Source organism: Stanieria cyanosphaera PCC 7437 (assembly GCF_000317575.1).
Lineage (GTDB): Bacteria > Cyanobacteriota > Cyanobacteriia > Cyanobacteriales > Xenococcaceae > Stanieria > Stanieria cyanosphaera.
On the sequence record NC_019748.1, the window covers coordinates 57,672 to 288,357 of the forward strand.

Genomic DNA, 230,686 nt, shown 5'->3' on the forward strand with positions numbered 1-230,686 from the left:
TCAGGAAAAAATGTAAACTTTATTTCAATAAAAATTATCATAAATTAAGCTTAAAATTAATTGGTTGAGAAATTCAATAACTTTTTTGTAATCAACAATTTAAGGGTAATTATAAATCGAAGTCAGAGCAACATTAATTGTAAATTAAAATACTTTTTTTAATGAATTTAGATAAGATTTACCAACTAATTCTCAACTGGTTTAACCAACTAAATATCTATGAACTAATCAACTTAAGTTTAGCAGCATGCTTGTTGCTGATGCTTATAGAAATAAGTTTTTGGCAATATCATTTGTTTGGTAAACTGCATTATCTTCAACAAAGTCAAACAAAGTTAAAAACAACTAACCACAATTTGCAGGAAAATCAAAAATTACTAGATTTATTTTTTGCTCAATCTTTAGATGGTATTTTTCTAATGATGTTGGATGAGCCAGTTCAATGGGATGATACAGTTGACAAAGAAAAAGTGCTTGATTATGTCTTTAATCATCAACGTATTGCTAGGGTTAATCAGGCAATGCTAGACCAGTATGGTGCTAGTGAAAAACAATTGTTAGGTTTAACTCCTGGAGACTTTTTTGCTCATGACTTAGTACAAGGTAAACAAATATGGCGACGTTTTTTTGATGCTGGTCGATTGCGTTGTGAAACCTTTGAGCGTAAGTTGAATAATACACCAATGTGGATTGAAGGAGATTATCTTTGTCTTTACAACACTGAAGGTAAAATTATAGGACACTTTGGTATTCAGAGAGATATCAGCGAGCGCAAAAAACGCGAAGTCGAACGCAAAAAAGCTCAACAAAAAATCGAACACCTTAATCAAAAATTAGCAATAGAAGTTCAAAAACAAACTACAGCATTAAATCAAACTAACCAAAAATTACAAGAAGAAATTATCAAATACCAACAAGCACAACAACAATTAAGGTACGATGCACTTCATGATCATTTAACAGGTTTACCTAATCGTAATTTGTTGATCGACCGTTTAGAACATTTAATAGAACGTAACCAAAATCACCCTCAACAAAAATTTGCTGTACTTTGTTTAGACGTAGACCGCTTCAAAGTTATAAATGATAGTTTAGGACACTTACTTGGAGATCAATTACTGATTGCTTTAGTCAATCGATTGCAACAATGTCAAAGACGCGGTGATACAATTGCTCGAATTGGTGGAGATGAATTTGTAATTTTACTTGAAGAGTTAACTTGTATTAACGATGCCATCCGAGTTTCTCAAAAAATTCAGCAAGAATTAACTTTACCTTTCAAATTAGAAAACCATGAAATTTTTATTTCAGTTAGTATTGGTATTACTTTTAATTCAGAACTCTACACTCAACCAATCTATCTTTTAAGAAATGCTGATCTAGCCATGTATTCTGCTAAAAATAGAGGCAAGGCACGCTACGAAATATTTAGTCCGGCAATGCATAATATTGCTATGAAAAAATTGGCTTTGGAGAATCAATTAAAAAGAGTAATTAGTAAAAAAGAGTTAGTTGTTTATTATCAACCAATTGTTGCTTTAAAAAACAATTTGTTGGTAGGCTTTGAAGCATTAGTTCGATGGCAAACTTCGGAACAAAAGTTAATTAGCCCTCAAGATTTTATTCCCTTAGCTGAAAACATTGGCATAATTATTGACATCGATTTATGGGTATTACGAGAAGCTTGCTTACAGTTGCGTTTTTGGCAGGAACAAGGTCTTATAAATAATCCTTTAAGTGTAGCGGTTAATCTTTCTACTAAGCAATTTTCCCAACCTGATTTTATTGAAAATATTGATAACATTTTGGCTGAAACTGGATTAGAAGGACAGTATTTAAAGCTAGAAATCACTGAAAATGTTTTGATAGAAAATGCTGAATTAACAAGAGAGATTTTTAAGCAATTACAACAAAGAGAAATTCAAATTTGTCTTGATGATTTTGGTACAGGTTACTCGTCATTAAGTTATTTACAAAATTTTCCTATTAATAAAATAAAAATTGATCGCTCTTTCATTAGTCAAATGGATGATAATGATTCAAATCCTGCTATTGTTCGTGCCATGATGATGATTGCTAATGAATTAAACATAGAAGTAATTGCGGAAGGAATAGAAACTTTAACGCAATTAGAATTTCTTCATTTACTGGGTTGTCATTATGTACAAGGCTACTGGTTTTCCCCTCCTCAAAATAGGGAAAAAATCGAACTGTGGCTAGAAAGTTTTAGTCAGAATAATTTACAAAATTGTAATAACTGGTTACTTCCAAGCCAAGAAAATAAAAGCAATGTTGTAGCTTAAAGTTTACAGACTTTTTTGATTAAATAGTTTTAGCCAAATTAATGGCATCGTCAAACAAGATTGGAGCTATGAACTTAATAAATAATATTATTTGAGAGCAAGATTTTAGGAAATTGAAATTTAGCCTTCGTTAAACCGATAAATTAGATGCTAGTTGTTCGTAAGATTGAGCGAGATGATCTAAAAAACCATACTTTTCTAAAATCGCATAAAGATCGGTCTGTGTTTCCAATAAACAAGCGTGTCCGCTATAAGGTAAGACTACTATTTCAGCTTTAGGAATAAGATTAACTAATCGTTGCGCTTCTTCCAAAGAAGGTAACAAGCGATCGCTACCACCAGCTAAAATTAGGGTTGGTTGAGTTAAACGAGTCAACTGCTGTTCGTAACTACCAAAATTTTGTAATAAAGATAAACGCCAACCTACTACACTTCGCGGGATCGCTCTCATGGCTTTTAGTAAAGCAAGGCGTTCTGATTGAGCCATTCTGCTTAATTCAGCTAAAAAAGGCAAAAAACCGAGTGCAGAATAGCGATGAATTAAATCTGGAATTAAATTGGTTAAAATTCCCCCTAATCCTAACCAAGAACGTTGATAAAAAGAAGAAGCTGGATTAACTAAAATTAATTTTTGAATTAATTCTGGTGCAGCTAAAATTGTCTTGATTGCCAAACAACCGCCGAAAGATTCTCCACACAGATAAACTATCCGTTGAGGATTTTTAATTAATTCTATTTGAATTAGTTTAATAGTTGCTTCAGTCAGTTTTTCCCAGCTACTCAAATCAGTGGGAGCAATATACAAACAACGTAAGTCAAAGGATTTAGCTAATTTATCTGCTTGAACTGTTAATAATTCTCCTGTACAGTCCATGCCTGGTAAATAGACAAACAAAGGTAATTCAGGTTGAATTGGTTTGGGAGTTAAAAAACCGATATTTGAACGATTGCTCATTAGGTACTAAAAGAGGAAAAATCAAGTATTAATACTTATTATCTTGTTAATTGATATTTTTTTAGCTCTATCGTACTTTAAGTCAATCAAATGAACCAAGTTTTGACTGAGGAACGCCAGTCCGTGTCTTCTCCGCCGTTCAACCGCTTCGAGGTTACCTCGAAAGGCGGAGTAAGCTGCGACTTACAAAGCATCGTAATCGCTGTTAAAACATTCTGAGCAAACAAATCATTTTTTGTTAGTTCGTTACAATTCAACTAATCAAAATCTTTTGTTTGCCTATCAAGCTTCTGCTAGTTTAAGATTTTAAGATAATTTTAATATTTGTAAACTTTATCAAGTCTATATTGAGGCTAGAAGTATCAATTTAATTCAAATAACTGGCTTTGGCAGGGATTGTGTTAAATAAATCTACAAAGTATTAAGTATTTTCCCCACCTTATTCAGGCGATAGCTGTTGTAATTAATACTGTAAATAATAAAGCCAGAAACTGGGAGGCTAACTATGTCAGCTTACATCTAGAATTATTATTCGAGTCCAATTGAACTGTAACATTACTTTTTGGACTAAAGCACTGATTCAATCATAAATTTCAATGAAAGATCGTTTTAAATTTGCTTTAACTACTCCTCTTTATTACGTTAACGATGTTCCTCACATTGGTAGTGCTTACACTACGATGGTTGCTGATGTAATTGCTCGCTTTCAACGTTTACAAGGAAACTCTGTCTTACTTATTACAGGGACAGACGAACACGGGCAAAAAATTGAGAGGACAGCAGCCGAACAAGGGTTAGAGCCTCAAGTTCACTGCGATCGCATTGTAGCGAGTTTTCAGTCTCTTTGGGAAAAACTTAATATTCAATACGATCGCTTTAGTCGAACTACTGCGGTTCGTCATGAAGCTATCGTCAAAGAGTTTTTTGAACGAGTTTGGCAAAAAGGAGATATTTATCTCGATCAACAACAAGGTTGGTACTGTGTTTCTTGTGAAGAATTTAAAGAAGAAAGAGATTTACTCGAAGGAGGTTTTTGTCCTCTTCATCCCAACAAACAAGTAGAATGGCGTGATGAAGAAAATTATTTTTTTAAATTATCTCAATATCAAACTCAACTAGAAACTTTATACGCTCAAAACCTTGATTTTATCCAACCAGAAAGTCGTCGTAACGAAGTACTAAATTTTGTGAGCCAGGGATTGAAAGATTTTTCCATTTCCCGTGTTAATTTAGATTGGGGTTTTCCCTTACCCAGCGATCCCAACCATACAATTTATGTGTGGTTTGATGCTTTGTTGGGTTATGTTACTGCCTTATTAGAGCCAGAACAAGAACCTACTTTAGCGAACGCTTTATCTCAATGGTGGCCCATTAACCTGCATCTAATTGGTAAAGATATTTTGCGTTTTCATGCAGTTTATTGGCCCGCAATGTTGATGTCTGCCGAATTACCCTTACCAAAGCGAATCTTCGGTCATGGTTTTCTCACCAAAGACGGCAAAAAAATGAGTAAAACTCTTGGCAATACGGTCGATCCCTTTGCCTTAGTCAATAAATATAGTTCAGATGCTGTTCGTTATTACTTTTTAAAAGGAATTGATTTTGGTAAAGATGGGGATTTTAATGAAACTCGGTTTGTAGAACTGCTTAATGCTGATTTAGCCGATAATTTGGGTAACTTGCTCAATCGTACTTTGGGTATGTTGAAAAAATACTGCCAAAGTAATGGTCCTCAACTTACCGAAGCTGACTTAGATTTAGAACATCCCTTAAAAAAAATTGGTACGGGTTTAAGCGATCGCGTTTTTCAAGCCTATGAAGCCTTGCAGTTTAGTCAAGCTTGTGAAGAAATCTTTAATTTAATTAGAGCAAGTAACAAACATATTGATGAATCTGCACCTTGGAGTTTATACAAACAAGGTAAACAAAAAGAAGTGGAACAGATCTTGTATGCTGTTCTAGAATCAGTTAGACTATCAGCTTATTTATTATCCCCAATTATTCCCAATCTTAGTAACGATATTTATCAACAATTAGGATTTTCTTTTGATTTCAATCATAAAACACACAATTTAGCGGATGACATTTTAATACACCATTCTCAGTGGGGAAAGCTTACTGCTAATCAAAATTTAAGTAAAGCTCGTCCTATTTTTTCCAAACTAGAATTACCTTCATAAAATTGATTGTAACCAACCAATCAATTCAACAAAACTTGGTGAGCAAGGGGGGTAATTCAACTAATAAAATAACTTTTTTCTTAACAAAGAGGCATTAAAAAAATGTTAGATAATTTCGAGAGCGACCCAATTTTTACCCCGGAACAAATCTTAGAAAATCGGGGTCGCGTTGCCATCTTTATTGATGGTTCAAATCTATTTTATGCAGCACTACAGTTAGGTATTGAGATTGATTACAGTAAATTACTCTTTCGTTTAACGGGAGGTTCTAGGTTATTACGCTCTTTTTTCTATACAGGTGTAGATCGAACTAATGAAAAGCAACAGGGGTTTTTACTCTGGATGCGTCGCAATGGTTATCGAGTTATTGCTAAAGACTTAGTTCAACTCCCCGATGGCTCAAAAAAAGCTAATTTAGATGTAGAAATTGCAGTCGATATGATGGCATTAGTAGGATCGTATGACACCGCAATTTTAGTTAGTGGGGATGGGGATCTAGCCTATGCCGTCGATGCGGTTAGTTATCGAGGTGCTAGAGTAGAAGTAGTTAGTTTACGCTCAATGACTAGCGATAGTTTAATTAATGTTGCCGATCGCTATATAGATCTAGATCAAATTAAAGAAGATATTCAAAAAAATACGAAACTTCATGAACCATTACGCAGTTTTTCTGGCTTTAGTCTCTTAGATGAGGAAAAATCCGCTCAATAATCAGCAATTGCTCGGGGGAAAAACTTTTCGTCTGGGTTTTTGGCTCGTTGGTATTTTGTTATTTAATCTGACTGGTTGTCAACACGTTGATTGGACAAGGCAAGGTAACCTCCCTGTCCCCCAACGTCAAACACAATCTCCTTCAGCAACCCAGCCACAAGTCGAACCAAAATCCCCCGTTTCTGCTCGTTCTGATACTCGTCTAGTTTTAAATAATGCCGTCTTGGAACAATCTAATGTTGAAGGTGGTACTTTATGGAAACTTAAAGCAGTCAATACTGTTTATAGTGACGATCAAAAAATTGCTTATTTAGACCAAGTAACTGGGAATTTACTGCAAAATGACCAGCTTATTTTGCAATTGAGTGGTAAAAAAGCGGAAGTCCGGGATAATGGCACAATTATTTTTCTCAGAGATCAAGTAATTGTTACAGATCCTCGCAATGGTGCAATTCTCAGAAGTGATGAGATTGAATGGCGACCAAAAGAAAATCTTTTGATTGTGCGTCAAAATTTAACTGGAACTCATCCTCAGTTATCTATTACGGCGAAAGAAGGTAGATACTATACCGATACTTCGACTTTGGCATTGCAAGGAAATATAGTTGCAACCAGTCAAAAACCCTCTTTACAGTTAAAAACTGAGCAGCTTCAGTGGCAAATTCCTCAGCAAAAAATCAAAAGCGATCGCAATTTAGAGCTTGTTCGTTATCAGGGAGAAAGCGTAACTGATCGGTTGGTTGCAGACAAAGGGGAAGTAGATTTAGCCAAAAATACGGTTACTTTGCATAATAATATTGAATTAGTTTCTCTTCAACCCCAATTACAAATTGCGACCAATAGTATTAGCTGGAACTATCAAACTCGAATTGTTAATACATCTCAACCAATTCAAATTCTTGAACGTCAAGATCAATTAACTGTGACGGGAAATCAAGGAGAAATTGATCTACAACAGCAAGTTGCTCGTTTAGATAACGGTGTCAAAGGAATTAATCCTAGTAAGCGATCTGAGTTGTATGCTCGTCAATTAATCTGGAATATTGCTACAGAAACAGTTGAAGCCGTAGGCAATGTTATTTATGAACAAGCTGACCCTCAAATTAATTTAACAGGAGATCGAGCAGTTGGAAAACTAACAGAAAATAAAATAATTGTTAGTAGCGATAATCAAGACAATAAACAAGTAACTTCAGTTATAAGCGATCGCTAATATTTTGATTAATTGATCTAGCAACAAAAAAACGAGGTCTTGTTTGTACCTCATCAAGCGTAAAAATTGCTACAGCATTTCTATTTAAGTTGAAAAAATCGAACAGAAATGCTTTTTGAATTTTGTAATTTATTCTTCCAAATCAGATTTATTAGGAGAAGAATTATAAATTGAATCTAGTTGCTGACGAGCATCTTCTACTGAGACAGAACGCATAACTAATAAAGGTTCATTAATAATCTTACCTTGTGCGTCTAACAATTCTGGATGAAGTGGCTTTTTAGCAACTTGATTGGTTTTGGTTTGACCTTTACTTTGAGAGTTTTGAGCCGAAACATTATTAGGATACAGTCTTTGACTTTCTGAACTCAAATTAATTAAACTACGAATTAGATTAGCAATTGCCAAAAAAGCTACAATTGTAAAAGCAAAAATGTATATTAGCTGTAACATAAACATTTTCCCCCAAAAATAACAAAAATTACCCTACTTTTTAACTACGTTTTTTATCTAAATTGATAATTAAGATTGAGAATCTTGAGCTTTAAGTTCGCGCCATCTTCTCGCTACATCCCAACATTGAGCCACTAAATGATGCCACGGAACGAGCATCCGAGACTCGATTCCAGCTTGACCGTCAGTAGCTTTAAATAACATTTGGGCAGTACTAACCTCTTGTTGACTTTTTTTGACTTGTTCTAGTAATTGAGCTTGTTCCTCAACTGTAAAAAAAGATAATCTTTCTGATTCTAATAAAGAACGCGATCGCGAAAACCAATATTGAAAATCTTCTAGAAGAGGTTCGAGAACTGTTTTAAGCAATTCTTGTTCTGAAGACATAAATTTTAAAATAGCTTGTTATCTCACTACATATATTAGCGTTTTTTACATATCTTAATAGAATCTCTGATGATTTTAATTATTAAGTTCACAATTCAAAGACTTAGTAACACCAGTATCATAGAAAGAAACAAGACTTATAGCTGTTAGTAAAATCAAAAGAGTTAATTTGCATGGTTAAACAGCCGATGCCCACCGCAGAAGAATCAAATTTCATTAGATTACCGCGCACAAGTGAATCAGAAAATCTCAAGAAAATCCGCCACACAACCTCCCACATCATGGCAATGGCGGTGCAGAAGCTGTTTCCGAAAACACAAGTAACCATTGGTCCTTGGACAGAAAATGGCTTTTATTACGACTTTGATAGTCCTGAACCTTTTACCGATAAAGATTTAAAAGCAATTAAGAAAGAGATGATCAAGATCATCAATCAAAAATTGCCTGTCATTCGGGAAGAAGTCAGTCGAGAAGAAGCTAAACAGCGTATTGAAAAGTTAAACGAACCTTATAAACTAGAAATACTTGAGGGAATTCAAGAACCGATTACACTTTACCATTTGGGTGAGAGATGGTGGGATTTGTGTGCTGGCCCTCATGTGGAAAGTACCGCAGATATTAATCCCAAAGCCATTGACTTAGAAAGTGTAGCTGGTGCTTATTGGCGTGGAGATGAAACTAAAGCCCAACTACAACGGATCTATGGTACAGCTTGGGAAACTCCCGAACAGTTAGCCGAATATAAACGTCGTAAAGAAGAAGCCTTAAGAAGAGATCATCGTAAGTTAGGTAAGGAATTAGGACTATTTATTTTTGCCGATCCTGTTGGTCCTGGTTTACCTTTATGGACTCCCAAAGGAACAATCTTGCGATCGCAGTTGGAAGATTTTCTCAAACAAGAACAGATCAAACGTGGTTATCTTCCTGTTGTAACACCGCATATTGCCAGAATCGATTTATTTAAAACTTCAGGACACTGGCAAAAATACAAAGAAGATATGTTCCCGATGATGGCAGAAGATGAGGAAGCAGCCAAGCTAGAACAGGGATTTGTCCTCAAACCAATGAACTGTCCTTTTCACATCCAAATTTATAAAAGTCAGTTGCGTTCTTATCGGGAATTACCCATCAGATTAGCTGAGTTTGGAACTGTTTATCGTTATGAACAATCAGGAGAATTAGGCGGTTTAACTAGGGTGAGAGGTTTTACTGTCGATGATTCTCATTTGTTTGTCACTCCTGAACAATTAGATGATGAATTCCTTAAAGTAGTAGATTTAATTCTGGCTGTCTTCAAGAGTTTACAACTGAAGAACTTTAAAGCACGTCTTAGTTTCCGTGATCCTGAATCAGATAAATATATCGGTTCGGATGAAGTTTGGTCAAAAGCCGAAGGCGCAATTCGTCGTGCAGTACAAACCTTGGAGATGGATTATTTTGAAGCACCAGGAGAAGCTGCTTTTTATGGCCCAAAACTAGACTTTATTTTTGAAGATGTTTTAGAACGGGAATGGCAGTTAGGAACAGTACAGGTAGATTATAATCTTCCAGAACGCTTTGATTTAGAATACATTGCGGAAGATGGCTCTCGTAAACGCCCAGTCATGATTCACCGCGCACCTTTTGGTTCTTTAGAAAGGTTGATTGGTATTTTGATTGAAGAATATGCAGGAGACTTTCCTTTGTGGTTAGCACCTACTCAAATTCGTTTACTACCTGTAAACGATAGTCACATGGATTTCGTACAGGAAATAACAACTAAGATGCTAGCAGCAGGAATTAGGGCAGAAGCGGATACCAGTAGGGAACGCCTCGGTAAAATGATCCGTAACGCCGAAACTCAAAAAATTCCTGTAATGGCAGTAGTTGGAGACAAAGAACTTGAAGGAAACGCTTTAAATATACGTACTCGTGTTTCGGGAGAATTAGGAGCAATTCCTGTGGCAGAAGTAATCAATAAGTTAACTGATGCTATCTCTTCTCACAGTAATTTGTAGTTCTTACCTCGATTTTAATGATTAACCCGTCCTGTTGATTTGAAAATCTGGATGGGTTTTTTGATTAATTTGGCACAACTCTTAATCTCATGTACGAATACGCATTTTTCAATTGGGTAGACCACGTTAATTTTTTAAGGCAATAGGGAATAGTTTGGTTTAATTAATCTTGTAGTCTATTCACCTGAAAATCGCTGTAAGTATTTATAAGTCTGTTGCGATCGCAAAAATATTAAGTACATAGGCAGAATTATCTGTATATTACAATCAGATTCAGCCAAAAATCGCAAAAAGTGTCATATTCTAAATATAATGACATTTTATAAAATAAATGACACAAACTATTACTAAAGTCAATAAACAAGGACGGATTGTCATCCCGATTGAATTACGCCAGCAATTAGGGCTGGTAGCAGGATCGAAACTCATTGCAAGGCTAGAAGGAAATCGAATTATTTTAGAAAAACCCGATGATGTCTTTCAACGTCTGCGCTCAACCTTCAATTCGTCAGATTCGATAGTAGAAGAGTTAATTGCAGAGCGAAGGGCTGAGACTGCTAATGAGTAGTTGCTTTGTTCTTGATGCCTCAGCGATTTTAGCACTGCTTAACAATGAGTCAGGGGCAGATCGAGTTCAGTTCGTTTTGGAAGAAGCAACTTGTTTCATGTCAGTTGTTAATTGGTCAGAAGTTGCCCGAAAATTAGTAAGTAAAGGGCAAGCAGTCAAACCAGTAGCTGAAAGTTTGCAGGCTGTTGGGTTAGAGTTCAAAAGTTTTGATTACAGTTTAGCTGTGGCAACGGCTCAAATTGAAGCTCCACCGCTTTCGTTAGGAGACAGAGCGTGTTTATCTTTAGCTGCTAAGTTGGGAGCAATAGCATTAAGCGCAGATCAAATTTGGTTGACTTTTAACACTGGCATGACTGTCGAGTTAATTCGCTAAATTGAGTAAAGCGATCGCTTTCTAGATCATGTTCTATTGAATAGTTATGTTAAATTATTTAAAATTTAAACTTTAAATCGGAAAACGTTTCATCATCGCGATCCCTTCTTGGGCATTATTAACTAAAGTTGAGGAAGCATGAGGCATTTGAGGAATTTGCCAAAGAACGTCTAGAGTCCGTCGCAGCATTCGGACAATATCACCTTCATCCAGATTAGTACTGTCACATAATTCATTCCATTCGATGCCTAATACCCATTGTTGGGCGAGTCCAATTAATTCATATTCTCTCCAAATTGGTAAACCTACTCCATAACGATGTTGAACTTGGAACAGATGAGGACGAATTTCTCTTAAAATTGAAGTTTTTGCTGATTTATTAGCATCTTGTCGTTTTTTAATCCCTAAAGCTTCTAATACTTCTGGCGGTGGCGGAAAGTCGCACCAGACATCACCACGAGGAGTTTCTGTAATTAGGGCGCAAACAGCAGCAGCTAGTTGAGGAGGTTCTAAAACTTCTAATTCTCCCGACAGAAAAGCTAAAGCTAGCCATAGTTCATTATCTCCGCGAATAGTAGCAGCAGCTTGTCCTAAAGCAGTAGGGGTATATTCTTCAAGAGCTTGAAATTCTTGTAATACTTTAATCAAACTTAGAAATTCATCCCAATAATAGGATTGATTGGATTTGTGTTTTTGGTATTGAATTTGGGTACGGTGAAGTTTTTCGCGCAATTCTATTCTTTGTTTGTGGCGTTTCACCATTTGACCAGGATTATCCCATTGTTGAAGGGGATGATTGTCTAATTGAGTTTGTAATTGGTCAATTTTTTGTTGCTGTTCGATCACTTCAGCAGGCGCGATCGCAGGAATTAAGTTATGTTCGATTTGTTTACAAACTGCTAGAGTCTGAGGATTACCTGGTTGTCCTTTACCCAAACGTGGATTTTCTAAGGAAGGTAAGGGAATTTCTTTGATTATTTCTGGAGCAAGAAAACCTTCATTAATTTCAGTGATATCAGCATTAGCTGCGATATACCAATAGTTATCAATTCCTAAGCAAACTAAATTATCTGCTTGACCGCAACCTGGAATTTTAGTAATTACTACTGCTGCTAAAGGTGATGAGACTCGCACGTGTTTGCCCTTTAAACCAACGATTCGACCTGGTTGAATATCTGGGATCAAAGGTTTAATTGCGTTCTTTCTAACCGCTTCTGCTTGTTGCTGAAGAATGTCTAGCAGTCGATGTTCTTCTTTAAGGCGATCGCGTATTTTTTCATAACTGGTAAATTGTCCAATCGGAATTGGTGCAAGTTCAACATCGAGTTTAGTTAATTCAGTAGTGTAAATAGCGATCGCTTGTTGCTCGGGGGCTAATCTTTTACGCGCCAGATATTCGGCAAAACTTCTTTCTAACAGTTCTTTGATTTCAGTTATGGTATGTTTTTGCAGTAAATTTAGTACCATTCCATAGGAAGGAGTAAACCAGCTTCTGAGGGGTTCTGCTTGAGAAGTAGCTAGATAAGCAGCTTCTTTCGCGCCTTCAAAGGGAGTTTGGGTTGTAACAACATAACCAACTTCATCTTTGCCTCTTCTGCCTGCCCTGCCTGCAATTTGTAAAAATTCGGAAGGAGTCAACATACTATGTCCGTCATCAGTGCGTTTGGATAAGGCAGAAATAACGGTAGTTCTAGCAGGCATATTGATTCCTGCTGCTAAAGTAGCAGTGGCAAAAACGATCTTGACTAAACCTAATTCAAATAAACGTTCGACTAATTCTTTCCAAACTGGTAATAAACCTGCATGGTGAGAAGCAATCCCTCTGGTTAAAGGTTCGATTTGTTCGATTCTAAGAACTTGGGATAGTTGGGCAAGTAATTGAAACAATAAGTATTTTTCGTTGGGATGGTTAGCAAAATAATTCCATAAGTCGTTTGCTGCATTGGGATTAGCTGCCAAATAGCCCCAAAGTAAAGATTTGAGATGAGGATTACTTTGTTCTAAAGTCTGTAATAAAATTTGTTGTAGTTCTAGATTTTCACTAAGAATAAACTGTAACAAAATTGCTTCGATTTGTTGAGCTTCTTCGGGAGTAACCAAATTGAGATTATCTAGATTATTAACTGCCTGATCGCATCCGCGCCGACTAAAGATGATGTAGATCGCTGGCAGCATATCTTTAGCTTGTAGCTGTTGAATTGTCTGGATAATACTAGGACATTCTCTATTTTTTGAACGTCGAGAATTACCACCTTTTTCGCGAGAAGTTTTTTCGCTAGCTTTTAATTTAGGATTGAGTTTAGTTTGTTGGGCATTTAGTAAAGGAAATAATCCTTTTCTGTTACTAAAATAAAATCGTAGGGGAACAGGACGAAAATCAGAATTAACTAACTCGCAACTAATTACTGGTTCTTTAGTTTTAATAGCTGTGTCGCTTCTAACTCGATTAATCCAATCAGTAAATTCTTCAGCATTACCAATTGTTGCAGAAAGGGCAACTAACTGAATCTGAGTAGGACAATAAATAATTGATTCTTCCCAAACAGTACCTCTTCCGCGATCGCTCAAATAATGACATTCATCTAATACTACTGCTGCAACATTCTCTAAAGAAGTTCCTACTTCCCCAATCGGAGTTTCATACAACATATTACGAAAGATTTCCGTGGTCATCACTACTACTTGAGCATTAGGATTAATTAAAATATCTCCAGTAATTAATCCAACTAGCTTTTCATTTTCTGCGCCAAATTGACCTAAAAAATCACGAAATTTTTGGTTAGATAGAGCTTTTAAAGGTGTAGTATAAAAAATCCTCTTGCCTTGACTCAAAGCAAGATAAATAGCGTATTCTCCCACCAAAGTCTTGCCCGAACCTGTCGGGGCGCAGACAACTACTGATTTACCTCGATCTAAAGCTGCGATCGCGTCTTTTTGGAAATCATCAAGTTCAAACGGAAATAATTTGTGGAGATTCAACTCAGAATTTTGAGAAATTACGTTCACGCGAGGTTCTGTTCAGACTGTAAGCCACTATAAATAAGTTAGATATATTGTTACATCTTTACTAAATTATGACTAATCACCAGTCATCAGTCATCAGTTATCAATAGAGACGTTCCATGGAACGTCTGTACACCAGTTACCAGTTACCAGTTACTAATTACTAATGATGAGGGATGAATAATCAACCTCACCGAAGGTGCGCGTAGCGACCAACAAAAAAACACTACTAACCGATAACTCCATCTGTGTAAAGGCTGTGGACAAACAATTAACCTAAGCGAAGCGCACTACCGTAGGCCTCAACAAAACCAAATTAATTATTTTTTCTGCTGTCGATTCAGTAAACGTTTCTTAGTTAATAAAGAACTAAAAAGTCCCTGACTAGGACTAAAGAAAAATCCTAATAAGAAAAAACCACAAATAATTAAGACAATCGCTGCCCCAGAAGGCAAATCAAAATAATAGCTTAGATACATTCCTGTGATAATAGAAATTATGCCTAAGATAGAACCAACAATCATCATTTGATGTAACTCTTTAACTAATAAATATGCTGTAATTGCAGGTCCTACCAACAAAGACATAACTAACAACACCCCAACAGTTTGCATACTAGCAACTATGGTAATAGTAATAGCAGAAATCAAACCTAAATATAATAAATTTACTGGTAAACCACAGGCTTTTGCCCCCAAAGGATCGAACGTGTAAAATTCTAATTCTTTATAAAAAAGTTTAGTTAATAATAAAATAACTCCTGTAATAATTACTGTTTGCCAAACATCCGCAGAAGTAATGCCTAAAATATCACCAAATAATAAACTCGTTAAATCAACTTGATTCGTTCCTAAAACCGTAATTAAAATGACTCCTAAAGCCAAAAAAGTACTAAGCGTTAGAGCCATTGCTGCATCAATTTTTATCCGCGATCGCGATTCAATGATCATCACAACTAAAGCACTAAGTACACCTGCTACAAATGCCCCAATTGATAAATTAATGTTTAGAAAAAAAGCGAGGGAAATTCCAGGTAAAACAGCATGAGAAATGCAACCAGCCATCATGCCCATTTGTTGTAAAATGAGGTAACTTCCGACTACCGCACTAAGAATACCTAAAAAAAAGCCAAGAACTAAAGCCTGGCGCATAAATTCAAAACCGAGAGGTTCAATTAGCCAATGAAGTAGCACTGTTCTGTTGAATTAGTAGAGAAGATATTTATTTTTTTACCATAAGCTTGTTGTAAATTTTCTGGGTTTAAAACTTCTGCTTTTGACCCAACTGCGATTAATTCTTGATTTAATAATAATAATTGGTCATAATGAGCGATTGTTTCACCTAAATCATGACTAATTACGAGTAGAGTTTTATTTTGGGCTTTAAGTTCACTAAAAACTTCAAAAATAACCTCTTCAGTATTGCGATCGATATTGTTAAATGGTTCATCAAAAAAGAATAAATCCGCTTGTTGTGCGATCGCTCTAGCTAAAAATACTCGCTGTTGTTGTCCTCCCGATAATTCCCGAATCTGACGCTGACGATATTGCCACATTCCTACCCTTTCTAAAGCATTTTTGACAATCAGTTTAGATTGGCGTGAAGGCTGGCGAAACCAACCTATAGTTGGAATACGTCCCATCATTACTACTTTTTGAACAGTAATCGGATAATCCCAATCAATTTGTGTCCGTTGCGGTACGTAAGCTACTCGTTTTAGTTGACGTTTGAGAGGTTGAGAACCAAATTTAACTATTCCTTTGGCTGAAGGCACAAGTCCCAAAATTGCTTTGACTAAAGTACTTTTACCTGCCCCGTTTGGGCCTAATAAACCTGTTACTTGTCCTGGTTGCAAACAAAAAGATACAGCTTTAATTGCCCATGTATCGCGATAATTTACTGCCAAGTCGTACACTTCCAGCACAGTAGACCTCAAAAAAAATTAGAATCATTATCATTATAAAATTAGAATCGTTATCATTGAGAATTTGTTTTATGAAAAAAACTCTTAGAATCACAAATATCTATAAATTAATACTTTTAGTCTTGACGGTGGGATTAGGTAGCTGTAGTAAAATCAATTCAGAAACTCAAGCGATCTCGCTTTCGCGAGGCGCCTTCGCGATCGCTCAAGAAAAACCTAAAGTAGTAGCATCTCACAGTGTGTTGTGCGATTTTGCCCAAACAATTGCTCAAGATACCATTGATTTAACTTGTTTAATTGAACCTGCCCAATCATCCCATACTTATCGCCCTACCCCTTCAGCCAAAACAGCGATTGAACAAGCACAACTAATTTTGTATGGAGGCTATGAATTTGAACCAAGTATTATTCAGTTGATTGAAGCGAGTACAGCTACTGTACCAAAAATTGCGGTTCATGAAGCGGTAGTAACTGAACCAATTATGAGTCAACATGATCACGGGCATGAAGATGAACACCACGAAGAAGAGTCTCACGAACATGAACATAATGAAACCACCAAAAAAGAAGCCCAATTAAAACCAGACTCCCATATTTGGCATAATGTGTGGAATGCAGTAGAAATGGTAGAGTTGATTCAGTCTCAATTGATTTCACTTAATCCTACTCAAGCTGAACTTTATCTACAAAATGGAACAGCCTTAACTGAAAAGCTAACTGATTTAAATGGTTGGATTAATCAACAAATTGCTACTATTCCTGAAGGACAAAGAATTTTAGTTACTACCCATGATTCTTTAAACTACTATGTTCAAGCTTATCCACTAGAAGAATATAAAACTCTCCAAGGTTTAAGTACCGAAGAATCTCCCACTGCCTCGAAATTAAGAGATTTAGTCACAGAAATTAGACAGGCAAATATTCCTACTATTTTTGCTGAAGTAACAGCTAACGATAAAGTAATTAATAGTATTGCTCGCGAAGCCAATGTTAAAATTTCTGAGCAAAAACTCTATACTGATGGTCTAGGTGAAGCAGGAACTCCTGCGGGTACTTATATTGGTATGATGGAAAATAATACTTGTGCGATCGCGGTAGGATTAGGAGGCAAATGCGAACCGTTTCAGCCTTAAATATTGGCTCAAAATGGTGCAATTGCAGTTAGTTAAGTACCAGAACAAAATATTTAAACTACAAAAATGTCCTCATGGGTAAGCTTTAATCCCGTTGTTAAAGTAGCTATTTGGATTGGTGCGATTGAACCATTACCATCCGCATCAAACCATAACGCACCATTAGAACTATTATAAATAAAGCGATCGCTACTATCGGCAGCAGCACTACCAATTCTAAATTGACTAGGATCAATTACATCACCTGCTACTAAACCGCCACCAAATTTATGTCCTGATACTTTAATCAAATCTTGGCTGACATTAAAATCAGTAATAGTATCTATCCCTTCTTTAGAATTATCAAAATAAAAGGAATCTTTTCCTTTGCCACCAGTTAAAAGATCGTTTCCTGCGCCTCCAGCAATCAAATCATTACCATCATTACCACTAAGGGTATCTTTACCTTTTCCCCCTCGCAAAGAATCATTTCCTCTGCCACCAGTTAAAAAATCGTTTCCTTCTCCGCCAATAATCGAATCATTACCATCATTACCAGAAAGGGTATCGTTACCTTTTCCTCCTTGTATTAAATCATTGCCATTAGAACCGTTAATCTTAGCATTGCCATTAACACTATTGGCACTAATTTTGATACTTTTATTATCAGTTAAAGAGAACAATATATCATTCTGATTAACACTGACAGAAATACTTGCACTAGATGAACTAAAACTAAACGCCATAGTAAACTTCCTTTCCTTGTTTTGAACTGAAATGGCGATCGCTTCTAGAGAAAATTATTTATTAAAAAAAAATTTAATAGTTTTATCCTCAATGTATAAATATTGATTGGTAAAATGTTGCCAAATTGGCTAAAAATTTATTGAGTTTTTTTAGCTTGGCTCAATCGAAGTATTCAAGCAAACTAACTAATAGAGTGAGTGGTTTTTGTGAAATAAGAATAATAATTTAAATTGTTAATTGAATCAAGCATAGTAAAAATTTAAAACTAATAAAGTCTCAGCTTTAATAATAAATTGTTTAATTCACCTTTAGCTGAAGGTTCATTAGGTAAAAAACTATTTTCAAAAGCTTTTTTCAACTCATTTTGTAATTTTTGATATTCTTGAGTATAAAACTCCAAATCAATTTTTTGTAATAATGATGTTTCAGACTTTGCTAGTTTTTGAGCAATTAAATCATTAAGATAAGGTAATTGAAACTCTTGATTAAGTTTAATTAAATCAGCCTCAATTTTTCCTGTATTCATTAAATAAATTCCTGTCAATAAAACCCGATAAACGTATAGCAATGGCTTAACCTGATAAACATTAGTTTTTGTAAATAATCGCCACTGAGTTTGAGCAAAGCCTAGATAATGATAATAATGATTACGAGTAATACACTTACAAGCGATCGCTTTTAATTCTTGATGTTCTGGAGTTGTATAAACGATTAACGGCGAGTAAAGTTGCTCTAAAACATAACCATTTCTTTTTAGTAATAATGTCAAGAATTTTTTAAGCTCATGAGTCACTAAATCAATTAGTACCCCTTCTTTACTTTCCGACTTTTCAATAGTTTCTTGAACAGGATATAAGCCAACTATTTCTCTTGCAGGTAAGATATGAATTCCTCGTAGATCGTAATCAGAGTCTGGAGAAGGAAATCCATATAAATGCGCGCCACTAATAGTCAAAAATACTAAAGGATAAGGTTGTATTTGAGCTATTTGAGTTAATAATTTTTGATGCATTATTATGACAGACATTTTAAACAATTCAACATTTTCAAAAAACCATTGCTTTTCTTGCTTCTATTAACAAAGCGTTCGCTTTTTCATAATCAGGACGTTCAGGCAATGAAGTATTACTCAAACTATCACTAAATTTTTGATGTAAATCTAATCGCCACTTATTGACTTCTTGCCAAGGCATAGACTCATTACGAATTGCCAACAATTCTTCACGATATTGTTCTATTTTGACTGGAACATATCCTTCTTTCAAAATGGTAATCCCAGATAACAATAATCGAATTAAATGCATAGCGTGTTTCGGTCTGATTGTTCCTTGATTTCGCAAATCTTGCTCCATTTTTTTGAACTGGGAGATTACATAACCGTTATAAGTTTGATAAACTAACTGAGATAAAAATATTTTTTGATTAGCTAATAAGTTCTCAGCAATAGGAGTTATTTTTTCTACTAAGGGAGTATATAAACACTCCAAAATATTAGGGTTAGCTTTTAAGGCTAAAATAATAAATTTTTGGAATTCCCAATAGCATTCTTGATTATCCTGATTTTCTAATTGTTCGGGTATCCCATACAAAGACCAATGCAAATCAGCAGGAGGTAAATAAATTCCTCTTAAATCTGTATCAGAATTTTCTTGGTCTAAGCCAAATGCTTTTGAACCGACTACACAACGATAGATAACATAGTCATAAAGATTTAACTCTGCCAACATATCACTAGCATTTTGTAATCCTTGTTTTTGATATTGTTTACGAATGCTAAATTCATGGCGATTTAAGATTATTTCCACATCATTAGACAGACGAATTTTATAAGCGTAAGAGTTGTCTATAGGAGAATTGATAATTACACCTACTCCACCCTGGGGACAAATAACTTCATTGTGTTTATTTTTAACTTCAATACGACTAACAACTTGTGTGCCAACAGGAATAATTAGATTAGGATTCAAAATATTTTTATCAATTACTAAAAAATAGAACAAATCCAAAGTATCCTATTTTTAGCAGTAGTATAGGTATTCTTAAATTGATTTCAACAAAGCATTTTTAAACGCGATCGTATCTTATGGTAAAAGATACCACTTAGACAAAACCTGCTACCAACTACCCGATCGCGTCATAATATACAGATGGATAACAACCTTTAGTTCAATCGTTAAGACTGTGACAGAAGTAAAGAGCTACAAAGATACCGTAAATCTGCCCCAGACAGAATTCAACATGAGGGCAAACGCCAAGACGCGCGAACCAGAATTACAACAATTTTGGGCAGAAAACCAAATTTACGAACAACTGTCACAACATAATCCAAATGATCTATTTATTCTTCACGATGGCCCTCCCTATGCTAATGGTTCGCTACACATGGGTCATGCTTTAAATAAAATTCTCAAAGATATTATCAATAAATACAAATTATTGAGAGGGCATAAAGTTAAATATGTTCCTGGTTGGGACTGTCATGGACTCCCGATTGAATTAAAAGTGCTACAAAGCATGAAATCGAAAGAAAGGGAGGGTCTAACCCCGATCAAATTACGCCACAAAGCCCGCGATTTTGCCCTGAAAACCCAACAAGAACAGTGCGAAGGTTTCAAAAGATATGGAATCTGGGGAGACTGGGAACATCCCTATTTAACCATGACTCCTGACTATGAAGCAGCCCAGATTGGTGTGTTTGGGCAAATGGCATTAAAAGGTTATATTTATCGCGGATTAAAACCAGTTCATTGGAGTCCTAGTTCTCATACGGCTTTGGCTGAAGCGGAATTAGAATATCCTGAAGGGCATACTTCCCGTAGTGTTTATGCTGCCTTTCCTGTAATCTCTTTGGGAGAAGACGCAAAGGAATTAGAACAGTATTTACCTAATTTAAGTGTAGCGATTTGGACTACTACACCTTGGACTATTCCAGGAAATTTAGCAGTTGCAGTTAATGGGGATTTAGAATACGCAGTTGTTGATGTAGGGACAATTCATGAATTGTCTCTACAGTATTTAATTGTTGCTAAAGATTTAGTCGAAAAATTATCTGCAACTCTCGGTACTAACCTGACAGTTAAAACAACCTTACTAGGGAAAGCTTTAGAAGGAATCACTTATCGTCATCCTTTATTCAATAGAGAAAGTAAAGTTGTTATCGGAGGCGATTATATCACTACCGAATCTGGTACAGGTTTAGTTCATACTGCCCCCGGACATGGACAAGAAGACTATATTGTCGGACAGAAGTATGGTTTACCGATTCTTTCTCCTGTAGATGATAAAGGTTATTTTACTGAAGAAGCAGGTAAATTTGCAGGGTTAAATGTTCTCAATGGTGGTAACGAAGCGATTATTGAAGCTTTAAAAGATGCTGGTTCGCTACTAAAAGAAGAACCTTATCAACATAAATATCCTTACGACTGGCGTACCAAAAAACCAACTATTTTTCGGGCGACAGAACAATGGTTTGCCTCGGTAGAAGGATTTAGAGAAGAAGCTTTAAAAGCAATTTCCTCTGTGCAATGGATTCCTGCCCAAGGAGAAAATCGCATCACTCCGATGGTAGCAGAACGTTCGGATTGGTGTATTTCTCGTCAGCGTAGTTGGGGTGTTCCTATTCCTGTATTTTATGATGAGGAAACGAATGAACCCCTTTTAACCGAAGAAACAATTAATTATGTCCAAAGGATCATCGCAGCAAAGGGTTCGGATGCTTGGTGGGAACTACCTGTAGAAGAATTGTTACCAGAACAATATCGTTCTAACGGGCGCAAGTATCGTAAAGGTACGGATACAATGGATGTCTGGTTTGATTCTGGTTCGTCTTGGGCAGCGGTAGCTAAAGCCAGAAATTTAAAATATCCTGTCGATATGTATCTGGAAGGATCGGATCAGCATCGCGGATGGTTTCAATCTAGTTTACTTACCAGTGTCGCGACTAATGGCATTGCACCCTATCAAACCGTTTTAACTCACGGTTTCGTCTTGGATGAAAAGGGACGTAAGATGAGTAAATCTTTGGGTAATGTCGTCGATCCCAAAATCATCATCGAGGGTGGTAACAATCAAAAACAAGAACCGCCTTACGGTGCAGATGTTTTAAGATTATGGGTATCTTCGGTTGACTATTCTTCTGACGTTCCCATCGGTCAAAATATTCTCAAACAGTTAGGAGATATCTATCGTAAGATTCGCAATACTGCCCGTTTCTTACTCGGTAACTTACACGATTTTAATCCTGAAACCGATGCAGTTGCCTATGCAGACTTACCCGAACTAGATAAGTATATGCTGCATCGTATGACAGAAGTGTTTGCCGATGTCACCGAAGCCTTTGAAAGTTTTCAATTCTTCCGCTTCTTCCAAACCGTACAAAATTTCTGTGTGGTAGATTTATCCAACTTCTATTTAGATATTGCCAAAGACAGACTATATATTTCTGATCCAAATTCCTTCCGTCGTCGTAGCTGTCAGACAGTATTAGCCATTGCAGTAGAAAGTCTCGCAAAAGCGATCGCGCCTGTATTATCTCACATGGCAGAGGATATTTGGCAATCTATCCCCTATGAAACTAGTTATAGATCGGTTTTCCAAGCTGGTTGGGTGGAGATGAAAGACGAATGGAAGAAACCAGAATTAAATCAATTTTGGACAAAAATTCGTCAGTTAAGAGACGAAGTTAATAAAGTAATGGAACAAGCTAGAACAGCAAAAGCGATCGGTTCTTCTCTCGATGCTAAAGTTTTATTATATGTTGCCGATTCTGATCTAAAACAACATCTAGAAGCTTTTAATCCTACTGATAGTTTTAGTGGCAATGGGATTGATCAGTTGCGTTACTTCTTCCTTGCTTCTCAAGTAGCATTGGTAGACTCTTCTGAAACAATCGATAAAGCTGAATATAACAGTAAAAGCGATCGTTTAGGAATTGCTATTGTCAAAGCTGATGGCGAAAAATGCGATCGCTGTTGGAATTATTCTACTACCGTAGGAAGTTTTAAAGACGATCCGACGATATGCGATCGCTGTAATGCTGCTTTGAAAGGAGAGTTTTAATCAACTGGAGGGGTAATGTAAGAATTATCCCTTGTCCTACAGACTTTTGTTATATTAGGAAGCTGTGGAATATTAGACTGACATCGAGTGGAGAAGCAAACACCAACATTTATCGATCTTTTTGCAGGAATTGGAGGATTTCGACTAGCTTTTGAACAGGCTGGATATAAGTGTGTCTATTCTTGTGAAATAGATAGTGCTTGTCAAGAGGTTTATTTTAATAACTTTGGTGAAAAACCCAAAGATGACATTACTAAGATAGACATTGAAAAAATACCAGATTTTGATGTTTTAACCGCAGGTTTTCCTTGTCAACCATTTAGTATCTGTGGCAAAAGACAAGGTTTTGAAGATACACGAGGTACGCTATTTTTCCATATCTGCAAAATTATAGAAGCTAAACAACCTAGTGTAGTGCTTTTAGAAAATGTAAAGCATTTAGTTCATCATGACCGAGGAAGAACTTTAGATATAATTCTTTATTCTTTAGAAGATTTAGGATATTTAGTCGATTATAAAATACTTAATTCTAAAGATTTTGGTCTTCCACAAAATAGAGAAAGAATTATAATTTTTGCAACTAAAAATAAAAAATTTGATTTTAATCTTATCGAGACAAATAACTGCATAAAAAAATTAGAAGAGTATCTTTGTAAACAGGGATATTTTGAATATTTAAAAAAGCAAGAATACACCCTAATTGAAAATCCTAAAAAACAATCTTCAGGATTAATTTTTGTTGGATATAGAACTAATAAAACAACTTGGAAAAAAGGAGTTAGACCTAATACACAACATCTTTCTAGAGTACATCATCAACCAAATCGTATTTATTCTGTGGAAGGAGTTCATCCTACTATCCCGTCTCAAGAAACATCAGGAAGATTTTTTATTTATATACCAAAAGAAAATAAAGTTCGCAAATTAACAATTAAAGAATGCTATCGAATTATGGGGTTTCCCAATAGTTTTAAAATTCATGATTCAGTTGCAGAATGTTACAAGCAAATTGGCAATTCTGTATGTATTCCCATGATTTATCAATTAGCCGTTCAAATAAACAAGCAAAATTTAATGAGATCGAAAGAAAAAATATATAACCATAATATTAATTTTTATCAGCGTAAACCAGTACAGCTTGAGATTTTAGAAGTCGCTGTTATGAATCATAAACAAAAATTATTAGAAATATATTATCAATCATCAGATTTGGAAAATAATAATCAATTACCAGATCCGATAATTGAATATATTAATGTTATTGCCCAAAATTGTTCTAAGCAGAAAGGCGTTTATACAGTATTAATAACTCTATTAATACATAAAATTCTCGAACCGACTCAAGATATTAGATATCATCAAACAAGTATGGCTGGAGGATTTTCTGGTAGAACAATAGACACTCAATATATTACACCCACGCTTAAAGAATTAGGACTACCAGCTATGGCAGAAAGTGGTTGGTTAACTCGTTCTCTAGAACAACCTTATCCTTATACTCTAAAATACGAAGGCAAAATTAATAATAAATCTGTCAAAAATGCTTTCTTAAGTATTATTGATTTTGTAGAGGAACATCCTGATAAAACAGAACTAATTACTAAATTACTAATTTATCAAATCAAACAAGCTACACAATCTAATCGGATTGCCATTGTTAAGTTAGCAAATCCTGAAAAATTAAATATAATAACAGTTATTAATTGTCTAGATACTCATTTTAGCTATAATTATAAAACTTTTGGAGCATCTAAATTACCTGTAATAGCTTTTTATGCAATTTATCAAAGATTAATTCAAGAAGTTGAAAGATATAAAGAATGTATTTTAAAAGATTTAGGCAGCCATACTGCATCAGATCGTACTTCTAAAACAGCAGGAGATATAAAAATTTTTGATAAAAGTAAAAAACTTATTGAAGCTATAGAAATTAAGTATGGTAAACCAATTAGTTTACAACTAGTTCTAAATGCTAAAGATAAAATATTAAAATATAGTCCCAGAAGATACTATATATTTTCTTCTGTTGATATTTACAAAGAAGATGAAATTAAAATCAAAAATGAAATTGAATTAATTGCTCGGAATCATGGTTGTCAAGTTATTGTTAATGGAATTATTCCAACACTTAAATATTATTTGAGATTAATTACATCAGTAGAAAATTTTATTGAAAATTATTCTAGATTAGTAGAACAAGATCGAGAATTACAAGCTATCCATAAAATACAGTGGAATAATATATTAAAAACTCTTGAATAATTTTAAGCTATTTAAAACAATTGGGGTATAAATAATATGAATAATAAAAAAATACCTGATATCGAAACAAGAAAAAAATCACTATCTCGTCTTAGAGAAGTTTGTTTAATGTTAGATGTTTTAAACATGACTTTGGATGAAGCGATAGCAAGTGCTGAAGCCGATCTTCGTAATAACAATATTAATCGCCGTCGTCGCCAAGAAGCAGAACGTTTATTTGCTGATTATAAAAAAAACAATTAATAAATTTATAAATTTATTATGATTAGTTTTATCTGAATTTGTAATTTACTTCTATTTTTTATTACTAGATAAAAGTGTTATTAATTTTCTAGCAGTTACATCCTGACTAATAATTTTCCCTTGACGATTAAATAAAATAGTACCGATTTTTAGAGAAACATCTGCGTATTTTTGAACATAAGCAACAGCATTTTGGCTAATTTTTTCTGCTAATAAAGGAAATACAGATTCAGCTAATTGCAATTTTACTAGTGTTTTATAAGCAGCATCGGCGGTTTTTGCTGTTAAAATAGCTTGAATTGTCTCAAGATTACCACCAACAGAAGCCACCGCAGCACTAATAATTTCTAACTTGGCATCAGCTATATGACTAGATGTATTAAATATTCCGCCAGCTAGTTTAATTAATTTACCTTGATAACCAAGCAAAAGCACAGAATTAGCACCGCGTAAACCTGCTTCTACTAGCATTGCACCAATCCAATTACCAGTTTGAACAATAGTTTCTTCAGGAATACATAATTGTTTGGCAACGTGCATCCCATTGCTACCCAGACAAAAAACTAAATTTGCATGGTTTTGAACTTTATTTTGTAGATCGAGACGAAATGCTTCTAAATGATCGGCAGCCGATAAAGGTTGAGAAATACCGCTAGTTCCTAGTAAAGAAAGTCCTTCTAAAATCCCAAAAGCTTCGTTGGAAGTCCTTTGAGCTAGTTGACGACCAAATGGTAATATAATAGAAACCGTTACAGTTTGATCTTGTGGAATTAGTGGTAATAAATTAGCCTCAAATAAACGACGAGCATAATTATAAATAGCAGGTTTACCTGTTACTGTTTTTCCTAAACCTTCACCAGCTTCTACAATCAAAGCCTCAGAAACACGCTGACTCAACCTCACCCATGCCCAAATTGGTGTATTGCGAGTTAAGTCCAAATTATCCCCTGGATCGCTGAGGGTAATTGCTAAAGCACTGGTAGAATCTAAACTAGCTACTTGTTCAATAGGTATTTCTGCGCTTTCTGGTAAGAGATCGAGAGTAACGATGGGTTCGGCATTCATTTTCTCTTGTAAATGCAACAAGGCAGCCTTAGCAGCAGCGACAGCAAAAACAGGTAAGGTATAACCAGTACGAGCCATTGATTAAAAATTAATGATTTTAGCTTAGATTGAGAAAAAAGTGTTTTAAAAGCAGAGGAGCGACAGATGCAGAGGAGAATTGGAATAATAGTAGATTGCTCTTTTGATTCTACTCTTCTTTTCTTGACTGTATCATGATTGATGAAAAAAAAGATTGATATGAATGCGAGTTTTGATCTTAGGTGGAACGGGTGATGCTTTTGAATTAGCCGTCAAAGCTTCAACTATTGAAGGGATAGAAGTAATTCTTTCCCTAGCAGGTAGAACTAGTCAACCAGCCAAAATTAACGTACAGACGAGAATCGGCGGATTTGGTGGAATAGAAGGTTTAGTTAACTATCTCAAAAATAATGCGATCGCTCTACTTATTGATGCAACCCATCCCTATGCTGCCCAAATTTCTTTCAATGCAGCCACAGCAGCCCAAATCTGTAACATTCCCTATCTCATCTTAGTACGTCCACCTTGGCAACCAACCAAACAAGATGATTGGATCGAAGTAGAAAATCTTCAAGCTGCTGCCGATCTACTACCTACTTTAGCAAAAAGAGTCTTTTTAACTATTGGTAAACAAGAACTATCTACTTTTGCTCATTTACAAGAGATCTGGTTTTTGATGCGTATGATCGATCCTCCCACATCTGATCGATTAATCCCCAAAGGAGAAATATTATTAGATAAAGGGACTTTTGCTGTAGCAGAAGAAATCAAGTTATTGAAAAAATATCAGATTCAAGCGATCGTTAGTAAAAATAGTGGTGGTGAAGCAACTTATGCCAAAATTATTGCTGCTAGGGAATTAGGGTTACCTGTAGTGATGGTTAAACGTCCAATAATTCCAGAAAGCGATCGCTTTAGTAATGTAGAAAGTGTTTTGAAGTGGTTGAATCATTTTTAGAATTTTCAACCAATAAGATTGACTACTATTGGTAATTCTCAAAACTTCAATTCAGTCGGTTCAAAAGTCTAATTATTTTAATTGCAAAGTTAGTATTTGCACAGACGTTGCCAAATTAAGATATGGAGAGTAATTGAGCGTGCTGGACAAGAAGAAGGTGTAATTGCTGTTTATAGATCGAGTTTATGATTCAATCTTTCAAAAACAAAATAGAATACGGAGATTTTCAAACTCCAGTAGATTTGGCTGAAAAAATTTGCTCTAAGAGAGTCGAACTTGGTATTAATCCCGACGTAATTATAGAGCCAACCTGTGGTGTAGGCAATTTCATTACAGTTTCTGCAAAGTATTTCAAATCTGCGAGAAAAATTATAGGCTTTGAAATCAATCAAAATTACATTAATAAAATTATTTAGCTCCTAAAACTTGGAATTATTTAGAGTCTCATGCAAAATATTTAGATGCTAGAAAAAGCAAAATATATCAAAATAATCCTCGATTTTCTATTTTTGGAGTTGGCAATTATACCTTTTCACCTTGGAAAATAGCAATTTGCGGACTATATAAAAAACTCAACTTTCGGCTTATTGGGACAATAATAAGATAGATATCCAACATAATTATTATTATTTTTCAATAGAAAATCAGTCGCTACTATCCAAATAAATAATGAACTTGAGTAACACCTTGACGTAACTGTTGTTGTCTTTTTAACCAAGACTGACGAATCCAAGGGCGGATCACAGGTGCAAAACGACTAGCTAACCATCGCAGCAAAGCACTTCCACGTAATTTTTCTGCTTGGGCGATTTCTTGCTGTTGTAGTTGTTGAATGCGGATAATTTCAGGTTCGCGTTCGGCTTGAATGAGTGGTAAAATGAGACCGCTCTCGTTGTGGTTAACGGGTTTGGATAATAAAGGGATTAAATAATTTGCAGCTACAATCACATCGCGTAATGCCATATTGATACCTTGGGCGCGGATTGGTGAGAGGGGATGAACTGCATCACCTAATAATAGTAATCCTGGTTGATGCCATTGAGGACAACGACCAACAACGACAGATAGTAAAATTGGTTGAGTAATAGTGTGGCTATAGTTTTGCAAATGTTGGGCTAACCAAGCAGGAGAGTTGGCAATTAGCATCTGAGTCCAATCAATTTCTTTCCAGTTAATTGAGTCGTCAGCGTGTAAACCCCAACCTAATTGAAGTTCATTTTCGGAACTGCGAAACAAACCAAATCCATTGCGATCTTTGAGAATTGAGTAAAAAATATTTTCTGATTCCAGCAAAGAACCAGCAGCTAGTTTAAACCACAAAATATCAATATTGTTGGAGAGTTTTTCTAATGACAAACCGGCTTTTTGTCGAACCACAGAATTGCGTCCATCACAACCAATAACTAAATCGGCAAGAATTTGTTCTTCTCCGAGTGTGACACCGATAACTCTTCCTTCCTGCTTAATTAAATCACGAACGGGTTTACCTGGTAAAAATTCAAACTCTTGATAATTACTTGCCTTTTGAATTAATGCTTCCAGTAAATGAGGTTGTGAAACTAAAGTACAAGGTTGCTCATCAACTTCCATTGGTTCATCTACCCGAAAAAGCGATCGCTCTTCTAAAATAAATTCCCACCCATCAAGAGCTTTATGAGGAATCTGAGCGATTAATTCTGACAATCCCATTTGTTTTAAGGCATCTAAACCACTGGGCATTAATGCCTCACCTCGAAATACTCGCCGAAAATCACGCGAAGCTTCAATTAGTTTGACTTGGATGCCATGTTGAACCAACAAAAGTGCTAACGTCGCTCCTGTTGGGCCGGCTCCCACAATTACAACTTGAGTCATAGCTTAATAAATATAGCAGTTTTCACGCTCTATGAGGTACATCGTGGTTTTTCTTGATTGTTAATAGTTGATTGCTAATTGTTAATGGTTGATTATTCATAATTAGTAATTAGTAACTGGTCACTGATAACTGTATTGAATGGGGGTGGCGTTGCTCCCCCACATAAAACTATTTAATCTATGTATTCCACAACATCCTCGATTGAGTAACGAACTTTAGGTAGATAAGCATATTTATCATCCTCGGCTCGATATCCAGCAGGACAAACTACTACGGTGGCGTATCCTTGGGCAGGAAGTCCCAAAATTTCATCGTATTCAGCAGGAGAAATTCCTTCCATTGGACAAGTATCAATTTCTAACATAGCTGCACAAGTCATAAACTGCCCCAAAGCTATGTAAGTTTGTCGGGCAGACCATTCATTAAGATTAAGAGGATAAGGTGGCTGTTGTAAAAATCCTTTAACTACCTTACCAAAACCCTCAAGATTTTCTACTGTGGTATTGCGAACTTCTGCCATTCTTTCAATATAGCGATCAACTTCTTGAGCATCAACGTCTTTTTTGATGGCTAAAACAACTAAATGAGAAGCATCTACAACTTGTGTTTGTCCCCAAGAATGTTTTACCAATTTTTGGCGAATTTCAGGGTTGTCAACTACAAAAAATTTCCAAGGCTGTAAACCAAAAGACGAAGGAGCAAGTACTAAACTCTGTTCTAATACTCGCCAAATCGATTCGGGAATCTTTTTAGTTGGGTCAAACTTTTTGGTAGCATAACGCCAATAAAGTTGTTGCAGAATGAGATCGGGGCTTATGGTTGTGTCAATCATGCATCAAGTTGCTAAACTGTTTTCAGTTTAACGATAGACATAAAACTAATGTTGCTGCATGAATTACAGGATTGAAACTTTAAAAATTTTCTTTAATTAGTTTTAATTGAACGATTGTCTGGATCATAATTGCTTTAATCTAAACTTTAATCAACCAGACGTGTTAGATATTCTTGACCTCGATATTTCTTTAGACAAAACTACTTATCAAACCAAAATACAAGACTTAATGCGTCAGTTGCATAGTTTACAAACTCAATGCTGGCGACAAAAATTACCTGTGGTAGTTGTTTTAGAAGGATGGGCAGCAGCAGGAAAAGGAGGATTAGTCAAAAAAATTACCAATTATATGGATCCTCGCGGTTTTGCCGTTCATCCCATTTTGCAGCCTTCTCTAGAAGAACAGAAATACCCGATTTTATGGAGATTTTGGCAAAAATTACCACCCAAAGGCAAAATTTCTTTTTTTTATCATAGTTGGTACACCCACGTTTTAGAAGATCGTTTATTTAAGCGTTTAAGCTCAGAAGATGTGCCAGGAATGATGAGGGACATCAATGCTTTTGAACGACAATTAGTTGATGATGGAGTTGCGATCGCAAAATTTTGGATTCATCTCAGTCGTAAAGAATTAAAATCTCGTCTTAAAAAATATGCTGCTGATGAACTAGATGCTTGGCGAGTTCGTCCTGAAGATTGGCAACAGGCTAAAAATTACCATCACTATCAGCAATTAGCTGAAGAAATGCTGATTTACACTAGCACTGGTGCTGCTCCTTGGACTTTGGTGGAAGGTAATTGTCGGCGTTGGGCTAAAGTAAAAGTTTTATCTCAGTTGGTGGCAAGTATTTCGGCCGTTTTATCTAAACAAGCAACTAATCAATTCACTATTCCTAATAGTCCACCACAAAGTCAATTATTATCAACTGAACCAGATTTTTTGGCTCAGGTAGATTTAAATCTTTGTTTAGAACAAGAAGAATACAAACAACAACTGCGTCGAATTCAAGTCAAACTGCATCAACTACAACTACAAATTTATCAACATCAAATACCTGTGTTGGTTTTGTTTGAAGGTTGGGATGCTGCGGGTAAAGGAGGCGCAATAAAAAGACTGACTGATACCTTAGACCCCCGTAGCTATAAAGTATCTACCTTCGCTGCACCAACCAAAGAAGAACATCAGTATCATTATCTTTGGCGTTTTTGGCGACAACTACCCCAAAGAGGCACGATTGGTATTTTTGACCGCAGTTGGTATGGTCGAGTTTTAGTAGAAAGAATTGAAAGTTTTTGTAGCGATCGCGAATGGCAACGAGCATATCAAGAAATTAATGAATTTGAAGCAATGGTGACTGGTGCTGGTTATGTCTTAGTCAAGTTTTGGCTACATATTAGTCCCGAAGAACAACTCCAACGTTTTGAACAAAGAAAAAACGATCCTTTTAAACATTACAAATTAACCGAAGAAGATTGGCGTAATCGGGAAAAATGGTCTTTGTACGAAGTAGCGATTAATCAAGCGATCGCTCGTACCAGTACTCCTGCTGCACCTTGGACAGTTATTGCTGGCAACGATAAATATTATGCTCGACTCAGTGTGATTAAAACCGTGGTAACTGCGATTGAAAGACAACTAAAAAGATGCAAGTAATGTTACAACGGATCGCTTTAGTAGTCACCTTGAGAAAGAGATTATGAGTCGACTTGTAGAAACAGTGATTGCTAGCTTACAAGATCTACTGAGCGAAGCGATCAAAGCATTACCAGGATTACTAACAGGGATCATCATTGTCTGCTTAACTCGTTATGTTGCACAATTTATTGAAAAAATAGCTGAGCGCACTGGAAAAAAAGCTCTTCGTAATCCTTCTTTACAAATTTTACTGACTAAAACTGCTCAAGTAGGAGTTTGGACTAGTGGCATTTTACTAGCTTGTGTAGTCGCTTTTCCTGGTTTAGCTCTAGGAGATATTATTGCTACTCTAGGAATTGGTACGGTAGCAATTGGATTTGCCTTTCAGGATATTGCTAAAAACTTTTTAGCAGGAATTATTCTTTTGGTTGAAGAACCTTTTCGCATGGGAGATGAAGTTGTTATTGATGACTACCAAGGTAGAGTAGAACACATTAGTATTCGGACTACGGAAATTCGGACTTATGAAGGAGAAAAAATTCTTTTACCCAATGCTACTGTTTTCACTAATGCCGTTAGAGTCAAAACAGCTTATGTCTCCAGAAGAACCGATTTAGCCGTGGGAGTCGATTATAATACGTCTTTAGCCGAAGCATCTCAAGTCTTGGCAGGCGCGATCGCGTCTGTTCCTGGTGTTTTATCGGAACCTTCACCAGAAGTTGATTTAGTTGAATTTGGTGACAGTTCAATCAATTTAATCGTGCGTTACTGGACTTTACCCCAACAAAAACAAGCCCGTCAAGTCAAAACCAAAGCAATTCTGGCAATTAAAACTGCTTTTGACGCTGCTCGAATTAATATTCCTTATCCAATCAGAACTTTATATTATTACAACCACAATCAATATCACGATTGCTTACCCGTCAAGTAGAGTACTGTTCACACTTGTAGAGGCTTAGTATATAGCAGTTCTCACGCTCTATGAGGTACATCCGTTCGATACGGATTGAGCGTTAATGGTTAATTGTTGATTATTCATCCCTCATAATTAGTAATTAGTAATTAATAACTGGTGTAGAGACGCGACATGTCGCGTCTCTACTGGTAACTACAGTTGTTTCTTCCCTGTTTATTCTCGATTTTGAAAGAAACTATTTAAATAAAGATATTGGAGCTACTATCAAAAGTTAGTTGCAACCCGAGCTTTAATACCTGGGTCTAGCCAAAAATAAGCAAAAACCACAGGGAAAGCATAATTTAGCCAAGATTTATTTTTGATTAAGGTTAAATTAAGGATAAAAATTTCTAATAAAAAAATAAAGGATTCTCTCGTAGGGGAAATACTCCAATATAACTATTAATAAGTTCGGCAATCCGTCTTAAGCCAATATTCCATTGTAACTGTTTTTGCTTCATTATGAAAATAGCAGCTTATCAGTTACAGCTTAAAATTACCAAAACCGAACTGCTGTAAATGTAGACAAATCTTGTTTAAAAAACAATTTGAACTTTCTATTGATAACTAACGTCTAAAAGAATAGTTGAATAAAGAGCAAACTTATTACAAACGCGATTTGGTTGAAACAAATTAACAAATTGTGATTAATTCTTTATTCAAACTTAATTAACAGGACTTTTAATTTATTTTAAGGAGTCATAACGGTACCAATGCCCACAGCTAAACTCAATCAAAAAAATGATAAAACCAACTACTCAGCAGATTTAGTCAGAACTTATCTGCATGAGATTGGTAGAGTACCGTTGTTAACCCACGAACAAGAAATTGTTTATGGGAAACAAGTGCAAAAAATGATGACCCTGTTAACTAAAAAAGAAAAATTGGAGCATAAACTAGGCAAAGAACTGAGTCTGAAGGAGTGGGCAAATCAAGTCAATCTGAGTGAAGCAGAACTTGACAGGGCGATAAAACAAGGACAACGGGCAAAAAGAAAAATGATCGAGGCGAATTTGCGCTTAGTAGTCGCGATCGCGAAAAAATATCAAAAGCGCAATATGGAATTTCTCGATTTGATTCAAGAAGGTAGTTTGGGTTTAGAACGAGGAGTAGAAAAATACGATCCTACTAAGGGTTATAAATTCTCTACTTACGCTTATTGGTGGATTCGTCAAGCGATCACTAGAGCGATCGCACAACAAGCTCGAACCATTCGTTTACCTATTCACATTACCGAGAAACTCAATAAAATAAAGAAAACTCAACGGGAACTTTCTCAAAAACTAGGACGTAGTGCCACTCCTGCGGAAATTGCCCAAGAGTTAGAGCTAGATACTGCACAAATTCGCGAGTATTTAAATGTAGCTCGTCAACCCATTTCTCTGGATGTGAGAGTTGGTGATAATCAGGATACAGAACTATCCGAACTCCTAGAAGACGAAGGAACATCTCCTGACAATTATGCTACTCAAGAATTATTGCGACAAGATTTGTTACATCTGATGGCAGATCTTACCCCTCAACAAAGAGAAGTTATTGCTCTGCGTTTTGGTTTAGAAGATGGTAAGGAACTATCACTTGCCAAAATTGGTCAGAGGATGAATCTTAGCCGAGAAAGAGTACGCCAGCTAGAACATCAAGCACTAGCTCAACTCAGAAGAAGAAGAGTTAACGTCCGCGATTATATCGCTAGTTAAATTTTTCTGAGCCAATTTGTAATTACCGATTGATAAGTCTTTTAGACAAAAAGTATCTATAAATCGGTTAAAAATTAAGAAAATCAACACCAACCCCTGCTAAATGTCCTAATATTTTAGCGGGGGTTCGTGGCACAATAAGCCTCATATTTAATTAATATTGTCTAGAAAGGTGTCGGCTAGACTAAAGATTATTTAAAAAGTGGTGTAGGAGTCGATAATGACACTATTAAATGAAACCTGGAATGGAAAAAATAATACAAATATCTCTTTGACTAGTAATAGTAGATTAAATGGGCTTGGTTCTGTTCCGAATGTAGAAGCAATTGAAGGCTGGTTAATTGATAAAATTGCGGAAATGTTGGCTCTAGAACCCAATCAGATAGATGTTCAACAAGAATTTAGTGAATATGGTTTGGATTCAGTAGAAGCGATTAATCTTTCAGGTGAGTTGGAAAATTACTTAGGCTGTCGTCTTTCGCCAACTCTGTTGTGGGATTATCCTAATATTGAAACTCTTGCTCAGTATTTAGCCGACACTACTACTGGCAATAAATCTAATTCAGCTAATTTCAATAACTCGATTGAGGAAGTTCAAGCAGACAATGGACGGAGTAGTTTCGATTCTCTCCCCCAAACAGAACCAGAAAAGCAATTAAATATTCCTCCAGAATATTATCGCTTTGAATCTTTTCCTGAATATCAAAAACTACAATTACAAATTCAACAAGTTGAGGCGTTAGGAAATGGCAATCCTTTCTTTATTCCTCAAGAACAAGTAGTTAATGATACAACCATTATTAATGGCAGAGAATTAATTAATTTTGCTACTTATAATTATATTGGGATGTGTGGCGATCGCGTTGTCTCTCAAGCAGCCCAAGATGCAATTGAACGCTATGGTACTTCTGCCTGTGCTAGTCGTCTTATTGCTGGAGAAAAACCAATTCATCGTCAATTAGAACAAGCGATCGCAGATTTTATTGGTAGTGAATCTAGTATTGTTTTTGTAGGTGGTCACGCTACTAATGTAACTACTATCGGTCATTTATTTGGCAATAACGATCTGATTTTGTATGATTCTCTCAGCCACAATAGTATTCTTCAAGGTTGTTTTCTGTCGGGAGCAAGTTTAGTTGCCTTTCCTCATAATGACTTTGCAGCTTTAGAAGAAATTTTGCGCGATCGCCGAGAACGTTATCAAAGGGTCTTAATTGCGATCGAAGGTGTTTATAGTACTGATGGTGACATTGCCAATCTACCTAAATTTATTGAGTTGAAAAAACGCTATAAAACTTTCTTAATGGTAGATGAAGCCCATTCGATTGGCACAATTGGTAAAACTGGGCGTGGAATCGGAGAATACTTTAATGTCAATCCCCACGATGTCGATCTGTGGATGGGTACTTTAAGCAAATCTTTTGCTAGTTGTGGCGGTTATATTGCTGGTTCTCACGCCTTGGTGGAATATCTTAAATATACTGCTCCTGGGTTTGTTTTTAGTGTGGGAATGTCGCCTCCCAATGCAGCAGCTACTTTAGCAGCAATTAATGTTTTAAAAGCCGAACCAGAAAGAGTAGCAATTCTACAAGCTAGAGCTAAATTATTTCTGGATTTAGCCAAAGAACGAGGATTAAACACAGGAATGAGCGAAAACTCTCCTGTTATTCCTATTATTGTGGGAGATTCTTTGAAGTCAATTCAACTTTCTCAAAATTTATTTAAACGGGGCATTAACGTTCCTTTTATGATTTATCCTTCTGTCCCTCAAAATGAGGCGCGTTTGCGGTTTTTTGTCACTTGCAATCACACAATCGCACAAATTCAGTTGACGGTAGATACTTTAGCAGAAGAAATCGCGAAACTTTAAACCAGATAGGTGGGCAATGCCCACCTTTTCAGTTATCAGTTATCAATTACCAATTACGAACCCATTTAATATCTTTATAAACAAGATGATACCAATTCTCAAAAGTATCTGGAGACTTAGTTGAGACTTATTCTTGACATATCGTCATTTCAGGTTTGTTATCTATCTAGCAATTTTTGATAAACGGTATGACTAGCAACTCAGGTTAATTACTCGATTAAAACAACCTGACGATCGCTTTTTTAACACAATTAATAAAAAGAAAGATCAATGTTTTCTAAATACGAACAATCTGAACTATCTCATAGCTAGGGTTTGCTTGCGATTTGGTGGAGGAAAAATGCGATCAATCTCCTTTAAATCTTCTTCTGTTAAATTAATATCCAAAGCTGCGCGGTTTTCCCTGACATGATTGAGATTGGTAGCTTTAGGAATAGAAATAACATTATCTTGTCTTAATAACCAATTCAAAGCGATTTGAGTTGGGGTAGCATGATGTTGTTTTGCGATCGCAGCTAACTTAGGATGGTTGATAAAAGCCTTTTGCTCTATAGGAGAATAAGCCATGATGGGAATGTGACGATCTTTGCACCAGGGTAATAAATCCCATTCAATACCGCGACGCATTAAGTTATAGAGAACTTGATTAGTAGCAATTACATCTCCTCCAGGTAAAGATAATGCCTCTTCCATATCATCGACATCAAAGTTACTGACACCGTAATCTAAGATTTTTCCTGCTTGTTTGAGATGTTGTAGTGCTTCTAAAGTTTCCGATAGAGGAATCGATCCGCGCCAGTGAAGTAAGTATAAGTCTATATAGTCTGTTTTGAGTCTCGATAAAGAGCGATTACAAGCTTTAATTACACCCTGGTAACTGGCATTGTAAGGATAAAATTTGCTGACTAAAAATACCTCTTCTCGACAATCAGAAATAGCCTCTGCTACTACCTTTTCTGCACCACCTTCACCATACATTTCCGCAGTATCAATTAAAGTCATTCCCAAATCTATTCCCAGACGCAGCGCATCGATTTCCGCTTGTTTTTGACTGGCTTTTTCCCCCATGCGCCACGTTCCCTGTCCGAGTATGGGTATTTCTCTTCCTGATGGTAGCTGTAGTGTTTTCATTATTTAGTTGCGAACGCCATTCTATTTTTGATTATGACGGGATTTTTGAAGAGGTGGAAAGGAGAGATCGCTACTTCTGATTCAGTATTCCTTTAGCAACCATTTCTTCAGCTAGCAATTTAGGAGAAACAACTAAGACATTCTCTACTCGTTTGCCAAACGGAAAGCCAAAATCTTTTTTATCTCCAGTAAGTAAATGGGTACATTTTTGCGCGATCGCTCCTCCTAAAATCGGAATATCTTTTGAATTTATTTCTACTGGTAAATTAAGCAATAGCTGATTAAGGGGTTTTTGATTGATGGTTAATAATCGCGATCGCCTTAAACAATCTTTCATTTAAAATAGATACAATGTAGATACAAACTAATTGTTAAAGTAAATATGTCAACAGTAGCCAAATGGGGAAATAGTCTAGCGATACGCATTCCCAAAAATATTGCCGACAAAATTAATTTAAAAGAAGGAACTGCTATTTCTATTGATGTTACTGATACCAACATTGTCATTACTCCCAAACAACCGAACTACACCCTTGAAGAATTACTCGCTGGAGCAAATAGTGAAGACTTTGAAGGAGAATATGATTGGGGAGAGCCAGTAGGTGAAGAAATCTGGGAGTAAACAATATATTCCGGACAGAGGCGATATTATTTGGCTAGATTTCAATCCTCAGATCGGACGTGAGCAAGCGGGACATCGCCCTGCTATTGTTATATCTCCGAAAAAGTTTAATTCTCTTTCTTCTCTGGTTTTTGTCTGTCCGATTAGTAGCAAAATTAAGGGATTTAGTTTTGAAGTTTTATTAACTGAACAGATGCAAACTAAAGGAGTTGTTTTAATTCATCACCTCAGAAGCGTTGACTGGAAAACTAGAGGAATTAAATTTGTGGAAACAGCACCTATCTCAATAGTTGAAGAAATATGTGCCAAGTTAAAGCCATTAATTTTCTAATCTTCTAATCCAAACATTCATCAATTCATTGACGAGTCACAAACGATCAAGGAATATCTACTCTGTAAAACTCATTGGTGAGTTAATTTGGATTTGGTTTGAGTAGTTTCTTGTCAATAGAATCAAAAAAACTTTTACTCTTTGCTATCTATGATGGAAGAGTTTAATTGGATTTCTAAATAATCTGCGATCGCTTTAGCAATACCTGGTTTGGAAATCATTTTCAGGGGTGGCGTTTGATTAGTAACTAAATAAGCAATTTGTTCGCCGTTGACACCTTTTTCATCGCCACGATTAGCTATTACTACTTGATAACCTTGATTTAATCGCGCGCGTGCTATCTCCATTAATTGTTCATGACTGATATTTTCCTGATACTTAAAAGTCACCATTTCAAGATGAGGAAATTTTGCTCTTACTTCGGCAATTACTTTAGCAGTAGGAACAAGATTAATAGTTTTTAAAACGCCACTAGGAATTTTGCCAGGAAAAACTGTTTCTGGTTGATAATCAGCTACGGCTGCGGAAAAAATACCGAAACGATAAAGTTTACTTGCTAATTCGGCTAGAACTTGTTCTCGATATTCTGCATAAGTATTAATAATTTGCTGAGGAAGAAAAGCAGGAGGCAAAAAACTACTTTTTCCGTGGATTAACTTAACATTTGCTCCTCGAAGATATAATTCTTGAGCAATTTCTATTCCAAGTTGACCAGTAAAACGATTAGTCAGAAGGCGAACATTATCAATCGGAACGGGTGTAGCTCCCCCTGTAACCAAAATTCTAATTCCTTGAAGAGATGAATTATTAACCGCTCGACACACTGCACTAACTATATCTTCTTCAGCAGGAAGATTATTTTTTCCATAATCAATCCGAGGTGGTATGATTTTGACTCCCATTGTTTGTAGCTGCTGAAGCGATTCAGTCAAAATTGAATTATGAAGACTACCATGCATAGTGGGAGCAAGTAAAATTTGGGTTTTTCCCCTCTCCATCCTGCCAATTGCTGAACCTAAAGTAGAACTAATTACTCCATCAGCAATCCCATAGCGCATTTTATTAATCGTATTATAAGTAGCTGGAGCAACTAAATAGGCAGCAAAAGGATCAGCATCGCTCAAATGTTCGGCAGCAGCAGTTAATTTTGTAACGACTGGATTAGTAGTACTCCACTCTAAAGTATCAATGGTAGTATATCTAAGAGCTTCAAGAGAAGCAAAAGCAACGACATCAGCACCCTGACGACGTAAAGCACGGGCAACAAAGGGTGCTTTCATGGCAGCAATGCTACCAGTAATTAATAAAGCAATTCTTTTTCCTTGGAGATGAGTTCCTGCTAAAGATATTTCCCTATCACCTAAATCCGATTCTGGTGGCGGACTAAAATCCCAATCTCTCATTAATTTCTAGTTCAGAAGTTTTTTATATAGTAAGGATAATTGATGAATTACCCCTACCGATTTCAAACGCATAATTTTAGATTGATAATTGTTTGCGATCGCTTTACCTAAAAATCAAGCGACTTTACTGGGTTGACGATAAGTAATTGATTTAGTTAATTGATTATTAATTTGTTCGCGGACAATTTCACGATATTCGGCAAAGTGTTCTAAATAGGCGCAGACAATCAGATAAAAAGGAAGCAAGCGAATATTATGCAGCATAATTCCTACTAAGTTACGCCAAAATTTCCAGCGTGTCGGACGAAGAATTCCCTGTCGCCAAAACAAAGTTAAAATTGCTGAAACAGCTTTGGAATCTAAACGACGTTTACCCGAATGTTTGGGAACCCCTAACTTCATAAAATAGCGATAAACCCGATCGAGATAGCGTTCTGGCTCGTAAAGTTGCCAAAAACCGTTAATATACTCTTGGGCAATTTCTTCCATCGGGCGAGTAGGAATAAAATTCATTAAAGTAGTTTGATTGATATTTGCCCCTTGATCGAGTAATCTTCCTTCTTTTTCTAAGCGATGCCAAAGCGCAGTATGAGGTAACGCCTGTAACATACTAAACATTGCCATCGGAATAGCTGTCTGTTCGACAAAACGTACAATGCGATCGCCTGCCCCTGGTTTTTCCCCATCAAAACCAATGATAAAACCTGCCATCACTTGCAATCCTGCCCTAGTAATTTTATCTACTGATTCACTAAGAGGATCGCGGGTATTTTGAAATTTTTGAGTCAAAGCTAAACTATTTTCATCGGGCGTTTCAATTCCGAGAAAGACTTTTTTAAAGCTGCAATCGACCATCAATTCCATTAATTCGGGATCTTGTGCCAAATCAACCGAAGCTTCTGTATCAAAACTAAAAGGATAGTCTTTAGCTTGCATCCATACTTTTAATTCTTTTAATAACAATTTGACATTGCGTTTATTGCCAATGAAGTTATCATCGACCATAAATACACCACCACGCCAACCCAGATTGTAGAGATGTTCTAATTCGCTCAATAATTGCTGTGGAGTTTTTGTCCGAGGTTTTCTACCATACAGAACGATGATGTCACAAAATTCGCACTGAAAAGGACAGCCCCGTGAAAACTGAACTGACATATTATCATAAGCATCAAATTCTAATAAATCGTACCGAGGTATGGGCGTTTTCGTAACGTCAGCTTTTTCAGGAGTTCTAAAGATACCTTTGGTTTCCCCTTGTTCGATTGCTTCGACAAACATCGGCAGGGTAATTTCCCCTTCATCTAGCACTAAATAATCTGTTCCTACTGCTTCTACTTCTTCGGGTGATGTGGTAGCATAAGGCCCTCCTACAGCTACTGGTTTTCCTCTTTTTTTAGCTTCTTTGATTTGAGTTAATAAATCTTCTTTCTGAACAATCATGCCAGAAATAATGATTAGTTCTGCCCAATCCCATTCTGAATCGCTAACTGAGCGAATATTTCGATCTACTAGTTTAAGTTCCCATTCTTGAGGCAAAATTGCTGCTACGGTAATTAATCCTAGGGGTGGTAGTAATACTTTACGATCTACTAAACGTAGGGTTTTTTCAAAAGACCAAAAACTTTTAGGAAATAACGGATAAATCAATAAAACTCTCATAAATAATTAAGTGTATGATGTTAACCAATAGATTAAAGTCATTTCAATTTAATTTGTTGTTAAAAGCTTATAACTTAAGAAAATATTTGTTTTTGGTTGGTCGCGCAGCGCGCCTTCGGCTGATGATGACGCGTCATCATCGGGGTTGAGACCTACGGTAGTGCGCTTCGCTTATGTTAATGGTTGATTATTCGTCCCTAATAATTAGTAATTAGTAATTAGTAATTAGTAACTGGTCACGGATAACTGTATTTAGGTGTATCTAATCAATTTAAGAATTGCTATAACTAAATTATTTTACAATCTAAATTTTCATTTTTTTGTAGATATTGATTTTTAAAGTTACATTAATTTTTAGTAAATTGACAACAATTATTTTTATTTAAACAATCAATTAAATAAATTTTATGAACCTTAAAAATAAAAGTTTGATCATACGTCCAGAAACTACTTTAGACTATGAAAGTATTTCAATAGTTAATGATTTAGCCTTTGGACAACAAAACGAAGCTAAACTAATAGATAAAATTCGTAACAGCGATCGCTATATTTCTGAACTATCTTTAGTAGCCGAACTAGAGCATAAAATCATTGGTTATATAATGTTTAGTTGGATTGATTTAGTAGCAGAAAAAAACCTTAAAGTTTTGGCTTTAGCACCCCTTGCCGTCTTACCACAATCTCAAAATCAAGGAGTAGGTAGCGCGCTGGTAAACCAAGGGTTATTAATTGCAGATAACCAAAATATACCCTTAGTAATTGTGTTAGGACATCCTAACTTTTATGCAAAATTTGGCTTTGAACCATCACTAAAGTATAACATTGAATCGCCTTTTGAGATTCCGAAAGAAGTATTTATGGTCAAACTCCTCAAAAGCTATCAACAAGATACTTGTGGTAAAGTAGTTTATCCTTCAGCTTTTAATGATTTATAAATTAAAACAAGAAGTTATACATCTTTGTCTATGACTTGAATAGGTTTAAATCTAATGCTAACTAAGAGTTGTTAGTTAAATAATCACAAGTTTTAGTCAGTTTGTTAAGTTTTCTTTACAAAAAATAGTTAAGATATTGAGTAATAATTATCAAAAAAAGATGCTCAACCTAGGTATAATTAAGCATCTTAAGTAAAACTTATGGTATTAACAAGAAATTTAAACTATTCTAATTGTCTAGTTATAGTTATTTTCTTGTAATACTAAATATACGGGTAAAGTTTTTACCTAACTAAAAAATATTGAAGCTAAAAATCATTTTGATAGGGGTTTTTTTATGGAAATTAATGACTTAACTCTATGGACAATCATTTTATTTAATGCAGGATTTTGTTTGTTTTTGCCTAGAATCGTGACGTTAAATTGGTCAAAAGTTTTTACTACTAAACCTAATTCAGCCAGCAACTAATTGAATTATCACTTCATCTTTGAAATAACTTTTTGGTTAATGCATCAAAACTGAATCTTAATTGTTTTCTGGTACAGTCTGTCCAAGTTTAGGTTCTGTACCTGCCATTAAACGTTGAATATTACTGGTGTGACGGATAATAACATAAATACCGGCGATCGCGGAAAAAACTAAATATGGTATTGGTTGATGAAGTAAAATCATGATCAGATTAACTGCGATCGCTCCTGTAATTGAACTGAGAGAAACAATCCGAGAAATTGCTAACATTATTCCAAACGCAGACAAAGTACCTAAAGCTACTAAAGGATTCATCACTAATAACACTCCCAAAGCAGTAGCAACAGATTTTCCACCAGTAAATTGCAGCCAAATCGATTTACTATGACCGATTAAAGCAGCCAAAGCAGAAACAACAATTAACCAAGGCTGCCAACTTGCGGGTACAATTTCAATAGAAGCATAGTAATAAAATAATTTAACTAATAAAATCGCGACCGCACCTTTAAGTAGATCGATGATTAAAACTGCGATTGCTGCTTCTTTACCAACACTTCTAAGTACGTTAGTCGCACCAGTACCACCAGAACCATATTCACGGATATCAATTCCTTTTAGATAACGTCCAGCTAAATAACCAGTAGGAATTGAACCTAATAAATAAGCAACAATTACAAACAACCCACCCACAATGATAGAATTCATCATAATTTTTGTATCATTTAGCAATTACCAAAGATAAATTATCAACTATTTAAGTAACTGAAGAATTAGGAATTTTCTATTTTTTGCCCAAGCAACTCTTAAGAATTGAAAATTTCTGGTTGAATCCTTGGTAACCTAAATGATGTAACTTAATATTTTTAAATTTAAATTTTTACAAAAAGTGCCAGATAACTATTATTTTGCTCCCATGGGCTGGCATGATTTGCTTTTTCGTTTAGGTATTGCTTTAATTGTTGGTACGATTATTGGTTTGGAAAGAGAAAGCAAGAATAAACCTGCTGGTCTAAGAACTAATATGTTAGTTTGTTTTGGCTCGGCTTTATTAGTTCTTGTTCCGATTGAAATTGGTGCAGCCCAACAAAATTTAGATGTTTTAGGTCGAATTATTGCTGGAATTATTACTGGTATTGGTTTTATTGGGGGAGGAACAATTTTACGGGAATCTAAAGTTAAGGGTTTGACTTCTGCTGCTACGATTTGGATGTCTTGCGTTCTGGGGATTACCATTGGTTGTGGTTTATGGTTATTAGGATTGGGGGGAGCTTTAGTAACTTTTATAATTTTGTCTGTTTTTTCTAAATGGGAAGATTATCTCTAGAATTGCAAATTAGTCTTAATTTTGTCGGGTTTTGCGCTTGATAATCCACGAGCCAGTCATAATAATGAGTGCCACAATGACAATAGTAGAAATTGGCCCAAGAAACTTTTTCACTTGCTCGTAATTTTCCCCTAATAAATATCCTGCATAGGTTAACAAACTCACCCAAACAGCAGTCCCAATAGTTGAATAGATTAGAAAAGTCCAGAAAGACATTCTATTAATTCCAGCAGGTACAGAAATATAAGTGCGAATTCCTGGAACAAGTCGACCCAAACCTGTGGCTAAATTACCTCGACGATCAAACCATTGTTTGGCTTGGAGAACATCTTCACCAGAAACAGTTAACCACTGACCGTATTTATCAGCCAGAAATTGAATTCGCTTCAAGCCTAAACGTTTACCTAAATAATACCAAGGTAACGCGCCTAAAATTGAACCAATTATTCCTGCACCAACTACATGAGCAAAGTCTAGTTTACCTTGGGTGACGACAAACCCTGCTAGGGGCATAATTAGCTCAGAAGGAATAGGTGGAAAAACGTTTTCTAGAAACATTAAAAATCCAATCCCAAAATAGCCAAGAGAGTTAACTGTATTTACAATCCATTCAAGCATGAGTTTTTTATGTGATTGTTTTGTAGGGATGTAGAGACAACCGATTCATCTCTCCCCTGAAAGGGTATTTTAACCGTAGACAATATGTTTGCTCTTCTTAAAAAAGAGAGACTACATATATACAGAAAATTGACAAGTATAGCAGTACAAAGAAAGATTAGGACATTATTGTAAATCGTAGGGGCGTTCTTGCCAATCGCCCTGACAAGATTTGCGTGTCCTAACCTAAATACGTAGTGTTATAGTTAGGATAATTAAATTTTTGTCTAAATTAATCAAATAAAACTGAAATATTTGCCCAATTTTTAGCGAAATTAACTATAAAATTGTGGTTTTTTCCTTCTTGCTCTAATCCGAATCAAAAGCTTCTTCTTTGACTTCTGGTTGTTGGTGAAGAATCTCTTGATGGTTAATTCCCGCTTTAGCACCTGCCACTAACAAAGCTACTTCCATCGGATCGCCAATTACCTTGTTTTCTTGTCGATCCTGTTCATGGGGTAAGACAGCATTGTTACACAACACGGCAACTTCTAAAAGTGCTTTGAGGGTTTCTTGGGAATCAGGTTCAATTCTGTTACCTTCTAAATTAAATTCCCCTTGGGCTGCCAATCCTTCTCCCGTAACTTCAATCCTGCCTTGAGCCACTGCAATTTCTGTCACTGTCATGCGGTTCTCGGTTAAAGTACCTGTTTTATCAATAAAAACACACTAGTTGCTCCCAAGGTTTCTACCGCAGAAAGACGATTAATTAAAGCATTACGTTTTGCCATGCGCCACATTCCTCGTGCCAAGGCAACCGTTGCCACAATCGGTAATTCTTCTGGTACAGCGGCCACCGACAGTGCGATCGCTGTTTCAACCATGACATATAAATCTCTACCACCAAGAGTTCCCACTACAACTATAACAGTCGCGATCGCAAGTGTAATCCAAATTAACCTGCGTCCCAAACTATCGAGTCGTTTTTCTAAAGGAGTAACTTCTTCTTCTGCTTCGGCAGTAAGGGAAGAAATATGACCTAATTCAGTATCCATCCCAATTGCCACAACTACTCCTTCCCCCGAACCTCTAGTAATTGCCGTGCCTTTAAACAACATATTGGTGCGCTCGGCAAGAGGTAATTCTCGTTTGAAGAAGAACTAGCTACCTCTAAATTGATTGGGTTGGCTTTGGTAGACATAAGTTTGGGCCTATTATTTCAGAACTAGATCATTCCCAGATCCATACCTGTATAGGGATATTTAGTTGGTGCATAGTAAATGTTCCAGTCTCTAATCAGCCGATTTTGTAAAATAGCTTCTGCTTTCTTGACCTCGCTTTCAGTTCCTTCCAACATCACCACATAGTTACCTTGGGAAAGCAGATCTTTGTAGTATTGAGCTTGATCTTCAGGTAAACCCCAACCTACCAATGCTCCAATCACACCACCGCCTGCTGCACCAACACCACTACCTAATAAAGTGTTGGCTAAGACAATTCCTACTTCGGCTGCTGCACCAAGTCCTGGAATTGCCACTACACCTAAACCTCCCAACAAACCTAAAAAACTACCAATTAAAGTACCACCAGTAGCTCCTGCGATCGCACCTTCTTGAACTTGTTGCTCAACTGAACTTACTTCTTTTCCACCCATAGGCTCTTGCGAATCAGCATTTTGAGCAATCACAGAAATTTTATCCATGTTGAAACCTGAATCTCTCAATTCTATAAGAGCAATTTCAGCATGTTCACGAGTAGGAAAAGTACCGAGCGCGTGTTGATATTGTTCACTAGCCATTATTGTTTTCTCTTCAATTAATTCTGTTTCAATTTTGCTCTTCCAATTATGAATAAATCATCTTTCTGTAGAGGTAAAAACTGAACCCCAGAATAATTATGAGAGAAAGTTTTTAGAAGTAAACTATTTGGACTTTTGTTGAAAGCGATCGCTCTTATTCGACCAATAGTCAGCGCATTCGATAGATTCGGTTGTCGAAACTCTGGATGGATGTAATGCACATTTAAGATAGGGATTATGAGAAAAAAACCGACAATTTTTACAAGTAGTTTGCTCGTCAGTTTCAAACAATGAACGGTCTTTAATTTTAGTTAAATTAATTTTTCGATAAAAGCCGAGTATCGCTGCTAATACCAATAAACCTCCAGGAATTACGATTAATGCTGCTGGTGGAACAGCCAAATTTTCACCGGTATTTCTATTGATATTGCTTGGTTCGCTAATAACTGCTTCTTGTTTACTTTGGGGATTAGGAATATTTAAAAATTGATAATTCATGATTTACACAATTTAACTCTATTTAAGAAATTATCAAAAAGTTAATCTCAATTTATTTGCTATATTGATTTGTTAAAAAATTGATTTTTAATATTCAATCTTTAATAATATTTTATTTAAAATACAAATTATTCTTCTTTTAAGACTGACTAGTTGTTAATATTTTGTTTTATTGCTATCATTTTTTATTTTAAACAAAAATGTCAAGGAACAAATCAACAACGACAAAAAATTTATTTTTTCTTAATTTATCATATAAATATTAAAAAATAAAACGATTTTTCTCTGACAAAAGTATTAAAATATTTTTAGTTTAAATCTAACTTAAGATATATTTTTTTAGACACGATTTTTTTTTATATTAACAATAATAAATTTCAATTGCAGTTCAAATACAAAATCAAAATTACATCATATTAAAACTTGATTCTCAAGTAATTAAATTTTTTAAATAGCAACTAGAGGTATTGCCAAGATGCAAACTAATGAACGTCGTCCTACTCCTGAAGATATTCCTGGTCAAAAATTAGATTATCCTGCCTCTCAAAGAGAGATGACACCTCAACCCGATAGCGATCTTTCTAACTACAGTCCAGCAAATAAATTGTCAGGAAAAGTTGCCATCATTACTGGTGGAGACTCGGGAATTGGAAGAGCAGTGGCGATCGCTTATGCAATGGAAGGCGCAGAAGTTGCTATTTTCTATAATGAAAATGATCAAGATGCTCAAGATACCAAAAAGATGGTCAAGGAAATTGGCAATAAAGACTGTCTTGTTCTCAAAGGTGATGTTCGTAACTATGAAGACTGCCAAACTGCCATCCAACAAGTTATAGACCGCTTTGGCAAACTTAATATTTTGGTTAATAATGCTGCTTATCAAATGACTCAGCAAAAATTTGAAGACATTTCTTTAGAACAGTTTCGTCGCACGATGGAAACTAATGTATTTGGTTATTTTTATATGGTCAAAGCAGCCCTTGCTCATTTACAAGCAGGAGATGTAATTATTAACACAGGTAGTATTGTCGGTAAAATGGGTAAAGGAATGCTAGTTGATTATGCTACTTCAAAAGGTGCGGTACATACCTTTACAAAATCTCTCGCTTTAAATTTAGGCGATCGCGGTATTCGAGTTAATTCTGTAGTTCCAGGACCAGTTTGGACTCCTAATATTCCTGCTACTATGCCAATAGACAAAGTAGATAATTACGACACCGATGGCATTCTTAAACGAGCAGCACAACCAGAAGAACTTGCACCAGCTTACGTTTTCCTAGCTTCTTCAGATAGTAGTTTTGTAACTGGTGCATTATATGACGTTACTGGCGGACAACTAGCTGCTTAAGGCGATCGCAATTGTTGAATTTTTTGATTCAATTTCTCTGCGGAACTGAGTAATTGAGTTTGTGCGACCGCAGTTTGTTCTCCTGAGGCTAACCATTTCAGATTAACTGTCTGATTTACTGCCTCTGCATCTCCAATTACTAAACAAGCTACTGCACCACTGCGGTCTGCTCGTTTAAACTGTTTACCAAAAGCACTACCACTTAAATCTAATTCCACCGTAAAATTAAGACTACGTAGTTTTTGGCTTAAAACCAAAGCCTGTGCTTCTGCTTGTTTACCTCTAGAAATTAAATAAAAATCAGGTTGATGAACAGGTGCTTGTTGTAACTGTTTAAGCAGTAAAACCAGCCGTTCCATCCCAATTGCCCAACCCACAGCAGGAGTATCAGGGCCATTTAATTCGGCAACTAAACCATCGTAACGACCACCACCACAAACAGTTGCTTGCGCCCCTAAATCATCTGATTTTATTTCAAAGGCAGTGTGAGTGTAGTAGTCTAAACCTCTAACTAAACAGTGATTAATTTGATACTCAATCCCCAAATCAGTTAGTAACTGTTGAACGGTATCGAAGTGTCTTTTAGATTCATCTCCCAAATGCTCGATAATTTTAGGAGCATTTTGAGCTATTTTTTGAGTTTTCTCATCCTTACTATCTAAAATTCTTAAGGGGTTACGAGTTAAACGGTCTTGAGAATCTTGGTCTAACTCCTGCTTGTAAGGAATCAAATAATGAACTAAAGCCTCTCGATAGTTTTGACGATCCTCACCATTACCGACCGAATTGAGATCGAGTTTTAAACTTTTTAAGCCTAAACTTTGTAGTAAATCAGTAGCCAAAGCAATTACTTCTACATCAGCGCGAGGAGAAGAACTACCCAACAACTCCAAACCAATCTGATGAAACTGTCGCTGACGACCAGCTTGAGGACGTTCATATCGAAACATAGCCCCAGTGTACCAAAGACGTTGTACTCCACCTTGGGCATAAAGATTATTCTCAATAAAAGAGCGTACTACTCCTGCTGTACCTTCAGGACGAAGCGTAATCGATTTATCGCCACCTCTGCTGGTAAAAGTGTACATTTCTTTCCCCACTACATCGGTCGCTTCACCAATTCCTCTCTCAAATAAATCAGTTTGCTCAAAAATAGGAGTCCGAATTTCTTGATAAACCGCCTTGGCAAGAATTTCTCTAGCTTTATCTTCGATTAACTGCCAATAACCAACTTCTTCAGGCAGTATATCTTTTGTTCCTCTTAATGCTTGAATTGCTCCCATTTTTTTCAGTTATCAGTAAACAGTTATTCAGTAGGGGCGTATAAACTCTGGAAGAAAACTCCAGAGACAGCCTCTTGCGAACCGCCGTTCGCCCGTACCTCAGTTATCAGTATCTCAAGAACTACGGATTTTAATTCAAATTAGCTCTAATTCAATTGATGTCCAGTCAGTTTGACAAATATATCTTCTAAATTAGAATCACGTACCATGACACCCGTTTTATCAGGTAAAGAATCGAGATATTGATTTGCTTGAGCTACAGTAGGGAAAAATTGATAATCAATGCGGTCGCCTTGTTGTTTAACCACAATAGCTTTACCATAATGGAAACGAAACTGCTCAAGTGTACCTAATTCAATTAGTTTACCTCGATCCATAATCCCAATGCGATCGCATAAAAATTCTACTTCCTCCATATAGTGAGTAGTCAATAGAATAGTCATACCCTGCTGATTAAGATCTTGAATGATTTCCCAGAGACGACGACGAGTTTGTGGATCTAACCCTACTGTCGGTTCATCTAAAAACAGAACACTTGGTTGATGAAGTAAAGCTCTAGCAATCTGTAAACGGCGTTTCATCCCACCAGAAAGAGTTTTGACTAAAGCATCTTTTTTATTTTCTAAGGCGACATATTCTAACCAGCGATTGATTCTTTGCTGTCTTTCGGGGTTAGGGATATGATGCATTCGCCCATGAAACTCTAAATTTTCCCAAACCGAAAGCTCTCCATCTACACTAAGTTGTTGTAAAACAACACCAATGTTTCGCTTGACTAAAGTTGAATGATGCGTTATATCATAACCAGCTATTTGAATTTTACCCTTACTAGGTTTGGAGAGAGTAATTAACATTTTAATCGTAGTAGATTTTCCCGCTCCATTTGGTCCAAGTAGACCAAATATTTCTCCTTTTTTAATTGAAAAAGAAAGATTATCAACTACAGATACTTGATTATAAATTTTATAAACGTTTTCTAAAGCAACGGCCGTCATTGATCTGCTTAATTTTTATATTTTTAAGTTAGATTACAACAAGACAATGTTATGATTTTGCCAACCATATTTATTTAATTCAAACTACTAATAACTAATGTAAATTAATCAGTTAATCAAGTTAATCAAAAATCACATTATCTAAATCGTCTTCTATTGGTTCAATTTCTGTTAAAGTTTGCCAGCCAGCTTGCCAGAGAGAACGATCTTTTAATTGTAGAGCATTAATCCAAAAACGAGTTTGAGGATCGCAAGAAGCTACCATTTCAGCAAAAATCCATTTACCTCGATTTTGTCGATTGATAACTTGAAAATGCCTCCAACCCCAGGTTTTTTGGTTTGCTGTCCACTTAGAACCAAGTAAATAAGGGAACTTTTGTTTTTGTTTTTTCGACATTTTAACTTCTAGCAATAATAATGATAATCTAGTCGCAATAATGTATTTTACTAATTGTGATCTTTTTATGAAGATAAACTCTGTTGTTCAACAATTATTTATAAATCAAGTGTATCAAGTCCCTGCACTCGCAGTAGCTTTATTACTATCGGCTCAATTAACTCCAGCAATTGCTCAAGAAAATACAACTTTATCTCCAAATGGTAATAGTAGTAATACAGGAGCAACAACTAATTCTTCTTCAAGTGGCAATTCTAATTTTTCAGTTAGTGAAACTGATTATACCCTTGGCGCGGGTGACCAAATTAGATTAGATATTTTTCAAGTTGCAGAATATAGTGGTGAATATCCAGTTTTAGTAGACGGAACAATTAGTCTTCCTTTAGTAGGCAGAGTTAATGTTAGTGGTTTAACTCTTAAAGAAACATCTGAATTAGTTTCTGAAAAATATAAACTTTATTTAAAACGTCCTGTAGTTACTGTTGGTTTGCTTGCTCCTCGCCCCCTCAAAATCGGAGTTTCGGGAGAAGTAGATAATCCTGGTTCTTACGAGTTTGCTCTTAGTACAGAAAACAACAAATTTCCTTCTGTTACTGACATGATTGAACAAGCTGGAGGTATTACTACTTTAGCCGACGTTCGTAACGTTCAAGTTAAAAGAACTATCCAAGGTAGAGAAACTACTTTTAATTCCGATTTGTGGGCTTTATTAACTCAAGGTAGATTAAATCAAGATATATCGCTACGCGATGGAGATACGATTTTTATTCCAACTGTAGCAGAAATTAATTCTGACGAACTAAATAGATTATCTCAAGCGAGTTTTGGTCTACAAACCGACCAACCAATTAAAGTTGCTGTAGTAGGGGAAATTTATCGTCCTGGTTCTTATACAGTTCAACCAGAAAAATTAGCTAATAATAGTAATACTCAAAGTGCCAAGGAAGGTTCTGTACCTCCTAGACTTACTCAAGCAATTGGCGTAGCAGGAGGAATTAAACCTTTAGCGAATGTAAAGGAAGTACAGGTAAAACGTAAAGCTTGGGATGGGACAGAAAAACTCATTGCTGTAGATCTATGGAGTCTAATCCAAGAGGGTAGCTCGGGTCAAGACGTTATTCTTCAAGAAGGAGATACTATCGTTATTCCTCAAGCTGAGCAACTAGCTGCAGAAGATTCAGAACAATTAGCTGCTGCTAGCTTTTCTCCTGGAGCAATCAAAGTTAATGTTGTAGGTGAAGTTGCTACTCCAGGGCCAGTAGAAGTTCCACCCAATACCCCATTAAACCAAGCGATCTTAGCAGCAGGTGGCTTTAATAATCAACGTGCTAAGACAGGCAATGTGGAATTAGTTAGACTTAACCCTAACGGTACAGTCACCAAACGTCAAATTCAAGTAGATTTTGCTAGTGGCATTAATGATGAAAATAATCCTACTTTGAGAAATAATGACGTTGTTGTAGTTAGTCGTTCGGGATTGGCTAAGGTAGGTGATACTGCCGGTTCTATATTTAATCCTATTGGGGGAGCTTTAGGTGTTTTAAGATTTATGTTTGGGTTCTAAAAACCTTTTCTATCAAATTATGCTGCTCTTACTCTGACATAATTATTAGAGCAGCATTAAATCAAGTTCAATATCCTGAAAGATTCCGTGTTGTGAGGAATATCAATAATGCAAAATGCGGGCTCTGATCGCTCTGTTTATCTCAATAAAATCAATGGCAATGGTCATGGCAATGGTAATTATTTATATTCTATGCCTCCTGTCATCGATAATACTGCGATTGAAGAAAATGAAGACAGTATCGATCTGCGTCAACTTTTAAACGTAGTTAAACATCGTTTACGCCTAATTACTGCTGTAACACTTGGAGTTACAACTCTAACCGCTCTGTGGACATTTACTCAAGAACCTAAGTATCGTGGTAGTTTTCAAGTTCTAGTAGAACCAGTTACTAACGAACAAAGAGGAGAAAATTCCTTAGAAAATCCTCTAACTATTTTGGGGGGAGAATGGCAAGGCTTGGATTACGATACTCAAATTGAAGTCTTGCGTAGTCCAAACGTAATGACTCCGATCGTTAATACTTTAGAGCAAAAATATCCTGAAATTACTTACGATGAATTAATTAGGGAAAATAGATCTCCCTTAAAAATTGAGCGGATCGACGAAACTAAAATTTTAGAGATATCTTATACTGACCCTGATCCTCAAAAAATTCAATTTGTTTTAAATAATCTATCTCAAGCTTATTTAACTTATTCCTTAGAAGAAAGAAGAGTCGAAGTTAAACAAGGAATCGAGTTTGTTAAACAACAATTACCTGGAGTTAGAGCTAGAGTAGATGAGTTACAGGAAAAACTACAAAACTTTCGCCAAAAATATAATCTTCTCGATCCCCAGCAACAAGCAAGTCTTTTATCCAGAAATTTAGTTGATTTTGAAGAAAAGTTTTTTGAAGTCAAAACTAAACTTAATGAAACTAGATCTTTATACGCTAATTTACAGAGACAAATTGGCTTAGAACCCAATCAGGCGATCGCTGGTAGCTATTTAAGTGAATCTCCTCGTTATCAAAACTTACTAAACGAATTACAACAAGTAGAAGTAGAATTAGCCAAAGAATCGGCTCGTTTTCAACCAGCCAACCCGGTAGTTCAAGCTCTTGAAGACAAACGACAAGAGTTACTTCCTTTATTGCAACAAGAAGCAATTAGGGTTTTGGGAGATAAATTTTCTCAAGACATCCAAGATTCTTCTTCTTTAGCTTCTCCTAGTAGTCTTCGCTTAGAATTAAATAAGCAGTTTATTAATACAGCTAATGAGATTGAAACGTTGGAATTGCGTGAACAAGCATTACAACAAGCGATCGCACAATTAAATGGCTTAACTAAACAAATGCCTGTGATTGCTCGTCAATACACCGATATACAACGTCAACTAATTGTTGCGACAGAAAGTTTAAACCGTTTTCTAGAAGCAGAAGAAAAACTTCAACTCCAAGCTGCTCAACAAGCTTTACCTTGGCAATTAATCGCTAAACCTTTACTAGAAGAAAATCCTGTTTCTCCTAATCCTCCTCGTAATCTAGCATTAGGTTTAATTGGCGGAATTTGTCTAGGATTAGGTGCTGCTTTACTGGCAGAACGTTTAGATCCTGTTTTCCACGACACAGAAGAATTAAAAGATGCTGTTAAATTACCACTCTTAGGTTCTATTCCTTTACAAAAAGAATTAAAACCTCTTGAATTATTGACAACAGCAGAAACTAAACCAGTCGGTTTACCTCAGTTGCAAATTGGTGATAGTGTTCTCAATTTAACCTCTCAAACTGAAGAAAAAGCAACTTCAAGAGGTCAACGTAATTGGTATAATGCCTCTCCGTTTTTAGAAGCATTTCGTTCTCTCAGTACCAATATTAAACTATTAGGTTCCGATAGTCCGATTAATTCAATTGTAATTAGTTCTTCAATTCCTTCTGAAGGTAAATCAACGATTTCTTCTCATCTTGCTCAAGCAGCAGCAGCAATGGGACAAAAAGTCTTGTTAATCGATGCTGATTTACGTCGTCCTCAAGTTCATCGCTGGATGGGATTAGAAAACAAAGACGGATTAAGCAATGTCTTGGCAACTGGTTTAGATGTCAACGCAGCTATTCAAAAAGTTCCTCATTGGGATAATTTATCTGTTATGACAGCAGGAGATATTCCTCCAGATCCAACTCGCTTGCTCTCTTCTAAACGGATGCAAGATTTGATGGAACAATTAAAAAATGAAGGTCAATACGATTTTATTATTTATGATACTCCTCCAATTCTAGGATTTGCTGATGGAAGAATTCTGGCTGGTCGTACTAATGGAGTAGTATTAGTCATCAGAATGAATAAAACTGACCGCTCTTTACTGAAACAAAACATTGATAATTTGAAAATGTCTAATTTCCCAGTTTTGGGAATTATAGCCAATCAGGTTAATCGTAGTTCTAATGGTTCTTACTACTATCATCATTATTACGCGGAGCGAGACGAATCAAACAGTTAGAAGTTATGTGATTGGTGGGAAAAGACAGGAGGAAAAGACAAGTTAGAAGCAAGTAAGTTTATTTAGACCGATTAACGGACTCGATCTAAAACTCTGTCCTCGCTAAATGCGAACTCAATCAAACACTCGCTCTCCAGAACATTAACAACAGGCGTTGATGAGTTTGTCTTTTCCAAAAAATGTGCAATTGAGCTACGCATAAGTTTACTATTAATTGTAAAGATATATTGCAATTTTTGCTTCAGGGCAAATAGATCAGTAAAGTCGTGGATACAACAATTATTTCTTCTACTTTCCTACTAACCATATTAATGACAGTAGGATTATTTTTCTTTATTCGAGCTTCGGTTAAAGACCGTACTAAAAAAATTCAATTTTTATCAACTGAATCAGAGGAAATTTTATGGCAAAAATTACAACAATACTTTGAAACAAGAGCTTATCGAGTAATTGATTGGAATCAAGAACAAAAACAAGTTACCTTAGAAGGCTTTGTGCAGCCTAGTTGGTTTTTAGCAATTTTTTTGACAATTCTAGCTGGGATAGGATTATCTTGTCTGGCGTTAGTAATTTTCTGGGTTTATCCCACTGTAGGTAATTTAGTTTGGGGACTCATTATTTTAGCGCCCCTTGCAGGTATTTTTTATTGGCAAAAAGCAGGAAGATTAGAACAGGTTTCCTTATCAATCCAAACAGATTTAAAGTTGAAACCAAACCAATCAAATCTTTTAACCGTAACTGCTCATCGAGATGAATTACTTCAATTGCAACAGAATTTATCTTTGCAACTAGTTGAGTAATATACCTTAGTACTAAAAATAGAGACGCTTTAATTATTAACAACGTCTCTATTAGTTTTATAAAAAAAGACCAATTGATTGAGAATATCTCTCAACGACTGCTGGTAACTGCAACAGTTTTTTTCTTATCTTGTTCTTTAATTTCTAAAGATTGCAAACTAGGGAAAAGAAAATGATTTTCCTCAACATATTGCGCACCAAATAAACCTTTTTCTGCCCAAAAGTATCGATCTGTGGTATGCTCGTTTCTTCTGACTACTAATAAAGCTGGAGGAGCAATCCCCAAAGAGGCAATATATTTACGAGCTGCTGTTACTGGTTTATCATTGCCACTTTCAATATTATAATGAGGGACTAGCTCTAAAATTTTACGTCCTTCTTGACGACGGCGGCTTTTACGTTTACGTTTTCTTGCCAACCCAGCACCTCCTATTTTTACCCTAAAACCTGTATTTATAGTTACAAAACCCGAGCAAATTGTATCGTGATAAGCAAAAAAAATCAACTATCTAAACGTCTCGATTAAGCCAAGGCAATTGTTGTAATATCTCAAGGTAGTTTAATCTTTTGACATACTAACGAACCTCAAAAAAAAGATATAAAAATTAATAAAGCTTAGTTGAAGTTCCCTCAAATTATTGTTCGACTACGATTTGTGTTTCTCGATGTCTTATTCTTTTATTTCTGCTAGTGCCGAATTTACTGCTCTGTGTCAATCTCAACTAGAATTACTTAGTCGAGGGGTGGGAGCAGTTTGGAGTGCCGTTTATTTAACTGAAGAACTAGTAGAAAATAAACAAGGAAGATTAGTTCCTTTAGCGATTTATCCTCGAAATTTAATGCAGCAAGGACAAGAATTGCCTCCTGTTAGTCTCACTAACAATTTACAACAACTAACAACTCAAGTTCAATTATCTTCTCTTCCTTTACTTCAAGGAACAATTGTCGAAAAACAGATTATTAATCCAGAAAAAAAACTAGATTCTGAGGTTAAAAAACAGTTAGTGTTACCCTTAATCTATGACACAAGGGTGATGGGTGTATTAGTAACTCAAAAAGATGAAGATTGGCAACCGCAAGAATTAGAACAAATTGAAAAAATAGCTCAAACTTTAGCACTTGCTCGTTTTTTAGATCATCGCTATCAATGGTATCAAAAACAATTAGCGAAACAAGAATCTTTACGTCAAATTGAGCAAGATAGATTAGATGATTTATTGCATCAAATACGCAATCCACTCACTGCTTTAAGAACTTTTAGTAAGCTTTTAATTAAAAGGTTGTTACCAGAAGATCGAAACCAATCGGTTGCTAAAAGTATTTTACGAGAAAGCGATCGCTTACAGGAATTATTAGAACAATTTGAAACAGAAACTCAACAAAAAGAAGAAGAAAATAAGGCGTTAACTTTAAGTACAACTTCTGTACGTTTAACAACTGATCTTCCTCAATCTAGTCATTTTTTACTGCCTGGTAATATTTCTGAATTAGAAGCAGTATCGATTTTAGAGGTTTTAAAAATTTTATTGATTTCTTTACAGGAAATTGCAGCAGAACAAGAAATAGAATTAATTGCTGAACTACCTCAAAATTTACCATTGGTAATAGCTAATGCTAAAGCTTTAAGAGAAGTTTTAAATAATTTAATTGACAATGCATTGAAATATACTCCAACTGGGGGAAAAGTTGTAATTTATATAATTGAAAAACAAGAGCAACCGGAGCAAAGTTGGTTAGGAATTGCCATTAGTGATAGTGGTTATGGTATTCCTTTTGAAGAGCAACCCAAAATTTTTGAACGTCATTATCGTGGCATACAAGCTCAAAGCGATATTCCTGGGAGTGGTTTAGGATTAGCGATCGCCAAAGATTTAGTTGAAAAAATGGGAGGAAAAATTGAAATAATTAGTCCTAATCAGCTTGGAAAAAACACTAGCTTACCAGGGACAACTATGATTGTTTGGTTAGTTGTTGCTTCAGAAAACTAGTCTTCACTTAACAATTAATCCTCTAACCAAAAAAAATGCTCAACTATCCCTTGACACCGCTACCAATGTCAGTAGGAATAATGTATCTTTGAACTAACAGAAATAACAACAAAATTGGTGCGATCGAAATAACCGAACCAGCAGCAATCAATCGCCAATCTAGAGAAAAAGTTCCCGCAAGATTAGCCACACCAATAGGCAAAGTATAATATTCAGGGCGGTCAAGAACAACTAAAGGCCAAAGAAAATCACTCCAAGAACCAATAAAAACAAAGATAGCTAGCGTAACTAAAGCAGGACGAATAGCAGGAAGCATAATATGCCACCAAATACCTAATTCCGAACAACCATCGATTCTAGCTGCTTCTTCCAACTCTTTCGGCACACCTTGAAATGCTTGTCGTAATAAGAAAATGCCAAAAGCAGAAGCTAAATTGGGAAAAATAACCCCCAAATAAGTATTTCTTAAACCTAGATTAACTACTAAAATATAAAGGGGAATCATCACAATTTGGAAAGGAATCATAATAGTAGCAACTACCAACGCAAAGATAATATTTCTGCCTCGAAAATTGAGACGCGCTAAGGGGTAAGCTGCTAAAGAGCAAAATAATAAATTTAATCCTACCGTTAATCCAGCTACGATCGCACTATTAAGAAGATAAGTACCAAAAGGATAAGTCTGCCAAACTGACAGAAAATTTTTAAAAGTTGGTTGCCGAGGCAATAATTGAGGTGGGAAACTAAAGATATCTTCGGTTGGAGATTTAAACGAAGTACCGACTAACCATAATAAAGGAAACAACATAATTACAGCGATCGCAATTAAACTAACATAGGTCGCTAAAGACTTTTTTGCTATCATCACTCATCCTTTGTATTTAATTGAAATATTGAAATAATTGTCAATTTTGACAACTAAATTTACTGTTAGCTATATCCTATCGATTAGAAAAACCTTCTATAAAAAACATGAAAAATTGGAAATTAAAACAAAAATTTACAATCTTCCTATTAGCAATTTTGCTGATTGGACTAACTTTAGTTGGTGGCGCATTAGCTACTGTTCTTAAACTTGCTACAGAAAACGAAATTGCTTCTCAGGCTTTAATTCTAATGGAAACAATGAACTCGGTGCGGGAATATACCAATAATCAAATTAAACCAGAATTAATTGACCGAATTGACACAGAATTTTTACCAGAAACTATTCCTGCTTATTCTGCTAGAGAAGTCTTTGAAACTTTAAGACAGAAAAATACTAATTATCGCGATTTCTTCTATAAAGAGGCTACCATTAATCCATCTAATTTAAGAGATAAAGCCGATAATTTTGAAAAAGGATTAGTTGAAAAATTTATTACTAATAAAAATAACAAAGAATTAACTGGATTTCGCTCTGCTCCTAGTGGCAAATTATTTTATATTGCTCGTCCCATTCAAATTACCCAAGCAAGTTGTTTAGAATGTCACAGTACTCCCGAAGCTGCACCTCCTAGTGTGATCGAAAGATACGGTTCAGTCAACGGCATGGGTTGGAAACTGAATGAGATTGTAGGAGCTCAAACAATTTCTGTCCCTGCCAAAACAGTATTTGAGCGCGCTCGTCAATCTTTTATTTTGATTATGGCAATTATCTCTTTAGTTTTTATTGCAGTTATTCTACTCGTAAATTACTTGCTAAATCGTAATGTAATTCGTCCTTTAAATAGAATGGCAAGAGTAGCTGAAGAAGTAAGTACAGGTAATATGGATGCAGAATTTGCACAAACTTCTAAAGACGAAATTGGCAATTTAGCAGAAGCTTTTAAACGGATGAAATTAAGTTTAGCAATGGCAATGAGCCGACTTAGTCAAATCAATAAATATAAAAGAGAGCAATAAAGTTATTTTAAGATAATAATTTTCGTTTAAATTGAATTGCTTGTTGAGCATCGGGTATTTGTTCTGCTAGTGCATCAATCAAAGCTTCGGGAGATCTCGGCGCGTATTGAATTAAAATTTCTTCTACTATCAACGATGCCATTGGCCCAATACAATAAGCTAAATCTTGCTGACATCGTTTAATAAATTTGGGATCGAGCGAAGCTACAGGAGTGGAATTAGCTCTAGATGAACTAATTGATGTTTCCTGAGGATTCTGAGGTTGATTTGATAATCTTCTTTGATCAGATTGGGTAGAATTAACAATCATCGTCTCTTCCAAAGGATTGGTAGAAGAATTTGATGGTGACCAATCATTAACTAATTTAGTTTCTTCAATTAATGGTAACGGTTGAGCAGAAGATTGTGGAGATGAAGTAGAAGGTTTAATATTTTCTACTAATCTTGTTTCCTCTACTGAATGAAAAGAAGCAGATGAACGAGGTGAAACGGGAGTCGAAGCAGAACTAACAATAATAGTGTCTTCGTTTTGCAGTGGAATTGGTTGAGGATTTATTTGTGAGGGCGAAGAAGTCGGAAATGTCAAAGGTTGACCATGATTAAGTTGTTGAAGATTGAGTAAAACTTCTTGTACAGACTGATAACGTTGTAGCGGTCGGTCGGCAGTCATTTTATCCAGAATTTTACCAAATGCCGAGCTAACAGTGACATAATTACGCCATTGCCATTCCAAAGAATATTGGTCAAGCAACATAGTTGGTTCTCTTCCTGTTAACAAAACAATTGCTGTGACTCCTAAGGAATAAAGATCGCTACTAGGAGAACAACGACCCATACTAATCTGTTCTCTAGGAGCATAGCCAATTTTGCCCACAAAAGACATTTTCCCCACATAGGATTGATGATGAGAACTAGTTTGTTCTTCTAATAAAGAAATGTTAGTTAGTTTTCCTACACCAAAATCAATCAGGACTGGTAGTTCTTCACCATTAGGTTTCATAATATTGTCAGGAGAAATATCGCGATGAATAATACCACGTTGGTGAATATACTCTAAAACTGGTAATAAATTCATCAACCATTGAATTACCTCTGGTTCAGCAAAACTTGTACCCTGTTGTCTTCTTTGTTTGAGTAAAGCAGAATAAGTCTGACCATTAACGTACTCTTGAACTAAAAAAAGTCGTCCTTGTCCTTCAAAACAAGCTAAAAACTTAGGAATTTGAGGATGGATAATTTGATGTAAAATTTTAGCTTCTCGTTTAAAAAGTTCTCTTGATTTTTCTAGGTCGTATTGCCCAGAACCAAAAGGAGCAAATTCTTTTAAAACACAAGGTTCGTTAAAACGATGGGTATCAAAGGCGAGATAAGTACGGCCTAATCCACCTTGACCTAAAATTTTCTGAATCAGATAACGATTGTCAATAATTGTGCCAAAAGGTATCTCCTCTTTACCTACTATTGAGTTAGACATTCTTTTCAAACTCCCGACTGGTATTGCTGCTGCTATTTTTATTTAACCCTCTACAGCTAATTTAACTTAACTTTCAAGGTATTTTTTTGAAATTTCAGTAAGCTTAAAGATGATTGTATGATTAAAACTGTAATTTACTTAACAATTAGTAGGTTCGATCAGATAGTTTGATGCAGTATTTGCTCAGTAGCAAGAAATTAAAAAAAATCAATCAGAAGTAAACAAAGAGCTTTTTACCTGTCATAATTGCAGAAATTCTCATTGTCAGAATCATTCCTAACCCCGAAGCCAATGACTGGTAGTTTTGCTAGACAAACTGTTGTTAATACCGACCCGTTTATTGAATTAAGCAATGAAGGGCAAGCTCCAATCCGCTTTTATCTTAAAAAAGAGATTAATGCAATTGGTCGTGATCCTCAATGGTCAGATCTAAAAATACCAGAAACAGGTTGGACAGTTCTTTCCAGAAAACAAGCTGTAATCGAACGAGAAGGTAATGACTTTCGGATTTATGATGGCGATCGCACTAATCCCAGTCGCAATGGTATTTTTATTAACCAGACTCGCATCAATGTTACTCAGGGATACCTGCTCAAAAATGGCGCGCAACTACAAATAGGTCAAGACCCCCGCTATCAGATTAACTTGACTTACCATAATCCTAGTGGTAGTCAAATGACGATGCCGACTAAACGTCGTTTGAGCTTAAAAGATTTAAAAGAGTGGCCTGTTGAGTTGGGAAGAGCTCCTCGTCCTAATTATTATTCTTCGATGCAATTGGATGCTCCGACGGTTTCTCGTTTACACGTGACTATTTATCCAGATAGCAAGGGAGGACATATTCTGCATGACCATAGTACTAATGGTACTTTCATTAATGGTAAACGATTAGATAAACGTAGTTTACTTCATCGTGGCGATACAATTCAGATTGGTCCATTTATTTTACTATACACCGGGGATGCTCTTGAGTTAAACAACGCTACCCATCAAATTCGCCTGGATGCTCACGAATTATTACGCAAGGTTAAAGATAAAAAAGGTCAAGAAAAAATTATCCTCAATAACGTTTCTTTAGTACTTGAACCTGGACAATTAATTGCCTTAGTTGGGGGAAGTGGTGCTGGAAAATCTACTTTAATGAAGTCTTTATTAGGTATTGCTCCGACTAATTCAGGCAAAGTTTATCTTAATGGGGATGATCTTAGACAAAATTGGGCTATCTATCGTTCTCAAATTGGTTATGTACCTCAAGACGATATTATCCATCAGGATTTAACGGTAGAAGAAGTTTTGACTTATGCTTGTCGTCTTCGTCTTCCTCCCGATATTGATATTCAAAAAATTGTTACCAAAACCTTAGAACAGATTAAATTGTCTCATGTACGTCATACCTTAGTACACAGACTTAGTGGCGGACAAAGAAAGAGAGTCAGTATTGGCGTAGAATTACTAGCAGATCCAAAACTATTTTTCCTTGATGAACCTACCTCTGGTCTTGATCCTGGTTTAGATAAGGAAATGATGAATTTATTAAGGGAATTAGCCGATCAAGGTCGAACAGTAGTATTGGTTACTCATGCTACTGGTAATATTGAGGCTTGCGATCGCTTGACTTTTATGGGCTTAGGTGGTAAGTTGTGCTATTTCGGACCGCCTCAAGAAGCTTTAGATTTTTTTGAAATGCCCTCAGAAGATTTTAAATATTTCGCCGATATTTATATCAAATTAAATGAAGGAAAAAATGAGGCAGATATTAGTAAGGTGGTAGACCGATGGGCCCATAAATACCAGCGTTCTCCTCAATATTATGCTTATATTGCCACCTCTTTAACTGAAGGTAAAGACGAACAACAAACTACGGACGCTTCAGTTAGAACCGGCATTTCTCCTTTAAAACAATTGTGGCTACTATCTCAACGCTATTGGAAATTAGTCAATCGCGACCGCGTTAGTTTAATTCTAGCTTTAATTTCTGGTCCAATTACGATCGCTTTAACAGCACTATCGCTTCACAACGAAGAACCCTTAACCAAATTAGCTACTCCAAGTATTACCCAAGCTCCCCTAGCTTTAAAATTACTATTTATTTTTAGTTGTATTGCCATTTGGATTGGACTGTCAAACTCAATTCGAGAAATTGTCAAAGAATTCGCTATTTATTTTCGCGAACGACTATTAAATCTTGGTTTGCTACCCTATATTAGTTCTAAATTATTAGTACGTAGTGCGATCGCTTTGATGCAAACGTTGCTAATTACGATTGCTGTCTTGATTGGGTTCGCTTCGCCTGAGTCTGAGTTAATTCCCTGGTCAATTGGATTTGGTATTACTACTCTTTTAACTTTAATCGCTAGTTCTGCCCTCAGTTTAATGTTATCAGCTTATGTCTCCACAGAAAATGAAGGGAATGGCATTCTTCCTCTAGTCATGATTCCTCAAATTATTTTCTCTGGTGTACTGTTTAATTTAGATGGTTGGTCACAAAAAGTTTCTTGGTTAATGTTAAGTCGTTGGTCAATTGGAGCTTATGGCGCACTCGCTGATGTCAACGCTATGGCACCAGAAAATAACTCCTTTGCCGATATTTTTCAAACCTCCGATGTTTATCAAGCTACTTGGGATAATTTGGCTTTAAATTGGGGAATTTTAGGAGTTCACACGTTTGCCTATTTGTTGATCACTCTGATTTTGCAAAAACGCAAAGATATTTTTTAATTTTTAACTAAACTTAGTAATTCTTGGACTAGGCGAAGATCATAGCCATTTAGAATTATCAGTAAAATTAAAGTAAACGAGAAAGTAACTGATAAATTAAACGAAATACGGCTACTACTCCCATTACTCCTGCTGCTGCCATTACCCCAATCATAAAAATAGATTGTATGGCTAAATATCCTTGTAACAAAGGAATAAAATAAATAATTGCAGCACTAATTCCAGCAATAATTAACAAGTCAACTTTTTCAATAATTCGGCGAAGTTGAGCAAAAATTAATCCACCCAAAATCATTCCCCAAATCCCAATAATGATATTGGAGCTAAGATTAAAAGTAGCTAGACTAGTCAAAGCAATATATAGTAATGCTCCTTCAAACCCCGTAAAAGCTGCACTAGCCAGAATTTCTAACAGGGAAAATTGCGGTAAAGATAATTGTATTTGTCTTTTCGGCTTACTGGAAATTGGCGGTGGTGGTGTTGGTGGTTGAGGTGTAATTGCTTGGGGTTGATTAAACTTTGGTTGGTTTTGAATGATAGAAAGAGTATTTAGTGCTTCTAAGACTTCTGTTGCAGATTGAAACCTTTCTGAAGGGGTAGGTAATAACATTCTGTTCAAAATCTTAGTTAAGCGATCGCTTGTCTGGGGTGCATAATCTTGCCATTGCCAACAATTTTTGTAGTAATCATACATTTGTCCGGCTGGTTTACCTGTTAGTAGATTGATACAAGTAGCTGCTAAAGCATAAAGATCTGTGGAAGGATAAACCTGTGCGCCAGCCATTTGTTCGGGAGGAGCAAAACCCATCGAATAAATCCCTGTAGATTTGCCTGGAGTAGGATTATTGGCATTAGCTGCTACCTGTTTAACTGCACCAAAATCAAGTAAATATAATACCCGACTGCGATCGCGCATAATATTGGAGGGTTTAATATCACGATGAATCGAATTTTTTTGGTGAACAAATTGCAGAATTTTGAGAATCTCTATCAGTATTTCTGTTACTTCGGCTTCGGAAAAAGTTCCTTGGTTAGCTAAGAGAGTTTCTAAATCTTGTCCGTCAATATATTCTTGTACCAGATAAAAATACTGTTCTTCTTGATTACTTGTACTACTGGGAACTATCAGCGGAAAAAAAGCAAATAAATCGGGAATTTGTGGATGTTTATTGCCTAATTGTTCCAGCACTTCTGCTTCACGTTCAAACAAACTTTGGGCAACAGCTAATTCTTGAGGCGTGAGATTTCCCGCAGGTTGAAACTGCTTAACTACACATTCTCGCATAGCAGGAGTATGGCGATCGCGAGCTAAAAAAGCTGCTCCAAATCCACCTCTACCTAGTAATCGCAAAGGAAGATAACGACCAGCCAAAATTAAAGGCATACCGCAACTTGTACAGTATTTTCCCTGGATAGTTTTTAGTTTAGTCGCATCGTCAAGGTCACTAAAAAAGTTACGCGGACGCGGACAATTAGGTCGAGTGCAGAGAATTTCCATTTCTCTAAGCAACCAAATTTATGTTATGGTTCAAGATTCCTTCCAGTTTAACAATACCTTATCTCAAGCGTTATGAGAGTTGGAAAGAATTTCCTTCAAATTAATAGTATTTTGATAAATGCTCTCGATAACTTTAAATTCTTCTTTGGTAGAAAATTGAGGTAAAATTTCTCGACTAAAGGCTTCTGCTGCTTTAGAACAATAACGATTAGGATTAACTATTACCGATAAAACTCGGCGAACTATTACGTCCTTAATAGTTGCTCGGTGTAAGACATTCATTTGCAACTCTTTTTCAATCGCTGTGGTTGAAACAAAAGCTGCTCCTAACCCTGACTGAACAGCATTTTTAATCGCTTCGATCGAATTGAGTTCCATTTCGATTTTAAGTCTTTTGGGGTCGATTTCATAAAGAGTCAATACTTTATCGATCACTTTACGGATCGTAGATTGAGAATCGAGAGTAATAAATTGCAGTTTATATAAATCTTCTTTTTGAATTGTTTCTAACTGAGCTAAAGGATGAAACACTGGTAAGATCAAAGCCAATTCATCTTCAGCATAGGGAATAATTTTGAGAGTTTCATGTAACTCTGCTGGTACTTCGCCTCCAATAATAGCTAAATCTACTTGTCCGTTAGCAACTCCCCAAGAAGTGCGACGAGTAGAATGAACTTGTAATTGTACAGAGACATCAGGATAACTTTGACGAAACAAACCAATCATCCGAGGCAACAAATAAGTACCTGTAGTTTGAGAAGCACCCACAATCAAAGTTCCACCTTGGAGGTTTTGTAAATCTTCGATTGCCCGACAAGTTTCCTGACATAAAGCAATAATTCTCTCGCCATAACTAAGTAACAAATGTCCTGCTTCTGTCAACTGCGCCCTTCTTCCTCCTCTGTCAAAAAGAGGAACATTTAGCTGTTTTTCTAAATTTTGTACCTGAAGACTTACTGCTGGTTGAGAAACATAAAGGCTGTCAGCAGCCCGTTTAAAACTCCCTTCAGCAGCGATCGCCTTGAGAATTCTGAGTTGGTCTAAAGTAAAAGGAATGTCAGACATAAAATCTTGTTAACAGTTTTGTTAGTAATGAAGCAATTCTTGCTCCAAGGTTAAAAGCCTAATTAATTCAAAATATTACTTATTTAATTCCCTCAGCTTGACAGTATCATAATCGGGGGATCGTATTTGTATGAAATCGTTGTTAACATCGAGTATGGTAAATAATACATATATTTAGATATCAATGACAGGAGCAAGTTGGTTTACCCCCAGTCATGGGATTATCATCAGTCTACTCTTCGGTTTTGCCCTTGCCCACAGTGGTTTAGCAGCCCTTCGTCCTTGGGGAGAAGCTAAAATTGGCGCAAGACTATATCGCATTTTTTTTGCTTTGGTGAGCATACCTTTTGCTACTATCCTGATTATTTATTTCTTTAATCATCGTTATGATGGCTTGCAATTATGGCAGGTTCAGGGAATACCAGGAATTAAGCCTGTAGTTTGGCTGCTTTCCTTGATTTCTTTTATTTTCCTCTATCCTGCTACCTTTAATTTATTAGAAATTGCTGCGATCTCTCGTCCTCAAGTTCATCTCTACGAAACTGGAATTATGCGGATCTCTCGTCATCCTCAAATGGTAGGGCAGGTAATTTGGTGTATCGCTCATACTCTGTGGATTGGTACGACTTTTATGGTAGTAACTTCCCTCGGATTAATTGCTCACCATTTATTTGCCGTTTGGCATGGCGATCGCAGATTAGAACAACGTTATGGAGATGCTTTTCTTAAAGTTAAAGAACGTACTTCGGTAATTCCTTTTTTAGCCATTCTTGACGGTAGACAAACACTTAAATTATCAGAATTTCTTCGTCCTGCTTATGTCGGTGTTTTGGGTTTTGTTTTATTATTTTGGTGGGGACATCCTTGGTTAATGCAAGTTACTGCTCAAGTACCTTGGTAATTTATTCTAAGTTTGTGGCGAGCGATCCCAATTGGTTGTAGCATAATTTCAAGTTGATAAAATTATTGATAAAACAATTCAGAAAAAATGTTGCTTTCGGTTAACGAACAAAGCTTTAATCAAGAAGTTTTAAAGTCTTCTCAGCCAGTTTTAGTTCATTTTTGGGCTCCTTGGTGTGGTTTATGTCGCATGATCGAACCTTTGCTAATTCAATGGCAAGCTGAGTTCTCTGAGCCAATCAAATTAGTCAGTATCAATGCTGATGAAAATTTTAAACTAGCTAACAGTTATCGTTTAAAAAATTTACCGACTATAATGTTATTTGAGCGCGGTAATTTATTGACTAAAGTTGATAATTTTCAGAATCGTGAGGGCTTAAAACAAACTTTGACTAAAATTGTTTCTAATTATGCAGCCCAATCGGCATGATTTTAAATGAATATTTTTTTGTAATTAAAGTTTTCAAATTTTAGGATGAAAAAAACGGGAAACTTTGTGTAAACCTTTTTTTCGTCCTGATTATTTTTAAGCTATTTTAACAATAGATTAAGAAGAGGTTAAGTAATTTCTTAACCATAAGTTAAAGCGATGGTAACCCTTGAGCGGTAGGATTAACTAACAGGTATATAGATTAAACATCAAGGCTTAGATTTTTTAAGTAAGAGCATTAATTTTATGGTATACGGACAACAAACAGCCAGTCAGACAGAGACTGTGCTAAAGGCGGAAAACGTCAACGTCTATTATGGGAATTTTTTAGCTTTAAAGGGTATTTATCTTGATATTCCCAAAAACAAAGTGACCGCCTTTATCGGACCGTCTGGTTGTGGTAAAAGTACTCTTCTACGTTGTTATAATCGCCTCAACGATTTAATTCCCATTTTTCGTCTTGAAGGATTAATTACCTATCATAATAACGATCTCTACGCTAAAGATATCGATCCAGTTCAAGTAAGACGTAGAATTGGGATGGTGTTTCAAAGACCTAATCCTTTTCCTAAATCAATTTATGAAAATATCGCTTTTGGTGCCAGAATCAATGGTTACAAAGGAGATATGGATGAATTGGTCGAACGTTCTCTCAAACAAGCAGCTTTATGGGATGAAGTTAAAGATAAACTGAAACAAAGTGGTTTGGCACTTTCTGGTGGACAACAGCAAAGATTATGTATTGCAAGAGCGATCGCATTACAACCTGATGTAGTGTTAATGGATGAACCTTGTTCTGCACTTGACCCAATTTCTACTTTAAAAGTAGAAGAACTAATTCATCAACTCAAAGAAAATTACACAATAGTAATAGTTACTCATAATATGCAACAAGCATCAAGAGTTGCAGATCTAACTGCTTTCTTTAATGTTACAGCCACAGAAAAAGGAAATCGCCAAGGCTATCTAGTCGAGTGCGATCGCACTGAAGTCATTTTCCAAAATCCCAAACAAGAAGCCACAATGGAATATGTAAGTGGGCGTTTTGGCTAATTAAAACTTTTTGAGTCTATGTAATTGAAGAGTTCAGGGCGTGCCAATTCTTGATAGGATAGGTTGAATCTGGGATCGTTAACAATAAATTATGTTTTCTAAAAAATACTTATCGCGTTTACTAGCTTTAGTTTTAGTACTAGTAATAGGTTTAATCGGCTGTGGTAGCAGTCCTAGTGGGTTAACTGGAAATTATAGCCAAGATACACTAGCTGTTTTACAAAATCTTTCCACAGCGATCAATCTTTCCAATGATGCACCTAATAAAAAGGAAGTAGTTACTCTGGCACGTCAGCAAATTAGTGATTATGCTTCTCGTTATCGTCGTGATGCTAAAACTGCTGGACTTCGTTCTTTTACTACCATGCAAACTGCATTAAATGCCTTAGCAGGCTACTATAGTTCTTATGGGATTCGTCCTTTACCAGATAAGCTTAAACAGCGTCTTCAACAAGAATTTAAACAGGTAGAAATATCTTTAAAACGAGGTGTGTAAAACATCTTTTCGTGAGTCTAACTGGCGTAAAGTAGTAAATGAATTAGTTCAAGCTGGTTTAGTTTCTCAATATCTTAAGCCCTATAGCTTGAGACACTCATTTATTACTTAGCCTCTAGGAAAGATTTTGATTTGCTAGAAATGTAAATCAACTTCTCTTTGTAAAGCGAAATTACACTAGAATTCAATTTAGCTGGAGCGATCGCGCTTTTCAACAAAGACTTACGTAACCTGAGTTCGGGTTAAACAAACTTATTTTTATAAAAAAATGACCAATCACTGCCAAGGTATCGTTAGGCAGATTTTGGTCATAGAGGTCTAGAGTTAAATCTTAAAACTTTTTAGACCTGAGTGGAAAAATTAATAACTATAATCGGGGCAATTAATGCCGGTAAATTCATTTTAAAAGAAAGCTAGATTTAATTCTTAGTAGGGAAGATAATCAAAGTCAGATTGTAATTGATCAGCACTGTTGTACACACCTTGGTTAGTTACATTGCCGATACCTGAAGTAGCACTTTGGTTTTGTCCAGCTTGTACCGATTGTTGGATTTGAGGGTCGATACTGTAACCATCTAAACCTAATTGAGTTTGAGTTAAATCGTTAGAAACAGCTTGGTTAGTAACATTCCCAATGCCATGGGTAACAGCAGCATTAGAACCAGCTTGAACATTACTTTGTGCTTGCCCGGCAAATGCAGCTACGGGAGAGAGAGTTAAAGCGAGAGTGGAGATGATTAAAGCGTATTTTTTCATTGTTCTAGACCTCTAAAAGAATTTTGTTTGTTGTTTGTCTTCACTCTCTAGTTACGTTGAGTATGATTTTTTTATGCAGATGTAATTGATCAAATCACAAAAAATGAATCATTAAGTACCTAGGCAGAATTAATTGTGAGTAGAAGGTAGTTCTACTTACTACTTACTGCCCTCTACCCTCTAATTTCCTCTTTCAACTATCCAATAAATTTTGTTCACCTACTTATTGCTAGTTTGGAAAAAAAATAATTGCCTAAATTAGCTTTAGCAACTTCTCAAACATATGCTATGGCTGCGCGCTTCAGCTTCGCTCTTGATCGCAATTAACCTATGAGTAGAAATGACAAAAGAAGGAAAAGTCTTTGTTTTTACAAGAAAAATAGTGTAAATTATTAAAAGTAATCTAGACGACTACGCTTAGGTAAAATTTAAGTAACGTAATCGCCTAGTTTTTAAAGCTGGCTACATTCTAATTGCCGTTAGATTTGTAGCCATAAGGCTTGTTCTCAGATGGCTCATTAGCAAAATAAGCCAGAGTTCCAATGGTGGCTGCCAATAGCCAGCCTAGAGCTAAGACAGTGATAAGAGCGATAGTCATCTTTATCCTCCGAGTGTCAATACTCTTAAAGTTGCAATCACAAACTAACAATTCTTGACAAGTTAACGCAACGATTCTTAACGGGATCGTCAAATTGTTATATTTAGAAACAATTTACTCATAATCTAATTATCTAGAAAATCAGCCTAAGTTTTACCACTGCTTGTGTTGTCTTGTTATTTTGCTTGATCAAGGAAACCCAATCAAAATGAGAAAATAACATCAACCTTAAACTTGAAACTTGGGTAAACATCTACACTGACTGATAGATGAAATTGAGGAAAAAAAAATGTCAGGAGCAACAAATCACTCCAATCTCCAAATATTTAAAATTTTAGTAGCAGCAGCCTGGATAGATGGCTCAATTCAAGCAGAAGAACAAGAACATCTACAAAAAGTAGCTTCTTCTCAAAACCTTACAGATGAACCAGAAGTTCAATCTTTGTTAGCAGTGAGAGAACCAATTCCTTCTGCACAATGTTATCAATGGTTAAATGATTATTTGGGTTCTCATCCTACTGAATCAGATTATCAGAATTTGCTTGAAGCGATCGCAGGATTATTTTATAGTGATGATGAGATTGCAACTGAAGAAGCTAAACTGCTTTCCGAACTTCAGTCTTTAGCTCCTACTCATGAATCTTCTCAATCAACCTTTGACAAATTACTTAAGGCTATTGGTAGGCTTTATCGACAGAAATTTCGTTAATTTTTTTCTTAATTGTTGATTGTTAATTGTTGATTATTCATCCCTCATAATTAGTAATTAGTAATTAGTAACTGTTTTAGCTGTGGCTGGAAAGTCAGTAAAGAAACCATCAATACCTAGTTCAATTAATTGTTGATATTCTAATTCTGGTTTGTTTTGATAATCATTAGCTAGAAAAATATTTTCATTGCGAAGAGTATAAGCATGAACTAATAAACCTGCTTGATGAGCATCTTTAATTAAGGAAGTAGGAGATAATAAATTGTTGTGCTGATCTACAGACATAATCAAATTTTTAGCTACACCTATTCCTACTGCATAGTTAACAATTTGGGTTAATCCTTGAGGAGTTATCAGATCTTGATAAGTCAAATTGTTATCAGAAATTTGTTGGTCGTAAGGTAAACCTGTACTGTTAATTAATTGAATTAAGGGTAAATCTACCCCAGCTTCAGGCATAATTGAATATTTTAAAGCTCGTAAATTATTTACTTCAAAAGACTGAATAAAAATTTGTTCTGGATTAGTAAAATTTTGAGCAGTTAAAGTATCTATTAAAAGTCTTTCTATTGATAAATTAATTAAAGTACCGTCGATTTTTTTTCCTTCTTCCGCAAAATAAGTAGGATGTTTTGTTTCGGGATAAATTCCAATTTTTTTACCTGTTGCTTGTTCTACTTGTTGAACTAAATTGATAATTTCTACTAAAGTTGGAATTTTTAATTGATGATCATCGTATTCCGTACCGCGAAGTTCTGGCAAACGTTGAATCGCATTAATAGTTTTTAATTCTGCTAAAGTAAAGTCTTCAGTAAACCAGCCAGTAATAGTTTGACCATCAATTATTTTAGTAGTTAAACGGTTTTGAAATTGAGGATATTTAAAGACATCAGTAGTGGTATTGGTACGATTAATACTACCATCAGAATGAAGTATCGCAAGTGCATTTTCGTGACGAGCGACTAAAATCCCATCTTTGGTAGGTACTAAGTCTGGTTCAATAAAATCTGCTCCTTGTTCAATAGCTAATTGATAAGCTGCTAAAGTGTGTTCTGGACGTAAGCCACTAGCACCTCGATGAGCAATAATAATTGGTTTAGAGTAAGAAAATTTATTCATTATCTACACATTTTTTACAAAATTTTTAGGATATTTTTAGAGTTGCAGGTAACTATTTAAATTAGTTTTCTTTAATTTAGTGGTTTTAATTCTAAGTAGCTTTTTAGTAAATTGATAACCTTGATTAAACAATTTAGTATTATTTATCTTGACAAAAACACTTTAATTTGTATCTTATTTTTGAATTTTTAATTACCTTGTCTTAACCTTTTGTTTATCTGTCAATAAGCCTTGTTTCATAAGATATCTCAAACTAAAATATTTTTATCGAATTTGGTTATGAGTTTAAAATTAAAAAACTGGAAGTCATTAGTAACTATAGGATTTGTTGCAGCTACCTTAACAGTAGTTGTTCCTCAAGTTAGCTCTCAAACACAATCTGTATCGCTAGTCGGTGCAGGTGCGAGTTTTCCCGCGCCTTTATACCAGTTGTGGTTTTCTGAATACAACAAACAAAATCCTAATGTTCAAGTAAGTTATCAATCTGTCGGAAGTGGTGCTGGAGTTGAACAATTTACCCAAGGAACTGTAGACTTTGGTGCTAGTGATGTGGCAATGGATGATGAAGAAATTGCTCAAGTTGAACAAGGTGTTGTTTTACTGCCTATGACTGCGGGTAGTATTGTTTTGGCTTATAATCTGCCTGATGTTCAAGATTTAAAACTATCTCGTCAAGTTTATACTGATATTTTATTGGGTAATATCACTCAATGGAACGATCCTGCGATCGCTCAAATAAATCCAGGTGTTCAATTACCTGATGAAACTATCACAGTAGTATATCGTTCTGACGGTAGCGGTACTACTGGTGTGTTTACTAAACATCTCAGTGCAATTAGTCCAGAATGGCAGGAAAAAGTAGGTGAAGGTAAAACAGTAGAATGGCCTACTGGTGTAGGTGCTAAAGGAAATGAAGGGGTTACGGCTCAAATTCTCCAAACTGAAGGTTCGATTGGTTATATTGAATACGGCTATGCTAAACAACAAGATATTCCTGTCGCCAGCTTAGAAAATAAAGCAGGAAATTATGTTGCTCCTACTCCTGAATCGGCTCAAGCTAGTTTATCTGCAGTAACTCTACCAGAAAATTTGAGAGCATTTATTAGCGATCCAGAAGGAGCAGATTCTTATCCCATCGTTACTTATACTTGGATTTTAGCTTATGAAGAATATGATGCAACTAAAGGTAATGCTTTTAAAGAATTAATTAATTGGTCACTTACAGAAGGACAAGCTTACTCTGAAGAATTAGGTTATATTCCCTTACCTGATAATGTAGTTCAGAAGGTTCAAGCTAGTTTAGATACAATTCAAATTAAGTAAAAGAAATTGCCTAAAGAGCATTTACAGTAGGGAACGGGGCGGATAAAGCCTCGAATTCACTTCGAGGCACGGGTCCCTACATGATTTAGGTTTTATTGGTATTGCTTATTTCTTTGTTATTGGTTTGTAACTACACAGATGCTTAAATCAGAACAATTTTATTGATACTCTTGCAATAAAGTTGGTAAATAATCGTAACCATCAACTCCTATAACAGGAATAATTAAAGAGCGGACTTGTTGTAATAAATTTTGAAAGCCTTCTTCTCCTACTTGTCCCTTTAAAATTGTTAGTAACCCCGCAGGTTGTCGCCATTCAATGGCTTCGATTTGCTTGAGTAAATACATTCCTAGACAACTAGAATAGACAGTCTGAGACAGATTGGTTAACTGATAATAAGCTTCGGCTAGATAAACAAAGCTCAATCCTTGTAAATAAATATTTTGAGCTACCTGAGCTAATTGCACTCCTTTTTCCAAAGATGGTATGGCGGTTGCTGGTTGAGATAAAATTACGTAAGCAATGCCTAGGCTGTTATAACCAAACGCTTGACTAAAAACATCTCCTAATTTTTCAGCGAGATTCAATCCTTGTTCGAGATAACGAATCGCTTCTTGATAAACTTCTGTATCTAAACTATCTAGTTGTCGGGCAGAAAATACTTTACTGTAGCCTAAATTAACTAAAGCATTTGCTTCACCTAATCGATCTCCGACTTGACGAGCTAAAATTAAAGCTCTCTGACTATAGTTGATGGCAGTTTCATAATCTTGTTGATGAACACAAATGCGACTAAGGTGATTAAAATTAGCAATTTCACAAATACGATCTTTGGTTTCTCTGGCAATTACTACAGCTTCTTGGTGAAATTCGTTAGCTTTGGCGTATCTTCCTAGGGTGCGTTGGGAATAACCCAATAGAGTTAGAATACGAGCTTTTTCTCCTGTACCTGATACTTGTTTGAGAGGTTCATCAAAATATTGAAGAGTGTTTTGTAAGTTTTCTCCTGAAAAAGAAATAAACACCCCGCTATAAAGGGGAAAATCATCTCTGACTGCAAAAGTTCTCAGCGTTTGCAACATCAGTTGAAAACAACCATCGCTTAATTGATAACTGCTTGCCGAAAAAAGACTCGATAACTCTCCCCAAATAATGGCAAAAGAAAGAAAAGTACTATAAGAAAGTTGCTTACCAAATTTAGCGTTGTAAGGTTGTTGATCGAACCAATTGACTAAACCTCTTTCTAGGTAATGTAATAAAATAACCAACTCTACCCAAGCTCGTAATTCGGCACGACTGGCAAACTGTACAAACTCTGTGAGAGGATGATTTTGTCCTAAAGTTGCAAATAACTGCCTAGGTAAAGGACTATTAACTTTTTTTGCCCAAAAACGCCAAGGATTGTTTGGTTCGGGTTCAAAACCAATGTAACTTTTCCCTGCTTCATAGATCCAGCTAACCAAATCTCCTTCCAAATCAGCAAAAGATTTTAAACCATCAATGATACCTATAGCTAATTGAGCTAATTGATGGTTGTTTTGGTTATCAGCAGTTGATTTTAAAGCTTTAGCTAACTGTTGCAGTTGATTTCTAGTTAAAGCTTGATTTTGATTTGGATCGATCGCATCAATTAAAGCGAGTAAATAGCGATCGCTTTCACTAGCTGTAATTTGGGTTTGAGCAGAAACAATCACTTGGTTTGACTGATTTTCTGCTTGCCATCTCTGCCATTCTCCCTCGATAGTTTCTAAAGCTCTTAAGATGCGAGCAGCTTTTAGTTTCTTTTCTAATTGCGCTGTCGTAGTTTCGATTCTACTTGCCAAACAGCGTTCAAAAATTTCTCCTGTACCGCGCTCTATTCCTTCATGAAGCATTCGATATACTTGCGTTTTGGAACGAATTTTTCCTTGCAGAGTGAGATCAACAATGCGATCGATTAAATCAAAATAGCGGTTAGATAAGGAATTAATTTCTGATTCTGACACGGCATTAGCTGCAATAGTACTATTCTTTAATTTAATAAATTTTTCGACTTGATATTAAAATATATTCGTCTTGCCAGAAAACAACCCGAATGGATCTTCAATTAATTTTTAATGGTATTGCTGTTGGTAGTGTGCTTGCCTTAGCTGCAATTGGATTGACTTTAACTTATGGTATTTTGCGTCTCTCCAACTTTGCTCATGGAGACTTTTTAACTTTAGGCGCATATTTAACTTGGTTAGCAAATGTTAATGGTGTCAATATTTGGTTGGCAATGGTACTAGGAGCAATAGGTACAGTTATCGCGATGCTGATTAGTGAGTTTCTGTTGTGGAAACCCATGCGCGATCGCAGAGCTACTTCTACTACTCTTATTATTATCTCAATTGGGTTAGCTTTATTTCTTCGCAGTGGGATTCTGTTAATTTGGGGTGCTAGTAACCAATCTTACGATTTACCTGTAGTACAAGCTCTTGATGTAGGTGGCGTTAGAATTGCTTATTATCGTATCGTTGTGATTGTCTTAGCAATTATTGCGATCATTGCCCTTCACTTTTTATTACAAAAAAGTAAAATGGGTAAAGCTATGCGCGCAGTCGCCGATAATATCGATCTAGCTAGAGTATCAGGAATTAATGTTGAACAAGTAGTCCTTTGGACTTGGATTATTGTTGGGATATTAACGGCGATATCTGGAGGAATGTACGGTTTAATCACCGCAGTACGTCCTAATATGGGTTGGTTTTTGATTTTGCCTCTGTTTGCTTCAGTTATCTTAGGCGGAATTGGTAATGTTTACGGAGCAATTGTTGGTGCGTTAATTATTGGTGTTGCTCAAGAATTAAGTGTGACGGTTCTCAATTCTCAATATAAATTAGGGGTTGCTTTGTTGATTATGGTAATTATTTTGTTTATTCGTCCCCAAGGATTATTTAAAGGAACAGCTTAAAAAATTCAATATACTAAAATCAAATCAAAATGAGTAAAGTTTGCTTACGCATCCTTTCAATTAATTATGGATACAATTGCTGTTAGTCTACCCTCCCCTTTGCAATTATCTATCGATTTAACTGACGAACAGTTTTGGCAACTTTGTCAGCGTAACCGTGATTATCGTTTTGAAAGGAACGCTCAAGGGGATTTAATTGTTATGTCGCCTACGGGAAGTGATACAGGTAGAAGAAATATTAAAATAACTACGCAACTAGAAATTTGGAATCAACAAACTAAATTAGGTGTCGCTTTTGATTCTTCTACAGGTTTTAAACTTCCTAATGGTGCGGAACGTTCACCCGATGCTTCTTGGGTAAAAAAAGAACAATGGGAATCATTAACTTTGGAAGAAAAAGAAAGATTTGCCCCAATTTGTCCTGATTTTGTGGTGGAATTACGTTCTAAAACTGATGCTCTTAAACCTTTACAAGAAAAGATGCAAGAGTATGTTGATAATGGTACTAAATTAGGTTGGTTAATCGATCGCCAAAATCAGCAAGTAGAAGTTTATCGTGTAGAGCAAGAAGTAGAAATAATTAAGTCTCCTCAAACTTTATCAGGAGAAAATATTTTACCTGGCTTTGTTTTAGATTTGGCAGAGATTTTGTAAATAGCAATTTATTATTGTTTTTTTTATTTACTCAAAATAGCGTTTAAATCTGCTATCGAAGTGATGTTTTTTATTTTGATTGCAATGACTACAAAGAGTTTGAAGATTACTAATATCGTTACTTCCACCTGTAGCTAAGGAAATAATATGATCGATATTTAGTTTGGTTTCTTGTTCAGTTTTACCACAACTTTGGCATTGATAATTATCGCGTTGTAATACATATTGTTTAACCGAATTTGGAATATTTATTCTGGGCGTTTTGGACATTCAATTTTGGTGTTATTTATAAATAAATATATTTTGTAGGGGTAATTCGCGAATTGCCCCTACCTACATGACGGATAATCCTTACATAAATCGTAAATTAATTCACAATTATATTTATTGTTTAGAGATAGTTGAACGGATATCGTCTAAAGAATTGTTATCGATTTTATGATTGTCGATTTTTTCTGCTTCTTCAGGTTCGTCTGGGCAAAATTCTAAGACTACTCTCATTCTGATTTTGCCTTTTTTCCAACTATTAAAATTAGGCTCTAATATTTCTGCATCAACGCCTTGAGTATTCCAATAAGAACCGAAATTTCTTAATACCAAAGAACCACTACCTGATTGTTTAAGTTGTTCTTCTACTTCTTGCAAAGTTTTATTACTAAATATTTGATTGGCAACTTCTAATAATTTACTGATTTTTAAAACACAATGATTACCAATAGAGATTACTACAGAATTATTATTTATATCGCGGTAAGTTTTAGAAAAATTGTTGTCAGTAGTCATAGTATTTACTAATTTTAAAATTAACTATTAATTATTTCTTGGCGCACTTCATCCAAGGGTGATTCTGTTTTATCTGGTTCAAACTCTAATGTAACTTTGATTTTTATCTTTCCTTGCTGCCAGCCTTTAGAACCCGCTCGTAAAATAGAAAATTTTACACCTTCTTCAAACCATATATCATTTGCTTGTCCAAAATTAGGACGCATTGGTATAATGTGTATCTTATGTGGTGAATTTTTTAAATATTCATATAGCTGATTTGGAATAACAGTTTTAAATGCTTCAGTTATTGCTTGCTTGATTTTTCCTACTTTCAATAATTGCTCACCGAAAGATAAAACATCATCATCTTTACATTGTTTTAAAAATTCGTTTAATTCCATTATTATTACCTTGATTTGATAATAGTAGTTGTGTTGATAATAACTATTTTTATTCCATCTCTTTCCTGATGGGATCGAGTGGAGATTCAGTTTCATCTGGAGAAAACTGTAAAACTATTTTGACTTTGCCTTTTTTCCATCCCTGATTAGGAGTTAATAATTGACAGGGAACACCATCAACACACCATTTTTCCATTTTATTTTTATCTATCCTTTTTCCAAGCTCTTGTAAAAACTCTTCTACTTTATAAGTGTGATGGGCAATTAAAATATTGTCATCTCGATTTACGGATAAAACTTCGTCTTGATCTATAACTTGTTTTTGCTCTTCCATTTGATTTATTGGTGTAGTTAATTAGAGGTGGGCATTGCCCACCTTAAGGGTTAGATTTCGGTTATAGCAAGAAGTGATTCGCTTTGACTGTAATCTTGGTTATCTTCATCAAATTGAACGGGTTCTTTGGCAATTTTATTCATCACAATTACTGGTAATTGATGTTCGTAAACTTGAATTGCTTGCAGACAATTATTAATGCTAGAAACTGCTTGATTGTATTGCTCGATTTTCTGTTCGATTTCGATTTGTAATCTTTGATTGCGAGCAATTTTTTCGGCTGCTTCTTGTTCTAAAGTCTGTTCGAGATTGGCGCGTGCTTGGGGATATTGTTGTAAGATTTCGTCTGCTTGTTGGGTTGCTGTCGGTAGTAAATGAGTTTTCAAGGTTTGATTGATGGTTTGACGGAAGTTACGACGAATGGTGGTAGAAACTTTGGGTTCAAAATCCAACTTTAATAACTGACGGATGGCAGGTTCGGCTTCTACCATACTCTGACAGTCATAACCTTGAGATGTTTGTTGCAAAGTTTGCCGAAATTGATAAATTGAAAAGGTACCCTCGTCATAAAATCGGGGACTTTCTCTTACATAGCGATCGCACTCCGTCTTAGCTTCACTAATTAAGGCATGGGTTAATTGGGTTTCTAGTTGTTTGAGTTGAGTTTCAATACCTCCATCGTTATCCAAGAGGCGATACAACTGACGGTAATACTCGGCTTGTTTGACTCGATCTAATAAGCGTTGACAGAAGATTTGGACTAATTTATTTGATTCTTCGACTAAAACATCTTCCAATTCGTTGGCGAGATGATACAAAGCTTCGACTAAGACGGCAATTAAGGGTGCGGTGGCGTTACGGGGATGGGAAAGAGTAGCGCGACTATAAGCATTGGCGACAGAAAAGGTTTGTAGAAGTTCATCGAGACGACTTACCATTCTCGCTTTTAATTGACGAAAATCTTGTTCAAAAGTAGGATCGCCGTTGGTAACAATTAGATTTACTTCGCTTTCAATGTGATGACAAAATTCTTTTCCAGCTTGTTGGAGTTGTTGATTGAGTTGTCTCAATTCTTGCTGTTTCATTGCCTCAATTTCATGAGGTTGACTGTCTAAATCTTGCAGTTGTTGAAGATAATATTTTTTGAGATTAATACATAAAGGTTGTAGATCGTCGGCAAGAGTAGCAAACAGTTGAGGACGTTTTTCTTCAGTAAGATAACGAGTAATGGCAGTGCGAAATTCTTCAATGCCACTATCCGTAATTAACTGTTGAATTAAATCTTTTCCTGATTCATTAAGGATACGACAATAGTTTTCATTGGGTGTTTCGTAACTATTAACCGAAACCTTAAAATTAGTGCGAGTTAGTTTACCAGAATTAGCACAGTAATTATTAAACTCACTAACAAATTGTGGTGTTTCTTCTTCCCCACCAATACCTTTAACACTTTCCGCAAAAATAGTATTTAAACCGAAGCGATCGCTACTATTCGTATTTTTGATTTGGCTGCCATAAAAACCAAGTAAACCACTGGTTTTATAAACTTTAGTATTATCCCGAAATTGAGTTTGAATTAAACTATCTAAACGCTGTCGCAATTGCCCGTTATACCAAGTTTCATCGATACGATTAAAAACATAAAAAACACGATCTCTTATACCAGAATTCGACCGCATTTTCTCCATTAATTCTGTTTCTTCTGAAGTCATTTCTCCTGCTGCTGCTGGTTTAAGGACACAAATTACCGCAGAAGTATCAGGATGTTCGATCTTGTTATAAGTTAATTCGGCATCTTTTTTAACTGGCGCATCAATCCCTGGCAAATCTACTAAAACATTGCCATCTTTTAGTAAGGGATGATAACAGTAATATCTAATTTTTTTAAAACTGCACTATTACTTCCTCGTCGAGCATAACTTGCTGCTTCGGCTAAATTAGAAAAGTGAAATTGCTCCATTGAATAGGTAGCATTTTGAGTAGTATGAATGCGGTCTTTATTATTAACAAATCCTTCTAATAATAAACTTAGAGCTTTAGCTTGTTTGGCTCGTTCCGATTTACTTTCACCACCTTCTTGAGCAATAATATTGCTACAGTTTTCTTGTAGTGCTTGAATTACTTGAAGTGGGTGAATACTATCTTTAACAAAGATGCCTAATTTTTGACAAAGTAAGGTGGCTTGTTCTCTAATTTCTGCTTCACTTAAAAAAGTTAAAACTACTCTTTCTTGTTCAGATTCGGCATACTCAATATAACATTCCGTTCCTGTCGCATGACCTTCCGCACTATATAGTAATTGTCGCTCTAAAAGGGCATTAATCAACATCGATTTTCCTGCACTAAAAGCACCAGCAAAAACAATCTCAAATTTAGGCGAAATTGCTTTTTTTAAAGATGCTTCAATTGAGGTAGTATCTTGTTGATGATGTAAGCTTGGTTCTTGTTGAAATAAAGTTAATAAGCTATTAACATTTTCTGATAAGTTCGCACAGTGAGGAGAAGGGTAATTCATATACAAAATAAACAGTTACAGTGATTCTATTGTTAGAATTCCCATTTCCTTAATCAATTATTTCTATTGATTTGAATGACATTAGTAGGGGCGCGAATAGCACTTACCCTAAGATTCGTCAATAGCCCCTGCGTTCGTTAAATATGATGTTCTCATCCCCTACAAAGCATTGCGGAAGATAATTACTGTAGTATCAACTTTTCTGGCAATTTCTTCTGGAATATTACCGCGAACTGCATTTTGTAGTAATCCTTCGCTAGTTGCTCCAATAATAATTAAATCGTATTTTTCCGTAGTTGTAAGGCGAATAATCGTTTCTGAAACAGAATAAGCGCGGATTGGTAAGATAGTTACAGGGAAATTGATTTTATCTCGCAAAGATTCTGCTGTTTTACTTAAGTGCTGAAGCGGTAAATCTGATTGATTAGGAGAATAAATTTGACACAGTTTTATTTTAGGTGTGCGAACTAGACCAGCAAAATTTGCCAAACCAGGTAGGATTTTTAAGGCTTTTTGAGTATTTGCTCCACCGGCAGTGGGAATTAACCATAAACCTGGTCGATCTAATTTATGAGGAAAAGAATAAGGTTTTTGTCCTAATTTGACCAGCATCAAATCGCAAGGAGCTTGTTTAATTAAAGTATCAACTACACTACCAAAAATCTGATCTGGACTAGAAGTACTTCCCTTCCAACCCATTAATAAAAGATTAATTTGTTCTTGTGCGATCGCTTCTAAAATAGCTTCTGCGGTATCGTTAGCAATCCGAATTTGAGTATGAATAGGAATATTATGCTGTTTTCCTGACTGTTCTAAACGAGTCATTAAGGTTCGATTCGTAGTTAAATCTATTTGTGCTTGAGCAGGATAAATATATTTAGGTACAGAAATAACTTGCAGACAATCAATTTCATACTTTTGATATTGTGCGATCGCTATGGCAATTTGTAACAAACTGGAGGCATTTTCAGGATTCGATAAAGGTAATAAAATGCGCCCCCTTCCCATAGCAGGAGAACGAGTGCGATAAGCAACATAGGAAGGTTCTGGTTTAGCAGTTACTTCGCGATCGCCACTGAGTTGTTGTACTTCCGCTTTAATAATGTCACTTTGAGTAATAATCCCGATCAGTTTACTACCCTGAGTTACAGGAAGACGAGATAATTGATAACGATTTAACAGATACAAAACATCTGCTAAAGAAGTAGTAGGATTAGCTGTAATCGGACGTGCTGTCATGATCTCTTTCAAGAGAATTGAATCATTTTTTGTGTTGGCAGTAGCTAAATCCGACTGAGTAATAATTCCTACCAAAGCACCTTCTTCCATCACAGGAAAACCACGGTGAGAAGAACGAGAAATAGCCTTCATAGCTTCTTCAACCGTCAAACTACTAGATAAAGTCTCTACCTGCGACTGCATCACATCAACCGCTTTTAATTTAGCCAAAAAATCATAATTAGGAGCATCTTCTTGAAGTTGAATCCCGCTAGCACTGAGAAGATGTTGATAAATCGAACCTCGATGAAAACTTTCGGCGACAATATAAGCCACCGCAGAAACAATCATCAACGGTAAAACTAGATTAAAATCCGTTGTCATTTCAAAGACAATCACAATTGCTGTGACGGGAACTCTGACTACTGCCGTAAAAAATGCACCCATGCCTGCCAAAGCAAAAGTATGAGCAGATTGACTAGCAATCAAATTAACCTCTACCATCCCAACTAAATAGCCCAAAGCAGAACCCAAAACCAAAGCAGGAGCAAACAATCCCCCAGGTGCGCCACAACTATAAGCCAGAATCGTCAAGAAAAAATGAGCCGAAAAAGCGATCGCGATCGCTTGCCAACTCAATCCTCCAGAAATTAAAAATTCTCGTAAACCAGCATTATCACGAAAAAAAGTAGGTAAAAAAGCAATAATAATCCCAGAAATTAATCCTGCCAATCCCATTCGCAAAGGCATAGGTATTTTTAATTGACGGTTAAGTTTGATGCCGTAGAGAATACCGTGATTAAATAACACTCCCAACAAACCAGCTAAAATTCCCAACACAATATAAAAAGGAATCTCTTGAGCAGCAAAACTACTTTGTTGAGAAGAACGTAACATAGTTGTAGGTATATTCAAGTCTGCCGAACCTAAACTACGAGAAACGACAGCCCCTGTAAAAGAAGCGACGATCGCTGTTTCTAAAGTCAAACCCGAAACATCCCGCATCAACTCTTCAACCACAAATAAAACCCCTGCAATTGGCGTATTAAAACCTGCTGCTAATCCTGCTGCTGCACCTGCTGCAATCATCTGACGGCGATTGGTAGGTGAATTAGGAATCCAACTACTTAACTGGGCTGCTAAAGCTGCGCCAATATGAACCGTCGGCCCGCGACGACCTAAAGTTAAACCAGCACCCAAAACCAAAATAGTTCCAACCGCTTTTACTAAAGCAACTCTCAAATTCAAAGGCATCGGATATCTCGCTAATGCAGCTTTAACCTGGGGAATACCACCTCCTGCTGCTTCTGGTGACAGAATTTCAATCGCCCAACCAGCAAGTGTCCCAAAGATCAAACCAGTTATTGGTAAAGTAATGATTGCACCATATTCATAAGCAGTTTTGATCCGCCATCCTCCTAACCAGCCAATCCCCTGTTTCAGTAACAGAGCAGCTAATCCTGATAAAATACCGATTAAACAAGCTTCAATTAACGCATAGCGGTTATCAATTGAACTGCGCGCCAAAACTCTGGATTTAAACCACTCATCAAGTCGATTCCTCATAATAGGATAGAAACTGTATTGGTTAGCTGATGAATTATGAAAGAACTAGATCGAGAAAAAACAACTACTATTCTCAACGAAATAATGGAATTTGAACTAGCTGGAGTTGTGCGTTACACTCATTATTCCTTGATGGTTACTGGACCGAATCGTATTCCTATTGTGCAATTCTTTCAAGCACAAGCTAATGAATCTTTAACTCATGCTCAACAAGTAGGAGAAATTCTGACTGGTTTAGAAGGGCATCCTAGTCTCAAAATCGCTCCGATTGAAGAAAGCTATGAACACAACCTTCATGCAATTTTATCGGAAAGTCTCAATCATGAAAAAAAAGCTTTGGAACTATATAAGAAGTTACTCAGTGTGGTTGAAGATGCAAGTGTTTATCTTGAAGAGTTTACCCGTAGTATGATTGGACAAGAAGAATTACACAACATAGAAATTAGAAAGATGTTGCGCGATTTTGTTTAATTGAATGTTTGCCACCAACATAAACCGAATTATCTATCCTTAGATAGATATAACTGGATTAGTTGAGTTACATTTTTTATACTTGAGAGACAGGCACTAAATCAATTTTCTTGTTGAGGTGAGATATAACGGTTCTTAGCATTAATGAAATACAGTTCGTGTTCCTGGTTGAGCGTTGATATTTGATGGTTAATTGAAAACTGGTGTAGAGACGCGATATATCGCGTCTCTACTAGTCACTGTTAATAGGTGAAGTACACCTATTTAAGAAAGGCTATATTTATTTCCTTCAATTAAAAATTGATCAAAATTCATTATTAAATTTAAGCGTAAAAATAATTATAAAAAATAATAAAAATCAAAATAAAAATGAATAATTATATTAATAACAAACAACTTTATCAACAAAAACTTAAAGTACAAATTGACAAACTAAATGTTCACATTGCAGAACTTAAAACCCATGTTGAACATACTAAGACTGATGTCTCAAATCAATATCAAAGTAAATTAGAAGAACTATATACGAAACGCGAACTTGCCCAAATTAAATTCCAAGAACTACAACAAACTAGTGAGGAAGCTTGGGAAGAAATGAAACAAGGACTTGAAAAAGCTTTGGCTGAACTAAATCAAGCCTGGAAAAATGCGATTTATAAATTCAAATAAAAAAAAATATGATGGCTACTCTTAAATTGGCTTTTACACTGACCAGTTACCAGTAAAGACGTAACATATTACGTCTCTACATTAGTTATTAATTACCTTCTGTCTTCTGCCTTTTACTTTTGGACTTGCTTACTTAATTGTCTGAGTTTGTTTGTTAGCTAAACCTTCCTTACTATGGTCTAAGCGTAACTCTCCTTGGGGTTGTTGACGCAGTTGTTGAGGAGTTTGTTGACCAACTGAACCTTTGGCTACTGTTACTCCACCATCTGCTAACCATAATGCACCTGTGACATAACTAGCTTCATCAGAAGCTAAAAAAGCGCAAACATTGGCTATTTCTTCTGGTGTACCTCGGCGTGCCATTGGAGTAGCTTCGATCAACATTTTTTCCATTTCTGCATCCATTGGACCCGTTTCTTTGTGTGTCCAAGCAGTATCAATAGCACCAGGACAGTAACAATTAGCTCGAACTCCGTATTTGGCTTGTTCGACTGCAACTCCTTTCACAAAAGAATGCATCCATCCCTTAGTGCCACCATAAGGAGTATTTTGGGCTAAGCCATTAAAACCTGCTTCTGAACCTGCACAGACAATGTTACCTTTGGTTCTTTGCAGATAAGGGAGAGCGTATTTGGTCATAACAAAAGCAGAACGCAAGTTCATTTTTAGAGTTTGATCGAAAACATCTATAGGGTAATCTTGAGTTTCTGCTGTAGCGAGGAAAACCCCCGCATTATTAACTAAAATATCCAACTTGTCGTATTGGTCGATCGCGGTTTGAATACATTTTAGAGCGTCTTTTTCTTCCGATACATCACCACAACAAGCAACTGCTTCACCACCATATTCTTTAATCGAAGCTACCACATCATCGACGGGATCGTAAGAAAACCCGTTAACTACTACTTTAGCTCCTTCTTTGGCAAATTTATGAGCGATCGCTTCTCCAATGCCCGTACCAGCACCAGTGACAATTGCTACTTTTCCTTCCAAACGTCTCATGATTTTTAATTCCTATAAAGCTTGAGCAGTGGGACGAATCAAAATTTCATTAACATCAACTTCAGGAGGCTGTTCGAGAGCATACACAATCGCACGAGCGATCGCATCTGCATCAATAGCTTCTTGATAAATTGCTTCGATATTTTGAGAAGCTTCTGTATCTTGAATTGAATTAGTTAATTCAGTAGCTACTGCACCTGGAGAGATAATTGTGCAACGAATATCTGCACCAACTTCTTGACGTAAACCTTCAGAAATTGCTCGTACTGCAAATTTACTACCACAATAAACCGCACCACCTGGAAAGACTACGTGACCAGCCACTGAGGAAATATTAATAATATGACCGTTCTTAGCAGATTGCATGATCGGTAACACCGCAGCAATTCCGTATAAAACACCTTTAATATTTACATCAACAATCTTGTCCCATTCCTCAACTCTCAATTTATCAAGGCGGGATAAAGGCATTAAGCCAGCATTATTGAGCAAAACATCGATTTTGCCATATTTATCAAGGGTTGTTTGAGCCAAAGCTTGCATTTGCTGATAATTAGTCACATCAACTGTTTGATAAGTCGCCGTTCCTCCTGCTTGTTCGATTTTACTTACCAAATCTTGTAGCCGTTCTTCACGACGTGCTGCTAACATTAATTTAGCTCCACGTTCAGCAAGCATTTTAGCTGTAGCTTCGCCAATACCACTACTAGCACCAGTAATAATTACACTTTTTCCAGAAATAGAGTTCATATATACTTATTTTGCGCTTAATTTGCAGTTGTGGTTATATAATTTGATTGAGACACTATCAGAACTCTAAGATTTATCTACAAATTATGTCTCTGCTGAGAGAAAGAGATTGGGAAATCAAATTTTAGTGTTGATGGCTGTTAGCTAAGAGCTAATTTCATCTCAACGAAACGAGCTTGACATCAAACTACTTTACACAACTAAAATGAATCTTCCCGTTTTTGAAATTGTCGCTATGGCTGCCTCAGCAGGAGGATTAAATGCTATTAGTCAAGTATTATCAAACTTACCTGCCGATTTTGCTGCTGCTATTGTAGTCGTCCAACATCTCGATCCCTCTAGTCGCTCTTATATGGCAGAGATACTTAAGCGTCGCACCCCTTTAGCAGTTAAACAAGCCGAAGAAAACGATCGCATCAATTCGGGGACAATTTATATTGCTCCTCCTAACTACCATCTTTTGATTAATCCTGACCATACTCTATCGTTAAGTAAATCAAAATTAGTTCATTTTGTGCGTCCTTCTGCCGATTTACTGTTTGAGTCAGTAGCAGCTAGTTATCAAAAACGAGCGATCGCGGTTGTGCTAACAGGAACAGGTGAAGATGGCATTATGGGGGTACAGGCGATTCATGAAATGGGAGGGATCGTAATTGCTCAAGATGAAGCAACTTCTGAATATTTTGGGATGCCCAGTGCAGCGATTAAGACGGGAACAGTAGATTTTATCCTACCTATTAATGAAATCTCTGCAAAATTAATCGCTTTAGTAATGCCTAGAAAAGGTTAATTCCGAGCAAGCAGAATAACTTATGATTATTAGATGTATAAAACAAAAAACTATAAAATATTTTTTTTTATTTCTGATTTTTAATTTTTGAAGTTGTCTCATGTAGAAATAAATAATACTGTATTACTGTATCTATAAGTTTTTACAAGCTAAAAGCTAAGAGCGAACAGCTAATAGCTACGAACCTTATTACTCTCGGTTTTGACACATTCGCAGCCATCTCACCATCTCTCAGGAAGCAGTCATCTTACTATCACTCAAGAAGAAGCCATTTCACTATCGCTCAGAAAAAGGCTTTCAATCTTGTTTTGTTAATTAACCTTTCCAATCAAACAAATGAATTTTACAGATGATGATCGCGTTTTTGAAGAACTTTTAGAATATTTAAGAAGATCGCGGGGTTTCGATTTTACTGGTTACAAACGAACTAGCCTCAAACGTCGAGTACGCAAACAGATGCAATTGCGAGAACTAAACAGTTTTGAAGCTTATCTAGATTATTTGCAAGTTCACCAGGAAGAATTTCAATTACTTTTTAATAATATTTTGATTAATGTTACTACTTTTTTTCGAGATAAATTGGCATGGAAATATTTGCAGGAACAAACTATTCCTCATTTAATTGAAGGCAAGTCACCGCGATCGCCGATTCGGATTTGGAGTGCTGGTTGTGCTTCAGGAGAAGAAGCTTATACTCTCGCGATTTTGTTCGCAGACGTTTTGGGAGTAGAATTATTTCGTCAGCGAGTTAAAATTTATGCTACAGATGTAGACGAAGAAGCCCTGAATCAAGCTCGTCTAGCGAGCTACACTAGTCAACAAATCGAGCCAATTCCGCCAGAATTACGCGATCGCTTTTTTGAATTGCAAGGAGAACGCTATCTTTTTCGCCCAGACTTGCGCCGTGTGGTGATTTTTGGTCGTCACGACTTGGTACAAGATGCACCGATTTCTCGCCTCGACTTGTTAGTCTGTCGTAATACATTAATGTATTTTAATGCCGAAACTCAAGCTAAAATTCTCAATCGTTTTCACTTCGCCCTTAATAATTCGGGATTTCTGTTTTTAGGTAAAGCAGAAATGTTGCTTACTCACGCAAATCTTTTTACTCCTGCCAATTTACAACATCGCATCTTTAGTCCAATAGCGATAACCAGAAAACGCGACCGACCAATCCTCATAGCTGACAATATCAATTTTGCGGAAGAAGAAGTGAACAATAATTCCCATTTTCATTGGCAACTTCGAGAACTTGCTTTTGATACAGGTGCGATCGCTCAAATTATCATCGACCTCAATGGCAATATAGTACTAGCCAATGCTTCCGCTCGCAATCAATTTGGGATCAATTCCCTCGATTTGGGTCGACCTTTGCAAGATTTGGAAATTTCTTATCGTCCTCTAGAATTACGTTCTCCTCTCGAAAAGATTTACCAAGAACGACAAATTATTATTATTGAAGATGTAGTTCGTAATCTCAACAAAAATGAAACTCAGTATTTAAATGTCCAGTTTATTCCCCTTGAAGGCGACAATGGTGCAATTTTGGGAGTAAGCATTTTATTTATTGATGTTACCCGTTATCATGACCTGCAAGTTCAACTTCAACAAGCGAATCAAGAATTAGAAACTGCTAATGAGGAACTTCAATCTAGTAATGAAGAGTTAGAAACCACTAATGAAGAATTGCAATCAACTAATGAAGAGTTGGAAACTACTAACGAAGAACTGCAATCAACTAACGAAGAACTAGAGACAATGAATGAAGAACTGCAATCAACCAATGAAGAATTGCAGACTATCAATGACGAATTACGTCAACGGACAACCGAACTCAATCAAGCAAATAGTTTTCTAGGTTCGATTTTGGCAAGTATTCGCTCTGGTGTAATTGTAGTAGACTATCAGTTTAATATTCTCGGTTGGAATAATGAAGCCGAAAATCTCTGGGGATTGCGAGTCGATGAAGTTAAAGGACAATCTTTATTAGGTCTTGATATTGGTTTACCAGTTGCTCAATTACGAGAACCGATTCGTAGATGTCTAAGTAGAAATAAAGACAAACAAGAAATCCAGCTTAAAGCTATTAATCGCCGAGGAAAAACTATTCAATGTCATATTAGTTTTAATCCCTTAATTGGGATTAATAAAGAACTTCAGGGTGTAATACTCTTGATAGATGAAATTGGGGCTTCAATTGACTAAATTTAAACGTATCTTTAGATTGACTTTGAAAAAATAATTATGTCGGAACTAGAAAGTAAAAATTGGCATGAGCAGTTTATTGACGACCAAGAAAAAATTTCTCAAAATCATCAAAAAATTGCCGACAAATGTGCTCAAAAGCTCATTGAATTAGGCGAAAGGCTCCAAGCAGAAAATGAACCAGGAGGAAAATCTATTGCAGAACATGGTCAAAAAATTCTCCATTACACAAAAATTGAACAGGAAAAAACTCAACAAGCATCCGAACAAAACGAAGTAAATGCTTATGAATCTACAGAAATAGCTGCCCAACAACGAAGAAAAGCAACTCAGGAACACGTCCAAGCGATCGAAGAATATAACGCAATACTGCTGAAAAAAATCCAAGCTAATCAGGAGAAAAGTAAAAAGTCGTAGGGACGTAATATGTTACGTCTGTACAAAAGTAAAAAGTTAGATAAAATATAAAAGATAATGCTACAAACAGTTAAATTTAACTTATAGTTTAGCTAAGAGCTAAGAGCTAAAAAAAACTCTATCTGTAGCCAACATTTAAGTATTTAATATTTAAAAAAGTTGAAGCTTAAATTTTTTTTAAAAGATTTTGTTGTGGTTAAAGCTAAAGTTTCTCTTCGCTTTATTGTTTTTTATATTTAAAGTTTATCTAATTTTATTTTGTGAAAATTTTGTGATTAGTAAATCACTTATATAATTATTTTAAAGATAATAACTTAATAAAAAAGTTTATCTCATTCTGTACAATTGCGATCATTTTTTTGATTTTAATAAAAAATTTATAAATTAGTTATGAATATCTCAAATTTTGAGAACCAAATCAATAATGCTCAACAGCAATTAGCTAAAATGCAAGAGAATTTAGATCAACCTCCTTCTTCAGAAAGAGAAGCTGAAGCAATTACCGCCCTTTCTATTTCTATTGAAGAACTGCACGTAGCTTTAGAAGAGTTAGAACAACAAAACTCAGAATTAATTATTACTCGCCAAGAACTAGAAAAAGAACGTCAGCAATATCAAAATTTGTTTGAATTAGCTCCCGATGGATATATTGTGACCGATCGCAATGGCGTAATTCAAGCAGCCAATCGCTCTACAGAAAAATTGCTGCACGTAAGACGCGATCACTTATTAGGAAAACCTTTTATTCTTTTTATCTGCAAAACATCGCGCCATACTTTTCACCATTGTTTAGATTCTTTATTCCAAAGTTACGAGATTGAAGAATTGGAATTAGAATTGCAACCTCGTCATGGTAAACCTTTGATCGCAGGAATCTCTTTATCCGTAGAGCTAGATTTTAAAGGAAATATTACAAGACTATTGTGGTCAATTCGCGATCTCAGCGAACGGATCGCTAATGAGCAAAAAAACCGCCAACAAGCTGCTTTATTGGACGTAGCTACAGAAGCAATTATTGTCAGCGACTTGGAAGATAAAATTACGTTTTGGAACTCTAGTGCCAAAAACATTTACGAATGGGAAGCACCAGAAGTTCTTGGTAAAAACGCGATGGAACTTTGGTGGCAAGAAACTGTACCTCAACTAGCAGAAGCCAAACAAAGTGCATTAGCACAAGGAAAATGGCAGGGAGAACTCAAAAAATATACTAAAACAGGTCGAGAAATCTTGGTAGAAAGTCACTGGTCAGTTATACGCGATCGCTCAGAACAACCAAAATCTATTCTAATTGTAGACACCGACATCACTGAAAAAAAACAACTAGAATCTCAATTATTCCAATCCCAACGTTTAGAAAGTATCGGCACTCTGGCAAGCGGAATTGCCCATGATCTCAATAATATTCTTAATCCTATCTTAGGCTCGGTGCAAATTTTGCCTCGTCTGATCCCTCAACCAAACGAATCCTGTCGCAAATTAACTGAGTTAATCGAAACTAATGCTAAACGCGGTGCCAATATCGTCAAACAAGTACTCGCATTCTCTCGGAGTGAAGAAGGCGAAAGGCAAAATCTTAAACTCAACAGTGTAATTGAAGAAGTTGAACATTTAATCCAAGAGACTTTTCCGAAAACAATTAATTTGGTCGTCAATACTCCCCCAGATTTATGGACAGTTTACGCCAATCCTACCCAAATGCATCAAGTATTACTCAATCTTTGCGTCAATTCTCGCGATGCAATGCCTTATGGTGGAACTTTGATGATTTGTGCCGAAAACCGAATTGTTACAGAAGACTACGCTCGCAAACATCTTGATGCCGAAGCAGGAGCTTATGTTGTTTTCTCAATCATCGATACTGGTTATGGCATTCCCCCTCAGATTCTGGAGCGAATTTTTGAGCCATTTTTCACGACAAAAGAAGTATATCAAGGTACTGGATTAGGACTTTTTACCGCGATGGGAATTGTGAAAAATCATGGAGGTTTTATTGAAGTATCGAGTGAATTGAAATCTGGTACTCAATTTGAAATTTTCTTGCCAGCTATCGAAATCGAAAAAATAGAAACCAAAGTTTCAACATCAGCCTTACCCGAAGGCAAGGGAGAATTAATTTTGGTAGTCGACGATGAAAAAGACAACCTTTACATGACTCAAATTTTACTAGAAACTTCTGGTTATCGGGTACTAACTGCCAAAGACGGCTTAGACGCGGTCGCAATTTTTGAACAGCATTATGGTGAAATCGAACTAGTGTTAATGGATATGATGATGCCCAATCTGGATGGAGCCACTGCGATCGCGGAATTAGTAAAAATTGCTCCTCAAGTTAAAATAATCAGTCTTAGCGGACTGGCAACTGACTATTCTCTAGCCAGAAATTCTAAGGTTAAAGCCTTTTTAGCCAAACCAATTACCGCAGAAAGTTTACTGACTACTATTAAACAAGTTATTCAAAACTAAAATTTTCTTGAGATGAAATTAGTTTTTAGCTGTTGGCTAAACTTTTAAAAAATCAAACTATTTGTAGTATTCTTTTTTCTATTTCATATATAGCAGTCGAAGGAAAGATCAGGACGCACAAATATTGTAAGAGCGATCGCTTCGCTGCACCTTCGGAGACGCGAATCGCCCCTACGATTCAATATTCTGTCTTAACCTATAGTTCGGTTGCTATAACTTTTGAACGGGCAGGGCAATGCCTTGCTCCTAGCTGACTTTTTGCGAGCTATTAATAATAAAATGTAGAGGCAATTTATGAATCACCTCTACTCCAATCTTCAAAACTTCTAATAATTAGCAAATAAACCTTTCAAGAGATTTTTAGCCAGCCATTTCTAATTGCAATTGTTTTTTAGCTTCTTTAAATTCAGTTGCCATTTGTTGCTGTTGTTGAGAAGAACAGTTACTCTTGATGGCAGAGAACATTGTGCTTTCTTCTTGACGAGTATGGTCACCAACCATTTCTTTGACTTGCTGCAACATATCTTTGAATTCTTGAGAATCTGGCTCTAAAGACTTCATCTGGTCAAGAATTTCTCTAAGTTGTGCTTGTTCATCATAAAGTTCTTGGGTATCTTCGTCGCCATAAAATGGACGTACAGTAGGATAAACAACTTGTTCTTCTGCTACTGAATGAACTAGTAAATCTTGATAAAGTTGACCAAAATATTCTTGGATTTTTTGATTATCATTACTTTGTTCAATTTCGCCAATTAAAACATTGACTTTTTGATGATCCATACGGATGATATCTTGAATTTTCAGATCTGATTGATCAGAGTTTTGAGTAGCCACACTACCTACTACACCAGTAAGTGCTGAAATGGCATCTTGAACACGACTCCAAAGTCCTTGGTCTGCTTCTTCTCCAGTTAATTCACGAGTTCCTAAAACTTCAAGTACTCCTTTTAGTTGCTCTTGATGAGCGCGGTTTTCAAAGTTAACCGTATTGATAGGTGCGAGGGCTGCTTGAACATCAGCACCAACTATCTGAGCAGCTTTATGTACAATTAGCCCAGACATAACTTGTCCGTGTTTTAGTAGTTCGTGTTGAGCCATTTTTTCGTACATGGTTAGGTCAGAACCCGACATCATTTCTTCGGCTTTCTGAACCATTTGTTGGACTTTATCTTTTGGTTCTGATTGAATACCGTATTGAGTAATGGCTGTTTCAATAATACCTAGATTCTTTTGGTCATCGGAAAGCATTTTTTGAAGGCGATCGCGAATCTCGGTATCATCACATTGATTGATAAACTCTTGTTCGTTAGAAATAATTAAATCTTGAATAGCTTTCATGCCTGCTAATTTTTCTGCAAGAGCAGCACGTTTTTCATCTGTTAAAGATACCATTAGCTTTACCTCAAAAGACTTTATTTATTAAATTTGTTCTTATTTGAAGATAAATAATAAAAACAAGTTATTTCATCAATCATTTGATAGAGGATTAAAACTAATTTTTGGTAATTTTGGTAAGTTAATGTTTTTGAATGAAATTATTTAAAATGTGTTCTATCTATAGATATAAAAATTTAAGCCCTTTTTACTTATTGATAATAATAATCAATAATTATCATAAAATTGCGAGACTGTTTGAAAATTTTAATTTTTAACTATTATTTGATTAGGTAAGATTTTCAAGTGTAAAGTAATTAAGAATACAGATCAAAAGCAGATTAAAAACTATTAACAAAAAAGCGGACTCGCCCTTAGTGAGCCACAGAGCGAGTGCAAGTCAGTTATTTCAGTTACCAGTCACCAGTCATCAGTGACCAGTTATTAGTTTTTGATTTTTAACTTTTGCCTTTTGCCTTTTGCCTTGGTACTGTTTACTTAAGGATTAGATATTAGTTGGGGTTGGGGTTGGGGTTGAGATTGAATTTGAGGTTGTGATTGAGGTTGGAGTTCAGATTCAGTGTCTGGTTTAGTAATAGTAGGAACTACTTGCATTTTGGTCGAAGATGCGATCGCATAATATAATTGTTGTGCCAGCATTTTGTTTCCTTCTGGGCTGAGGTGAATTGCATCAATAAAACTAGGTGCAGGATATTCGTCTTGAAGAGGATATAACTCGATAGTTTTGACATTATAAGGAAAAACTCTTGCCAGTTCTTTACTAGCAGCTACAAACTGCGGATAAAACTGTTTTGCTTTTTGGATATAATCTCTACCAAGTTCAGTAGTTACACTTCCTTCTACAGCAGTTAATCTACTAGGATTTCTACCTGTAATTTCTGGTTGTACAGCGATAATTAAAGGAATACGCGCCCCAGCAGTCAAACCAGCCATTTGTTTATGATTTTGAAAATAGCGAGCAATTCGACGTTGAGATTCACTTTGATCTTGAGGAAAATATTGAGCTAAGTTATTTAACTGTTCATCTAACAACCAAGTAACTTGTTGTTCTGAAGGTTTAACCGATAGCCAATTATCCTGAATAAATCTAATTAGATAAACTTTATCGCGTAGAGGTTGCAGACTTTTTTTGAGATAGACACGCAAATAAGTTGGGCCATCATCGAGCATTTTTTCGAGTTGAGGTATTTCAATCGCAGTTTGATTACTAGGAAGCATTAAATCTACATAGCCATCCAATACGATTACTAAATCGGGTTTATACCGCAAAGTATCCAAAGCCAATTGAGCTAATTGGTTTCCCGAAGCATAACCAGGAACAGCAGCATTAATCACACGATAGTTGCCTGATTTAATTTTTAAAGGTTTGGCTAAAGCTTGTTTTTGTGCTTCTTCATCTCCAGAAATCGAATTAGAACGATACATTTGAGGAGAGTCTTTTTGTTGTTGGACTCTTTGATTTAGAAAAGCCTCTAATTGTTCACTAATTGTTTCTTGATTATTAAAACTACCGTAACCAAAAGCAGTCGAACCACCTAACAGAAAAATTCTAATTTCATCTTTAGGTTTAACAGTTGAAATTGGCTCTGTATCTCGAAAACCCTGCTCGTTAATTTGCCAATATTGATTTTTTTGATTAGGAATCAATTGATAGCCTAGAGAAACACTACGTTGAGCGACTAGAGTTCCATCTACTCCAATAGTTTGATAAGGTTGTCCAGTTTCTGTTACAAACTTGAGGCGATAAGCTTTTCTAACTTGAGTTTCTGTTTGACTTTGGCTAGACTCTTTTCTTTTACCCGCTACATCCATTACGATACGGGTTAATAGTTCAAGAACCATTAAAGAGAGAAGCAGAGACAAAATGACCCATAACCAAGATAAATTGCGACGAGGTTTAGGTTTGCGTTTAGTAAAAATTAGACGTTCACGAGGGTGAGATTTAAACATAAGTTATACCTTATCAATCAATAGAAAATATCCACAATCTTGATCGAAGTAATTGATCGCTCTTTTGTTAAAAGTCTGTGATACATTTACTCTGACTAGCCCTAATCCATCAGGATTGAAAATTTTAAAATTCTTAATTGTTCATGGCTTATAAATTATTGTTCGTTTGTTTAGGTAACATTTGTCGTTCTCCCTCAGCAGAGAATATTACTAACCATTTAATTCAAGAAGCTGGTTTAGTAGGGAAAATTGTCTGTGATTCGGCAGGAACTTCTAGCTATCATATTGGTTCTCCTCCAGACCGTCGTATGACTGCTGCTGCAACTAAAAGAGGAATCAAACTTCAAGGTCGGGCAAGGCAATTTCAACCATTGGATTTTGAAAAATTTGACCTAATTCTAGCTATGGATAAACAAAATTACCAAGATATTCTTTATCTTGACCGCCAAGACCAATACCAGGATAAAGTTCGCTTGATTTGCGATTTTGCCACTTCCTATCCAGACCGAGAAGTTCCCGATCCTTACTATGGAGGTTCTCAAGGGTTTGAATACGTAATTGATTTGTTATTAGATGCTTGTCAGGGTTTGTTGGCATACGTAGTTAAAACTCAAGAATATCAAGCAAAACTATAACTTCAAAAACTACTAACCACACTCTCTGATAGGTGTCAGTATGATGAATAGATTTAACTTTCAAGTATTTAAAAGGTTTTGGGCGATCGCAAAACTTTATTGGTTTGGCAATGAAAAAAAAGGAGCTTGGACTCTACTCGGTTTATTATTTATTTTATTAATTGCCTATACATTACTAAGTGTTAAATTAACTGAAGAGCAAGGCAATATTATTTCTTCTCTTTCGGCAAAAAGTCCAGAGAGATTTTGGACAACGATTAAAATATTTTTAGGAATACTAATTGTATATGTACCTTTATTTGCGGGTTTTAATTACGTTCAATATAGATTAGGTAATTATTGGCGTAGATGGCTGACCCAAAATTTTTTAGGACGTTATTTTAGTAATCGAGCTTTTTATGAATTAGGTAATTTTAATACAAATATTGATAATCCTGATCAACGTATTTCTGAAGATATTAAAGGTTTTACTCAAGATTCTTTAGTATTTTTATTAGTAATTATTAACTCAATTTTTCAAGTAGCAGCTTTTAGTTTTGTCCTTTGGAAAATTTCACCAAATTTAGTTTGGCTACTAGTTGGATATGCTTTGGTTGGTACAATTTTTGCTACAGGAGTGTTTGGCAAAAAACTAGTTAAAGTTAATTTTGATCAACTTAAAAAAGAAGCTAATTTTCGTTTTGGTCTAGTTCGGATTCGAGAAAATTCTGAATCAATTGCTTTTTATCAAGGAGAAAATCAAGAAAATAATAAATTAAAACAAATCTTTCATGAGGTTTTTGAAAACTTTAATTTACTGATTCTATGGCAAGAATTATATTTTGGTTTATTTGTCAACACTTATGAATTTATTCCTTATATTATTCCTGCGATCGTAGTTGCTCCTAGTGTTTTTGATGGTACTTTTGAAGTAGGTAAAGTCACCGAAGCTCAAATTGCTTTTGCTAGAGTTTTTGCTTCTTTAAATATTATTGTTAGTCGTTTTCAATCCTTGACTGCTTTTGTCGCTGGAATTGATCGCTTATCTTCTTTGGATGAATATCTCAATCGTCTTGAACACAAAACTACTCGACGAGAACGCCCCACTATCGATACAGTTGAAGATGGTCGTTTAGCCATTCAACGTCTAACTTTACAAACACCCAATTATCAAAAAACCCTCGTCCGCAATCTTTCCTTCGCCCTCGAACCAAGAACAGGATTACTAATTATGGGATCGAGTGGCTGTGGTAAAAGTTCCTTATTAAGAGCGATCGCAGGGTTGTGGAATTCTGGCACAGGAGTAATTACTCGTCCTCATTTAGCCCAAATGCTGTTTTTGCCACAAAAACCCTACATGATCCTAGGAACTCTGCGCAATCAGTTGATTTATCCTCAAGCTGAGTTGTCTATAGAAGACCAACAACTATATCATGTTCTAGAACAAGTGAATTTAGCCGATTTAGCCGACCGATTTGGTGGATTAAACGCCGAACAAGATTGGGGAGATGTTTTATCTTTAGGAGAACAACAAAGATTAGCTTTTGCTCGCATCCTGATTAACAAGCCAAAATACACCATTTTGGACGAAGCTACTAGCGCGTTAGATCTGAAAAACGAAGAAAATCTTTACAATCATTTGAAAAAAAGCGAAACTACGTTTATCAGTGTGGGTCATCGTTCTACTTTACTCAAATATCATAAATTAGTCTTAAAAATCGAGAATAGCGAACAATGGCAACTCGAACAAGTCACTTAATCAAACTGTGACGGGAGTAGCAAACCGAATTTCTGTATTGTTATATTCGGGAAGCCAACCCTCAGTAGTGGTGAAATACCGTACTGCTTTAATTTTTGATTGTTTAGTTAAATAAAACCAATGTTGTGTTCCTGCGGGTACGTTAATATATTCTTCTGGTTGGATGGTTAATTCTACTTGCGAACCATCAGGAAGAACAAACCCAAACACACCTTCGCCAGCAACAATGTAGCGGACTTCATCATCAGCATGAGTGTGACAGCGATTAAATTTAGATAATAAGGTATCCAGGTTAGGCGTATCAGGATTGAGAACAATCAAATCGCGAGCTTGATAACCAGCAGTTTGTTTTAATTGCTCAAAATAATGGTCTAAAGCTTGTAAAACTGCTTCTTTTTGGCTTTCTGTTAGACTATCTTGGGCTAGAAGACGGTTGAGTTGAGAATCATCACCGACAGTCCAATAATTTAACTCAATATTAAGGGGAGCAAGTTTTTGAGCAATATCTTCTAGTTGAGTATAAGTTGTGCCATTTTCTAAACGCAATACTGCCATAGTTCTCTCCACAAGTTATTTATAACCAAATAAAGGTTAGGCATAACCCAACCTCTTTCTAATTGTCAGGAAAATAAATTTAAATTGCAACTTAATCGGGCAAAAGACCTTTTTCTGCCAACCACTGCTGATTATACAATCGCGATTGATAACGACTGCCACCATCACACAAAACAGTTACAATCGTATGACCAGGCCCTATTTGTTTGGCTAAAGCTACCGCAGCAGCAACGTTAATTCCTACCGAACCCCCCATAAATAAACCATCTTGACGAAGTAATTGATAAAGAACTCTCACACATTCCTGGTCGTCAACTTGAATGGCATCGTCCATTGGTGCGCCTTCCATATTAGCCGTAACGCGACTGTTACCAATTCCTTCAGTAATTGAGTTACCTTCGGTTTTAATTTCTCCTGTTTTTACATAGCTATACAGTCCGCTACCCATAGGATCGGCTACTACGCATCGAATCTCGGGATTTTGATCTTTGAGAAACATCGCTACCCCAGCATAAGTGCCACCTGTACCTGTAGCTGTTACCCAAGCATCAATTTTGCCATCGGTTTGTTCCCAGATTTCTTTACCAGTGGTTTCATAATGTGCCTGGCGATTGGCTAAATTATCAAATTGATTAGCCCAGATAGCGTTATCCATCTCTGCTGCCAAACGTCCTGAAAGTTTGACATAGTTATTTGGATTTTTATAAGGTACGGCGGGAACAGTACGAACCTCAGCCCCCAAAGTTCTTAATGTATCTATTTTTTCTTGAGATTGAGTTTCAGGAATAATAATTAAACACTTGTATCCTTTAGCATTACAAATATGTGCCAAGCCAATTCCTGTATTACCAGCCGTTCCTTCGACAACTGTTCCTCCAGGCTTTAATAATTCTTTTTGTTCGGCATCTTCAATAATATATAAAGCAGCCCTATCTTTAACTGAACCTCCAGGATTAAGGAATTCTGCTTTACCAAGAATTTCACAACCTGTTGCTTCACTAAAGCTGTTTAAGCGAATTAAAGGTGTATTGCCAACTGTACCTACAAAACCGTCTTTAATATCCATTTTAATTAATCATGCTTTTACCGATCTAGATTAGCGGTAACTAGGTATTAATTTTTCAAAAGAGATCTTTCAAAAGATTTTCCTTTTAACATTCGATTCCAATACAAATAGGGCAAACCGTATTTTTTCAACAGCCACATACTGTATCTTTCTTTAGCGGGATCGAGAGGAAAGGTAGGACTAGGATTCTTATCATAATCAAATTCGGCAAAAATTACCTTGCCATAGCCAGTAATTAGGGGACAACAGGCATAACCATCGTATTGTTTATCCAAAGATTGAGAAGCCATTACTGAGAGTAAATTTTGAACTAAAACAGGGGCTTCTGCACGTACCGCAGCAGCAGTTTTAGAAGTAGGCAAAGAAGAAGCATCACCCAAAGAAAAGACATTAGGATAAGTTTTATGTTGCAAACTGTATTTATCTACGTCTACCCAACCATCGCCATCAGCTAATTTACTATTTTTAATAAAATCTGGCGCACTCATCGGAGGCGTAACGTGAATCAGATCGTATTTAATTGTTACGTCTGCAATACCTTCAGCAGTGGTGACAGTAAAAATGGCTTCTTTAGTATCAGCTTTGATCGCTTTAAGATTGTGATTAGTTTTGAGTTCGATATCTTTGCGATTGACTACTTCCATTAAAGGTTTAGCATAGGCAGGCACACCAAAAATACCTCCTGCTGCTGTGCAATAAATAATCTTAGATTTGTTACGTATTCCTTGATCGCGAAAAGTATCATCAGCTAGATACATAATTTTTTGAGGCGCGCCAGCACATTTGATCTGAGTGTTGGGATAGGTAAAGATGGCTGTACCGCCTTGGAAATTGCTAATCATCTCCCAGGTTTTTGGAGCTTGTTCGTAGGCATAATTGCTACAAACTCCATTTTTACCCAATGCATCTGGTAAACCTTCAACTAGATGCCAGTCGATTTGAATTCCTGGACATACTACCAAATAATCGTAGGTAATTTTAGTACCGTTTTGAGTAATTACTGCATTGTTGTCAGGGTCTAAATTTTGACAATAATCTTTAATCCAAGTAGCTTGGGAAGGAATAACTTCTTTTTCTAGTTTAACCGTAGCTTCTGCTTGATAAGCACCACCACCAACTAAAGTCCAAGCTGGTTGATAGTAATGTTTGTCTGAAGGTTCGATCAGGGCAAGCTCTAAATTTTGGTTAGCTGCCAACAGTTGAGAAGCAACTGTAATTCCTGCTGCGCCTCCGCCAATGATGACAATTTGATGATGAATTTCTTTGGTTGTGGTTGACATAATTAATAATTGCGATCGCAATATCTAACAAAACTTAAGCTATCCAAAAGCCTATTTAAAACAATAATTACTGAACTAGGTAATCAACAGAAAGGTTCAAACAATCTTTAGACTTACTGTGTATTAACCCAATTCAGTAACGCTAACCACTTAACTAAACTTAATTACAAATTAGGGAGTAGCTATATTTTGTTCTTTCCCTATCTTCAGTAACACTCCTTTTATTTATCAGGTTGAGGAGTCATCCGTAAATAAGGTTTGATTTCAGTTACTCCTTTGGGGAATTTTTGTTTAGCTTCTTCGGTAGGAATAGAAGGCGCAACTACAACATCATCACCCTCTTTCCAGTTGACAGGAGTAGCAACAGAGTATTTATCAGTCAGTTGTAAAGAGTCAATCACTCTTAAAATTTCTTCAAAGTTTCGTCCAGTGCTAGGTGGATAAGTAATAGTCAAACGTAACTTTTTATCTGGGTCAATTACAAATACTGTTCTAACCGTTACTTTAGCATTAGCATTTGGGTGAATCATGTCATAAAGGTCAGAAACCTTTTGATTTTCATCAGCTAAAATTGGATAGTTAACAGTAGTATTTTGAGTTTCGTTGATATCACCAATCCAACCTTGATGAGAATCTACACCATCAACACTTAAAGCAATTACTTTGACATTGCGCTGATCAAATTCTGGTTTGAGTTTAGAAACTTCCCCTAATTCGGTGGTGCAAACAGGGGTATAATCGGCTGGGTGAGAAAATAGCACTACCCAACTATCTCCAGCCCATTCGTAGAAAGAAATATCTCCCATATTGGAAGCTTGAGTAAAATCAGGTACTGTATCGCCTAATCTAAGAGCTACCATTTGAAATTCCTCGTGTATTATCTGAGCAATTTTTTATCTTCCCATAAAACCATCTTGGTAAACTTTTGATAGAAACTTTTGATGGAAATAATTTAATCAAAACTACACCAATACACTTTTACTAATCCAAACAATAGATCAGCTTTTGATATTTGCTTGCTTGAGTAAAGACAAAAAAAATTGTTGACTCATCAGTGGTGGGAAATAATTAGTTACAGTTGAATTAATTAGAGAAGTAAACTTTCAGTCTTTTAGCCCACCTTGATAAGATAAAGAAAAAATATATTTAATCAAGTTAGTTCTCGGTAACGCGATCGCAGGTAACTGTCAAAAGTTGGTAATTTTTTAGTCAATAGTTACTGAGAAACGTTAACATAAATTAACAATAGTGAATTGATTTAAATATGGATTAATCACTTTCCCATAACTAAAAGCAATTTTAAGCTAGGAGAGGTAATGGCTAGAGATAACTAGACAGCCTCAAATAAATAGATAAAATTTATTTTCAACCGTAGGAGACTCCCAGAGTGACCAAAAACAATAACAAAAAGTGGCGCAATGCTGGACTATATGTACTACTCGCAGTAGTAGTAGTAGCTCTTGGTACTGCCTTTTTAGATAAACAACCTCAAAGTAGACAAACTTGGAAATATAGTAAATTTATTAACGAAGTTGAAACAGGCAACGTAGAAAGCGTCAAAATCAGTGCAGACCGCACTAGAGCAGTAGTGATTGGTCAAGAAGGCAATCCTATTGTGGTTAATCTACCCAACGATCCTCAATTAATCGATATCCTCAGTCAAAAAGGAGTAGATATTGCGGTTCTACCTCAAAGTGATGAAGGATTTTGGTTTAGAGCTTTAAGTAGTCTGTTTTTCCCTATTTTATTGTTAGTTGGTTTATTTTTCTTGCTCAGAAGAGCGCAAAGCGGTCCTGGTTCTCAAGCAATGAACTTTGGTAAATCAAAAGCTAGAGTTCAAATGGAACCTCAAACCCAAGTTACTTTTGGTGATGTAGCTGGCATCGAACAAGCCAAACTAGAATTAACTGAAGTAGTCGATTTCCTCAAAAATGCAGACCGTTTTACGGCAATTGGAGCAAAAATTCCCAAAGGGGTTTTATTAGTAGGCCCTCCTGGAACTGGTAAAACTTTACTTGCTAAAGCAGTAGCAGGAGAAGCAGGAGTACCTTTCTTTAGTATTTCTGGTTCTGAATTTGTGGAAATGTTTGTTGGGGTCGGTGCATCCCGTGTCCGTGATTTATTCGAGCAAGCTAAAGCTAACGCTCCTTGTATTGTTTTTATCGATGAGATTGATGCTGTTGGTCGTCAGCGTGGTGCTGGTTTAGGTGGTGGTAATGATGAGCGAGAACAAACACTCAACCAGCTATTAACCGAAATGGATGGTTTTGAAGGCAATACAGGAATCATCATCATCGCTGCGACTAACCGTCCTGATGTATTGGATGCTGCGTTGTTGCGTCCTGGACGTTTTGACCGTCAAGTAGTTGTAGACCGTCCCGACTATGCAGGTCGTCAAGAAATCCTTAAAGTCCACGCTCGTGGTAAGAGTTTAGCTCAAGACGTAGATTTAGATAAAATTGCCCGTCGTACTCCTGGTTTTACTGGTGCTGACTTATCCAATCTCCTCAATGAAGCTGCGATCTTAGCTGCACGTCGTAATTTAACTGAAATCTCCATGGATGAGATTAACGATGCGATCGACCGCGTTTTAGCTGGGCCAGAGAAGAAAAACCGTGTTATGAGCGAAAAACGCAAGGAATTAGTCGCTTATCACGAAGCTGGTCACGCTTTAGTTGGTGCATTAATGCCAGATTATGACCCAGTTCAAAAAATTAGTATTATTCCTCGTGGACGTGCTGGTGGTTTAACTTGGTTTACTCCTAGTGAAGACCGCATGGAGTCTGGTTTGTATTCTCGCTCTTACTTACAAAACCAAATGGCCGTAGCTTTAGGTGGTCGTATTGCTGAAGAAATTATCTTTGGTGAAGAAGAAGTCACTACAGGTGCATCTAACGACTTACAACAAGTAACCAGAGTTGCTCGTCAGATGGTCACTCGTTTTGGCATGAGCGATCGCTTGGGACCTGTTGCGTTAGGTCGTCAAAGTGGGAATGTTTTCCTCGGACGTGATATTGCTTCTGACCGAGATTTCTCTGATGAAACCGCAGCAGCTATTGATGAAGAAGTACGTAACCTAGTCGATCAAGCTTATCGTCGCGCTAAAGAAGTATTAGTTGGTAATCGTCACATTCTTGATAAATTAGCAGATATGCTAGTAGAAAAAGAAACTGTAGACTCAGAAGAATTTCAAGATTTGTTGGCTAACAATGATGTCAAAATGGCAGCTTTAGCTTAACCGCAAAATCTAATTAAAAATAATTAATCCAAGCAGCATCAAAAGATGCTGTTTTTTTTGTCAAATTTGGCAAACAGCATCAAAAAATTCGGATCCAATTGAAAGCGTAAAAAAAAGAATGAATCAAAAGTCATCGCAGTCAATTAGCTTAACCAGATCTGCCGATGATTTGGTAATACTTCATGATAATTTAAAGGTTATTAAGCAATGTCGAAGGTACTCCGTTTCGCCAAGACATCATCAATGAGTGGTTGACAAAAAAATGAGATTGAAACTGAAGAAAAAAAAACTCAAATAGTTCACACATTAGATGAACACCAAAAAAACTTGGTTTCAACTTCCTAAGATTTGAGATAAAACAATTCAGAGCAGGTAAATACCACTCTGGCAAAAAAAAATTTACAATAATTAAACCATTAATCAGGATAGATAGTTAATTGTGGGAAAGCCAAAAGCAGGCATCGTCTACAACGATATCAAACCCATAGCTTGTAAAGTTGCTTCAGATTTAGAAAAAACGCTGATTGCGAAAGGTTGGCAAGTTTGTTTAGCTTCAGGTATTGGAGGAATTCTTGAATACTCTACTCCAGGTAGTCCTGTTTGTCATACGCGGATTGAACAGTTAAGACCAGCTAATTTTGACCAAGATGTTGCTTTTGCTATAGTTTTAGGCGGAGATGGTACTGTTTTATCGGCTTTTCGGCAACTTGCTCCATCTGGAATTCCTATACTTTCCGTCAATACAGGTCATATGGGTTTTTTGACTGAGACTTATCTCAATCACCTACCTCAAGCTTTGGAAAAACTGTTAACGCAAGATTACGAAATTGAAGAGCGTTCAATGCTAGCAGTTAGAGTATTTCGTAATGAGGCTTTATTATGGGAAGCTCTGTGTTTAAATGAAATGGTGCTTCATCGTGAACCTTTGACCAGTATGTGTCATTTTGAAATTCAAATTGGTCGGCACGCGCCTATAGATATTGCAGCAGATGGGATTATTATTTCTACTCCTACTGGTTCTACTGCTTATTCTCTTAGTGCTGGCGGTCCGGTAGTCACACCAGAAGTACCAGTGTTGCAACTAGCTCCAATTTGTCCTCATTCTTTGGCATCGAGAGCTTTAGTTTTTTCAGACCAAGAAGTAGTTAATGTTTTTCCTGCCACTCCTAATCGAATGGTGATGGTAGTAGATGGCAATGGCGGTTGTTATATTTTGCCAGATGATCGCATTTGTATTGAAAAATCAGTTTATTCGGCTCGATTTATTCGTTTACAACCACCAGAATTTTTTCGTATCCTTAGAGAAAAGTTAGGTTGGGGATTGCCTCATATTGCTAAACCTACTTCTGTGGAACTTCCTTAATCGATTAATGGTCATTAAAATAACTTCCTACAGTACTTATGGTTACTAGCAGCGTCGTCACAGCTTCTAACTCCTGCATTTTAATTCTTGCTGATGATGTTCTTGCTCAACAAATTAGCATGGATTTGCAGGCAGTAGGTTACATTTGTGAAAAGGAGTCAAATCATACCAAACTGTTGTCCAGATTTCAAGAATTAGCTCCTGCTATGGTTGTCATCGATCAGAGTTGGGCGAATAATTCTGGTTTACTTTGTTGTCGTCAATTAAGAAATTTGGGTAGTCGAATTCCAATTTTAATCTTGATCGAAGAAGAAATTGTTGAAGAAAGAGTTGCTTGTTTAGAAGCTGGTGCAGACGACTATATTTTAAAACCATATAATCGAGAGAGTTTACTAGATTTAATTTCTCTGTATTTAAAAACAGAAGTTAATTTCCAAGAACAACTACGTTTTGCCGATTTAATTTTAGATTTGACTACACGTAGAGTGATTAAAGGCGGTCAGCCCGAAGGGCTGGCGCAGAAACCTCGCACTATCGATCTAACAATGAAGGAGTTTGAGTTACTTAAGTATTTGATGTCTAATCCTCGTAAAGTACTTACTAGAGAAGAAATTATTGAAAATGTCTGGGGTTACGATTACCGAGGTGAATCAAATGTCATTGAGGTTTATATTCGTTATTTACGACTCAAGATTGAAACCGAAGGACAAAAACGGTTGATTCAAACTGTTAGAGGTGTAGGTTATGTGTTGAGAGAACCTTAAATAATTAAATCTGAGAGGAATTGTTATCATTTATCAAATGAACAGGAAAAATAGTTGGGTAGTTTTTTTACTGATTGGCGTTTTATTCAATTCTGGTGCTGTTATTTTATCTAGCACTTTACTAGCAACAGCCTCGGCTTCTGAATCTCAACCTCAAGGACAAATTTTACCTATTGCAGCCAAAACTAACATTAAAGGACAAATTATTGAATTAGAAGTAGCTCAAACTCCCGAACAACAAGCTACAGGATTGATGTTTCGCGATTCCTTACCAGATAATAGAGGAATGCTTTTTTCTTTCGATACACCACAAGTTACCAGCTTTTGGATGAAAAATGTCAGCATTTCTTTGGATATGATTTTTTTATATCAAGGAAAAGTTAAAGCGATCGCTGCTAATGTTCCTCCTTGTACTACTAATCCTTGTCCTGTTTATGGCCCAAAAACTATCATCGATCAAGTTATTGAGTTACGAGGCGGTCGAGCTAAAGAATTAGGTTTAAAAGTTAACGATTTGGTGCAAATAGAATTTTTAGCTCAATCCTCAGAACATTAAGTTTTAAATTAACAATTAACTATCAACTAATATTCATCTTCTACTTCTTGATAAATATCTTTTAAAGATTGATTTTCGTATAATTCTTGAAGATTTTGATGTTTTTGTTTGCGAGAAGAACGACGGTATTTTTTTGTTTCTAATTTAGGTTCGTATTGACGTTTACCATCTCGTTTCATTTTTAACTTTAAACTTGATTCTTCATCAGGGGTTTTTTGTTGTTCGGCTTGATGAGCGATCGCTTCTTCTAAAAATTTGAGATAATATTCATAACGTTCCCAGTCTCCCCTCACCGCACAGTTAGGTTCATCTCGATGCAAACAATTACTAAACTGGCAGCTTTGTTGAGCTAATCTAACTCTAGCTTCAGGAAAATAACTAATTAAATCGCTTGGTTGACAATTTAAAGATGGTTGATTAAATCCTGGACTATCTGCCAATAAACCACCTCCAGGAAGTTCAAATAATTCGACGTGACGAGTAGTATGACGACCTCGTTGCAATTTACCCGATACTTCCCCTACTCTCAAATCAATCGAAGGGATTAAATAGTTAATTAAACTAGATTTACCTACTCCACTAGGACCTGCAACTACCGTAATTTTGTTCTGTAAATGATGGTAGAGCAACTCGATCCCTTGCTGCTTCACTACACTAATAAACAAGGGAGCGTAACCCCATTTTTGTAAACCTATTTGCCATTTTTGTTGTTCTTGGTGAGAAATTAGATCGCTTTTATTCAAACACAAACATAAATCTAAACCAGTCGACTCTGCTTTGACTAAAAAACGACTTAATTGCCAAGGGTCTAAACCAGGTTCTTCTAGTGCAAAAACTAACAGAATTTGGTCTACATTAGCAACTGGCGGACGTTGTAATTCCGTTTTTCGTGGTAAAACTTCAGCGATCGCTCCTCGTCGGTCTAACCAATCAGGCTCTTCAACTACAACGAGATCGCCTACCATCACCTTTTGACCAATTTTCTTAAGACGAGTTCTGCGAGTACATAGAAGAGCTAAATCATCAGTTGGTAAGAAATTCAAACCGCTCATTTCTACTGGTTGTTGTAACCGTACTTGATAAAAATTAGCTTGTACGGCGACTACTGTTCCCAGTAGTTCTGAATTTATCATGTTCTTCTTTCCTTGCTGATACTTATCTCTCCATTGTTTAAAGCGATGTTGGACGACGAATTAACAAAGAGAAAAACTCTTGACGGGGTTCAATCGACTCTAGTTGATAACCTTCCATAACCAGACTATCTGGTACTTGTTCTACTGGTTCGCCTGGATCTAGCCATACCTCCAGCAAAGAATTAGGAGGCATTTGTTCTAATTTCAATTTAGTGCGAACAAAATTAATTGGACAAGGTGTACCCCGTAAATCCAGATGAGCATCAGCTATGAAGGACTGATTTTCATTGTTATTGTTTTGAATAGGTGGAGAGTCGCTCATTTGTGAAACAATCCTCCTAAAAACCCCTCAATACCACCTTTTCCCGTATGTTCCCCTTTAATCTTAGCTAGTTTTTCTAGTAATTCCCTTTCTTCTGCATTAATTTTAGTGGGAATCCCTACTTTGATCGTAATTAGATGATCGCCTCGACTAACGGAATTACCTAATTTAGGTACTCCTTTATTTTCCAGAGTCAAAACGGTATCTGGTTGTGTTCCTGAAGGAATAGTTAATTCTTCTTTGCCATCGACTGTATTAACTTCCAGACGACATCCTAAAATTGCTTGCAGATAACTAATCGTAATCGTAGATTTAATATTAATTCCTTCTCTGGTAAATTCTCGATCCGATTCCACAAACAGATAAACATATAAATCTCCAGGAGTTCCACCTCTCACTCCAGCATCTCCTTCTGAAGATACTCGCAGTCGGGTTCCGTTATCTACGCCTGGAGGAATAGTAATTTTAAGCTTTTTAGTTTCTTGCTTACGACCAGCACCACCACAAGCTTCACATTTCTCCTCAATTACTTCACCCGTCCCGTTGCAAGTAGGACAAACAGAAACTTGAGCAAACGAGCCAAACGGAGTTCTAGTAGCACGACGAACTTGACCACTACCATTACAAGTATTACAAGTATGCGCTCCAGTTCCAGGTTTAGCACCAGTTCCCTCACAAACTTGGCAACTTTCTAGGTGAGGAATGCGAATTTGCTTTTCACCACCAAAAACTGCTTCGCGAAATTCAAGTTTTAAATCTAGCCTGAGATCATCTCCTCGTACAGGGCCACTGCGACGACGGGAAGTAGTACCACTACCCATCCCACCAAAACCACTAAAAATTGTCTCAAAGATATCTGCAAAACCACCTATATCACCATAGTCAAACCCCACTCCTCCAGCACCAGAAGCAACTCCCGCTTCTCCAAAGCGATCGTATCTAGAACGAGTTTCTGGCTCAGATAAAACTTCATAAGCGCGATTAATCTCTTTAAATCGTTCCTCTGCTCCTGCTTCTTTATTAACATCTGGATGATATTTCCGAGCGAGGCGACGATAAGCACGCTTTATTTCTTCTTTGCTTGCATCGCGGGATATGCCAAGAATTTGATAATAGTCGCCTGCCATAAATTTCTAGATTTTAATTCTTTATTTGAGTTTTGAAGTTAATTAATCGTACTTTAGCAAAATCAGGACAAGAAAACACTATCTAATCCTAAAGCATAATAGTTTAATCGACCGATTCAAAATCTTCTATACTAGATTCGATTCCGTATTCTATCTCATCAAGATTAGCAAGTTTGGCATTTTGATCGACACTTACTACTAAAGCTTTATTGTGTTCTTCTTCTAAAACATCAATTTGAGTTTCTGCACTCGCTATTTGAGGTTCTCTAGATGATTTTTCATTATATGGTTGACCTTGATTAACATTGCTTTGTTGATAAACATCGGTACCCACTTCTAAAAGAGTTTGTTGTAACAATTCCAATAAATTCTTCACCTCGTCAATGCTAGAAGTTGAACTCTTAAATGCTATTGCCAATTGCGCTTTTTGTTGCTGAATTTTGGCTTTCAGTTCGGAACGAATTACATTTCCTCTTTCTTTAAGAGTTAATTCGTAGTTATACAATAAATTATCTGCTTGATTTTTTAACTCAATTAACTCCATGCGACGAAGATCTTGTTCGGCGTATTTTTCTGCGTCGCGACGCATCTTTTCTACTTCATCTGAAGTTAGTCCACCAGTGTTGGTAATTGTAATGCTTTGTTGCCTTTTTGTGCCTTTATCTTCAGCAGATACATTTAAAATTCCATTGACATCGATTTCAAAACTAACTTCGATTTGGGGTAAGCCTCGGGGAGCTACGGGAATACCTGTTAATAAAAATTTTCCCAAGCTAATATTGTCTTTTGCTAAAGCCCTTTCTCCCTGTAAAACATGAATTTCTACTGAAGTTTGTCCATCTGTAGCAGTGGAAAAAATTTGCGATTTACTGGTTGGTACAGTCGTATTTCTATCAATAATTTTAGTGAAGACTTCTCCTAAAGTTTCAATTCCTAACGATAAAGGAGTAACATCTAATAGCAGAACATCTTCAATTTCTCCTCCTAAAACTCCACCTTGAATTGCTGCGCCTAAGGCAACAGCTTCATCGGGATTGATTGAACGATCTATTTGAACTTGTTTAAAAATAGTTTGAATTGCTTTTTGAACTGCAGGAATTCTGGTTGATCCTCCTACTAAAATAACTCGGTCAATTTCATCTGGAGATAGTTCTGAATCTTTAAGTGCTTGTTGAACTGGTTCAATCGTTTTATCAATTAATGAACGAGCTAGTTCTTCAAATTGAGCGCGACTCAATTCCATTTCTAAGTGTTTAGGACCACTTTCGTTAGCAGTAATAAAAGGAAGATTAATCGAGGTGGTTAAAGTTGAAGAGAGTTCAATTTTTGCTTTTTCTGCTGCTTCGCGTAGACGCTGCAAAGCCATTTTATCTGTTCTTAGGTCGATTTTTTCTTGAGCATAAAAAGCTTTGATCATCCAACGCACGATGACGTTATCAAAATCATCACCACCTAAATGATTATTACCATGAGTAGCTTTTACTTCAAAAACACCGTTGCCTAATTGCAAAATAGAAACATCAAAAGTTCCACCACCAAGGTCAAATACCAAAATATTTTGTTCTTGGCTTTGTTTTTCCAATCCATAGGCTAACGCAGCAGCAGTAGGCTCGTTAATAATTCTCAATACTTCCAGTCCAGCAATTGTACCTGCGTCTTTAGTTGCTTGTCTTTGAGCATCAGTGAAATAAGCTGGTACAGTAATGACAACTTGAGTTACTGTTTCGCCCAAAAAGCTTTCTGCATCAGCTTTCAGCTTCTGTAAGATCATTGCTGAAATTTCTTGTGGTGTGTATTGACGACCTTGCAGTTCTACATCTACCGTACTATCGCGACCTTGAACACATTTGTAGGCAACTCTAGAACGCTCTGCTTCTGTTTCATCCCAACGTCTGCCAATAAACCTCTTAATACTATTGACAGTATTAGTTGCATTTGTAACTGATTGTCGTTTAGCTAATTGACCAACTAAACGAGTATTTCCTTTGGCAAAGGCGACCATACTGGGAGTGGTACGCCCGCCTTCTGAATTAGTTACTACTATTGGTTTGCCTCCCTCAAGAACAGCAACGCAACTGTTGGTAGTTCCTAAGTCAATACCGATAACTTTTGCCATAGTGTTTGGGCAGTAAAATTGTCCATAGCAGTTTAGTTAGATGATTTTGACTGTAGCCTTTAATTTAGTTATTTCATTGGCTAATGCCCTTTTAATCAATAATTAGAGAGCAAAAACTGTCATACAAACAAGTATGTATTCATACCCGTTTTGGTTAATCTTCTACTTTTGCTGTTTCCTCTTCCGAGGTTATCATGGGTTCTTTAGGAACAGCAACCTTAACCATTGCATGACGTAATACTTGATCTCCGAGAAGATATCCTCTCATCAATTGTTCAATTACTGTTCCCTCGGGATGTTCATTAGTAGCTTCTCGTAACATTGCTTCATGAAAATTAGGATCGAACTGTTCTCCTTCGGGACGCATAGCAGCAACTCCCATACGTTTGAGACAATCTACTAAAGTTTTATAAACTCCTTGATAACTGTTGTGAATTGTTTGTTCTCCCTCATTATTTGGCTTGATTTGAGTTCGAGCGCGTTCAAAGTTATCTATAACAGGTAATAGCTCGATAATGATGCTTTTTTTGGTTTGTTGTTCGAGATTTTCTTTTTCTTTACTTGTTCTTCGGCGAAAATTGTCAAAATCTGCTGCTAGTCGAGCATATTGAGCTTTAGTGTTGTTGTTTTGCTCAGTTTGCTCATCTAATAATTTTTTGAGGTTAGCATTTTCTTGTTGCAGCACACTAATAATCTCTTCGGCTTCTGTAAAATCGCTATTTTCTGCTTCTAGAGAATTTTCCACAGTTGATGTTTCAGGTTGAACTTCTTCAATTACGCTAGAGTCTGCGGAGGTAGCTGTTGAGACTGAGGAGTCTGGAGAGGAAAGCTCGTTTGGGTTAATCGAGTCATTGTGGTCTGATGTCTCGAATGAGGTAGAAATAGATTCTTGATTATCTAATGTATTCTCTAGAGGATTTTGCTCGTCAATCATAGTAATTAATCAAGGTTTTGCTTGTTAAATACAACTCAGTTATTATTTGCGTTGCTGATTAAATTAAGGAAAACTAGTCGTTTTTAATTAGTTTGGTCACTCATACTCAACGAGCAGAGCAATAGCAATAAATTGGGAATTTTAGAAATGCAGATTAGGATACTGCCTTCTAACTGTAACATTTGCCGTCACTAAATAGGTAATAGCGTAAGGAATAATTCCTGATTAGCAGATAGATTTTGGCTGTTAATTCAGTTTAGTAGAGTAGAGATTTTTTTGTCTAAGAAAATTTAATTTTAACAATCTTTTCGGGAACACTAATCACAGTCAGGAGATATTTTATATGACCTTATTTATTTTATGACTTATTCTTCATCTTCAAAACGAACTAGAGCGATCGCATTACGCAATTACTTTTCTCCTTTTGGTAATAAGTTAATTCAAGTCGGCTTTGTAAATGGAGATCAGATGCAGCAGGCTTTATCACAAAGTCGCACGTCTGGGCAATCGCTAATTGATGTGCTGGAATCGCTTACTGGTCAACAATTACCTCCTGATTTAGTACGTCAGTATAAAAAACACCATTTATTTGAACTAAAGGTTTTATATGGGGTTGAATGCTTAGATCCTGAAATCAGTCCAATCAATAATAATCAGATGAGTCATTTAATTGATACTCTGATTCCGATTGATATTTGTCGTCGCTATCAATTAATCCCTCTACAAAGAGAGGACAAACAACCTCCTGTTTTATTGGTAGCAATGGTTGATCCCGAAAACTTAGAAGCTCAAGATGATCTCAACCGCATCTTACGTCCTAAAGGAATTGAGCTACAAAGGATGGTAATCACTCCGACAGATTATCAAAGACTGATCGATCAATATTTAGACGAGCAAGTTAAAAAAGAAGAAACTAAAAAATCTGAAGCGAAAGTTGATGTTTCAATCAATTTAGAAAATTTAGATTTTAATTTAGAAGAAACAGCCGATGAAGTAGAAGACGATTTAGGGGCTGCTAATGATGCTCAAGGCGCACCAATCATTAGTTTAGTTAATAAAATTTTGGCTAGAGCTTTACAAGATGGTATTTCTGATATTCATGTCGAACCTCAAGAAGAATTTTTACGGGTTCGTTATCGCAAAGACGGAGTATTACAACAACCATTCGATCCTCTTCCCAAAAAAATTACGCCCGCAGTAGTTGCTCGTTTCAAAATCATGGCAGATTTAGATATTGCTGAAAAACGTTTACCTCAAGATGGTAAGATTCGGCGAATGTTTCAGGGACGCAAAGTAGATTTTCGGGTTAGTAGTTTACCTAGTCGCTATGGAGAAAAAGTTTGTTTACGAATTCTAGATAACTCTGCCACTCAGTTAGGTTTAGATAAATTAATTAGTGATGAGTCTACTTTAGCCATAGTTAGGGAGTTAGCTGCTCGTCCTTTTGGCTTAATTTTAGTAACAGGGCCTACGGGTTCGGGTAAATCTACCACTCTTTATTCAATTCTGGCAGAACGAAATAATCCTGGCGTTAATATTAGTACGGCAGAAGATCCTATTGAATATTCTTTGGATGGGATTACTCAGGTACAGGTAATTCGTGAGAAAGGCATGAATTTTGCCTCGATCTTAAGAGCTTTCCTTCGACAAGACCCTGATGTCATTCTAGTAGGTGAGACTAGAGATCCTGAAACAGCCAAAACAGCAATTGAAGCAGCGTTGACTGGTCACTTAGTTATTACAACTCTTCACACTAATGACGCAGCAGGCGCGATCGCTCGTTTGGATGAAATGGGTATTGAACCTTTTATGATTTCTGGCGGTTTATTGGGAGTAGTAGCTCAAAGATTAATGCGTCGAGTTTGTGGTGAATGTCGGATTGCTTACAATCCTACTCATGAAGAATTAGCCAGATTTGGTTTATCTGCCAGCAATGAAGAAGAAATAACTTTTTATAAAGCTAACACTTTAAACCCAGAACAAATAAACGAAGCAAGAGCTAATGGCACTCTTTGTCCTAAGTGTACTGGTATTGGTTACAAAGGCAGGGTTGGTGTTTACGAAGTAATGCGTAATTCTGAGCGCTTAGAGAATTTAATTAACACTGGAGCAACAACCGACCGCATCAAGGAAGTTGCTGTTGAAGATGGCATGGTTACCTTACTGGCATATAGTCTAAATTTAGTTCGTCAAGGTCATACAACTCTAGAGGAAGTCGAACGCGTAACCTTCACTGATTCTGGTTTGGAAGCAGAGTTAAAAGCCAAACGCAAGAGCGGTTTAATTTGTCGTACTTGTAATGCAGAGTTAAAACCCGAATGGCTAGATTGTCCCTACTGTACAACATCTAGATTTAGCGATTAAAACTGATTTTTAGGAGAAAAATTATGGATTTAATGATTGAAGATTTGATGGAGCGATTAGTGGAAATGGGTGGCTCAGATATGCATATTCAAGCTACCGCACCAGTCTATTTTCGCATTAGTGGCAAACTGACTCCGATTGGAGAGGAGTTGAGTCCTCAAGAATGTCAAAAACTAATCTTTAGTATGCTCAACAACAATCAACGTAAAGATTTAGAGCAGAATTGGGAATTAGATTGTTCTTATGGGGTAAAAGGATTAGCTCGTTTTCGGGTCAATGTCTATAAAGAACGCGGTTGTTATGCTGCTTGTTTGCGAGCCTTATCTTCTAAAATTCCCAATTTCGATCAGTTGGGTTTACCAGATGTAGTCCGCGATATGACTCATCGACCGAGAGGTTTAATTTTAGTAACAGGGCCTACTGGTTCGGGTAAAACTACTACTTTAGCAGCCATGCTGGACTTAATCAATCGCACTAGAGCGGAGCATATTTTAACAGTAGAAGACCCGATTGAATACGTTTTCCCGAATGCTAAAAGTTTATTTCATCAAAGACAAAAAGGTGAAGATACCAAAAGTTTTGCCAATGCTCTCAAAGCTGCTTTACGGGAAGATCCAGATATTATTTTGGTAGGAGAAATGCGGGATTTGGAAACAATTTCTTTGGCTATCTCGGCAGCAGAAACAGGTCACTTAGTTTTTGGCACACTTCATACTAGTTCGGCTGCTAGTACGGTAGACAGGATGATTGATGTTTTTCCTTCGGGACAACAAGCACAAATTCGTGCCATGCTTTCTAATTCCTTAGTGGCTGTATTTAGTCAAACTCTGGTCAAAAAGAAAAACCCCAAACCAGGAGAGTTTGGACGAGTAATGGTACAAGAAATCATGATTGTTACTCCAGCGATCGCAAATTTAATTCGTGAAGGAAAAGCTTCCCAAGTTTATTCAGCTATTCAAACAGGAGCTAAGTTGGGAATGCAAACGATGGAACAAGCTCTTGCTCATCTGGTTAACAGTGGCACGATTGATATTGAAGAAGGCTTGGCTAAAAGTAGTAAACCCGATGAATTACAGCGTTTAGTAACTGGTTTAGCAGCAACAGCTAAGACTAGATAACAGTGACCAGTTACCAGTTAACAATCAACCATTAACTATTAACTATTAACAAAATTATGTCTATATACGTAGCTAAAGTTAAAGACCATTCAGGCAAAATTTTTAAGGAAAAAATTGAAGCTAGTTCTCCTGAACAAGCCTATAGTATTCTCAAAAATAGATATAAAGCAGTAGGAAAAATTAATAAATCTGCTTTAGATTTAGATTTATCTCAATTAGAATTACTTCTGAGTAAAGTTTCAATTAAAGATAAAGCAGTATTTTCTCGTCAATTTTCAGTCATGGTTAATGCAGGAGTTGCGATCGTTCGTGCTTTAGCAATCTTAGCAGATCAAGCTCCTAATCCAAAATTAAAAAAGGCTTTACTCGCAATTAGTGCCGAAGTGCAACAGGGAAATAATTTGTCTGAAGCTATGAGTAAACACCCTGAATGTTTTGATGACCTTTACGTCAGCATGGTAGAAGCAGGAGAAACTGGTGGTGTTTTAGACGAAGTTATGGAACGTCTTGCCAAGTTACTCGAAGATGTCGCCAAATTGAGAAATCAGATCAAATCGGCAATGGCTTATCCTGTAGTGGTTGGTATTTTTGCTGTGCTTGCTTTTTTGGGGATGACGATTTTTCTAATCCCGGTATTTGCAGGGATTTTTGAGCAATTAGGCGCAGAATTACCAGCTTTAACTAAGTTTATGTTGTTTTTAAGTGATACTCTCAGAAGTTGGAAAGCTATTATTCCGATTGGGTTTTTTATGGGAGCAAGTTTTCTCTTCCGAATGTACTATAAAACTCCTGCTGGAAGGTTACAAATTGATGCTTTTTTTCTAAAAATGCCTTTATTTGGCGATCTGAATGAAAAATCTGCGGTAGCTCGTTTTTGTCGCGTATTTGGAACTCTGACTCGTTCTGGAGTACCTGTACTCAATTGTTTTGATATTGTTTGTAATACTATTGGCAATCAAGTCATTGTTAATGCAGTTACTTCAGCTAAAAAGGAAATTCAACAAGGAGGCATGATTTCTTTAGCAATTCAAAAAGAAAAGATTTTTCCTCCTTTAGCAATTCAAATGATTAGTATTGGCGAAGAAACTGGGGAATTAGATGAAATGATGTCCAAAGTGGCTGATTTTTATGAAGATGAAGTAGAACAAGCGGTTAAAGCTTTAACTAGTATTATTGAACCTTTGATGATGGTTGGCATTGCAGGGATGGTAGGTACAATTTTGCTGTCGATGTATTTGCCAATGTTCTCGATCTTCGATCAATTAGGTTAGTGTGACTTTTTATGTCTGTTAAACAATCTGATTATGAAAATTTATTGGCAGAGTATAGTTCTTGTGAAGGCGCGATCGCTCTTTTGAAGCAATATCGACCTTATCTAGAAAAAATCCCTAGTATTCGCCGACCAGAACAAAGTTTAATTACAATTCCTCTTCCTGTCGCTAGAATTGCTCAACCTCAAACTAATTCGGCATCTTTATCTGGTTTTCCTGCACCTAAAGTTGCGACTCATCTACCTTGTGAGTTGGCAATTTTAATGTGCGATCCTGAATGGAAAATTAAACTAGGAGCAGAAATTTTAGTTCTAATTCATCGTCCTGAAGAAGATTTTTCGCAATTGTTAAATCGATGGCGACAAATCCAAGTTTATCTTGACCGAGACTATGAATGGCTGATGCCTCCAACTGAACAACATTTGTTTAGCGAAGCAGCAGAACAAATTTATCCTTTATTTGTGGTTTTTGAACAAACTTTAGACCGAGTTAAACAAGGATTAGCTGGTGCTGGATTACCCTTTATTATGAGAACGAGTCATTTAACAGATCATGAAATAACAGAAATTTTGTCTACTTAAGATTAAATTTTTATCTAACAAGGGATTTACAGCTTTTTCAATTGGGTAGAAAGGTATCTAAAGTATTTATAGCTCTCACTTTTTTTACCATGAGTTCTACTCAACTAAAATTAACAGTAAAATCCCTTATTATTTGGTTGACTATTTATTTGTTATTATTTCCCGCCGTAGTTGTCAGTAAATTCTGAAGTAACTTTTCTGGTACTTCTTGAAGATGAGCATATTCCCATTGAAAAGAACCAACTCCTAACGTCAGAGAACGCAATTCGATAATAAAATTGTGCATTTCAGCTTGGGGTAAATAGGCTGAAACTCGGTCCCATCCTTTCCAACCAGAAATACCTTCATAACCAAGAATTTGTCCTCTTCTTCCTGTAATTAATTGCAAAACTTTGGACGTAAATTCTGAAGGCGCAGAAACATTAATCGAAAGAATAGGTTCTAACAAAACTGGATTACATTTAGGCATTCCCTCATTCATAGCAATTCGCGCAGCTTGTTTAAAAGCTTGTTCCGAACTATCGACTGAGTGGTGAGAACCATCTTTAAGGGTAATATCTACATCAACTACGGGAAAACCTAATGGTCCATGTTCAAGATATTCTTTTACTCCCATTTCTACGCCAGGAATATATTGTTTTGGCACAACACCACCAACAATAGTTTCATGGAAATAAAAACCTTCTCCACGGGAAAGGGGTTTAATTTCTAGATAAACATCTCCAAACGCTCCATGTCCACCACTTTGATGTTTATAGCGACCATGAGAAACGACCGACTGTCGAATTGTTTCTTTGTAGGGAATTTGTGGTAAATGAGTATTCATTGGTAAGTTGTATTTACGACGGAGCCGGTCTAAACTTACCTGTAGATGGATTTCTCCTTGTCCCCATAAAATGACTTCATGAGTATCGCCATGTTGTTCCCAGTATAAAGAGGGGTCTTCTTCGAGTAATTTAGTTAAAGCATTGCTCAGTTTAACTTCATCTTGACGATTTTCAGGCGCGATCGCCATCGCATACACTGGAAGCATTTGATCTGCTTTAGGCAATTCTTGAATTTTTTGACCGGAACTTGTCAAAGTCTCGCCTGTTTGGATTCCTTCTAAACGACCTACAGCAACAATTTCTCCCACATTAGCAGTTTGAATTGATTCTTGCTGTTGTCCCATCAAATGATAAACACCACCTACACGAACACCATTAAGCGTTATGCCATCATTAAGTTGACCTTGCCAAACCCTTACTAAAGAAAGTCTTCCGCCTTGGGGAGTATAAAAAGTTTTTAATACTTGAGCAACAGTATCACCATTAGCTTCTGATTTAAATCCGCGACGTTCGGCGGTGACATGGGGGTCTGGAGCTTCTTTGACTAAAGCATCAAGTAAAGGACGAACACCGTAGTTTTGTTCTGCAATACCCAAAAATACAGGTACAATCAAGTCTGCACTTAAATCTTGTTTGAGGTCTTGAAGGATTTCTTCTTGGGGGGGGTCAATTTCTTCGATGAGTTCTTCTAATAAATGATCGTCAAAATCTGCCAGTGTTTCTAGCATTTCTGTTCTGGCTGCTTTTTCTTCGGCTGCTAAATGCTCAGGCAAAGGGACTGGATCGGCATGATGAGCTTGATGATAATGATAAGCTTGTTCTGTAACTAAATCAATGTAACCGATGCAAGTATCTTCTTTACGAATAGGATATTGTTGCGGAACTAAAGGACGACTAGAAACTTCTTTAAGCGCATGAAGAATATCCATGTACTCTGAAGAACTACGATCCATTTTATTGATAAAAACTAAATGGGGAATTTCCCAATCGTCAAGAAATTTGAACAGAGGAGCCAGAGTAAGTACTCGCTCTACTACTGGTTCACAAACTATGATCGCTGCTCCTGCACCGACTAAAGCATTGTAGGTTTCCTGAGCAAATTCTACTGATCCAGGACAATCTAAAATAGTTAATCGTACATCTTGATAATCAGTACTAGCAACCGAAACTTCCACGCTCATAGAGCGATCGCGTGCTTCAGGAGAACTATCTCCTACAGTATTTTTTTCTTTAACACTACCTTTTCGAGTAATTGCTCCACTTACAAATAAAATGCTTTCTAGTAGAGTTGTTTTACCACTAGAATAAGGACCAACAATTGCCACATTACGGATGTTTTCTAAGCTATTTTTACTCATAAATTTTGACCCCCAAGTAAAAATTATTCTGTTGGTTTGCAGATCTTGCTATTATCTCTCTATTGCTACTTTATTAGTTTCTGTTTAATTATTTTCACAAGTTAAGCAGAAATTAATAGTTTCTGATTGTGAGGTTAACTCTTTCTGGGGTCATATTTACTAACTTTGCAATTTCTTTTAAGAGAAACTTGCTTCAAAACAAAGTTTAAATAATAAATGTTAATATTTCATAATAAAGATAAAAATAATTATCAAACTTTAAAATAAATGTAACAATAACAACTCAATAATTTTGTTATTGAAATCCGAGCAATAAAATTTTTTTCGTTTATTTTTGCGAAATATGAAGTTGTTTCAGTCTCAAAAGCGATCGCGTTGGGGAAATATACTTAATTTAATTCGACTTTATAAGCCAAATTTGCAACTGTAACAATATCCCCTGATACTAATTTTCTTCCTCTTCTTGTTTCAACTTCTCCATTAACTAAAATTTCACCTGCTTTAATTCTCAGTTTTGCTTCACCACCAGTTTGAACTAGTCCTTGCCATTTGAGAAACTGATCAAGTTTAATGAAAGAGCGATTAGAACTATTATCTAAATTTTGACTCATAAAAAAAAATACAATCCTCTAGTTATTGTGATTAAAAATGCTTAAAAAATATACTTAGCCTTTAAGGTATTTAAAAAGATAAATCCTACTATGCTGTCGCTCAAGCGTTTAAGCTAGAATTATAAAAACTTAAACTATTCAAGTAATAGCGATATTTCATTTGTTTAAGGAAAAAATCAAGCTGCTCAAAATGTGATTTTTTGATTGAGTAGCCAGTTCCTCAATAAGTGACTGGGATTTTCCCGTATTGCTAAAATTAGGTATTTATGCTCAAATAAAGCAAACAGTTGCAGATTAGCTAGAATGATTTCAAAATAGTAGCAACTTTATATTGTTGTTTGTAAATTACAATTAAACAATCTCTATAAAAAAAACAACTTAATAGAATATTTGAGCAAGCGTTAGCTTAAGATCGACTGAACAATAAAATGACAACTGAAAACATACGTCTACGTAGTGAATTTCTCAATACTCAAGTAATTGCCCGTAATAGTGGCAAAAGATTGGGTGTAGTCAAAGAGATTTTGGTGGATATAGACCGACGAGAAATAGTAGCGTTGGGTTTGCGAGATAATTTTCTTTCCGTTTCTGGTATACCTAAATATATGTATTTAGAGAGTATTCGCCAGACTGGAGATGTCATCCTGGTAGAAGACGAAAACGTTATCGAAGACATTGAAATAGAAGCTTATACTAAACTAATTAGCTGTGAAGTTATTACAGAGGCAGGAGAACCGTTAGGAAAAGTTAGAGATTTTCAGTTTAATATTGAAGACGGTAAAATATACTCCATTATCATTGCCTCTCTTGGGATACCTCAAATTCCTGAACAAATAATTAGTACTTACGAATTATCCATTGAAGAAGTAGTAAGTAGCGGTCCAAATCGATTAATTGTTTTTGAAGGCGCAGAAGAAAAAATAACTCAAATTACAGTAGGTTTATTAGAGCGTTTAGGCATTGGTCGTCCTCCTTGGGAAAGAGAGGAAGAGAGCTATTATCCTCCAACTGTTAAGGCAGAAAATCAGTTACCAACAGGCGTTCCCGTGGGTCCTCCTATTGCTACTCCTATAGAAACTAGAACTCCTGTGATGGAGGAAACGTGGGATGAAGATGAATGGCAAGAAGCGAGGGTAGTACCGCCTGTTCAAAAAGCTCAAGCAGTTCCTTATGTTGAATATGAAGAAGATTTAGAAGAAGATAATTGGGGAGGAATTGAACCAGAACCAGAGCGAGTCTATGATACACCTGTATATGAAGCTCGAACCGTAGAAGAATACGAGTATCAAGAACAACCAGAAGATATGTGGGATGATGACGAAAATCCCAAACCATATAATCCTCCACCTCTTAATATTCCAGAAAGACAAAAAGAAAAAGCACCAGAATACGAAGAAGAAGCTGGATAAAACTAATTCTTCTAAGCAAACAAACAAGCTGAGACATGAGTTCAAGTTTAAACTAATCAATAGTCTCAGCTAAACTTTTCTGGTTTAACTCAAAGCTAAAATCATACTAACCATGATCAAAACACAAAGTATGACTAACCCTCGATGATTACTCAACCAACCCCGAATCAATCTAAAAGCATTTTTATGAGAAGATAAAGTTTTTTCTTCAACTAAAGGTAAAGATTTGTCATGAAAAAGGGTACAACTTTTGGCATAAGGGCGTTGAGGATAATTACAGGTATCATCTTCATCATAAAGACATTGAGGGCATAAAAAAGATTCGTTAGTTGCTTGATAAAGAGGAATACCAGGATGTCCAAAAGCCTTAAGTTGATTGCCACAATGAGGACAACTGACAGCTTGAGGACTAACAGGTTGTTGACAACGAGGACAAGTAGTCATTTAATCAGATGGCTCAGAAAAACATACTTTATTTAGATTTTGACATTTCTGGAAATTTGCGGATCTGATATTCAGCCATTTCAATCATTTTATAGCGATCGCGTCCCATCTGTTGAGCAAATTTGGCTTCGGTTTGAGCTAAAAGCTTTTGAGGAATGGCTTTCCATTGTTCTCTAGTTTGCCAATGCGCTACAATCACAATTTGGTCGCTAGCATCAGGATTGAGCCAAATTTCTTTACCTAAAAATCCTGAACACGTAGTCAAAAAAGCAGTCCAGATTTGTTCATCTTTTTGAATAAATTTTTCCCTTGATTCAGGTGCTACTTGAAATTTAAGCCATTCGATAACCATGTTGCTCACTGAAAAATTGAATTGATTAATCTTTGTAACATCATCCTTGGGCTATTCTATGATCGAATGGATAGAAAAAATTAATCGTAGGTAAATATTATGGATAGTAATGATTGGATTAAGCAATTATTAATGGTCGGAGTCGGAACCACCTCTTTTGTAGCTGAAAAAATTAAAGAAGTTAGCGAACAGTGGGTCAAAGAAGGCAAAATTAATGGCGACCAAGCCAAAGCTTTCGTTGATGATTTTATGAATCAGCTTAATTCAGAACCAGGCAGTTTTCAAAAACAACTCGAAAGACAAATGAAAAATATGTTACAAGATCTTGGCGTTCCTCGTCAGACAGAAATAGATGAGTTAAGAGGTCGTATCGACCGACTTGAACGTCAGGTTAGAGAATTAGAAAATAAATCGTGGCGTTAAAATCATGATTACTGTAAGCTTGGGTTTTTGATTAAATGTCTCGTTGAAATAGGAGACATCTAGAACAATCTTCCGCTAAGATTGAGATTGTAATTGCTGAGAGTTAGCTATTGTCGTGAGATTATATTGATCAATTTGGCATAGTACTCAGTAGCTCAAAATATAGTACCCAAGCTTTTCGGAACTGAGAATCAAAGTTCTGTTTAAAAACGTTTCATTATACCGATAGCATATTCGTGATTACATTAACTCTACTGCATCCTCTCCAACCAGTCCCAGTTCAAAGCTGGACTTTTAAGAGCGAACCCAGAATTCGGATTGGACGCTCGACTAATAATGAAGTAGTTCTCTATAGTGCGGTAGTTTCTCGTCATCATGTCGAAATCAGACGAGCAGGACAAGAATGGGAACTGATTAATTTAGGAGCTAATGGCACTTACATAGATGGGAAAAGAGTAACTAAAACTCTGGCAGTGGATGGTATGATTATGCGTCTGGCTAGTTCTGGTCCAAAAATCCTGATTAAAATCGAATCAGAAACACCCGTAGAAGAGAAAGAAACGGATTTAGAAAGAATTTCTGCTTTATTAGAATCTCAAAAATCTAAAAGCCGTAGAGATGCTAAAGATACTTTAATTAGTTGAATTATTTAATATAGCGTTTCTCACATTAATAAAAGATATTCAAGCTCCTATAGCAGTACAAAGAAAGATTAGGACATTATTGTAAATAGTAGGGGCGATTGGCGCTCTCGCCCTGACAAGATTTGCGTGTCCTAACCTAAATACGTAGTGCCATAGTATTTTGCTGATTGTTAATGGTTGATTATTCATCCCTCATAATTAGTAATTACTAACTGATAACTGTTAAAGTCAATTTGAGAATTGTTAGATCAAGATTAATTGACCGCAGTTGCTGCTGTTTGGGTAACCAGTTTTATATCTTTCAAGTCTGGAGCTTGAGTCATCGGTTCGGTTTTCAACCATAAAAGATATTCTATGTTTCCCGCTGGCCCTTTGATTGGAGAAAAAGTTAATCCTTGATAATACCAGCCTAATTTGGCTGCAACTTCCCATACTTGCAGGATAGCTTGAGCGTGATCTTCCGGATTACGCACTACTCCCTTTTTTCCTACCTTTTCTCGTCCAACTTCAAATTGAGGTTTGATTAATAAAATTACTTCTTTAGGAACTATTAGTAAATTCCAGAGAGGTTCTAAAACTTTAGTTAAAGAAATAAAAGATAAATCCATTACACCTAAATTTGCATAGGTGTCATCATTGTATAAGTCTTTGGGAGTTAAATAACGAAAATTAGTTCTTTCTTTTAAAATAACTCTTGGATCTTGACGCAAATTCCAAGCTACTTGCCCATAACCGACATCTATTCCATAAACTTTTTTAGCTCCTGCTTGAAGTAAACAGTCAGTAAATCCTCCTGTGGAAATACCACCGTCTAAACAGATTCGCTCACTAACATCAATTTTTAATTGAGTAAGAGCCTGAGCAAGTTTTTCTCCTCCCCGAGAGACATAGGCAGGTTTAACTAGTAGTTCTATCTTAGCTGTAGGATCAATTTCTGTTCCTGGTTTATCAATAATTTTTCCTTCTACTTTAACTTCTCCTGCTCGAATTAATCGTTGAGCTTTTTGGCGAGAAGAAGATAGGTTAAGTTCTACTAAGAGATGATCTAATCTTTGTTTGCTCAAAATGATCTTGATATATTAATCGGAAAGATAAGCGAGGATCGTATCCACGATCGCGTCTGGAGACAAAGAAACATCTATAATTAGTGCTTCTGTTGGTTCTTCTAGATTAGCAAATTGGGTGTTCAATATTTCCTCTTTAAAAAAATGTTGTTGACGTTGTTTAATTCGAGTCGAGATTAATTGATAATCCCCACGAAGATATACCCAACAAATTTCATTTTTTTGTTCTTGAGTTAAAAACTGGCGATAAGATGACTTAAGCGCAGAACAAGCTAAGATTCCACTGTTTCCTTGATTAATAGTTTGCTCAATTAGCTGTTTTAATCTATCTAACCACGGTTCTCGATCGCGATCGCTTAAAGGCAAACCAAGACTCATCTTAGCAATATTTTCTGGAGTATGAAAGTCATCTGCGTCATAAAATTGCCAACCGAGACGTTGACTTAATAGTTTTCCCACAGTTGATTTTCCTGATCCTGCCACTCCCATAATGATGCAAAACATAGAATTTACCTAAACAAATTTGCTATCTCACCAGTTTTTCAAGTTTTGTTAACATCAAGAATTATCGCTTTTGTCTTGGTGGTGTTGATTATTGGTTACAATTAGAATAATTTAACAAAAACCAAAGACGCAAAAATACTATTGACGATTAACGCTATTTAGGTTAACTCAGTAGTACGCGCTAAATAACTGTATGTTTCCTAGTAAAGCGATCGACCAAGAACTAGATTCGATCCAAACAGTTGACAGACAAGATTTTTCGAGCTTGATGCCCAGACCTGGCTGGCAGAAGATGCTAGGCAAATTTTTAGTTGATATATAGCAACGATTCGAGCTTATCTAACATAAGTTCGTCGTAAAAATAACTTATTGAGTAATTAAATCAGTCTTAAGTTGAGACGAATATCTTTGATTAGCTTATTAATTAACTGAAAAATATAAGCTATACATTGAATTTTTCTTAGCTCACTCAATGATTTTTTTTACTAAATATTAATATTAATTTCTACCTAATTTCTACGAAGTTTTGCAAATCAAAAGGAGAGGCTTAAGCTTCACTTCAATTGAGTGAATGATAGCAGTTTTTATGAGTACTACTAGAGAAAGATTTGATGAAAATCAAGTGTTAGATTGTTATAAACATGGACAACGTAATTTTCAAGCAATCAAATTAATTAAGGCTAATTTCCAACGAGCCAGTCTCAATAATATAGATTTAAAAATGGCTGTTCTGAAAAAAGCGAATTTTAACCAAGCTCAGTTAATTAATGCTAACTTAAGTGGGGCTGATTTATCTCAAAGTAATTTAGAAAAAGCCCAACTAATTGAAACGAATTTTTCTCGTGCTAACTTAACAGAAGCTTCTTTAATACAAGCCGATTTAAGTGGTGCAATTTTAAGTAGTGCTATTGGTACGAAAACAAATTTAACAGCAGCAATCTTAATCGGTTGTAGTTTAGTAGGAACTCAATTGCTTAAAAGTAAACTCAAAGAAGCTAATTTAACAGGAGCTAGTTTAACAGGAGCAATTTTAACTGGTTCTAATTTAACAAGAGCTATTCTAACCAGAGCCATTTTATCTAATGCTAATTTGGAAAATGTTAATTGCCCAGAGGCAATTTTGATTCGAGCTTATTTACATCGTGTCAATCTTAAAAAAGCGAATCTGGAAAAAGCTGATCTTCGTTTTGCTGATTTAAGAGGAGCTAATTTAGAAGGTGCTAATCTTCAAGGAGCTAATTTAGAAGGCGTTAATCTTCAAGATGCGGATCTTACAGAAGCAAATTTAAGCGCAGCTAACCTAGAAGGTGCAGTTTTAAGCAACGCTAATTTACAACAAGTAATTCTTAAAGGCACAAATTTAACAGGAACTAATTTACTAAACGCTAATTTAGGTCAAGCTAATCTATCTCAAGCTAATTTATGTCAAGCTGGCCTACTTTTTACAGATTTAACAGGAGCTAACTTAATGGGAGCAGATTTGACTTCAGCTAATTTGATTGGCGCAAATCTTTCTCAAACTAATTTACTCAAAGTCTCTTGGGAACAGGCAATTCTGCCTAATGGTACAAAAGCTGAATAATCTTTTAGAATAGTTTTGGACAATAGCAATAGTATGAGTAAATCAAATTATTAAATAAGCCTTAAGCTTAAATATTGATTATGAGTTTTACTTATGCTACTATTAATAGCTTGACTGAAAATATCAGGGGGTAAATTGATCGGAATGAAAAAAATGGGAACTCACCTGGTGGTAGACGCTTGGGGCGCACCAGCCGATTTGCTTAACGATCCAGAAAAAATTCGTCGTGGTATGATAGAAGCGATCGCTGCTGGAGAAGCTACTCTAATCGATTTGTGCGTACACCAGTTTAGTCCCCACGGTGTTACAGCAACTGCTACTTTAGCGGAATCTCATATTGCGATTCATACCTGGCCAGAATATGGTTATTTTGCAGCAGATCTGTTTTTCTGCGGAAAAGGAAAACCAGTAGTAGCCATGGAAGTTCTGCAAAAAGCCCTTCAAGCTAAAGAAATGACAATGCAAGAAACTGACCGTGGTTTTCCTAGCCATGTTGCTGCCGAACTGCAACTAGAAGCATCAGTATCATAAAAACTGAATCCAAATTTTCAATAATTACTGAGATTTTTTTATTTATCTAGCTCAAAATGACTCATAGTCTTGTCATCAAGCTAGCTTTAATCTTGTTGCTAAGTATACTACCTTCACTCATTTCCATTTTTATTTTGCACCGAGTGAAGCAAAGATGGCAGTCGAAGTTACTCCGTCTTCTCACGGCGGAACGGAGCTTACAAGGTTCTGAATTCGATTCAGAACACAGCCCCTTGCCTGCTTCGACTTCGTCAAGATTGAGAAGAGTTCGTTTGATGACAGATTATACTTCAAGCGTTAGTTCTTCAGGGAACGAGTTATTGGGGCATTTTTACGAATACGAGTTAGATAGTTTTGGTAATCAATATTCCACCGAGTTCAAAAAATATTTTGTGGGTGATGTAAGTTGTCGTTACAACGCTTATTCTCCCTATATTCGTTGTGCTGTTAATCCTGATGGCCCTTGTCAAGATTGTATTCATTATCAAGCTAAGTAGTAATCTCTAGCGGTTTTTAAATAAATTAAAGAAGTCAGAGGTAAGTAATTAGTAATTACTTTCTTTGATTCAACTTGTTTTCGTAAGGAGTCCCATACTTACCCGAAGGGAAGCGATGGGTAATTGACTTTCTCTCACGATTAAATCAAATTGGTATTAACTTGGATCGCAACGAATTTCAATCATAAAACCATCAGGATCGAAAAAATAAATTCCTTTGCCAGTAGGACGAGTTACAGGACCACTATCAATCTGAATTTGATTAGCTTTTAAAACTTCTACTGCCGAATCAAATAATTGGGGATCGATATCAAAGGCTAGATGATTAGCACGAGTAAAAGCTTGACTAGGATCAGGATGGGGTGGAGATAAATCTGGTTCGCAGAATAAATCAATTACAGTGCCATCAGCAGTAATAAAATTAGCTACTTTACCTGCTGCTACTAGATTAATAAGAGTTTTCGGCACTTCTTCGCCTGTGAGTTCATGTAAGCCCAAAATTTTGCCATAAAAATGACGAGATGCAGCCATATCTTTCACATTTAAAGCAATATGATGAACTTTACGTAAACTTCCTGGTCTAAGAGAGTTTGATTTAATTTCTGGCTTTACAGTCATGATTTTACTTAAGTTACAACGGTTAAAGCTGAAGTTAAAAGTTTAGTTTGCCAAGTACCCAAATCTGTTAAAGAGCGATCGCGATATAGAGTTTGATTTAATTTCTGGCTTTACAGTCATGATTTTACTTAAGTTACAACGGTTAAAGCTGAAGTTAAAAGTTTAGTTTGCCAAGTATCCAAATCTGTTAAAGAGCGATCGCGATATTGTCCATATCTTTCTCTTTTATTGCGAATTTTACTAGGTAACTGCGGTAAAATGCCAAAGTTGGGAGGCATGGGTTGAAAATGTTTAGGAGAAGCAGAACTAATAAAATCAAACAATGCACCCATCATAGTAGTATTGGGTATAATTAGAGGTTCTTTGCCTAAAATTAATCTAGCTGCATTAGTTCCTGCTAACCAACCTCCAGCAGTAGCAGCAGTGTATCCTTCTGTCCCTACTAATTGACCCGCAGCGAGTAAAGTTTCTCTAGATTGAAATTGTAAAGTGGGATGAAGAAGTCCAGGGGAATTAATAAAAGTGTTGCGATGCATCACTCCCATGCGGACAAATTCAGCTTTTTCTAAACCAGGAATGAGGCTAAACACTCGTTTTTGTTCTCCCCATTTTAAATTGGTTTGAAAACCTACCATATTCCATAGTTCTCCTGCTTTATCTTCCTGACGCAATTGCACCACTGCATAAGGACGTTTAGATTTGTTGACTGGATCGCGAAAATCTCCTAAACGAGAGTCAAATAGTCCGACAGGTTTGAGAGGACCATAACGCATGGTATCTTCGCCACGTTTTGCCAATTCTTCAATGGGGAGACAGCCTTCAAAGAATTTAGCATTTTCTCTTTCAAAATCTTTTAATTCAGCTTGTTCGGCATGAGCCAATTCTTGCCAAAAATGAAGATATTGTTCCTTATTCATCGGACAATTAAGATAAGCTGATTCTCCTTTATCGTAGCGAGAGGCTAGAAAGACAATCTCTTGATTAATTGATTCTCCAACCACAATGGGACTAGCAGCATCGAAGAAACTAAAATATTCCATGCCTGTAAAGCGTTGCAAATCTGACGCTAACTGTGGACTAGTTAAAGGTCCTGTAGCTAAGACAACTACTCCATCAGTAGGTATTTCTGTGATTTCTTCACGTTTTAAGTTAATTAAAGGATGATTCGCTAAAGTAGTAGTTAATTGACTGCTAAAGACTCCTCTGTCGACTGCTAAAGCACCACCAGCAGGAACAGAATGGCGATCAGCCGTACTAATAATAATTGAACCCAAACGACGTAACTCTTCATGAAGTAAACCAGCAGCGCGATCGCTTGCCATTGCGCCAAAGGAATTACTGCAGACTAACTCAGCTAATTCTGCTGTATGATGAGCAGGACTAGCACGGACTGGACGCATTTCGTATAAGTCTACCGCAACTCCTGCTTGAGCGATTTGCCAAGCTGCTTCAACTCCTGCTAAACCTGCACCAATTACTGTTACTTTCGTTGTTGTCATTTTTGAATCTTGAGTTAGATACTATCTAAATTTATTTATTATTTCTGTCTTGATTAGATTGTTTTTTTATTTTATGTAAATCTGTGGTTAAAAATTTATTGAACTCATTGATAAATCTAACTGTAGAGGGATAATTTTTGTGAATCAACAACACGACAATAAATATCTGATTTCTTGTTCCTTATTTTAACGAGATAGAGCCAATTCAAAAAAAGCATTTACAAAAACTAAAACTAAATATTTTATTTATTTTGATTTTTAATTGCTGATTATCTAATTAGTCTCTGGTTAATGTATAAAAACTACCTAAGAAATCAAATTTCTCTTTTAGATTTACTCATTAACAAAATTTGATGTCCATTTTGCTGATCGTTTCAGGATTAGCTCTTTTATTTTTGGTAACTTCAGATGTACTTGTAACTACTCTAACAGTTATGGGTGGAGGTTTTCTAACCAATCGATTTTCTGCTTGGCTATGGCGATTGGCATTAAGAGTTCATCGACATAAAACTAATCATCACTTATTAGAAATTGTCGGTTTATTGTTACTAGTAGGGATGGTTTTGTTATGGTACTTCTTAACCTGGGCAGCTTGGTCGCTAATTTTTTGTTCTTTTGAAAATGCGGTTTTAAATGTTTCTAATCAACAACCAGCTAGTATTTTAGGAAGAATTTATTTTACCGCTTATACAATCACTACTCTTGGTCGTGGTGATTATCAACCCCAAGGGATGGTATGGCATCTTTTAACTGGAGTTGCTGCTGCTAATGGCTTTTTTTTAGTCACTCTTTCGATTGCTTATCTTTTTCCTGTAGTGTCTGCGGTAACGAAGAAACGTTCTTTGGCCCTTTATATTGCGAGTTTAGGAGGAACAGCAGAAGAAATTTTAGTTAGAGCTTGGAACGGTAAAGATTTTGGTCAGTTAGACCAACATTTAATTGCTCTTGCTTCTATGTTAACTGAATTAGGAGAACAACATTTAACTTATCCCATTCTGCATTATTTTCATAGCCAAGAGCGATCGCGTTCTTTTTCCTTGAGTGTAGTTGCTTTAGATGAAGCTCTAACTTTATTACAATATGCGGTCACTTCTCCTACACAGCTAGATCCAGCTAGTTTAAATCCGCTGCGAAGAGCCAGTACTGCTTTTATTAAAACCCTCAAATCAGTATATCTTCAACCAGCTAAACACACTCCCAAACTACCTTGCTTGGAATTAATTAAAAGTCAACAGATTCCTCTCAAAAGCGATCGCTCTTTTGAGCAAGCGATGGATCATCTTCAAAAACGTCGTCGATTATTATTGGCTTTAGTAACTAATGATGGTTGGACTTGGGATGCTGTTGATTCTAGCTCAAAAATTAACAGAGCTAACCATTTAGACGATCAAATCCCGATTAATCAAAGTTTTTACTTTAATAACTACGATAATCATGACCAATCAATCATCAAACACCAACACAACCAAAAATTGGATTGATATTTCTTTGACTATTCATTCAGGAATGGCTCATTGGCCAGATAATCCCCCTGTAAGAATTGAACCTAGTCAATGTTTAGCACACGGAGATGTCTGCAATGTCTCAAAAATTACCCTTGGTTCTCATACAGGTACTCATGTTGATGGCATCAATCATTTTATTAAAGGTGGTTTAGGTATTGACCAAATGCCTTTAGAAGCCACAATTGGCAAAGCTAGAGTTATTGGAATTCAAGATTCAGAATCGATTAAAGTTGCAGAACTAGAACCTTATAATTTACAACCAGGAGAAAGAGTTTTATTTAAAACCCTTAATTCCGAGCGTTGTTATCAAAGTGATCTGTTTGTAGAAGATTTTGTTTACATTTCTACCGAAGCTGCTCAATATCTAGCTCAAAAACAAGTTTGTACTGTGGGAGTAGATTATCTTTCAGTTGGTGGTTATCAAGGCAATGTGATTGAGGTTCATCATGCCTTACTAGGTGCAGGAATTTGGGTAATAGAAGGACTTAATTTATCTCAAGTTGAACCAGGAGAATATGAATTAATTTGTTTGCCCATTAAAATAAAAAACGGCGATGGGGGTTTAGCCAGGGCAATTTTAAGACTAATATAGCGTTTCTTATTCTCGTGAGGTAGATTAGCTCCCTGGTTTTTTTTGAGATCTACGGTAGTGCGCTTCGCTTATGTTCATGGTTAATTAAGAGACAGAAGGCAGGAGGCAGAAGAAGAAGAGGGACAATAACAAGTCATCACTCGTGTAGAGACGCGATATGTCGCGTCTCTACTGGTAATTGGTAACCAGTAATCCCAAAAATTTTTAAATACAAAGATAGATATATTTTTTATTCTCTTTCGATAAAATAAGGCATCAATTTTAAGAGTTTTATTGAAAGTAAACTTTAAAAAATAATGGAAAATTTTGCTAGATTTGGCTATGTTTCCAAAGGTTTTGTCTATGGATTAATTGGTATTTTGGCACTACTAGCTGCTTTTAATCAAGGTGGAAAGACGACAGATCCTACTGGTGCTTTACATGAAATTGCTACTCAACCTTTTGGACAAATTGTTTTAATTTTAATTGCTATTGGTTTATTTGGTTATGTGATTTGGCGTTTAGTCGAAGCTATCAAAGATCCAGATCATCATGGTTCTGATGCTAAAGGATTAGCTACTCGTTTAGGCTATTTAATCAGTGGATTAGTTTATAGTGGAATTGCTGCTAATGCTGCTTTGTTGGCAATTGGTTCAAGTTCGGGTGGTGGTAGCGGTAACTCTCAACAAGACTGGACTGCCATAGTCATGCAACAACCTTTTGGTAGATGGTTAGTAGGATTAGCTGGGGCGATTATAGTTGGTCTTGGTTTTGCCTTGATTTATCAAGCATATAAAGAAAAATTTCGCAAAAAGCTCAACATGAGTGAACTTAATGGGCAACAAAAAAACTGGTTGGTAAAAATTAGCCGTTTTGGCATCGCTGCTAGAGGTGTCGTATTTATTATTATTGGTTTTTTTGTTTTACAAGCAGCTTATAAATCCAATCCTAATGAAGTTAGAGGATTAGATGGAGCGTTACTAAGTCTTTCTCAGCAACCTTTTGGTAAGTTTTTACTCGCTTTAGTTGCTGCGGGATTAGTAGCCTATGGTATTTATTTATTTGTGCAAGCGCGTTATCGTCGTTTCAAATTTAGTGGTTAATTAAAAAAAATTTATGATAGCTAATTCAGATTTAGTTTTAGTGGCAGGTGCGACTGGTGGAGTAGGACAGTTAGTAGTAGCAAAATTATTAGAGAAAAATATTGCTGTGCTAGTGCTTACTCGAAATGAAGCTAAAGCTAAACAAATGTTTGAAGACCGCGTAGCTATTGCAGTTGGTGATATTCGCCACCGCAATACTTTATCTACGGTTACTCAAAATGTAACTCATATTATTTGTTGTACTGGTACTACTGCCTTTCCTTCCTCAAGATGGGATTTTAAAAACATTTTTCAAGCTAATAATAGTCCTGAAGAAGTAGATGCCAAAGGAGTTAAAAACTTACTTGCTGCTGCTTCAGATTTAAAACGATTTGTATTTGTCTCTTCTGCTGGTGTGCTGCGTAAAGATCAGTTTCCTTTTAATTTACTCAATGCTTTTGGGGTACTTGATGCCAAACTAGAGGGAGAAAAAGCGATCGCGTCTTCTGGTTTTCCTTACACAATTATTCGTCCTGGACGTTTAATTGATGGTCCCTATACTTCTTATGACCTCAATACTTTATTAAAAGCTAAAACCGATGGTAAACAAGCGGTAGTGATAGCTAAGGGGGATGATCTTAATGGACAAACTAGTCGGATTGATGTTGCTAATGCTTGTGTAGAATGTCTTTTTTACCCCATGAGTGAAAATAAAGCTTTTGCAATAATTAATTCTGGAAATAAATCTACCTCTACTAATTGGGAAGCTCTTTTTGCCCAACTTGCTTAATTTGTTCGTTGTGACTGAGATTCAAGCAAGTTCTCGAATTACAGTTAAGACTCGCTCTATTTCCTCGGGATTATTATACACTCCTGGAGTTAAGCGTGCATAAGAAGGGGAATAGGGAGTAACACTAGCAATAATATTACGTTGTCTGAGTTGGCTTACAACTTGGGATGGGTTGAGTCCATCAACACTAAAACAGACAATCCCCGCAGATAAACTATCATCCATTGGTGTATGAAGGGTTACATTAGACATTGTACTAAGTCCTTCCTTAAGTTGTCGGCTCAAACTATGGATGCGATCGCTGACGCGAGCTTTGCCCATTTGTTGATGAAATTCAAAAGCTTGTGTCATTGCCCAAAGATGCTCAAAAGACTTAAACCCACCTGGTGTCATCGAACCTCCCCAATCACCAGTGCGCGTAAAGGTTGGAATAGTTGGTGAAACAGCAGTTTGAGTTTTTGGATTGCCCCAAATTATTCCTGTACCTCTTGGAGCAAACATCCATTTATGTGTTCCTGCCATAAAAAAATCACAACCAAGATCATTAATATTATTGTCTTCTACTCCTAAACCATGAACTCCATCAACTAAAAAAAGGATTCGATTGGCATTGCTACGAGCGTTATTAATTTGTGCTAACCTATCTGCTATTTGACGAATAGGAACTTTTAATCCAGTACTAGAATGAACCCAAGTTGCAGTAACAACCCGAGTTTGGCTGCGAACTTTATCGATCAGATTATCGACAATTTCTTCGGCAGAAACAGTTTGAATGTTTTGATAGAGTGAGAATTTACGCAAATTAGCTCCAGAGCGATTTGCTTGGTAACGTAGTGCTTCGTGAGTTGAGTAGTAATCAAAATTTGCACTCAACATTTCTTGATCTTCGCGAATTTGCAAACCATTAATTACCAAAGCAATTCCTGCCGTTGTGCTGTCAACTAAAGCAAGATCTTGTGATCGCGCACCAAGATATCTTCCTACGGCTTGACGTGCTTCTGCTTGTAGCCTGGAATTGTTTTGAGGTAAGTAAAGTCCTGGGTTATTATTGAGATTGTTACGATACTGGGCGATCGCCTCTCTGACTGGCTTAGGATGAGAAGTTATTAATAGACCTGCCAAATGAATAAAGTTTGGGTCTAAATTAAATTGATTGCGTATTTCTTGCCATTGATCTGTATTGGTTGTTTTTGTTTGGCTAACTGTTACAGATTTGTCAGTGCTACCAATTAAGTTGCTTAAAGAAGCAACAGTAGCTCCTAAACCTGCTGAAACGATCAAATCTCTGCGTTTGAAAACCATTCATTCCTGTCCTCCATTAAACAGCTATAGAAATTATTAATGTTTCTATTTGCTTTTAGAGTGGACAAAAATCATGATGCAAAAATGACAATTCTGTTAAATTCTTTAGACCTAAAATTTTCTTCCGAACCAAACAATCTAACTATTCCCTCGTACTAATCTTTTCAAATTTCTAAATTAAGTACATACTGATGATTCGCCACCAAAACTCCAAAACGTAGCATAATAAATTCAAGCAGATTTTTAGCCTTTATTATTTAGTTATTTTAAAGAAATTTTGTTTGGTTAAGCTTCGAAAATTATGCTAACCTTTCCACCTCCTCGTAATACTTCTGAAGCTAAAACTACCTCGGTAATAGCAACTATTTCAGTTCTTTTTTTTCTGTCTGGTTTTACTGCTCTTCTGTATCAAGTAGCTTGGCAGCGAATGTTAGGACTGTTTTCTGGTTCTGATGTTCGTTCGGTAACGATTATTATTGCCTCCTATTTAGCAGGATTAGGTTTAGGTAATCTGATTGGTGGTTGGTACAGCGATCGCGCTACTAATCGTCAATGCGTCAGAATTTACGGTGCGTGTAACCTGGGTATTGCTGCTTTTGCTGTTTTTAGTCGTTTTTTATTTTACGATTGGTTGTTTCTGAGATGGCGATATTTGGCAGACTCATCCGTCTTAATGCTGATCATAGTTTTTTGCAGTTTGCTGATTCCTACCAGTTTGATGGGTTTATCTTTACCCCTATTATCAAAAGCAGTTAGCCGTCATGCGAAAGATTCTGCCTCCCGAATTGGTTTACTTTATGGTGTTAATACTCTAGGTTCGGGAATAGGAACATTTCTTTCTGGGTGGTATATTGTTGGCACAATTGGCTATGAAAAAACAGTTTATTTTGGTGCAGCAATTAGTGCTTTAGTTGGCGCGATCGCATTAATTTGTGCTGAACGATTTACCAATCAAAATTACTCTAGAGAAACCCAAGATACCAACTTGTTTAAAGATCAATCAAGCTTTTTTAAACAGTGGTGTTGGTTAGTTTTTCTGTCAGGCTTTAGTGCAATTTCTTTAGAAATCATTTGGTTTAGAGTTTTAGATATTGCTTTACAGTCCAATGCTTACACTTACGCTCATTTATTAACTTTTATTTTAGTTAGCAATGCTTGTGGTAGTTTGATCGGAGCTAAAGCGATTAGATTTATTAAACAACCGAAAAAAGTTTTTCTCTTAATTCAAGGAATGGTTGCTGCTTATGCTGCCATTTCGATTTGGGCAATTGGGTCTTATTGGCAAGATTATCCAGCTTTACGGGCTGATATTGGTTATATTAATCTTTCTAATCTCAGTTTTGCCGTATTTTTCAAATATTTAATCGTTCCCATCGTCATGATGGTTTTACCTAATTTACTCTTAGGATTTTACTTTCCTTTAGTACAAAAAGCTGTTCAGGTTCATGACGATCGCATTGGCAGAAGAGTCGGATTAATCTTAATTGCTAATATTTTAGGCAATACAACAGGTAGTTTGTTGACAGGTTTAGTTTTACTGCAATATTTAGGCACAGCCAATTCTTTGCGATTATTGGTTTTACTAGGATTAGGATTTATAATTGCGATTCGTCCCAATTGGAAAAAGGCTCGGTTTACAACCACCCTAGCAGTTATTTTAGTTGCTACTATGATATTTTTTCCCAATAATCATCGTCTTTGGGCAGCCTTACATGGAGTTAAACCAAAAACTTATTTTATAGTGGCGGAAGACTCAACTGGAGTAGCTGCCATTGCCGAAGAAAACAATCAAGGTAAATTATTTGCTTCTGGACAAGTTCAGGCAAATTTTCCCTATCTCCATCTTCATGCCTTGTTAGGTACTGTGCCTGCTTTACTTCATCCCCATCCTAACCAAATTATGATTATCGGTTTGGGTTCAGGAGGCACTCCTCATACACTAGGAGCTAATCCCCTAACCAAACAAGTACAGGTAGTAGAATTAATGGGAGCAGAATTACCAGTATTGCAAAAGTATGCTCAAACTCCGATTGGAAAACCACTAAAAGCTCTATTTCAAGACCCCCGTTACCAATTTGTAGTAGGTGATGGACGCAGAGAATTAACCATAGCTGACCGCAAATTTGACATCATAGAAGCCGACGCAATTCAACCTTGGCGATCGCGTGCAGGAATGTTGTATTCTCAAGAATTTTTTCAAGAAGTGCGATCGCATTTAGCTCCTGCTGGGATGTTTGTGGAATGGGATGTGGGCAAAGCAGCAGAACAAACCTTTCGCAATGTTTTTCCCTATGTTACGAGAGTAAAATTGTCACAAGATTTATCAGTTTTGTTTGGTAGTGAACAGCCTGTCATTTTTGATAAAAATAGTTTGTTGGTTAAGCTCAACAATCCAGAAGTAATAAGTTTCTTACAAAAAGCCGAAGTCAATTTTGAAGCTTTACGCCGAGATATCCAAGCTGCTTCTGTACAAATGTACTCCCATACTCAAGATGGTCAACCCCAAGCAGTTAACACCGATTTATTTCCTCGGGCAGAATACTATCTCAACCACTCTTTAAGCAATTAAAAATAACTTAGACTTTGGTACAGAAGCATGACTTTTTGTACAGGCGAATGGCCATTCGCCCCTACTTTTGACTTTTGGCTTCTAATTTTTATGATTCTTGCCAATATTTATAAGTTGCATAAGCAAGGGTAACAACACCAGTGATAATAGCTGCCTCATCAACTTCAAATAAAGGATGATGAAGAGGATAATTAGGGCGATCGCAGTATCCTACCCCAAGACGAAACATCGAACCAGGAGCGTGGTCTAGATAAACAGAAAAATCTTCAGAACCCAAAGAAGGCTCAGTAATAATCTTAACGCGATCGCTGCCCCAAGCCTCCCTGCTAGCTGCTTCCAAAATTTGAGTCAAACTCAAATCATTTTGAACCGAAGGAACTCCTCGACGATAATTAACTTCATATTTAGCTCCATAAGTCTGACAAACCTGAGCCGTAATATTTTCAATCCACTGGGGTAAGTTGGCATGACTCTCAGGATAAAGTGAGCGTACTGTACCAAGCATCCTCACGCGATCGGCAATAACATTAGAAGCTCTTCCGCCTTCAATCTTCCCAATCGTTAAAACAATTGGATGGAGAGGATTTTGTGTCCGACTAATTGCCTGTTGTAAATTGGTAATTACCTGAGCAGCAATCCAAATGGCATCGATCGCTTCATGAGGACGCGCACCATGTCCTGATTCTCCTTGAATAATAATTTCTAAATCATCGGCAGCAGCAGTTAAAGCACCGTAACGAATACCAACGTGACGAGCAGGAATTGAAGGAAAAACATGAACACCAAAAATTGCTTCCACTCCTTCCATTGCGCCATCTTGAACCATCCATCTAGCTCCTTGAGCTATTTCTTCGGCTGATTGAAACAAAAAGCGAGTAGTTCCAGGAAGATTTTCCGACAATTGAGCTAAAATCATTGCTGTTCCCAAGCCCAAGGTAGTATGAACATCATGACCACAAGCGTGCATAACTCCAACTCTTCGAGAAGCATAGTCTAACTGAGTACGCTCTTGGATGGGCAAAGCATCCAGATCAGTCCGAATTGCCAAGATTCGCTTGTCTGTGCCTGTTCCTGGTAACTCTCCTAATACACCTGTTTTACCGACTGCTTCGCGGACGTGAAGTCCAGAGGATGACAACACACCTGCTACGTAAGCAGCAGTTTGATATTCTTCTCCACTCAATTCAGGATGAGCATGAAAATGACGACGAATTTCAATTAATCTTGGAGCAAGGGTTGCGGCTAAGTCTTTGATTTCAGCAAGCATCTATAAAAAATTAAGAACCTACAATTAAACAAATAGTAACTACTATTAACTTTAATTAACCTTAATATCCCTTGCTTTTCAATGTCGTCTTTTGTTTTTTATCACTTGTGCAATCAATGTGACCGATAACTAATTAATCCTCAGCCACAATTACCACCGTAATATTATCTGAACCTCCTGCTTTTTTGGCTGCTGCAATTAATTCTTCAGCAGCTTCCTGACAAGTTTTGCAGTGAGTGAGAAAAGTTTGAATCTGATCATCAGAAACTTCTTCAGTTAAACCATCACTACATAATAACAAGCGATCGCCTGATTGAACATCGAGTGGTTGTAGAGAAATTTTATATAAGTCTTTTCTACCCAGACATTGAGATAGAACGTGTCGCCAAGGATGAAATTGAGCTTGTTCTTTACTAATTTCCCCTGCTTTAAGAGCTAAACCCACCCAAGTATGGTCATCAGTAATTTGTTCAAGTTGAGAATCACGCAAGCGATACAGACGAGAATCACCCACATGAGCGCACCAAGATTGCTGTTCGCGGAAGATCACGACTACTACCGTCGTTCCCATATCTCCTCGTTCTGGATGCTGAGATTGGTCTTCAAGAATACTTTGATTAGCCTTGTCAATTGCTTCTTGAAGCAATACGTCGGAAGGGAGAGAAGAATCCCAATTATTGATTAAATAAGCTGTAATTGCTTCTGTAGCGATTTTGCTAGCTTCTTGCCCACCAGCGTGTCCTCCCATACCGTCGGCGACAATGAAAAAACGTCCTTCTTCATCATCAACAAAATAATTATCTTGATTGACTGTACGTACTATTCCTGTATCTGTAAGACCTATAAAACGACGTTTCATACGTAATTTGCCTGATGATTTTTTGCGAGTTTAAAACATTCGGTCACTGCGGTCAATCTTTCTGTAAAGTCTTAGCAATGCCCAAGCAGGAACAAGTGCCAAACCAGCAGCGATCGCAGCAAGATTAATAGAACCATTAACGAATAAGAGAGTTGCCGATAAAATCAATGCGCCGATCAAAATAGTATGGTTAGTACCCATCTGAACTGCACTGAGACGACGTAAGGCTCGTTCTGATTCGATTGAGCGTACTCTTACCCGTAAATCTCCTCGCTCTAATTTATCTATTGTATCCTCGATTCGTCTAGGGAGTCCTAAAGCTGTACTACCAACTTGAGCAGCTTGTCTTCCTATTTCATCGAAAATTGTACTATTGTTTCGTCCGTTACTATTTGTCATAAGCTGCATTGCAAATGGTTGTGCCACTTCCATAAAATTAAATTCGGGGTCTAATCCTTTGCCTACTCCTTCCAGGGTAGAAAAAGCGCGCATTACAAAGGTAAATGTAGCTGGAAACCGAAATGGTTGTCCGTAGGCAATGTCATAAAGATCTTCACTAATCGCTTCAATCGATTGTTCCTCAAACGGCTTATCCATGAAGTTATCCAGCATATACTGAACTGAACGTCTAACTGGACTAAGATCGCCTGTAGGAGTTAAAGCACCTACTTCGATTAAGGAATTAACTACTAAATCGGCATTTTTTTGAGCAATACCAAACAATGTATCCATTAATTTTTCACGGATATTATTTTTGATCTGCCCCATCATGCCAAAATCGTAGAAAATTAAAGAACCTTCAGGACTAACAGCAATATTGCCTGGATGGGGATCGGCGTGAAAAAAACCACTGTTTAACAATTGTTGTAGATAAGCTTTTGCTCCCAACCTAGCTAATAATTTGCGGTCTAAACCTGCTGCTTCAATCGCTTCATAATGACTAATTTTAATGCCTGGCAAATATTCTAAGGTCAAAACTCGTGGAGAAGCATATCGCCAGTAAACTCTGGGGACATGCACCCAATTTTCTTGACGGAAATTACGCCGAAAAGTGTCAGCATTTCGCCCTTCATTAATATAATCAGTTTCTTCCCAGAGAATTCGACAGCATTCTTCATAAATCCCAATCCAGTCTTTTCCTTGCCCCCAACGAGGATGATTTTGAAAATAACGAGCAATTTGTTTGAGAATGGCGAGATCAATTGTAAATAATTGTTTCAATCCTGGTCGTTGGACTTTAACAACCACTTCTTCCCCACTATGAAGTTGAGCTTTATGAACTTGTCCTAAGCTTGCTGCTGCTAAAGGAGTAGGATCGAATTTATGAAATAACTGTCCGATTGGTTTACCTAAATCTTTCTCGATAATTGCTGCTACTTGCTCGTAGGCAAAAGCAGGAACTCGATCTTGTAATTTAGCTAATTCTTCAACATATTCTGAGGGAAATAAATCTGCACGAGTAGAAAACAACTGCCCTACTTTAATAAAAGTTGGACCTAATTCTAATAAGCTTTCTCTAATCCAAATCGCTTGAGCTTTTCTTCTTTGGGCTAGTTTTTCTTCAGTAAAACCACCTGAATAAGACCATTTTTTACCATTACGCCAGAATTTAAAAAGCAGGGTAAAAACAAAAATCCAAATATCGATGCGACGACGAGTTCGAGAATAATTTTCACGATTCCAACGATAAGTTTTTTTGCCTGTTTCTGGTCGATTGATTGCCAAATTTGAGTCTGAATTAGACTCGTTATTTACAGAATTTTGGGAGGTTTGAGAGACGGCAGACACTCGTTTTCTTAATAAAATTTTTACTAAATCTGATTTTTATCCAAAAATGATTATGTATAAGCTAATTTTATTTAGCTTGCCATAATCCTAATTTAAAGTTATTGATTGCGATATTTATTCAATTCAGCTTTTAAGCTGGCAATTTCTGCTCGTAATTGATCGAGCATTTCTTGTAAGTCTTCGGTATCAACATTTTTATTATTGTTAGTAGTACCGGAGGCAGGATTTGCTGAAGCAAAATTAGCTTCTCGTTCGGCTCTAGCTTGAACTTCTTCAATAAATTGTCTAAGATTTTCTCTGGCTTCAGCATCAAATTTACCTAAATCGCTCAGAGCGTTGGTTACAGATTCTTCTAATTTTTCATTGAGAACTTCAGCCAAGGCTCTGCCAAAAAAAAAGGCTTGAATTACGGGATTGCTCATCGCGCAAAATTTCTTAATAGCTTTCGTTACAAATTATATCTCTTCTCGATCAGAAGAGGTTTTAAAGGGATAGGATTAAAAATTTTTCTTACGATTGAATTTAATCTGTCAAATTCAAACTTAGTTGAACGTACCCTGGAGATGGTTCTGTAGCAAGGGGTAAAACTTTTAGATAACGAGAGTAATTGTCATGCAAAAATAAAGAATTACCTGGACGTTGACTATCGATGGTTAACCAATGATGAAAGACTTGTTCTCTTAAATCTTTCGGTTTAACTAGTTGATAAACTCTAACCCGTTTCTGATTTTGACGCTCATAACGGATACAACGAATCCCGTAATCGATTTTTTCTAATAAACGTCTAATAATAATAATCGGACTAGAGTTTTTAGCTAGACCAATTCCTAATGTTGTTTTAATTTCGCTGCGATGGTGTAGTGCAGTGCTGGCTAGAGCTTGAAGATCGCGATCGCTATTGCGTAATTCTCTTTCTGGATGATTAATCAAAATAGGAACTCCTAACACTTCCATTGTGCCAACACTTGCCCCTAGTTGAGAACCATTAAAATCAGGTAAAAATAAACTTCCTTCTCCTTGTTGAATTAATTTCAGGGCAACTTTGGCATCTCGATCTGCTAAAAAAGAACGACCAACAGTTAAAAAGTAATGTAGGCGAATTTTGTCATACCAACCATCATCATCTAAAGCAATTAATTCAGGAGTAACGGGAAGATGATAGCGTTGTTGTAGTTCGTATTTTTTGAGTTGATGTTTTTGAAGCAGAGTTTTGACTATTCTTTTTTTAAGGCTTTGATATTGTTTTTCTGTCAAACTTTTAGCTTCTGCGATCGCTTGACATTCGTTTTGATAGTTTTGTTGCCTCACTTCTGCGATCGCTTCTAATAAAGATGGGGTTTTATCTTTTTGGTTAGAAGTAATGATATTGACAGGTGGAGGAAGAATTTGATGTCCTTCATCTTTGAGAGCCGATAAAATTGACTCACGGTAATTAATCATGCCTGCGTTGTATCTTACCGCCATTTTTGCCCAACAAAGTAAGGATTCGGCTTGAAATCCTGTATCAATATCTTCTAAACTTTCAAAATCTGATTGTTGTAGCAAACGGATATTCAGTTGAGTTAAACGATGTCCTGAAGTAAGTAAACTAGGAATTGAAGTTGAACCATTGCCAATTCGATTAAAGCCATAATTAGCACACCAAAGATAACGAGGAATATTAGCTCTTACTCTAGCTAAAGTTTGTCTAACTGCATTTTCCCCTTGAATTCCTTGAGCAAGACACCAAACTGAAGTAAAGTGATCGGATAATTCAATCGAAATACCTGTTTCAATGGAAGGACTAGCTAAAACCACCTCATAGTTAATTAGGACTTCATTTAATTTGGTAATACATCCATAAGCAGGATGCTGAGGGTCGGCAAGAGATTCCGAATCAAGGCGTAAAATCTTCTTGTGAGGAAATTTTTTACGAAAATAGGCTTCTAAAGTCCTAGTTCCCCATTTACTGGTTAATTTTTGGGCAGAAAGACAAACCATCGGTTTGCCTCCTTGTTTAATATATTTCTCTAAATCTTTAACAATTTTTTTCGGCGTACTGTCTTGATAGTTATAAACTTGCCAAGCAGATTGAGGATTGGGTTGCCAATCATTGTAGATAAGATAAGGTTCAATCGCAGTTCCTGACAGGGAAATGAGATAATCAAGGGAAATATCACTCAAATCAGCATCCACAGCATAGACTTTGCCCTTGCCTGTCAAAACATTTTGTAGTAAAAGTTTTAAAGACCTTAGAATTGCTACTCGATTGGCTTTACAAGTACTAGAATTTAAACAATGCCAGATAACTTGTTCTACTTCATCAAAAATAACAATACTATCTGACCAATCTTCAGGATTAAATTGAGCTTGAGAATTAGGGTGAAGTGAATCTATACACAAACCAAACCCAATTCCATCACCAGAATTAGTTTTGATTTCAGTAACATAATTAAGGTCAAAACGCTGACATAAAGCCTGAACCAACTGAATTCGATGACCAATTACTAAAACTTTTTGTTCAATAGCAATGGCATCGGCTACAATTTGTTCTAGAAACTTGGTTTTGCCCGTTCCTTTAGGGGATTTAATCCCAATCAATTGAGCGGAATCAGGAAGATCTACTGCTGGTAAATAGGGACAATTAAATTGTAGTTGAGGAAGATGGGTTAAACGATTCCAAGCTTGCGCTTTCCAGGTTTCAAAAGTTAAGGCATTTTGATAGGCGCAATCAAAAGCAGCTTGAGTTTGATTAGCAATTAAGTCATCTACTCCTTTACCTAAACTCGATTTCCAATGAACAACTTTAACTGTGCAACCAAGCTGTTCAAGTAAATAGCCAGTTTTTTTAATCGCAGTGTTAACTGCTTTGATCGTATTCGGTTTAGTATCTTGATCGAAAACAAAATATACTTCTCGTTGCTGCTTAATTAATTCTTGTAATTGAGAAATTAAATAAGATTTACCGATCCGTTTTCCTGTTTCATCTTTCGGTGTGCGATAACCATTGTTAATTCCTGGTAAACCAACAGCTACATAACCAGCCGACAATAATGCACCTGCCTTTTTTGCTCCTTCAGTAATACACAAAGGAATTTCAGGATGTTTGAGCAACCATTGCCAAAAACCTAAATCAGAACGAGTTTGATCCCAATCTGAAGCTATAATATCTACTCTGTAGCGATGAGCAATTTTTTCCCAAATCCGAACAGGAACTTTGAGAGCAAATAATCCTGTGGCAGTTTTAGGAGGATGTTCGTATTTAATCAGTTTGTCTTGATTAATACTTTGACGTGGTTGGACAGGCTTAAAACAACCCCATAAATCTTCTTCTCCAGTCATAACATCAACCCCCGAACACCACCAACCACCTTCGGTTGTATGAGCATAAAGTTGAAGAAATCCTTCAGTTACCCGACCGTCATTTCTTCTGGGAATAGCATCAGAGTAAAGTAAATATTCGGAAGGTGAAAAACCATGCAAAGGAATTACATTGAGATTAGTTAACTCTTCGTCGACACAACTAGCTTGCCATTCCAATTGATGATTCATCTTTATTTTTTCCTACCGATTGAAGAGTAAGTATGATACCACTATATGTGGTGTATGATGAGCAAAAAAAATCGTAATACAACACTAAATATCTTAAGACTAGGCTTTAGTGGTAGACAACCGCAACTTCCGTTAAATTAGATTTACAGCCAAAGTATTTTTTACTGCCTCGTCTTTTAAAAATCTGTGAATTCATACCAGCAAATTCCCATCGAAGAATGCGGAGAACCTCTTGTTCCCATTCCTTTAGAAAAATTCGCCGTAGAGTTACCCCATCCCTATGAAAGGTTAGGAGCAAATTATGGAGAGCGATCGCCTTACTGTTTACGTCAAGGAGTAGTGACTGCTTTAGAAAAAGCGCAGTTTCTATTGAATAAAAGCTATCCTGGTTGGAAATTAAAAATTTTTGATGCTTATCGAACTGTAGGAGTACAGCAATTTATGGTTGATTACACCTATGGGATACTACTCAAGCGACAGGGTTTGCCAGAACATAAGCTTTCTCCTCAACAGCGTCAAAAAATTTGGGATCAAGTATATCAACTTTGGGCTGCACCTAGCTTAGATCCTTTAACTCCTCCTCCTCATAGTACAGGAGCAGCGATCGATCTGACTTTAATTGATGATCGAGGTATTACTCTAGATCTGGGAGGTCAAATTGATGAAATCTCTCCGCGTTCTCATCCTGATTACTATGCCAAAAGTCAAGACATTAAGGAACAGCAATTCCATCGTCGTCGTCAATTGCTAGAAAGAGTGATGCTTAATGCTGGTTTTTCTCGTCATCCTAGAGAATGGTGGCATTTTTCGTTAGGCGATCAAATGTGGGCTTGGTTACACAACCAAAATAATCCTAATAATTCTGTAATTGCTCGTTATGGCAGAATTTAGCTAATTCAAATCGCTCTTATTTTAGAAGATAAATTCCTATTGTTAACATAGATTTAAATCTATTGTTATTGACAAATAAATAGAGATAAAGCTATTATTATTTCAGGTATTGTCATTGTAGACCAATAACAGTGATAGTTCGTGGTTTCGTTCTAGAAGGGTTATTTAAATCCCTAAGAGCGAGAGCTAACTACGAAGTAATTATAATTGAAATGCTCTACTCCTTAACAGTAATCAATCATAAATAGCTGTTGTGGTCTCCTTTGTCATTCCTCCATAACAAGCCATTTAGTTACCTGCACTCTACAGGTAACTTTATTTTTGTTAGGCTCATTTTAGGTTTAAAAAGCAGACAATTTCCTTTTGGTAAATGATTTTAGGTTTTGATCCAGGCAGAGATAAATGCGGTATTGCAGTAATGAATTTTGCTCGCCAAATTGTTTTTCATCAAGTAGTTGATTCTCAACTGGCGTTAGCTGATCTGCAAAAGTTATGTCAACAATATGAAATCAAACTAATTGTCATGGGTAATTTAACCACAGCTAAAAGCTGGCGACAAAAGATTGAATCAGAGTTGTCCTTCTCAATTCCTTTAGTAATGGTAGATGAAAATAATAGTTCTGTTGAAGCTAGAGAACGTTATTGGCAGATGTATCCACCTCGAGGTTTAAAAAAGTTAATTCCTCAAGGAATGCGGATTCCTCCTCGTCCAGTAGACGATATTGTAGCTATTCTCTTGATTGAAAGATATTTGGCTACATCTGAGTACGGACAGTAAACATATAATCTCCACCTGGTTCTAATTGATAATCACAGTGTTCTAAAAAGCGTCCAAGAGGCTCTTGAATTAATGCCCTGCCTAAAGAAGGTTGAATTAATAGTTTTTTTTGTCGAAAACGCCACTGAAATTGCCAATGATAGTTAGCAGCCTTGACTTCTCCTTCAAGGTTGCCCAAATGCCAAGATTGTTTGGTAATCCGAACGTAGGCGGTAGTTTCTGGGAGCGATCGAGAACTCACAATATTTGCTTAGAAATTTTTATCCTAATTTTAGGTTACAAGTTAAATCATATCTAACCTTCAAGATGTTTATAGTTTGACAAAAATAAAAAAGGCTACTCCCGTAAAAAACAAAATTGTCAAAGATATTAAATAGATTACAATCCAAGAAAACTGTTGTTCTAATCTTTTATAAGCTACTTTAACTTTGACTAACTGTTTTTTAGTAAGCTGCAATTCGGTGATAATATCTTCTCTTGCTTCCTTACTAAAAGGACTGCCAGATTTTTCTAAAATATCGATACGTTGATTAAATTTTTCTTCTAATTGGGTAATATGCTCGGGAAAATTTTGAGAAGTTCTTTCAATCAGTTTTTCTAACAATCCAGGACTTAATTGACAATAACCTTTGTAAACATAGCGAATAGCATCAGCTAATTCATGAGCAGGGGTATTTTTGAGGAGATAACCTTTTGCTCCTGACTGCATTGCATTTTCAACATCTACTTCATTATTATGACTACTTAAAACTAAAATTTTATTTTCGGGAAAACGTTGTGCTACAACTTTAATTGTTGTAATACCGTCCATACCTGGCATTTCTATATCTAATATGGTAAGGTCAGGTTTGAGATTTTGAATTTTTTCTATTGCTTCTAGACCATCATTAGCTTGACCGACAACCTTAATATCAGACTCAGCTTCTAAATACATCTGTAAAGCTTGTCTAATTAGGTTCTGATCATCAACTATCAGAACGCGAATCATTGTTTGCAATTCCTGTTAAAATAACTATCAAGTTTGCTCGATACTTCTACTTAATTTAAAGATTTTGTAAGAGTATATCATTAGATTGCTAGTTTTTCGAGATTGGTTTATCCTAAATTAATAACGATAATTTAACCAATAATAAACTGAATTTATAAAATCGAAATAATAATTTAAATATAAACTTTTTATTTCAAAAACATTAAACTATAGCCAATCCAAACCAAAATAATCAAAATTTGTACAAGACTTAAAATGTAAATTTTTTCTTGAAGCTTTTTCAAGATTTGAATTGTTTCTCCTTGTTTATTTTTTAAACTATATAATTTTAAATCTAAAGTAGAAATTAATTGTTCGCGAATTTGATTGAGGGTATTATCAATTAATTGTTTAGGTTCGGCTTTGATAATTGTTTCTAATTGATAAAAATGCCATCTAACTTGTTTTTCTAGAGTAATAAAATCATGATAAGAGGAATTAGTGGTTAATTGAGTGAGCAGTTGTTCTAGTAAACCAGGTGCTAACTGAAAATAACCTTTGTTAACATAACGAATAGTATGAGCTATTTCGTTGGAGGGAGTATTTTTAAGTAAATAACCTTTTGCTCCTGCTGAGATTGAACTATACAGTTCACTGTGGTCACCGTTATTACTAAAGACTATTGTTTTAGTTTGAGGAAAGTGGTCACGAATAATCTGGGTTGTCTTTATTCCATCTAGCTGAGGTATTTTTAAATCAATTAGAACAATGTCGGGTTGTAGCTGAGCAATTTTTTCTAAGGCAGTTTTGCCATTGTTAGCAAAACCGACTACTTGAAGATCGGATTCGGCATTTAAAGTAACTTGCCAATAGTGGTCAACTGATTTTTGATTAGCAACTATTAAAATATTAATCATAGGATTTAAACAAATATTTATTAATAAACTGATGAAATTAGGTAGTAAATTAGTTAAATGAAAAATAATTAACTGCGGTTTCACTGTTATTGAGAATCGTCTCTGAGTAATTATCAGTTTTGTTTTATTTTAATTGTAAAAATAATTCTGTTTTGATTCAAAATTTAGCCGATCAAATTTAACTTAAAAGACAATTTGTAGTTTAAATTACCAAATCGGTCAGATATCAATCAATTTCAATTAACATTAGTGGGAGGTATTCTTTGTTATCTTTTGATAGCTCCAGTCATTCAGAAGAATTAGAACTTACTTTATTAAGTTTTCAAGAAATTACTACAGAAATAAACTATAAAAAAGCTCAAAATTCTCTGAGAGATTTAATTCGTAATCTCGATCTTAGCGATCAAGAACAAGCAGGATTAGAATCAGATCTGAGCCGTCTAACCGAAATGCTAGATAAGTTGGAGCATTCTCTAGTGCAAATTGCTGCTTTTGGCATGGTGGGAAGAGGCAAGTCTTCGGTGTTAAATGCTCTTTTGGGACAAGAAATCTTTACTGCCGGACCACTTCACGGTGTTACTAATAAAATCAACAGTGCTAATTGGCAGTTGACTCCAGAGAAATTAGGCAACACAGAAGAAAATTTACAAACTCTGACTATATCCACAGGAATAGGAAAAAGTAAAATTCAATTAATTGATACTCCTGGAATTGATGAGGTTAATGGAGAAGTCAGAGAAGCATTAGCTTGTGATTTAGCTAAACAAGTAGATCTCATTTTATTTGTGATTGCAGGAGATCTAACTCAAGTTGAATACAATGCTTTATCGCGATTGCGGGAGGCAGGCAAACCAATCTTGCTGGTATTTAATAAAATTGATCAGTATCCTGAAGCAGATCGTTTGGCAATTTATCACAAGATTAGAGATGAGCGAGTCAAACAGTTACTTTCTCCTGAAGAAATTGTTATGGTAGCAGCGTCTCCGCTACAAGCACAAGCAATTCGTCAAGCTGATGGTAAATTAAAAGTACAGCGTCAACGGGGACAACCACAGGTAGACAGCCTTAAATTAAAAATACTTGAAATACTTAATCGGGAAGGTAAATCGTTGATTGCTCTCAACAGTATGCTGTTTGCTGACGAAGTTAATGAACAAATTTTACAGCGCAAATTAGAGATTCGGGAAGAAGCTGCCAATCGTTTGATTTACAAAGGAGTCATGTTTAAAGCAGTAGCGATCGCTCTAAATCCTGTGACGGCAATTGACTTATTTACTGGTGCGATAATTGATATTGCCATTATTATTACTCTTTCCCGTTTATACGGCATTCCCATGACTCAAGCTGGTGCGATCGCTTTGTTACGTAAAATTGCTTTGAGTATGGGAGGAATAGGTGCTAGTGAACTTTTAGCTACTTTGGGTCTAAGCTCGCTCAAAGGGATGTTAGGATTGAGTGTACCTCTGACAGGTGGATTATCCTTAGCTCCTTATTTATCAATTGCGATCGCACAAGCAGGAGTAGCTGGTGTCTCTTCTTACGCAATTGGACAAATTACCAAAACCTATCTAGCTAATGGTGCATCTTGGGGTCCCGATGGCCCAAAGGCGGTAGTAAAAAATATTTTGGATTCGTTGGATGAAGAATCGATTCTTAATCGGATCAAGTCTGAATTACAAGCTAAGTTAAGGGTTAATCAATCTGGGATAAATTTTGAAAAATAGTTTATCTCTTCTAATTTTGAGCGCGCTATGGCTTTATTTGTTGACCAACTTGTTTATACTAGCTTTCCCGAAATAGGATTTAAATTGCTTACTAGCGGGCAAATTACTCCTCAACTACAGCAATTGTTTTTAGAATTAGTAGTTGATCGATGTTGGAATGCTTATCAACCACCACCGCCAGGTTATCAAGCAGCTTTTTTACGACAAATTGACGCAGACAATAGTTTTTTTGGGTGGCTCAAGAGCGACATTAATGATGATTTTGAACGGATTAATGTTCCTTATTTTCTTGGTTATTATTGCGATCGCCCTTTAACTGCTCAACAGCTTAATAATATCTTTAACTGTTTGCAAAGAGGACCACTCAGCCAAATTAACCGCCACGATTTACTATTCCATAGTTTAGAGCCAGTTTACATTCCTGATTTTAATGGCTATCAATCTGCTGGAATGGAAATGAAAATTTCGCCAGTAATTCGTCAACACAGTTTAGTTGTTTTACAACAAAATCAACTGCTTAATTTATTAATTCCGACTCAACCTTCATCAATTAATCCTCTAGAAATAGTTTTACGAAATGCGATCGCTGAAAAAATGGGGATTTCAGGAGCAGTTTTAATCACTCAAACAGGAGAATTATTAACTAAACCAATTAGTTTGGAGCGAAAAACCCAATTAATTCTTACTAATATCATTAAAAATTTAAATCCAAGAGAATTAAAACAAAATCAAGCTCAAACGGCTCAAAAAATTTTATTACAGGGTCGCAATGGTTATTTAGTTTTATTTAATTGCTATCCTGATATCTTTTTATTAATTAAAGCCGAATTAATTTTAAAAAGTGTTTTACAAAAACAAATTGATAGTTTGATTAATCAATTACAACCAGAACTTAATAAACTACAATTAAAATTATATTGTCAACAGTATTAACCTATGATATTAAAATTAAATGAAATTATGATTTACTTGTTGTGCTAGCTTGCTAATGCTAGTTTTTATTTCATCTAAATCATCTTCAACAGCATTAAAAGTATTACTAATCCATCCTTGAGGCTCTACATCTCGTTTCAAAGTTTTAATTTCTTCTTCTAGTCTATTTATTCTACGATTATGTTCGTTAATTCTTTTATTTTGTTATTGTTCGCTTATTAATTGGTTGTGATGGTGTTTTGTTATCTATGTCTAAATTATAAAGTATCTTTGAAAAAGCACTGGTGTTATTTGAAAAGAATAATTTTAAGGATTTATTGTCTTCTCCATAATGCGACCACATTCTTATAATTTTTACTATATTTTCTGAATTCATAACATCGATTAATGTAATTTAGCTAATAAAAAACTGCTTATGTCCAAATCTCTTCCTGCTAAATATATAGTCAGATTAGGTAAATTTGTCTGGACAACGATGTGGCAGATTATGATGTCACAGTTGGCACCACCTAGTCGTGAGGGGGAATATTTGCGCCCTTCTAGTCAATTTAGAAATTTTATCGGTACGGAGGAAAATAATCCCTATCCACCAGCAACAGGACGTTATCGTCTTTATGTCGGCATGGGATGTCCTTGGGCGCATCGTACTCTAGTAGTTAGAGTTTTAAAAGGTTTAGAAGAGGTTATTTCTGTAGCAACGGTTTATCCTTCTAGTAATGAAGGAATTTGGATTTTTGACCAGTCTGAAGAAGGTTGTAATACCTTACCAGAAATATATCAATTAGCCCAACCTGGGTATCAAGGAAGATGTACTGTTCCTGTATTATGGGATACTCAGACGAAAACGATTGTTAACAATGAAAGTGCTGAAATTATTGTAATGCTCAATTCCGAGTTTAATCAGTGGGCAACTAATTCTGAGTTAGATTTATACCCAGAAATTTTACAACCACAAATTGATTCTTGGAACGAAAAAGTTTATCATGCGGTTAACAACGGTGTTTATCGTTGTGGTTTTGCTCAAACTCAATCAGCTTATAATCAAGCTTGTGAAGAATTGTTCCAAACTTTGGATGAGATTGATTTAGTCTTAGCAGACAAGCGTTATTTGTGTGGCGAACAAGTAACTTTAGCGGATGTGCGTTTGTTTACAACTTTATTCCGTTTTGATGTAGTTTATTACGGCTTATTTAAATGTAACCTACGTCGCATTCAAGATTATCCCCATTTAGGCAGATATCTGCGAGATTTGTACCAATTACCTGGAGTTGCTACTACTTGCGATCTTGAAAGTATTAAACGAGATTATTATGGCAATCTTTTCCCTCTTAACCCAGGGGGAATTATTCCCTTGGGGCCAGATTTAGCTAATTTATAAGTTTTGAAGCATAAAGATCTGCCGTCCAGTATGTTATTTATTTACGATCTTGATTGGGGAGTTACTCAAATACCTGTTTTTGATTCTTTGATTGGGATGGAGTAGCTTATTTTTGTTGGGTTTCGTACCTCAACCCAATCTAAGGGCGATCGCACTTCGATTTCGCAAACCTCCAAAACTTTGCCCAGTGAAATCCTTTTCTCCCCCAGCATAGAGTCTAAGCAATTCTTCTCTGTCCATAATTCAACACCTATTGATGAAGGAGAAGTTGGAGAATATAGTGCGATCGCCTGTATGCAGTAGTTCTCAGTCCAAAAACCCTAACTAAGAAATAAATCTCGCTTAAAGCTCTTCTTTTTTAATAGTAAGAAGATCGGAGTCTATTTCAATCGGTGATAAATGTTCTTCGGCTAAAAACTCTCTCACAAATGGTGAAAGATTATTATTCAAACGTCCAGCACGAATAAATTCGGCATAGGTATTTGCTTCGATATCTAAAAGATTTTGTTGTATTTGTTGTAAATCAAGCGATCGCAATTGAGGGTATTGAGTTTTGAGGTTGACAATTTTCTCTTCTAAATTTTCTAGTTGTTCTTTGACTACCATTCTCTGATATTGATAAGTTTCTGCTTCAATATCTCTTGCCAGATCTAGTTGTACAAAGTAATCCAACATTCGTTTGAGTGCAGTTCGACGGGCAATTAATTCAGAGTATTCTTGAGAGATAGATTGCTCATCAATCAGATTCAATTTTTTCAGCAACCATTTGGTAGTTAGTCCCTGTATTAATAAAGTAAACAAAACTACTCCAAAAACTGTCTCAATAATTGCTTGTCTTCCTGGAAAAATAGCAGGTACACTCAAAGCTAAAGCGATGGAAAATGAACCTCTTAAACCACCCCACCACAAAATTGTTTGTTCTCGGAGACTAACTTTATTCTCGGCTATTAAGTTACCCAAAGCACCTAAACCATAGATAGAAACAATTCGGGTGCCTAGTACAGCTACAACAGTAATACCAATGGGGATTAAATTATCGCTTAAACTAAAAAAGTTAATTTGATCGCCAATCAGCAAGAAAACAATTGAGTTAACAAAAAAGGCAATAAACTCCCAAAACTCAGTTACTAAAAGCCTAACTCTAGGACTCATGCCAATTCGAGAGCCAAAATTACCTAAAATCAATCCTGCGATCGCAACTCCAATGACCCCAGAACCACCTAATTCTTCTGTAATTAAATAAGTTCCATAGGCTGAAACTAAGGTTAAAGACTGTTCTACTAAGGGTAAATCAACGCGCTGAGTTAGATAAGAAATCCCAAATCCAATTAAACAACCTGTGGCGACACCAATACCTACAAAGGTACAAAAACGCAGAATAGTATTGGAAGCAGATAATTCTTGTGTTCCTACCAGTATCTCTGTTAACAGAACAAAAGCAACAACTGCTACTCCATCATTAAATAAACTTTCTCCCTCCATCAATACTTTTAATCGCTTACTTGCCCCAACTTCTCGAAATAAGGAAATAACCGCAACTGAGTCCGTTGTCGCCAAACTAGAACCAATTAAAAGAGCAGCAGCCAGAGATAAAGAGGTAAATTCTTTAACAGCGAAAGCTACGCCAAAAATAGAAATAATTACCCCAAATACAGCAAAAAAAGTTACAAATATCCAATTTTCTTTGAGTTCCTGCCAACGAATATTCCAAGCAGCTTCAAAAAGCAGAGGAGGCAGAAATATTTCTAAAATTAATTCTGGTGAGAGACTACCTAAGTGGATATCCACAAAAGCCAAACCGAGTCCCACAATAACTAGTAACAACGTGTAGGGAATTTGGCGAAACCAGCTAGAAATTTGTGAGATGGTGACCACCCCAAGCGATACTGAAAGAACAACTAAAAATCTTTCTAGATTTTGTGTAATGGCTACATCGACAGCAGACTCTAGAGCCATTTGGCAACTCCGATAAGTTAAAGAGGTATTTTCCTCCTCGAATCAGTTACGATATCTTGGTCGAAGAGTGTTGCATTTTCGAGCAAGCGTTACTACTTAAGCAGACTCAGACAAATGTTAAGTAACTTATGAGGGTAATTCTTAACTTATCATAAATAAACAAAACTTAATAGCTAGGTTGTATAATTTAGGATTTCTTTTTTAGCTTTAAATTTTTCTCTCAAATAATTATCAGCATCATGGCAAACAAAACCCTTGGACTCGATCCACAACTGTACCAATATCTTCTTTCCGTTTCTCTCAATGAACCAGAAATTTTGACTCAATTGAGGCAAGAAACTGCCCAACATTCCATGAGTAATATGCAAATTGCTCCCGAACAAGGACAATTGATGGCTTTATTAGTCCAGTTAATTGGGGCGAAAAAAACTTTAGAAGTAGGAGTTTTTACTGGTTATAGTTCTCTAGTAGTCGCCTTAGCTTTACCCCCAGAAGGCAAAATAGTTGCTTGCGATGTCGATCCAGAATCTACTGCGATCGCTCGTCGTTATTGGGAACAAGCAGGAGTTGCTGATAAAATAGACTTGCGGATAGCACCTGCTTTGGAAACCTTAGAACAACTGATTCAACAGGGACAAGCGGATACTTTTGATTTTGCTTTTATTGATGCAGATAAAAGAAATTATCCTAATTATTATGAATACGCTCTACAATTAATCCGTCCTGGTGGTTTAATTGCGATCGATAATGTTTTATGGTCGGGTAGAGTAGCGGATCTGCAAGACACAGATAAACGTACTCAAGCAATTCGAGACTTTAATCAAAAACTCTCTCAAGATCTACGAGTAAAAATTAGTTTGTTGCCTATCGCTGATGGATTAACTTTAGCTATGAAAATTTAAATTTAGTTTAAGAAAAAAAATATCCACAGATAAACACGGATAAAGTTGTTGCTTGGTTGTGAATAAATTTTGCAATTATTGGTTATTATTTCTCATTAATACTTGCCACATCACTACAGTAGCAAGACTTAGATATCCAAACACAGCTATCCAATCAAGTAAATTACTATTATTTAGGTTTATTGACATAAAAATCCCAAATTTTCTCTCAATTGATCGAGTTTAATAATATATGCAGTACCAAAAATAGTTAAGGCGTTTTTACTAACTGATAACTGGTCACTGATAACTGATAACTGTTTAAATCATGCTCTAATAAAACTTTTCTTAAATTTGCTCCAATTGAGCAGGGAATAGTTTTTCCTTGAAATATGACTATCGGCATTAGTAGTTAATCTAACTTTACTTCTTAAAATAACTTAACATTTTGACCCAACAATTATGACTAGCGATCGCAAAATTTGGCTCTATGACACTACCTTAAGAGATGGTTCGCAACGAGAAGGAATTGCTCTTTCTTTAGAAGATAAACTCAAAATTGCTCATCAACTCGATCAGATGGGAATTCCTTTTATTGAAGGAGGATGGCCGGGGGCAAATCCTAAAGATGTTCAATTTTTTTGGAAACTGAAAGAAGAACCGCTTCAACAAGCTGAAGTAGTTGCTTTTTGTTCTACCCGTCGTCCACACCAAAATGCTGCCCAAGAGCGAATGTTACAGTCGGTTTTAGCTGCTGGTACGCTTTGGATAACTCTTTTTGGCAAATCTTGGGATTTACACGTTACGGAAGGCTTACAAACCAATTTGTCTGAAAATCTGGCAATGATTAAAGATACGATTGAGTATTTTCGTAGTCAAGGCAGAAGAGTAATTTATGATGCCGAACATTGGTTTGATGGTTACAAAAATAATCCTGAATATGCCATCACAACTCTTCAAGCTGCTACAGAAGCTGGTGCAGAATGGCTAGTCTTATGTGATACCAATGGTGGTTCGTTACCCCATGAAATTAGTCAGATTGTTAAGGAGGTAAATCAAGCAATTCCTCAGATTCAGCTAGGTATTCATACTCATAATGATGCAGGTACAGCCGTAGCTAATGCGATCGCAGCAGTGAGGTCAGGAGTTACAATGGTACAGGGAACGATTAATGGTTATGGGGAAAGATGTGGTAACGCTAATCTTTGTACCTTAATTCCTAATCTACAAATAAAACTTGGCTATGATTGCATCGAAGCCGAACAACTGACTCAGTTAACTAAAACTAGTCGTTTGGTGAGTGAAATTGTTAATCTTGCGCCTGATGATCATGCACCTTTTGTAGGACGTTCTGCTTTTGCTCATAAAGCTGGGGTACACGTCGCTGCGGTAGAAAAAAATCCTTTAACCTACGAACATCTGCAACCAGAGTTAATTGGTAATCAAAGACGGATTGTAATTTCCGACCAGTCAGGTTTGAGTAATGTGTTACACTATGCGGAGAAATTTGGGATTGAGCTAGCTAAACAAGACCCTACTTGTCGACAAATCTTAGAAAAACTGAAAACTCTAGAAAATCAAGGCTATCAATTTGAAGCTGCTGAAGCTAGTTTTGAATTATTGATGCGTTCTGCTTTAGGACAACGCAAGGAAATGTTTCAACTCAAAGGATTTCAGGTTCATTGTGAAATTCATCGAGACATCGATCATTTTGAGGGTGATGCCTTAGCAACGATTAAAGTAGAAGTAGATGGTAAAGATTTGTTAGAAGTAGCAGAAGGTAACGGCCCTGTTTCGGCTCTTGACCAAGCAATTCGGAAAGCTCTAGTGAAATTTTATCCTGAAATTGCTAAGTTTCATTTAACTGATTATAAAGTCAGAATTTTAGATGGAACAGCAGGAACTGCTGCTAAAACCCGTGTTCTAGTAGAATCTAGTAATGGTCAAGAACGTTGGACTACAGTAGGCGTATCTGCTAACATCCTGGATGCCTCTTATCAAGCCGTAGTCGAAGGAATCGAATATGGTTTATTATTGCAATCCTCCCTCAAGACAAAAGTAACTACTATATAATTAGCTGACTTAAGTTTATTTTATGACTACTACTGCCCTTCCCCAGACAACCAAACGTAGGCTGAAAAAAATTCCTCAAATTCCCAGTGTTTGGGAAGGCGATCGCAGACCGTTGGGCAATATGGCATCTCATTTAGAGTCGGATTTGGATGTCGAAGGAGAGTGTATCATGTGGGTTGATGGCTCAGAAGGCTGTGTTAGAGCGATGGATGTTGTCCCTGCTCACATGGGGATAGAAGCAGTAGTACGCACCTTACTCAGAGCTATTGAATCTCCTCATCATCCTGCACAACCAGCACGTCCTCAAAAAATTATTGTGCGCGATCGCGAAATTCAGTTTTTTTTACGAGGTGCGTTACAAAATTTAGATATCGCGATCGAATATGTTCCAGATCTACCTCTAATCGATCAACTGTTTCGAGGATTTGAGGAGATGAGTAACCGTGAAACCACCTCTTTAGCTCCTTATTATGAAAATTTACTCAAAGATATTGCTCAACAAGTTTGGGATCAACAGCCTTGGGAACTACTGGCTGACCGTGATATTTTGATTTTAGAATTTTCAGACTGGGAAATTGAACCAATTTATGTCTGCGTGATGGGCATGATGGCAGCAGAATATGGTGTCTTGTTATATCGTTCTCTCGACTCTCTTAAACAATTTCGAGCTAGTGCTTTAAGAAATAAATCTGTTGAAGAATTGGAACAAGCATTTCTCACTCAAGATTGTTGGTTTCTTAACTACGAAGATTTGGAAGATGAGGATGATGAGGAAGAGGAAGATTGGGAAGAAGAAGAAATTGGTGAAATAGTTCCTTTTTTTGGAAGTTTACATCCTTATGAAGGAATGCGTTCTTTTCTCGACGAAGATGAAGTTAAAATTGTCTATACCGCTCTGGTTGCCATGCTGAAGTTTTGTCAAACTTATGAAGATGAACTAGCTGAAGAAACTATTGAAAAACTGACGAAAACTTATCGAATTTCCCTACCTAAAGATGATCATAAAACTGAAAAAATCAGTGTCAAAGTTTCTACCTTACCAGAATTAACTGAAGAATTATTAGCTCTAAACGAAAATATTAATTTGGTAGAGGAAGAAGAAACCGATCTTCCCATCGAAGAAGATTTAATTCCTGATGGTTCATTAGTTACTTTAGGTCACGTTTCACTTGAAATTTTAGAACAACTTAAACAACAAAGTATTACCTACTATCAATCTTTAGATATTGCTCCTTCTCAAGAAGGTTTACCTGCAATTTTAATTCAAACTTCTCGCCCCAAAGCTAAAACTATTATTGAAAAAATTCAACAAGCTGGTGGTTTAAAAGCAATTTGTTTTAATCCAGGCAACGATCCTTTTACTGGCGATAATTATGAATTGGGAATGCTGCAAACTGGTAATAACAATTTATATATTTTTGCTGAATATTCCCAAGATATTTCTCAACACATTCAGGCAATCAAACGCTGGCATCAACGTTGTCAAAAAGTTAAAGGTTATTGTAGTTTAATTATTGCCATGGGAGTCACAGGAACATCTAAAGGCAATCCTCAACCAAAAGATATGCTAGCGATTTTTGAAGCTAAAGCAATTAAAGGCGAAGATTTAGGCATGGGGGTTTTACAACTTATGCCTCATTTTGAGATTGAATAGTTGTGACCTGCTTAAGAAAAAAAGCCAGCTAATAATAAAGGTAATAATAACGCGATCGTAACTACAAATATTGCTGTTACTGGATCAACATCAATAATGTTTTTTGGACGAGGTTTTTCCATGAGATTGTTTTAATTTTTATTGTGTATTATAGTGATATATTATCCTTCGTAAGAATATAAAATTATTAATAAATCAAAAGTGTAACCGTCCAAAACATAAAATTGCTCAGAACGGTCACAACATTTATTCACATGATTTATGGTTAAACCTACAACTTTGACATCTATCATCTAAGACCGCTCTGACCGAGGGTTGCGCCTCGCCTCGATGATAACAAAGTAGAGGAAGCGACAAAAACTCTACACTGTCGTTGTTAAGGTTAGATTGTTACTGTCCAAACACCTGACGGTCGCTCTTCTTCGATGTCTGACAATGGACCACTGCGGTATAACTCCCATCCAGTAACTTTTTATTTTGTTTGTCTTACATATCTATAATTTATCAAAGCTTTTGGGGGAAATAGTCATTCTTGAGACTGAATCTATCTCTATCAATAGCAATAATCGTATTATTTTTAGCTATCTATCTTTAGTTCAACTATTCGTATTTGAGAACACAAAATTAGCTACACAGAAAAGCCAAACGCGATCGCACTAAAACAAATCCACAATTAGGCATACAATAATTGATTATTAATTTCCTCAATAGTTAAGATTCTCTTAAAAAAGCTTTCGCAGCAGGATGAACTAAATCATCGGAAACTTGATTGCGCTCGATATATTCGTTGATTTCAGTTTATCAGTAGGTTTTATAGTTTAGTATTCCTCTTGAGATCGCAATTTTAGTTGCTTTGTAAGTTTTAGATTTAAGATGGTTTGAAGCTAGTTGTTGTTAAAAATCGTATAAGATTAACATTTATTGCATCCTGTCGATAGTTCGATATTGAATTGCTTCAGCTACATGGTGACTTTTGATCTGCTCATCTCCTGCTAAATCAGCAATAGTCCGAGAGACTTTTAAAACGCGATCCATTGCTCTAGCAGATAAACCAAGTTTCCGAATAGCTCCTTCTAGTAAATTAGAACTAGTCTGATCCAATTGACAAAACTGTCGCAAATGATGAGATTGCATCTGAGCATTACAACTAATTTGAGTTTCAGCTTGAAAACGAGGCGCAAAGCGATCGCGTGCAGCTATGACTCTCGCTCTAACGCTTTGAGAATCTTCTCCTGTGCTTACTTTAGTCATTTCTTCTGCTTTGAGACGATTAACTACCACCTGTAGATCAATACGATCCATTAAAGGACCCGATAATTTTGCCCAATATTGTTCTCTCTGCCTCGGTGAACAGGTACAGAGTTGAATTGAATCGCCAAAATAACCACAGGGGCAGGGATTAGTACTAGCAATTAAAGTAAATTGAGCAGGAAAAACCACCGATTGACGAGTTCTAGAAATACTAACATAACCGTCTTCGAGAGGTTGACGGAGAAATTCTAAGACATTCCGCTTAAATTCCGTCAATTCGTCCAGAAAAAGCACCCCTCTGTGAGCTAAAGAAATTTCTCCTGGACGGGGAAAACTACCACCACCGACTAAAGAAGGCCCCGATGCCGAATGATGAGGACTGCGAAAAGGTCGTTCTGTAATGAGAGAACCTTTATCTTTTAACAATCCTGCTACCGAATGAATTTGAGATACTTCTAAGGCTTCAGTAAAGCTTAACGGAGGTAAAATACCTGGTAACCGTTTTGCCAGCATGGTTTTACCACTGCCAGGAGGGCCAGCAAAAATTAAATTATGTCCTCCTGCTGCTGCAATTTCTAAGGCACGACGAGCATGAACCTGTCCTTTAACATCTTTTAAATCAGGATAATTTTTATCTGAATACTTAAATTGAATTTTAGTATCTACTTCTACTGGTTGATATTTTTCTGGATGATTAAGAAAATGAACTACTGCTTGTAAATTAGGAAAACCATAGACTGCTAAATCTTTAACTACTGCTGCTTCTTGGGTATTATCTTGGGGAACTATTAAACCAGCAATACCCAATTCTTTCGCTACTGCTGCAATAGGTAAAACTCCAGCAACACTTCTGAGAGTACCATCGAGACTAACTTCACCTAAAAATAAAAAATCTCCGAGTAACTGCGGATCTACTTGTTCGGATGCAGCTAAAATTCCCACACTAATCGGTAAATCAAAACTTGGTCCTTCTTTTCTCAGATCAGCAGGAGTCAAATTAATAATAATATTCCGCAACGGAAAAGCAAAACCTGAATTTTTTACAGCAGCTTTAACTCTTTCTCGCGACTCTTGGACTGCTGTATCAGGTAAACCGACAACTACTGTTTTAGGTAATCCTCCAGCAACATCTACTTCCACCCCAACTTTGATCGCATTAATGCCAATAATTGCTGCACTCCAAACCCTAGCAAGCATGAATAAATGAAGATAAGGACTAATCTTCGTTAGTATAGGCTCTCAAACTAAAATTACCTAACCGAGAATTTACGAATATTTTCTATAATTTTGTCAATGCGATCGCTTAATCTAAATGAATAAGCTGGAAGAATCTGTATTTCATTAAAGAGAGAAAAACTATATAATTTACGATTACTGATAAGTGAAATAGGTTGCATTATCACAAGTGCAATAAATAATTAAATTTGATGTCACGAGTAATTATTGCTTCTGATTCTCCGATGGCTGCTGATGTAGGTGCAGCTATTGCCGATAATGGTGGGAATGCGGTAGATGCTGCGATCGCTGCTACAATAGTTTCTATGTGTACTGCACCTGGAGTCATTGCACCTGGTTGTAGCGGTTTTATTACCATTTGGTCGCCACAAGAAGAGCCTGTGGTCATCGATGCTTATGCAGAAGTACCAGGAAGGGGTTTACCAGCAGCAAAATTTGGTCAAGGGATTAGAGAAGTGAACTTTGACTATGGTGGTGGGATGAGGAGTTTAGTTGGTTATGGTTCCGTCGCCACTCCTGGGATGTTTGCAGGTTTGGGATCAGCTTGGGAACAGTATGGAAATCTTGCTTGGCAAGAAATTGTTACCCCAGCACAACAAATTGCAGAACAAGGTTTTCCTCTTTCTAGAGTTTCTGCTGATTATTTAGTTTTTACTGGTAAAAGTATTTTTGGTTGGCATCCCGATAGTTATCGAGCCATTCATAATACAAAGGGAAATTGTTTACAAGCAGGAGAATTAGTTCAAATTGCTGGACTTGCTGAGAGTTTAAAATTAATTGCGACAGAAGGATATCAGGCTTTTTATACAGGGGAACTAGGAGCAAAAATTGCTCAAGAAATTCAGAAGAATGAGGGATTATTAACTGCTACTGATTTAGCTGCTTATCAGGCTATTACCAGAAAACCGATTAGTTTTAGTTGTGGTGATTGGGAAATTTTTACTAATCCTGCTCCTGCTATTGGTGGTGCTTGTTTAGCTGCCATGTTGTTACTACTAGAAAAGAATGCTTTTTCTCGATGGGATAGTAGTGCAGTCAAAACGATGGCACAGATTCAACAAGCTGTACTTGATTATCGTCATCAATATTTAGATGGAGCAACTAATAATTTAGTAACTAAAGAAGTTGCTAGATTGCTTCAACTAGCTGGTTTGGGTGAACCTAACAATCTACTTCAATCTCCTTCTACTATTCATACTTCGGCAGTTGATTCCAATGGTTTGGCTTGTGCTATTACTGCGTCGGCTGGTTATGGCTCTGGAGTCATGATTACAGATACAGGGTTATGGTTAAATAATTCTCTCGGTGAAATTGAACTGCATCCTCACGGTTTAGAAGGTTTATCTCCAGGAACTCGTTTAGCTTCCAATATGGCTCCCACAATTGCTCGTCGAGAAGATGGTACAGTTTTAGCGATTGGTTCTCCTGGTGCTTCGCGAATTACGACAGCATTAACCCAAGTATTATTTAATTATATTCATTTGGGGATGTCTTTAGAAGATGCGATCGCATTTCCTCGTCTTCATGTGGAGGTGTTTGAAGATTTGCATACAATGGCTTTTGAAACAGGATTACCCATAGATGCGATTACATCTTTAGTTACTAGAAAGTTTGAAGGAATTTCTATGTATTTTGGTGGAGTTCAAGCAGCTTTATGGAATCCCAACCAAGGATTAGAAGCTGTCGCCGATCCTCGTCGTACTGGCAAAGTTGCCTCTGGTGGAAAATTGATTTAAAAAATAATCAGATTCAGTTTTGAAGCTCAATAATTTAACTTATTTAATTGCAATATCAAGAAATAATTGAATGAAAATTCTTAATTTAGAAACAGAACAATTAAAAAAGATTTGTCAACAATGGCAAATTGTAGAGCTAGCTTTATTTGGTTCAGTATTACGAGAAGATTTCAACTCTAACAGTGATATAGATGTGCTGGTTTCTTTTTCTGAAGATGCCAAGATTACCTTTTTTGATCTTGATATTCTCGAACAGCAACTTAGTAAATTATTTAATCGTTCCGTTGACGTAGTAACTAAAAGATCAATAGAACAAAGTCACAACTGGATACGCAAAAAAAACATTTTGGAAAATACCAAAATAATTTATGAACAGAGATAAAGAAATTCTGCTAGATTTAATCGAAGCTTGCAATTTAATTTTGCTATTTTCTAATAATAAAGAAGTTGATCTTAAAATTTTGTGGGAAGTTATTCAAACTAGTATTCCTCAATTATTAGCTCAAGCTTTAGCAGCTTTTGAGAGCGAATAAATATTATTAGGTATTAATAAAATAAGTTATTGAGGAGCTAGAGCCAGTTTAACAACTAGATTTTAACTAAAAATTAAAATTATCTAACTCGTTAATTAATAAATTTTCGGCTTCTTCTTCTGAAAGATTTTCTAGATTTGATAAAACTGAATCTATATTTTCTGGTTGTTCTATGTTTTGCTCTATATCAGTAGCAAATAAGTTATTAATTAAATATTCTGCCAAGGATATTATAGTTGGATAATCATAAATTAAAGTAGAAGACAATTTGCACTGTAAGTTAGTTTGCAGTTTATTTCTGAGTTCTACAGAAGATAAAGAGTCTATGCCTAATTCGGTAAATCCTTGCTCGATGTCAATTGTATCTGAAGAATTTAAGCCTAATATTTGACCAACTTCTGTACAGAGATAATTAATTAAGATTGGTTTTAACTCACTTGGCTGGGCAATCTCTAACTGTTGCAAAATTTCGGATTGCTTAATAACTTCTACTTCATTTTTTTTATGATTAATAAAATTAGCAAATAATGGTAATTGTTGTTGCCATTTTGACCAATCAATAGGTAATATTCCTACTTGAATTGCATCAGTTGATAATAAATATTCTAAAATTTCGATGCCTTGTTTTGGTTGAATTTTTCCCATTCCTGGAATTTTGAAACTATTGTTAAATTCCTCATCAGACTGATGTGCATTGAGATTTACTATTTTATTTTTTCTCTCCTCTACTACCTTGCCAATCAATTTTGTATTTGAGAATAATTTAGTATTAGTCGCCATGCCAATTTCATCCCAAGCACCCCAATTAATTGTTAAAGCAGGTAATCCCAAACTACGGCGATAATGAGCTAGATTATCTAAGAAAGCATTAGCAGCACAATAGTTTGCTTGTCCACTCGATCCTAAAATAGAAGCAGCAGAAGAAAACATGACAAAGAAGTCTAACGATAAATTTTGAGTTGCTTGATGTAAATTCCAAGCACCTTGTACTTTGGGAGATATTACTTTGGTAAATTTTTCTTTGGTTAAATTTATAATTGCGCCATCATCGATTATTCCTGCTGCGTGGATGATTCCTTTGAGTGGATGCAGGGGAGAGGAGGAAAAATTTTTCTGCTCTTCAGTATTGTAGTATTTTTGAATTATTTTGTTTACAGCTTCTAAGTCAGCAATATCTGCTTGAATTACTTGAATGGTTGTACCGTTTTGCTGTAGTTGGTTAATAGTTGCTTGTGCGTTTTGCGATGGTTGATTTCTGCTGATTAAAATTAGATGTTTTGCACCTTTTTCTATCATCCATTGAGTAACTTCCAATCCTAATGCACCCAAACCACCAGTAATTAAATAACTGGCATTATGGGCGAACAACAGTTCGCCCATACAATTGAATTGTGAATTTTGAATGACGATTTTACCGATGTGTTTTGCTTGCTGCATATAACGAAAGGCAGCAGTAACATCTTGTTGAGAAAATTGTTTGCATGGTAGAGGTTGAAACGATCCGTTATTAAATTGTGTTATCAAATCGCACAACATCGATTGAATTAATTCTGGTTGTTGTTGGGTTACTTCAATTAAATCGACTAGGAAATAGGATACATTTGGTTGAATAGTTTCGATCTGATTTTTATCCCAAATATCTTTCTTGCCAATTTCGATAAAACAACCATCAGGATTTAAGACAGAGAGACTTTTGGAAATAAATTCACCTGAGAGAGAATTAAGTACAATATCTATTCCCTTACCTGCTGTCAGTGAAAATATTTTGTTAGCGAAATCGAGACTGCGGGAATTAAAAATATGTTTGATTCCCAAAGATTGTAAATATTCCCATTTTGACAAGGATGCTGTGGCGAAAATTTCTGCACCTACTTGTTTGGCAAGTTGAATTGCTGCTAAACCTACTCCTCCTGCTGCGGAGTGAATTAAGATTTTGTCTCCTGGTTTGATTTCGGCAAGATGATGTAGACAATAGTAAGCAGTTAAGAAAGCGGTGGGGATAGTAGCTGCTTCTGTAAAAGATAAAGATGTGGGTTTGGCAATGACTAGGTTAGCATCGACAGTAACATAATTACTAAAACTACCAGACGCGATCGCAATTATCTCATCTCCTACTTTTAATTGATCTACTTTTTTTCCTACTGCAACAATTTCCCCACTACATTCTAATCCCAATTTTCCTGCTTCTCCTGGATACATACCCAAGGCGTTTAAGATATCACGGAAGTTTAACCCGACAGAATGTACTTTAATTTCTACTTCACCATTATTAGGTTGACGACGTGTTGTAGGTTGCCATTGCAGATTGTCTAAAGTTCCTCTTTTGGTTATTTCCAGTTGTAATGGTTGATTTTGATTTGAATTAATTAATTTACGAACTAATCTTGCTACTTTTCTTTTTCCTTCTCGGTAAATGATTCTATTTTCTTGATCAGGAGAGGTTATTTCTTTGAATAATATTTCGCTGTCAATCGTTGAAGTAGAAGAATCTAGATCGATCAAGGTACAATTTAATTCTGGATGTTCTAAATTAATTGCATTTACCATTCCCCAGAGAGGAGATAGAGAGATAGGGGGATAAGGAGAAAAGTTTGTTACTTGACAACCTTTGGTAACAATCCACAAGCGAGGAAAGTTTTGCCAATTGTAATTTATTAAAGCTTGAATTAAATATAATAATTGACTACATTGATTTGGAACTATTTCTGATAAGTTGGTTTGATTGTCTGAATTATCTAAACTCCAAAGATAAATAATTCCTTGAAGGGAATAATTTTGAGCAGTAATTTCTTTTAATAAACGACTATAATCTTCTTTTTGTTGGCAATTAATTTGAAATTTTTGTTCTGAAATAATTTTATATTCATAACTTGGATAGACTAAGATACATTCTCGATTTTCTCTTTTAATCATTTTTCCTAATTGATCTTCATTGTCAAAAATTAAATAACAATGTTTTTGAGTAAAAAATTGATGATTAGTTTCGGGCAAACAGCGGTTCATTCCTACGGGTAAATGATCTTGCCATTGAATTTCGTATAACCAATTTCGCCAGGAAGCTGTTGCTTGATTAATCTTTTTAGCTGTAATTTTTTTGATTTCTAGAATTAGATTACCTAAGTTGTCATAGATAGAAACATCAGCAGTAATAAATTCTGTTTCTTTATCTGTAATTGGCTGAAGTTTAACGTGACTCCAAACAGTATCTTCTTGAAACGTTTGATGACAATATAAATTTTTTAGACTAACTGGTATATACGTAGCTGCTTGTAATTCGTGTGGTAAAGCAGCTAAAATAATTTGTAAGCAAGCGTCTAATAAAGCTGGATGAAATTGATAAAGATGCTGTTCAGATTTAAGTAATTCTGGTAAACTAATTTTTCCAAATGCTAATGCTTCGGTTTCTTTGTACCAAATCTGTTGAACACCTTGAAAACTTAAACCGTAATCAATATTTTTTTGCTGACATTGTTGATAATGTTCTTTGCCTGATATTTCTCCAACAAATTGTTTTTGTAGTTTAGATAAATCTTTTTTCCTCGCTGTTGCTGATTCTGATAAGATGATTTTTCCCGAACAATGTAAATGCCATGATTCATCTGTCAGTAAACTGTAAATTTTAAACCTAGCTGTGGTTGATTCTTGATTAATAATTGTCTGAATGGTTTGATCTTGTTTATCAGATAAAATCAGTGCTTGTTCAACCTCAATGTCTTCTAAACTAATTACTGAAGAAGAGAAGATGTTATTTCCAGCAGCTAAGGCTATTTCTAAATAAGCCGTCGCAGGAAAAATGATTTCTTGATTAATTTTATGGTCTTGTAAAAAAAATAATTCACTAACATTAATTTCTGATTGAAAAATAATTTCTTTAACAGGCGATCGCAATTTTTTTCCTAATAACAAATGGCATTTTTTATTTTGGATACATTCGCTTCGTTCAGTGCGTACTTTTGAATTTTGATTTTTCTCAATCCAACAGCGTTGTTTTTGAAATGGGTAAGTAGGCAGAGAAATTTTATGATACTGATAATCTTGATAAAAATTAATCCAATTAATATCTATTCCTCTTAGATACAATTGAGCTAAACCATCTAAAATAATTTGTTCGTCATTTATTTCTGGACGTAAACTAGGAAGCAATAATGTCGAATCTGAATTGTGTAAAAGCTCACCAGTCATTCCTAGTAAGGTTGGTTTTGCACCACATTCAATTAATACTTGATAACCAGCTTGATTTAAAGTTTCAATACTTTTAGTAAATTGTACTGTTTGTAAGATATGAGCGCACCAATACTCAGAAGTGGCTATTTCAGAAGTGGCTATTTTTCCTGTTAGGTTAGAAATAAGATTGATTTGAGGAGAAGTATAATTAATTTCTCTAGCAAATCGTTCAAATTCAGTTAAAATTGGTTGCATTAAAGAAGAATGAAAGGCATGAGATACATTTAATTGTTTGGTTTTAATTCCTTCAGCTTCTAATTTAGATATAACTGTTTCAATAGCTGATTTTTTTCCTGATATAACAATACTATGATTTCCATTAATTGCTGCAATACTAATTTCTGTTTCAAATCCTACTAGGGCTTTTTTTACAACCTCTTCGGTCGCTAAAATAGATACCATTATTCCATTTTGAGGTAATTTTTGCATTAATTTACCTCTAGTAGCAACTAATTTTAAAGCATCTTCTAAACTAAATACTCCTGCCAAACAAGCTGCTACATATTCCCCCAAACTATGACCTAAAACTGCATCGGGTTTGATTCCCCAAGATATCCATAATTGTGCCAGAGAGTATGCGATCGCAAATAATGTTGGTTGAGTATATTGGGTTTGATTTATATCCTGTAAAGACGTTTCATGGAACGTCTCTAAATCATCGGGATAAATTATTGATAATAATGGTTGATCTAAATAGGGTTGTAAAATTTCTGCACAGCGATCTAATGTCTGACGAAATAGAGGTTGAGTTTGATATAATTTCTTACCCATATTAAGATATTGTGAACCTTGTCCAGTGAATAAAAAAGCAATTTTTGGACGAGATTTAGTAGTAACAAATGATTCTGTTGCTGTTAAATAGTTTTGAAGTTTATCTATTAATTGAGGAATAGTTTCAGCAGTTACTGCCAAACGACAATTAAAATGACTTCTTCCTGTATTTGCTGTGTAACAAATATCTTCTAAAGATAAATTGGGATGAAATTGAAGGAAATTAATATATTGTTGGGTTAATTCTTTTAATGCAGATTGATTTTTTGCCGATAGAGTTAATAAATTAATCGGATATTGTTGTAGATACCTTCCATGGAACGTATCTACAGGATAGAATAAAAATTCTTCTAAAATAACGTGAGCGTTTGTACCACCAATTCCTAAAGAGTTAATACCAGCACGACGGGGATAATCAGTTTTATTCCATTGTTTTAAAACCGTATTAACATAAAATGGACTGTTGACGAAATCGATCTGAGGATTAGGAGTGTCAAAATGTAGACTAGGGGGAATCTTTTGATGATACAGACATAAAACTGTTTTGATAAACCCTACTATTCCCGAAGCTATTTGTAAGTGTCCCACATTAGTTTTGACCGAACCTATGGCACAAAATCTTTTTTTATTTGTATCCAAACTAAATGCTTGAGAAAGTCCCGCAAGTTCGATCGGATCTCCTAGAATAGTTCCCGTACCATGTGCTTCAATATAACTAATAGATTCTGTAGCAATACCTGAAACAGCGATCGCTTCTGCTACAGCTTTTGCTTGTCCTTCACTATTAGGTGCAAAATAACCTACTTTTGTGCCACCATCATTATTAATCGCCGAACCCTTAATTACAGCATAAATGCGATCGCGATCTGTGATAGCATTGCTTAAGGGTTTTAAAACTACTACCCCAACACCACTACCAAAAATAGTACCACTTGCTTGGGCATCAAAAGCACGGCAATGTCCATCGGGAGAAAGAATCATTCCTTCTTGATAAAGATAACCGACTTTTTGAGGTACGTGAAGGGAAACCCCACCAGCTAATGCCATATCGCATTCGCCATTGATTAAACTTTGACAAGCGAGATGAATAGCAACTAAAGAAGTTGAACAGGCAGTTTGAACATTAACCGATGCTCCTGTAAGATTGAGTTTATAAGATACCCTGGTCGTGAGATAATCTTTATCGTTGGCAACCGTCGCTTGGAAACCACCCATAGAAGTGAGAGTAAACACATCCAAGTCTTCGTTGTCATCTAACTGGTTGCGGTTGGGATAAATATTGTTGAGTAAATAAGTGTTAGTAGCTGCACCAGCATATAAACTAATTACACCTGGATAAGTAAGAGGATCGCATCCTGCATCTTCCAGACTTGACCAAGCACATTCTAATAATAGACGTTGTTGTGGATCGATCAGTTGTGCTTCTTTGGGAGAGTAACCAAAAAATTCGGCATCAAAATATTCTATGTCTTCAATAATTGGACTCGCTTTGACATAATTAGGATGATTAATTAAATTAGGATTTATTCCCGAAGCTGCAATTTCTTCATTTGAAAAAAAGGTAATTGACTCTACACCATCACATAAATTCTGCCAAAATTCTGCTATATTTTTTGCGCCAGGAAAACGACAAGACATTCCAATGACGGCAATATCAGTACTCGTTTGTTTGCGTCTTGATTTAATCTTTACCTCAGTTTTCGTTTGACTTAAATATTCTGCTAGTTTCTCAATTGTTGGATATTGAAATAAAGTTACTGCTGATAAGGATTGCTGGGGATAATTCTGGATCTTATTTAAGACTTGCATCAGAAGGATCGAGTTACCTCCCAACTCAAAGAAATTATCCTTAATACCAACAGTTTTTAGAATTAATACTTCCTGCCAAATTGCAACCAACTGCTGTTCTAATTCATTCCGAGGTAAAACGCGATCGCTTTTATTCTGCTCTTCAATTAAAGTTTTTATTTTCTTAATAATGTCATCAAATTTCCCAGTTTGAAAATCTTGAACTAACTGTTGACGTTGAATTTTGCCTATCGAAGTTTTGGGAATGAGCGATTTTTGTACTGGAATTAAATAAGTAGGATTAATATTAATTTTATTAACAACTACTTGACGGATTTTTTTTATACAATTGACAAGGAAACTGTCTTCAAAAGAAGTAGGATGAAAAAAAATACTTAATTTTTCTGTATTATCTTCTTTACTTCTCACTCCACAAGCAGCCGTGTAAGAAACTTCTACCTCTTTCAATTCTTCAACCACTGCTTCAATTTCATGGTTATAGTAATTAAAACTATTAATGACAATTACATCTTTTTGACGACCAGTAATAGTTAACTTACCGTTATGAATAAAAGCTAAATCTCCTGTATTAAACCAAGCATCTTCAGTAAAAATTTCTTGATTTAAATCAGGCAATCCATAATAACCAACAGTAACCGTTGCGCCTTTTACTTGTAATAAACCAATTTCTTCTTCTACTAATATTTGATGCTCTTGATTAACAATCCGAATAGATACCCCAGGAATAGGAAAACCTAGATCGATAAATTCTTCCTCATTCGTTGTAGATTCCAACGAAAAACTGTCAGAATGAACAATACCAGAACAAGTTTCTGACATTCCATAACCAGGACTAACCACATTAGACTTTAATCCATAAGAAGCTAATAATTTTAAAAACTTCCTCGTCGTTTTTCCGACTACAGCTTCCGCACCATTTCCCATCCAACGCAAACAAGATAAATCCCACTTATCCTGTTTAATTTCCGTCAGACAATCATTAATTAAACCATAACCAAAATTAGGTGACCAAGTAACAGTAACCCGATATTTATTAATAATATCTAACCACTGAAGAGGATTTTTTAAAACAAGTTCGTTGGCGACATGAATTTGCTGACAACCTAGATATACCTGCGTCAGGTGAAACATTACTAAACTAGCAACGTGTTCTAGTGGCATCCAATTAAGAGTAATATCATCCTGAGATAACTTATTTACCGTCGCCATGCCAAACATACTCGACAACAAATTGCCATGACTAAGCATTACTCCTTTAGGTTTTCCCGTACTCCCAGAAGTAAACAAAATCAAAGCTAAATCTTCAGGTTGACTGCAATAATAATTACTGTCTCTTTCTCCTTGTAATAAATCTTCTACCGTAACCGATTGAAAATTCTTTAAATTAGTTTCAGCAGCAAAAGCATCAATAACACCGCTTAAATTCCGATCTGTAACTACCAAACAAGGTTGTAACGATAATTTCTCCCCTTCTCCCTGTCTCCTCGTCTCCTCTCCCCAAACCAACTCCCAAACATAACGCAGAAGATTCGCCTTACCATTGTCAGTTGTGTAACTAGGTGCAACCGCCAGAGGTACAGGAATAAACCCCCCTAAAATACATCCCCAGAAAACCGCTAAAAAATCTCGTCCCTGGTGTAGCTGTAAAATAACTTTAGCTTGAGGTTTTAAACCTAATTTTCTTAAATTAAACAGAATAGTTTCTGCTTGGGTGAGTAACTCTTCATAAGATTGCCAATCTTCAACACCATCCTGCTGAATGTAAAAAATACCCTTCTGTTTAACTGGAGATTGTTGAAAGAAATTTTTTTTCTCCTCCTCTCCTTCTCCTCCTCTCCTCATCTTCCTTCCTGCTACTTGTTGCAGAAGATTAGGTAAAGTAACAGACATCAAACTACCAGGTAACGATGCGCCATCGGCACACGCTATTTTTTTCCTCACACCCATAAGTTGCTTCCTTTTCAATACCCTGCTTGGATACTGGGTATTTTTATAACACCTTATTTAAAACAAATCCAAATTAATTATCGAGTTTGAGTTGGGGGTGTCTAAAATTACAGTTAGAACATTATTAAAATCTTCAAAGAAGTAAGCTAAAACACATTATTAATCAATTAATCTCCATAGAATTGAATGTTTAGCTTCAAAACTTTGAAATTTTCGCTACAGTCATAATATAGCGGTTCTTTTGCTCGCTTAAACACAAGCAAGACTTGAGTTTTTGTTAATTGTAAGGTGAGGTTTACTCACTGAGTCTAAGAATTGCTAGAAATTTGAATTTAGAGAGCTAAAAAATTCGTGAATACTTCCATAGTTGAACTAGTAGATAATCTACCCACTGACAATTTAACCGTAAAAGTTCTCAACGCACTAGACTATATAGTGCCAGGCAAGTGGGAAAACTTAGTTGGGTTTGATAACACCATTAGTGCAATTACAGGAGAAACAAAAAATAAAAAAATCGCTAAGATACGCGATCGCGCTATTGATTTATATAATGATAAACAACAGGGATATCAAACTGCTATTTGGCTTTATCGCACTGTAGATGCTACAGACAAAGCGGTGGCAGCAGCAGCTTTAGCTGATAAAATCGGCGATGCTTTTCGTTTTATTCCTTTTTTAGATAAACTAACTCCTAAAGCGGATTTGGTTCAAAGTGTTGATTTGAGAATCAAACTGGTAGCTGAATTAATTGCCTATAGTAAACTAAATGGCATTACCCTCAACCCAAGTAAGTTTGTGGCTTCTGTAAGAGAGAATTATCAAAAAGAAGCTTTAATGAGAATGGTAGCTTTAGTTTGTATCGATGGAGTACTTCCTCTTGGTACAAATTTCGTTCCTAAAGTAAGAAATGATTTAGAAAATAGAGATAATTTAGCTCAAGATCCCGCTTTTAATGCAGTGAGTCAGTTTATTCCTACTTCCGATAAACGAAGTTTTATTAATGAAAGTTTTAATACTACAGGAGATTGGATGACTAACTTAATCTCTTCTGCTGGAATAACTCGTGAATCTCTTGCCAACCGAATGAGGGGTTTTGTCAATGTGGCTGACGATAAGTTAGATTATTTAGCAGCGTTTTTAGATGGAGCGACTAATTATTTTGAACATACTGGCATTCAAACCGTTGCTCGTACTTTAATCAATCGCGCTTATCGAGAAGTAAATTAAATAGTCTAGATGCGACACAAAAAACTGATAAATGGTGTAGGGACAATTCATGAATTGTCTCTACTGATCACTGATATTGAAGTTCTGCTACTCTAGTAGTTTGATCACTCAACTCTGTATCTATGGAGAGGATCGAACTAACTATTTCTGATGAAACTTTACGAGATGGCGAACAGCAAGCAGGGGTTTTTTTTGACTTAGAAACAAAGGAAACTCTAGCTCATCTTATTGCTCAAACTGGAGTAGCTCAAATTGCGATTATGCCAGCAATTCATCCAACCGAAGAGCAGTTATTTACAAAATTAGTAGCTAAAAATAAAAGTAAGTACCTGATTGCTTCTACGATGATGGATCGTTTCTATATCGATCAATCTCAAGCTTGTGGTGCTAAACAAATCATCTTATTTCATGCTCTCTCGGATCGTCTTATGTTTCTTAGAGATGAAGAAATTCGTAATGATCCTCACTATTACCAAAAAACCATTGACGATGATATCCCTGCGGTAGTAATTGCCAAAATTCGCCAAAATGCGATCGCTCATATTTTAGCTCACTTACAATATGCCACGCAGTTAGGGTTAAAAATTTGTTTTGCTGCTGAAGATGCCAGTCGAGCAGATTTTGATTTTTTAGTTCAATGTATCAATACTTTTGCTCCCTACATCGAACAGTTTTTACTTTGTGACACCCTTGGCATTCTTACGCCAGAAAAAACTTATATTTGGCTGAGAGATTTATTAGAATATACTAAAAATGTGCCTTTAACTGTTCATTTCCACAACGATCTTGGTTTAGCTTTAGAAAACACGATCCAAGCAGTGATTGCAGGTGCGTCAGGTATTTCTGGAACTTTTGGCGGTATAGGGGAAAGAGCAGGAAACGTTGCTTTAGAACAAATCTTAAATGCTTTAAAAATTCGGATGGGTTGGGAAGTAGCAGGAATTAATTATGATGCTCTTGATTTGGTTAGTGAGCATTTAGAAAAATTAGGAGTTCGTGCTTATCCTCCTTACTCCAAAGGCGCACAACGCTACGAAACAGGAATTCATGTTCACTCAATCTTACGCGATCGCTCTAGCTATTCCATCTTTCCTGAGATTGAACCCGAAATTTGGTTTGGTAAATGTAGTGGTGCTAGTAACTTTCAATATTTGTTTGAAAAGTATTTAAATCAACCCTTACCACCAGAAAAATATGAATCATTGCGATCGCAAATAAAAGCTCTTGCAATTCAATATAAACGTTCTTTTTCTACTGAAGAAGTTATAGAGTTACTAGAGCAAAGAATTCTTCAAATTGAATATAGTAATTGAGCTTAAAAATAAAAGGGGTTGTGATTAATTTAAAAAGAGGTTTTACTTTGATTCACTTCCCCATAAAATTTCTTGCTTAAAACTAACTAGATTGATTAATGATTGTTTCTTTGCTCAAACTTAAAGCTCATTAACTTTATTACAAATTAGAGAGCAAATTTCTTCAGTTAGTTTCTGTAGCAGGAACAATATCTACATTAACCTTAACTGCATTAACGCCTCGAATTTCGTTAGCTAGAGGTTCAATTTTATTATATTCATCCTGACTTGGAACTGTACCTGCAACTACAACTGTACCGTTTTCTGCTTCAACTCTTAGTTGAGAACGAGGAATATTAGCTTCTAACTTAGCTCTAACTTGACTTTCAAGATCGGAGTCATCTCTAACATTTTGATTGCCCGCTATATCATTACGTTGTTCACGCGCCCGAATATCTGAGTTGAGTTGATCTCGACGAACTTCGCTAACACCGTCTTCTTTAGTTTCTTGGACTCTCTCAGGATTGTTTACATTGCCACCTGTGGTATCAGGTGCGTCACTACTAGTTCTTGCTCCATCACAAGCAACCGCACCAAACATTAAAACACTACCTAATAATAAAGCACTAAGTTTTTTCATTTTTTTCTCCGAAAGCTTATTTTAATTAATCAAGTATGTGAGGATAAGTGATTAACAGTCCCAAGCTATTTTTGTTAAGGTTTATCGCAATTCTTAAAGTAGTGAGATACAAACTTGTTTGTTTAAAAGCAGAAGTAAAATGCATCTAAGTAAATCGAGGAACGCTATAAATCAATTAGCTAGGGTTTGAAGTTCACAATTTAATATTGATTGAAGATACTCAAATCTTCATTTTTCTACCTTGATGGGGTTAGCAATACCAACCCCTGATCGAGATAGTTTTTGGTTAAAGTTTTTACAGGTCTTTATCAATAATGGGTCGACCATCAACATCAACTTCTAACTCTTCACGGCGAATAGTTTTTGTAGTATTGACAGTATCCTGTTCAACTTCTTTACGAATACTTACTTCTTCACGAACAAAGGCTTGTTTTTGAATGTCTGCTGTTTCTTCGTAAACGTCTACCCGTGCTACTTCTCCTTCTGAGAAATTAACCTGATTGGGATTGACTGGTTGAACACTACTAGGATTACTATTGCGTTCGATGATTACTCTTTCTTTTTCAACGGGAACAGAAACATTAGCTACTTCAGATTCAACTGTTTTGCCAACGGAAATTTCACCAGTTTTCTCACGCTCTTTGTTAACTACCAAACGTTCTTCGTACAATTTGACGTTTTCTAAATTGTCTGGTCGCGTTACTCCAGTAGTATTAGTTACAGTAGGCTCGCTTACCCTGGTTTCTCTGTTAACTACAGGATTAGGTGTATTAGCGACTACAGACTCACCTACTCTAGGTTCAATTCCAGTGATAGGATTAGGGGTACTAGTAACTACAGACTCACCTACTCTAGGTTCAATTCCACTAACAGTATTAGGAGTACTAGTAACTACAGACTCACCTACTCTAGGTTCAATTCCACTAACAGTATTAGGAGTACTAGCAACTACAGATTGATTTACTCCGGTTTCAATGCCACTGACAGGACGAGCAACATTGGTATTAGTTGCTTGTGGTGTAGGTGCTGTTGAATTATACATTTCTAATTCTTCAACTCCGTGACGACGCATAATTGCTTCAGCGTGTCCAATCTCGCCTTCTGGAGCATTAACCATTACTAAAAAGCTACCACCAGCAACGCGATCGCTATACATTTTGGCTCTTTCTTCAGGAATACCTAAACCAATCAAAGCTCCTACTAATCCACCAGCAGCAGCACCAATACCAGCACCTGCTAAAGTAGTTGCGATCGCAGTAGCTTCTGCACCTGCTAGAAGAATTGGTCCGATTCCAGGGATAGCTAATAATCCTAAACCTACTAATAAACCAGTGATTCCACCTAAAGTACCACCAGTTAATGCACCAGCAGCAGCACCTTCATCTGCTTTATTACCTACATCTCTGGTTGTTTCTGTTCCAGCGATCGGATTGGTATCTTTAGCGATGACAGAAACTCTGTCCATATTAAAACCGCTATCTCTCAAATCGCGAACTGCTGCTTCAGCTTCATCTCGACTATAAAACAAACCAACAATACGTTTGTACACACCATGATCTGAATAGGAATTTCTCATTAATACTCTCCTAACATAAAAAGAAATATAATTGCGAGCTTTTGTGCTGGTGTGAGGCGATGCCACTTACTTTAGCAAGAAGCCCTTAATTTCTTTCCCTATTGTTATTAATTTGCTCGCAAAAGTTATCTGTCTTTGGAAGTATTAATTAAAAAGTTCAATGAGTTGTTTTAAATCCATATAAAACTAGCTTTTTCTTATACTTAAATGTAATCAGCTATTTTAAATAAATCATCATAAGGATAGATGTCAATAAATCTTAGTTTTTATACATTGATATAAGTATAAGTAAGGCAAGTAAAAATCGTACATTTAACGATTAATACTTTTATAAATAACCAATTATATTTTAAATAATATTAAGAAGGAATCAAACAACTATTGTTAATTCCTTCTATTTGTTTTTAAGATATTGATTGGAACTTATTGCATATAAAACATCGGAATCATCTAAGTTCAATAAATTTAAGTAACTTTTTCCGCAAAAAGCACTTGAAATGTAAAAACTATACTTAGAAAAAACTCCCACTAAAACCAATCAAGAAGCTTAGAAGTGGGAGAATTTATTTATTAATCTTGATTAAGACAAAATTTCTTTACCAACTGCACGATATTTAGACCATCCCAAATGCGATCGCGGATCGGGAAAATCTTTGACAATCACACCACGACTAGGAGATCTTTCAAAAGCAACTAAACGTGGTATGTCTGCTTTAAACAAAGGTAGTTTACTTTCTTCTAGAAATTTTCTAGCTTCTCTGCCATTGATCGTACGAGAATCTACTTGAGTTAACAGAACCTTGTAATTGATCTTTAATGGTTCGAGTAACTCTACTGCTTTGAGCGTGGTATCTAAATCGAGGTGATTGGGAGTAGTTGGCAAAATTAGTAAATCGCATCCCTGCGCTAAGTCTTCTAACTCCTCTGGTTCTGGTCTAGCTTGAGTATCGATTACTATATGAGTATATTTAGTAATTAATCCTGTAGAACCAGCTTGAGAAGCTACATAAAAAGGTAATTTATCCTCCTTTGACCAAACTAAAGCAGACCTATTTTTGTCCGCATCTATTAGTAGGGTGGGTGCTAAGGTTTGAAAATAAGCAGCTAAGTGAATCGCTGTTGTAGTTTTACCTACCCCTCCCTTTAAAGCTGTAATCGCAATAATCATCGGCTGCTGACCCAATATTTGGTAGTAGTAGTTTACCTGTAAGAAGGTTCGAGTTGACTAAACAATGTTGCAATTATGTAAAATATCTGTTACATTTATTTACATAAGTTCATAAAGTATAAGAACAAATATCTTTACTTATTATTCCAACCTTAAGCTTTCTTGCTGATAGCAAGACTATATGGTAGCTTTGGTATCTCGCGTCAACATTGATTTCTCCTGAATTGTGCCTCGGTGAGTTCCGAGGTTTTTTTTATATAGGATTAAGAACTCGAACTACAGTTCCCTCTGGGGGTAAATCCGTCGGTTTAATGGCAATACTATCAGTATTTAATTTACTTACTGGCAATTCTTTAGTTAAGGCTAAGAATTCGTCTACTGCAACCAAATCACAACTTTCTTGATCGGCAGCAGTCGTTAGATATTGAGTAGGAATAACCACTTTGGGTTTTAAAACTCCTACTGCTTCTTTAGCTTCTTGAGCATTATAAGCTTTTTCTCCACCACCGACAGGCACAAACAGCACATCTGGACTACCCATCAAAATTTTGGCTTCTAAACTGATTGGTGCTGCTGCCCCACCTAAATGCAAAAGATTGACTCCACTTTGAGTCCAACGCCAAGCAATATTATTCCCAAAACGTCTACCACCTTCGCGGTCGTGAGGAATACTGATTCCTTGAAATTTAAGCCCATTAATTTGATAATCTCCTGGTTCAGTTAAAATCCTGGGATTACCTGGAAGATTTTCTACTGCCCCTTCGTCGAGTAAAAAGCTACTTACTAAAACCAAATCTGCTTCTACTTTGGGAACAGAATAACCTGCGGTACAACCAAGAGGACGGAAAGGATTAACTAAAACTCTCAAACCATTACCAGTAAATAAAAAACAAGTATGTCCTAAAAATTTGATCGTTACTGCTTCGCTGCTGGTTTGAGCGGTCGAACCTTGCCAAGAGGATGCCAAAATTGTTCCAAAACCGGTTAGTAAAGTAGCTCCACCATAGCGCATTAACTGTCGCCGTTTCATAGTCATTGTCTCTGATAACCTAAATATCTGTAACTATCTAATCTCAAATTGCTAAATTTCTGCTACGAATAAGTTTATGTACGGATTTGGCACTGCCAAATTTCTCCCCACGATTTGTAGCAAACAAAAACAAATTGATATAACTCATTACGTACTTAATGCCATCACAAATTGCGCTGCGGACAGCTTCGCTGCGCCGAAGGCGACCGCGCTAGATTGTGACAGCAATTTAATTGGATACGCGCTCAAGAGATTTCAAAAAATTACCTAATAGCTGTTTGCCAGAATTAGTTAAAATACTCTCTGGATGAAATTGGACTCCTTCGATGTGAGGATAGTTCCGATGACGAACACCCATAATTGTGCCATCTTCTACCCAGGCAGTAATCTCTAAAGTCTCAGGAATAGTTTCCTTTTCAATAACTAAACTATGATAACGGGTAGCTGTAAAAGGTGATTTTAAGCCAGCAAATACGCCTGTGTTGTGGTGATAAATTTCTGAAGTTTTGCCATGCATTAAAATCGGGGCTGAGACAATTTTGCCACCAAATACTTGACCAATACTTTGATGTCCTAAACAAACTCCCAAAATTGGTAATTTTGCTCCTAATTTTTCGATCAGTTGAAGCGAGATACCTGCATCTTCAGGACGACCGGGACCTGGAGAGATAACGATTCCATCAGGATTTAAGGCAATAATTTTTTCTATGTCAATTTGGTCATTGCGATAAACTTGAATCTCGGCAGCGACTGGAAAATCTTGAGCTAATTCACCAAGATATTGCACTAAGTTATAAGTAAAACTATCGTAATTATCAATAACTATAATCAAATGTAATTCTCCTTCAGGAAATTGAGAGAATCAATCTCAATAGAGGGGGAAGCAAAATAAAACTTGCTACTAGTACGGCTGCGATCGCAGAAATAAATACAGCACCAGCAGCACAATCTTTAGCAATTTTAGCTAGTTCGTGATAAGTTTGCTTAACGGTGAGGTCTACCACTGATTCGATCGCAGTGTTTAGTAATTCTAAGACCATTACGCTGGCACAAGTAAGGGTAATTACAGACATTTCTACAGCCGTTATTTGTAGAAAAAGACCCAAGCTAATTGCCAGAGTCCCGATGATTGTATGAATCCGAAAATTTCTTTGGGTTAGAAACGCGTAACGAACACCTGCGATCGCATATTTAAAACTTAAGAAAAGATTGGGAGCTACCTGCCACGCGAGATTACGGAGGTCTTTGGATTGAGAAGTAGAAACAATAGTTTTGGTCATAAAAAGAGATTTTGAATTGGAGACAAACAAGGCTAGCTTTTAGCTAATGATCAATTAAGTCATTTTTAATTAAGAAGTTTAATATATCTTTACCAAACCTGGTAGTGTTTGTGATTTTAACTCAGTATATTTTGATAATATGTTCATAAAAAACAGCTTATGCGCTCAATTTTAGGAGATGATTCCGACGGATTTCAGTAATTTTGCTTGTTGACTCAGCATCTGTTCTAGTCTTTGATCATCAGGATGATCCCAACCCAACAGGTGTAGTAAACCATGAGAAGCTAGCCAAGCTAGTTCAATAGTCAAAGAATGATTTTGCGATCGAGCTTGTTTGAGAGCGGTATCAACGGAGATCACAAGATCACCTAAATATAAAGGCTCGTTAAGTTCAGTTTTTGGTAAATCGACTTCTAAAGCAGCAAAAGCCAGAACATCTGTAGGTTGATCTTTTTGTCGATATTGTTGATTAAGAGCTTGAATTTCGCGATCGCTACAAAAACGAATACTTACTTCATAACTATGATCAGCAGGAAGAGTTGACTCTAGTTGTTTTAACCAAGTTTGAATCCATTGTTCCCAAGGAAGAGCAAGATTGTTTAATTCCTCGCCTTCAAAGGCATTTTCGATATAAGTTTCTACAGTAAAATCGGTTTGAGGAATCATGCAATTATGGCTTAGTTAAATAAGAAAGACCAATTAACAAGGTAATCAAGCCAAAGGTAGTCAGAAAAAAGTGTTTGAGAGAAATACCGCGTTTACGTACCATATTACGCATAGCTAATTTAACATAGCTATCTTGCGGTTCTGGAGGTTGATTTGGTTCTGTAGAAGAGGAATTAGTCATGTGATTAAGGTTAATAATTTAGATTTTTGATTATCAAGCGATAATTTTTAAGAGACAGTTAAAATCTTACTGCACCAAAAGCATAACATTGCGCTAGTTAAAGGAACAGTAAAGTTGTCAATACCCCATTTAGAAAGAGTTTCAAGACTAGCAGCCCCCACAGCTACCAATAAAGCAATTAACCAAGTCTGCCAACAATTTCCCTGAACAAACAACAGAATAATACTAGTAACTAAATAACTAAATCCAACCATAGTTAGAGAACCTTCCCAACTTTTGGTAATACCTAATAGCTGATAAGTATGTTTCCCGTAGCGTTGACCAATAATGGCTGCCATGCCATCACCCCAAGCCATCACCAAAATACCAATCACAGTATATTCAGGATAGTCTTGCCAAAAAACAGCAGCTAAAATGCCAATACTAACAGCATAAAATAATGTTCCTAAGCTTTTTCTACCTACACTATTAATACTAGGCAAAATTGGCGTTACATAAGAAATTATAGCAATAATCGCTGCAATTATAGCAGCAGTAATAATTACCCAAGTTGAAAGATTGAGCCACCAAGCTAATAAAATCACATTACCGCTACCGATATGAACAACTTTTCTAGTAAGTTCGGGGTCATCATTTATAAAGCGGTTTAATCCTTCAGCTACAGTAACTAAAATTCCTAGATAAAGGAAAATAATAATCAAGGGATACCAAAGGGAGGAAATTGATTCACCTAAATAATTCATTTATCAACTGTGAATACTGGTTTATTATTTATTGTCGATGTTTTACTATTGCTCGCCTCAATTTATTTGATTTTGGTAACTTTGATGCTTAAAACTGCTTTACTTTGGCTAATTAAAATTTATCGTAGTTTGATTTCGCCTTTATTTCCCCCTAGTTGTCGCTTTCAACCTACTTGTTCTCAATATGCTTTAGAAGCGGTAGAAAAATTTGGCGTGTGGCGCGGTAGCTGGTTAGCAATTAAAAGAATTTCTCGTTGTCATCCTCTACATCCTGGTGGTTACGATCCTGTTCCTGCTTCGGATCAGCAAGAGCAAGAAAAAATTGTAGATTGAGAATAATACCCTTGTCGCTGATTCGGATCTTCTTGAAGTCTTTTGGTCTAGATTTGGTTTACAAGCAGATAAATGGTATTCCGTCGAAGTCCGTTTTTTAATCTCTTTACTTTCTTTTCTACTCTAAATATAACTATTGAGGCGAACTTTAGCTCATCTGTTAGCCTTATTTTCTCTGTTTGTTCTCGATTTATTTTTAATCTGAGTTTGGGTTTTGAATCAGACACCAGTAAATAAGTACTAATGACTGTTTGATAGGGAAGTCTAGATTATTCACTCTTCTCGAAGTTCAAAATTTTATGTTCGATTCGTCAATAAACAAATTTTGCAATTGTTACTGATTGAGACTGCATAAAAAAAGTTTTTCTAACGTACTCCTAAAACAAATAAAAAAATATTGAATTTATTTAATGCAAAACACAAAAAATAATTGTCGATCTTTATTTTAATAAAAAAAATAATAGGTTTATAAGCATCAATTTATATAAATACTACTAAAAATAATTAAACTAAATTGTATTTAACTAAAAATTAAAATGTCTAAAAATTTAAAATTACTCTATTTACAATAATTATGTAAGTATTTTATATCAATTTATTTAATGTTTTATTGATTAACCATATTGACTCGCGTTTTTTGTACGTGAGTTTTTTTGTTTTTAAAATATATTTTTTTATAAAAATGCTCTTGCTAAAAATATTTTTAATTACGATACTTTTTGATATTTTTTGATATTGTTGTTATCTCAAAAATAATTTAACTTTATAAATAACAAAAGAATTATTTTTTTTGGAAAAAACAGCAATTTTGTAACTTATTTAAAGAGAGAAAATTACCATGATTATTGTAATTAAACCTGGAACTTCCCCCCAAGAAATCGATCGCATTAACCAAGAATTATCTCGTCCTAATCTTAAAACTGAAACAAGTTTGGGCAAACATAAAGTAGTTATTGGTTTAGTTGGCGATACTAATGAATTAAATCCTGAACAAATTCAAGCAATTAGTCCTTGCGTTGAAAATGTATTACAAATTAAACAGCCTTTTAAACGAGCAAGTTTAGAATTTCGTCATGGAGAATACAGTGAGGTAGTTGTATCTACTCCTAATAGTGAGGTTGCTTTTGGTAAAAATGCTCCTTTAGTTAATGTAGCTGGTCCTTGTTCAGTAGAAAGTGAACAAATGATTTTAGATACAGCTTTTCAACTTAAAGCAGCAGGGGCGCAGTTTCTTAGAGGTGGTGCATACAAACCGAGAACTTCTCCTTACGATTTTCAAGGTCATGCTGAACTAGCTTTAGAATGGTTAGCTACTGCCCGTCAAGAGACTGGTTTGGGTATCATTACTGAAGTTATGGATGCTGCTGAACTAAATGCGATCGCAGAAGTTGCTGATGTGATCCAAGTCGGTGCGAGAAATATGCAAAACTTCTCCTTACTCAAAAAAGTAGGGGCAAAAGGAAAACCTGTTTTACTCAAACGTGGTATGTCTGCAACTATTCAAGAATGGTTAATGGCAGCAGAGTATATCTTAGCAGCAGGTAATCCTAATGTTATTCTCTGTGAAAGAGGAATTCGTACTTTTGACAAACAGTATACTCGTAACACTTTCGATATTTCTGTTATTCCAGTCTTAAGAGAACTAACTCATTTACCAATTATGCTCGATCCCAGTCATGCTACTGGTAAATCTCAATACGTTGCCTCCATGGCATTAGCTGCGATCGCAGCAGGAACAGATTCTCTGATGATTGAAGTTCATCCCAACCCTGCTAAAGCTCTTTCTGACGGCCCTCAATCTCTGACTCCTGAACAATTTTACCTGTTAATGGAAGAGATGAAAGTAATGGCGATGGCAGTTGGTCGTTCTTGGAAATCTGCTTCAGAATCGATGTTTTGCAACCTTTCTCATTATCAGCAATACGCAGCGATCGCTTAATTCAGTGAGCAGTTATCAGTCAACAGTTATCAGTTAACAGGTAACAAGTAATAGGTTTTAAATCTCCTGTCTCTTGCCTTCTGCCTTTTGACTTTTGACACTTTGTTCATCCAAATAAAAAGGCTAATGAGATACCAACTCATTAGCTACTCTACAAACATTTTTTGTTGAATTAACCATGATTATAGCATCTCAAACTCAAACTTTTACCAGCAAATTTCCTCATACTGCTTCAGATTCAGTGGTAATTGTGGGTGATAAGCCTTTAACAATTAAAAAAGTTGCTCAAGTTGCCCGTTATGGAGCAAAAGCACTTTTAACTACCAAAGAAGAAGTTTTGCAAAAAGTTAACTCATCTTGTGAATGGGTAGCCCAAGCAGTGGCATCGGGCGAACCTATTTATGGAGTAACTAGCGGTTTTGGTGGTATGGCAAATGTTGTTATTACTCCTGACTTAGCTAAAGAATTGCAAAATAACTTGATGCGTTATCACAAAGTTGGTGCAGGACAGAAATTGTCTTTAGCTGATGTACGTGCAGGAATGTTACTGAGGGCAAATTCTCACCTTCACGGTGCATCGGGTATTCGGTTAGAACTAATTCAACGCATCGAAACTTTTTTAAATGCTGGCGTTACTCCCCATGTCTGCGAATTTGGTTCAATTGGGGCTAGTGGGGATTTAACTCCTTTAGCTTATATTACTGGGGCATTAGTTGGGCTGAATGATTACTATACCGTTGACTTTAACGGGGAAGAAATGACTGCGCCCGAAGCTTTGAAACTTTTGGGACTAGAACCTTTAGAATTATTGCCCAAAGAAGGTTTGGCAATGATGAACGGTACAGCAGTGATGACTGGTATTGCTGCTAACTGTGTCTACGATGCGCAAAATCTGCTTGCCTTATCTTTAGGGGCGCACGCTTTAGCTTTACAAGGTTTGAATGGAACTAATCAATCTTTTCATCCTTTCATTCATCAGTGTAAACCTCATCCTGGTCAAATTTGGTCGGCACAACAAATGCTGGAATTGCTAGCGGGTTCTGCTTTAATTCGGGATGAATTAGATGGTTCTCATGACTATCGAGGTGAACAACCCATTCAAGATCGTTATTCTCTGCGTTGTCTACCTCAGTATACAGGACCGATCGCGGATGGAATTAGCGAAATTGCCAAACAAATTGAAATCGAAATTAATTCTGTCACTGATAACCCCTTAATCGATGTTGCAGGTAATGCTAGTTATCACGGTGGTAATTTTTTAGGACAATATATCGGCACTTCAATGGATCGCTTGCGTTACTACTTGGGGTTATTGGCGAAACATTTAGATGTCCAAATTGCCCTGCTAACCATGCCAGAGTTTAACAACGGTTTACCCGCCTCTTTAGTTGGTAATAGCGATCGCCCTGTCAATATGGGACTCAAAGGGTTACAAATTACAGGAAACTCCATCATGCCCCTGTTAACATTTTACGGCAATTCTCTTACTGATCGCTTTCCTACTCATGCCGAACAATTCAACCAAAATATTAACTCTCAAGGATTTGGTTCAGCTAACTTAACTCGTCGTTCGATTGAAATTTTCCAACAATATATCGCGATCGCGCTAATGTTTGGCGTGCAATCAGTTGACTTACGCACTAAGAAAATTGCTAATCATTACGATGCTTCTCAATGTCTCTCTCCTGCTACTCTTCAGTTGTATTTAGCTATTAAAGAAGTAGTTGGTAAAGCACCTTCCGAAGAACGTCCCTATATCTGGAACGACAACGAACAAGCATTAGACGAACACATTGCCTTAATTGCTGCTGATATTACCTCTGGTGGACGAATTGTGAAAGCAATTAATCAGGTTGTATCGATTTAAAGAAGAGGTAGTAGGTAATAAATAGGTAATAGGTAATAGGGATTAAGAATTATCTTCTTTCCCTACTTCTCCACCTCCCTAATTCTCTATTTTCTCCTCTCTGCGCCTCTGCGTCTCTGCGTGAAATATTTAATCAACTCTCAACTATTAGTAACTTTCAATTTTTCATTTTTGCCTTTTGACTTTCTATCATGAACATTACTGATCACATCGAACGTGCGAGTAAGCTTTTTCCCGACAAAACCGCCTTAATCTTTGAAGGAAAATCTTACACTTATCAAGAACTAAATCAATTAGCCAACCGCATGGCGAATGGTTTAAAACAACTAGGAGTAACTAAAAGCGATCGCGTTGCTCTTTTTCTACCCAATATTCCTGAATTTATTATTTCCTATCTGGGTATTCTTAAACTAGGTGCGATCGCTGTTTCTCTCAATGTGATGTTGAAAAGCAGTGAAGTAAGTTTTATTCTCAATGACTGCACTGCCAAGGTTTTGATTACTACTGAAGAATTAAGAGAACAGGTTTATAAACGCGAGATTCCTCAACTACAAACTATTTTGCTAGCCGAACAGCAAATTGGAAAGGGAATTAGTTTAGATCAGATTATTGCTAATGCTTCACCGAATGCTGAAGCGGTAGATTTAAATAAAAACGATCCTGCTGCGATTGTTTATACCTCTGGAACAACAGGTTTTCCTAAAGGTGCAACTCTTTCCCACGGCAATATTATTTCCAATATGGCAGCCCAAAATCGCTGTTGTAACATGACATCGGGCGATCGCATCTTACTTTACTTGCCTTTATTTCATTGTTTCGGACAAAATGCAGTTCTCAATGCAGGATTAAATGTCGGTGCAGCGATCGTTTTGCAAAGAAGATTTAAACCAGAACAAGTCTTAGACGCAATCTTAAAGGAAAAAATCACCATGTTTTTTGGTGTGCCGACAGTATTTATCAAACTGCTAAATCTCAATCCTTCAGTATTAGCCAATGTGCGTTATTTCTTCTCTGCTGCTGCACCGATGCCGGTAGAAATTGCCCAAAAATGGCAGGAACAATACGGCATTGTCATTCATGAAGGCTACGGTTTAACTGAAACTTCTCCCTGTGCTTGTTACAACCACAATTCAAACTATAAATTTGGTTCAATTGGCACTCCCATCGACGATGTTGAGATGAAAATTGTTGATACCGAAGGAAGAGAAGTATCCCCAGGAGAAATAGGAGAAATTGCGATCAAAGGATCTAATGTGATGTTGGGTTATTGGAATCGTCCCTTAGAAACTGCCAAAGTTCTGAAAAATGGTTGGTTTCACAGTGGTGATATCGGTTCGATGGATCAAGATGGTTACTTCTACATTGTTGATCGCCTCAAAGACATGATCAATGTCTCTGGTTTCAAAGTCTATCCTGCCGAAGTAGAAAACGTTCTCTATCAACATCCAGCCGTTGCCGAAGCAGCAGTATATGGAATTCCCGATCCTTTTAAAGGTGAAACCGTCAACGCCAACATCGTTCTTAAATACGGTATTACCGAAACCGAAATGGCTGCTTTCTGTGCCGAGAGAATTGCCACCTACAAAGTTCCTAAATGCTTTAAATTCGTCAATTCTATTCCCAAAAACCCCACAGGCAAAATACTCAAACGAATGCTGCGTGAAGAACAAATTACCGTTATGGCTTCTTAATTCAGTTATCAGGAAACAAGTAATTACTAATTACTAATAGGTAATAACGCTTTAAATCCTTTGCCTCCTCTCTTACTTCTCTGCGCCTTTGCGAGAGAAAAAAAGATCAAACTCAACCATATCAAACCACAAATCATGAAACTCCAACAAAAAACTACTAAACCACTAATTTCTACTGAAACCTCCTCTGGTTCTTCGATTTTTGCCCCTTCTCAATCATCCCAAGATACTAATCCCACCCAACCTACAGTAACCCAAGCCTTAGTCGAACTCTTAGAAGAATTCGGAGTAAAATCTGCCTTTGGTGTATCTGGCGGTGGTATTGGTCCAATGTGGGCAACCCTAGAACACAGTCTGATTAAAGTGTTGCACTTTCGCCATGAAGCTGGTGCTGCTTTTGCTGCGGTAGAATCTTACTTTGCCACTAATCGTCCGACGGTTGTTTTTACGACTACAGGACCCGGAATTACCAATGCTTTAACAGGACTTTTAGCTGCTAGAGGAGACGGGGCAAAAGTAATTTTTCTTTCCGCTTCGACTTCAGCAGTAAGTAGGGGAAGGGCTGCTTGTCAAGAAACAAGTACTTATAATATGCCCAGTAGTGGATTATTTACCTCTGGTCCTTTATTTCACTATGCAACCACCGTTGAAAGTAGCGAACAACTACCAGAAGTAGCTCTCCGTCTGGCTTTAGGACTGGCACAACCAGAAGGATTTGTAGCCCATGTTAGCATTCCTACAGCAATTCAAACTAGTTTATTGAACGCACCTTTAGCACCAGTAAAATTTTCTCGTTCCCTTCCTACTGCGGGAGAAGATGCGATCGCAGAATGTATCAGATTACTTTCTCAGAAACCTTTTGCTATTTGGGTTGGTTTTGGAGCAAGAAATGCGGCTACAGAAATCAAACAATTAGCAGAAAGAACTGGTGCTGCGGTGATGTGTTCTCCCCGTGCTAAAGGTATCTTTCCCGAATCTCATCCTCAGTATTTGGGAGTGACAGGTTTTAGCGGTCATGAAACGGTACTAAATTACATGGAATCCCAACGTCCCGATTATATTTTAGTGTTGGGAACGCGCTTAGGTGAACCGACTTCTTTTTGGAGTCCAGCAATGTTACCTAATCAAGGATTTATTCATGTAGATATCGATCCAGAAGTACCTGGTACTGCCTATCCTACTGCTAATACTTTTGCCATTCATTCGGAAATTAAGGTATTTGTTAAAAATTTACTGCGATATTTTCCTTCTACATCCTGTAAGGGCAATTCGCGAATTGCCCCTACCACCCGACAATCTTCTTATGGGCAAATACCATTCGCCCCTACATCCCTCGTTCGTCCAGAAATCCTGATGGATGCGATCCAAAAGGTAATCGTAGAAGGTAGCGATGCGATTGTCATGGCGGAGGCTGGTAATTCCTTTGCTTGGGCTACTCATCACTTAAAATTTGACCAACCCTATCGTTATCGGATCAGTACTGGTGTAGGAGCAATGGGACACGCTGCTACGGGGGTTGTGGGTGCTGCATTAGGCTGGCATGATAAAGCAATTGCGATCGCTGGTGATGGGGCAATGTTGATGAATAGCGAAATCAATACTGCCGTTAAATACGAAGCCCCAGCAGTTTGGATTGTTCTCAATGATGCCCGCTACAATATGTGCGATCAAGGTATGAATTTGCAAGGTTTGAAAGGGATAGATGCCCATATTCCCCCAGCAGATTTTGTCAAAATTGCCCAAGGTATGGGTGCAGATGGTATTCGGGTTGAAAAAGAATCCGACTTAGAAGCCGCTTTAGCCAAAGCTATGGCTGCAACTATACCTTTTGTAGTCGATGTCATTATCGATCCAACTTTTCCCTCACCAATTGCAGGTAGAGTCAAGAGTTTGATGAAACAAGGCGCGAAATAACAGTTATCAGTGAGCAGTTATCAGTCAACAGTTTTTTAGTTATCAATTATATGAGATAGAACAAAGAATGCTACGAATAAATCATTACTGCAGCCTGACTTTTAACTAATTCATATTATGAGTACAACCAATAGTTTAGTTTATGCCAAAGCTTATCAGTTTGCTATCAGGATTGTTAATGCTTATAAACATCTAACTGAAGAAAAGAAGGAGTTTGTTTTATCCAAGCAGCTTTTGAAAAGTGGTACTTCGATTGGAGCAAATATTGCAGAAGCCAATGGAGCAATATCAAAAGCAGAATTTAAAGCAAAAATGTCAATAGCTTATAAAGAAACTTTGGAAACAAAATACTGGATATCTCTTTTAAAAGATACAGGATATATCTCAGAAAAAGCTTTTGAAAGTCTTTATCTAGATGCCGATGAAATTGGCAAAATGCTTTTTACCATTATCCAAAATACTCAACCCAATCACTGATGACTGATAACTGATAACTGTTAACTGAAAATACTCAACCCAATCACTGATGACTGATAACTGATAACTGTTAACTGAAAATACTCAACCCAATCACTGATGACTGATAACTGATAACTGTTAACTGAAAATACTCAACCCAATCACTGATGACTGATAACTGATAACTGTTAACTGAAAATACTCAACCCAATCACTGATGACTGATAACTGTTAACTGAAAATACCCTAATTATTCCCGATTGATTTTTAAATTGAATTTTAAATTCCAGGAGATTTATTGTGAACTTATTACCCGTTGGAATTCGTTCTCTTGCCGTTAGTTTTCCCAGCATTATCCGCACTAACGATTATTACAGAGAAAATTATCCCGAATTAGTAGCTCAAGCAGAGCAAAAAACCTTATCTAAAGTCTTTTCTACCACAAATTCTGATTCTAGCAATGAATTTGATCGAGAAATGCTGCCTTATCTAGCCGATCCGTTTCGAGGTACGGTAGAAAGAAGAGTATTTGCTCCTGGTGAATCGGCTTTAACTATTTCTTATCAAGCAGCCAAAGATGCGATCGCAGCAGCTAAGTTAACGGCTGAAGATATCGATCTGATGTTGGTTGGTACAATTTTCACCGATCAATTAGGGCCTGGTAATGCAGCTTTCTTAGCAGAAAAACTTGGTTTACAAGGTGCAGCTTGGAATTTGGAATCGACTTGTTCGAGTGCGGTAGCTGCTTTGCAAACTGCTTCAGCAATGGTTCAAACCCGACAGTATCATAATGTTTTAGTGGTTATCTGTACTAACTACTCTCCCTTAACCGATCCTCAAGATACTCTTTCCTTTTTATCGGGTGATGGTGCAGGGGCATTTGTCGTTAGTCAGTTGAAACCTAATCAAGGGGTTTTAGGAACGAAAATTCTCAATACTGCTTGTACTTGCAATACTTTTTACAACGAATTAGTTATGGATGCTGAAGGTAAACCTCACATTTATATTCGTGCTGCGAAAGGTACAGGTAAAATTCTCAGCGACACTGCTACGGAATTTCTCAAAAAATGCTGTGATGGTGCTGTTAAGGCTGCTGGTGTAACTCTCAAAGATATCGATTTCTTTGCTTTCAATACTCCTACTGCTTGGTATGCCGATGTTTGTGCCAGGGCATTAGGAATTAGTAAAGAACACACTATTAATCTTAACCATCTTTACGCCAATATCGGCCCTACTTTTCCGCTAGCCAATCTCTATCACGGGGTGGAATCAGGCAAAATCAGGGAAAATGACTTGGTTTTAGTCTATACCATCGGTTCTGTCTCTAATGCTGGTGCTTGTGTCATGCGATGGGGTGACGTTTCTATCAGTTATCAGTCATCAGTTAATAGTAAACAGGTTGCAATTGTTAGGTAAAAACGATGAAAACTAACCCATCCCAAACAATTGAACAAACTTTAACTACAGGTAGCATTCGCTCTCATTTAATTAAATTGAGCATACCAATGTTCTGGGGAATGTTGACTGTTGTAGCTTTAAACCTGACTGATACTTATTTTGTTGCTCAACTGGGAACTAAACAATTAGCAGCGATGAGTTTTATTTTTCCTGTATTTGCTACTTTAGCAGGTTTAGCAATGGGTTTGGGTAATGGGGCAAGTGCGGTTATAGCTCGTGCGATTGGGGAAGGAGACAAATATAAAATTAAGCGATTAATTACCGATACTCTGGCTTTATCTATTTTAATCTCTATCGAAGGTTAAAGAAGTAAAAGAATCTTGGCAAGAAGTTTTACACATTGGTATTCCTGCTGCTGCCACTAATGCCATTTCCCCAATTGCGATCTCGCGAAGCGAGGCACTGCGTGATCGCAATTATTACCAGTATGGTTGCTACCTATGGGGCGGAAGCTGTGGCTGGTTTTGGCATTGCCTCTCGGACGAATCTTTGGCTCTAATTGCTTTTATTGCTCTATCTGCTAGCGTTACGCCCTTAGTAGGTCAAAATTGGGGTGCTGGAAAATTAAAGCGGGTTAATCAGTCTTTTTATTGGAGTGTCATATTTTGTCTCATTTGGGGAATTTCAGAAATCATTAAAAAATCTAACAAATCAATTATTCAACTATTACATCAACATGAATCAACTAACCTTTTTACAACATCGCCCTAGTTATCGATCTCAAACCGTTTCCTGGAGGGTTCGTGGACTTAGAGGTGCAACCACTGTAACAGAAAACTCTTCAGTCGCGATCGCAGAAGCTGTGAGAGAATTATTTGATGTCCTTCACAGCAAAAATCAATTAGATACCGATCAAGTTGTCAGTGTAGTTTTCTCTGTCACTAAAGATTTAAATGCGATCTTTCCTGCTTCAGTAGTTCGTCATCGTCCAGGATGGGATTTAGTTCCTCTCTTAGATGTACAGCAGATGGATGTTCCAGATAGTTTACCTAGATGTATTCGGGTGCTAATTCAATTCAATACGCCTTTGCCTCAAACTGCTTTGCAACCCGTTTATTTAAGAGATGCTGCCTTATTACGTCCCGATTTGGCGATCGCGCATTAATCGTAGGGGGTATTCACGAATAGCCCCTACCCAAATTATTAATTAACAGTAATTAGGTAATCAATCATGATCAAACAATATATTAAAGAAATCAATGCAGAATTAATTCAATTATTAGGAAAAAAAATCGATCTTTTACGGGGCGTACAAGCCCCTGCGTCGAACGCAGGGGTCAGCCCCTTACAAGAAATAAAAAGCAATGATGATAATGAGTCAGATATTCCTTCCATTTTAAATCAAGCTGGTGTTCCTCAATTTGTTTGGCAAAATTTAGTAATTAATTGTCAAGCAGCAGTCAAAAGTAGATTACCAACTAATCTTCAAGCAAAACCGCGACGGGTTACGATTATTGGTGGAGGCGGAATGATGGGCAGCTTTTTTGCTCAAAAACTATCCGCAGCAGGACATCAAGTAACCATTCTCGGACATGATGATTGGGATAAAGCAGAAGAATTATTAAATGACAGAGATTTAGTGTTAATCTGCGTACCCATTGAATATACAACTGAAGTAATTCAAAAAACCGTTAAATATCTTTCACCTAATACAGCTTTAGCCGATCTTACCAGCATTAAAACTCCTGCGTTAAAAACCATGCTGGAATACCATTCGGGGGCAGTAATTGGTTTACATCCCATGTTTGGTAAGGTGCAATCCTTTTTATCGCAAAAAGTTGTAGTTTGTTCGGGACGTAGAGATGAAGAATTTCAATGGTTGCTAAAACTAATCGAAGCAGACGGAGGGGAATTAATTCATTCTACTGCCGAGGAACACGATCGCATGATGGTGGCAGTCCAAGCTATTCGTCAGTTTACTACTTTTAGTCTGGGGGTTTTTCTTGCAGAACAAGAATTAGATGCCCGTCGCAGTTTAGATTTTGCTAGTCCTCCTTATCGTTTGCAACTGGGAATGATTAGTCGCTTGTTAACTCAGTCTGCACCAATGGTAATCGATATTATGCTCGCTACGACCGAATCTCGTCAGGCAATTGGTAAATTAGCTGCTACTTATGCCCGATTAGCAAAACTAGTAAAAGAAAGCAGAAGAGAAGAGTTAATTGCCGAATTTGGCGCAATTCAAGCCTATTTAGTTCCCCAAATGGATTGTTGTCTGACAGAAAGTCATCATGTCATCAATGCATTGAGTAATTTTTTAAATGGGAAGAGACAGGAAACAGAGAACGTAGGGGCGAACCGCGGTTCGCCCCTACAGAAGGAAGAAGGTAGGAGGCAGAAGGCAGAAGCTAGTGTTTTTTGAGTTTTTGCAGCGTATAAACTAGAATTCCTTGCATTCTATCGGTATTTCTCAATAAAGGGTCAAGAAATTTATCTTCTGTTAATTCTACTCTTTTGGCAATTGATAACTGATAACTGATAACTGAAATATCTTCTGCCTCTTTCATAAAATCATTTCTAATTAATAACTCTACAAACAATGAACAAACAACTTATAGATATAGAAGCTACACAGCTTAATAATGAAACTGTTAATCCTTTTGTTGAAGAAACAATTCCCACTCAACAAATAACTCAGTTAAAAGTATCTTCAGAGAAATCGCCATCGGAACAATTAATTGAAGCTTTACTAACCTATCCTGATCGCGCCATTGATATTTTAGAAGCTAACGAAGAATTAATTAATTCTGAATTAGTAGAACAAATGGAATTGGCAGCCGTCCAAATGAAAGCTAAGGGTTCAACTGATGCAGCTAATTTTCTTAAAAATATAGCCTCTCAAATCAAAAAGGCTTTAGCTGTATGCGAATTCCGTGAAGCTAATGAAGAATCTTTATCAGCTTATCATCATTTAATTGAGGTTTTACTTACCTATCCCAACCAAACTAGCAAAATTTTGGCTACTAATAAAAAGCTGCTTGATGCTGGATTATTTCAAGTTATGGAACAAATGGCAATGCAGATGTCAACCAATGGTTCTGAAAAAGCAGCAGTTTTTTTACAAGATTTGGCAGATCAATTACAAGAAGCTGGTTATCATCAGTTACCAGCAGCACAAACAAAACGTAACTGGAAATTATGGTTTGGGGGTGCAGTTGTCTTGCTATCAGGTTTGTCAATCTTATTAATTAATCCTTTTGCTGCTAAAACTCCACCTTCTCAAGAAAGCACTTTAAATTCGGTAGTATCTTCAGATAATGCTTTACCTTTCAAAACTGTTGCTTTAGAAGCGGTAGATTCCTATCAAGTATCTCGTAATTATACTGGAACGATCGCAGCTAATCGCAGTAGTGAATTGGGTTTTGAACGGAATGGTAAATTACTTTCAATCGATGTTGATGAGGGGCAAAAGGTTGAAACAGGTACGATTTTAGCCACTCTTGATCGCAGTTCTTTAGAAGTACAACGACAACAATTATTAGCCGAGCGATCGCAAGGAGAGGCTCAACTGCGGGAAATGCAAGCGGGTTCTCGCCCTGAAACGATTGCTGCTGCTCGTGCCAAACTAGATCAAGCTCAAGCTCAATTAGATCAAATGGAAGCAGGTTCGCGTGCTGAAACGATTGCTGCCTCTCGTGCCACGGTAACAGAATTAGAAAAACAATTAGAATTAGCTCAAAGCAAACGCGATCGCCGAAAGGGATTGTATCAACAGGGGGCAATCTCTCGGGAACAGTATGAAGAGGTAGACACAGAAGTTAATGCCCAACAAGCACGTCTCGATCAAGCTAAAAGTCAGTTAGATGAAATCCTTGCTGGTACTCGTCCCGAGGAAATTGAAGCTCAACAGGCAAAAGTTGCTGAAACCCAAAGTCAATTAGATGAATTACTTGCTGGGACTCGTCCCGAACAAATTGACGCTCAACAAGCTGCGATCGCGCAAATCGATGCTCAAATAGCCAGTTTAGATATCGACCTCAATAAAAGTACTCTTAAAGCCCCCTTTGCTGGAACTATTGGGGCGATTAACCTTAATGAAGGCACAGCAGTTTCTGCTGGTCAGGGAGTGATTCGTTTGGTAGAAAATGGAGATATTGAAGCTCATATTGGTGTTCCTGTGGCAGAAGTTGCCCAAATTAAAACTGGTAGTACTCAATCTCTCAAAATTGGCGAAAAAATCTATCAAGCTAAAGTATCTTCAGTTTTACCCGAAGTAGATTCTGCGACTCGCACTCGAACAGTTGTCCTGAAATTAGAAGGTATAGCTGCAAACGAGATTTCTCCAGGACAAACAGCCAATTTAGCCTTAGATCAAACTGTAGCTACCTCTGGCTATTGGTTGCCCAATACTGCATTAGTTTCTGGGGTTAGGGGTTTGTGGTCTTGTTATGTTATCGGTGAACCTATTCAAAATAATATTTACCGCGTTGCCAGAAAAGATGTAGAAGTTTTATACACAGAAGGAGAAAGAGTTTTAGTTAGGGGAACTCTGCAAAAAAGCGATCGCGTTATTGTTAGTGGGACTAATCGTCTTGCACCTGGTCAATTGGTTAGTGTCATTGGTGATTAGTCATTGGTTGATTGTAACCAGCTTAATTTTTAGTCTTAAGTATTACTTACCCTAATCTCTTGACTATCAATTGTGAGGGTAGTAACAGAAAAACGCAATCCTATTTGGCGAAGTATTTTATCAATAGTTGCAATTTGCGGATTACCTGATTCCGAAAGAGATTTGTAAAGACTTTCTCTTCCTACACCAGCTATTTCAGCAGTTTTTGTCATGCCTTCTGTGGCGCGAATCACATTTTGCAATGCTACTAAAAATGACTGTATTCCATTTTCTTCAAGGGCAGCTTCTAAATATTCTTTGACAAACTCAGGATCTCTAAACTCATTACTGAAAACTTCGTCGAAACTGTTCAATTTCATCTTTGTACTTCTCCCATAGTTTTATTGCCTTATCGATAGAGAGTAATACCATTCTTCAAACGGAGAACGACCATTTTCTATCTCAAGGACTGTTATTTCTTGTGGGTCTACCATACTATCTTAATGTATCTTTAAAGATACGATAGGTCAAATTGTTGGCATTGATAACTGAAACTTTTCTCTTCTTCTTCTCGATCGCGATCAATAACTGTATTAATAACGAGGCAATTATTTCTAATAGATAACTGATGTTATTGCTCGATCCTCAAAATTATCTCCACGCCTAATTTATTCCACAAAACCAGTCGATAACTATCGCTCGCCAATGACAAAGGACAAAGAAATGACAAATCTTTTTTATCGCAATATTCGACTGCTAATTTTAACCATTATTGTAATTGTGGTTTGGGGACTTTCGGCTTTCTTTAGTTTGCCTCGTTTGGAAGACCCAGAACAAACTCCCCGTAATGCGGTAATTACAACTAGTTTTCCTGGTGCTAGTGCTGAAAGGGTAGAATCTTTAGTTACAGAAAAACTGGAACAGGAATTATTAGAAGTTGAAGAGATTGATAAGATTGAATCTACTTCTCGCCTGGGTTTTTCGACCATCAATGTGCAATTGAAAGATGAAATTGTTGAAGTCGATCCGATTTGGTCGAGAATCCGCGACCAAGTAAACGATGTTGTCCCTCAACTTCCTGCTGGTGCAGCTACACCTAATCTGGATGAGACGGAAATTCAAGCTAATGCCCTAATTATTGGTTTAACTTGGGAACTAGATTCACCACCTAATTATGCTATTTTACGTCGTTGGAGTGAAGAACTACAGGCTCGATTGCGATCGCTTGAAGGAACTAAGCAAGTAGAACTTTACGGTACTCCCACAGAAGAGATTACGGTTACTATTAGTCCCGAACGTTTAAATTCTTTAGGTTTAAATGTAGCTGATATTTCCCAACAAATTAAAAATAGTGATGCTAAAGTATCAGCCGGTCAATTACGTAGTGATAATAACGATCTTTTATTTGAGGTAACAGGAGAATTAGATTCTCTCAACCGTATTAATAATATTCCGATTCAGTTTGGTAGTACAGGACAATCAATTCGCTTGGGTGATCTTGCTGTAGTTAAAAAGGGAATTGTTGAACCTGCTAGTGAGTTGGCTTTAATTAATGGTAAACCTGGTATTGCGATCGGGGCAATGGTTCAGTCTAATCAACTTCTTGATCGTTGGGCAAAAGTTGCCTTTCTGACTCTAGATCAATTTAAAGCACAATTAGCTGATGGAGTTGGTTTACACATCCTGTTTAATCAAAGTGTTTATGTAGAAGCCCAATTAAGTCAAGTAATTAGTAACTTGATTACAGGAGGATTACTAGTTGTAGCTGTTACCTTCTTTATGATGGGTTGGAAATCCTCTTTAATTGTTGGTTCAGCTTTACCTTTAGCAACCTTAACTGTGTTTGGTTGTATGCAGGTTTTGGGAATTCCTCTTCATCAAACCTCAGTTACAGGAGTGATTATTGCATTGGGTTTATTGATTGATAACGCAATTATTGTTGTTGATGAAGTGCAACACTGTCTTAAAGAAGGGATTAAACCCGATCGCGCGATATCTAAAACTGTTTCTACCATAACCATACCTTTACTCGCTTCTACTGTAACTACAGTTCTCGCTTTTCTGCCGATTGTTTTAGCTCCAGGTGGTGGTGGGGAATTTTTGGGCGATTTGGGCATGACAGTTATTCTAGCAATTGTTAGCTCTTTAATTCTCTCTTTAACTATCATTCCTGCTTTGGTAGGGAGATTGAATTCCCGTAGAGGCGAATGGCATTCACCCCATCAAAAGCATTCGTCTAAACAACCTTGGTGGCAAGTTGGCTATTCTAATTCTCATCTAACTGAAATCTATCGCTGGAGTTTAGATAAAATTCTTGGAAAACCTTTATTAGGCATTGCTTTAACTTTAATTTTGCCAATCTCTGGTTTTTTGATTGCACCGCATTTAGAACAACAGTTCTTTCCGCCCACAGACCGCCAACAATTTTATCTTGAAATAGAATTACCTACCCAAACATCGATCGCAACTACTCAAACTACGGTAACAGAAGCCAGGCAAATCATTACCAAACGCCCTGAAGTAGTAGATGTTCATTGGTTTATGGGCAAGAGTGCGCCTTCATTTTATTACAATGTTGTGCGCGATCGCGAAAATTCTGCCAATTATGCCCAAGGAATGGTACAGGTTAAACCTGGTGTTAAATCTGGCTCTTTAATTCAAGGTTTACAAACAGAATTAGACCGTGCCTTTCCTCAAGCTCAAATTTTAGTGAGACAATTAGAACAAGGTCCTCCCTTTGGCGCACCAATTGAATTGCGTCTTTATGGTTCAGATTTAGATCGATTACAAGAATTAGGTAATCAGGCGCGGACTATTCTCTCTCAAGTGCCTAATGTCATTCAAACTAAAGCAGATTTAAGCGAAATACCTAAACTAGCCTTAAATATTAACGAAGAAGAAGCCAGAAGAGTAGGAATTGATAAAACTGCGATCGCACAACAGTTAGATTATTCTCTAGAAGGTGCGGTTGGTGGTTCGGTTTTGGAATTTACTGAAGAACTAGCAGTTAGAGTGCGCCTGGATCATGTAAACCGCTCTAATTTAACCGATATTTCTTCCCTTAATATCAATACTCCCAATGGTTCTATTCCTTTATCTGCCGTCGCTGAAGTGCAAATAGTTCCCGATCTAGCTGCGATCGCCAGACGTAATGGAGAAAGAGTGAATACTGTCAAAGGATATATTAGTGCAGGAACTTTACCTGCTGAGGTTTTAGCCCAATTTCAACAACAACTAAAAAGTAATCATTTTCAACTGCCTGTAGGTTATCGCTATGAATATGGTGGCGAAGCAGATACTCGAGGTTCAGCGGTAGGTAATTTATTTTCTAGCATCGGAATACTATTAATTTTAATGGTAGCAACTCTCGTCCTGACCTTTAACTCTTTCAAACTCGCAGCCGTCATTGCTGTAATCGCCGTTTTATCAGTAGGATTAGGATTTGGTTCTCTTTGGTTATTTAGTTATCCCTTCGGTTTTACTGCGATTCTTGGCACTATTGCTTTAGTTGGAATAGCTGTCAATGATTCAATTGTTGTTTTGAGTGCTTTGGATGAAGATCCCCAAACCCGTACAGGCGGTCTCGGCAAAGCCGAGGCACTGCGTGATCGCTATGCAACCAGAGAAATAGTAGTTCGTTCTACTCGTCATATCATTTCCACTACTGTTACTACTGTGGTTGGTTTTATTCCCTTAGTTTTAGACCCTAGTGGTTTTTGGCCACCGCTTGCCATTACCATCGTTTGTGGGTTAGGAGGAGCTACTTTAATGGCATTATATTTTATTCCCTGCATTTATCTCCTGATTTGTCGTTATCCCAACCCTTTACTACTTTTACCAGCAGCAGCGCAAGTAGTGGGGTTATTGCCACCTAGCAAACCTAGTTCTAGTAAATTATTACCAGGAAGTAGCGATCGCGGTAGTCGAGTCAAACAAAACCATCAACGCTATTTACCCAAAAATGTAGCTCAGAAAAAAGGCAGAAAAAATTTAGCTTTAAAAGCTAGTAAATTTCCTTTGATCAATAAAATTAAGTCCGATTGAACAACATTTCGGTAAACTCATTCTAAGTACTCTTAAGGGAAACACCCAAACAGTTTATCTAACTTGATCTATCATCAAGGAACAAAAAGTGATTTTGAACTTGCGATCGCATTTAATAACTAAAATCAGTACAATAAAAGATTAGAGCTATTTTCAATATTTAATGATGTTGACTTGCACTTTGTTTAACTTAACCTACGCCTATCATAAAATTTAAACCTTTTCTTCCACAGAAGAATTGGCATAAAGTTCTTTAATCATACGGGGATAAAGAATCAAAAAATAACCCCACCATAAACCAATTAAAATAGCTAAGATTAACGTGAGCCATAGTATTTTAGTTAAAACCCAACAAACACTTACTAAACTAATCCCCGTCAAGATAATTGACCAAGGTTGACACCACCAAGGCTTATAATTCCAAATGTTAAATGAATTATTTTTTGATTGAGAATTCAATTTCAACTAATCCTAACTAAGTACAAAATTTTATATGGATTTGGCTTATATAAATACTTCATATTCAAGATTAGCATGATTTAAAAAAAACATAATTTTAACTAGATATCAATTAACTAAACCATTCTGCTCCGCCTGGTAATTGAACTAACTGCTGATCGATTTCATTAGGTAAATCTTTAACAGTATGTATATAAGTTAAATCTAGTAATTTTTGACTAATATTTATTAATTCATCGCGTTGAATTTGTGCTGATATTTGTGCGGGTTTTAAACCGCCGTTCAAGACTTCTACACTAACAGGACGAATAGCCACCTCAATGGCTTCTTCTAAATAAGGTAACCATTCAGCTTGCTTAATATAATAAGACTTTTTATTGTCTTTAAGATTAAGTTTTTTAATTTGAATAATTGAATCAGATATAGAAGCTATCCAAGAATTTGTTAAGCGTTTTTCGAGTTGATTTTTAATTAAATGAATCAGTAAGCGAACTAAAAAGGATTCAATATTGCGTAAAATTGCCTGTTTACCCATTCCTTCTAGTTCATCAATAATATCTAATGCATCTTGATAGCGTCCTTCAACTATACTCTGTTTGAGATCGATTAATTCTTGAACCATTATGTTAGTTTGATAAATTAAAATTGGTCACAACACTTTTTCTTGCTTCTATTTTAAGAATTATACGATCGCGCGTACTTGGACACGGATTTTTTTGAGCAACTAAGTCTAGTGAGTGCGTCGAAGACTAGCTGATTTTTTACGGGACACGGAATTATTATCCCTCAGATTAAGTTAAATTTGGAGCAGATATCTATTTTTTTACATTTGAGGATGTTTAATGATTCTTAAAATTACTAATTGCTTGGGAAATTGCTCTAGCTGTCGTTAAAATACTTGAATGCTAAAAAGATTATCTAAAATTCACCAAAAATTTAGTCCCGAAAAACTCAAGATTATTAGTAATATAGGTTGGTTGGTTTCCGAGCGAATCTTCGGGATGGTGATCAACTTTGTGGTAGTTATTTATGTAGTTAGATATTTAGGTTCGGCGAACTTTGGAAAACTAAGCTATTGTATTAGCTTTGTGGGTTTATTTGAGGCGATCGCGAAATTAGGACTAGATGATATTGTAGTTCGTAACTTAGTACGAGAAAAAGAATATACGAATATTATTCTCGGTTCATCCTTTATTTTAAAATTAATTGGTTCGTTGGTTGCTTGCAGTTTGATTTTTATTAGTAGTTTAAGTTTTAATAATGACTGGCAAACTCAACTGATGACTTTAATTATTGCATTGGGTTTAGTTTTTACTTCTTTTGATGTGATTGATTACTGGTTTCAATCTCAAGTTCAATCAGGAGCGATCGCAATTGTCAGAAGTGGACAATTAATTTTAAATTCTTTAGCTAAATTAATTTTTGTAATTTGGCAATTTCCCTTGATTGCTTTTGCTTGGTTAATACTAATAGACTACCTAGGTAAAGCGATCGCTAGAATTTGGGTATATTGGCGACATCATTATTCTCTGTTTGATTGGCGGTTTAATTGGTCACAAGCAAGAAGATTACTGAAAGATTCTTCTCCTCTAATTTTATCTGGGGTAATGGTTGCGATTTACATGAAAATCGATCAAGTCATGTTGGGTAATCTTGCTAACGATCAAGCGGTAGGAAATTATGCTGCTGCGGTAAGATTTTCGGAAATTTGGTATTTTATTCCAATTGCAATTTGTTCTTCGGTTTATCCTGCCATTATTCAAGCTAAACAAAGAAGTGAGCAAGAATACTATTCTAAATTACAACAATTATATGATTTGATGGTTTGGATAGCGTTAGCAATTGCTGTTCCTATGACTTTTGTGGCAAAACCTTTAATGATTAGATTACTCGGCGCAGAATATGCTGAAGCAGGAGAAATTTTAGCGTGGCACATTTGGGCAGGAGTTTTCGTCTTTTTGGGCGTCGCTCGCAGCAAATGGTTAATGGTAGAAAATTTTACAGTATTTAGTTTTGCGACTACCAGTATTGGTGCATTAACTAACGTAATCTTAAATTTTCTCTTCATTCCTACTTATCAAGGCAATGGTGCTGCGATCGCGACAGTAATTTCTTATGCTGTTGCTGCCTATTTTGCTTGTATTTTTTATCCCCCAATGTTTAAAACTGGTTGGATGTTAACCAAAGCTCTTTTTATCCCCCTCAGATTTCGCCAAAATTTAGTTTATTTTCAGGCAATCAAAACTAAGTTATTATAATTTAATTTTTACACTTAAAAATATGAATTTCGCCGAACAACTTACTTATTGGTATGCTCGAATTTTTGCTAAACCTCAATATATTAAATTAAATAGATTATTGTTTACGTTGGGTTCAAAAGGACTGGGTTTGCGTAACTATCAGGATTTATCAATTACTGGTGAATTATCTTTCTTGAAAAAATATTTGATTCAGCGTCAAAATCCTATCGTATTTGATGTTGGCGCGAATCGAGGTAAATATAGTTTGATTTGTCAACAATTAAATCCTAACTCAAAAATATTTTGTTTTGAACCTCATCCTCAAAATTTCTCTTTCTTAAAAGAGCAAATAAAATCCTCAAATATTGTTGTGTTGAATCAAGCTTTATCAGAACAACCAGGCAAACTATTTCTTTATGATTATAAAAATAATAATGGCTCTACCCATGCCACTTTATATGAAAATGTAATTGAAACTCTTCATGGTTCAGAAAGTACTGCTGTAGAAGTTGAAGTTTCTACTATTGATACAGTAATTAAAAATTATAATCTTGATAAAATCGATTTGCTAAAAATAGATGTTGAAGGACATGAATTAAAAGTATTAACTGGAGCTAAAGAAGCAATTCAACAGGGAAAAATTGAGGCAATTCAATTTGAATTCACTCATATCAATGTTATTTCTAGAGTATTCATGAAAGATTTTATCGAGCTTTTGGGAGAAAATTATAATTTTTATCGGTTGTTACCCACAGGTTTATTACCATTAGGTCAATATAATCCAATTACTCACGAAATTTTTATCTATCAAAATATTATTTGTCTCAAAAAAGATTGTAATTAATTTTGATTATAATGATCATCTTACCTAAGTTATCAGTTATCAGTTACTAATTATGAGGGATGAATAATCAACCATTAACATAAGCGAAGCGCACTACCGTAGGTCTCAAAAATCAACCATTTACTCAATATAAAAACACAGAGTGAAAAAGTTTATTTTAAATATTGAATGCGGTATTACCAACCTTCAATTCGCAAAATTTTATTTTTAAATAACTGATAACCATAACCAAAAAAATGAGCTAAAGGCATGGTTAAGATGACAATTCCAGTATAAAACCAGCGAACTAGTAAAGATGGTATTTGTTCTGATTTTCCTCGCCAAATCTCAGTAGCAAATCGCTCTTTTAACTTCCAATTAACACGTAAACTTTCAATCAAAGGAATCAATAAACCAGCTAAAATTATTTCCCGAATATGTAAATTTAAGTCGGAAAAAGCTAAATCTAATAATAATAATAAAATTAAAGTTAAAATAAATAAAAAAGGTAATTTACCTCGAAGTTGCATTTGCTCTGGATGTTTGACACTAGTAAGATAGCGTCCTCTACCATATTTAAAATATTGTATCCATAATGATTTCCAAGTTTTTCTCGGATAATACCACACTTTAATATCCGAACTTACATAGATAGCTTCGGGATTTTTACTCAGTAGTTTTTGATTTAATTCTGCATCTTGGTTAGTAATTTGAGATGTGTCAAAAACATTAATCTCATTTAAGTTAGAGTTATTATCTACTGCTAGTAATGCTTTACGCCAAAAACATCCTAGATAAACAGTATCCGCATAACCGTCATAATTAATATTTCTATATTTTGCACCACCATTGCCTAAAATACTATTAGCAGCCAGAGCTACTCCTGCTTGAAAAGCACCAGCAGCAACAAAACGCTGTGCGCCACCAGCGTTGTCAGCTTTAGTTTCTAGTAAAGCTTTGACGCATTTTTCTACATAATCAGAAGCATATTCACAATGAGCATCGGCACGCAAAAAAATATCTCCTTTGGCTTTTTGTAAGATTATATTGAGAGCGTGTGATTGAATTTTATGGGGATTAATTATTAGTTTGACTCGTGAGTCGAATAATGAAATTTGTTTAACTATTTCCTGAGTGCGATCGCTACTGTTGCCATCGGCAATTATAATTTCGATTAATCTGGGATATTGACTAGCCAAAAATTTTTGAACAACTTTTTCTATATAAGCTTCTTCGTTATAAGCAGGAATAGCAATTGTTACTGAAGGCAAATCATTGGCAAACGAGTCAGTTGAAATAACCATAAATTACAATTTTTTAGTGGTTGAGATTTAATGGTTGTCTCTAATTAACTACAAAAGTTTTTAAAATCATAACAGCCAAAATAGCTAAAAGTTATACTGATTCTTGACAAATAATTTTTCTTGGTCATCCTCTAAATTAAATGTCGTTGTAAAGATTGACGCATCACATCTACGGGGACAGGTTGCTGTAACCAAATTTCTAACGCTGCTACACCCTGTTGTACCAACATTTCCAACCCATCAATTATAATTGCACCTTGTTTTTGAGCGAGTTGTAGAAATTTAGTGGGATTAGGAGTGTAAATTAAATCGTACACGATCGCGTCTGATGATAATTTTTTGAACAATTGGGCATCGATAGGAGATTGTTCTACTTGGGGATACATTCCAATGGGGGTTGTATTGATTAACAATTCTGCTGCTGGTAGTAATGCGTTCAATCCTTCCCAATAATGAATTTTTAATTTTTTAATAATTTCACGATTATCTTGCCAACTTTGATAAAACTGAGCCATTTTATCTTTATTGCGTCCTACTATGTGTATTTCTTGACAGCCAAGTTGAATTAATCCAACAATTACTGCTCTAGCTGCACCACCATTACCCAAAATTACAGGTGTTACTTGATGCCAATTTCGTTCTAAATTCTGTAACGGAGCGACAAATCCTATCACATCAGTATTTGTTCCTTGCCAACCAACCTTAGTACGCCAAACGGTATTAACTGCACCGATCATCTCCGCTTCAGGAGTAACTTCACTTAATAAAGGTATAATTGCTTGCTTGTGAGGAATAGTAACACTAAAACCAATTAAATCAATGGTTGCGAATCCCGCGATCGCAATGGCTAAATTATTTGGTTTAACGGGAAAAGGAATATAAACATAATCAATGCCCATTTGTTCGATAGCAGCATTGTGCATGACGGGCGATAAAGAATGTTCAACTGGATCACCGATAATTCCGAGCAGTTTAGTTGCACCTGTAATTAAGACCATAAAATGTTGTGATGTAATCCTCTTTTTTAACAATAGCTTGCCAGGTAAGTCACTTGACTACTAAAAAATTGATGTCATTGCCAAGCGCGATCGCTTTTAACTAAACTAGAGTAAGAGCGATCGCCAATGTAGTTAGCAAAAATTATTCACCAGCAGGATTAACTTTATCTATTACTTCTAAACTACCGTCATCATTAACTTTCCAAACATCATAACTTCCTACCACATCACCATTAGCATCAATATCGACATTTCCACTAGCCCCTTGATAATTAATATCCTCGCCTTGACGGACTAATTCCATCGCCTGACAAGCATCAGTAACTTCGGTACCAGGTGCATTAGCTACATCAAGAATTTTGCTTTTAATACCTTCTCCTGTATTAGCATCAGCAGCTTCCGCAGCTAGCATCATTAATACGGTTGCATCCCAAGTATGAGGAACATAAGCAGTTATTTCTTTACCTGTTTTTTCTTTCCAAACAGTAGTAAAGTCAGCCAAAGCTTTTCCATCTGCCCCTGGTACTGTTCCTAAAGCCCCTGCAATAATCGATTTTCCGTCTCCTGTTTTACCAACTTGGCGCACAAAATCTTCTGAATAAACACCGTCTGTCAATAAAAGTGTTACCCCCTCGCTTAATCCCTGTTCAAATGCAGATTTAAGCAAAACACTACCAGTTTCCGAATATAAAACGGCTGCTACCGCGTCGGGTTTACCACCAAAAGCAGCTTTGGCTTCACTATCTAAAGTGGCTGCTTTAGGATCGTAACGAACAGGTTTGCTAGCATCGGTTATTTTTCCTCCAGATTTTTCAAAAGCTTGGACAAATTCTTTTTCAAATCCAACCCCATAATCATTATTGATTACAACTGTAGCTACGTTTTTAAATCCTTGTTTACTCGCTAAAACTGCTAAAGCTTGAGCTTGATAATTGTCGGGAGGTGCTGTCCGCGCCCAATAACCGTTAAATTCATCATTTTTTGCTCTCTCGGTAAAAACGGGGCTAGTACTACCAGGCGAGACTAACATTACTTGATTTCTTACAGCTACATCGACTGCTGCACTAGAAACACTACTAGCAAAAGAACCTACTACTCCAGCTACCCGATCTACTTCTGCTAATTTAGTCATCGCAGTACTACCTACACTAGGATCGGTTTGATCGTCTTCAGTAATCAAACTGACTGATTCTTGATTAACTCCACCACAAGCATTGATAGTATCAACAGCTAATTGTGCTGCGACTGGCATATTTTTGCCAATGGAAGATAAATCACCTGTAATTGGAACTAAAGTTCCTAGTTTTAATCCTTTACCACTAGTTTGACCCGTAGTTTGTCCAGTTTCTCCTCCAGAATTGGTATTTTGACAAGCAGTTGTTAAAGAACTTAGAGTGATTAAGACTAAAGTAAATCCAACCAAAGATTTGCAGCGATAGACTATATTCATTTTGTTGTTTTACTCCTCACAAGACTAATTGAGTTGACACAGATTGTAACCAAAATTTTTACTGATACTAAATTCGATTACTAAAGTACACTTATCGATTAGAAGACAAATTATTCTATCGGAGGGATAATTCATGAATTATTCCTCCGGAAAAACATAATAAAAATTCCCCCGACGCATCACACAATCAAGGGAATTAAGTAATTGATTAAACCGTAATTCAATGAATTAAGCTTGCCATTTTTGAGCAACTAATTCTGCCAAGTCAACAACTCGCTGAGAATAACCCCATTCATTGTCATACCAAGCAACAACTTTAACCATGTCACCATCCATAACTAAGGTTAAACTAGCATCAACAATTGAAGACTCATCAGTACCACGATAGTCACAGGAAACCAAAGGTAAATCATTATAACCAAGAATACCTTTTAATTCTCCTTCGGCTGCTCTTTTCAAAGCTTCATTAACTTCTTCGGTAATAGTTTTCTTCTCAACTTGAGCTACAAAATCAACTACAGAAACGTTGGGAGTAGGTACACGCAAAGCAATACCATTTAGTTTGCCTTTTAATGCTGGTAACACCAAAGCAACTGCTTTAGCAGCACCAGTAGAAGTAGGAACAATATTAATAGCTGCTGCTCTTGCTCTTCTCAAGTCGCGGTGACTAGCATCAAGAATACGTTGGTCACCAGTATAACTATGAGTAGTAGTCATCGTGCCTTTAATGATCCCAAAATTCTCGTGTAGCACTTTAACTACAGGTGCAAGACAGTTAGTAGTACAGCTAGCATTACTAACAATATTGTCTTTACCGTGTTCGTAATCTTTGTGGTTGACACCCATTACATAAGTACCGATACCACCACCTTTACCAGGAGCAGTAATTAAGACTTTTTTCGCTCCTGCTTCTAAATGTTTGGATGCGCCGGCTTCATCAACAAAAACACCAGTAGCTTCAATAATTAAATCTACTCCCCAATCTTTCCAGGGCAAGTTGAGAGGATTACGATCTGATACACATTTAATAGTTTTACCATTAACAATTATTGAATTAGCATCAGCTTCGATATCAACACCTTTAAGAACACCCAGCATAGAGTCGTATCTCAACAGATGGGCATTGGTTCTAGGATCGGAAGTATCATTGATCCCTACCAATTCTAATTGGCTATTTTCTCTTCCTAGCCAACATCTTACAAAGTTACGTCCAATACGTCCAAAGCCGTTAATCGCTACTCTAATCACTGCGTCTTGCCCTCTATTTTGTTAGATGAATAGATTAAAAGATTCTTAATATGACTCATCATATCGTAAAGTCTGAATAATTCAATACTGTAAATTTGATTGATTAATGTGACAGAAAACATCAACATTACCTAAAGTTATAAATTTATACTTAAAAATACTCACAACTTTGAAGTTTTGTTCTACGTTAAGAAATTTATTTATTTTTTGATGAGTGTTAACAAATCAAAGAGTTTTACTAATTTGCGACTAATTGCTTATACATAGACCAAAAAAATCTTGTTATCATAGCCCGTAATTATTGCGAGCAACGCGCTAACCACAGTTTTGGTGGTGTAAAAGGAGATTTAAGGGTGAACAAAGTAGATTTGAGTGGCAAACCATTTCATTTTATTGGTGTCGGCGGAATTGGAATGTCAGCTTTAGCTTATATTGTCGCTAAACGACAACTACCTGTATCTGGTTCAGATCTTCGAGCTAGTCATATTACTGAAAGACTTCAAAGTTTAGGAGTTCAAATTTTTACTTCTCAAACAGCAGCAAATTTAAACTTTTTTAAGTATCAAACTGAAGTAATTTGTCAAACTTCTTCAGTATTATTAGCAGGAAATATTCCAGAAACCAATTCAAATAATGCTGCTATTTCCGCTAGACATTCTCATCAAAATGAGAAAGCAAATTATTTACCTCAAGTTGTCTGTTCTACTGCGATTAATCCTAATAATCCTGAATATCAAGCTGCTCTAGAATTGGGTTGTCCGATTTTTCACCGTTCTGATCTTTTAGCTGCTTTAATTGCTGATTCTTATAGTATTGCAGTTTCGGGAACACATGGTAAAACTACTACCAGTAGTATGATTAGTTATATGCTCCTGAGAGCAGGTTTAGACCCTACTATTATCGTTGGGGGTGAAGTAGATGCGTGGGAAGGTAATGCTCGAATTGGGGAAAGTGAGTTTTTAGTAGCAGAAGCAGATGAATCTGATGGTTCTTTAGTGAAACATTCTCCTACTATTGGTATAGTTACTAATATTGAATTAGACCATCCCGATCATTATGAAAGTTTAGAAGAAGTAGTTCAAATTTTTCAAACTTTTGCTCGACAATGTGGAACTTTAATTGGTTGTTTTGATGATGAAGTAGTGCGTCACAATTTGCCAGTAGATATTAGTTATAGTCTTAATCCTGAAACCGAAGCAGATTATATAATAAAAGATATTTCTTATTATTATCAAGGATGTCAGGCTCAAGTTTGGGAACGAGGAAAATATTTAGGAGATTTACAGTTACAATTACTTGGAAAACACAATCTTAGTAATGCTTTAGCTGCCGTAGCAGTGGGGAGAAAATTAGGTTTAGAATTTCCTGTAATCGCCAAAGCTTTAGCTAGTTTTTCTGGAACAAAACGAAGATTTGAACATCGTGGTGAAGCTAATAATATTACTTTTATTGATGACTATGCTCACCATCCTAGTGAAATTAAAGCAACTCTAGATGCTGCTCGTTTAAAAATACAAGAAGATGCGAATAAACAGAGAGTAATAGCTGTTTTTCAACCTCATCGCTATAGTCGCAGCCAAACTTTTCTGCAAGAATTTGCAACTTCTTTTGGTGATGCAGATTTAGTTGTTGCTACAGATATTTATAGTGCAGGAGAAAAAAATCAAAGCGGAATTGAAGGTCAACAAGTAGCAGAAGCGATCGCACGAAATCACTCTCAAGTCTATTATCATCCTTCTTTGGATTCTTTAAGCAGTTTTCTGCATCAACAAATCTTGCAACCAGGTGATTTAGTAGTGTTTCTCGGTGCTGGTAACCTCAATCAAATTATTCCCCAAACCTTAATTCTCTATACTCAACCAGAAAATACTACCCAAAAGTAAAGCGATCGGTTACATTAGCGTTGAAGTTAAGGAACATTTTTTTATCCCCCTAGTCAGCCAAGGTTAAATAGTTCTGCTTCCATAAGTTGTCTTGACTTCGCCAAGAAGTGTCTGAGATTACGAAAATTTAAGTATAAATACTTAAAAAATCTCTTTTGTTTCTTGACCAAAGTTAAACCTGTTTCTGAACTAGCAATTACCATGAATTCAATTATCACTGATTTAATTCAAACTGAAGTCCCTCTAGCTAATCAAACTTCCTATCGAGTAGGAGGCAAAGCTCAGTGGTATACTGCACCAAGAAATTGGTCAGAACTAGAAGCTAGTTTTGAATGGTATCAAGCTCAAGATGTACCGTTAACTCTGTTAGGTGCAGGTTCAAACTTACTAATAAGCGATCGCGGAATTGAGGGTTTAGTGATTTCAACTCGGTACTTCCGTAATTACAACTTCGATGTAGAAACAGGACAACTAACAGCAGATGCAGGTGAACCTATTGCTAATTTAGCGTGGAAAGCAGCCAAACGAGGCTTAAAAGGATTGGAATGGGCAGTCGGTATTCCTGGCACAGTAGGCGGTGCTGTCGTGATGAATGCAGGGGCGCACAATCAATGTTTAGCCGACATTTTAGTCAAAACAACCGTTCTTGCTCCTGATGGTACAATCCAAGAATTGACCGTAGAAGATTTAGATTACGCTTACCGTACCTCAAACTTACAAGGGGATCGGCGGATGGTGTTGCGAGCGACATTACAACTGCAACCAGGTTTTACTAAAGCCGAAATCATGGACTTGTCTAACCGTAATTGGACACAACGTAAGACAACTCAACCCTATCATTTACCTAGCTGTGGTAGCGTATTTCGTAATCCTCAACCTCATGCAGCAGGTTGGCTAATCGAACAACTGGGTTTAAAAGGATATACAATCGGAGATGCTCAAATAGCCCATCGTCATGCCAATTTTATTCTTAATTGTGGTCAGGCAACAGCCAGTGATATCTTTCATTTAATTCGTTACATTCAAGAACAAGTAGAATATCATTGGTCAGTGTCTTTAGAACCAGAAGTTAAATTGATAGGAGAATTTTAAATCAATCCAAGTCTTCAACAGACATAATCGCTTTAAAACTATAATGATAGCTCAGTCGAATTTTTGTAGTTTAAACAATAAATAATCACAATATGGTAGGAAAAGGTTTTGGTCCCCTAGGTAAAATGAAAGAGCTTGCCGAAGCTTTTAAAAAAGCCCAAGAAGTTCAGCAAGGAGCGCAAAAACTCCAAGCAGAATTAGAACAAATGGAGATCGAGGGACAAAGTGACGATGGTTTAGTCAAAGTAGTTATGAGTGGCAATCAAGAACCTCGTCGCGTCGAAATTTCTCCTGATGCTGTGGCTAAAGGTGCAGAAGCTCTTTCCGAATTAGTCACAGTAGCAATGCAAGATGCTTACATCAAATCCACTGAAACAATGCGATCGCGCATGGAAGAATTAACCAATGGTTTAAATCTACCTGGAATGTAAACTAATTGGAGTTCTCATTACACCGCCGTTAGTAGGCGGTGCTTACTCTGTATTTTAACATAGGCGATCGCATCAAGCCAAGCTAAAGATAAATCAAAAATAAAATTTAGCTAATCAATTCAAACTCATCAACGATTGATTAGTTATTAGTAGTTAAAGTTGCTTGTTGCTGGCGGAGAAACTCTAATTTGGCATCGATATCCGCTAATTGGGGTTCTAGTTGTGTCATTACTTTATTTTTAGACATCTTGGCTTTTTGGGCTGTGGCTAAAGTTTCATTAACTAAACGTTCCCGATATTGTTCAAATTCAGCAATAACTTCTGCTATCTCTTCAGCAGTTACTTGATTGAATTCTGAGGCTTCAGTCATGATTGGTTATTTCCTAAAACTTAATCTTTATCAATCGATTTTAACGTGAGTTAGACTCCTTCAAAAATGTAGTCAATCGATAACTGTAGAGACGTAATATGTTACGTCTCTACTGATAACTGTTCATCCCTCTTCCCTAAATATTCTCCCTTGCTTTTTAGATTTGAAAAAAATCTATTATTACCTGCAAGGTAGTTATTTTGATGTTCAAATTCTTAACTCGATACAAATCATTGCTTAAATATGCATCTCTAAGTGCTGCTACCACAGCTACTATACTTACATTGACCCTAGCTAATTATTCTAATCATTTATTATTAGCCCAAACTTCCGCTTTACAAACAACCATTAGTGGTACATCCCAATCTCCCAACACTACAGGAACAGTAGTATTAACCGAGACAGCGGAGGGATTAAGAATTACTGGAACGATTGCTAATCTTACTCCTGGCGAACATGGATTTCATGTCCATGAATATGGAAGTTGTGGCAATGATGCAGATGATGCTGGTGGTCATTTTAATCCGGCTGGAGTACAACACGGACATTTACTTTCTCACGGTTTTGAACACGCTCATGGAGGAGATTTAGGAAATATTTATGCTGCTGAAGATGGTGTAGCTAAATTCGATCAAGTCTATCCTGGGTTAACTTTAGCTGATAGTTCTTATTCTGTGATGGGACGTTCTTTGGTGGTTCATGCCAACCCTGATGATTTTGCTACTCAACCGACAGGGAATTCTGGTGCCAGGATTGGTTGTGGTGTAATTGGAGGTGGTTAAACAGCAGGAGGCAGAAGTTGAGTTAATCATTTTGCACATATGTTTCCTAGTTGCTATTTAACTTAAAATTTGCTGGAAACTGATAATGTTAAACAGGATTGTTATTGCTCAACTTGAATTTGATTACTGGATCGATTATTTGAGGTTTGATTTTCTGGCATTTTTTCGCAAGCAATCAGTACAACTACCAGCATAAAAGTTGTGATGATGCGGTTGATAAATCCCCTTGAATGATAATTCGACATAGCCCATCTCCCAAATATCCCTATTTCTTAGGATGACGTTTGAAATTAGATCGGGTAAAAGACTTTGTTCCACCTTTTTGATTGTCACATTAATTTAATCTGAGTTAAAGAGATTTAAGGTTAGACCAGATTATTCGTTGAAAAGAGATGGTATATTTTGATAGTCTCTACCGAACTTTTGACGATCGCGTTATGAATCAGGCTGGCAACTCTAATTATCGAATTGAAAAGGATTCTATGGGAGAAAGACAAATCCCTGTGGATGCTTACTTCGGAATTCAGACGCTACGGGCAACAGAAAATTTTCCGATTAGTGGCATTAAACCTTTGTCTACTTATGTTGATGCTTGTTTATTAATTAAAAAAGCTACTGCGATCGCTAATGGAGAGTTAGGTTGTATTTCAACAGAGATTAGTCAAGCGATTGTTCAAGCTGCGGATGAAATTCTACAAGGCAAGTTACGCGAACAGTTTGTAGTCGATATTTATCAAGCTGGTGCGGGTACATCTCACCACATGAATGTTAATGAGGTGCTAGCTAATCGTGCTTTGGAGATTTTGGGAACAGAAAAGGGCAATTATCAAAAGGTGAATCCTAACGATCATGTTAATTATGGTCAATCTACTAACGATGTCATCCCTACAGCAATTAGGATTGGGAGTCTGTTGGCATTAGAACATAGTTTATATCCTGCCCTAACCGAAGCGATCGCAACTCTGAAACAAAAAGCTGATCAATTTCAAGATATAGTAAAATCTGGTCGCACCCATCTCCAAGATGCAGTACCAGTACGATTGGGAGAAGGATTTCGAGCTTGGGCGCACATTTTAAGCGATCACCACAAAAGAATTACTACCGCCGAACAAGATTTATATGCCCTTGGTTTGGGTGGTAGCGCAGCAGGAACGGGATTAAATACTCATCCCCAATATTGCGATCGCGTAGCTCAACTTCTTTCTGAGTTAGTTGGTAAACCTTTACGTCCTTCTCCTCACCTAATGGCAGCAATGCAGAGTATGAGTCCGTTTGTCAGTGTTTCTGGAGCGTTACGCAATTTAGCTCAAGATTTAGTCAAAATTTCCCACGATTTACGGCTGATGGATTCGGGTCCCAAAACTGGTTTTAAAGAAATCCAATTACCACCCGTTCAACCTGGTTCATCGATTATGCCAGGAAAATACAATCCTGTGATGGCAGAAATGACTTCAATGGTGTGCTTTCAAGTGATGGGTTACGACAGTGCGATCGCTCTAGCTGCCCAAGCGGGACAATTGGAATTAAATGTAATGATGCCCTTAATTGCTTACAATCTTATTCACAGCATCGAAATTTTGGGTAATACCATTGCAGTATTAAGTAAATTCTGTCTAGCTGATATTACGGCTAAACGCGATCGCTGTTTAGAATATGCCGAAGGAAGTTTAGCTTTAGTAACCGCCCTTAATCCTCATATTGGTTATCTTAATGCTGCTGCGATCGCCAAAGAATCTTTAGAAACTGGTAAATCCCTCAGAGAAATTGTCTTAGCAAAAGGATTAATGAATGAAGCAGAATTAGCCCAAGTATTAGACTTAGAAAAAATGAGTCAATTACCCCAAACAAATTAGTTGCCAAGTTTGGAATTAAAAGTAAACTTTTCCATTTGCGTTCAAACTATTTAGAATTAGAATAAATCCAGTAATTCTGAATGAATGACAGAAAAAAGAATTAGTGAGCTTTTTCGAGAAATAGCCGAATTAAAACGACGAATTTCCAAATTAGAATACGGGCAACATGAACTAGATACTGTTGTCGATCCTTCTGATTAGATAGGAGAAGCTTTTGAAAGAGTAGATCAAGATTTTGAAGAAATTAAGCAAGAAGTCAAGGAATGTAATCGTAAGCTTGACATTATTGTCAAACATTTAACTAGCGGTTCTCAGATTGATGAAAGACAGTTCATTTCCCTGGTATGAATGTTAATGGTTAATAGTTGATAGTCGATTGATAACTGATAACTGTTTATAGCTATAAATAAAATTTTTTCAATCTTTTTTTCTTGCTTTTGAGATTACGTTTATGCCAGCGTTTAATAAAATGAATACTTACAAAATAAGTAATAATTGCTAAGACAATTCCCACAACTAAACAACCAGCTAAAAGTGTTGCAGCAAAGCTAAAACCCAACTCCATAAAAGAAGAAAAAGAATCAAGATCTAAAGTTAACCCTGGTTGTTCTTCAAGACCTAACAGCAGTTTTCCCACTTTATAATTAAATATATATAGTGGAACATAAGTGAGAGGATTGCTAATCCAAGTTCCTGCTGCTGCTGCTATTTTACTACTACGTAAACAAGTAGCTAAAATTACGCCAATCACAGTTTGTAAACCAAAAAAAGGAAAACTTCCAGCAAAAACACCAACGGATAATCCTCTAGCAATTGATTCTGGTTTACCCCGTAGACGAGAAAGACGTAGATGAAAAAGACGAAAGTATTTAAACCACCAACTTCGTTGACGTTTAGACGAACGCACTAAATTGGTTGTTTTTGGCAAACAAATATTGGAGCTAGGCGAATTCCTTTTCGGGGTAAATTCACTCATTTAAAATATTCACAAATTAATTTTAATTTTTTAATATATTAAATACTACACAATAACTAAATCTTAATATCAATAAAATAAAACAAAATCTATCAAAATGTAGATTAACAGCCTAAATTAATCGTAAATTTGTCGTAATTATTCAGGTCAGAAACGATATATTGCTAATTGGTAATTAATTTAAGTTTAAAAATATGCGCTTCAAACCACCTATGACCATGATGGACTTTTTTCGCAAAAGTGAAGGTATTTGGTTTATAGAAAGAAATGTTCATCATTTTGATGTTGTGGCTAATGAATCAGGAGAATCTAATCTAATTGTCAAAGTTATTGAAAAAGAAGATCCACGAGTCAAAGAAGTATGTCAACTGCAAGGAATTGATCCTGCTAAAGCGATGGGAGGAGCAAGTTTTAATTGGTTAGCAACTACGGATGAAGATGAACCTAATCCTAATTATGCTGCTGTGGTGATCGATATTCCTGATGAGCAGAATAATTTGACAGGAAAATTAATCCGCAATAAAGGATATGTCGAAGGTATTCCTGTTACCAGTCGTTATTGGTTTGGTCAAGATGGAATTTTGACTATCAATACTGATTATGACAATAATCAGGGGCAGGAACGTTGCTGGTTTATTACCGATGATTTTCGAGTACGAGTTGGTACTACTCGGATGATGAATGGAATCAATTTAGTTACTTACTGTTCCGAGCGTCGTTGTGTTTCTCCTAATGCTTTAGAAAAAATGTGGCAAAATCATCAAACCCGACTTTAAAGAACTGAGCCAAAATATTACGGATTGTTGCTTTGTTTTTAAGAAATGAGACTGATTTAGTAGATATTTTTTATCCTCGAAAAGAGCTTTTGTATCTTGAGCCGTAATCTATGTTTCAGCCTTTTAAAGAATACTTAGAGGAAGAACTATTCAGTCGTTTCGATTTGAGTAGTCGTTCGATTCCTGCTGGATTAGAATCCAATCTAAGCGATCGCGGAAAAAACCAAGCAACTATCCAAAGTTGGTGTTATCAATGTCCTCAACTGAGAAAAATCCGCTATACCTACATTGATGCTGGTGAAACTGCCCAGGTTTTTAACAGTGTCATGTATCCCAGTCACAATTATCAAATGCCTTTACTAGGAATAGATTTTCTTTCCTTTGGTAAGAAAAAAATTTTGGTAGTCTTGGATTTTCAACCTTTATTTCGCGACCGCGCTTATTTAGATAAGTATATCGAACCAATGCGAACAGTTCGCGATAAATATAATGAGTTAGCGCAAAACTTAGAAATGAAGTTTTATGATGCTAATCAATATTTCTCTAAGTATCTTCTCTTTGCTAAAACTGATGCCGATACAGTAGTTAATCGACTCTTTCCTGCTTATCAAGAATATATTCAACTTTATTGGCAAATGTTAGAGTCAGCCGAACAATTTACCGCTCCAGAGCAAGTACAGCGTATTATCAAAGCTCAACAAGATTACGATCAATATAGCGCAGACCGCGACCCTGCTCATGGTTTATTTAGCAGCTATTTTGGCTCAGAATGGGCAGAACGCTTTTTATATGAATTTTTGTTTGAAGATGCAGTACCTTTAGCTGTTCCTTCTGGTAGCCGATAAAAACTGATCATCATGACTTTATATCAACCTTTTTTAGATTACGCGATCGCAATTTTGCAAGAGCGGTTGGATTTACAACCTTATCCAATTCCTGCTGGTTTTGAATCGAAAGAAGGAATGATGGGAAAAGGAAAAAAAGCTGAACCAGTTGTTACTACTAGTCATGCTTTTCAATCTTCTAAACTAAGGCAGATTCGAGCAGCCCATGTTCAAGGTGGTAATTCCTTACAAGTACTTAATTTTGTCATTTTTCCCCACCCTATCTATGATTTACCTTTTTTTGGGGCTGATTTAGTCACTTTACCAGGAGGACATCTCATTGCTCTTGATATGCAGCCGTTGTTTCGCGACGATCCTGATTATCAAAAAAAATATACTGAACCAATTCTGCCTATTTTTTACAAATATCAACAAAGCTTGGAATGGGGTGGGGATTTTCCTCAAGAAGCTCAAGCTTTCTTTTCACCAGCTTTTTTATGGACTCGTCCTCAAAGAACAGAAATAGTACAAACTATAGTTTTTCAAGCTTTTTGTGATTATCTGCAAGCTTATCTTGATTTTGTTCAAGTAGCTCAACCAGTGACTGATTCACAACGATTAGCAGAAATTTTAGCAGCCCAACAACGTTACCTTAATTATCGTGCAGCTAAAGATCCGGCTAGAGGAATGTTTACTCGTTTGTATGGTGAGGAATGGACTGAAGAATATATTCATGGTTTTCTCTTCGATCTAGAGAGAAAATTGGCATTAACAAAATAATTTATAATTAGTTTTTTTGTTAATTAGGCAACTAAAATATTGGTAAATTTTAATCTGATTTATTAATATTTATTTGTCTCAATTTTAGTATGGCAAATTACTCCAAAACATCTTAAAAAAATTACATAATGTTACTGTTTTTTACAAAAAGAGAAAGTAGAAAGATTTTATTTACTGAAACTAGATATCTTATTAAGAGAGTTAACTAAACAAAGAAACAGCTTACTTAAGCTTAATTTAAAATTAACCACAGTAGGTTTAGATAGTAATTATTCTCTTTCAATAAAAATCTAAGTATAATTCAAATAAAAGGTAGTAAAAGATAAAATTTTCTAGTCTAGCTAGTTTAAATTTTGTTTTTTACTACAGGAAGAGAAGCAATTATCAGGACAGCTTAGAGGTGGGTTTTTCAAAAGCAAAAACTGCCAAACTGTTAAGTTGTGTCCCAAACCTAAACTTAGTCAAAAAATTGTTTCTGTACCTTGAAAGATAAATACATTAATTGCAGCTAAAAAGCGCAGCCATCCCCTGCGCTGCTTTTTTGTCGCTGTGATTTATAAGATGGCAGTTTTGCCTAAAAAGCACTTGATGACTTAAGTCTGCTGTTAGATAGTCAATAGAATCAAGCTCAAATGCTTGTGGAATTGATTCTGACAAAAGCATGATTTTTGTTAAGTTTAGTTAAGGCTTGATCAAGCAAGACAACGTGCTAAATCACGTGAGGTGTGCAATTGATCTGGTGTTAATCAGCAGACTCATTAAACCAGTAAAAATTTAACAAGATGTAACAAATAAATGCACAACGTCGTTGTATAAAAGATATCTGAGGGGTAAATGCTGCTAAGCAATGCCCAAAACAACCACTAGCCAACTTTCTCAGGTTTGCTATTGGAATGTAAAGTTTTTTTAGCTAGCTTAAAAAAAATATACTCTTAAGCGTTACGCTGGAGAAGCTTTAACAAATGTTGTGGTCAAGAGTCTGCTTTAGACTATCTTCAGCGATTTAGCTGACAAATCATTTGAAGTTAAACATTCAAACTCAAGATAATTAGGAGATTGATTAAATGTTAGACGCATATACTAGGGTTGTATCTCAAGCCGATGCTCGTGGCGATTATGTTTCCTCATCTCAACTAGATGCTCTCGACAAAGTAGTTGCAGATGGTTTGAAACGCATTGACGCTGTTAACCGCATTACTGGTAGTGCTTCGGCTATCGTAGCTAATGCTGCTCGTGCATTATTTGCTGAACAACCTCAGTTGATTGCTCCTGGTGGTAATGCTTACACCAACCGTCGTATGGCAGCTTGCTTGCGTGATATGGAAATCATCTTACGCTATGTAACTTATGCTACTTTCACTGGTGATGCTTCTGTACTCAACGACCGTTGTCTCAATGGTTTACGTGAAACTTATGTAGCTTTAGGAGTTCCTGGTGGTTCTGTAGCTGCTGGCGTACAAAAAATGAAAGACGCAGCGATCGCTATTGCTAACGACCCCAACGGAATCACTCAAGGTGATTGCAGTTCCTTAATGTCTGAAATTGCTGGCTACTTCGATCAAGCAGCAGCAGCAGTAGGCTAATTTTAGAGAACTCAATTAAAATACCTTCGTTGGAAAACTTCCAGCAACATTTTTAGAAAACTTTGCACAAGATAGGGAGAAATCTAAATCATGAAAACCCCATTAACAGAAGCAGTAGCAGCAGCAGATTCTCAAGGTCGTTTCCTCAGCAGCACCGAATTACAAATTGCTTTCGGACGTTTACGTCAAGCTAAAAGTGGTTTAGAAGCAGCCAGAGCTTTATCCTCTAACGCTCAAGGTTTAGTTAACGGTGCAGCCCAAGCTGTCTACAACAAATTCCCCTACACTACTCAAATGCAAGGCAGTAACTATGCTTCTACCTCAGAAGGTAAAGCTAAGTGTGCGCGTGATATCGGCTACTATCTCCGCATGGTTACCTACTGCTTAATTGCTGGTGGTACTGGCCCTATGGATGAATACTTAATTGCTGGGGTTGCTGAAATCAACAGCACTTTTGACTTATCTCCAAGCTGGTATGTTGAAGCTCTCAAGTACATCAAAGCTAATCATGGTTTAAGTGGTGATGCTGCTTCAGAAGCTAACTCCTATATCGATTATGCAATTAACGCTCTAAGCTAGTCAGCTAAAATTGCTTCCCAAGGTTTAGAGATTGTTTGTGACCTGGAAAAGTAAACGGTTATTAGCAATAGGGTTAATGATTGTTTGTCTTTCCAGGTCTTGTTATATCCGAAAATAAACGGAGAGGTAATCTAAAATGACCAGCTTAATGACAGCACAACGATTAGGAATTGAACCCTTTGCTCAATCGGCTTCAGTAGAACTATTTCCTAATGAAAAGGGAGCAGAAGTAGAAGTTATTATTCGAGCTATATACCGTCAAGTGTTGGGTAATGCCCATGTGATGGAAAGTGAACGCTTAGTGGTAGCCGAATCTCAACTTAAACAAGGCAATATTTCTGTTCGAGAATTTGTTCGACAATTAGGAAAATCTGAACTTTATCGCAGCCGTTTTTTTGATAATTGTCCTCGTTATCGAGCAATTGAACTTAATTTCAAGCATTTTCTTGGTCGTGCGCCTGAAAGTTATGAAGAAATGACTGCTCATAGCGCATTACTCGATCAAAGTGGGTATGAAGCTGAAATTGATTCTTATCTAGATTCGGATGAGTATCAACAGAATTTTGGCGAAAACATTGTTCCTCATTATCGCGGTTTTGCGACAGAAGGAAATAATAAAATGGTTGGATTTAGTCGCATTTTCCAACTATATCGAGGATATGCTAATAGTGATAAAGCTCAAATCGGTAACGGCAAACAAGCACGCTTGAACCGAGAAGTAATCCAAAATACAGTCTCACCAATTTATATTGGTTCTACAGGAAATGCGATCGCAGGTACTTCTGGTGGTAGTCGTGGTCAATTCTATCGCTTGCGGGTAATTCAAGCACCAAAATTGACAAGAACACCTCAATACCGCGTCAGTAACTTAGAGTATCTTGTCCCTTACGAACAGTTGTCTTGGAAGTTACAACAGATCAATCGTCAAGGTGGCAAAGTAACCAGTATTACCCCTGCTTAAATTAACTAACTGGTAATTTACATAATTTTAATTAATTCTTTTTCAAGGAGAAGATCGGATGGCTATTACTACAGCAGCCTCTCGTCTTGGTGTATCTGGTTTTAGTGACAATAATAAGATAGAATTGCGTCCCAATTGGAAACCAGAAGAAGCACAGCTTGTGATTCGTGCTGTCTATCGCCAAGTTCTGGGTAATGACTATATTATGGCTAGCGAGCGTTTGAACAGTGCTGAATCGCTGTTAACCAACGGTCAAATCAGCGTTCGAGAATTTGTTCGTAGCGTTGCCAAGTCAGAACTATATAAGTCTAAGTTTTTTTACAACAATTTTCAAACTCGAACAATTGAACTAAACTTTAAACATTTGTTGGGACGCGCTCCTTATGATGAATCAGAAATAATCTATCATCTTGACCTTTATGAAAATGAAGGTTACGAGGCAGATATTGATTCCTATCTCAACAGTAATGAATATCAAGAGAACTTTGGCGAAAACATTGTTCCCTACTATCGCGGTTTTGAAACTCAACTAGGACAAAAAACTGTTGGTTTTACTAGAATGTTTCAACTTTATCGCGGTTATGCCAATAGCGATCGCGCTCAAAACAAAACTGGAGTTCCTCGTCTGGCTAATGAACTAGGTCAAAATACTGCTTCTACTGTCATTGCTCCTTCTAATGGTAGTGGAGGATGGGCTTATATTCCTTCTAAAGCTCGTGCTTTAGGAACAGGTTTAACTCCTACCAAAGCTTTGGGCGGTACTGTACCTTTTGGCACAGCTAGTCGCATCTATCGCATTGAAGTAGCAGGAATGGCTCAATCTGGCTATCCTAAAGTTCGTCGTGCTAGTAAAGCTTTCTTTGTACCTTATGAACAGCTTAACGAAACACTCCAACGAATCAACCGTCAAGGTGGCAAAATCGCAAGCGTTACTCCTGCTAGTCTAGATTAAAATTAAAGATTGCTGAATCAAATTAGAGGTTGAAGGATGATGATTACTTCAGCCTCATTATATTTATTGGGTAATTAGATTTGTTGATAGCTGATCTAGCAGTACAAACAAAGATGAGGACATTATTATAAATCTTAGGGGCGATTGGCGCTCTCGCCCTGACAAGATTTGTGTGTCCTAACCTAAATACGTAGTGCCATAGATAAAATAAACAGTCTTATTTCTCTTCTGCTGCACCCGCTTTCTTTTTCTTTCTCTGTTTTATAACTATGAATTAGCCCGCCAACTTATGTCCGATTTTAATTCTGAATTAGTTACTGATAATTCCTCTGATCACAGTGCTGCTTTAACTGTTGAGCAGGCGATCGCTAATCTGCTGCAAAAACAAGATTTAGGTTTGCGTTACTATGCTGCTTGGTGGTTAGGACGATTTCGAGTAAGAAAACCAGAAGTAATTGACGCGCTCTTAATTGCCTTAGAAGACGAAAGCGATCGCGCTCCTGATGGTGGTTATCCTTTGAGGCGTAATGCAGCTAGAGCGTTAGGTAAATTAGGAGACAAACGAGCAGTATCTCCTTTAATTCGTTGTTTAGAATTTCCAGACTTTTATGTGAGGGAAGCTGCTGCTCAAGCTTTAGAAAAATTAGCAGATCAAAGTTGTATTCCTGCTTTAATTAAATTACTAGATGGTGGTGTAGCAGCAGCACAGTTAGTACCAGGCAAACCCCATTTAGTTCAACCCTATGAAGCAATCATTGAAGCTTTAGGAAGTTTGGGTGCAACCGAAGCTATTGAATTAATTGAACCATTTACTCAACATGATGTTGCTAAAGTGCAATATGCAGCAGCTAGAGCCATGTATCAGTTGACTGGTGAATCGGTTTATGGTGAAAGATTGAGCCAAGCTTTAACAGGAGAGGATCTACAACTAAGACGTTCCGCTTTGATGGATTTGGGAGCAATTGGTTACTTACCCGCAGCAGAAGCGATCGCAGAAACTTTGGCAGAAAATAGCATGAAGTTAATCTCGCTGAAAGGTTTATTAGAAACTGATTTACAAAGCAATGGTGCTGATTTATCTCCAGAAAGTATCAAAATTATGAAACTAATGGATTCTCTTTTATGAATCATCAATCATCAACCATCAACCAAGTTCAACAATTAATTGCAGCCGTTAATCAAGCTGACTCAGCAGATAGTTTGTTAAGCGCAGTAGAAAATCTGGTCGAAGTGCGATCGCCTGAAGCGATTCCTACTTTAGTAGAAGTCTTAAGCTATAATAACCCAGGTGCAGCGGTAGCTGCGGTTGAAGGTTTAATTGCCCTAGGTGAACCTGTAGTACCTTATTTAATTAACAATCTCGATGAGTATAATTATGGAGCAAGAGCTTGGGCTACAAGAGTTTTTGCCGGAATCGGCGAGCCTTCTACTCTAGATATCTTGTTAAAAGCAGCAGTTGGCGATTTTTCTCAAAGTGTTCGTCGTGCTGCTGCCAGAGGATTAGGAATCATTCGTTGGTCAAAATTAGCTCCTGAGCCAAGAATGTCTGCACAACAAGAAGTATTGTCAACTTTGCTGTTAGTTGTACAAGATGGAGAATGGGTAGTTCGTTATGCTGCCGTAGTCGGTTTACAAGCTCTAGCTGAAGCTGTCAGGGAAACTCAACCTCAATTGATCGAGAAGATTACCGCAAAATTTCAGGAATTAATTACTACCGAACCAGAACCAGTAATTCGCGCTCGCGCTCAATTAGCTCAGATTCGCATAAGCACTCTAGCGTCAACTACCCATCGCTTCCCTAACGAGTAAGCGTGGGCTTGTATCTGAACTCCACCTCAATTCAGAATATCTATCTAGACGTTCTGCTTTGGCTTCAACATTCGATACATCTGGGCATACTGACAAAATGCCCGTTCTCTCCCAATCTTGTCGAAAAAGAAGCGTTCTTAAGGCAATATTTCTGGATGCTGCTAAATCTGCATGAAGTTCAAAATTGCAAGCTTCACAATGGAAAATTAAGCCTTTATTTGGTCTATTATTGTCACTCACATGACCACATTTTGGACACATTTTACTAGTATAATTAGCATCAACTTTAATAGCTAAACTTTTTACAAATACCGCTTTATAATCTAAGAAAAAATGTAATTCGGCAAATGACCATTTGGCTTGTTTTCTCTGAGCTTTTTTTGGTTTTTTAGATGCTTTTTTACCTTTTCTCTTTGGAGAAGTTCTTTCTCTTATATGTGTCAAATCCTCTAGCCCAAATAGAGTATTCGGCTTGATTATTTGCTTGCTAATTTTGTGATTGGTATCAGCAGTAAACCGTCTTTCTCGTCCAGATAGTGCTACTAATCTACGTGTGGCTGAACGAGTGCCTTTCTGCTGTAAAGTTTTTCTAGCTCTTTGATATTTATTTGCTTTGTGTATTATCTCCTTACCAGAAAAGAATTGTGATTTATTGTTTAAATCAGTAGTAACTGCCAAAAATCTTCTACCAACATCAACACCAACAGTTTGTTTTAAATCAGTAGGCTTTAATTCAGGTAGTTCAATTTGCAAACTAACTAATAAATAATAAGTTTTAGTTGGCTTTGAGTAATAGATTTTAGCTCCTTTAATACGTGAACCTTTTTTGATTAGTTCTAGATGCTTGTTGTACCCAGAATAGTTAACAATAATTCGTCCTTTAAGTGTAATCAGACTTACTTGTTGATTATTCTTAAAAGTAAAATCTCGTAAATAATTTAAGTTACAAGTTCTAGAAACATATTTAGGTGCTTGATCGAGTCCTTTAAATTTCTTTTTAGTTTTTCCTTTTTTAATAGCTTCTTGATTTTGTTTAAGCTTAGTTAATAATCCCTTATAAGTTGCTCCAACCTGTCTAGGGACATTACAAGCCATTTGGGAAGGAAGAGAAAACTTAGAACGTAAATCCAGATAGACTAATTTTTGAATTTTAGTTCCATTAGCTGATTTTCCATTCTCAAAATTGCGTTGAGAAGTATAGTTCAAAGCATCACGATAAGCAAGAGAAACTTCACGAAGCAAAAGTGTTTGCTCGGTATTGGTATGAAGTTTCAGCTTGGCAGTGATAATTTGGTGCATACTTTAGTTTTCACGACAATTTCAAATCCAAAAATATCGTGAATAATGGTTCAAAGTTAAGACCTAACTCGTAATTCCTGAGGGGCTGTCCGACCTCTTACAAGGGTAGGTTTTTTACAATCTACGAAGAATCAGAAAAAGCCAAATCGCTGAAGTGATTGAAAGAGAAAGGAAGCAAACGACCAAGAGCGACAGACTGACCATTGAGCAGTCGCGCTACTATAGTTAACAAACCATTAAGAAAACAAGAGATTTGACGAGTAGGAGTGGGTTCAAAAGCTAAAGAGCGATCGCCAATTAATTCATCCTTAGAGGAAATTTCCTGTTCTCCACCCAGAGTAACCATCCACAGCATAGCCACTGCCATTGCTAACCAATGACGTTCGGCTCTCTCGGCTTTCAAAAGACGAGTTTTATGCCATTGCCAACCATCACTTTTGACATCTCTATAGGAACATTCAATCCAAGAGCGAAATCCATACCAACCAATATCAGCATCAGTTGATTTTAAATCCGTGAGAATTAACCAAGGGTCAGTATAACCCTCATCCCATCGAGCTAGAAGAGTACAATCAATCTGATTGCTTTTAAAGCAAGTCACTCGTCCAGACCAACTCTCGCCAGCATCAGTTACAACTGTTGATAGAGAATACCATAAAGATGAATTTTGTCGTCGATATTGACCTTGGTGATTAATTCGTAAAAACGGATGCCAACCTAATTTCACAATCTGTTCGTATAGCCAAGGAGCATACAATCCTCTATCAGCACTAACGATTACCTTCCAATCTGTCGGCACAACATTGTTGAGAGATTGAAACAGTTCTTTCCAGTACGGTTTCCAACTACCTTTGTCTGTCCCTTTAACCACTTTCCAAGCTATAGGAATGGCACTACCTCGATATAAAACATTGATTGAAAGAACTACAAAATTTTGACCGATACTGGTGGCATCTAATGCCATTGGTAACTCTTGATTACTTTGAGGTAGTAAATCGACAATCCATTTTAGTAATGAGGCAAAACAGCCTTTTACTTCCAGAGATACTCTTTTATTCCCTGTTTTGGCTTTGGCTGTTTCTTCTTTGTACCATTCTTTCAATCTTTGGCGTACCGTATTGTCTTTCTCCTGATTGATTTTGGCAATTAACGTGGAAACTTTAGTCAGACTGCTTGATTGTGTCATTACCATTCCAAAACTCCAGGTTGCTAATCCAGAAACTTGAGGTAGACTCAGGTCTGGAAATTTTTGACTGACAATCTGTTTCCAATCTTTGAGATGTTGATTTAATTTCATCTCATGATAACTATACTATTTACTTCTCTTAATACTTTTACCTTATTTCTGAGCTTTTACTCCTCCCTTTGTAAAAAACCTACCCTTGTAAGCTGTCCGACCTCCGGTCGACGGGGCTTACAGGGACTCGAATTGAATTCGAGTCACAGCCCCTCCCCTTCGGGAAGGCCGAAGTGAATTCGGCAGTTCATACGCCCCGTCCGCATCGCCTGACTTCGTCTAGGCGTGGGACTCCTTACGAAAGAAAGTTGAAGCTAATTACTTTTTTTTCTGGCAATTACGGCATAAAAAGGATCGCCACCGACTAACCCCAACATCCTTAACATTGTAGGAACAGGAGATTGACGGACAATGACTTCTGGAGAAGAAAAACCAGACACCGACTGAAAGTATTGTTTGACTAATTCTACACGACTGCTTTCTGTGCCATCTCGCCAAGCTGCGATCGCTTTTTGATAAAACATTCGATTAGAAAAACTGACGATGGTAATACCATTTGGTTTGAGAATACGGTAAATTTCGCTAAAAATGGCTTCGGGATATTGTAAATACTGTACCGAAACCGTAATTAGTACGGCATCAAAATCGGCATCAGCTAGGAGGAATTGAGGATTTTGGTTTAAATTTTGAATAAAATAATGATTTAGTTGGGGATTCTTGGCTAATTCTTCTTCATTCATTCCATGACCTTCTACATGGGCAAATTCCATCTCTTCAGGAAGGTGAGATACCCAACTACTCATTAGATCGAGGATCCGAGTTTGAGGTTGAAGTTGTTCGCGATAAAGATTAGTTAATTGATCGATAAATCCTTCGTCAACATGAGTCACAAAACGAGGAAAGGCATAAAAATCGCGATCGCTAGTTTCATCTAATTTAGTTCTTTGTTCTGGTCGCAGCAGCATATCATCTTAGTAGTTATAGTTTCTCTAGAAAATATATTACAAAATATTAAGTATTCAATGCTGGTGAGTTATCCAGAAGAATAACTATTCAAAAAGGCAGAAGTTGTAGAGATGCGAAGTTTTACGTCTGTGCAAAAGCTTTATTCTGAATGCAAGCGAATAGATTCAAATTTAGAGTTTTTGATTTTAAAAATGCGAGTGGGAATTCCCTTATGCCTTTAGGCTAGGGGATGAAAACGAGCGCAACAACTTTACGGTTTAGACACAAAATTTTCATATAAAACGGGTTTTTGTCGTTATATAATAAACTTGGTCGTAAGGCATGAGCCTGAATTGAACCTTCGTATTGGGATTCGCCCAACGTGATTGACACGAACGAATACGCCTTAGTTGCGTGGTGAACAGTGCAAACTCAGGGAAACGTAATGAAATTGAATAAACTCGATTCATAGTACCCAAGGACTTTGGGGGAAAGAAATTGCCTGTCAAACAAAGGACACGTCGTCTGAGGTTTCCTCAGACGCTCGTGATGTCCGCGTTGTACTGTCGGGGAGTAAGTCAAGAGGCTGCTCTAGATAAGTGGCTTAGGGCAGGAAAGCCCAATCGTGAGTTTGGGAAGCTCGTATGGCTTTAGCCTACGAGAGTAGTCACGTTGATTGTGACAACAGACTAATATTAGCTTAAAATCTATTTTGTTAGATGACAAAAGTTTCTATGCGATCGCAATTAGGTAAAGATGCTTTAATACTGAAAAATTCTCCTTCTTTGCCACTAAAACGAAATTCAATTGTTTCAGTCTGATCAGCTTGCACTTGCATAATCGGAATTTCCTGTTCGTTCAATACTAACGCTTCTAGTCCTTGAGGAAGATAAGTATGCTGATTGACAGGATAAATTTTTACAGAAATATCTTTTTCTTCGTTTGAAAGAGAACTAATATTTAAAATTAAAGCAAGAGAAAGTTTTTGCACTCCGTTATTGCTATTGGGC

At 36.4% G+C, this 230,686-nt stretch carries 201 protein-coding genes and 3 pseudogenes (1 of these 204 running past the window's edge); 107 read left to right on the plus strand and 97 right to left on the minus strand.

Features of this window, described 5'->3' with window-relative positions:
• Window positions 1–260 precede the first annotated feature (260 nt).
• Complete coding sequence (locus STA7437_RS00255) at window positions 261–2,303, plus strand: sensor domain-containing protein (RefSeq protein ID WP_171815433.1); 2,043 nt, start codon at window positions 261–263, stop codon at window positions 2,301–2,303.
• 130 nt (window positions 2,304–2,433) lie between these two features.
• Here the strand turns inward: STA7437_RS00255 and STA7437_RS00260 are convergent, their stop codons facing one another.
• Window positions 2,434–3,258 (minus strand): alpha/beta fold hydrolase, encoded by an 825-nt coding sequence (locus STA7437_RS00260; RefSeq protein WP_015191350.1) that lies wholly within the window; start codon window positions 3,256–3,258, stop codon window positions 2,434–2,436.
• 596 nt (window positions 3,259–3,854) lie between these two features.
• Here STA7437_RS00260 and metG point away from each other — a divergent pair.
• The 3 genes from metG (at window position 3,855) to lptC (ending at window position 7,362) form a co-directional block, all read left to right on the plus strand.
• Window positions 3,855–5,438 (plus strand): methionine--tRNA ligase, encoded by a 1,584-nt coding sequence (gene metG, locus STA7437_RS00265; protein ID WP_015191351.1) that lies wholly within the window; start codon window positions 3,855–3,857, stop codon window positions 5,436–5,438.
• A gap of 102 nt (window positions 5,439–5,540) precedes the next feature.
• Complete coding sequence (locus STA7437_RS00270) at window positions 5,541–6,149, plus strand: LabA-like NYN domain-containing protein (protein WP_015191352.1); 609 nt, start codon at window positions 5,541–5,543, stop codon at window positions 6,147–6,149.
• Window positions 6,127–7,362: an LPS export ABC transporter periplasmic protein LptC gene (gene lptC / locus STA7437_RS00275; protein ID WP_015191353.1), complete on the plus strand. Its 1,236-nt coding sequence runs from the start codon at window positions 6,127–6,129 to the stop codon at window positions 7,360–7,362. The genes STA7437_RS00270 and lptC overlap by 23 nt, the downstream gene beginning before the upstream one ends.
• Window positions 7,363–7,491: 129 nt before the next feature.
• Here the strand turns inward: lptC and STA7437_RS00280 are convergent, their stop codons facing one another.
• Window positions 7,492–7,815 carry a DUF2973 domain-containing protein gene (locus STA7437_RS00280; RefSeq protein ID WP_015191354.1) on the minus strand — a complete coding sequence of 108 codons (324 nt, stop codon included), beginning with the start codon at window positions 7,813–7,815 and terminating at the stop codon, window positions 7,492–7,494.
• Window positions 7,816–7,884: 69 nt separating this feature from the next.
• The gene (locus tag STA7437_RS00285) at window positions 7,885–8,202 is read right to left on the minus strand and encodes a DUF2605 domain-containing protein (protein ID WP_015191355.1); all 318 of its coding nucleotides are present in this window, start codon (window positions 8,200–8,202) and stop codon (window positions 7,885–7,887) included.
• Window positions 8,203–8,375: 173 nt separating this feature from the next.
• Between STA7437_RS00285 and thrS the strand changes: the two genes are divergently transcribed.
• The 3 genes from thrS to STA7437_RS00300 all read left to right on the plus strand — a co-directional run bounded on the left by thrS (window position 8,376) and on the right by STA7437_RS00300 (window position 11,140).
• Window positions 8,376–10,199 carry a threonine--tRNA ligase gene (gene thrS, locus STA7437_RS00290; protein ID WP_015191356.1) on the plus strand — a complete coding sequence of 608 codons (1,824 nt, stop codon included), beginning with the start codon at window positions 8,376–8,378 and terminating at the stop codon, window positions 10,197–10,199.
• A gap of 331 nt (window positions 10,200–10,530) precedes the next feature.
• Window positions 10,531–10,767, plus strand: a complete 237-nt coding sequence (locus tag STA7437_RS00295) for an AbrB/MazE/SpoVT family DNA-binding domain-containing protein (RefSeq protein WP_015191357.1) — start codon at window positions 10,531–10,533, stop codon at window positions 10,765–10,767.
• On the plus strand, window positions 10,760–11,140 hold the full coding sequence (locus tag STA7437_RS00300; protein WP_015191358.1) for a type II toxin-antitoxin system VapC family toxin: 381 nt from the start codon (window positions 10,760–10,762) through the stop codon (window positions 11,138–11,140). Before STA7437_RS00295 ends, STA7437_RS00300 begins: the two co-directional genes overlap by 8 nt.
• Before the next feature lie 72 nt (window positions 11,141–11,212).
• Here the strand turns inward: STA7437_RS00300 and STA7437_RS00305 are convergent, their stop codons facing one another.
• From STA7437_RS00305 to STA7437_RS00315, 3 genes are all read right to left on the minus strand, one after another.
• Window positions 11,213–14,146, minus strand: a complete 2,934-nt coding sequence (locus STA7437_RS00305; RefSeq protein ID WP_015191359.1) for a DEAD/DEAH box helicase — start codon at window positions 14,144–14,146, stop codon at window positions 11,213–11,215.
• A 317-nt stretch (window positions 14,147–14,463) separates the two neighbouring features.
• The gene (locus tag STA7437_RS00310) at window positions 14,464–15,294 is read right to left on the minus strand and encodes a metal ABC transporter permease (protein ID WP_051036084.1); all 831 of its coding nucleotides are present in this window, start codon (window positions 15,292–15,294) and stop codon (window positions 14,464–14,466) included.
• Between the two features lie 23 nt (window positions 15,295–15,317).
• Window positions 15,318–16,067, minus strand: a complete 750-nt coding sequence (locus STA7437_RS00315; protein ID WP_015191361.1) for a metal ABC transporter ATP-binding protein — start codon at window positions 16,065–16,067, stop codon at window positions 15,318–15,320.
• A 71-nt stretch (window positions 16,068–16,138) separates the two neighbouring features.
• Here STA7437_RS00315 and STA7437_RS00320 point away from each other — a divergent pair, with 71 nt between their 5' ends.
• Window positions 16,139–17,200, plus strand: a complete 1,062-nt coding sequence (locus tag STA7437_RS00320; protein WP_015191362.1) for a metal ABC transporter solute-binding protein, Zn/Mn family — start codon at window positions 16,139–16,141, stop codon at window positions 17,198–17,200.
• A 53-nt stretch (window positions 17,201–17,253) separates the two neighbouring features.
• Here the strand turns inward: STA7437_RS00320 and STA7437_RS00325 are convergent, their stop codons facing one another.
• From STA7437_RS00325 to STA7437_RS00335, 3 genes are all read right to left on the minus strand, one after another.
• Complete coding sequence (locus STA7437_RS00325) at window positions 17,254–17,925, minus strand: calcium-binding protein (protein ID WP_015191363.1); 672 nt, start codon at window positions 17,923–17,925, stop codon at window positions 17,254–17,256.
• A gap of 266 nt (window positions 17,926–18,191) precedes the next feature.
• Complete coding sequence (locus STA7437_RS00330; protein WP_216087073.1) at window positions 18,192–18,953, minus strand: nucleotidyltransferase domain-containing protein; 762 nt, start codon at window positions 18,951–18,953, stop codon at window positions 18,192–18,194.
• A gap of 19 nt (window positions 18,954–18,972) precedes the next feature.
• The gene (locus tag STA7437_RS00335; protein WP_041619633.1) at window positions 18,973–19,893 is read right to left on the minus strand and encodes a nucleotidyltransferase domain-containing protein; all 921 of its coding nucleotides are present in this window, start codon (window positions 19,891–19,893) and stop codon (window positions 18,973–18,975) included.
• Window positions 19,894–20,107: 214 nt separating this feature from the next.
• Here STA7437_RS00335 and ileS point away from each other — a divergent pair, with 214 nt between their 5' ends.
• The 3 genes from ileS to STA7437_RS00350 all read left to right on the plus strand — a co-directional run bounded on the left by ileS (window position 20,108) and on the right by STA7437_RS00350 (window position 25,489).
• Window positions 20,108–22,984, plus strand: coding sequence for an isoleucine--tRNA ligase (ileS, locus tag STA7437_RS00340; RefSeq protein ID WP_015191366.1), 2,877 nt, complete (start codon window positions 20,108–20,110; stop codon window positions 22,982–22,984).
• Window positions 22,985–23,071: 87 nt separating this feature from the next.
• Entirely contained in the window at window positions 23,072–25,246 is a 2,175-nt protein-coding gene (locus STA7437_RS00345) for a DNA cytosine methyltransferase (RefSeq protein ID WP_015191367.1), read from the plus strand.
• Between the two features lie 36 nt (window positions 25,247–25,282).
• Window positions 25,283–25,489: a hypothetical protein gene (locus STA7437_RS00350; protein WP_015191368.1), complete on the plus strand. Its 207-nt coding sequence runs from the start codon at window positions 25,283–25,285 to the stop codon at window positions 25,487–25,489.
• Between the two features lie 51 nt (window positions 25,490–25,540).
• Here STA7437_RS00350 and cbiD read toward each other — a convergent pair whose 3' ends face one another.
• Window positions 25,541–26,632, minus strand: coding sequence for a cobalt-precorrin-5B (C(1))-methyltransferase CbiD (cbiD, locus tag STA7437_RS00355; RefSeq protein ID WP_015191369.1), 1,092 nt, complete (start codon window positions 26,630–26,632; stop codon window positions 25,541–25,543).
• A gap of 163 nt (window positions 26,633–26,795) precedes the next feature.
• Here cbiD and STA7437_RS00360 point away from each other — a divergent pair, with 163 nt between their 5' ends.
• The 3 genes and pseudogenes from STA7437_RS00360 to STA7437_RS27595 form a co-directional block, all read left to right on the plus strand.
• Window positions 26,796–27,530 (plus strand): cobalt-precorrin-6A reductase, encoded by a 735-nt coding sequence (locus STA7437_RS00360; RefSeq protein ID WP_015191370.1) that lies wholly within the window; start codon window positions 26,796–26,798, stop codon window positions 27,528–27,530.
• Window positions 27,531–27,715: 185 nt separating this feature from the next.
• Window positions 27,716–27,946 (plus strand): hypothetical protein, encoded by a 231-nt coding sequence (locus STA7437_RS26755; RefSeq protein WP_041619051.1) that lies wholly within the window; start codon window positions 27,716–27,718, stop codon window positions 27,944–27,946.
• Window positions 27,943–28,128: pseudogene (locus tag STA7437_RS27595) on the plus strand (SAM-dependent methyltransferase); the annotation flags it as partial. The gene STA7437_RS26755 and the pseudogene STA7437_RS27595, both read left to right, overlap by 4 nt.
• 56 nt (window positions 28,129–28,184) lie before the next feature.
• Here STA7437_RS27595 and STA7437_RS00370 read toward each other — a convergent pair.
• Both STA7437_RS00370 and STA7437_RS00375 read right to left on the minus strand, forming a co-directional pair.
• The gene (locus STA7437_RS00370) at window positions 28,185–29,384 is read right to left on the minus strand and encodes an FAD-dependent monooxygenase (RefSeq protein WP_015191371.1); all 1,200 of its coding nucleotides are present in this window, start codon (window positions 29,382–29,384) and stop codon (window positions 28,185–28,187) included.
• A gap of 173 nt (window positions 29,385–29,557) precedes the next feature.
• Window positions 29,558–30,217, minus strand: a complete 660-nt coding sequence (locus STA7437_RS00375) for an NAD(P)H-dependent oxidoreductase (RefSeq protein WP_015191372.1) — start codon at window positions 30,215–30,217, stop codon at window positions 29,558–29,560.
• 160 nt (window positions 30,218–30,377) lie between these two features.
• Between STA7437_RS00375 and pap the strand changes: the two genes are divergently transcribed.
• From pap to STA7437_RS00395, 4 genes are all read left to right on the plus strand, one after another.
• Window positions 30,378–31,871 (plus strand): polyphosphate:AMP phosphotransferase, encoded by a 1,494-nt coding sequence (gene pap / locus STA7437_RS00380; RefSeq protein WP_015191373.1) that lies wholly within the window; start codon window positions 30,378–30,380, stop codon window positions 31,869–31,871.
• A gap of 43 nt (window positions 31,872–31,914) precedes the next feature.
• A complete protein-coding gene (locus STA7437_RS00385; protein WP_015191374.1) occupies window positions 31,915–32,784 on the plus strand; it encodes a mechanosensitive ion channel family protein in 870 nt (289 codons plus the stop codon).
• Between the two features lie 737 nt (window positions 32,785–33,521).
• Entirely contained in the window at window positions 33,522–34,505 is a 984-nt protein-coding gene (locus STA7437_RS00390; protein WP_015191376.1) for an RNA polymerase sigma factor, RpoD/SigA family, read from the plus strand.
• A 220-nt stretch (window positions 34,506–34,725) separates the two neighbouring features.
• Entirely contained in the window at window positions 34,726–36,375 is a 1,650-nt protein-coding gene (locus STA7437_RS00395; protein WP_015191377.1) for an aminotransferase class I/II-fold pyridoxal phosphate-dependent enzyme, read from the plus strand.
• A gap of 297 nt (window positions 36,376–36,672) precedes the next feature.
• Here the strand turns inward: STA7437_RS00395 and STA7437_RS00400 are convergent, their stop codons facing one another.
• Both STA7437_RS00400 and STA7437_RS00405 read right to left on the minus strand, forming a co-directional pair.
• Window positions 36,673–37,506: an aldo/keto reductase gene (locus STA7437_RS00400; protein WP_015191378.1), complete on the minus strand. Its 834-nt coding sequence runs from the start codon at window positions 37,504–37,506 to the stop codon at window positions 36,673–36,675.
• A 70-nt stretch (window positions 37,507–37,576) separates the two neighbouring features.
• Entirely contained in the window at window positions 37,577–37,843 is a 267-nt protein-coding gene (locus tag STA7437_RS00405; protein WP_015191379.1) for a hypothetical protein, read from the minus strand.
• A 45-nt stretch (window positions 37,844–37,888) separates the two neighbouring features.
• Between STA7437_RS00405 and STA7437_RS00410 the strand changes: the two genes are divergently transcribed.
• Together STA7437_RS00410 and STA7437_RS00415 are read left to right on the plus strand one after the other, a co-directional pair.
• Complete coding sequence (locus tag STA7437_RS00410; protein WP_015191380.1) at window positions 37,889–38,128, plus strand: AbrB/MazE/SpoVT family DNA-binding domain-containing protein; 240 nt, start codon at window positions 37,889–37,891, stop codon at window positions 38,126–38,128.
• Window positions 38,109–38,459: a type II toxin-antitoxin system PemK/MazF family toxin gene (locus STA7437_RS00415; RefSeq protein ID WP_015191381.1), complete on the plus strand. Its 351-nt coding sequence runs from the start codon at window positions 38,109–38,111 to the stop codon at window positions 38,457–38,459. Before STA7437_RS00410 ends, STA7437_RS00415 begins: the two co-directional genes overlap by 20 nt.
• A 134-nt stretch (window positions 38,460–38,593) precedes the next feature.
• On the opposite strand, the gene coaBC is transcribed toward STA7437_RS00415, so the two are convergent.
• Both coaBC and STA7437_RS00425 read right to left on the minus strand, forming a co-directional pair.
• A complete protein-coding gene (gene coaBC / locus STA7437_RS00420; protein ID WP_015191382.1) occupies window positions 38,594–39,862 on the minus strand; it encodes a bifunctional phosphopantothenoylcysteine decarboxylase/phosphopantothenate--cysteine ligase CoaBC in 1,269 nt (422 codons plus the stop codon).
• A 114-nt stretch (window positions 39,863–39,976) separates the two neighbouring features.
• On the minus strand, window positions 39,977–41,524 hold the full coding sequence (locus STA7437_RS00425) for a B12-binding domain-containing radical SAM protein (protein ID WP_015191383.1): 1,548 nt from the start codon (window positions 41,522–41,524) through the stop codon (window positions 39,977–39,979).
• A gap of 407 nt (window positions 41,525–41,931) precedes the next feature.
• On the opposite strand from STA7437_RS00425, the gene STA7437_RS00430 reads away from it, so the two are divergent.
• Window positions 41,932–42,459, plus strand: coding sequence for a GNAT family N-acetyltransferase (locus tag STA7437_RS00430; RefSeq protein WP_015191384.1), 528 nt, complete (start codon window positions 41,932–41,934; stop codon window positions 42,457–42,459).
• Window positions 42,460–42,985: 526 nt separating this feature from the next.
• Here the strand turns inward: STA7437_RS00430 and plsY are convergent.
• Window positions 42,986–43,636, minus strand: a complete 651-nt coding sequence (plsY, locus tag STA7437_RS00435; RefSeq protein WP_015191386.1) for a glycerol-3-phosphate 1-O-acyltransferase PlsY — start codon at window positions 43,634–43,636, stop codon at window positions 42,986–42,988.
• 178 nt (window positions 43,637–43,814) lie between these two features.
• Between plsY and STA7437_RS00440 the strand changes: the two genes are divergently transcribed.
• On the plus strand, window positions 43,815–44,252 hold the full coding sequence (locus tag STA7437_RS00440) for an MgtC/SapB family protein (protein ID WP_015191387.1): 438 nt from the start codon (window positions 43,815–43,817) through the stop codon (window positions 44,250–44,252).
• A 15-nt stretch (window positions 44,253–44,267) separates the two neighbouring features.
• On the opposite strand, the gene STA7437_RS00445 is transcribed toward STA7437_RS00440, so the two are convergent.
• The 4 genes and pseudogenes from STA7437_RS00445 to STA7437_RS24555 all read right to left on the minus strand — a co-directional run bounded on the left by STA7437_RS00445 (window position 44,268) and on the right by STA7437_RS24555 (window position 47,145).
• Complete coding sequence (locus STA7437_RS00445) at window positions 44,268–44,870, minus strand: DedA family protein (RefSeq protein ID WP_015191388.1); 603 nt, start codon at window positions 44,868–44,870, stop codon at window positions 44,268–44,270.
• A gap of 351 nt (window positions 44,871–45,221) precedes the next feature.
• Window positions 45,222–45,994 (minus strand): annotated as a pseudogene (locus STA7437_RS27600) (HAD-IC family P-type ATPase); the annotation flags it as partial.
• Between the two features lie 80 nt (window positions 45,995–46,074).
• On the minus strand, window positions 46,075–46,647 hold the full coding sequence (locus STA7437_RS00460; protein WP_015191389.1) for a general stress protein: 573 nt from the start codon (window positions 46,645–46,647) through the stop codon (window positions 46,075–46,077).
• Window positions 46,648–46,770: 123 nt separating this feature from the next.
• The gene (locus STA7437_RS24555; protein ID WP_015191390.1) at window positions 46,771–47,145 is read right to left on the minus strand and encodes a hypothetical protein; all 375 of its coding nucleotides are present in this window, start codon (window positions 47,143–47,145) and stop codon (window positions 46,771–46,773) included.
• Window positions 47,146–47,620: 475 nt separating this feature from the next.
• On the opposite strand from STA7437_RS24555, the gene STA7437_RS00470 reads away from it, so the two are divergent.
• Window positions 47,621–48,493: an SDR family oxidoreductase gene (locus tag STA7437_RS00470; RefSeq protein WP_015191391.1), complete on the plus strand. Its 873-nt coding sequence runs from the start codon at window positions 47,621–47,623 to the stop codon at window positions 48,491–48,493.
• Here STA7437_RS00470 and hisS read toward each other — a convergent pair.
• The 3 genes from hisS to STA7437_RS00485 form a co-directional block, all read right to left on the minus strand.
• Entirely contained in the window at window positions 48,490–49,776 is a 1,287-nt protein-coding gene (gene hisS, locus STA7437_RS00475; RefSeq protein WP_015191392.1) for a histidine--tRNA ligase, read from the minus strand. The two genes, STA7437_RS00470 and hisS, sit on opposite strands and share 4 nt — an antisense overlap.
• 146 nt (window positions 49,777–49,922) lie before the next feature.
• The gene (locus tag STA7437_RS00480) at window positions 49,923–50,771 is read right to left on the minus strand and encodes an ABC transporter ATP-binding protein (protein ID WP_015191393.1); all 849 of its coding nucleotides are present in this window, start codon (window positions 50,769–50,771) and stop codon (window positions 49,923–49,925) included.
• A gap of 121 nt (window positions 50,772–50,892) precedes the next feature.
• Window positions 50,893–51,168, minus strand: a complete 276-nt coding sequence (locus STA7437_RS00485) for a TIGR02450 family Trp-rich protein (protein WP_015191394.1) — start codon at window positions 51,166–51,168, stop codon at window positions 50,893–50,895.
• Window positions 51,169–51,235: 67 nt separating this feature from the next.
• On the opposite strand from STA7437_RS00485, the gene STA7437_RS00490 reads away from it, so the two are divergent.
• From STA7437_RS00490 to STA7437_RS00500, 3 genes are all read left to right on the plus strand, one after another.
• Complete coding sequence (locus STA7437_RS00490; protein ID WP_041619636.1) at window positions 51,236–52,732, plus strand: SLBB domain-containing protein; 1,497 nt, start codon at window positions 51,236–51,238, stop codon at window positions 52,730–52,732.
• A gap of 108 nt (window positions 52,733–52,840) precedes the next feature.
• A complete protein-coding gene (locus tag STA7437_RS00495; protein ID WP_015191396.1) occupies window positions 52,841–55,210 on the plus strand; it encodes a GumC family protein in 2,370 nt (789 codons plus the stop codon).
• Window positions 55,211–55,476: 266 nt separating this feature from the next.
• On the plus strand, window positions 55,477–56,010 hold the full coding sequence (locus tag STA7437_RS00500; protein ID WP_015191397.1) for a cofactor assembly of complex C subunit B: 534 nt from the start codon (window positions 55,477–55,479) through the stop codon (window positions 56,008–56,010).
• 91 nt (window positions 56,011–56,101) lie between these two features.
• Here the strand turns inward: STA7437_RS00500 and STA7437_RS00505 are convergent, their stop codons facing one another.
• Complete coding sequence (locus STA7437_RS00505) at window positions 56,102–56,428, minus strand: DUF3155 domain-containing protein (RefSeq protein ID WP_041619638.1); 327 nt, start codon at window positions 56,426–56,428, stop codon at window positions 56,102–56,104.
• A gap of 247 nt (window positions 56,429–56,675) precedes the next feature.
• Here STA7437_RS00505 and STA7437_RS00510 point away from each other — a divergent pair, with 247 nt between their 5' ends.
• Window positions 56,676–57,998, plus strand: a complete 1,323-nt coding sequence (locus STA7437_RS00510) for a sensor histidine kinase (RefSeq protein WP_015191399.1) — start codon at window positions 56,676–56,678, stop codon at window positions 57,996–57,998.
• A 43-nt stretch (window positions 57,999–58,041) separates the two neighbouring features.
• Here STA7437_RS00510 and STA7437_RS00515 read toward each other — a convergent pair whose 3' ends face one another.
• Window positions 58,042–58,863 carry a carbohydrate ABC transporter permease gene (locus tag STA7437_RS00515; protein ID WP_015191400.1) on the minus strand — a complete coding sequence of 274 codons (822 nt, stop codon included), beginning with the start codon at window positions 58,861–58,863 and terminating at the stop codon, window positions 58,042–58,044.
• Between the two features lie 107 nt (window positions 58,864–58,970).
• On the opposite strand from STA7437_RS00515, the gene STA7437_RS00520 reads away from it, so the two are divergent.
• Window positions 58,971–59,882 (plus strand): c-type heme family protein, encoded by a 912-nt coding sequence (locus STA7437_RS00520; RefSeq protein ID WP_015191401.1) that lies wholly within the window; start codon window positions 58,971–58,973, stop codon window positions 59,880–59,882.
• Between the two features lie 7 nt (window positions 59,883–59,889).
• On the opposite strand, the gene STA7437_RS00525 is transcribed toward STA7437_RS00520, so the two are convergent.
• On the minus strand, window positions 59,890–61,356 hold the full coding sequence (locus tag STA7437_RS00525) for a serine/threonine-protein kinase (RefSeq protein ID WP_015191402.1): 1,467 nt from the start codon (window positions 61,354–61,356) through the stop codon (window positions 59,890–59,892).
• Window positions 61,357–61,647: 291 nt separating this feature from the next.
• Between STA7437_RS00525 and STA7437_RS00530 the strand changes: the two genes are divergently transcribed.
• Window positions 61,648–64,074: an ATP-binding cassette domain-containing protein gene (locus STA7437_RS00530; RefSeq protein ID WP_015191403.1), complete on the plus strand. Its 2,427-nt coding sequence runs from the start codon at window positions 61,648–61,650 to the stop codon at window positions 64,072–64,074.
• Window positions 64,075–64,141: 67 nt separating this feature from the next.
• On the opposite strand, the gene STA7437_RS00535 is transcribed toward STA7437_RS00530, so the two are convergent.
• Window positions 64,142–65,572 (minus strand): serine/threonine-protein kinase, encoded by a 1,431-nt coding sequence (locus tag STA7437_RS00535; RefSeq protein WP_015191404.1) that lies wholly within the window; start codon window positions 65,570–65,572, stop codon window positions 64,142–64,144.
• Window positions 65,573–65,635: 63 nt separating this feature from the next.
• Window positions 65,636–66,637, minus strand: a complete 1,002-nt coding sequence (locus tag STA7437_RS00540) for a LysR family transcriptional regulator (RefSeq protein ID WP_015191405.1) — start codon at window positions 66,635–66,637, stop codon at window positions 65,636–65,638.
• Between the two features lie 184 nt (window positions 66,638–66,821).
• On the opposite strand from STA7437_RS00540, the gene STA7437_RS00545 reads away from it, so the two are divergent.
• The 4 genes from STA7437_RS00545 to psb27 all read left to right on the plus strand — a co-directional run bounded on the left by STA7437_RS00545 (window position 66,822) and on the right by psb27 (window position 69,516).
• On the plus strand, window positions 66,822–67,538 hold the full coding sequence (locus STA7437_RS00545) for an NnrU family protein (protein WP_015191406.1): 717 nt from the start codon (window positions 66,822–66,824) through the stop codon (window positions 67,536–67,538).
• A gap of 87 nt (window positions 67,539–67,625) precedes the next feature.
• A complete protein-coding gene (locus STA7437_RS00550) occupies window positions 67,626–67,967 on the plus strand; it encodes a thioredoxin family protein (RefSeq protein WP_015191407.1) in 342 nt (113 codons plus the stop codon).
• Between the two features lie 246 nt (window positions 67,968–68,213).
• Entirely contained in the window at window positions 68,214–69,020 is an 807-nt protein-coding gene (gene pstB, locus STA7437_RS00555) for a phosphate ABC transporter ATP-binding protein PstB (RefSeq protein ID WP_015191408.1), read from the plus strand.
• Between the two features lie 91 nt (window positions 69,021–69,111).
• Window positions 69,112–69,516 (plus strand): photosystem II protein Psb27, encoded by a 405-nt coding sequence (gene psb27, locus STA7437_RS00560; RefSeq protein WP_015191409.1) that lies wholly within the window; start codon window positions 69,112–69,114, stop codon window positions 69,514–69,516.
• A gap of 426 nt (window positions 69,517–69,942) precedes the next feature.
• Here the strand turns inward: psb27 and STA7437_RS00565 are convergent, their stop codons facing one another.
• Both STA7437_RS00565 and STA7437_RS27300 read right to left on the minus strand, forming a co-directional pair.
• Window positions 69,943–70,272 (minus strand): hypothetical protein, encoded by a 330-nt coding sequence (locus tag STA7437_RS00565; RefSeq protein ID WP_015191410.1) that lies wholly within the window; start codon window positions 70,270–70,272, stop codon window positions 69,943–69,945.
• Between the two features lie 469 nt (window positions 70,273–70,741).
• The gene (locus STA7437_RS27300) at window positions 70,742–70,870 is read right to left on the minus strand and encodes a hypothetical protein (RefSeq protein WP_015191411.1); all 129 of its coding nucleotides are present in this window, start codon (window positions 70,868–70,870) and stop codon (window positions 70,742–70,744) included.
• A gap of 289 nt (window positions 70,871–71,159) precedes the next feature.
• Here STA7437_RS27300 and STA7437_RS00570 point away from each other — a divergent pair, with 289 nt between their 5' ends.
• Window positions 71,160–71,579: a tellurite resistance TerB family protein gene (locus STA7437_RS00570; RefSeq protein WP_015191412.1), complete on the plus strand. Its 420-nt coding sequence runs from the start codon at window positions 71,160–71,162 to the stop codon at window positions 71,577–71,579.
• A 57-nt stretch (window positions 71,580–71,636) separates the two neighbouring features.
• Here STA7437_RS00570 and STA7437_RS00575 read toward each other — a convergent pair whose 3' ends face one another.
• On the minus strand, window positions 71,637–72,698 hold the full coding sequence (locus tag STA7437_RS00575) for a glycerophosphodiester phosphodiesterase (RefSeq protein ID WP_015191413.1): 1,062 nt from the start codon (window positions 72,696–72,698) through the stop codon (window positions 71,637–71,639).
• A gap of 279 nt (window positions 72,699–72,977) precedes the next feature.
• Here STA7437_RS00575 and pstS point away from each other — a divergent pair, with 279 nt between their 5' ends.
• The gene (pstS, locus tag STA7437_RS00580) at window positions 72,978–74,021 is read left to right on the plus strand and encodes a phosphate ABC transporter substrate-binding protein PstS (RefSeq protein WP_015191414.1); all 1,044 of its coding nucleotides are present in this window, start codon (window positions 72,978–72,980) and stop codon (window positions 74,019–74,021) included.
• Between the two features lie 158 nt (window positions 74,022–74,179).
• On the opposite strand, the gene STA7437_RS00585 is transcribed toward pstS, so the two are convergent.
• On the minus strand, window positions 74,180–76,006 hold the full coding sequence (locus tag STA7437_RS00585) for a tetratricopeptide repeat protein (RefSeq protein WP_015191415.1): 1,827 nt from the start codon (window positions 76,004–76,006) through the stop codon (window positions 74,180–74,182).
• 89 nt (window positions 76,007–76,095) lie between these two features.
• Between STA7437_RS00585 and STA7437_RS00590 the strand changes: the two genes are divergently transcribed.
• Window positions 76,096–76,953, plus strand: a complete 858-nt coding sequence (locus STA7437_RS00590) for a branched-chain amino acid ABC transporter permease (protein ID WP_015191416.1) — start codon at window positions 76,096–76,098, stop codon at window positions 76,951–76,953.
• A gap of 66 nt (window positions 76,954–77,019) precedes the next feature.
• Window positions 77,020–77,607: a Uma2 family endonuclease gene (locus STA7437_RS00595; RefSeq protein ID WP_015191417.1), complete on the plus strand. Its 588-nt coding sequence runs from the start codon at window positions 77,020–77,022 to the stop codon at window positions 77,605–77,607.
• A gap of 27 nt (window positions 77,608–77,634) precedes the next feature.
• Here the strand turns inward: STA7437_RS00595 and STA7437_RS00600 are convergent, their stop codons facing one another.
• The 6 genes and pseudogenes from STA7437_RS00600 to STA7437_RS00625 all read right to left on the minus strand — a co-directional run bounded on the left by STA7437_RS00600 (window position 77,635) and on the right by STA7437_RS00625 (window position 84,406).
• On the minus strand, window positions 77,635–77,877 hold the full coding sequence (locus STA7437_RS00600; RefSeq protein ID WP_015191418.1) for an HNH endonuclease: 243 nt from the start codon (window positions 77,875–77,877) through the stop codon (window positions 77,635–77,637).
• 114 nt (window positions 77,878–77,991) lie between these two features.
• Window positions 77,992–78,390 (minus strand): KGK domain-containing protein, encoded by a 399-nt coding sequence (locus STA7437_RS00605; RefSeq protein ID WP_015191419.1) that lies wholly within the window; start codon window positions 78,388–78,390, stop codon window positions 77,992–77,994.
• A 20-nt stretch (window positions 78,391–78,410) separates the two neighbouring features.
• A complete protein-coding gene (locus STA7437_RS00610) occupies window positions 78,411–78,773 on the minus strand; it encodes a KGK domain-containing protein (protein ID WP_015191420.1) in 363 nt (120 codons plus the stop codon).
• A gap of 49 nt (window positions 78,774–78,822) precedes the next feature.
• Entirely contained in the window at window positions 78,823–79,107 is a 285-nt protein-coding gene (locus STA7437_RS00615; protein ID WP_015191421.1) for a KGK domain-containing protein, read from the minus strand.
• Between the two features lie 50 nt (window positions 79,108–79,157).
• Window positions 79,158–81,622, minus strand: a pseudogene (locus tag STA7437_RS00620) (dynamin family protein).
• A 159-nt stretch (window positions 81,623–81,781) separates the two neighbouring features.
• Window positions 81,782–84,406, minus strand: coding sequence for a chloride channel protein (locus STA7437_RS00625; RefSeq protein ID WP_015191422.1), 2,625 nt, complete (start codon window positions 84,404–84,406; stop codon window positions 81,782–81,784).
• A 36-nt stretch (window positions 84,407–84,442) separates the two neighbouring features.
• Here STA7437_RS00625 and STA7437_RS00630 point away from each other — a divergent pair, with 36 nt between their 5' ends.
• A complete protein-coding gene (locus STA7437_RS00630; protein WP_015191423.1) occupies window positions 84,443–84,877 on the plus strand; it encodes a ferritin-like domain-containing protein in 435 nt (144 codons plus the stop codon).
• A 369-nt stretch (window positions 84,878–85,246) separates the two neighbouring features.
• Window positions 85,247–85,546, plus strand: coding sequence for a sll1863 family stress response protein (locus tag STA7437_RS00635; RefSeq protein ID WP_015191424.1), 300 nt, complete (start codon window positions 85,247–85,249; stop codon window positions 85,544–85,546).
• 129 nt (window positions 85,547–85,675) lie between these two features.
• On the opposite strand, the gene STA7437_RS00640 is transcribed toward STA7437_RS00635, so the two are convergent.
• Together STA7437_RS00640 and STA7437_RS00645 are read right to left on the minus strand one after the other, a co-directional pair.
• Window positions 85,676–86,548: an SDR family NAD(P)-dependent oxidoreductase gene (locus STA7437_RS00640; protein ID WP_015191425.1), complete on the minus strand. Its 873-nt coding sequence runs from the start codon at window positions 86,546–86,548 to the stop codon at window positions 85,676–85,678.
• Between the two features lie 12 nt (window positions 86,549–86,560).
• Window positions 86,561–87,298 (minus strand): SDR family oxidoreductase, encoded by a 738-nt coding sequence (locus tag STA7437_RS00645; protein ID WP_015191426.1) that lies wholly within the window; start codon window positions 87,296–87,298, stop codon window positions 86,561–86,563.
• Between the two features lie 205 nt (window positions 87,299–87,503).
• Between STA7437_RS00645 and STA7437_RS00650 the strand changes: the two genes are divergently transcribed.
• The 4 genes from STA7437_RS00650 (at window position 87,504) to STA7437_RS00665 (ending at window position 93,173) form a co-directional block, all read left to right on the plus strand.
• Window positions 87,504–88,088 carry a chemotaxis protein CheB gene (locus tag STA7437_RS00650; RefSeq protein ID WP_015191427.1) on the plus strand — a complete coding sequence of 195 codons (585 nt, stop codon included), beginning with the start codon at window positions 87,504–87,506 and terminating at the stop codon, window positions 88,086–88,088.
• Between the two features lie 336 nt (window positions 88,089–88,424).
• Window positions 88,425–90,293 carry a CheR family methyltransferase gene (locus STA7437_RS00655; RefSeq protein ID WP_015191428.1) on the plus strand — a complete coding sequence of 623 codons (1,869 nt, stop codon included), beginning with the start codon at window positions 88,425–88,427 and terminating at the stop codon, window positions 90,291–90,293.
• A gap of 39 nt (window positions 90,294–90,332) precedes the next feature.
• Entirely contained in the window at window positions 90,333–90,710 is a 378-nt protein-coding gene (locus STA7437_RS00660; protein ID WP_015191429.1) for a hypothetical protein, read from the plus strand.
• A 390-nt stretch (window positions 90,711–91,100) separates the two neighbouring features.
• Window positions 91,101–93,173 (plus strand): PAS domain-containing hybrid sensor histidine kinase/response regulator, encoded by a 2,073-nt coding sequence (locus STA7437_RS00665; protein WP_015191430.1) that lies wholly within the window; start codon window positions 91,101–91,103, stop codon window positions 93,171–93,173.
• 360 nt (window positions 93,174–93,533) lie between these two features.
• On the opposite strand, the gene STA7437_RS00670 is transcribed toward STA7437_RS00665, so the two are convergent.
• Window positions 93,534–94,565 (minus strand): hemerythrin domain-containing protein, encoded by a 1,032-nt coding sequence (locus STA7437_RS00670; protein WP_015191431.1) that lies wholly within the window; start codon window positions 94,563–94,565, stop codon window positions 93,534–93,536.
• Between the two features lie 480 nt (window positions 94,566–95,045).
• The gene (locus tag STA7437_RS00675) at window positions 95,046–96,518 is read right to left on the minus strand and encodes an SGNH/GDSL hydrolase family protein (RefSeq protein ID WP_015191432.1); all 1,473 of its coding nucleotides are present in this window, start codon (window positions 96,516–96,518) and stop codon (window positions 95,046–95,048) included.
• A 143-nt stretch (window positions 96,519–96,661) separates the two neighbouring features.
• Here STA7437_RS00675 and STA7437_RS00680 point away from each other — a divergent pair, with 143 nt between their 5' ends.
• Both STA7437_RS00680 and STA7437_RS00685 read left to right on the plus strand, forming a co-directional pair.
• Window positions 96,662–97,153, plus strand: coding sequence for a low molecular weight protein-tyrosine-phosphatase (locus tag STA7437_RS00680; RefSeq protein WP_015191433.1), 492 nt, complete (start codon window positions 96,662–96,664; stop codon window positions 97,151–97,153).
• 43 nt (window positions 97,154–97,196) lie between these two features.
• Window positions 97,197–98,891, plus strand: coding sequence for an ABC transporter ATP-binding protein/permease (locus STA7437_RS00685; protein WP_041619060.1), 1,695 nt, complete (start codon window positions 97,197–97,199; stop codon window positions 98,889–98,891).
• Here STA7437_RS00685 and STA7437_RS00690 read toward each other — a convergent pair whose 3' ends face one another.
• The 4 genes from STA7437_RS00690 to STA7437_RS00705 form a co-directional block, all read right to left on the minus strand.
• Window positions 98,892–99,446 carry a 1,2-dihydroxy-3-keto-5-methylthiopentene dioxygenase gene (locus tag STA7437_RS00690; protein WP_015191435.1) on the minus strand — a complete coding sequence of 185 codons (555 nt, stop codon included), beginning with the start codon at window positions 99,444–99,446 and terminating at the stop codon, window positions 98,892–98,894.
• A gap of 91 nt (window positions 99,447–99,537) precedes the next feature.
• A complete protein-coding gene (locus STA7437_RS00695; RefSeq protein WP_015191436.1) occupies window positions 99,538–100,512 on the minus strand; it encodes a cysteine synthase A in 975 nt (324 codons plus the stop codon).
• Window positions 100,513–100,559: 47 nt separating this feature from the next.
• Complete coding sequence (locus STA7437_RS00700; RefSeq protein WP_015191437.1) at window positions 100,560–101,792, minus strand: NAD(P)/FAD-dependent oxidoreductase; 1,233 nt, start codon at window positions 101,790–101,792, stop codon at window positions 100,560–100,562.
• Window positions 101,793–102,013: 221 nt separating this feature from the next.
• On the minus strand, window positions 102,014–102,652 hold the full coding sequence (locus STA7437_RS00705) for a peroxiredoxin (protein ID WP_015191438.1): 639 nt from the start codon (window positions 102,650–102,652) through the stop codon (window positions 102,014–102,016).
• Window positions 102,653–103,179: 527 nt separating this feature from the next.
• On the opposite strand from STA7437_RS00705, the gene ftsH3 reads away from it, so the two are divergent.
• The 4 genes from ftsH3 (at window position 103,180) to STA7437_RS00725 (ending at window position 107,713) form a co-directional block, all read left to right on the plus strand.
• Entirely contained in the window at window positions 103,180–105,030 is a 1,851-nt protein-coding gene (ftsH3, locus tag STA7437_RS00710; protein WP_015191439.1) for an ATP-dependent zinc metalloprotease FtsH3, read from the plus strand.
• 439 nt (window positions 105,031–105,469) lie between these two features.
• Window positions 105,470–106,393 (plus strand): NAD(+) kinase, encoded by a 924-nt coding sequence (locus STA7437_RS00715; RefSeq protein ID WP_015191440.1) that lies wholly within the window; start codon window positions 105,470–105,472, stop codon window positions 106,391–106,393.
• Window positions 106,394–106,431: 38 nt separating this feature from the next.
• Entirely contained in the window at window positions 106,432–107,157 is a 726-nt protein-coding gene (gene nblR, locus STA7437_RS00720) for a response regulator transcription factor NblR (protein ID WP_015191441.1), read from the plus strand.
• A gap of 37 nt (window positions 107,158–107,194) precedes the next feature.
• Window positions 107,195–107,713, plus strand: coding sequence for a DUF192 domain-containing protein (locus STA7437_RS00725; RefSeq protein ID WP_015191442.1), 519 nt, complete (start codon window positions 107,195–107,197; stop codon window positions 107,711–107,713).
• 26 nt (window positions 107,714–107,739) lie between these two features.
• Here the strand turns inward: STA7437_RS00725 and rsgA are convergent, their stop codons facing one another.
• The 5 genes from rsgA to grpE form a co-directional block, all read right to left on the minus strand.
• A complete protein-coding gene (gene rsgA / locus STA7437_RS00730) occupies window positions 107,740–108,846 on the minus strand; it encodes a small ribosomal subunit biogenesis GTPase RsgA (RefSeq protein WP_015191443.1) in 1,107 nt (368 codons plus the stop codon).
• A gap of 37 nt (window positions 108,847–108,883) precedes the next feature.
• Window positions 108,884–109,168 (minus strand): sulfurtransferase TusA family protein, encoded by a 285-nt coding sequence (locus STA7437_RS00735; RefSeq protein ID WP_015191444.1) that lies wholly within the window; start codon window positions 109,166–109,168, stop codon window positions 108,884–108,886.
• Complete coding sequence (dnaJ, locus tag STA7437_RS00740) at window positions 109,165–110,295, minus strand: molecular chaperone DnaJ (RefSeq protein WP_015191445.1); 1,131 nt, start codon at window positions 110,293–110,295, stop codon at window positions 109,165–109,167. The genes STA7437_RS00735 and dnaJ overlap by 4 nt, the downstream gene beginning before the upstream one ends.
• 103 nt (window positions 110,296–110,398) lie before the next feature.
• On the minus strand, window positions 110,399–112,411 hold the full coding sequence (gene dnaK, locus STA7437_RS00745; RefSeq protein WP_015191446.1) for a molecular chaperone DnaK: 2,013 nt from the start codon (window positions 112,409–112,411) through the stop codon (window positions 110,399–110,401).
• A gap of 154 nt (window positions 112,412–112,565) precedes the next feature.
• On the minus strand, window positions 112,566–113,345 hold the full coding sequence (gene grpE, locus STA7437_RS00750; protein ID WP_015191447.1) for a nucleotide exchange factor GrpE: 780 nt from the start codon (window positions 113,343–113,345) through the stop codon (window positions 112,566–112,568).
• 360 nt (window positions 113,346–113,705) lie between these two features.
• On the opposite strand from grpE, the gene STA7437_RS00755 reads away from it, so the two are divergent.
• Genes STA7437_RS00755 through STA7437_RS00770 form a run of 4 tightly spaced genes read left to right on the plus strand, consistent with a single transcriptional unit; the run spans window position 113,706 to window position 118,679 of the window.
• Entirely contained in the window at window positions 113,706–115,709 is a 2,004-nt protein-coding gene (locus STA7437_RS00755; protein WP_015191448.1) for a GspE/PulE family protein, read from the plus strand.
• Between the two features lie 23 nt (window positions 115,710–115,732).
• Complete coding sequence (locus tag STA7437_RS00760; RefSeq protein ID WP_015191449.1) at window positions 115,733–116,827, plus strand: type IV pilus twitching motility protein PilT; 1,095 nt, start codon at window positions 115,733–115,735, stop codon at window positions 116,825–116,827.
• Between the two features lie 56 nt (window positions 116,828–116,883).
• Window positions 116,884–118,098, plus strand: a complete 1,215-nt coding sequence (locus tag STA7437_RS00765; protein WP_015191450.1) for a type II secretion system F family protein — start codon at window positions 116,884–116,886, stop codon at window positions 118,096–118,098.
• Window positions 118,099–118,109: 11 nt separating this feature from the next.
• Window positions 118,110–118,679, plus strand: a complete 570-nt coding sequence (locus STA7437_RS00770) for a hypothetical protein (RefSeq protein WP_015191451.1) — start codon at window positions 118,110–118,112, stop codon at window positions 118,677–118,679.
• 145 nt (window positions 118,680–118,824) lie between these two features.
• Here the strand turns inward: STA7437_RS00770 and STA7437_RS00775 are convergent, their stop codons facing one another.
• A complete protein-coding gene (locus STA7437_RS00775) occupies window positions 118,825–120,864 on the minus strand; it encodes an elongation factor G (RefSeq protein WP_015191452.1) in 2,040 nt (679 codons plus the stop codon).
• A 389-nt stretch (window positions 120,865–121,253) separates the two neighbouring features.
• Window positions 121,254–121,475 (minus strand): RNA-binding S4 domain-containing protein, encoded by a 222-nt coding sequence (locus STA7437_RS00780; RefSeq protein WP_015191453.1) that lies wholly within the window; start codon window positions 121,473–121,475, stop codon window positions 121,254–121,256.
• Window positions 121,476–121,903: 428 nt separating this feature from the next.
• On the opposite strand from STA7437_RS00780, the gene STA7437_RS00785 reads away from it, so the two are divergent.
• Window positions 121,904–122,884, plus strand: a complete 981-nt coding sequence (locus tag STA7437_RS00785) for a PRC-barrel domain-containing protein (protein WP_015191454.1) — start codon at window positions 121,904–121,906, stop codon at window positions 122,882–122,884.
• Between the two features lie 84 nt (window positions 122,885–122,968).
• Here the strand turns inward: STA7437_RS00785 and STA7437_RS00790 are convergent, their stop codons facing one another.
• Window positions 122,969–123,328: a zinc ribbon domain-containing protein gene (locus tag STA7437_RS00790; protein ID WP_015191455.1), complete on the minus strand. Its 360-nt coding sequence runs from the start codon at window positions 123,326–123,328 to the stop codon at window positions 122,969–122,971.
• 28 nt (window positions 123,329–123,356) lie between these two features.
• Window positions 123,357–123,680 carry a TIGR03792 family protein gene (locus STA7437_RS00795; RefSeq protein ID WP_015191456.1) on the minus strand — a complete coding sequence of 108 codons (324 nt, stop codon included), beginning with the start codon at window positions 123,678–123,680 and terminating at the stop codon, window positions 123,357–123,359.
• A 99-nt stretch (window positions 123,681–123,779) separates the two neighbouring features.
• On the opposite strand from STA7437_RS00795, the gene STA7437_RS00800 reads away from it, so the two are divergent.
• Complete coding sequence (locus STA7437_RS00800) at window positions 123,780–124,103, plus strand: phasin family protein (protein ID WP_015191457.1); 324 nt, start codon at window positions 123,780–123,782, stop codon at window positions 124,101–124,103.
• A gap of 236 nt (window positions 124,104–124,339) precedes the next feature.
• Entirely contained in the window at window positions 124,340–124,747 is a 408-nt protein-coding gene (locus STA7437_RS00805; RefSeq protein ID WP_015191458.1) for an FHA domain-containing protein, read from the plus strand.
• 254 nt (window positions 124,748–125,001) lie between these two features.
• Here STA7437_RS00805 and STA7437_RS00810 read toward each other — a convergent pair whose 3' ends face one another.
• Window positions 125,002–125,811, minus strand: coding sequence for a TlyA family RNA methyltransferase (locus tag STA7437_RS00810; protein WP_015191459.1), 810 nt, complete (start codon window positions 125,809–125,811; stop codon window positions 125,002–125,004).
• 15 nt (window positions 125,812–125,826) lie between these two features.
• Window positions 125,827–126,315, minus strand: a complete 489-nt coding sequence (locus STA7437_RS00815) for a gluconokinase (RefSeq protein ID WP_015191460.1) — start codon at window positions 126,313–126,315, stop codon at window positions 125,827–125,829.
• Between the two features lie 586 nt (window positions 126,316–126,901).
• On the opposite strand from STA7437_RS00815, the gene STA7437_RS00820 reads away from it, so the two are divergent.
• From STA7437_RS00820 to STA7437_RS26040, 3 genes are all read left to right on the plus strand, one after another.
• Entirely contained in the window at window positions 126,902–127,897 is a 996-nt protein-coding gene (locus tag STA7437_RS00820; RefSeq protein WP_015191461.1) for a pentapeptide repeat-containing protein, read from the plus strand.
• A gap of 144 nt (window positions 127,898–128,041) precedes the next feature.
• Window positions 128,042–128,428 (plus strand): adenosylmethionine decarboxylase, encoded by a 387-nt coding sequence (gene speD, locus STA7437_RS00825; RefSeq protein ID WP_041619063.1) that lies wholly within the window; start codon window positions 128,042–128,044, stop codon window positions 128,426–128,428.
• 56 nt (window positions 128,429–128,484) lie between these two features.
• Entirely contained in the window at window positions 128,485–128,925 is a 441-nt protein-coding gene (locus tag STA7437_RS26040; RefSeq protein ID WP_015191463.1) for a DUF6464 family protein, read from the plus strand.
• A gap of 156 nt (window positions 128,926–129,081) precedes the next feature.
• On the opposite strand, the gene STA7437_RS00835 is transcribed toward STA7437_RS26040, so the two are convergent.
• Window positions 129,082–129,543 carry a VOC family protein gene (locus tag STA7437_RS00835; RefSeq protein WP_015191464.1) on the minus strand — a complete coding sequence of 154 codons (462 nt, stop codon included), beginning with the start codon at window positions 129,541–129,543 and terminating at the stop codon, window positions 129,082–129,084.
• Between the two features lie 128 nt (window positions 129,544–129,671).
• Window positions 129,672–131,042, minus strand: coding sequence for an FADH(2)-oxidizing methylenetetrahydrofolate--tRNA-(uracil(54)-C(5))-methyltransferase TrmFO (gene trmFO / locus STA7437_RS00840; RefSeq protein ID WP_015191465.1), 1,371 nt, complete (start codon window positions 131,040–131,042; stop codon window positions 129,672–129,674).
• A gap of 353 nt (window positions 131,043–131,395) precedes the next feature.
• On the opposite strand from trmFO, the gene STA7437_RS00845 reads away from it, so the two are divergent.
• The 4 genes from STA7437_RS00845 to STA7437_RS00860 all read left to right on the plus strand — a co-directional run bounded on the left by STA7437_RS00845 (window position 131,396) and on the right by STA7437_RS00860 (window position 134,990).
• Entirely contained in the window at window positions 131,396–132,523 is a 1,128-nt protein-coding gene (locus tag STA7437_RS00845; RefSeq protein ID WP_015191466.1) for a potassium channel family protein, read from the plus strand.
• Window positions 132,477–133,139, plus strand: coding sequence for a cyclase family protein (locus STA7437_RS00850; protein ID WP_015191467.1), 663 nt, complete (start codon window positions 132,477–132,479; stop codon window positions 133,137–133,139). Before STA7437_RS00845 ends, STA7437_RS00850 begins: the two co-directional genes overlap by 47 nt.
• Window positions 133,140–133,435: 296 nt before the next feature.
• Window positions 133,436–134,221: a DUF1206 domain-containing protein gene (locus STA7437_RS00855; RefSeq protein ID WP_015191468.1), complete on the plus strand. Its 786-nt coding sequence runs from the start codon at window positions 133,436–133,438 to the stop codon at window positions 134,219–134,221.
• Window positions 134,222–134,234: 13 nt separating this feature from the next.
• A complete protein-coding gene (locus STA7437_RS00860) occupies window positions 134,235–134,990 on the plus strand; it encodes an SDR family oxidoreductase (protein ID WP_015191469.1) in 756 nt (251 codons plus the stop codon).
• A 21-nt stretch (window positions 134,991–135,011) separates the two neighbouring features.
• Here the strand turns inward: STA7437_RS00860 and STA7437_RS00865 are convergent, their stop codons facing one another.
• Window positions 135,012–136,292: an aminotransferase class V-fold PLP-dependent enzyme gene (locus tag STA7437_RS00865; RefSeq protein ID WP_015191470.1), complete on the minus strand. Its 1,281-nt coding sequence runs from the start codon at window positions 136,290–136,292 to the stop codon at window positions 135,012–135,014.
• Between the two features lie 301 nt (window positions 136,293–136,593).
• Here STA7437_RS00865 and STA7437_RS00870 point away from each other — a divergent pair, with 301 nt between their 5' ends.
• Window positions 136,594–138,861 carry a fused MFS/spermidine synthase gene (locus STA7437_RS00870; RefSeq protein WP_015191471.1) on the plus strand — a complete coding sequence of 756 codons (2,268 nt, stop codon included), beginning with the start codon at window positions 136,594–136,596 and terminating at the stop codon, window positions 138,859–138,861.
• A gap of 88 nt (window positions 138,862–138,949) precedes the next feature.
• Here the strand turns inward: STA7437_RS00870 and STA7437_RS00875 are convergent, their stop codons facing one another.
• The 5 genes from STA7437_RS00875 to STA7437_RS00895 all read right to left on the minus strand — a co-directional run bounded on the left by STA7437_RS00875 (window position 138,950) and on the right by STA7437_RS00895 (window position 146,306).
• Window positions 138,950–140,128 (minus strand): M20 family metallopeptidase, encoded by a 1,179-nt coding sequence (locus STA7437_RS00875; protein WP_015191472.1) that lies wholly within the window; start codon window positions 140,126–140,128, stop codon window positions 138,950–138,952.
• 133 nt (window positions 140,129–140,261) lie between these two features.
• Window positions 140,262–140,987, minus strand: a complete 726-nt coding sequence (locus tag STA7437_RS00880) for a Stp1/IreP family PP2C-type Ser/Thr phosphatase (RefSeq protein ID WP_015191473.1) — start codon at window positions 140,985–140,987, stop codon at window positions 140,262–140,264.
• A 30-nt stretch (window positions 140,988–141,017) separates the two neighbouring features.
• A complete protein-coding gene (locus STA7437_RS00885) occupies window positions 141,018–142,712 on the minus strand; it encodes an ABC1 kinase family protein (protein WP_407696433.1) in 1,695 nt (564 codons plus the stop codon).
• Window positions 142,713–142,873: 161 nt separating this feature from the next.
• Window positions 142,874–143,197: a DUF6825 family protein gene (locus STA7437_RS00890; protein ID WP_015191475.1), complete on the minus strand. Its 324-nt coding sequence runs from the start codon at window positions 143,195–143,197 to the stop codon at window positions 142,874–142,876.
• 100 nt (window positions 143,198–143,297) lie between these two features.
• Entirely contained in the window at window positions 143,298–146,306 is a 3,009-nt protein-coding gene (locus tag STA7437_RS00895; protein ID WP_015191476.1) for a plasmid replication protein, CyRepA1 family, read from the minus strand.
• A gap of 186 nt (window positions 146,307–146,492) precedes the next feature.
• Between STA7437_RS00895 and STA7437_RS00900 the strand changes: the two genes are divergently transcribed.
• Both STA7437_RS00900 and STA7437_RS00905 read left to right on the plus strand, forming a co-directional pair.
• Window positions 146,493–147,197 carry a M15 family metallopeptidase gene (locus tag STA7437_RS00900; protein WP_015191477.1) on the plus strand — a complete coding sequence of 235 codons (705 nt, stop codon included), beginning with the start codon at window positions 146,493–146,495 and terminating at the stop codon, window positions 147,195–147,197.
• Window positions 147,198–147,567: 370 nt separating this feature from the next.
• Complete coding sequence (locus STA7437_RS00905; RefSeq protein WP_015191478.1) at window positions 147,568–147,975, plus strand: pre-16S rRNA-processing nuclease YqgF; 408 nt, start codon at window positions 147,568–147,570, stop codon at window positions 147,973–147,975.
• On the opposite strand, the gene STA7437_RS00910 is transcribed toward STA7437_RS00905, so the two are convergent.
• The 3 genes from STA7437_RS00910 to STA7437_RS24565 form a co-directional block, all read right to left on the minus strand.
• Complete coding sequence (locus STA7437_RS00910) at window positions 147,953–148,216, minus strand: DUF3146 family protein (RefSeq protein ID WP_015191479.1); 264 nt, start codon at window positions 148,214–148,216, stop codon at window positions 147,953–147,955. The genes STA7437_RS00905 and STA7437_RS00910 overlap by 23 nt on opposite strands.
• Window positions 148,217–148,285: 69 nt before the next feature.
• Complete coding sequence (locus tag STA7437_RS24560; protein WP_015191480.1) at window positions 148,286–148,963, minus strand: response regulator; 678 nt, start codon at window positions 148,961–148,963, stop codon at window positions 148,286–148,288.
• A gap of 188 nt (window positions 148,964–149,151) precedes the next feature.
• A complete protein-coding gene (locus tag STA7437_RS24565) occupies window positions 149,152–149,859 on the minus strand; it encodes a response regulator (protein WP_150109024.1) in 708 nt (235 codons plus the stop codon).
• A gap of 263 nt (window positions 149,860–150,122) precedes the next feature.
• Between STA7437_RS24565 and STA7437_RS00925 the strand changes: the two genes are divergently transcribed.
• Entirely contained in the window at window positions 150,123–151,583 is a 1,461-nt protein-coding gene (locus STA7437_RS00925) for a GTP-binding protein (protein WP_015191482.1), read from the plus strand.
• A gap of 27 nt (window positions 151,584–151,610) precedes the next feature.
• Complete coding sequence (locus tag STA7437_RS24570) at window positions 151,611–152,516, plus strand: hypothetical protein (protein WP_015191483.1); 906 nt, start codon at window positions 151,611–151,613, stop codon at window positions 152,514–152,516.
• Between the two features lie 15 nt (window positions 152,517–152,531).
• On the opposite strand, the gene STA7437_RS27305 is transcribed toward STA7437_RS24570, so the two are convergent.
• Window positions 152,532–152,657, minus strand: a complete 126-nt coding sequence (locus STA7437_RS27305; protein ID WP_281169244.1) for a hypothetical protein — start codon at window positions 152,655–152,657, stop codon at window positions 152,532–152,534.
• A gap of 274 nt (window positions 152,658–152,931) precedes the next feature.
• Here STA7437_RS27305 and STA7437_RS00935 point away from each other — a divergent pair, with 274 nt between their 5' ends.
• Complete coding sequence (locus STA7437_RS00935; protein ID WP_015191484.1) at window positions 152,932–153,894, plus strand: glutathione S-transferase family protein; 963 nt, start codon at window positions 152,932–152,934, stop codon at window positions 153,892–153,894.
• A 342-nt stretch (window positions 153,895–154,236) separates the two neighbouring features.
• Here the strand turns inward: STA7437_RS00935 and STA7437_RS00940 are convergent, their stop codons facing one another.
• The gene (locus STA7437_RS00940) at window positions 154,237–155,850 is read right to left on the minus strand and encodes a cation:proton antiporter (RefSeq protein WP_015191486.1); all 1,614 of its coding nucleotides are present in this window, start codon (window positions 155,848–155,850) and stop codon (window positions 154,237–154,239) included.
• Window positions 155,851–156,089: 239 nt separating this feature from the next.
• Between STA7437_RS00940 and STA7437_RS00945 the strand changes: the two genes are divergently transcribed.
• The 3 genes from STA7437_RS00945 to STA7437_RS00955 all read left to right on the plus strand — a co-directional run bounded on the left by STA7437_RS00945 (window position 156,090) and on the right by STA7437_RS00955 (window position 160,458).
• Entirely contained in the window at window positions 156,090–156,752 is a 663-nt protein-coding gene (locus STA7437_RS00945; RefSeq protein WP_015191487.1) for a class I SAM-dependent methyltransferase, read from the plus strand.
• 441 nt (window positions 156,753–157,193) lie between these two features.
• Window positions 157,194–158,804: a citramalate synthase gene (gene cimA, locus STA7437_RS00950; protein ID WP_015191488.1), complete on the plus strand. Its 1,611-nt coding sequence runs from the start codon at window positions 157,194–157,196 to the stop codon at window positions 158,802–158,804.
• A 22-nt stretch (window positions 158,805–158,826) separates the two neighbouring features.
• A complete protein-coding gene (locus tag STA7437_RS00955) occupies window positions 158,827–160,458 on the plus strand; it encodes a DUF6930 domain-containing protein (protein ID WP_015191489.1) in 1,632 nt (543 codons plus the stop codon).
• Window positions 160,459–161,376: 918 nt separating this feature from the next.
• Here STA7437_RS00955 and STA7437_RS00960 read toward each other — a convergent pair.
• On the minus strand, window positions 161,377–162,906 hold the full coding sequence (locus STA7437_RS00960) for a YifB family Mg chelatase-like AAA ATPase (protein ID WP_015191491.1): 1,530 nt from the start codon (window positions 162,904–162,906) through the stop codon (window positions 161,377–161,379).
• Between the two features lie 230 nt (window positions 162,907–163,136).
• Between STA7437_RS00960 and STA7437_RS00965 the strand changes: the two genes are divergently transcribed.
• The 3 genes from STA7437_RS00965 (at window position 163,137) to STA7437_RS26385 (ending at window position 165,214) form a co-directional block, all read left to right on the plus strand.
• A complete protein-coding gene (locus tag STA7437_RS00965) occupies window positions 163,137–164,681 on the plus strand; it encodes a gamma-glutamyltransferase (protein ID WP_015191493.1) in 1,545 nt (514 codons plus the stop codon).
• Window positions 164,682–164,751: 70 nt separating this feature from the next.
• The gene (locus STA7437_RS00970) at window positions 164,752–165,063 is read left to right on the plus strand and encodes a nucleotidyltransferase family protein (RefSeq protein WP_015191494.1); all 312 of its coding nucleotides are present in this window, start codon (window positions 164,752–164,754) and stop codon (window positions 165,061–165,063) included.
• Window positions 165,050–165,214: a hypothetical protein gene (locus STA7437_RS26385; protein ID WP_015191495.1), complete on the plus strand. Its 165-nt coding sequence runs from the start codon at window positions 165,050–165,052 to the stop codon at window positions 165,212–165,214. The genes STA7437_RS00970 and STA7437_RS26385 overlap by 14 nt, the downstream gene beginning before the upstream one ends.
• A 66-nt stretch (window positions 165,215–165,280) precedes the next feature.
• Here the strand turns inward: STA7437_RS26385 and STA7437_RS00975 are convergent, their stop codons facing one another.
• Window positions 165,281–173,965, minus strand: coding sequence for a type I polyketide synthase (locus STA7437_RS00975; RefSeq protein ID WP_015191496.1), 8,685 nt, complete (start codon window positions 173,963–173,965; stop codon window positions 165,281–165,283).
• Between the two features lie 351 nt (window positions 173,966–174,316).
• On the opposite strand from STA7437_RS00975, the gene STA7437_RS00980 reads away from it, so the two are divergent.
• The gene (locus tag STA7437_RS00980) at window positions 174,317–175,192 is read left to right on the plus strand and encodes a hypothetical protein (RefSeq protein WP_015191497.1); all 876 of its coding nucleotides are present in this window, start codon (window positions 174,317–174,319) and stop codon (window positions 175,190–175,192) included.
• Window positions 175,193–175,314: 122 nt separating this feature from the next.
• Window positions 175,315–176,505: a homocitrate synthase gene (locus STA7437_RS00985; RefSeq protein WP_015191498.1), complete on the plus strand. Its 1,191-nt coding sequence runs from the start codon at window positions 175,315–175,317 to the stop codon at window positions 176,503–176,505.
• A 163-nt stretch (window positions 176,506–176,668) separates the two neighbouring features.
• Here the strand turns inward: STA7437_RS00985 and STA7437_RS00990 are convergent, their stop codons facing one another.
• The 9 genes from STA7437_RS00990 to STA7437_RS01025 all read right to left on the minus strand — a co-directional run bounded on the left by STA7437_RS00990 (window position 176,669) and on the right by STA7437_RS01025 (window position 183,768).
• Window positions 176,669–177,124: a BON domain-containing protein gene (locus STA7437_RS00990; RefSeq protein WP_015191499.1), complete on the minus strand. Its 456-nt coding sequence runs from the start codon at window positions 177,122–177,124 to the stop codon at window positions 176,669–176,671.
• Between the two features lie 295 nt (window positions 177,125–177,419).
• Window positions 177,420–178,700: a DUF2382 domain-containing protein gene (locus tag STA7437_RS24575; RefSeq protein ID WP_015191500.1), complete on the minus strand. Its 1,281-nt coding sequence runs from the start codon at window positions 178,698–178,700 to the stop codon at window positions 177,420–177,422.
• A 580-nt stretch (window positions 178,701–179,280) separates the two neighbouring features.
• The gene (locus STA7437_RS01000; protein ID WP_015191501.1) at window positions 179,281–179,868 is read right to left on the minus strand and encodes a ParA family protein; all 588 of its coding nucleotides are present in this window, start codon (window positions 179,866–179,868) and stop codon (window positions 179,281–179,283) included.
• A 253-nt stretch (window positions 179,869–180,121) separates the two neighbouring features.
• Window positions 180,122–180,898, minus strand: a complete 777-nt coding sequence (locus tag STA7437_RS01005) for an MBL fold metallo-hydrolase (RefSeq protein WP_015191502.1) — start codon at window positions 180,896–180,898, stop codon at window positions 180,122–180,124.
• 229 nt (window positions 180,899–181,127) lie between these two features.
• Window positions 181,128–181,730, minus strand: coding sequence for an anthranilate synthase component II (locus tag STA7437_RS01010; protein WP_015191503.1), 603 nt, complete (start codon window positions 181,728–181,730; stop codon window positions 181,128–181,130).
• A 13-nt stretch (window positions 181,731–181,743) separates the two neighbouring features.
• Window positions 181,744–182,178, minus strand: a complete 435-nt coding sequence (locus STA7437_RS01015) for a diacylglycerol kinase family protein (RefSeq protein WP_015191504.1) — start codon at window positions 182,176–182,178, stop codon at window positions 181,744–181,746.
• 171 nt (window positions 182,179–182,349) lie between these two features.
• Window positions 182,350–182,844 carry an rRNA maturation RNase YbeY gene (ybeY, locus tag STA7437_RS01020; protein WP_015191505.1) on the minus strand — a complete coding sequence of 165 codons (495 nt, stop codon included), beginning with the start codon at window positions 182,842–182,844 and terminating at the stop codon, window positions 182,350–182,352.
• 4 nt (window positions 182,845–182,848) lie between these two features.
• Complete coding sequence (locus STA7437_RS25280) at window positions 182,849–183,025, minus strand: DUF3285 domain-containing protein (protein WP_015191506.1); 177 nt, start codon at window positions 183,023–183,025, stop codon at window positions 182,849–182,851.
• A gap of 47 nt (window positions 183,026–183,072) precedes the next feature.
• The gene (locus STA7437_RS01025) at window positions 183,073–183,768 is read right to left on the minus strand and encodes a diacylglycerol/polyprenol kinase family protein (RefSeq protein WP_015191507.1); all 696 of its coding nucleotides are present in this window, start codon (window positions 183,766–183,768) and stop codon (window positions 183,073–183,075) included.
• Window positions 183,769–183,852: 84 nt separating this feature from the next.
• Here STA7437_RS01025 and yidD point away from each other — a divergent pair, with 84 nt between their 5' ends.
• The 12 genes from yidD to STA7437_RS01075 all read left to right on the plus strand — a co-directional run bounded on the left by yidD (window position 183,853) and on the right by STA7437_RS01075 (window position 195,791).
• Entirely contained in the window at window positions 183,853–184,101 is a 249-nt protein-coding gene (gene yidD / locus STA7437_RS01030; RefSeq protein ID WP_041619647.1) for a membrane protein insertion efficiency factor YidD, read from the plus strand.
• A gap of 838 nt (window positions 184,102–184,939) precedes the next feature.
• Complete coding sequence (aroF, locus tag STA7437_RS01035; RefSeq protein ID WP_015191509.1) at window positions 184,940–186,040, plus strand: 3-deoxy-7-phosphoheptulonate synthase; 1,101 nt, start codon at window positions 184,940–184,942, stop codon at window positions 186,038–186,040.
• 178 nt (window positions 186,041–186,218) lie between these two features.
• Window positions 186,219–187,907 (plus strand): HAL/PAL/TAL family ammonia-lyase, encoded by a 1,689-nt coding sequence (locus tag STA7437_RS01040; RefSeq protein ID WP_015191510.1) that lies wholly within the window; start codon window positions 186,219–186,221, stop codon window positions 187,905–187,907.
• A gap of 191 nt (window positions 187,908–188,098) precedes the next feature.
• Window positions 188,099–189,598, plus strand: a complete 1,500-nt coding sequence (locus tag STA7437_RS01045; protein ID WP_015191511.1) for a class I adenylate-forming enzyme family protein — start codon at window positions 188,099–188,101, stop codon at window positions 189,596–189,598.
• A gap of 135 nt (window positions 189,599–189,733) precedes the next feature.
• A complete protein-coding gene (locus tag STA7437_RS01050; protein WP_015191512.1) occupies window positions 189,734–191,512 on the plus strand; it encodes a ScyA-related TPP-binding enzyme in 1,779 nt (592 codons plus the stop codon).
• A gap of 117 nt (window positions 191,513–191,629) precedes the next feature.
• Window positions 191,630–191,989 (plus strand): four helix bundle protein, encoded by a 360-nt coding sequence (locus STA7437_RS01055; RefSeq protein WP_015191513.1) that lies wholly within the window; start codon window positions 191,630–191,632, stop codon window positions 191,987–191,989.
• A gap of 282 nt (window positions 191,990–192,271) precedes the next feature.
• Window positions 192,272–193,387, plus strand: coding sequence for a 3-oxoacyl-ACP synthase III family protein (locus STA7437_RS01060; RefSeq protein WP_015191514.1), 1,116 nt, complete (start codon window positions 192,272–192,274; stop codon window positions 193,385–193,387).
• A gap of 5 nt (window positions 193,388–193,392) precedes the next feature.
• Window positions 193,393–193,734, plus strand: coding sequence for an MATE family efflux transporter (locus tag STA7437_RS01065; RefSeq protein ID WP_041619072.1), 342 nt, complete (start codon window positions 193,393–193,395; stop codon window positions 193,732–193,734).
• A 59-nt stretch (window positions 193,735–193,793) separates the two neighbouring features.
• Window positions 193,794–193,928 (plus strand): hypothetical protein, encoded by a 135-nt coding sequence (locus STA7437_RS27310; protein ID WP_281169245.1) that lies wholly within the window; start codon window positions 193,794–193,796, stop codon window positions 193,926–193,928.
• Window positions 193,919–194,140 (plus strand): MATE family efflux transporter, encoded by a 222-nt coding sequence (locus STA7437_RS27605; protein WP_407696422.1) that lies wholly within the window; start codon window positions 193,919–193,921, stop codon window positions 194,138–194,140. Before STA7437_RS27310 ends, STA7437_RS27605 begins: the two co-directional genes overlap by 10 nt.
• A complete protein-coding gene (aroH, locus tag STA7437_RS01070; protein WP_015191515.1) occupies window positions 194,106–194,534 on the plus strand; it encodes a chorismate mutase in 429 nt (142 codons plus the stop codon). Before STA7437_RS27605 ends, aroH begins: the two co-directional genes overlap by 35 nt.
• 66 nt (window positions 194,535–194,600) lie before the next feature.
• Entirely contained in the window at window positions 194,601–195,791 is a 1,191-nt protein-coding gene (locus tag STA7437_RS01075; RefSeq protein WP_015191516.1) for a prephenate dehydrogenase/arogenate dehydrogenase family protein, read from the plus strand.
• Here STA7437_RS01075 and STA7437_RS26390 read toward each other — a convergent pair.
• Window positions 195,778–195,936 carry a hypothetical protein gene (locus STA7437_RS26390; RefSeq protein WP_015191517.1) on the minus strand — a complete coding sequence of 53 codons (159 nt, stop codon included), beginning with the start codon at window positions 195,934–195,936 and terminating at the stop codon, window positions 195,778–195,780. The genes STA7437_RS01075 and STA7437_RS26390 overlap by 14 nt on opposite strands.
• A gap of 32 nt (window positions 195,937–195,968) precedes the next feature.
• Between STA7437_RS26390 and STA7437_RS01080 the strand changes: the two genes are divergently transcribed.
• Entirely contained in the window at window positions 195,969–197,999 is a 2,031-nt protein-coding gene (locus STA7437_RS01080) for an efflux RND transporter periplasmic adaptor subunit (RefSeq protein ID WP_015191518.1), read from the plus strand.
• Window positions 198,000–198,034: 35 nt separating this feature from the next.
• On the opposite strand, the gene STA7437_RS01085 is transcribed toward STA7437_RS01080, so the two are convergent.
• On the minus strand, window positions 198,035–198,358 hold the full coding sequence (locus STA7437_RS01085) for an addiction module antidote protein (protein ID WP_015191519.1): 324 nt from the start codon (window positions 198,356–198,358) through the stop codon (window positions 198,035–198,037).
• 343 nt (window positions 198,359–198,701) lie between these two features.
• Here STA7437_RS01085 and STA7437_RS01090 point away from each other — a divergent pair, with 343 nt between their 5' ends.
• Complete coding sequence (locus STA7437_RS01090) at window positions 198,702–202,022, plus strand: efflux RND transporter permease subunit (protein WP_015191520.1); 3,321 nt, start codon at window positions 198,702–198,704, stop codon at window positions 202,020–202,022.
• Window positions 202,023–202,235: 213 nt separating this feature from the next.
• Here the strand turns inward: STA7437_RS01090 and STA7437_RS01095 are convergent, their stop codons facing one another.
• Window positions 202,236–202,481, minus strand: coding sequence for a DUF6737 family protein (locus STA7437_RS01095; RefSeq protein ID WP_015191521.1), 246 nt, complete (start codon window positions 202,479–202,481; stop codon window positions 202,236–202,238).
• A 112-nt stretch (window positions 202,482–202,593) separates the two neighbouring features.
• The gene (locus STA7437_RS01100) at window positions 202,594–203,103 is read right to left on the minus strand and encodes a DUF29 family protein (protein WP_015191522.1); all 510 of its coding nucleotides are present in this window, start codon (window positions 203,101–203,103) and stop codon (window positions 202,594–202,596) included.
• A gap of 280 nt (window positions 203,104–203,383) precedes the next feature.
• Here STA7437_RS01100 and STA7437_RS01105 point away from each other — a divergent pair, with 280 nt between their 5' ends.
• Window positions 203,384–204,739, plus strand: a complete 1,356-nt coding sequence (locus STA7437_RS01105; RefSeq protein WP_015191523.1) for a flippase — start codon at window positions 203,384–203,386, stop codon at window positions 204,737–204,739.
• Window positions 204,740–204,761: 22 nt separating this feature from the next.
• On the plus strand, window positions 204,762–205,565 hold the full coding sequence (locus STA7437_RS01110; protein WP_015191524.1) for an FkbM family methyltransferase: 804 nt from the start codon (window positions 204,762–204,764) through the stop codon (window positions 205,563–205,565).
• Window positions 205,566–205,741: 176 nt separating this feature from the next.
• On the opposite strand, the gene STA7437_RS01115 is transcribed toward STA7437_RS01110, so the two are convergent.
• From STA7437_RS01115 to STA7437_RS01130, 4 genes are all read right to left on the minus strand, one after another.
• The gene (locus tag STA7437_RS01115; RefSeq protein WP_015191525.1) at window positions 205,742–206,848 is read right to left on the minus strand and encodes a glycosyltransferase family 2 protein; all 1,107 of its coding nucleotides are present in this window, start codon (window positions 206,846–206,848) and stop codon (window positions 205,742–205,744) included.
• Window positions 206,849–206,979: 131 nt separating this feature from the next.
• The gene (locus STA7437_RS01120) at window positions 206,980–207,846 is read right to left on the minus strand and encodes a shikimate dehydrogenase (protein ID WP_015191526.1); all 867 of its coding nucleotides are present in this window, start codon (window positions 207,844–207,846) and stop codon (window positions 206,980–206,982) included.
• Window positions 207,847–207,988: 142 nt separating this feature from the next.
• Window positions 207,989–209,296 (minus strand): ABC transporter substrate-binding protein, encoded by a 1,308-nt coding sequence (locus tag STA7437_RS01125; RefSeq protein WP_015191527.1) that lies wholly within the window; start codon window positions 209,294–209,296, stop codon window positions 207,989–207,991.
• A gap of 228 nt (window positions 209,297–209,524) precedes the next feature.
• On the minus strand, window positions 209,525–210,544 hold the full coding sequence (locus STA7437_RS01130; protein WP_015191528.1) for a type I glyceraldehyde-3-phosphate dehydrogenase: 1,020 nt from the start codon (window positions 210,542–210,544) through the stop codon (window positions 209,525–209,527).
• Window positions 210,545–210,957: 413 nt separating this feature from the next.
• Here STA7437_RS01130 and murC point away from each other — a divergent pair, with 413 nt between their 5' ends.
• The 3 genes from murC to STA7437_RS01145 all read left to right on the plus strand — a co-directional run bounded on the left by murC (window position 210,958) and on the right by STA7437_RS01145 (window position 213,950).
• Window positions 210,958–212,427 (plus strand): UDP-N-acetylmuramate--L-alanine ligase, encoded by a 1,470-nt coding sequence (murC, locus tag STA7437_RS01135; RefSeq protein ID WP_051036085.1) that lies wholly within the window; start codon window positions 210,958–210,960, stop codon window positions 212,425–212,427.
• A gap of 201 nt (window positions 212,428–212,628) precedes the next feature.
• On the plus strand, window positions 212,629–213,519 hold the full coding sequence (gene murB / locus STA7437_RS01140; RefSeq protein ID WP_051036086.1) for a UDP-N-acetylmuramate dehydrogenase: 891 nt from the start codon (window positions 212,629–212,631) through the stop codon (window positions 213,517–213,519).
• Window positions 213,520–213,611: 92 nt separating this feature from the next.
• Entirely contained in the window at window positions 213,612–213,950 is a 339-nt protein-coding gene (locus tag STA7437_RS01145; RefSeq protein ID WP_015191531.1) for a YbaB/EbfC family nucleoid-associated protein, read from the plus strand.
• Window positions 213,951–214,089: 139 nt separating this feature from the next.
• Here STA7437_RS01145 and STA7437_RS01150 read toward each other — a convergent pair whose 3' ends face one another.
• Window positions 214,090–214,320 (minus strand): hypothetical protein, encoded by a 231-nt coding sequence (locus STA7437_RS01150; RefSeq protein ID WP_015191532.1) that lies wholly within the window; start codon window positions 214,318–214,320, stop codon window positions 214,090–214,092.
• Window positions 214,321–214,553: 233 nt separating this feature from the next.
• Between STA7437_RS01150 and STA7437_RS01155 the strand changes: the two genes are divergently transcribed.
• Window positions 214,554–215,102, plus strand: coding sequence for a superoxide dismutase family protein (locus tag STA7437_RS01155; protein ID WP_051036015.1), 549 nt, complete (start codon window positions 214,554–214,556; stop codon window positions 215,100–215,102).
• 437 nt (window positions 215,103–215,539) lie between these two features.
• Entirely contained in the window at window positions 215,540–216,955 is a 1,416-nt protein-coding gene (locus tag STA7437_RS01160; RefSeq protein WP_041619654.1) for an aspartate ammonia-lyase, read from the plus strand.
• A gap of 400 nt (window positions 216,956–217,355) precedes the next feature.
• Here STA7437_RS01160 and STA7437_RS01165 read toward each other — a convergent pair whose 3' ends face one another.
• Window positions 217,356–217,931, minus strand: coding sequence for a DUF2062 domain-containing protein (locus tag STA7437_RS01165; protein WP_015191536.1), 576 nt, complete (start codon window positions 217,929–217,931; stop codon window positions 217,356–217,358).
• A 194-nt stretch (window positions 217,932–218,125) separates the two neighbouring features.
• Here STA7437_RS01165 and STA7437_RS01170 point away from each other — a divergent pair, with 194 nt between their 5' ends.
• The 3 genes from STA7437_RS01170 to STA7437_RS01180 all read left to right on the plus strand — a co-directional run bounded on the left by STA7437_RS01170 (window position 218,126) and on the right by STA7437_RS01180 (window position 220,311).
• Window positions 218,126–218,707 carry a phycobiliprotein lyase gene (locus tag STA7437_RS01170; protein ID WP_041619077.1) on the plus strand — a complete coding sequence of 194 codons (582 nt, stop codon included), beginning with the start codon at window positions 218,126–218,128 and terminating at the stop codon, window positions 218,705–218,707.
• 110 nt (window positions 218,708–218,817) lie between these two features.
• A complete protein-coding gene (locus STA7437_RS01175) occupies window positions 218,818–219,552 on the plus strand; it encodes a 15,16-dihydrobiliverdin:ferredoxin oxidoreductase (RefSeq protein WP_015191538.1) in 735 nt (244 codons plus the stop codon).
• Window positions 219,553–219,564: 12 nt separating this feature from the next.
• Complete coding sequence (locus STA7437_RS01180) at window positions 219,565–220,311, plus strand: phycoerythrobilin:ferredoxin oxidoreductase (RefSeq protein WP_015191539.1); 747 nt, start codon at window positions 219,565–219,567, stop codon at window positions 220,309–220,311.
• A gap of 498 nt (window positions 220,312–220,809) precedes the next feature.
• Here the strand turns inward: STA7437_RS01180 and STA7437_RS26395 are convergent, their stop codons facing one another.
• Window positions 220,810–220,974 carry a hypothetical protein gene (locus STA7437_RS26395; RefSeq protein WP_171815434.1) on the minus strand — a complete coding sequence of 55 codons (165 nt, stop codon included), beginning with the start codon at window positions 220,972–220,974 and terminating at the stop codon, window positions 220,810–220,812.
• Between the two features lie 401 nt (window positions 220,975–221,375).
• On the opposite strand from STA7437_RS26395, the gene STA7437_RS01185 reads away from it, so the two are divergent.
• The 6 genes from STA7437_RS01185 (at window position 221,376) to STA7437_RS01210 (ending at window position 226,195) form a co-directional block, all read left to right on the plus strand.
• On the plus strand, window positions 221,376–221,894 hold the full coding sequence (locus STA7437_RS01185) for a phycocyanin subunit beta (protein WP_015191540.1): 519 nt from the start codon (window positions 221,376–221,378) through the stop codon (window positions 221,892–221,894).
• Between the two features lie 90 nt (window positions 221,895–221,984).
• Window positions 221,985–222,473, plus strand: a complete 489-nt coding sequence (gene cpcA, locus STA7437_RS01190) for a phycocyanin subunit alpha (protein ID WP_015191541.1) — start codon at window positions 221,985–221,987, stop codon at window positions 222,471–222,473.
• Between the two features lie 136 nt (window positions 222,474–222,609).
• Window positions 222,610–223,434, plus strand: a complete 825-nt coding sequence (locus STA7437_RS01195; protein WP_015191542.1) for a phycobilisome linker polypeptide — start codon at window positions 222,610–222,612, stop codon at window positions 223,432–223,434.
• Between the two features lie 58 nt (window positions 223,435–223,492).
• Entirely contained in the window at window positions 223,493–224,386 is an 894-nt protein-coding gene (locus STA7437_RS01200) for a phycobilisome linker polypeptide (RefSeq protein WP_015191543.1), read from the plus strand.
• Window positions 224,387–224,675: 289 nt separating this feature from the next.
• Window positions 224,676–225,512 (plus strand): HEAT repeat domain-containing protein, encoded by an 837-nt coding sequence (locus STA7437_RS01205; protein WP_015191544.1) that lies wholly within the window; start codon window positions 224,676–224,678, stop codon window positions 225,510–225,512.
• Complete coding sequence (locus tag STA7437_RS01210; RefSeq protein WP_015191545.1) at window positions 225,509–226,195, plus strand: HEAT repeat domain-containing protein; 687 nt, start codon at window positions 225,509–225,511, stop codon at window positions 226,193–226,195. The genes STA7437_RS01205 and STA7437_RS01210 overlap by 4 nt, the downstream gene beginning before the upstream one ends.
• On the opposite strand, the gene STA7437_RS01215 is transcribed toward STA7437_RS01210, so the two are convergent.
• The 4 genes from STA7437_RS01215 to STA7437_RS01230 form a co-directional block, all read right to left on the minus strand.
• A complete protein-coding gene (locus STA7437_RS01215) occupies window positions 226,166–227,494 on the minus strand; it encodes an RNA-guided endonuclease InsQ/TnpB family protein (protein WP_015191546.1) in 1,329 nt (442 codons plus the stop codon). The two genes, STA7437_RS01210 and STA7437_RS01215, sit on opposite strands and share 30 nt — an antisense overlap.
• A 121-nt stretch (window positions 227,495–227,615) precedes the next feature.
• On the minus strand, window positions 227,616–228,791 hold the full coding sequence (locus STA7437_RS01220; RefSeq protein WP_015191547.1) for a transposase: 1,176 nt from the start codon (window positions 228,789–228,791) through the stop codon (window positions 227,616–227,618).
• A gap of 254 nt (window positions 228,792–229,045) precedes the next feature.
• Window positions 229,046–229,696 carry a class I SAM-dependent methyltransferase gene (locus STA7437_RS01225; protein WP_015191548.1) on the minus strand — a complete coding sequence of 217 codons (651 nt, stop codon included), beginning with the start codon at window positions 229,694–229,696 and terminating at the stop codon, window positions 229,046–229,048.
• 695 nt (window positions 229,697–230,391) lie between these two features.
• Window positions 230,392–230,686, minus strand: partial view of a DUF1822 family protein gene (locus STA7437_RS01230; RefSeq protein ID WP_171815435.1) — the final stretch only. 722 nt of this gene lie beyond the right edge of the window; only the last 295 of its 1,017 coding nucleotides appear in the window; the start codon falls outside the window, past its right edge; the stop codon is at window positions 230,392–230,394.

Excerpts from the sequence above, each read along its gene's own strand:
- STA7437_RS24570 (WP_015191483.1), top strand. The coding sequence starts at position 151,611 with ATGGCTTTATTTGTTGACCAACTTGTTTATACTAGCTTTCCCGAAATA.
- STA7437_RS00375 (WP_015191372.1), bottom strand. The coding sequence starts at position 30,217 with ATGATTGACACAACCATAAGCCCCGATCTCATTCTGCAACAACTTTAT.
- speD (WP_041619063.1), top strand. The coding sequence starts at position 128,042 with ATGAAAAAAATGGGAACTCACCTGGTGGTAGACGCTTGGGGCGCACCA.
- STA7437_RS00890 (WP_015191475.1), bottom strand. The coding sequence starts at position 143,197 with ATGAGCAATCCCGTAATTCAAGCCTTTTTTTTTGGCAGAGCCTTGGCT.
- metG (WP_015191351.1), top strand. The coding sequence starts at position 3,855 with ATGAAAGATCGTTTTAAATTTGCTTTAACTACTCCTCTTTATTACGTT.
- STA7437_RS00545 (WP_015191406.1), top strand. The coding sequence starts at position 66,822 with ATGACAGGAGCAAGTTGGTTTACCCCCAGTCATGGGATTATCATCAGT.
- STA7437_RS00510 (WP_015191399.1), top strand. The coding sequence starts at position 56,676 with ATGTCTTATTCTTTTATTTCTGCTAGTGCCGAATTTACTGCTCTGTGT.
- STA7437_RS01075 (WP_015191516.1), top strand. The coding sequence starts at position 194,601 with ATGATCAAACAATATATTAAAGAAATCAATGCAGAATTAATTCAATTA.
- STA7437_RS01180 (WP_015191539.1), top strand. The coding sequence starts at position 219,565 with ATGACTTTATATCAACCTTTTTTAGATTACGCGATCGCAATTTTGCAA.
- pstB (WP_015191408.1), top strand. The coding sequence starts at position 68,214 with ATGGTATACGGACAACAAACAGCCAGTCAGACAGAGACTGTGCTAAAG.
- STA7437_RS00850 (WP_015191467.1), top strand. The coding sequence starts at position 132,477 with ATGACCAATCAATCATCAAACACCAACACAACCAAAAATTGGATTGAT.
- STA7437_RS01040 (WP_015191510.1), top strand. The coding sequence starts at position 186,219 with ATGATTATAGCATCTCAAACTCAAACTTTTACCAGCAAATTTCCTCAT.
- STA7437_RS00370 (WP_015191371.1), bottom strand. The coding sequence starts at position 29,384 with ATGACTCAAGTTGTAATTGTGGGAGCCGGCCCAACAGGAGCGACGTTA.
- STA7437_RS00965 (WP_015191493.1), top strand. The coding sequence starts at position 163,137 with ATGTCACGAGTAATTATTGCTTCTGATTCTCCGATGGCTGCTGATGTA.
- STA7437_RS00515 (WP_015191400.1), bottom strand. The coding sequence starts at position 58,863 with ATGATAGCAAAAAAGTCTTTAGCGACCTATGTTAGTTTAATTGCGATC.
- STA7437_RS00690 (WP_015191435.1), bottom strand. The coding sequence starts at position 99,446 with ATGGCAGTATTGCGTTTAGAAAATGGCACAACTTATACTCAACTAGAA.
- STA7437_RS01080 (WP_015191518.1), top strand. The coding sequence starts at position 195,969 with ATGAACAAACAACTTATAGATATAGAAGCTACACAGCTTAATAATGAA.
- STA7437_RS00945 (WP_015191487.1), top strand. The coding sequence starts at position 156,090 with ATGGCAAACAAAACCCTTGGACTCGATCCACAACTGTACCAATATCTT.
- STA7437_RS00430 (WP_015191384.1), top strand. The coding sequence starts at position 41,932 with ATGAACCTTAAAAATAAAAGTTTGATCATACGTCCAGAAACTACTTTA.
- STA7437_RS00705 (WP_015191438.1), bottom strand. The coding sequence starts at position 102,652 with ATGGTAGCTCTTAGATTAGGCGATACAGTACCTGATTTTACTCAAGCT.
- STA7437_RS01100 (WP_015191522.1), bottom strand. The coding sequence starts at position 203,103 with ATGGTTCAAGAATTAATCGATCTCAAACAGAGTATAGTTGAAGGACGC.
- STA7437_RS00860 (WP_015191469.1), top strand. The coding sequence starts at position 134,235 with ATGATAGCTAATTCAGATTTAGTTTTAGTGGCAGGTGCGACTGGTGGA.
- STA7437_RS01050 (WP_015191512.1), top strand. The coding sequence starts at position 189,734 with ATGAAACTCCAACAAAAAACTACTAAACCACTAATTTCTACTGAAACC.
- STA7437_RS00940 (WP_015191486.1), bottom strand. The coding sequence starts at position 155,850 with ATGGCTCTAGAGTCTGCTGTCGATGTAGCCATTACACAAAATCTAGAA.
- STA7437_RS00600 (WP_015191418.1), bottom strand. The coding sequence starts at position 77,877 with ATGTCCAAAACGCCCAGAATAAATATTCCAAATTCGGTTAAACAATAT.
- STA7437_RS00390 (WP_015191376.1), top strand. The coding sequence starts at position 33,522 with ATGCCCACAGCTAAACTCAATCAAAAAAATGATAAAACCAACTACTCA.
- STA7437_RS00575 (WP_015191413.1), bottom strand. The coding sequence starts at position 72,698 with ATGAATAAATTTTCTTACTCTAAACCAATTATTATTGCTCATCGAGGT.
- STA7437_RS00660 (WP_015191429.1), top strand. The coding sequence starts at position 90,333 with ATGTCGGAACTAGAAAGTAAAAATTGGCATGAGCAGTTTATTGACGAC.
- nblR (WP_015191441.1), top strand. The coding sequence starts at position 106,432 with ATGGTTACTAGCAGCGTCGTCACAGCTTCTAACTCCTGCATTTTAATT.
- STA7437_RS00670 (WP_015191431.1), bottom strand. The coding sequence starts at position 94,565 with ATGGTATCTTTAACAGATGAAAAACGTGCTGCTCTTGCAGAAAAATTA.
- STA7437_RS26385 (WP_015191495.1), top strand. The coding sequence starts at position 165,050 with ATGAACAGAGATAAAGAAATTCTGCTAGATTTAATCGAAGCTTGCAAT.
- thrS (WP_015191356.1), top strand. The coding sequence starts at position 8,376 with ATGGTTAAACAGCCGATGCCCACCGCAGAAGAATCAAATTTCATTAGA.
- STA7437_RS00815 (WP_015191460.1), bottom strand. The coding sequence starts at position 126,315 with ATGTTTTGCATCATTATGGGAGTGGCAGGATCAGGAAAATCAACTGTG.
- coaBC (WP_015191382.1), bottom strand. The coding sequence starts at position 39,862 with ATGAGAGATTGGGATTTTAGTCCGCCACCAGAATCGGATTTAGGTGAT.
- STA7437_RS00400 (WP_015191378.1), bottom strand. The coding sequence starts at position 37,506 with ATGAAAACACTACAGCTACCATCAGGAAGAGAAATACCCATACTCGGA.
- STA7437_RS01085 (WP_015191519.1), bottom strand. The coding sequence starts at position 198,358 with ATGAAATTGAACAGTTTCGACGAAGTTTTCAGTAATGAGTTTAGAGAT.
- STA7437_RS00695 (WP_015191436.1), bottom strand. The coding sequence starts at position 100,512 with ATGGATATTAAAGACGGTTTTGTAGGTACAGTTGGCAATACACCTTTA.
- STA7437_RS00255 (WP_171815433.1), top strand. The coding sequence starts at position 261 with ATGCTTATAGAAATAAGTTTTTGGCAATATCATTTGTTTGGTAAACTG.
- STA7437_RS00865 (WP_015191470.1), bottom strand. The coding sequence starts at position 136,292 with ATGGTTTTCAAACGCAGAGATTTGATCGTTTCAGCAGGTTTAGGAGCT.
- STA7437_RS01170 (WP_041619077.1), top strand. The coding sequence starts at position 218,126 with ATGCGCTTCAAACCACCTATGACCATGATGGACTTTTTTCGCAAAAGT.
- STA7437_RS00645 (WP_015191426.1), bottom strand. The coding sequence starts at position 87,298 with ATGAACTCTATTTCTGGAAAAAGTGTAATTATTACTGGTGCTAGTAGT.
- STA7437_RS00905 (WP_015191478.1), top strand. The coding sequence starts at position 147,568 with ATGATTTTAGGTTTTGATCCAGGCAGAGATAAATGCGGTATTGCAGTA.
- lptC (WP_015191353.1), top strand. The coding sequence starts at position 6,127 with ATGAGGAAAAATCCGCTCAATAATCAGCAATTGCTCGGGGGAAAAACT.
- STA7437_RS00445 (WP_015191388.1), bottom strand. The coding sequence starts at position 44,870 with ATGCTTGAATGGATTGTAAATACAGTTAACTCTCTTGGCTATTTTGGG.
- STA7437_RS01065 (WP_041619072.1), top strand. The coding sequence starts at position 193,393 with ATGAAAACTAACCCATCCCAAACAATTGAACAAACTTTAACTACAGGT.
- STA7437_RS01175 (WP_015191538.1), top strand. The coding sequence starts at position 218,818 with ATGTTTCAGCCTTTTAAAGAATACTTAGAGGAAGAACTATTCAGTCGT.
- STA7437_RS01145 (WP_015191531.1), top strand. The coding sequence starts at position 213,612 with ATGGTAGGAAAAGGTTTTGGTCCCCTAGGTAAAATGAAAGAGCTTGCC.
- plsY (WP_015191386.1), bottom strand. The coding sequence starts at position 43,636 with ATGATGAATTCTATCATTGTGGGTGGGTTGTTTGTAATTGTTGCTTAT.
- STA7437_RS00880 (WP_015191473.1), bottom strand. The coding sequence starts at position 140,987 with ATGAAACGTCGTTTTATAGGTCTTACAGATACAGGAATAGTACGTACA.
- STA7437_RS00460 (WP_015191389.1), bottom strand. The coding sequence starts at position 46,647 with ATGGCTAGTGAACAATATCAACACGCGCTCGGTACTTTTCCTACTCGT.
- STA7437_RS27300 (WP_015191411.1), bottom strand. The coding sequence starts at position 70,870 with ATGACTATCGCTCTTATCACTGTCTTAGCTCTAGGCTGGCTATTGGCA.
- rsgA (WP_015191443.1), bottom strand. The coding sequence starts at position 108,846 with ATGATAAATTCAGAACTACTGGGAACAGTAGTCGCCGTACAAGCTAAT.
- STA7437_RS26755 (WP_041619051.1), top strand. The coding sequence starts at position 27,716 with ATGATTCAATCTTTCAAAAACAAAATAGAATACGGAGATTTTCAAACT.
- STA7437_RS24565 (WP_150109024.1), bottom strand. The coding sequence starts at position 149,859 with ATGATTAATATTTTAATAGTTGCTAATCAAAAATCAGTTGACCACTAT.
- STA7437_RS00565 (WP_015191410.1), bottom strand. The coding sequence starts at position 70,272 with ATGAAAAAATACGCTTTAATCATCTCCACTCTCGCTTTAACTCTCTCT.
- STA7437_RS24560 (WP_015191480.1), bottom strand. The coding sequence starts at position 148,963 with ATGATTCGCGTTCTGATAGTTGATGATCAGAACCTAATTAGACAAGCT.
- psb27 (WP_015191409.1), top strand. The coding sequence starts at position 69,112 with ATGTTTTCTAAAAAATACTTATCGCGTTTACTAGCTTTAGTTTTAGTA.
- STA7437_RS00325 (WP_015191363.1), bottom strand. The coding sequence starts at position 17,925 with ATGGCGTTTAGTTTTAGTTCATCTAGTGCAAGTATTTCTGTCAGTGTT.
- STA7437_RS00280 (WP_015191354.1), bottom strand. The coding sequence starts at position 7,815 with ATGTTACAGCTAATATACATTTTTGCTTTTACAATTGTAGCTTTTTTG.
- STA7437_RS00785 (WP_015191454.1), top strand. The coding sequence starts at position 121,904 with ATGACAACTGAAAACATACGTCTACGTAGTGAATTTCTCAATACTCAA.
- aroF (WP_015191509.1), top strand. The coding sequence starts at position 184,940 with ATGATTATTGTAATTAAACCTGGAACTTCCCCCCAAGAAATCGATCGC.
- STA7437_RS00640 (WP_015191425.1), bottom strand. The coding sequence starts at position 86,548 with ATGAGACGTTTGGAAGGAAAAGTAGCAATTGTCACTGGTGCTGGTACG.
- STA7437_RS00935 (WP_015191484.1), top strand. The coding sequence starts at position 152,932 with ATGTCCAAATCTCTTCCTGCTAAATATATAGTCAGATTAGGTAAATTT.
- STA7437_RS00410 (WP_015191380.1), top strand. The coding sequence starts at position 37,889 with ATGTCAACAGTAGCCAAATGGGGAAATAGTCTAGCGATACGCATTCCC.
- STA7437_RS01025 (WP_015191507.1), bottom strand. The coding sequence starts at position 183,768 with ATGAATTATTTAGGTGAATCAATTTCCTCCCTTTGGTATCCCTTGATT.
- STA7437_RS00310 (WP_051036084.1), bottom strand. The coding sequence starts at position 15,294 with ATGCGCCAGGCTTTAGTTCTTGGCTTTTTTTTAGGTATTCTTAGTGCG.
- STA7437_RS24555 (WP_015191390.1), bottom strand. The coding sequence starts at position 47,145 with ATGAATTATCAATTTTTAAATATTCCTAATCCCCAAAGTAAACAAGAA.
- STA7437_RS00590 (WP_015191416.1), top strand. The coding sequence starts at position 76,096 with ATGGATCTTCAATTAATTTTTAATGGTATTGCTGTTGGTAGTGTGCTT.
- STA7437_RS00895 (WP_015191476.1), bottom strand. The coding sequence starts at position 146,306 with ATGAATCATCAATTGGAATGGCAAGCTAGTTGTGTCGACGAAGAGTTA.
- STA7437_RS00985 (WP_015191498.1), top strand. The coding sequence starts at position 175,315 with ATGGAGAGGATCGAACTAACTATTTCTGATGAAACTTTACGAGATGGC.
- murC (WP_051036085.1), top strand. The coding sequence starts at position 210,958 with ATGTCAGCTTTAGCTTATATTGTCGCTAAACGACAACTACCTGTATCT.
- STA7437_RS26390 (WP_015191517.1), bottom strand. The coding sequence starts at position 195,936 with ATGAAAGAGGCAGAAGATATTTCAGTTATCAGTTATCAGTTATCAATT.
- STA7437_RS01005 (WP_015191502.1), bottom strand. The coding sequence starts at position 180,898 with ATGAAACGGCGACAGTTAATGCGCTATGGTGGAGCTACTTTACTAACC.
- STA7437_RS00550 (WP_015191407.1), top strand. The coding sequence starts at position 67,626 with ATGTTGCTTTCGGTTAACGAACAAAGCTTTAATCAAGAAGTTTTAAAG.
- STA7437_RS01200 (WP_015191543.1), top strand. The coding sequence starts at position 223,493 with ATGGCTATTACTACAGCAGCCTCTCGTCTTGGTGTATCTGGTTTTAGT.
- STA7437_RS01205 (WP_015191544.1), top strand. The coding sequence starts at position 224,676 with ATGTCCGATTTTAATTCTGAATTAGTTACTGATAATTCCTCTGATCAC.
- STA7437_RS01195 (WP_015191542.1), top strand. The coding sequence starts at position 222,610 with ATGACCAGCTTAATGACAGCACAACGATTAGGAATTGAACCCTTTGCT.
- STA7437_RS00525 (WP_015191402.1), bottom strand. The coding sequence starts at position 61,356 with ATGTCTAACTCAATAGTAGGTAAAGAGGAGATACCTTTTGGCACAATT.
- STA7437_RS00970 (WP_015191494.1), top strand. The coding sequence starts at position 164,752 with ATGAAAATTCTTAATTTAGAAACAGAACAATTAAAAAAGATTTGTCAA.
- pstS (WP_015191414.1), top strand. The coding sequence starts at position 72,978 with ATGAGTTTAAAATTAAAAAACTGGAAGTCATTAGTAACTATAGGATTT.
- STA7437_RS01015 (WP_015191504.1), bottom strand. The coding sequence starts at position 182,178 with ATGACCAAAACTATTGTTTCTACTTCTCAATCCAAAGACCTCCGTAAT.
- STA7437_RS00535 (WP_015191404.1), bottom strand. The coding sequence starts at position 65,572 with ATGGAAATTCTCTGCACTCGACCTAATTGTCCGCGTCCGCGTAACTTT.
- dnaK (WP_015191446.1), bottom strand. The coding sequence starts at position 112,411 with ATGGCAAAAGTTATCGGTATTGACTTAGGAACTACCAACAGTTGCGTT.
- STA7437_RS25280 (WP_015191506.1), bottom strand. The coding sequence starts at position 183,025 with ATGACTAATTCCTCTTCTACAGAACCAAATCAACCTCCAGAACCGCAA.
- trmFO (WP_015191465.1), bottom strand. The coding sequence starts at position 131,042 with ATGACAACAACGAAAGTAACAGTAATTGGTGCAGGTTTAGCAGGAGTT.
- cbiD (WP_015191369.1), bottom strand. The coding sequence starts at position 26,632 with ATGGCTCGTACTGGTTATACCTTACCTGTTTTTGCTGTCGCTGCTGCT.
- STA7437_RS00520 (WP_015191401.1), top strand. The coding sequence starts at position 58,971 with ATGAAAAATTGGAAATTAAAACAAAAATTTACAATCTTCCTATTAGCA.
- STA7437_RS00855 (WP_015191468.1), top strand. The coding sequence starts at position 133,436 with ATGGAAAATTTTGCTAGATTTGGCTATGTTTCCAAAGGTTTTGTCTAT.
- STA7437_RS00615 (WP_015191421.1), bottom strand. The coding sequence starts at position 79,107 with ATGGAAGAGCAAAAACAAGTTATAGATCAAGACGAAGTTTTATCCGTA.
- STA7437_RS00870 (WP_015191471.1), top strand. The coding sequence starts at position 136,594 with ATGCTAACCTTTCCACCTCCTCGTAATACTTCTGAAGCTAAAACTACC.
- STA7437_RS01125 (WP_015191527.1), bottom strand. The coding sequence starts at position 209,296 with ATGAATATAGTCTATCGCTGCAAATCTTTGGTTGGATTTACTTTAGTC.
- cimA (WP_015191488.1), top strand. The coding sequence starts at position 157,194 with ATGACTAGCGATCGCAAAATTTGGCTCTATGACACTACCTTAAGAGAT.
- STA7437_RS00845 (WP_015191466.1), top strand. The coding sequence starts at position 131,396 with ATGTCCATTTTGCTGATCGTTTCAGGATTAGCTCTTTTATTTTTGGTA.
- STA7437_RS00300 (WP_015191358.1), top strand. The coding sequence starts at position 10,760 with ATGAGTAGTTGCTTTGTTCTTGATGCCTCAGCGATTTTAGCACTGCTT.
- STA7437_RS00320 (WP_015191362.1), top strand. The coding sequence starts at position 16,139 with ATGAAAAAAACTCTTAGAATCACAAATATCTATAAATTAATACTTTTA.
- STA7437_RS00630 (WP_015191423.1), top strand. The coding sequence starts at position 84,443 with ATGAAAGAACTAGATCGAGAAAAAACAACTACTATTCTCAACGAAATA.
- STA7437_RS00820 (WP_015191461.1), top strand. The coding sequence starts at position 126,902 with ATGAGTACTACTAGAGAAAGATTTGATGAAAATCAAGTGTTAGATTGT.
- STA7437_RS01045 (WP_015191511.1), top strand. The coding sequence starts at position 188,099 with ATGAACATTACTGATCACATCGAACGTGCGAGTAAGCTTTTTCCCGAC.
- STA7437_RS01220 (WP_015191547.1), bottom strand. The coding sequence starts at position 228,791 with ATGAAATTAAATCAACATCTCAAAGATTGGAAACAGATTGTCAGTCAA.
- ybeY (WP_015191505.1), bottom strand. The coding sequence starts at position 182,844 with ATGATTCCTCAAACCGATTTTACTGTAGAAACTTATATCGAAAATGCC.
- STA7437_RS01150 (WP_015191532.1), bottom strand. The coding sequence starts at position 214,320 with ATGACTGAAGCCTCAGAATTCAATCAAGTAACTGCTGAAGAGATAGCA.
- STA7437_RS00975 (WP_015191496.1), bottom strand. The coding sequence starts at position 173,965 with ATGGGTGTGAGGAAAAAAATAGCGTGTGCCGATGGCGCATCGTTACCT.
- STA7437_RS00405 (WP_015191379.1), bottom strand. The coding sequence starts at position 37,843 with ATGAAAGATTGTTTAAGGCGATCGCGATTATTAACCATCAATCAAAAA.
- STA7437_RS00685 (WP_041619060.1), top strand. The coding sequence starts at position 97,197 with ATGAATAGATTTAACTTTCAAGTATTTAAAAGGTTTTGGGCGATCGCA.
- STA7437_RS01215 (WP_015191546.1), bottom strand. The coding sequence starts at position 227,494 with ATGCACCAAATTATCACTGCCAAGCTGAAACTTCATACCAATACCGAG.
- STA7437_RS00780 (WP_015191453.1), bottom strand. The coding sequence starts at position 121,475 with ATGAGTCAAAATTTAGATAATAGTTCTAATCGCTCTTTCATTAAACTT.
- STA7437_RS00605 (WP_015191419.1), bottom strand. The coding sequence starts at position 78,390 with ATGACTACTGACAACAATTTTTCTAAAACTTACCGCGATATAAATAAT.
- STA7437_RS00960 (WP_015191491.1), bottom strand. The coding sequence starts at position 162,906 with ATGCTTGCTAGGGTTTGGAGTGCAGCAATTATTGGCATTAATGCGATC.
- STA7437_RS01110 (WP_015191524.1), top strand. The coding sequence starts at position 204,762 with ATGAATTTCGCCGAACAACTTACTTATTGGTATGCTCGAATTTTTGCT.
- STA7437_RS01225 (WP_015191548.1), bottom strand. The coding sequence starts at position 229,696 with ATGCTGCTGCGACCAGAACAAAGAACTAAATTAGATGAAACTAGCGAT.
- STA7437_RS00595 (WP_015191417.1), top strand. The coding sequence starts at position 77,020 with ATGGATACAATTGCTGTTAGTCTACCCTCCCCTTTGCAATTATCTATC.
- STA7437_RS00775 (WP_015191452.1), bottom strand. The coding sequence starts at position 120,864 with ATGAGTAAAAATAGCTTAGAAAACATCCGTAATGTGGCAATTGTTGGT.
- STA7437_RS01090 (WP_015191520.1), top strand. The coding sequence starts at position 198,702 with ATGACAAATCTTTTTTATCGCAATATTCGACTGCTAATTTTAACCATT.
- STA7437_RS00360 (WP_015191370.1), top strand. The coding sequence starts at position 26,796 with ATGCGAGTTTTGATCTTAGGTGGAACGGGTGATGCTTTTGAATTAGCC.
- STA7437_RS00795 (WP_015191456.1), bottom strand. The coding sequence starts at position 123,680 with ATGGTTATCGAATGGCTTAAATTTCAAGTAGCACCTGAATCAAGGGAA.
- STA7437_RS00530 (WP_015191403.1), top strand. The coding sequence starts at position 61,648 with ATGACTGGTAGTTTTGCTAGACAAACTGTTGTTAATACCGACCCGTTT.
- STA7437_RS27310 (WP_281169245.1), top strand. The coding sequence starts at position 193,794 with ATGCCATTTCCCCAATTGCGATCTCGCGAAGCGAGGCACTGCGTGATC.
- STA7437_RS00635 (WP_015191424.1), top strand. The coding sequence starts at position 85,247 with ATGAATAATTATATTAATAACAAACAACTTTATCAACAAAAACTTAAA.
- STA7437_RS00725 (WP_015191442.1), top strand. The coding sequence starts at position 107,195 with ATGAACAGGAAAAATAGTTGGGTAGTTTTTTTACTGATTGGCGTTTTA.
- STA7437_RS00480 (WP_015191393.1), bottom strand. The coding sequence starts at position 50,771 with ATGACGGCCGTTGCTTTAGAAAACGTTTATAAAATTTATAATCAAGTA.
- STA7437_RS01000 (WP_015191501.1), bottom strand. The coding sequence starts at position 179,868 with ATGATTATTGCGATTACAGCTTTAAAGGGAGGGGTAGGTAAAACTACA.
- STA7437_RS00770 (WP_015191451.1), top strand. The coding sequence starts at position 118,110 with ATGTCTGTTAAACAATCTGATTATGAAAATTTATTGGCAGAGTATAGT.
- STA7437_RS00330 (WP_216087073.1), bottom strand. The coding sequence starts at position 18,953 with ATGTCTGTCATAATAATGCATCAAAAATTATTAACTCAAATAGCTCAA.
- STA7437_RS00875 (WP_015191472.1), bottom strand. The coding sequence starts at position 140,128 with ATGCTTGCTGAAATCAAAGACTTAGCCGCAACCCTTGCTCCAAGATTA.
- aroH (WP_015191515.1), top strand. The coding sequence starts at position 194,106 with ATGAATCAACTAACCTTTTTACAACATCGCCCTAGTTATCGATCTCAA.
- STA7437_RS01165 (WP_015191536.1), bottom strand. The coding sequence starts at position 217,931 with ATGAGTGAATTTACCCCGAAAAGGAATTCGCCTAGCTCCAATATTTGT.
- hisS (WP_015191392.1), bottom strand. The coding sequence starts at position 49,776 with ATGGGAGCAATTCAAGCATTAAGAGGAACAAAAGATATACTGCCTGAA.
- STA7437_RS00425 (WP_015191383.1), bottom strand. The coding sequence starts at position 41,524 with ATGAGAGTTTTATTGATTTATCCGTTATTTCCTAAAAGTTTTTGGTCT.
- STA7437_RS00760 (WP_015191449.1), top strand. The coding sequence starts at position 115,733 with ATGGATTTAATGATTGAAGATTTGATGGAGCGATTAGTGGAAATGGGT.
- STA7437_RS01115 (WP_015191525.1), bottom strand. The coding sequence starts at position 206,848 with ATGGTTATTTCAACTGACTCGTTTGCCAATGATTTGCCTTCAGTAACA.
- STA7437_RS00260 (WP_015191350.1), bottom strand. The coding sequence starts at position 3,258 with ATGAGCAATCGTTCAAATATCGGTTTTTTAACTCCCAAACCAATTCAA.
- STA7437_RS26040 (WP_015191463.1), top strand. The coding sequence starts at position 128,485 with ATGACTCATAGTCTTGTCATCAAGCTAGCTTTAATCTTGTTGCTAAGT.
- STA7437_RS00680 (WP_015191433.1), top strand. The coding sequence starts at position 96,662 with ATGGCTTATAAATTATTGTTCGTTTGTTTAGGTAACATTTGTCGTTCT.
- STA7437_RS00955 (WP_015191489.1), top strand. The coding sequence starts at position 158,827 with ATGACTACTACTGCCCTTCCCCAGACAACCAAACGTAGGCTGAAAAAA.
- STA7437_RS24575 (WP_015191500.1), bottom strand. The coding sequence starts at position 178,700 with ATGAGAAATTCCTATTCAGATCATGGTGTGTACAAACGTATTGTTGGT.
- STA7437_RS00625 (WP_015191422.1), bottom strand. The coding sequence starts at position 84,406 with ATGAGGAATCGACTTGATGAGTGGTTTAAATCCAGAGTTTTGGCGCGC.
- STA7437_RS00490 (WP_041619636.1), top strand. The coding sequence starts at position 51,236 with ATGAAGATAAACTCTGTTGTTCAACAATTATTTATAAATCAAGTGTAT.
- STA7437_RS00495 (WP_015191396.1), top strand. The coding sequence starts at position 52,841 with ATGCAAAATGCGGGCTCTGATCGCTCTGTTTATCTCAATAAAATCAAT.
- STA7437_RS01055 (WP_015191513.1), top strand. The coding sequence starts at position 191,630 with ATGAGTACAACCAATAGTTTAGTTTATGCCAAAGCTTATCAGTTTGCT.
- STA7437_RS01210 (WP_015191545.1), top strand. The coding sequence starts at position 225,509 with ATGAATCATCAATCATCAACCATCAACCAAGTTCAACAATTAATTGCA.
- STA7437_RS00295 (WP_015191357.1), top strand. The coding sequence starts at position 10,531 with ATGACACAAACTATTACTAAAGTCAATAAACAAGGACGGATTGTCATC.
- STA7437_RS00755 (WP_015191448.1), top strand. The coding sequence starts at position 113,706 with ATGACTTATTCTTCATCTTCAAAACGAACTAGAGCGATCGCATTACGC.
- STA7437_RS00270 (WP_015191352.1), top strand. The coding sequence starts at position 5,541 with ATGTTAGATAATTTCGAGAGCGACCCAATTTTTACCCCGGAACAAATC.
- STA7437_RS00350 (WP_015191368.1), top strand. The coding sequence starts at position 25,283 with ATGAATAATAAAAAAATACCTGATATCGAAACAAGAAAAAAATCACTA.
- STA7437_RS00485 (WP_015191394.1), bottom strand. The coding sequence starts at position 51,168 with ATGTCGAAAAAACAAAAACAAAAGTTCCCTTATTTACTTGGTTCTAAG.
- STA7437_RS00665 (WP_015191430.1), top strand. The coding sequence starts at position 91,101 with ATGAATATCTCAAATTTTGAGAACCAAATCAATAATGCTCAACAGCAA.
- STA7437_RS00735 (WP_015191444.1), bottom strand. The coding sequence starts at position 109,168 with ATGAGCGACTCTCCACCTATTCAAAACAATAACAATGAAAATCAGTCC.
- STA7437_RS01105 (WP_015191523.1), top strand. The coding sequence starts at position 203,384 with ATGCTAAAAAGATTATCTAAAATTCACCAAAAATTTAGTCCCGAAAAA.
- STA7437_RS00800 (WP_015191457.1), top strand. The coding sequence starts at position 123,780 with ATGGATAGTAATGATTGGATTAAGCAATTATTAATGGTCGGAGTCGGA.
- STA7437_RS00385 (WP_015191374.1), top strand. The coding sequence starts at position 31,915 with ATGAGTCGACTTGTAGAAACAGTGATTGCTAGCTTACAAGATCTACTG.
- murB (WP_051036086.1), top strand. The coding sequence starts at position 212,629 with ATGAATTCAATTATCACTGATTTAATTCAAACTGAAGTCCCTCTAGCT.
- STA7437_RS26395 (WP_171815434.1), bottom strand. The coding sequence starts at position 220,974 with ATGCTTTTGTCAGAATCAATTCCACAAGCATTTGAGCTTGATTCTATT.
- STA7437_RS00700 (WP_015191437.1), bottom strand. The coding sequence starts at position 101,792 with ATGTCAACCACAACCAAAGAAATTCATCATCAAATTGTCATCATTGGC.
- STA7437_RS00540 (WP_015191405.1), bottom strand. The coding sequence starts at position 66,637 with ATGTCTGACATTCCTTTTACTTTAGACCAACTCAGAATTCTCAAGGCG.
- STA7437_RS00470 (WP_015191391.1), top strand. The coding sequence starts at position 47,621 with ATGCAAACTAATGAACGTCGTCCTACTCCTGAAGATATTCCTGGTCAA.
- STA7437_RS01160 (WP_041619654.1), top strand. The coding sequence starts at position 215,540 with ATGAATCAGGCTGGCAACTCTAATTATCGAATTGAAAAGGATTCTATG.
- STA7437_RS00610 (WP_015191420.1), bottom strand. The coding sequence starts at position 78,773 with ATGGAATTAAACGAATTTTTAAAACAATGTAAAGATGATGATGTTTTA.
- STA7437_RS00650 (WP_015191427.1), top strand. The coding sequence starts at position 87,504 with ATGAATCTTCCCGTTTTTGAAATTGTCGCTATGGCTGCCTCAGCAGGA.
- STA7437_RS01120 (WP_015191526.1), bottom strand. The coding sequence starts at position 207,846 with ATGGTCTTAATTACAGGTGCAACTAAACTGCTCGGAATTATCGGTGAT.
- STA7437_RS00835 (WP_015191464.1), bottom strand. The coding sequence starts at position 129,543 with ATGACTGTAAAGCCAGAAATTAAATCAAACTCTCTTAGACCAGGAAGT.
- STA7437_RS00765 (WP_015191450.1), top strand. The coding sequence starts at position 116,884 with ATGTCTATATACGTAGCTAAAGTTAAAGACCATTCAGGCAAAATTTTT.
- STA7437_RS00285 (WP_015191355.1), bottom strand. The coding sequence starts at position 8,202 with ATGTCTTCAGAACAAGAATTGCTTAAAACAGTTCTCGAACCTCTTCTA.
- STA7437_RS00990 (WP_015191499.1), bottom strand. The coding sequence starts at position 177,124 with ATGAAAAAACTTAGTGCTTTATTATTAGGTAGTGTTTTAATGTTTGGT.
- grpE (WP_015191447.1), bottom strand. The coding sequence starts at position 113,345 with ATGATTGACGAGCAAAATCCTCTAGAGAATACATTAGATAATCAAGAA.
- STA7437_RS00655 (WP_015191428.1), top strand. The coding sequence starts at position 88,425 with ATGAATTTTACAGATGATGATCGCGTTTTTGAAGAACTTTTAGAATAT.
- STA7437_RS00395 (WP_015191377.1), top strand. The coding sequence starts at position 34,726 with ATGACACTATTAAATGAAACCTGGAATGGAAAAAATAATACAAATATC.
- STA7437_RS00675 (WP_015191432.1), bottom strand. The coding sequence starts at position 96,518 with ATGTTTAAATCTCACCCTCGTGAACGTCTAATTTTTACTAAACGCAAA.
- STA7437_RS00790 (WP_015191455.1), bottom strand. The coding sequence starts at position 123,328 with ATGACTACTTGTCCTCGTTGTCAACAACCTGTTAGTCCTCAAGCTGTC.
- STA7437_RS00570 (WP_015191412.1), top strand. The coding sequence starts at position 71,160 with ATGTCAGGAGCAACAAATCACTCCAATCTCCAAATATTTAAAATTTTA.
- cpcA (WP_015191541.1), top strand. The coding sequence starts at position 221,985 with ATGAAAACCCCATTAACAGAAGCAGTAGCAGCAGCAGATTCTCAAGGT.
- yidD (WP_041619647.1), top strand. The coding sequence starts at position 183,853 with ATGCTTAAAACTGCTTTACTTTGGCTAATTAAAATTTATCGTAGTTTG.
- STA7437_RS01185 (WP_015191540.1), top strand. The coding sequence starts at position 221,376 with ATGTTAGACGCATATACTAGGGTTGTATCTCAAGCCGATGCTCGTGGC.
- dnaJ (WP_015191445.1), bottom strand. The coding sequence starts at position 110,295 with ATGGCAGGCGACTATTATCAAATTCTTGGCATATCCCGCGATGCAAGC.